The organism is Ruegeria sp. G2, assembly GCF_056533505.1.
Map to the genome: position 1 here is coordinate 1 of NZ_JBQFON010000005.1, position 226423 is coordinate 226423.

The window sequence follows — 226423 nt, forward strand, 5'->3', positions numbered from 1 at the left end:
ACCTCTATGAGGCGCGCCGTGAACTGCGTGACCTGAACGAGAGCTATGATGGCCGCAGCAGCGAAGACATCGCTGATGACATCGCCGCGCTTGATCCTGCAGACCCGAATTACGAAGACGATCTCAGTGCGCTTGAAGTTGAACTGCGCGATGCTGAGGCCTATGAGGAGGCGCGTGACGATCTGCGCGCGGATGTGAGGGACCTGAGAATTGACACCTTGGTCGCAGAGAAAGAGGCCGAACATGCGTTTTTCGAAGCTTCAAAGGGCTCGGTTTTGACTAAGCAGTCGCTCTCCGAGTTCCACTCGAACCTTCAGTTGCCAACGCCAAGCCGGTAGCAATCGTCTACGCAACACCCTCCAATCGGGCCTGTATCTGGAATAGCGACTTGCCTCTACAGGGCGGGCCGCCCATATCTAACACATGCTCCGATTAACACCCATCTTGCTGGCCATCGCCTATGCCGTCGTCATGTATCGGATTTCTGTTTGGCGCACGCATCGCGAGCTTGATGCAAAATCGACTGAGTTGGCTGATCCCGCTCTCAAACGTATGACCGACCGATTGGCAGCAGCTTTGGAAATCGATCGTGTGCCGGTCTACATCTACGAAATCGATCCGGTGAACGGTCTGGCAGCACCTGATGGACGCATTTTCATTACGCGTGGATTCTATCGAAAGTTTCACAATGGCGAAGTTTCGGCAGAAGAAATGGCGAGCGTCATCGCGCACGAACTTGGGCATGTAGCACTGGGACACGCCCGGCGGCGCATGATCGATTTTTCCGGCCAGAATGCGCTGCGGGCGGCGTTGATGATGCTGTTGAACCGCTTTATTCCGTTCATCGGTGCGTGGATCGCGAATATGCTGACACATCTGTTGGCCTCGCGATTGTCGCGTGGCGACGAGTATGAGGCAGATGAGTATGCCGCGGCGCTTTTGACAAAAGCCGGAATTGGGATTGGGCCGCAGAAGTCATTGTTCCACAAGCTTGAAGATCTGACACAACAGCGTGCAGGCGTAGCACCAGCCTGGCTAATGAGCCACCCGAAGACGGATGAGCGGATTGCAGCGTTGGAGGTGTTGGAACAAAAGTGGGGCGTTGGTGGTTAGTTTGGGAGCGAGGGGCCAACCCCGCGCACGCCCCGGAGTATTTTAGGCCAGATGAAGAAGATCCCGCGTTAGTTGGAGAGCGCTTTGCCTAGTCTTGGCAGCCGTGCTTTCTTCATCAGTGCGCGTAATGTCCATTTATCGCCCGATAGGCGGTTGGCGACTGACAGAACGCTGGTAGCGATTTGCGACATGCCTTCTGGATCCGAAAGCCAGAAACCGTGCAGCAAACCATCGGGGTCGCGCCGATCAAGCCCTTCTTCGGCAAGGATGTTTTTTGGGAAGTCCTTGGCGTTGACGGTGACTATGGCATCCGACGAGCTTGTGACTGCTGTTGCCAGAACGTGGATATCTGCCGCATCCGGCAACCACAGACGTTGCTCTGCTCCGGGTGTGGCAGGATGCTCGGCAGCTGGCCAATTTGCCTGAACCAGTGCGATTTCGGCACGCGCCTGTACCTCGCCCTCCGGGCCGAGTTTGCGCGCCGCGCGGGCCCATTCTTCCAAGATGCGCGCGGACCAGACAGGTGTAAAATGGCCAAGCTTGGCGGCGCCCAGCAACATTTCTCGCATCACCGTTGGATAGATAACGCAGGTATCCAGAACCGCTTTCACAGCCGGTAGAACACAGCTTTGAGGTAACCGCTTTCGGCTAGTTGCGGCAGTTGCGGGTGGTCAGGGCCCGCAAATCCGGTATGGATCAGTTGGGCTCGTCTCCCTGCGCGTCCGATCCCGCGCGAAGACGCATCACGGAAGCGTCCCAAATCAGCGGCATGAGAACAGGAGCAGAGGCCAAGGTAACCGCCGGGCTTGACCAGCGGTGCTGCCAGACGTGCGATGCGCTCATACGCGCGCAAGCCTGCGTCCAGCGCCTGTTTCGAGGGGGCAAAGGCTGGAGGGTCGCAGATTACAACGTCGAATTCTGCACCCTCTTCCCCCAGCTTGGCCAGCACATCGAAGGCATCCCCTTGACGGGTCTGAAAACGGTCAGCAAACCCTGATACCTCAGCGCCCTTTGCCGCCAATTCCAGAGCCGCCGCCGATCCATCAACCGACACGGCGTGTGCCGCGCCGCTCGCCAGCATGGCCAAGCCGAACCCACCGACATGACTAAAAACATCCAGTACACGCGCACCGGGGTGAACCAGCTTGGCGGCAAACGCATGATTGGGGCGCTGGTCATAGAACAGGCCGGTTTTCTGCCCGCCGGTCAGGTCGGCCATATAGGATGCACCGTTCATAGGCACCGGCAGGGGTGCCTTGGGCGCAGTGCCGCGAAGGGTCAGGCTGAGATCGTCCAGCCCTTCCAAACCGCGCGTGCGGCCCGAGGCATTTTTCAACACAGTGGACACCCCGGTAACTTTGACCAGCGCATCCGTCAGCGCATCGAGATGCGCCTCGGCCCAGGCAGCGTTGGGCTGAATCACGCAGGCATCTCCGAAGCGGTCGATGATGACACCCGGAAACCCATCTGCCTCGGCATGGATCAGACGGTAGTATGGGGCATCAAACAAGTTTTCGCGCATCTCAAGCGCATGGCGAAGTCGCGTTTCGAACCAATCCGCGTTCAGCTGTGTCCCGATATCGCGATCCAGCACCCGGCACATGATCTTCGAGGCCGGGTTTACTGCGACCAGAGCGATGGGTACGCGTTTATCATCTTCGAGCACAGCCAATGCTCCGGCTTCGATTTTTCTAGTCCGGCGGTCGGTCACGATGTCATTGGCATAGACCCATGGAAACCCATGGCGAAGGCCACGCGCGTTGGCCTTGGGTTTCAAACGGATACGGGGGCGTTCGGATAAGTTTGTCATGGCGCCCTCATAGTCGCGAATACGCAGGGGCAAAAGCCCTGTTAGCGGTTGCGATTGCGCCAGCCGCCACGCCGCTTGGGCGCTTGGGCAGCTTGCAGCCCTTCGGCCAGTACCTGCGTCATAGGGTGGTCTTCTGCCTGAGCCGAGTAAATCGAATGCAGAGAGCTCACTGCCTGTTGCTGATCGCGGTCTACAGGCAGGCTCAGCGCCCAGTCCAGAAAGATGCTGCGGCATTCAGGCAAGGTGATGCCTTCAATCCGATAAGCTTCGCGGATCAGACCTTTATGGTCGTTCGGATCATCATTGCGTGCCATCTTCAATCTCCCCAACCACGCCGCTGATCAACTGGGCGGCCCTACTGTAACTGTCCTTCAAGGCAGATTGCAGCTGCTCGACCTGATCGAACCCGGTGGCCCGGCACAGGAAGGCTGTGCCTCCCTCGCCAATCTTATCGGCCTCAATCACTTTCCCCGACAGCAGCCGCGCTGCGCATTGCACCGACCAGCATAAGTCGTAACAGTCCCTGAGGGTTTGTGCCTGCGCGACATCCAGCAACGCGGCTGCGACCGCGCCGTCAAGACCCGAAGCTACGTCGCGCTGAGAAAGCCCCGCCATCAAAGCTCCGGTTTCAGCCAACAGTTCAATATCCATCATGCGGCCCGGTCCGTTCTTGGCGTCCCAAACTCCGGCGGGTGCTTTGGCGGCAGCAAGCCGGGCGCGCATTTCGGCAACCTCTTTCAGAACCATGTCCCTATCGCGTGGTTGCGACAGGAATTCAGCGCGAAAGGTCTCGATATCCTCCGCCAGCTCAGCATCGCCCGCAACAACATGGGCTCGGGTCAGCGCCAGGTGTTCCCACACCCAGGCTTCATTCTGCTGGTAGTTGGTGAAGCTGCCCCAACTGGTGGCTACTGGCCCCTGATTGCCCGAAGGTCGAAGGCGCATGTCGACCTCATAAAGACGCCCCTGCGACATCGGCGCGCTGAGCGCTGTTATCAGGGCTTGGGTAAACCGAGCGTAATATGTCCGCGTGGCCAGCGGGCGGGGGCCATCAGACATGTCCTGATCCTGTGGGTCGTAGATGACAATCATGTCCAGATCGGATTGCGAGTTGATGCGCCCTGCCCCAAGCGATCCCATGCCCAGAACCGCGGCGCCACGCCCCGGCGCAGGGCCGTGTTTCTTGGCAAACTGCTCGACAACGCAAGGCAGCACCGCCGCGATGACGGCCTGCGCAAGTTCAGCATATTGCCGCCCGGCCTGCGCCCCGTTGATCAATCCGCGCAGATGATGCACGCCGATGCGAAAGTGCCATTCCTTGCACCAACGACGCGCAAAATCCAGCTGCGTTTCATAGTCGTCTTCTTCTGTCAGGGCCTGTGTAAGCTCGACCCGCAACGTAGTCAGCCCTGGCCAATCGCTGAAGAAACTTCCGCCTATCACCGCGTCAAAAACAGAGGCATTGCGCGAAAGATGGGTGGCAAGAGCGTGAGATGTACCGACGATATCGACCAGCAGATCGATCAGTTGCGGATTCGCCTCAAACAGTGAAAACAGCTGTACCCCAGCTGGCAGTCCAGACAGAAACCCGTCCAACGCAAGCAACGCTTCTTCGGGTTTCGCGGTCTTTGCCAGTCGCGATAGAAGCTCGGGCCTTAGCCGCTCGAATATCCGAGCCCCCCGCTGAGACCGAAGCGCCGGATAGGTGGGCCAGCGGGCCAGAACACCCTTGTCGAATTCGACCTCTTGTAACGGCGCAGGCTGCGCGCCCGGTCCGGGGGCAAAGAACCCTTCAGTCAATTCGTGCACTTCGGTCAGGCGGCGGGTCAGCTCGGCGGTCAGTTCGTCACTACTGATGCCCATCAGGCAGGCAACCCGTTCGATCCCATCGACTGAATTCGGAACCTTGTGGGTTTGCGAATCATGTACCATCTGGATTCGATGCTCGACCTCGCGATGGGCGCGGTAATGATCCGTCAGTTTTTCGGTGACATCCTCGGGCACCCATCCCTTCGTGGCCAGCGCTGCCAAACCAGGCACGGTTCCCCGGACCCGCAGGTCAGGATCGCGGCCTCCTGCGATCAGTTGGCGGGTCTGAGTAAAGAACTCAATCTCGCGTATACCGCCCTGCCCCAGCTTCATATCATGACCTGGAATCGAGAGGCTGCCACCAGTCCCCTTATTCTCGCGGATGCGCAGACGCATGTCATGAGCGTCTTGAATCGCGGCAAAATCCAAGTGCCGGCGCCAGACGAACGGACGCAACGCATCCAAAAATCTCTGCCCCGCCGCGATATCCCCGGCACAAGGTCGCGCCTTGATATAGGCCGCTCGCTCCCACGTGCGTCCAAGGCTTTCGTAGTACCGCTCAGCCGCTTCCATCGCCAGACACACTGGCGTGACTGCCGGATCAGGGCGCAGGCGCAGATCAGTGCGGAATACATAACCATCCGCCGTTTTGTCGCTGAGCGTCGCACAAAAGTTACGCGTGGCGCGCACCATTCCCTGCCGGGCATCGTAGAAATCATCAGGGTCGAAACGTGTTTCATCGAACATCACGATCAGGTCGATATCCGAGCTATAGTTCAGCTCGTGCGCACCCATCTTGCCCATCGCCAGAATGACCATACCGGCAGCGGTTTCGACATCGTCTTCAGTCATGCCCGGCAGCTTTCCACGCCGGATCAGTGCGGCAATCTCGGCCTTCGCTGCTACATCGGCGGCCAGCGCTCCGAAATCGGTCAGTGCAGCAGTCACCTTTTCCAACGGCCACGCACCCGCCAGATCTGCGATGGCCGTCAACAAAGCCATGCGTCGTTTTGCCTGCCGTAGACCGGGTTTCAATTGATCCAATGGCAGCTTCCGAGCCGCCTCCATCACATCCGCCAATGCCTGGTCTGGTTGCTGCAGCGCTTGCGGCAGCCAATCCCGTTCTTGGTCGATCAATCCCTTAAGATAAGGGCTGGAGCCAGCAGTTCCTGCGATCAGCTCACCCTGTTCGGCCGTCAGATCGGGCAGTGCAGCACGTGTTTCCTGCCCTAGTTCGGCATGAAATGCACGCGGTAGACGGTTTATGGCGAGAGCGTCACTCATGCTTTATCCAAAGGGGTGTCCTGGCTGAAGCTGTTGACCCAAACGTCATGCCGCCGCTCCCACAGTGACGAGATCAGCATCGCTTCCCACTCTTCTCTGTCTGGTCGCCGATAATCAGCGCGGTACGAGAACAAAACTATGTCCGCCGACAAAACACGCAGTCTGGTGTCGCTGAGTTCATACTGTGCCATCGTCGGCGCATCCGCGAACTGGCCCACGTGATCATCTCGATTTGCAAACCCGGATGGGTAAACGCCCAGGAAATCTGAGCTCAGCAAGGCACGGTCCGCCTCGGCGTTCCCTTCAACAAGTGCAGTCCACACTTGTTTTTCCAACGATAGAATCTGATCAAGTGATGGGGCGGGTTTATTTTCAATATCTTGCATGAGCTGAAATTGCGCCCGATCCGCGACCGCGTCAACCAATCAGGAGCGGTGATCCATAAAATGTAAATCTTTTTCACATACACCCCTTGCATTGCCGATCGGCCCCTCCCATCTAGGAAATGTGAAAAGTATTTACATCCTAACTGGAGAGAGCAAAATGAGCGCATTGTCCGACCACGCCGTTCCCCAAAACCCGGGGTGGCTGCACCGAAGCGAAGCCTGGCTTGACAGCAAAGGCAAAGGCGCCTGGATCGCCGCAATGGTCCTTGGCTTTATCTTCTTCTGGCCCATCGGCCTTGCCTTCCTTGCCTATATGATCTGGAGCAAACGCATGTTCAGCAAATCCTGCAGCCGCCGTTCTTCCTGGAACAGCCACATGAGCGCCATGAAACCTTCGGGCAACAGCGCATTTGACGCGTATAAGGCTGACACGCTGGCGCGGCTCGAACGTGAACAGAAGGACTTTGAGGCCTTCCTGCACCGCCTGCGCGAAGCCAAGGATAAGGCCGAATTCGACGAGTTCATGGACGAACGCGCCCGCGACAATCGCGACGACGCAGACGATGAAAATAAACCCGTCTGATCTGAACTTGCCCTGTCCCGCCTGTCGGGACAGGGTGTTTCTGACAAACTTCCGGACCGTACTCTATGACTCACCTGCCTGATCCCGACAGCCAACCCGAATTTTATCAATCCGTGGCGACCAAACGCTTCTTTGCCTGGCTGTTCGACATCGCCTTCATCTCACTGCTGTGTACAGTTGCAATTCTGCTGACCTTTGGCATGGGTTTTTTCATCCTGACCCTGATCTATGCCGTGGTTAGCTTCGTCTACCGCGTGGTCACTATCGCGAATGGCTCGGCCACGTTGGGTATGCGTTTCATGGGGATCGAATTGCGCGATGCGTTTGGTGCTCGGATGGATACAGGCAAAGCCATCGCACACACGGCAGGCTATTTCGTTAGCATAGCGTTTCCGGTACTGCAGATCATCTCGGTTATCATGATGATGACCAGCGCCCGGTGTCAGGGCCTTACCGATGCCTTCCTTGGCACCGTGATGATCAATCAACGCGCCTGACTAAACACCTGAGTGAAACACTTGGCGGCACCAAAAACCGTTGTTATCATCGGTCCCGAGGAAATGCGGGACCTTCATGCGACACACGCTGCCAATCGCGCCACAATTCTATGTGACGGCACCCCAACCCTGCCCTTATCTTGAGGGTAGAATGGAGCGCAAACTGTTCACCGCCCTTCAGGGAGAAGGCGCGGACCAGCTGAATAATTGCTTGTCGCAACAAGGATTTCGCCGTTCGCAGAATGTGCTTTATCGTCCGTCCTGCACCGATTGCGCCGCCTGCCTGTCAGCGCGCATCGATGTTTCAAGCTTTCGCCCCAGCAAAAGCCAGAAACGGACCTATCGGCGCAATTCCTACCTGAATCGGCGTGCCACATCGCCGTGGGCCACTGATGAGCAATTCGACCTGTTCCGGCGCTATCTCGATGCTCGCCATGCTGATGGCGGTATGGCCGATATGGATGTGTTTGAATTTGCCGCGATGATCGAGGAAACCCCGATCCGCAGCCGCGTAGTGGAATATGCCGATCCCGATACAGACGAATTGATCGCAGTCAGCCTGACCGATGTGCTGGATGACGGGTTGAGCATGGTCTACTCGTTCTACGATCCACAGTTTCAGCAACACTCGCTGGGTACGTATATGATCCTCGACCATATTGAGATCGCGCGCGAGGCCGGATTGCCTTACATCTATCTGGGATATTGGGTCCCCGGCAGTCCGAAGATGGACTATAAAGCCAAATTTTCGGGGCTTCAGGCCTATATTCGAGGCGAATGGAAGCAGATTGAAGACCCGGAACAATACGCCCAGACAGCGCACCACCCTCTGTCATCGGCCCCCATTGCCGAGCAGGTGGCCAATATCCAACTGCCTGACAGACATCCGACGAAAGGCTAACCTGCAATGAGGCAGAGCCTTCACGCGGTCACTCTTGTAGTGCCGGATTACGATGATGCGATTGCGTTCTACACCAATGTGCTGAGCTTCTCGCTGCTCCAGGATATTGATCTGGGTGGTGGCAAACGCTGGGTGCGCGTCGCGCCTCCGGGATCATCTGGGGGTACGCTTTTGCTTGCCAAAGCTGCAAATGGCGTTCAGCGCTCGTGCATCGGGAACCAGACAGGGGGCCGTGTCGGCTTCTTCCTTGAAACAGATGATTTCAATCGGGACTACGAAAACATGCGCGTCAACGGCGTTCATTTTGAAGAACCGCCTCGCTACGAACCCTACGGTACCGTAGCGGTCTGGCGTGACCCCTTCGGCAATCGCTGGGACCTGATCCAGTTCACCTGATCCCCTTCACAGTTGCATAAAGCAAAGGGGGCATCGAAGCCCCCTTTCCCTTGGACATAAATCGCCTCAATCAGCTTGGTATCAGATCGGGCACAATGGTGACGATCGAGGGGAAGAACCACAAGATCGCGATACCCACCACCTGAATGATCACAAACGGTATGATGCCACGATAGATGTGGCCGGTTGTGACCTCTTTGGGCGCAACCCCGCGTAGATAGAACAGCGCAAATCCGAACGGTGGCGTCAGGAACGAGGTCTGCAGATTCACCGCCACCATGATCGTCACCCATTTCGGGTCGAACGACCCGCCGTAGATCACCGGCCCAACGATCGGGATCACGATGTAGATGATCTCGAGGAAATCCAGCACAAAGCCCAGGAAGAACAACACAAGCATCACGATCAGGAAGACCGTGAATTCGTTGTCGAAGCTCTTGAGGAACTGCTGGATATAATGCTCCCCTCCGAACGAGATCACCACTAGGTTCAGCAGTTGCGATCCGATCAGGATGGTAAAGACCATCGAGGTCACCTTGGCCGTCTCGCGCACTACAGGTGTCAGAACCCCGCTCGAGAACAGCACCCAACATGCGAACAACAGCCCGAACAGCGCGTAAAGATAAGCGGAATAGGCAATGATGAAGGCAATCCAGCTTTCGACCGTGACACCGCCCTGATTGATACGCAGATCAAAGTTCACGCCCATCAGCAGCGCAATGATCACTGCAAAGGTCGACCATATGATCACCTTGCCCGATCTACCCTGATCCTGCAGCTTGCGATAGGCCGCCAACATTATAGCCCCACCCGCCCCCAGTGCCGCTGCGGGCGTGGGGTTGGTAACACCACCAAGGATCGATCCCAGCACCGCGATGATCAGGACCAGCGGCGGGAACACCACCCTGATCAGATCATTAGTGGCGCATCGTGCGGCCGCCTCTTTGCAGCCGTACATGGCAAACGCGAAGGGTATCGCCAGCAACAGGAACGTCGCCCCGGACGACGTTGTCGGTGCAATCAGCAGCACATCGACCAGCAGCATCAGCAACAAGCCGATAGCCCCGACGATCAGAGGTTGCGGCGACCGCGATGGAGCAATCCCGCGTCCCAGTACCAACGTGAGCCCCAGCAGAACCACAATAACGGCGACACCGTTTCCTATCGGTGCAGCGGCAGCGATCTTGGCCTCTTGTGCAGCCGCAAGTTCCTCTTCGCTCAGACGTTGGGATTCGGCTGCACCTCCTGCCTCATCGATCGCTTCCTGCTCGGCCACCGCCTGATCCCAGGCGGATTGACCATGCAGTTCGATCATCGAAGCCTGACACTCTTCCGAGACGTTTGTGCGCAGTGATGCGCCCTGCCCGATATCCGAGAATGCCGAGACTGAGACATTCTGGCTTCCGATCACGCCCGCACTGCCCAGCAATACAGCGCCAACGATCAGAGCAACCGGAGCACCCAGCAGCCAAGTCAGACCTTCCGAGCGCGTGATGGTTTCACCCGAACCGCCCGACAGCTCAACCGCAGGGGCCTTTTCCGGGTTCAACAGTGCATAACCAAAGGCATAGAGCGCATATAGCAGCGCCAGCATGATCCCCGGCAGCAGCGCCGCCTGGAACAAGGTGCCCACCGAAACAACCGCGGGTTCACCCAGATAGGTCAGCGCGTCGGTACACCCGGCCTCAACCGCGCGCGTTTCCTGCGCGGTCGAATAGAGGTCACCAGCCAGCGTTCCAAGAAGAACGATCACGATGGACGGTGGAATGATCTGCCCCAACGTACCCGAGGCCGCGATCACACCCGTCGCCAGTTCCGGCGAATAGTTGTTCCGCAGCATGGTGGGCAGAGCCAACAAGCCCATGGTGACCACAGTCGCGCCCACGATACCGGTCGAAGCCGCAAGGAATGCACCCACGACCACAATCGAGACCGCAAGGCCACCGGGCAAGGGTCCGAAGACGCGCGCCATCGTGGTCAGCAGGTCATTCGCGATCTTCGACCGCTCCAGCGTGATTCCCATCAGAACAAACATCAGCACTGCCAGCAGGGTTTCAATCGATTGCCCGGCCAGAACACGCTCGTTCATACGGTTCACGATGAAAGAGACGTTCCGGTCCAGCGCGGTTTCCCAGCCTTGTACAAAGACCGGCTCGGCGATCCTTGGCAAATCCGGGTATCGGAACACGGATATCACATCAGGTTTGACGCCCGAATTCACCACGTCGCGATAGGCTTGCGAACCGGTGTCGATCGCTTGGTGGATCAACAGCCCTGCGCTGTCCAATGCGGCGATGATCCCGAAGGAAATCACCCCGGCCCCGCCGATGGCAAAGGCCACCGGGAAACCCGAAAGGATGCCCCCGAAGAGGCAGAAGAATACGATAATGAGGCCTATCTCGACGCCATCAAGTCCGAATAGCATTGTCTGGTTCTCCGTCCCTAATGCGCGCCTTCGTAGGCTTCTTCACCCTCGCCAAGGCTGTCCTTGTCGAGGTATTTTCCTTCACTTTCCGGCCCTTCCACGTATTCCAGATACGAGCGATACAGGAACGCAATCGCGTGCAGGAACACCATGGCGGCAAAGGCCACCAGCAGGATTTTGAACAGGAAGTAGGCGTTAAACCCGTTCGGGCTGAACCCGATGGTTTCCACATTCCAGCGCAGCGCGCGGGACTTGGCCAGCAGCCGGTCCAGCGTATCACTGGCCGAGGGTTTCGGCACGATCAGGTGCCGCCACATGAAGTACCAGCCATACATCCATGTAAGCACGGCCATGGGCATCATGAACAAGACCGCTCCGCACATATCAACGACGCGTTTAGCCTTGTGGCTGATGCCCGCATAGATCAGGTCAACGCGGACGTGACCACCTTGCACGAACGTATAAGTGCAGCAGAGGCAGACAACCATCGCGTTATAAAGTTTAAGTTCTTCGGCGAACCAACTGATATCCATCTGAAAAGGGATACCCAAACCAAAGGACATATCTGGCCGCGTGAACACCCGCTGCATGAATACGATCACGATCTGCTGGATCACCATCAGCAGTCCCGCCCAGGCAAAGAAACGGCCCGTGGTGTTGGCAAAACCCTCGAGCCCGCGCACCATCCCCCACATAAAGTTCCGGTAGTAGAGCCCTATGGCCGTCAGCACCAGAAACAGCGCGAAGATCACGAAGAAGAACTCGACAGACCCGCCGTAATAGACAAAGCGCATGATCGCTTCTTTGTCCGACCAGTTCAGCCAGAGCTGCGGATGCGTGATGGCGAATCCGAAATTATAGAAGGCTTCGGCAATGTTCTGAATGAACCATATCAGTCCATTCCACAGGGCGCCGAAGAACGAGATACCGTTTTCGTCCTGCATGTTGTCCCCAGGTCGTATCGGTTGCACGTTTGATTATTGCGGCGTGTCCGAACCGCTTATGTGCAACGGGAAAGGCTCCCCCGCCTTTACGGGGGAACCGATTGCATTGAGCGGTTTACTTAGCCGCGAACGCGGTCGCGTTGTGCGGTGTAAACACCCGACGATAGGTTGTTCCATGCCGAGGACTCAGCCATCGACGCCATGGCGCTGTCGTGGATGCGCTTGAACAGCTCGTCACCCATGTTCTCGTCCAGAACTTCCTGGCTGGCTGCACCAAATGCGTCCCAAACACTGTCAGGGAATTCCATGACCTTGACGCCACCGGCTTGCAGGCGCGCCAGCGCGGCACCGTTGTTGGCCAGGAATTGTGCCAGGTTCCACTGGTGGCATTCGGCTGCTGCGATCTCGATGATCTTCTGCTGCGCGGCGGACAGGCTGTCATAAACCTCGCGGTTAGTGGCCAACGACAGACCCGCACCCGGCTCATGGAAGCCCGCAGTGTAGTAGGTCTTGGTGATTTCCTGGAAGCCCGCTTTTTCGTCAGCCCAGGGGCCGATCCACTCGGTTCCGTCAATCGCACCGGACGACAGCGCCTGATACACCTCTGAGCCTGGAATGTTTTGAACGGATGCGCCTAGTTTACCCAGTGCCTTACCACCCAGACCCGGCATACGGAACTTCAAGCCGTTAAAGTCTTCGGGGCTGTTGATCTCTTTCGAGTACCAGCCACCCGCCTGCGCGCCAGTATTACCGGCCAAGAAGGATTTCAGGCCGAAGATTTCGCCTAGCTCATCATGCAGCTCCATGCCGCCGGCATGGTAGTACCAGTTCACCAGTTCCTGCGCGGTCATGCCGAACGGAACAGCGGTGAAGAAGGCATAGCCCGGGTGCTGACCCACAAAGTAGTAGTCTGCCGCGTGGTACATATCAGCCTGACCGGACGATACCGCGTCAAATACTTCGAAAGCACCAACCAGTTCACCGGCTGCTTTGATTTCAACGTTCAGGTCGCCATCCGACATGGTGGTGATGCTGTCGGCGCAGCGCTGTGCGCTGTCAAACACACCCGCAAGGCCACGGCCCCACGAGGTTACCATGGTCAGCGTGCGCTTGCCCTGCGCATAGGCGGGCGCTGCCAGCGTGGTGGCTGCAGCGGCCGAGCCGCCCAGTGCTGATGTTTTTAGAAACTTACGACGATCCATATGAGTGATCCTCCCCTTCATATTCATTCCCCGGGTGATGCCGGGTCGATCGTTTCCAGTGCGCGTTAGCCTAGTTCCGCACACATGAATGTGAATACCTACTACTACGTAGCCAGTCAGATTTTTTTGGATTTGAGGGCGCAATTCGGGCTGATTTCGCGTGCCCAGCGCTAAATCGCGTTGCCTGAGGTCACTGATCAACCAATCTTTTTGCAATTTCGCTGCGGCTTGCGTATCGATTCGATCATGAGAGGTTTCCGGAATCTCATCTCGCTGACCTACGCGCAGAAATTGTCGCTGGTCGCTGCCATCCCATTGATCGCGGCGGTGGCTGCGATCGCCTTGGTGGTCGCATATGAATCCCGCGCAACCGCTGAAAGTGAGATCCAAGCGCTTGAACGCCGCCTGATCGAAGCCAAAAAGGACGAACTGCGCAACTACGTCACACAAGCGCGCAACGGGTTTGCCTATATCTACGGCCGCGCCTCGCCCGATGACGAGGTGGCAAAGAACCTGGTCACGCAAATTCTGTCGGCGATGATCTACGGCAAAGACGGGTTCTTCTTCGTCTACGATTATGACGGCAACAATCTGGTCAGCCCGCGCCAGACCGAGTTTATCAACCGCAACTGGGTTGGCCTAACGGATAGTGATGGCACGCCCATTGTGGATGAGTTCATAAGCCTCGCCCGCCAAGGCGCAGGATGGCACAGCTTTATGTGGCAAAAACCTTCAACCGGGGAAGAGGCGCAGATGATCGCCTATGTGGTTGGCTTGCAGGATTGGCGCTGGGTTGTAGGCACCGGCGTTTTCATCGACGATATCGTCGCCACCGTGGCCAACGCCCGCGCCGAGGTCGAGGCGCGCGTGCAGCGCACATTCCTTTATATCGGAGGTATCGTTCTTGCAGCCGTACTGATCGTCTTTGCATCCGGAATGTTGCTGAATTTTCGCGAACGCAGGCTGGCTGACGCCAAACTCAAAGAACTGACCCAGCGCGTGCTTGATACCCAAGAGGAAGAGCGCGGGCGCGTTGCCCGTGAATTGCACGATGGCATCAGCCAAATACTGGTCGGCGTCCGTTATGCGCTGGACAATGCCCGTCGACGGTTGGGCCGCGGAGACGACGCAGCCGCGCAAGCTCCGCTGCAAACAGGTATCGATAATCTGGCCACCGCCATCACCGAGGTCCGCCGTATTAGCCGCGATCTGCGCCCCGGCGTTCTGGACGATCTGGGTCTTGGGCCTGCCCTAAAAGCGCTAACAGACGACTTCAGCGAACGCACCGGGATCGAGACCGAGTTTTCGACAGTCGTGTTCCGTAACCGGCTGGATCAGGACAGCAAGATCGCCCTTTATAGGATTGCACAGGAAGCCCTGACCAATATCGAGCGCCACTCAGGCGCGACCCGTGTTACCATAGATCTGCGGGGTCATAAGAAAGGCGCCACGATGCGGATCACCGACAATGGCCGCGGATTGCGTAGCGAACCCGGTCAAGTCAGCGCCGGGATCGGATTGCGCAACATGCAAGAGCGGATTGAGCAGCTTGACGGCAGCCTGCGTATCCTCTCCTCTCGCGGCGGACAAAGCGGCACTGTGATTGAAGTCAGCCTGCCACTCAGCCATATGCTGCCACCGCAGGAAGATCCAACGCCAAAACGAAAGGCCGGTCTCTGATGTCCGACACGACCACCCGTGTACTTATTGTCGACGATCATCCCATGGTCGCCGAAGGCATTCAGTCACTACTGGAAAGCTTTGATGAAATAGACGTGGTTGGCACGCTCTCAAACGGGCAAGAGGCGGTTGATCAGGCGACCCAGCTCGAACCAGACGTGATCCTGATGGATCTCAACATGCCCGGTCTCAGCGGGCTCAACGCCACTGAGATTATCTTGGAACGCCTGCCTGAAACCCGCATTCTGATCCTATCAATGCACGACAGTCCCGAATATATCTCGACGGCGCTCAGTCACGGAGCCAAGGGCTACATCCTCAAGGACGTTCCGACCGAAGAAATCAAGCAAGCTATCGACGCGGTGATGCGTGGCGAGCGCTATCTCTGCACCGGCGCCAGAGGTTCTTTGGAACCGAAAGAAGGTGACACGCGTGAAGCGCTAACCGGGCGCGAACAGACCATCTTGCTGGAACTCGCGCAGGGCAAATCCAACAAAGAAGTCGCACAGTCTCTGGATATTTCTGTCCGCACGGTCGAAACCCACCGTAAGAATATCAAACGTAAACTGGGGATCTCTTCGACTGCCGGTTTGACCCGCTATGCGCTGGAACACGGCGTTCTGCAGGGCACCAGCCCCGGGCTCTGACCACAGCGCGATACGCGCTGCCCGGCCCAACCGGAAAAGGCGCGCCGAATGGCGCGTTGATTACGGGCGGGAGCCATGCCCAGTTACCTGGGGCGAATGTCCTGACCAAAGAAGATCAGCGTTCCATCTTCGTCGATCACATGAAATTCGCGCTGCTGATAGCGCTGATCGAAAGGCGGGCGCACGCGGCCTTCTGGCAAATCGGCCAACTGCCCTTTCATCTCTTCATAAAGCTCATCAATTCCGTCGACATCAATATAGAAGGATTGGTTATCACCCAATGGTTTACCATCCGATCGCGGCGGGCATTCCAATAAACGAATGGCAACTTGATCCAACCTTAGAAACGCATAGTTCTCCTGCCTGAAATTGCAGGTAAATCCCAGCTTCTTGCAATAAAACTCAATCTGCGTGTCCAAAGACGAACAAAGAACAAATGGTGTGAGTTGCAGTATTTGCGACATTAATGGTTTCTCCGCAGATAATATGGTGGCCAGTCTAGCCTCTCGCTTAACTCAATCCAGCAATTCGTCATCCCGAAGCCCGGCACGCGCGTAATGTTGGGGCAAAACCCGACCATAAAGTTGCCGTGTACGCTCAACCCCGCCGCACATCCCTTCGGTTTCTACAAATGAAAAAATTCCGACATAGCGTTTGCGGTCGCCCTCGACCGGAGCAACCCGGTGCAAGGCATAACGCCCTTTGAAAATCTGCAGGTCTCCTGGTTGCAGTTCCAGTTGGTGCACACCCCTCCTGCTGCCATCCAAAATCGCAGCGACGCCATTAAAATTTTCGTCCTCACTGGTCCGCAGGTTGGGTGCATATTCGAACGCACCGCCTGCTTCACCATTCTGAATTGCCAGCGTCACAGTGTAATTATTGGTGTCGAAATGCCACGGAAAGCCGCCTCCCTTCTCGACCACATTGATGATCACGTCCGCCAACGGATCGTCATATCTAAAGAACCGATCCTCTGGCTCGTTCAGCGCCTCGCGGATGAAGGGCATGAAACCTTCATACTCATAAATACGTCGCAAAGGGCTTGAGGCTGCAAAGTTATCCGCTGGCACAAAGGCATTGGACCGGTCGAAAAACCGTCGGATCGGATGCCCGATACCAAAGCTCGGGTCGTCCTGAGTGAAATAGGCATTCGTGCGATTGAATGACCGATGCGCCTTGGGAGCGACCTCGTCGGCCTCGGCAATCAGTTTTTCCAATCCCTCTTCATGCACAAAGGACGGCAGGACTGCACATCCATCAACATCCAGATCCCGACGCAGGTCCGCAATCAACTGCCTATATCCATAGGAGTCAGGCCGATCGATCGGATATCGCCCTAAATCTACAAGATCGTGCAACATGTCTGACCTCCCGATGTAGTGCTGTTTTCATCAGCCTGCCTCAGCATCGGGGGTTGCTCTGGTCTGTTTCAGACATGGACCTGACGCAATCAGACCAGCCTCACGCAACGTCATGCGCTCAAAATTTCACCCAAATTTCACGGATGTTTCTCGATCTGCGTCATTTTGCGCAATAAAGTAACAAAAAATATAAACACTGACTTACAATATTTTTGTATTTGCCTGTTGACGCCCCTTCCCCTCAAACATAATGTCCCTGCACGCAAAGAAGGAGCCTCTGGCGATGAAAGCGCTAGTCGTAATCGTAGGAAACAAGCGCATGGGCCGGTAACGGTAAACCATAATCGAACCCATGCGCCTCCGAAAATCTCGGGGGCTTTTTTTTGGCAACACGCAAGACACATGTCGCGAACGGAGCAAAGCAGATGACACGTGAGATGACCGGCGCAAAGATGGTAGTTCAGGCCCTCAAGGATCAGGGCGTGGACACAGTTTTCGGATACCCCGGTGGCGCCGTCCTACCGATCTATGATGAGATTTTTCTGCAAAACGACATTCGCCACATTCTGGTACGGCATGAGCAGGGTGCGGTACATGCCGCTGAAGGCTATGCCCGCTCAACCGGCAAGCCGGGCGTTGCCTTGGTCACATCCGGTCCCGGTGCGACAAATGCGGTGACCGGCCTGACCGATGCGTTGCTGGATTCGATTCCGATCGTTGTTCTGACCGGTCAGGTTCCGACCTTCATGATTGGCTCTGATGCCTTTCAGGAAGCGGACACCGTAGGCATCACCCGCCCCTGCACCAAGCACAACTGGCTGGTGAAGGATACGGACTCGCTGGCGGCAACAATGCATGAAGCCTTCCACGTGGCAACCGCGGGTCGTCCCGGCCCGGTGCTGGTCGACATTCCGAAGGACGTTCAGTTTGCCTCGGGTGAATACAAGACGCCAAAACCGTCAACCTCCCACTATCAGCCAGTATTGAAGGGCGATCTGGAAGAAATCACCGAACTGGTCGCGGCAATCGAGACCGCGAAGAAACCGGTCTTCTATACTGGCGGCGGAGTCATCAATTCGGGCCCTGCAGCCAGCCAGCTGTTGCGCGAGCTTGTGGACGCAACCGGCTTCCCGATCACTTCGACCCTGATGGGGCTTGGGGCTTATCCGGCCTCGGGTGAAAACTGGATCGGTATGCTGGGGATGCATGGGCTCTACGAGGCCAACATGGCGATGCATGATTGCGATCTGATGATCAATATCGGCGCGCGCTTTGACGACCGTATCACCGGCCGTATCGATGCGTTCTCGCCGAACTCGATCAAGGCCCATGTGGATATCGACCCATCCTCAATCAACAAGGTGATCCGGGTGGACATCCCAATCGTTGGCGATGTTGCCCATGTGCTTGAGGATATTCTGAAAGTCTGGAAGGCACGCGGTCGCAAAACAGATGCTGCCAATATCAAACAGTGGCAGGACCAGATCAACGAGTGGCGCAAAGTTAACTGCCTTGCCTTCACCAACAGCGAGAAAACCATCAAGCCGCAATACGCGCTGCAACGGCTTGAAGAGCTGACAAAGAACCACGATCGATACGTCACGACTGAGGTTGGACAACACCAGATGTGGGCGGCTCAGTATCTCGGCTTTGAAGATCCAAACCGCTGGATGACATCGGGTGGTTTGGGCACAATGGGCTATGGTTTCCCCGCCTCGATCGGTGTGCAGATGGCGCATCCCGATGCGCTGGTTATCAACGTGGCAGGTGAAGCGTCGTGGTTGATGAACATGCAGGAAATGGGCACCGCAGCACAGTACCGCTTGCCGGTGAAGCAGTTTATCCTGAACAATGAACGCCTTGGCATGGTGCGCCAGTGGCAAGAGCTGCTGCATGGCGAACGCTATTCGCACAGCTGGTCCGAAGCACTGCCTGATTTCGTCAAACTCGCCGAGGCCTTTGGTGCCAAGGGTATCCTGTGTTCCGACCCAGCAGATCTGGACGACGCGATCATGGAGATGATCAACTATGACGGCCCTGTGGTCTTTGACTGCGTGGTCGAAAAGCACGAAAACTGCTTCCCGATGATTCCATCAGGCAAAGCCCATAACGAAATGCTGCTGGGCGAGGCCGAAACGCAGGGCGTAATCGATAGCAAAGGCTCGGTACTGGTTTAACAAATTCGACGAATTTTGTCGGGCGCTTCGGTGCCCGGCCATCGAAAGATGATGAAAGGGACGTAAATGTCTGCCCTACAAATCAAAAAAGGCGCAACTCGCCATTCTGCTTACAACCTACGCCCAACTTTCTCGGACGTTCAGGAACAGCATACAATTGCTGTTCTGGTTGAAAACGAACCGGGCGTTCTGGCGCGGGTGATCGGACTGTTCTCGGGCCGCGGCTATAACATCGAAAGCCTCACGGTCGCCGAGGTGGATCATACAGGCCACCTGAGCCGGATCACGATTGTCACCACCGGCACCCCGCAGGTCATCGAACAGATAAAGGCGCAGCTCGGGCGCATTGTCTCGGTTCGCGATGTCCATGATCTGACCGTGGAAGGCGCCTCGGTCGAGCGCGAACTGGCGATCATCAAGGTTGTCGGCGAAGGAGACAAACGGGTCGAGGCGTTGCGTCTGGCCGATATTTTCCGCGCCAATGTGGTCGATAGCACGCTGAATTCATTCATTTTTGAAATCACCGGCGCGCCAGACAAGATCGATGCGTTTGCTGACCTGATGCGCCCTCTAGGGCTAATCGAAATCGCCCGGACCGGTGTTGCTGCCCTGCTGCGTGGTGACTGACATTTTGGCGCCATCCTCGGCTGTGCTTGCCCAGCCGAGGACCCGGCAGCGCAATAAGTTTAAACAATAATCCGAAATTAGCCCGCATTCCGCGCAATTCACGAACAATAACATGTAAAAGATCATGCAAAAAAGCTGAATCGCTATTGATTTTGCATGACGTCACGTTAGCCTGATCTGCGTAGCGGGGCCTCATCCGGCGCCCCCCCTTATGTCATTTTTACGATTTCTGACTGACGTGCAGCCACTGTGTTGACGCCTTCTCGTTGTTTCGAATCTCAAGCAGAACCGTGGAATTGACGTGACTGACAGCAATCGCAGCCCTGCTAAATTACGTAGAATGTTTGGCGCGAACCTTCGGCAGCTTGCACAAAGATACCCATCGGTATCTGAGCTATGCCGCCAGCTGGGAATCAATCGAACGCAGTTCAACCGATATCTGGCCGGTGAGAGCTTTCCGCGCCCGGATATCTTGGACAGGATTTGTCGGTTTTTCGATGTCGATGCGCGTATCCTTCTAAAACCATTGGATGAAATCGAGCCCCACGCCCCGCATCCGGCGGTAAATGTCATCGATCGCTACCTCTCGGCTAACGTCGATACGACGATTGCGACCGGTTTTTACCAAGCCATTGAGCGTGACCAGACAGCCGCGAGCCAGCCCCATCACCGGCTGTACCATGTGCGTCAGATCTTCAATTGCACCCTGCTACGTGGTTATGACCCCTGTTCCTCAGTATCCGAGAGACCCGCCACGCGTGAGGTTCGGGGTATCGTGTCTTATGCAGATGGAAAGATTTGCGCGTTGATTTCACGAAAGGGCGCACAAGATCGTCGAATGATGGTTCTGACTGAAACAAGCGAGGAGAACGGCACCCGATTGTTGGGCTATGTCTATCGGCTGGCAGAAGGATCCGAGCTAGGCCAGAGTACCCAACGGGTTGAGCTACGGCACTTGGGACATGACCTGTCTGCTGCGTTGAAATTGGCGCGCAAAGCAAAGCGCTCAGCACACCCGAGCAGGGGCGCTTCGACCTGAGGTTGTGCGTTCAGGCACTCTCAGGTTCAGCAGTTTCTGATGATCCACCATCCGAGATCAAACGATAGAGATGCCAGCTTGCGTGTCCAAGCAACGGCAGAACCAGAAACAGGCCCAAGAACCAGGGCACCATCGCGAGAAATGTGACAATCGCGATGAATCCACCCCACCCCAGCATCACTTTCATGTTCGTTTTGACGTAACCAAAGCTTGAGATCATCGCTGTCACGAAATCTAACTCGCGATCCAGCAACATTGGTATCGATAGTACCGTGATCATGTACAAAATGATCGCAAACACGGCACCTACCAATGTGCCCAAGGCTAACATCCCCAAACCATTGGGGGTCAGAAAGACTTCAAACGAAGTCGAGATGTTGGTCATCGTCGACAGCCCCATGAACAGGGCAAAGATCATGTGACCCAGAAAGAACCAGAACAGGAAAATCACCACTATGATCGCGCAAATCGACGGCAGTTGCCTGCGGCTTTGCTGAACGACGACGCCGAATATCGCAGCAGGGTTCAACGGTTCGCCCTGCTCCAATCGGTGCGACACCTCGTACAGACCTACGGCGGCGAACGGCCCGATCAAAGGAAATCCGATTGCGGCCAGAACCAGCCAGAATGATGTACCGGTCTTTAGTGTAACCCAGGCCATGAGCCACCCGGCCAAGACGTAAAAACCAGCAAAAAGAAGACCGTATAGCGGCGCGCTGCGAAAATCTTGCAAGGCGCGACGCAGCGCTTGTTTCAGCATCGCAGTATCGACCGGTTTCAACGTCGGCACACCAAAGGGTTTATTCATTCCTGTTTGCTCCTCCCAGGCGCTTCTTTCTACATGGCGGGGCGTTTCTGTGGCCAGTGCGTTTCTGCGTGATAAGCGGCGCCCAACGACAAGATTTTCGCATCCGATCCGCGCGGGCCAAATAGTTGCAGCCCCATCGGCAACCCATTGGCCCCAAACCCGGCTGGAGCTCCCAAACAGGGTAGACCCAGCAGGCTGACTGGCGTCACAACTTGCATCCAGCGATGGTAGGTATCCATCCCCTGCCCTTCGATTTTGGTTGGGTATGGTGTTTCGATCTCGAATGGCCAGACCTGCGCAGCTGGCAATACCAGAGCGTCACAATCAGCAAATATCTCTGCCGCGCGTCTGTGCCAGTCTGATCGAATAACACTGGCGCGGTGCACATCCATTGCGCTGAAAGACAGCCCACGCTCCAACTCCCATTGCGCTGTATCTTTGAGTACGGCTTTATCCCGAGCCAGAGGCTCAAGCCCAGTTGCCACGCTCCACGAGCGCAAAGTGATCCAGCTGTCCCAGATCAGGTCCGCATCAAAGGGTGGTTCAAGCGTCTCAACCCGCGCGCCGTTTCCTTCGAAAACCCGCAACGCATCTCTGCAAAGCTCAAGTATGCCTGGCTCATATGGAAACGCCCCGCCCCAGTCAGCCAGCCAGCCGATACGCATTCCATTCAGATCGGCGGTCTGAACGGGGGACACCGCCACGACCTCGGTGCTCAGGGGCATTCTTGGGTCTGGACCAGACATCACGTCGAGCAAAAGCCCGATATCTTCGGGGCTGCGCGCCATCGGTCCCAATGTTGAAAGCTGGTGCAGATAGCTGTCGCCAGCTGGTTCGGAAGGAACCCGCCCCCAAGTAGGCCTGAAACCATAGACGTTGTTCCATGCCGCAGGGTTGCGCAAGCTGCCCATCATGTCGGACCCGTCGGCCAGCGACAGCATGCCCGTCGCCAACGCCACAGCCGCGCCACCCGACGAGCCGCCACAAGATTTTGCCGTATCGTACGGGTTGCGGGTTGCGCCATAGACTGGGTTGAACGTGTGCGAGCCAAGTCCGAATTCCGGCGTATTGGTCTTACCGATCAGGATCGCTCCGGCTGCGCGAAACCGGGCGGCCAACAGATCGTCAGTTTGTGGGACATGATCCTTGAACAATGGCGAACCCTGGGTCGAGGCGATCCCCGCCACATGCACCAGGTCTTTCACCGCGATCGGTAGCCCGTGCAGCGACCCACGCGTGAGGGCCGCATCCGCCGCCCGCGCCTCTTCCATCAAAGCGCCTTCCTCTCGGAGCGCGACAATCGCGTTCAACGGGCCATTCACCTCAGCGATCCGGTCCAGTGTCGCGCGCATCAACTCAACTGCTGAAAGCTGACGGTTGGACAAGCTATCGAGAATGTCCTTTGCAGAGGCTCTGTTCAGATCCATGTGGGTTGGCCCTTTGCCTGTTCCCGATCAGCCTAACGACGTGGTCGGACCATTTAAAGCCACTGTTTAGATGTATCTTTTTTGGATGTGAGCAAAGGTTATGCTCACTTGATCCTGACGTCGATCCGGACATTGCTATCGCGGCCAAGCATGTTCCTCAGGCCAAAGATGATCATGACTAGGCTGATTATCAGCCACAGCCCACCCCACATCATTGTCGTTCCACCGAACTCGTCGGCCAGCATGTACGCGTCTGAACGCAAGCCCGAGCGCCGGAGGGTGTCATCGAAGATATCAAAGGGCACGTAGATCATGCTGGTCAATCCAATGACTCGCAAAATCAGATCGCACAGACTACGGCTCAAGTACCAGGCGATCGCCACCATCACCACGCCGCTGCCCGCACAGAAGGCCATGGCAAACGGATCGCGGATATAGAGCAGAGTGACCACCAGCATGACGCCACCAAAGAGACCAAGCGCCATCCGATCGGCATTCGTGCGTAAGGCGATCATCAGCAGCCCCATCCCAAGCATCAATGAGCCCAGATACCCGGCTGAAAGGCTGATAAACCGGTTGCCGCCTCGGCCGACCACCAGACCACCCTGTTGCGGTGAGACCGAGAAGCTTTCGACCGATCCTCCGGTCAGAACGATAGCAAGGGCGTGCGAAAGCTCATGCAGAAAAACAACCAGGATTTTCAATGGAAGCACTAGCATCGTGTTCCAGAACACAAACACCAATGCAACAATGATGATCAATTGCCAGTGGCCTTTGATCAGGTTTGCAGCAGAGGTCAGGTGCTTTCGCAACTAGCCTTCGCCTTGCGCCTCGGACCGGCTTTTGCCCGAGACATTCAGCGCCAGCGTCGCTGCCATAAACTCATCAAGATCGCCGTCCAGTACGCCCTTGGTATCCGAGGTTTCATGGTTGGTTCGCAGATCTTTAACCATCTGATAGGGCTGCAGCACGTAGGACCGGATTTGGTTGCCCCAACCCGCATCGCCCTTGGCCTCATGCGCTGCGTTAATGTCAGCATTCCGGCGATCCAGCTCTTGCTGATACAGCCGCGATTTCAGTGCCTTCATGGCGATATCGCGGTTCTGATGCTGCGATTTCTCGGAACTCGTCACGACAATCCCAGTCGGGATGTGCGTGATACGAACCGCCGAGTCTGTGGTGTTTACGTGCTGACCACCCGCGCCCGAGGACCGGTATGTATCGATGCGGATGTCCGAAGGATTGACCTCGATCTCGATATTGTCGTCCACCACCGGATAAACCCAGACCGAACTGAACGAGGTATGACGCTTTGCCGCTGAGTCGAAAGGCGAAATGCGCACCAGCCGGTGCACACCGCTTTCCGATTTCAACCAACCATAGGCGTTGTGGCCGGTGATCTTGTAAGCGGCAGATTTGATGCCCGCCTCTTCCCCCGCCGTCTCGGATTGTAGCTCGACCGTATAACCCTTTTTCTCGGCCCAACGCACGTACATCCGCGCCAGCATCGAAGCCCAGTCACAGCTTTCCGTACCTCCAGCGCCGGAGTTGATCTCAAGAAACGTATCATTACCGTCGGCTTCACCATCCAGCAACGCCTCAAGCTCTTTCTTGGCGGCTTTGGTCTGCAGGCTTTTGATGGCGTTCTCAGCGTCGGTGACAACCTCTTCGTCCTCTTCCATCTCGCCCAATTCGATCAGTTCGATATTATCGCTGAGATCGGTTTTGATGGATTCGTAGGTCTCGATTGCGTCGACCAGCATCTGCCGTTCACGCATCAGTTTTTGCGCGTTCTCAGGATTGTCCCACAGGTTTGGATCTTCAACACGCGCGTTAAATTCCTCTAGCCTGTGCGGAGCGGTTTCATAGTCCATGCGCTGCGCCAGCAGCTCCAGCGACTTTTCGATTTCCGCCACGATATTCTGGGTTTCGGCGCGCATGGTCAGGTCCCAACTTGCTCAATCAGGGTTGCGTGATAGCAAGAGGTGCAGGTCACCACAAGATGACTAAGCGGTGAAACTTGGGCGGTCAGTAAAGCCCGCCGCCCTGCAGATCACCTTGGCTGGCATTCGGGCCAACCGTGATCGTATCACCCGTCGAGGTGGTTACCTGACGGCCCGAGCTGGCCTCTTCAAACAACGGCAGGTCCGAGCCCATCGCGAAGCCTCCATCATAGATGCGGTCGATGAAGCCGTCGACGCCATCACGGAAATACTCGGCCACCACGTATTCTCCGCTGGCATCTTCAGGTAGGCGCGCGCCGCTGAACCGGTCGATCTTGATGAAGTGGCCGCCCGGAGGCACTTCGAAGGGGCCACCGCCGTATTTCTCGACTGCCTTTTCCATAAAGCTTTGGAATACAGGGCCACACAGGGTGCCGCCATAGGCCCCCCGGCCCATCGGGCGCGGGCGGTCATAACCGATGTAGCAACCAGCCACGATGTTTGAAGTGAAGCCGATAAACCACGCATCCTTGGATTCGTTCGTTGTGCCGGTCTTGCCCGCCGTGGGCACGGGCAAGTTCACGACACGCGACGCGGTGCCGCGATCCACCACGCCTTTCATCATTGAAGTCAGCTGATAGGCGGTGATGGCATCCATGACCTGACTGCGATCGGTAAGGATCGTGGGCGATTCATCGGGCTCAAGCCAGCTGGAGTTACAGTCCACACACTGGCGATCATCATGGCGATAGATGGTCTTGCCGAACCGGTCCTGAATACGGTCAACCAGAGTCGGCTCAACCCGCTCGCCGCCATTGGCGAACATCGCATAGGCAGCAACCATTTTATATAGCGTGGTTTCCTCGGACCCCAGCGAGTTCGCAAGGAATGCGCCCATACGGTCATAAACGCCGAACCGTTCGGCATACCCCGCAACAACGGGCATGGTGACCTCTTGCGCCAAGCGGATGGTCATCAAGTTCCGCGACATCTCGATCCCGGTGCGCAACGGCGTCGGACCATAGAACTTGTTGGTCGAGTTCTTGGGACGCCAAAGGCCCTGCGGTGTATTCACCTCGATCGGCGCATCCACAACGATTGTGGCTGGGCTATATCCGCTGTCTAGCGCCGCTGCATAAACGAATGGCTTGAAGCTGGACCCAGGCTGCCGCTGCGCTTGCGTGGCGCGGTTGAACACCGTGTCCTGATAGGAAAACCCCCCCTGCATCGCGAGAACACGGCCCGAGTTCACATCCATCGCGACAAAGCCGCCTTGTACTTCGGGCACCTGACGGGCGGACCATTGGCCCTCTTCCCCTGCCATAACTAGTATGACATCGCCGCGTTTGAAATTGTCTTGGAAATTGCCCTGCATCCACTTGATGTCTTCGCGGGGGACGGTGCCATCTGCTGGGCCATCTTCGATCCCGACGGTCAGGGATTGGTCGGCCACGTTCAGAACGACGGCCGGATACCATTGCGTCGGCAGCACCACGTCGCGGGGGATTTCCATGATCGCCAGCGCCTCGCGCCACTGAGCTTCATCTGCCAGCTTCTCTTCCGGAATCACCTCACCCGTACCACGCCATTTCCCGCGCGAAAGGTCGTATTTCTGCAGCGCCGTGCGCAGGGCTTTCGCCGCTTCGACCTGCATTTCTTCATCAACTGACGCCCGGACGGTAAAACCGCCGGTAAAGAACTCTCCCTCGCCGAAATCTTCGCTCAGCTGGCGGCGGATCTCGTCGGTGAAATAATCACGGGGCGGCAGCGCGGTGCGGAAGCTTTCGAAATCGCCGTTCTGGACCGAGCGCAGAGGCATCTCGACTTCGGTTTCATAGGTCGCCTGATCGATGTAGCCATTCTGCTGCATTTCGCGCAGCACATAGTTGCGGCGGTTGAGCAGACGTTCTTTCTGACGGACCGGATGATAGTCGGAAGGTGCTTTCGGCATGGCGGCCAGCATTGCGGCCTCGTGTGGTGCCAGCTCTTGCAGGGTCTTGTTGAAATAGGTCTGCGCGGCGGCTGTCACGCCATAGGAGTTCTGGCCCAAAAAGATCTCGTTCATATAGAGTTCGAGGATCTGTTCTTTGTCGAGCGTATCCTCAAGCCGGGTGGCGAGGATGATTTCCTTGATCTTGCGCTCGGCCCGGCGGTCGCCGGACAGCAGGAAGTTCTTCATCACCTGCTGTGTAATCGTTGATGCACCACGTACGGTTTCGCCCTTGGTGCGCACGGCCTCGACCCCAGCAGCAATGATACCGCGCGGGTCATAGCCCTGATGGGTATAGAAATTCTTGTCTTCCGCCGAGATAAACGCCTGTTTCACCAGATCGGGGATTTCCTCGGACGGCGTGAACAGACGGCGTTCCTGCGCGAATTCGTCGATCAGCTGTCCTTCGCCCGAGTAAATCCGGCTGATGGTCGGCGGCTTGTATTGCGCCAGTGATTCATGACTGGGCAGGTCGCGCCCATACATCCAGAACACCGCGCCAACGACCAGCGCGGCCATAAAAATACCCAAGGTCACGAGGCTGAAAATTGCCCCGAAAAACGAAAGAATGAACCGGATCACGTTACTGCCTTTTACTCGCGGTGACGCCTATATAGTGCCGCCCCCCCGCAGGGTCAAAACACGAAAGGCTACAATGGCCGTTTTGCGCCGCTACGTTATTGACCAATCAGCGATCGTTTCACCAAATCGTCCTGACGCCAGTTCTCAAGCCCCTGCACTAGCCCGCGCGCCATCGAGGCCCGCCAGTCCGGATCAGAGATGTTCTTGAAATCACGCGGGCTGGACAAGAACCCCAACTCGACCAACACAGATGGGATGTCTGCGGCCTTCAATACCGAGAATGACGCAGAACGCAGGGGTCTGCGATTCATCGGCCCACCCTGCTGTGCCATACCATCGACCAACGAGCGGGCCAGCGCTTTGCTGCGCGGTTTGGTCTCTTGCCGGGCCAAATCCAGCAGCACATCAGCGACCTGATCGTCCGCTCCGCTCAGATCGATACCCGCAATCAGATCGCCTCGGTCGTGACGTTCAGCCAGCTTCTGGCTGGCAACATCCGAGGCCTCTTCTGACAGTGTGTAGACGACAGCCCCATGCGCCAACCCTTCGGAAAGCGAATCCGCATGCAGCGAGATGAACACGTCCGCCCCGGCCCTGTGCGCCAAAGCAATGCGCCGCTCTAGCGAGACAAACTGATCGTCGACGCGTGTCATCACCACTTCGTATCCGCCTGTACGCAGCAGCGCCTCGCGCAGTTCGCGTGCGAAGGTCAGCATCAGCGTTTTCTCATTGGTATCAGCGACTTCGGCACCCGGATCGATGCCCCCATGGCCGGGGTCCAACATGACAAGCAACACATGTTGATCAACGCGCCCGGGCATCGCCGGTGTCACCGCGGGTTCCGGAAGGTCCCACCCTGGCTGGCGCGGAGCACCCGCGCTGGCCGCGAAACTGTCAAAGTCAGTCCCTTTCAGATGCAACGACAAATGTGCAGCACCCGTCGCTTGATCAATCCGCAGATCGGCGGTTTCTACAGCCAAAGGAGCACCAAGCTCCAGCACTAGGCGCGACCAGCCGGGCACATAGGCTCCGTACTGAACACCACTGATACGGTCAGTTTGAAGGAAGGTCCCGCGGTCCAAACCAGACCAATCGACCTCCTGGAAATCCAGCACCATCCGGTAGGGATCACGCAATGTGAACACGCGGTATGGCACACCCTGGCTGAGGCCAAGGTCCAGCCGCACCCCGGTATTGCCCTCATCGACGATGCGGCTCTGCTCCGGAAGGGCGCGTGCAAGTGCGCTGAAGTCCTGCGCGATAGCAGCACCAGTCAGCGCCCAGATCAGGGCGAGTGCGAAGAAGATCCTGCTCATGGTCTCAAGTTTTCCCGAGATCGTTTGAGGCAGAGCCTATAGCAATCCCCTGCCTTTGTGAACGCTTTAGGCCGTTTGCGGGATCGCGCCTCGCTCGGCCATAAAACGCTGCAGCCGATCCAGCCCATCCTGAATGTCTTCGTTCGACCGCGCATAAGAAAAACGCAACGTCGTGTGCCCGCGCACCGGATCGAAATCCAGCCCCGGTGTCACGGCAACCCCGGCCTTGTCCAGAATCTCGGCCGCAAAGGTACGGCTATCCTGCGTCAAATCCGAGACATCTGCGTAGACATAAAACGCCCCATCCGGCGGTGCGATATTGGCAAACCCGGCCTTGGGCAACCCATCCAGCATCAACAGACGATTACGGCGGTAAACATCCAGATTGGCCTGCAGCTCATCTTCGCAATCCATCGCAGCCAATGCCGCCACCTGGCTCGCATGGGGAGCACAAATGAACATGTTCTGCGCAATTCGCTCGACCACGCGCACCTGATCTTCGGGCACAACCATCCAGCCAACACGCCAGCCGGTCATCGAGAAATACTTGGAGAACGAGTTGATCACATAGCACTCATCCGTCAGCTCCAACGCAGTGACGGCTTTGGCTTCGTATTCCAGCCCGTGATAAATCTCATCACTGATGAATGAAGCCCCCTGCCCGTGCGCCGCTTCGATCAGTGCCTGCATCGCGGCATGGTCCAACATCGTTCCTGTGGGGTTCGCAGGTGAAGCAACCATCAATCCCTGCAGATCGAGCCCCGCGAAATCAGCGGGCACTGGTTGCAGCCGGTTTTCAGGCGCAGTCGGCAGATCAACCGGAACCAACCCCAGCGCCTTGAGGATTTGCCGATAAGACGGATACCCCGGTGCCCCTATCCCTACCCGATCACCGCTGTCGAAAAGCGCCGTGAAGGTCAGCAGGAACCCACCGGACGACCCCGGTGTGATCACCACCCGTTCGGGGTTAAGATCAACATTATACCACTCGCCATACAACCGCGCGATCCGCTGCCTGAGCGCGGGCAAACCCAAAGCCACCGTATACCCCAGCGGCCCCTGTTCCATGGCCCTCGCCAGCGCTCCGGTCGCCCCTTTAGGTGCCCCGGTTCCCGGTTGACCGACCTCCATATGAATGACATGCCGCCCGGCCTCTTCTGCCTTGCGTGCGGCCTCCATCACATCCATCACGATGAAGGGATCGACCCCGGAACGGGTTGAGTTTCTCATGGCCATCTCCCATGTTGCAGCCATGGCTTTTGAACGCTTATCCCGGCTGGCGTCAATCCCGGCTGTGTTGCTGATCGCAGTGACGTGGTTGGTCAGTGTCGTTCAGACCAACGCGCAAAGCCTGATCCGCGATCCCGATATAGAACACGGCCTACGAGAACTGGCCTTTCCGATCTTGCGCGCGGCTGGCCTTAACACCAACCGGGTTAGGGTGTTGGTGGTAAATGACAGCGTATTCAATGCTTTTGTTATAGACTACAACACCATCTACCTGAATTACGGTCTGATCCTGACCGTCGAAACCCCCGAGATGTTGCAGGCGGTGATCGCGCATGAGGCCGCCCATATCGCCAACGGTCACCTTGCACGCCGTTCGGAAAACCTGCGGGCGGCACAGCGCAACGCGCAGCTAGGCACGCTGCTGGCGCTCGCGGCCGCAGCAGCGGGCGGCGGAGAGGCTGCGGCAGGCATTGCTGTGGGCACTCAGGCTTCGGCATTACGCAGTTTCTTGGGGCATACACGCGCCGAAGAGGCCTCGGCCGATCGCAGTGCTGCCAGCTATCTGCGTTGGGCTGGGATCTCACCACGCGGGATGGTTGATTTGCACCGCAAGTTTGCAGGGCAGGAACTACTGAGCGAAATCAGGCAGGACCCGTATATGCGCTCGCACCCAACCAGCCGAGAGCGCCTTCGCGCGGCTGAGACGTTTCTGGATCAATATGGTGAAAAAGCTAAAAAGAACCCAAACGCAGATTACTGGTTTGCCCGCGTAAAAGGAAAACTGTCAGCCTTCTTGCGATCCCCGACCTGGACTCTACGCCGTGCAGCCGAGGAAACCGACCGCGACATCCGTCTGATGCGTGAAGCATCGGCCTACCACCAGAACCGAGACCTGTCCCGCGCCCGCGCCGCGATTGACGGAGCGTTGGCAATCCGCCCCGATGATCCGTTTTTCTATGAACTGAAAGGCCAGATTCTGCTGGAGAACAGACGCCTGAGCGAGGCTGTTGCAGCCTATGGTGCCGCAGTCGATATGGCACCGAACAATTCTCTGATTCTGGCGGGATTCGGGCGCGCTCTGCTGGCGGATGGCCAAACCAAGAAAGCCCTGCTAGTTCTTGAAAAAGCAAGGGCAAGAGATTACCGAAACGCCCGATTGATGCGTGATCTTGGCTTAGCCTATTCGCAGGTGGGCAACAATGGAATGGCGTCTGCTGTGACCGCAGAGCGGTATGCGCTGCAGGGTCGTCTTGCTGATGCTGGCATCCATGCTAAACGCGCGGTCGCGCAACTCCCCGAAGGCTCTCCGGGTTGGCAAAGGGCGCAGGATGTGCTGATTGCCTCGGAGCGCCTGCAAAAGAACAAAAGAAGGAAACGGAAATGATCCTGAGACATGCTGCACCGGCCTTATTGGGTCTTTCCCTGATCACCAGCCCCGCGCAGGCGCTCGACCTGAACGCCATGAGCGACGCAGAGAGAGCCGAGTTTGGCGCGCAGGTGCGCGAATATCTGCTGGCAAATCCGGAAGTGATCATCGAGGCGATCAACATCCTTGAAGAGCGCAACGCCGCAGCCGAGGCGAATGCCGACAAAGAACTCGTCGCTGCCAATGCGGAGGACCTGTTCAACGATGGGTATAGCTGGGTGGGCGGCAACCCAGACGGCGACATAACTCTGGTCGAGTTCATGGACTATCGCTGCGGCTATTGCCGGCGCGCCATGCCCGAAGTGGCGACCCTGCTGGCCCAGGACGGCAATATCCGTCTGGTTATTAAGGAATTGCCAATTTTGGGCGATGCCTCGGTCGTGTCATCCCGCTTTGCCATCGCGACCAAACAGGTGGCGGGAGATGAAGCATACAAACAGGTTCATGATGCCCTGCTGGCCTTTAGCGGTGAGCCGTCCGAAGTCACACTGCGCCGCATCTCTGACGGGCTGGGACTGGACAGCGACGCGATCATCGCGGCGATGGACAGTGAAGAAGTCACCGAGGAGATCGCCAAAACCCGCGCGCTGGCACAAAGACTACGAATCTCTGGAACGCCTTCATTTGTTCTGGGCACTGAAATGCTGCGCGGTTACCTACCCGCAGATCAGATGCTGCAGATTGCGAACGGAGTTCGTGCAGAACAAGGTTAAGAGCAGAGGTTGGAATGATCGCCCGACGTTCACTTTACAGATGGGTTCAACTCACCTTTGGCCCGAAAGCCATCTTCATTGGATATTGAGCCTTTTGTGAGACTTCTCTTCAAACCTATCAATTGAATTGAAGCGATTGACTGGGCTTTCCTGAGCATGCATTGGACCACCTTGGAACTAGGGAACCGGCAAAATTTTGCCGGGACCTTTTTGGGCTCTTTTCACAAGCTGCATGATCGCCTTAAAACTCTGTAACCACTCAAACCGGCATCAAAGATTCTTGCAAATCAGCAACCGCAAAACAAATACGATCTGGACGCGTCTGCCCGGCACCGCCCGCGCTGTAATTGCGATGGGCATTATTGGTTTTGTCTCGGCCTGCACTCAGAACCCAAACGACGGCGACCTTGACCCGGAGCGTCAGGCAGCGGCCCTGCAAGAGGTATCAAGAAAGCATGCCCGGGGACAACGCGTGTGGTGTGTGCCGTACGCGCGGGACCTCAGCGGCATCCAGATTCGCGGTAATGCCAAAGACTGGTGGGGCAAAGCTGGCAAAATCTTTGACCGAGGCAATGAGCCAGAGGTTGGTGCCGTGATGTCATTTCGTGCAACCCGTGGAATGCCTCTCGGTCATGTGGCTGTCGTTTCCGATATCCTCACTGATCGGGAAGTCATCATTAATCATGCCAACTGGCACCGCAACAAAGTGTCGTTGAAAATGGGCGTCAAGGACGTATCCAAAAACAATGACTGGACCTTGGTACGCGTCGAAACTCATCCTGGTCGGTATGGCAGTTCATACCCCGTAAACGGGTTCATATATCCCAAAATTGGCGAGTAGCCCCGCTTCCCACCTTGTCCATGACAATTTGGCAGATCAATACGCACTTCCCAACAGAATGGCGTTTCGATATGCGTTCAACCAAAGCGCGATTTACTCAACTGGTTTTGCTCAATCCTATTTTCATGAAAAAAGGCGTTCTTCTTTATTATATCACAGCCGCTTGGGCGCTGTTGACGGTTGCAGTTGGTCTACACCTTCTGTTCTCCAGCATGGAGCCTACAGCCGATGTCGCATCCAGGTATCAGCCCAGACTGCATAGGGTGTCGATCGATGACTGGGAGAGTGGCACAGTCAAACGCTTTGATATTGAAGGAAAACCTGTCTTAGTTTGGCGCCGTAGCCCGTCAGAAATAGCAGCTGCGATGGCACAAGCCGACGCTTCCATCCCACAGGAGGATTGGGCCGAGGTGCTGAACGACGGATCGCTCGCCGCCGCGTTGGGCCCCGAGGAATTTGCCCGTGTGGAGTGGTTCATCGTCAGCCCCATAAGCCCCGCGCGTTATGGATGTATCGTTCAGGCACCGGCTGGAGACTATAACGGATTCTTTGATCCGTGTCGTGGAGTGCATTTTGATATGTGGGGTCGCCCACAAAAAGGCCCGAGCAATGAGCGTCTGCTTGCGCAACCAGCATACTTAACCGAAGATCGGCGGGCCCTGGTTATTGATGCCTCTCAATTTCCGTTACCAAAGTAAGCGTCCTGACACGCCCTACTCCGCCGCCTCGGCTGCCGCATCCAGTTCCGCCGCCTTCTTCTCGACCTCTTCCACAATGTGATCGATCATCTGGTCGTTCGACATCTTGTGGCTGGCTTTCCCCGCCAGATAGACCATGCCCGATCCTGCCCCGCCGCCGGTGAAACCAACATCGGTCATCAGCGCCTCACCCGGGCCGTTCACAACGCAACCGATGATCGACAGACTCATCGGAGTTTTGATGTGTTCCAGCCGGTGCTCCAGCGCCTCAACGGTTTTGATAACGTCAAACCCCTGCCGCGCGCACGAGGGGCACGAGATGATGTTCACACCGCGATGACGCAGGCCCAGAGATTTCAGGATCTCAAAGCCCACCTTCACCTCTTCCACCGGATCAGCGGACAGGCTGACCCGGATCGTGTCGCCAATGCCCATCCACAGCAGATTGCCCAGACCAATGGCGGATTTGATGGTGCCGCTGACCAGCCCTCCGGCCTCGGTGATGCCCAAATGGATGGGCGCGTCCGTGGCCTCGGCAATGCCCTGATAGGCCGCGGCTGACAGGAACACATCGCTGGCCTTCACGCTGATCTTGAAGTTATGAAAATCGTTATCCTCAAGAATGCGGATATGTTCCAGGCCGCTTTCAACCATCGCCTCAGGGCATGGTTCGGCATATTTCTCAAGCAGGTGTTTTTCCAGACTGCCGGCATTCACCCCGATCCGGATCGAGCAATTGTGGTCGCGCGCGGCCTTGATTACCTCTTTCACACGCTTTTCATCCCCGATGTTGCCGGGGTTGATCCGCAAACAAGCGGCACCCGCCTCGGCGGCTTCGATACCACGTTTGTAGTGAAAGTGAATGTCAGCCACGATTGGAACTGGGCTTTCGCGCACGATTTCTTTTAGCGCTTTGGCCGAGGCCTCGTCCGGGACCGACACCCGAACAATATCCGCGCCAGCCTCTGCTGCCGCCTGAACCTGCGCGACTGTTGCTGCCACATCTGTCGTCAGCGTGTTGGTCATGGTTTGCACAGCAATCGGCGCATCTCCACCAACTGGCACATTGCCCACCATGATCTGGCGAGATTTGCGGCGATAGATGTCGCGCCAGGGACGTACGTGATTAAGGGACATGAGGGAGGGTCCAGATCAGCCTGAGTTGACCCTTAGATAGTTCGCCAACCCAAGGGGAGCAATGGCTAGATCACTCAGCAGGCGCTTCTGCTGGCTTAGTCTGCAATTCCGCCACCAGTTGCTTGAGCGCGCTGTTCTGTTCGGCCTCAAGATCTGCAACTGCGAATTTTTCGGAAACTGCATCTTTCGAGAGCACAACGCCCTTGGTCACCGTGCCGGGTGCGCCAACCGGACCAAAATGTTCACCATTCATCGAGAAATATACGGATCCTGATGCGCCAGCTCGCAATAGCGGAGCCTCTTCGGTCAGGGGCACTTCGAACGTGCTGCCTTGTTCGACGGTACCCAGTGTACCTTCGAAAATGACACTGCCATCAGCGGCCGTTACGCGCATCCACGATGGGTTAACGGCTACGATCTTCAGCGTCGTATCCAGTTGCTCAACCACCTGCGGTAACGCCGGACGCTCGACCGTATGAACTTCAGTCACCTGAATCTGCGGTGGCTCAGGAGCGCGGAAAGTGCCGACTGTACGCGGATCAAGCGTTGAAATCGGGGCATCGCGGGCAACCAGCACCGGTACATCCAGCGCTTGCGGGCGATACAAACGATCCAGCGCTTCTGTGCTTGGTGCATCGACGCTGGCCAATTCGGCCTCCTCGTCCGCCCGCACCTGCGCAGCGTCCAGCGGATCAAGATCAGTCAGTACAACCGGCGCTTGCTCGACCGGGCTGACCTGTACCTGCTGAATTCGGTTCAGAACCGACCAGCCGCCATAGCCAATTCCGCCAATTACGGCCAACAGCACAAGTGTCGAGCCGATGGCCCGCGGTTCGATCTGGCTGACCACGGATTCGCGACCGGGAATATAGGGCGTGTTCGGCGAGACGAAGGGATCACGCCCCATCGACCCGCGAGCGGGCAAACCACCTTGGGCTTTCTTGACCACCGATGCCTCGGCCGACATGCCGTGTGCAACTTCGAATCCGCTCTCCTGACAGAAGCTTGCGAAAGTCTCATCGGGGTTCATCCCCAGATAGCGGGCATAGGAACGCACATACCCAGCGATGAAGCCAGGTGTGTCAAAAGCATCAGGATCAGCATTTTCGATGGCGGCTATGTAGTTGGCTTTGATCCGCAGTTCGCGCTGCACATCCAAAAGAGATTTGCCCATCGTCGCGCGTTCGCCGCGCATAACATCGCCGAGTCGTACCTCATAGTCGTCAAAGCCCTTTGGCCTGACGTCCATGTCTTCTTCGGAATCGCGCTGTGATCTGCGCCCAATCATTCCTGCTGCCCCATCTTTGCCTGTCGCGTGTTGCACGCTAGCGGCGAATCGCCCCTACAACGATTCGTCTAATTCTTTTGTTAGCGTAAGCGTAACACGCAGCAAACTCGTTGCACACTTTAGTGTGACATTACCCGGCAAGTTCGGCGCGATTTAGCGCACAATGTGACCAAAGTTCGTCCATCGCCTGCACCAGACGGTTCATTTCGTCAGGCCCATGCACCGGAGAGGGAGTAAAGCGCAGGCGTTCGGTGCCGCGCGGGACGGTCGGGAAATTGATTGGCTGAACGTAGATTCCATAGTCATCCAGCAATCGGTCGCTGAGGATCTTCGTATGCACGGGATTACCGACGATCACCGGCACGATATGACTGCCATGATCTATCAGCGGCAAGCCCAGCCCTTTGAGCCGCAGCTTAAGAATGCTGGCCTGGGTTTGGTGCTGCTCACGCAATTCCGGTGCGCGCTTGAGATAGGCAACTGAAGCCGCCGCCCCGGCAGCGACCGCAGGTGGCAGGGACGTGGTAAAAATAAAACCGGGCGCGTAAGAGCGGATGGCATCACACATCTTCTCGCTTGCGGCAATGTAGCCCCCCATAACGCCATAGGCCTTGGCCAGCGTTCCATTGATGATGTCGATGCGATGAGCAAGGCGATCCCGCTCAGTCACGCCACCACCACGGGCGCCGTACATACCGACTGCGTGAACTTCATCGATATAGGTCAAAGCTCCGAATTCATCAGCCAGATCACAAATCTGTTCAATCGGACCAAAATCACCATCCATCGAGTAGACTGATTCAAAGGCGATCAGCTTGGGGGCTGCCGGGTCATCGGCCTCGAGCAATTCGCGCAGATGTGCGACATCATTGTGACGGAATATACGCTTGGCCCCACCATTACGGCGCACGCCTTCGATCATCGAGGCGTGGTTCAGCTCGTCTGAATAGATGATCAGGCCAGGAAATAGCTTGGGCAACGTGCTCAGGGTCGCATCATTTGCAATGTAAGCGCTGGTGAACAATAGCGCGGCTTCCTTGCCATGCAGATCGGCCAACTCAGCTTCGAGACGTTTATGATAGACAGTCGTCCCCGATATATTGCGTGTTCCGCCTGAACCCGCACCGGTCGCATCTACCGCCTCATGCATCGCGTCCAGCACCACGGGGTTTTGCCCCATGCCCAGATAATCGTTGCCGCACCACACGGTGATGTTCTGCTGTGATCCGTCCGGGCAAGTCCGCACGGCGTGCGGGAATTGACCCTTACGGCGTTCGATATCAATAAAGGTCCGATAACGTCCTTCGTCATGCAGCCTGGCAATCGCAGTATCGAGCTGAGCAGTATAGTCCAACGGACCCTCCTTGGATGCCCGGGTTTATCATAACCCCGGGCGATATTTTTTGCCACATCACAGACGGGCCGAATATATGGCTTCGCGTTCCCCTGTCCGACCTGCCTACAGCCGAACCGTTGAACCCAACTTTGATTTGCATCAAATACCTACTAAGCGGCTATCCGACAAGTAAAGTTACGGCAACCAGACGCGAGGAAACGACGCAGGCAGATTCACCGATTCTTAAGGCAAAACGGGCTGGACGGCCCCGTTTGCGCTGCTAGGCTCTGCGCCAAATCCAGACCTTTCAGGAGAGACCCATGTCGCTTGACGCTGTACTGAGCCGGATCGATACCGATCTGACAACCTCTATCGATCGCCTGATGGAGTTCCTGCGAATCCCCTCTATTTCCACTGATCCAGCGTTCAAGGAGAACGTCGACAAAGCCGCAGACTGGTTGGTCGATGATTTGAAAAGCATCGGCATCAACGCTGAAAAGCGAGAAACCCCGGGCCATCCTATGGTTGTTGGTCATGTCGGCGAAGGCAACGAAGGCCCTCATGTTCTGTTCTATGGCCATTATGACGTACAACCGGTTGACCCGCTTGAACTGTGGAACCGCGAACCCTTCGATCCTGCATTGGAAGACACCGCACATGGTCAAGTGATCCGCGGTCGTGGGTCTTCCGATGACAAGGGTCAGTTGATGACCTTTGTAGAAGCTTGCCGCGCCTGGAAAGCGGTTCACGGCTCCCTGCCCTGCCGCATCACGTTTTTCTTTGAGGGCGAGGAAGAATCCGGATCGCCATCTCTGGTTCCGTTTCTCGAAGCAAATAAAGCCGAGCTTCAGGCTGATCTGGCGCTGGTCTGTGACACCTCGATGGTCTCGCGAGGTGTCCCGTCAATCGCGTCGCAACTGCGCGGCATGCTCAAGGATGAATTCACCATCATCGGCCCCCGCATCGACCTGCATTCAGGCCATTATGGCGGACCCGGCCTAAACCCGCTGCGAGAGCTATCGCGCATCGTTGCCTCATTCTACGACGAAGACACCGGTCGCGTGGCGGTCGACGGCTTCTACGAAGGCGTGCACGAAGTCCCAGCCGAGCAACTGCGCCAATGGCAGAATTGTGGTTTCGACGAAGCGGAATACCTGAACTCTGTTGGCTACTCCGAACCACACGGCGAAAAGGGGTATTCGACGCTCGAACAACAATGGGCGCGGCCGACGCTGGAAGTGAACGGCTTGTGGGGAGGCTACAACGGCGCTGGCTCCAAAACCGTGATCCCGTCCGAGGCGCATTGCAAGATTACCTGCCGTCTGGTTGGCGATATGGATCCGGATGCGTTGCGCAATCGAATCCGCAAACATGTCGAAGATCGCTTGTCATCGGATGCCAAAGTAGTATGGGATAACGACCTTGAGGGCTCGCCCGCCTCGGTCATGAACCTCAATCGCCCCGAATTCGAAGCCGCGCGCGGCGCGCTTTCGGATGAATGGGACCGCGAGGCCGTCTTCACTGGCATGGGCGGCTCGATCCCTGTCGTTGGTTATTTCAATTCGGTGTTGGGCTTGGATTCCATGCTGGTCGGCTATGCTAATGACGACGACGCCATTCACTCACCGAATGAAAAATACGACGTCAAGAGTTTCCACAAGGGCATCCGCTCGTGGGCGCGCATTCTGGACGCTTTGACCAGGAAATAAGCATGGTGTTTTGCGAGGCTCTGCCTCGTACTCTGGGATATTTCCAGCCAGATGAAGTGCGGATACCCTGCTTCATCTGGCGATAAATATCCCGGGAGAGTCGCGGCGTACCGCGACGGGGGCAGAGCCCCCTTCCTTACATGTGGATCACGCGCCCATAGGCATCTAGCACGCTTTCATGCATCATTTCTGACAGCGTCGGGTGCGGGAAGACAGTGTTCATCAGATCTTCCTCGGTGGTCTCCAACTGGCGGCCCACCACATAGCCCTGGATCAGCTCGGTCACTTCAGCACCAATCATGTGCGCGCCCAGCAATTCACCGGTTTTGGCATCAAACACGGTTTTGATCAGCCCTTCAGGCTCACCCAGTGCGATGGCTTTGCCGTTGCCAATGAACGGGAACCGGCCGACCTTGATGTCATACCCCAACTCTTTGGCCTTGGCTTCGCTGTATCCGACCGAGGCGACTTGAGGCTGACAATAGGTACAGCCAGCGATGCTTTCGGGTTTGACCGGATGTGCGTGCTTACCAGCAATAAGCTCAGCGACCATAACGCCTTCGTGGCTCGCCTTGTGCGCAAGCCACGGCGCGCCAGCGATATCGCCAATAGCATAAAGTCCTTCAACCCCGGTACGGCAGAATTCATCCGTCACAACATGGGTGCGATCAATCTTTACGCCCAGAGCCTCAAGCCCGAGGTTCTCAACATTGCCGACAATACCAACCGCCGAAATCACGGTGTCAAAGTCGTGCTTCTCGACCTTACCTTTCACCTCGATATGCGCGGTGACTTTACCCTTGGCGCGGTCCAGTTGTTTGACCATCGCTTTTTCCATGATGGTCATGCCTTGCTTGGTGAAGGCCTTTTTGGCAAACGCGCTGATCTCAGCATCTTCGACCGGCAGAACGCGATCCATGACTTCGACAACAGTCGTGTCTGCTCCCAGCGTGTTATAGAAACTGGCGAATTCGATTCCGATCGCGCCCGAACCGATAACGAGCAATTTCTTGGGCATTCGCGGCGGCTGCAGCGCGTGTTTGTAGGTCCAGACCAGATCGCCATCAGCCTCGAGCCCCGGCAGTTCACGCGCACGGGCGCCGGTGGCCAAAACGATGTTCTTCGCTGTCAGCTCTTCGGTGCCTTTGTCAGTTTTCACGCTGACCTTGCCTTTGGCCGGAATGGTCGCCTCTCCCATGACAACGGCGACTTTGTTCTTTTTCAGCAGGTGACCGATGCCGCCGGAAAGCTGAGCCGCGACCCCGCGCGAGCGTTTGACCACGGCGTCCAGATCGTAACCGACCTTGTCAGCTTTCAGGCCAAAATCCTTGGCACGCTCCATCAGATGGAACACTTCCGATGACCGCAACAGCGCCTTTGTTGGGATACAACCCCAGTTCAGGCAGATGCCGCCCAAATGCTCGCGTTCAACGACAGCGGTCTTAAGGCCCAATTGTGCCGCGCGAATAGCGGCCACATAGCCACCGGGGCCAGCCCCGATTACGATCAGATCATAGGATTGTGCAGCCATGTTTCCCTCTCGGCACAGATCGGTTCAAAAACTAGTTTACCGTTAAACTATTTTTTCCAACGCATCAACATAACTTCCCGCGACATATGTGACGCAGGGTAATTTCGCCATTATCAAGCTGAATTCAGCCTATACCCGTGCCGCCGCAAAGGCTAGAACGGAGACTTCGGAACCATTTGTTTTTGATATCCACCATATTTCGAAAGGCGAAACATGGCCAAAATCCTCAAGGACTTATTACTGGCATTTTTGAATGCGACATTGATATTGCTGGCCTTATGCCTCTTCCTAGGGTGGAAACTTTTACAATCCGCAGACCAAATTCGGACCGGATTTGCTGAGAACTTGCAAGCAGTGGCGCCATTACGCGAACAGGCGCAAGGCATTCGAGTAGAGCTGACAGAGCTGCGCAGCGATTTTGCCTCATTTGGCCAGAGAGCACAGCTTGATGAAACCATGCGCCAACAGCTGAGCGCCGCCCTGCAACGCTTGAACAGTTTGGAGGGGAAACTTGAAAATACGCAATCTCGCTTGGCGAACCTTGTCGAACGTCCGGAAGACCTGATCAACTATGCGATCACGACTTCTGCAGACAACATCACCAACCGGATATTGATCATCAAGGGTTGCGAGCCCGCGACCTAGGTCGCGGCCTGCAATTCACGCACTGTTGATCCGTAGCCACCATTGCTCACATATGCGGCTTCGTGATCAGTAGTTGCCCTTTCCAGTGCATCGTTGCGATATGGGAAACGGCCGAATTTTCGGATCACCTCGCGATGCGCGCGCGCATGCAACAGATTGCTGTCACCACTTTCGGGCATCCGCTCAAGCATCATGCGTACACAACGCTCCTGATCGCACAAATTTTCCGAGTGCATCATTGGCAGATAGAAGAACTGCCGCGCGGGTTCATCGATCTTTAGATCCCAGCCCTTGTCGACCGCGCATTTTGCTGCCGCCAGTGCCGCCCTATCGGATGCAAAGGCCTGCTTGCTGCCCCGGAACATATTGCGAGGCAACTGATCCAAAAGGATAATGTAAGCCAGCGCCCCGCTGGGATAGGTCAGCCAGAGCGAAAACTTGCCTTCACACGCGGCTTTCCAGGTTGAAAGAAATTTGTCTCGGATCCGCGCATCCAGCGCTTCATCCTGTAGGTACCACCCCTCGGGGCCGACCTCATCTAACCAAAAACTCAATACTTCTTCAGGACCTGCCATTGCCCTAGACTCCGTAATTGTCCTCCCCAGGACGTAACGTCATTAAAATCACTTTTACAGATTTGTGACAGTAACATATTGCAACACTAAAGTCACAATTCCGGCGCACGGGCGGGTTCTTGTGCATCTTGCTCATCTTGCGCTGCTTCAATAGCAACCTCTTGGGCGACTTCCAACGCAACAGGTGACGAAGTTGGATAGATCGGAGCAATCGCGCCCGTCTCATCCACCGGTGTGTAGACTCGCTGGGTCATCCGATAGGCGGCGTAGGCGGCCATGGCAAACATCAGCGTAGCAATAAACAGAAAGAAACCCTTTGGCCCGACAACGCCAGTGCCCATCAGCCAGCCGGTAATAATCGGCCCGGCGATTGCTCCGAGGCCATTGATGAATACCAGCCCGCCCGAGGCCGCCGACATATCATCATACTCCAGATAATCGTTGGTATAAGCTATCAGCAGGGAATAGAGCGGGCTTGTCATGCCGCCAATAAAGAAGGCCGCAACAAGAAGCATCGTGAATGTTACACCCAGCACCATGCCAATAACAGCACCGACCCCACCTACTGCCGAGACCAATATGATCAATACGCGACGATCCATCCGGTCGGACATCCAGCCCAGTGGAAACTGAAGCAATACCGCTCCAATATAGAACACCGCCACGAAGATCGAAATTTCAACCAGACTCAGACCTACTTGCGCACCATAAACGGCGCTCATCCCGAATTGAGCCGAGAATATCCCGCCCAACAAGAACATGCCAACGCAGCCCAGCGGTGATGTTTCCATCAACTGGCGCAGGGTCATCGGCTTGGTGGTGTCAAACGCAGGCGTAGGAGAGATCGACAACAAAATGGGTGCAAACGAGATCGAAACCAGAATCGATGCGATGACAAAAGTTTCATACCCGGCGGGGTCACCAACCAGCAGCAGGGCCTGAGCGCTGACCACACCCGCCATCTGCACGATCATATAAAGCGAAAGGGCCTGTCCTCGGTTCTCGTTGTTTGCGGCGTTGTTCAGCCAGCTCTCAGCGGTCACATACACACCCGAGAAACAGAATCCGATCACGACCCGGCCCAGCGACCAGGCAATGGGATCGGCAAGCATCGGGTACATGATCATGACGGCCGAAATAAACGAAGCCAGTGCTGCGAATACGCGCACATGACCGACGCGACGGATCATTTCGGGCGCCAAACGCGAACCGCCGAGAAATCCAACAAAATAGGCGGACATTACAAATGACATTTCGAGGGTCGAAAACCCCTCAATCTCGCCACGCACGCCCAGCAGAGTGCCCTGCAGGCCGTTGCCGACCATCAGCAATCCCATACCCAGAAGAAGCGCCCAAGCGCTGGAAAGAACCTGAAGCATTCTGCCAACCCAAATTGCTGATTTGTTTTGTTCGCTTTGCGATCAAATACTATCCGCGTCGCGCCTGTCTACGACATTGTTGCGGCGCGGATGAAACAGATGCGACTAGGGGATCAAAAGAGATGCGTCGCCGTAGGAGAAAAAGCGATATTCATCCGCGATGGCGTGATCATAAATTGTCTTGACCCGATCCTGTCCCATCAACGCGGAAACCAGCATTAACAGTGTGGATTTTGGCAGATGAAAGTTAGTCATCAGCGCATCAGTGACTTGAAACTGAAATCCGGGGTAAATGAATATGTCGGTCTCACCTTCCCACGGTTCGATCTGCCCTGAACGTGCAGCACTTTCGATCAGACGTAAGGCCGTCGTTCCCACAGGAATGACCCGCCCACCCGCTGCTTTGGTCGCGGCGATATCGGCTGCGGCCTGCGCGCTGACACGGCCCCATTCAGCATGCATTTTGTGGGTCGCCACGTCCTCGACCTTAACTGGCAGAAAGGTGCCTGCGCCCACATGCAAAGTGACATGGGTAAACTCGACACCACGTGCTGACAGCGCTTGAAGCAACGCATCGTCGAAATGCAGCGACGCTGTCGGGGCTGCAACAGCACCAGAGTTACGCGCCCATACAGTTTGATAATCGGTCTTATCCTGTTCGTCCGCAGCACGTTTCGCCGCAATATAAGGCGGCAATGGCATCGCGCCAGCCTGCTCCAAGGCTTGGTCGAAATCCTCTCCGGTCAGGTTGAAACGCAGAAAGGCCTGGCCATCGGCAACCCGATCCAGGGTCGCACTTAGGTCATCTGAAAACACGATTTCTTCGCCGGGTTTGATCTTCTTTAACGGTTTGATCAGTGCAGCCCAGCAGCCGTCGGATTGCGGGTCCAGCAGCGTCGCTTCGATCGCTGCGGACACAGGCCCCTGTGCGCTGCTGCGATGGCGGCGGCCATTCAGGCGTGCCGGGATGACGCGTGTGTCGTTCAAGACCAGCCGGTCCCCAGGGAGCAATATGTCCGGCAAATCGTGGACACGCTGATCTCGAATGGTATCCCGCTGCGCAAGTAGCAGGCGTGCCGATGAGCGCGGGCTGGCAGGCCGCGTCGCAATCAGGTGTTCGGGCAGATGGAAATCAAAATCGCTGAGTTTCATGGCCGCGCCATACATCGGCCCAACAGATTCGGCCACCGCTCAGATCAGCGGTCCTCGCCGCGTGATTGCACAGCCGGATGGGGTTGGTCCGATCGGTCAGGCGTTGCATTTGGGCCATCCGAGACAGTCGGCGCGGGCTCGCGCAACAAGTTTCGCAGGAACAACGGGGCCAGCCCGGACAGCGGATTGACAGAAACCTTTGGATCGCTCAGTGGGCCGGTCAGGGTATAGTTGAAGGCGAAAATTCCCTCGCCCTTCTTCGACAGAACACTGCCAATCGCATTAACCAGATAAATTGGCGAGATCGCGCCGCGCAGGTTCAGCATTTGAGTCACCGTATCAATGGTGCCCTCGAATGACAGTCCCATAGATGGCCCTACGGCGCTGCCACTTAAAACCTTCACTTCGGTCGGGGTGATGCGCATTTTGCTATCGATGGCTGCAAAGAATATGCCCTGTCCCGCCATCTCGTCCAACAGCCCCACCAGACTGATCGCGTTCAACAAGGCCGCCATCGCCGGAGCGTCGGTGATCCGTGTATTCTTGATTTTCAGGTCAACGTCGTAGTTTCCGGGCTCGGCAATCGGGTCGAGTTGCAATTGCATGGACCCGCCACGCGCCTGCGTCAGAACACCAGCCGAACGCAGAACCGCACCCGCATCTTCGGAAGTCAGCCCAACCGCCGTTCGATTATCGCGCGGCGTCACCTGGCCTTTGATCCGCGCGCCACCGTTGACCTGAGCTGCGAATCCACCCGTCAACCCGCCTGTGGTTTGAAACGAGCCGGTTAACCCGGTCAATGCCACCGTTTCGGTTACCTGTAATCGATCCAAGGTGACGTCGAGCTTCGGCCCAGGTCCAGCTGCGCCTCCTCCGCTGCTACCCCCTTCACCCAAAGTCGATTTACCCAAATTAAGCACGCCGCCCAACACGCGGATGTCCGGTAACGCCGTCCCTCGCCCGATCAGTTCCGCAGGAACAGCCAGCCAATTGCCCAATTCAAATGAGCTGAAGCGCACGCGGTCAAACCCACCATCTCTAAAAGAGATCGTGGCTGATGTTCGCAGCCCCGCTGCCTCGATACGCAGCTCATCGACGTTGAGTTGCGCGCCTAGCGTTGCTTCGGCTGCTAAGGTGCCGCTGCTGTTTGCCCCTTTCCTCCACCCCAACTCAGGGATGGCCAGAGCCACCCCCACCAGGTCTGAGTTTGCGTTCAGAAGTGGCGGTTCACCTGCGCCGATACCCAGTGAAAAGTCAGCCAACCCCTGTCCGGTTAGCATCCCTTTGGGTAAACCGGCATTTATCTGTTCCATCAGGCGTGGAGAGACCTCAATTTGCCCTTTCAGCTCACTACGTTGCGCGGTGTCGCCGCCGATGGGCTGTCGCCAGGTGGCCTGAACTGGTACGACGCCAAACAGGCCCTCGCCCGAAATGGCGACCTGCGTTTGATCCCCTGTCAGATCGAGCTGGTCGGCACTGACTTCAAACCCCGGCACCAGCCTATCACTGTCCAGATCGACCAGTTCCCCCAGAAAATGGAATCGTGTGTCTTCAAGCTTCAAGCCCTTGATCATGGGCAACGACAACGTACCTGAAAGACTGACCTGACCTTCTGCCAGCTCAATGGGAAGATTGGCCTTGGTCAATAATTGCAGCGGTGGCCGATCCAACAAAGACAGGGCAGCCGTCACACTACCCTTGGCCTGCACGCGGGCGATCCCGGGCGTGGATTTCTTGATACGGGTGTCTGGAATGATAAACGAGGTGCCCGAAGCATCAACCGCCCCGCCCTCGTCCGCGATTACGATCCCCTTCTGCGCCGAGACCGTAAACCGTCCGTTCAGCAGGCTGGCCTGCCCTTGTGCATCCTGAATGGGCGGAAGCGTCTTGGCGAACCGGACCTTGGTATCTTCGAACTCAAAATCGGCATAGATGTCGGGTTTTTCTCCGGGCCGCAGACGCAGAGCGAAATCCAGATCCGACATTTCGCCCTGATACAAGTTTTCAGTGACCCAGAGACGTGGTTTCGGCGCAAGACGTTCTGGCCAGTATTTCAACAATTGATCAGAACTCATCTGGTCGATCTGTGCGTCAATCTCGGCAACCCAACCTTCGGACAGACCGGCCAATGACCCGCTCAGGCGCGCGCGATGTTCACCATCTTCAATTGACATCTGGCCCAACCGCAGCCGGAACGGGGCCAGTTTCATCTGAAAGTCCACATCGGCCTGCGAAAGGTTCAGCGGTTCAGGGAACAGATCCACGGGATTAATCTCGATCCCGCTCAGGCGAAACTGACCTGACATGCTCTCCAGACCGCCAGCTTCTACGCCCTTAAGAAATGTTATCCCATCTGCCTGCACCGTACCCCAGGCGGAATTGATCGACACCTCGTTGAAGTCCAGCGCCTGCAGCTTTGGATCGTATGTAAAATAGGTCCTCGCCGATTCAAACTTGATCGGCGTTGTTTCTGGTGTCGGCTGCACCGCACCCGTACCGAGGTTCAGTGTGGCAAAGACCGGGCCCAGCGCGCCGTCGGGGTCTACGCTACCACGCAAAGCACCAGAGATGGGCGTGCGCAACACCTGCATCCATGCAAGAGCTGGGCTATGTCCGCCAATATCTTCCGAAGGCAGATCGGTGATCGAAATGCCAAACTGTGCGGCAGGGCTGCCAAGCGAACTGGTATAATTGGCTTCAATCGTGCTCACGTAGTCCCGCCCGGCAAGTACCGAAAAGCTGGTGGCCAGTCGAACCTCGCGCGCGCTGCGGGTCGCCTGAATGCGCCCACCATCCAGCACCCAGGACCGGCCCAGCCGCAGATCCTGATAGTCCAGCGTAATTGCATCCAGTTCAACTGAAGTCAGGGCTGACAAGACTGTCGCCTGGAACACCTCATCCGAAGCCTCGATCAGCTGCGCCAGATTCGGAGCTTGCCCGACCGGCGCACTGCCCGCACCCACCGTCAGAGAAAGGGCTCCGTCCACACCCCTTGTCAAAGCGATCTGCGCGCCTTGCAGGATGATCCGCTTGGGCTGCACATGACCGCGCAGCAGCGGGCGCATAGAAAGACTGGCCCGCAGGTCGGACACTTCGGCGATCTGACGACCGTCCGCGTCACTGATGCGGACATCGGTTAAACGCAATCGAGGACGCCAGCCTTCATGAATAATAAAGCTGACATCGCCGAACCGCACTTTGACGCCGCCCAGAGCCTGATCTAACCGAGTTTCAACCCGATCACGTAGCCAATCCGGCGCGTGCATGCGCTGCCCCACCACCATGAAGCCTGTGACTAGTGCCAGAAGAACAAGAATGAAGACACCGCGCAGTGTCCACAAGCCAGCAGTCCGTCGACGCGACCTACGTCGGGGCTTTTTAACCGAACCGGCGTCATCCTGCTGTTCTTGCTGGACCAATTTACGTCCCACGCCTTTCAACCTGCCGTCCGTGCACTATGATAAGCGCCAGCCTTTAGTTTCCCAGCCGGAGTTTGAATATGCCCGAAGTCTCAGACATCGCACCCGACTTTACTCTGCCCCGCGACGGCGGCGGCGAGGTGTCCCTGTCGGAACAACGTGGCCGTGCCGTCGTTCTGTTTTTCTATCCCCGTGATGATACGCCGGGCTGTACTAAGGAATCCATCGGATTCTCGGAACAGCTTGATGCGTTTCGTGACGCAGGCGCTCACGTCTTCGGCATCTCGCGCGATACCATCGCCAAACACGACAAGTTCGTTGCCAAACACGGGCTGACCACACCGCTGCTGTCCGATGAGGGTCAGACCGTATGCGAAGATTATGGCGTCTGGGTCGAAAAGAACATGTATGGGCGGAAATCGATGGGCATTGAACGTTCAACCTTTCTAATCGATGCCGAGGGCAAAATAGCCCGTATCTGGCGCAAGGTGAAAGTGCCGGGCCATGTGGACGAGGTGCTTGAGGCTGCGCGCGCACTCTGACTCTCTCGACCCGCGCGGGCATCAAGGGTATGACCCGCGCGGACTGCAGCGTTAGGGGGCAAGCGTGTCAAAAACACTGACCGAAATGGCGACTGAGGTTTTGACCACATCGGTCGGACGCGAGAAAACCGCCCTGTCCAAACAATACGCCGCTGCCTGGTTTGCATCCCGGCAGTGCGACGCGCCCAAGATCGAAGTGGGCACCGCCGAGCCACCGATTTACCCTGCGCGGCCTGAAAAGCCCGAACTGTTGTCTCCTCGGGATGTGCCCCGCCGCAGGCCCGGGTCCGAGGCGGGCCGTATCGCGCTGTTACACGCCGTCGCGCATATAGAGTTGAACGCCGTGGACCTGCATTGGGACATCATTGCCCGATTTGGCCATGTGCCGATGCCCATCGGCTTCTATGACGATTGGGTGAAATGTGCCGAAGAAGAATCGCGCCATTTCGAGATGGTCTGCGACTGCCTCGAACAGATGGGCAGCCATTATGGTGCTCTGCCCGCCCATGCGGGAATGTGGCGCGCCGCCGAGGACACCGCCGAGGACCTGATGGGTCGTCTTGCTGTCGTACCGATGGTACTTGAGGCACGTGGGTTGGACGTGACCCCCGGAATGATAGACATCTTCCGCAAGGCCAAGGCTGATGACGCCGTTGCCGCGCTTGAGGTGATCTATGCCGAAGAGGTCGGCCATGTTGCCTATGGCTCGAAATGGTTTCACTTTCTGTGCGGGCGCGAGAATGCGGATCCCAAGGATGTGTTTCACGCCCTTGTGCGCCGCTATTTCCACGGAGCGCTGAAACCACCCTTCAACGAAGAGAAGCGCGCCGAGGCCGGGCTGCCCCCTGATTTCTATTGGCCCCTGACCGAAGACCTGCCACCACCCGGAGTTGTATCAGACTGACAGCAAACGCCTGCTATCGGCAAATTCCCGCCGATCACGTGCGGTAAAACTCCGTTCATTGCGTACGATTGGTTAACAAACTTGCCCGAATGCCCCGACCCCTTTATGCAATCGCGTCAAGGAGCGGCTACTCACTCACGACCGGCTCCGAGATATGGGGACAATTGAGGTAGGACGCGTGCGGACACGTCTGGCAATTAAACTACACTCACTGCTTGAGCGGCACTTTCCAGAGCGCCGGGTTTTTCTGAAATCTGACAATGATACACGGTTTATCCGGCTAAGTTCGGAGACCCAGATCGCCGCGGTCGCCGGTGTATCGGTGATGGTCGCATGGACGGCCATCGCAACGTCGATCCTGCTGATGGACAGCATCGGATCGGGCAATTTCAGAGAACAGGCAAAACGCGATCAAGCCACCTATCAGGAGCGGCTGAACATCCTGTCTGCGGAACGCGACGCGCGCGCGGCCGAAGCCTTGGCCGCCCATGACAGGTTCAATGCAGCGCTGGAACAGATTTCGGTCATGCAATCCGAATTGCTGGAATCCGAGAACCGCCGCCGCGAGCTGGAAACGGGTATCGAAGTCATCCAGACCACCTTGCGCGCGACCATGAAACAGCGCGAAGACGCACGGACCGAGCTGGTGGAACTGCAAAACAGCACAGATGGCGACGCAGCTTACATGATGGCATCTGCCAACCCGGCACAGATGGAATTCATGACCTACGCTCTGGCCCGGACCGCAGCACAACGTGATCAGATCGCCGCGGATGCCCAAGGCGCGCTGGACGAACGCGACGAGCTTGAGCTGGAAATTCGTCTGATGCAGGAACGCAGCGATGAGATTTTCCGCCAGTTGGAAGAGGCCATGGTGATCTCGGTCGAGCCACTCGACAAAATGTTCCGCAACGCGGGCATGCCCACAGATCGTATCCTCGACGAGGTTCGTCGCGGATATAGCGGTATGGGCGGTCCGCTGACCCCTTTATCCCTTAGTACGCGCGGTGAGGAACTGACCCCCGACCAGATCCGCGCAAATATCCTGCTGGAACAGATGGACCAGCTGAACCTCTATCGCATCGCTGCCGAAAAGGCCCCCTTCGCCAGCCCGGTGCGTGCAGCGGTTCGTTTCACCAGCGGCTACGGTACGCGGCGCGATCCCAAGACCGGCGGTCGCCGCATGCATAATGGCGCTGATTTTGCCGGCCCCTCGGGCACCGATATCTTCGCGACCGCCGATGGTGTTGTCACTCATGCAGGCTGGCAATCGGGTTTCGGACGGCTGGTTAAGATCAAGCACGCCTTTGGGATTGAGACACTTTACGCTCATAACACCAAGGTACGCGTAAAGGTTGGCCAAAGGGTCTCGCGCGGGGATCATATTGCTGATATGGGTAGCACCGGACGGTCGACCGGCACACACTTGCACTACGAGGTCCGTGTGAACGGAAAACCTGTTAACCCAATGACTTACATCAAGGCTGCGAGAAATGTTTTCTAAGAGCAAAATCAACGAACCCGGATCGAAAGAGACTGAGGCAGCAAAACCAGCCGCACCGGCTACTCCGGCGGCTCCTGCACCGGCTGAAACCAAGGCGAGCACCCCGCCCAAGCCAAAGCCGCCCGCATCGGTCCTGTCCTCGGATCTTCACATCACCGGAAACCTGAAAACCTCGGGCGATATCCAGGTTGAAGGCACCGTAGAAGGTGACATCCGCGCCCATCTGCTGACCATCGGCGAAACCGCCACCATCAAGGGTGAAGTTACTGCCGATGACGTCGTCGTCAACGGCCGCATCGTGGGCCGCGTACGTGGCCTGAAGGTCCGCCTGACCTCGACCGCACGAGTCGAAGGCGACATCATCCACAAGACCATCGCGATCGAAAGCGGCGCCCATTTTGAGGGTTCCGTACAGCGTCAGGACGACCCGCTGAACCCCGGTCGCGGCGGCAAATCGGGTGCCAACCCTGCGGCAGAAGTCAAACAATAACGACAGGTCATTCTGTCCTGCTGAAACGCCGCGATCCTGATCGCGGCGTTTTTTTGTTTCTCGGTTACAGAATAAGTCCTACACCGGTTGGGAAAATTGCACTCAACGGCCTGGAGGCTCAATGGAACTGGCAGATATTGTTGACCTCACCACATACCCGATCGAGGATGCGGAATTTTGCGCGAAACTCAGACAGGGCTATCAACACGACGGTGTGCTGGAGATGCCGGGTTTTGTCAAAGAGGGCGCGATATCCTCGATTCGGGCCGAAGGTCTAGCCAAGCGGGAAAAGGTTTATGCGAAGACCGAAAAACATACGGTCTATCTCAACCCGATGGACCCTGCCTACAATCCTGATCACCCGCGCAACAGGCTGGTTACATCCTCAAAAGGCTGCCTGACAGATGATCAAATTGCCGAATCCTCTGCCCTGCGGGCGCTATACGATTCCGATGTATTCCGCACCTTTCTGTGCGACGTGCTGGAAGAAAACGCGCTGTATGAATATGCCGACCCGTTGTCGTCCATTAACCTGCATTTTGCCGAGCAAGGCCAAGAGTTGGGTTGGCACTTCGACAACTCTTCATTCGCGATCACTTTGATGGTGCAACCTCCGGAACAGGGCGGGTCATTTGAGTACGTTCGTGATGTGCGTGATGCAGATGCCGGTGAGATGAGCTTTGACGCGGTTGGTGACATCCTTGATGGCCGTACCCCAGTTAATCGGCTTGACGCCAGCGCTGGAACACTGGTGTTCTTCCGCGGCCGGAATTCGATCCACCGGGTTGCACCAAACGAGGGTGAACAGACCCGTATTCTTGCCGTGCTTGCCTACAACACTGAACCCGGCATCTCATTATCGGAAAGCGCGCGCCAGACGTTCTACGGACGCACTGGATAGTTTCCACACGCTGTGAAAGAGCCTAAGAAATTCCCCGTAGACGTCAGTTTCACAAAACGCACTTTATGAATTATACTGAAAGCCATTGTTTTCTGGAGGACTTTTCATGTCATCGAAACTTATGGCTGAATTCTTTGGCACTTTTTGGCTAGTACTTGGTGGCTGCGGTAGCGCGGTTCTGGCTGCGGGTGTCGCCGATGTGGGTATCGGCTGGCTGGGCGTTTCCTTTGCCTTTGGCCTCACAGTGCTGACCATGGCGTACGCGGTCGGTCATATCTCGGGCGGGCATTTCAACCCGGCAGTCAGCCTTGGCCTAATGATAGGCGGGCGGTTCGACGCCAAAGATCTGATCCCTTATTGGATCGCTCAGGTCATCGGAGCCATCGCGGCAGCAGCCGTGCTCTATTTAATCCTCAGCGGAGCGCCGGGTTTTGAAGGTGTGGGAGGGTTTGCCTCGAACGGGTATGGCGAGGCCTCACCCGAAGGGTATTCGATGATGTCCGCGTTGGTAATCGAAATCGTCATGACGGCCTTCTTCATCGTGATCATTTTGGGGGCAACGTCCAGCGGTGCTCCGGCAGGATTCGCGCCGATCGCCATCGGGTTGGGGCTGACGCTGATCCATCTGATTTCGATTCCAGTGACGAATACGTCAGTGAACCCTGCGCGCTCGACTGGTGTCGCACTGTTTGCCGATGGTCCGGCACTAGCTCAGCTGTGGCTGTTCTGGGTGGCACCTTTGATCGGCGGCGCGATTGGCGCGCTGATCTGGCGGGCGATGTCGGCCGACGATTGACCCAGCTGCATCTAGGACCCCCGGCCAGCAAAAGCGCGCCGGGGGTTTTCTTTTATTCGGTCACAGTGACCTTTTTCATCGCATCGGGCTGACCGATAACAGCACCGTTCGGACCATCGCCGCGCTTGATCGCATCAACCACGTCCATCCCGTCGGTGACCTGACCCACAACGGTGTATTGGCCATTCAGGAACGGACCGGGCTCAAACATGATGAAGAACTGCGAGTTTGCGCTGTTGGGGTCCTGTGCCCGTGCCATGCCGACAACGCCCCGGTCAAAATTGTAGTCCGAGAACTCAGCAGGCAGGTCTGGGCGATCTGACCCACCTGTTCCGGCGCGACGCATGTCCGCGCCAACGCGGCCATGTTGCACATCACCGGTCTGAGCCATGAAACCATCAATCACGCGGTGAAACACAACGCCATCATACTGACCGCCAGCGGCCAGAGCGGTAATCTGCTCGACATGCTTGGGCGCAAGGTCTTCGAAGAGGTCGACTGTAACGGTGCCATTCGCCCCCTCGCCTTCGATTTCGATCTCAAGGCCTGTCGCCAGCGCAGGGCTGGCCAACACGACGAATGCAGCAGCCAGCTTATGCATCGGTGGCCACCTTCACGCTGATCATCCGGTCAGGGCTCGCAGGCGGCTCGCCACGAACGATGGCATCCACATGCTCCATTCCTTCGATGACACGGCCATAAACGGTGTACTGACCGTTCAGGAAATGGTTGTCCTTGAAGTTGATGAAGAATTGCGAGTTGGCCGAATCCGGGTTGGCCGAGCGTGCCGCGCCCAAAGTGCCGCGATCATGGGGCAGCTTCGAGAACTCGGCAGGTACGTTCGGCAGCGACGATCCGCCAGTGCCTGCCATGCGAATGTTGAAACCGTCTTCCATGTCGCCATGCTGTACGTCACCGGTTTGCGCCATGAACCCGTCGATCACACGGTGGAAGGCAACGTTGTCATATTCGCCACCACGCGCCAGCTCTTTCATGCGGGCCGAGTGCTGAGGGGCCACATCAGGCAGCAATTCAATGACGACATTGCCATCTTTCAGCTCAATGATGATCGTGTTTTCGGGGTCTTTGATCTCGGCCATCTGGCCCTCCTGTCTTTGAAACTTGCGCAAATACCTATGACGCAGACGCGCGAATGCCAAGTGACGCATTGACCTGAAGGCAAAATGCAGGAAAAGAACCGCCTGAAACTGGATGTAATGGGCAAGGATAGACGCGATGGGCTGGAAAACTCTGGACGATATGGAACTGAACGGCAAACGGGTTCTGGTACGTGTGGATATCAACGTGCCCGTCGCGAATGGTGTGGTCACGGATGACACCCGCATTCAGCGCATCATGCCAACCGTGCGCGATATTCTCGCCGCAAACGGCAAGCCGATCCTTCTGGCCCATTTCGGTCGCCCGAAAGGCGAACGCGTCGCCGAGATGTCTCTCAGGCAATTGGTCCCGGCGCTCGAGACCGCCTTTGGCACACCGGTTCGGTTCGCCGATGATTGCGTCGGTGCTGAGGCCGAAGCTGCCGCAGCATCGCTGGGCGCAGGCGAAGTACTGCTGTTGGAAAACACCCGCTTTCATACCGAAGAAACCAAGAACAGCGTCCCGCTTGCCCAAGGCATGGCAAAACTGGGCGATGTCTATTGCAACGACGCCTTCTCGGCCGCCCACCGCGCGCACAGCTCAACCGAAGCGCTTGCCCGCCTGCTACCCGCCTGCGCCGGTCGTCTGATGCAACAGGAACTCAGCGCGCTTGAGGCAGCGTTGGGTGCACCCAATCGCCCCGTCACTGCCGTTGTCGGTGGCGCGAAAGTGTCGACCAAACTTGACCTGTTGGGCAACCTGATCGAGAAGGTCGATTACCTCGTAATCGGCGGAGGTATGGCCAATACGTTCCTGGTGGCCAAAGGGATCGACGTCGGAAAATCTCTGGCCGAACACGCCATGACCGACACCGCTGCCGAAATCCTGAACAAAGCCGAATCTACAGGCTGCACGATTATCCTACCGCGCGACATCGTCGTGGCCGAGGCATTCGAGGCAAACGCACCGCATCAGGTTCTGCCCGCAGATCAATGCCCTGCCGACGCCATGATACTGGACGCTGGCCCCGAAAGCGTCGCTGCAGTGTCTGAGGTGCTGGAGAATAGCCAGACTCTGATCTGGAACGGCCCGCTAGGCGCGTTCGAGCTGACCCCGTTCGACGCCGCCACCAATGCCGCCGCGCTGAAGGCTGCCGAACTGACCCGCGATGGCAAGCTGACTTCAGTCGCTGGTGGAGGCGATACGGTGGCCGCGCTGAACGCATCGGGTGCAGCGGCAGATTTTTCCTATATCTCCACCGCAGGTGGTGCGTTCCTGGAATGGATGGAAGGTAAGGCCCTGCCAGGCGTCGCTGCTTTGGTTCGGTAAGTAGCCGATCCTCAGACTGACCTTTTTGCTCACAGGGGATTCACAAGCCGAATCACCTGTGACATAGTGAAGGCAGATGCCCGCTAAGGGCACGTTTTGAGGCAGTTCGTTCTACGGTGGTTTATAAGGTGACCCGTTCCTATCGACCCGGTCTTGGGGCATTCGCATTCTACTCGGTCGCCTTTATGTTAGGCGTCTATTTCACCTTTGCCGCCGTGCAGGGGGATTATGGCTTGTTCCGACGTGTGGAAATTGCAGCAGAACGTGACGCGCTGTCCCGCGACCTTACCCAGCTTCAGGATGAGATCGCGCGAATGGAAAATATGACCCGTCGCCTGTCTGATACCTATCTGGACCTCGACCTGCTGGATCAGCAAGCACGATCTATCCTCGGCATGATCCGCGCCGATGAAATCGTCATTCGCTGATCACGCCCAGGCACAGGGTTTTTCACAGAAAAATCTCTCACCCTAATTCATCTTCTAAGATTTTCTGCCACCGAAACGAAGGCACCCTGCCCCCGCGTCACATTTGTACTCGCCAGAACGCGCGAAATGCTTTATGAGATAGTTTAACGCTAAACTATCTGTCCGAGAGGGGGAGATCGCCACGATGGCTGCGCGAAAAACCACAAAGAAACCAAATGTTTCTGCGGAAGAACTTAAAACCTACTACCGCGAGATGCTTCTGATCCGCCGATTCGAAGAGAAGGCAGGTCAACTCTATGGCATGGGTCTGATCGGTGGGTTTTGCCACCTTTATATCGGGCAGGAAGCCGTCGTTGTGGGCCTCGAGGCTGCCGCCAAAGAAGGCGACAAGCGGATTACCTCCTACCGCGATCACGGACATATGTTGGCATGTGGCATGGACCCGGGTGGCGTGATGGCCGAACTGACTGGTCGCGAAGGTGGCCTTTCAAAAGGTAAAGGTGGCTCGATGCACATGTTCTCGAAAGAGAAACACTTCTATGGCGGCCACGGTATCGTCGGCGCTCAGGTGCCATTGGGCGCAGGTCTGGCCTTCGCCGACAAGTACAAGGAAAACGGTGGCGTAACCTTTACCTATTTCGGTGATGGCGCGGCCAACCAGGGCCAGGTTTATGAGACATTCAACATGGCAGCGATCTGGGATCTGCCGGTTGTCTTCGTGATCGAAAACAACCAATACGCCATGGGCACGTCGCAGACGCGTTCGACCTCAACCAAAGACATCTACCATCGGGGCGAGGCGTTCGGCATCCCCGGCGAGATCGTCAATGGCATGGACGTTCTGGCGGTCAAAGCTGCCGGTGAGAAGGCCGTCGCCCACTGCCGCGCCGGCAAGGGTCCCTACATCCTTGAGGTCAAAACCTACCGCTATCGCGGCCATTCGATGTCGGACCCAGCCAAATACCGCACGCGCGAAGAGGTTCAGAAGGTCCGTGAACAAAGCGACCCGATCGAACATGTGCGTGAGCTGCTGCTGACCGGCAAACATGCGACCGAGGATGACCTGAAAGCGATCGACAAAGAGATCAAAGAGGTCGTCAACCAGGCCGCAGAATTCTCGAAAGAAAGCCCCGAGCCTTCGCTGGATGAGCTCTGGACCGACATCTACGCCTGAGAGGACGATTAAGACATGGCAACCGAAATTCTCATGCCCGCCCTTTCGCCCACGATGGAAGAGGGCACACTGGCCAAATGGTTGGTTAAGGAAGGCGACACCGTATCTTCCGGCGACATCATGGCCGAGATCGAAACTGACAAGGCGACGATGGAGTTTGAGGCCGTCGATGAAGGCATCGTCGGCAAGATCCTGATCGCGGAAGGTACCGAAGGCGTCAAAGTGAACACCCCTATCGCCGTGCTTGTGGAAGAAGGCGAAGACGCCTCAGCCCTGCCCGCGGCTGCACCCGCAGCCGCAGCGGCGACCGAGGCCGCCCCAGCGGCGGTTGAGGCCCCCGCTCCTGCCACTGCGCCTGCTGCGCCGGTGGTCGACTTGTCGCCCGACTGGCCCGCAGATGCAGAGATGAAGTCCGAAACCGTCCGCGAAGCACTCCGCGATGCGATGGCCGAAGAAATGCGCGGTGATGAAGACGTCTATCTGATGGGCGAAGAAGTCGCCGAGTATCAGGGCGCCTATAAAATCTCGCAAGGATTGCTGGATGAATTCGGTGCCAAACGCGTGATCGATACGCCTATTACCGAACACGGCTTTGCAGGCATCGCGGTTGGGTCGGCCTTTGGCGGATTGAAACCAATTGTAGAGTTCATGACTTTCAACTTTGCCATGCAGGCGATTGACCAGATCATCAACTCTGCCGCCAAGACGCTTTATATGTCTGGCGGTCAGATGGGTTGTCCCATCGTGTTCCGTGGCCCCAACGGTGCCGCCGCCCGCGTGGCTGCTCAGCACAGCCAGGACTACGCCGCGTGGTACATGCAGGTGCCCGGCCTCAAGGTAGTGATGCCCTATTCCGCAGCCGACGCCAAAGGCCTGCTGAAATCGGCCATCCGTGATCCGAACCCGGTTGTGTTCCTTGAAAACGAAATCCTCTACGGCCGCTCCTTCGACGTGCCGCAAGTGGATGACCTTACCATCCCGCTGGGTAAAGCGCGAATCTGGCGCGAAGGCTCGGACGTGACCATCGTCAGCTTTGGCATCGGAATGCAATACGCGCTGGAGGCCGCCGACAAGCTGGCCGAGGACGGCATCAGCGCCGAGGTGATCGACCTGCGCACCATCCGCCCGATGGACACCGGCGCGATCATCAACTCGGTGATGAAAACCAACCGTCTTGTGACCGTCGAAGAAGGTTGGCCGCAAGGTTCCGTCGGTAGCTACATCAGCTCGGTCGTGATGCAGCAAGCGTTCGATTACCTCGACGCACCGGTCATCACCCTCACCGGTAAAGATGTTCCGATGCCATATGCCGCGAACCTCGAAAAGCTGGCGCTGATCACCACTGATGAGGTGATCGCGGCGGTGAAACAGGTGACCTACCGGTAATGGAGATCAGGGGCCGCGATCCAGCAACCGAATGCTACCGTGTCGAGATCGATCTCGATGACCGGACCGTGCGGGCGCTTGTGCCCGAACGGCTTGCGGCGGATATGCGGTTGATCGGCGCGCGCCCCTCGCACCAGACCGCCTATGTCTGGATGGCGGAGAACAAAGATAGAATCGAGGCTGCGATTGCGACGCTCGCACGCGGCACCGGGCGCCCCAAAGCGCCCTTTGACCAAATTACTCTGATTGAGGAGCGCTGAGATGCCCACCGAAATCCTGATGCCTGCCCTGTCCCCGACGATGGAGGAAGGCACACTTGCAAAATGGCTTGTGAAAGAAGGCGACACCGTCTCCTCCGGTGACCTGCTGGCCGAGATCGAAACCGACAAGGCCACGATGGAATTCGAGGCCGTCGACGAAGGCACCATCGGCAAGATCCTGATCGACGAGGGCACCGAAGGCGTGAAGGTGAACACCGCCATCGCGGTTTTGCTGGAGGATGGCGAAAGCGCCGATGACATTGGCGCAACACCTGCTGCCGCCCCGGCGGCTGCACCCGCAGCCGCAGCCGCAGCGGGCAACGAGGCTGCCGCGCCAGCGGCATCCGAGGCGCCCGCCCCTGCCCCGGCAGCGCCGGCCAAAGCGGATGGCGGTCGTATCTTCGCCTCCCCCCTTGCTCGTCGGATTGCCGCACAGAAAGGCTTGGATCTGGCTCAAATCTCAGGTTCTGGCCCGCATGGTCGTATCGTCAAAGCCGATGTGGAAAGCGCCACAGCCGCACCTGCAGCGGCACCAACGCCTGCTGCTGCGGCCGCCCCAGCCGCCGCTGCGCCTGCAGGCCCATCGGCAGATGCTGTGGCCAAGATGTATGAAGGACGCGAGTACGAAGAGATCAAACTCGACGGTATGCGCAAGACCATCGCCGCGCGTCTGTCTGAGGCGAAGCAGACCATCCCGCATTTCTACCTGCGCCGCGACATCAAGCTGGATGCGCTGCTCAAGTTCCGCAGCCAGTTGAACAAACAGCTTGAAGGTCGGGGCGTGAAGCTCAGCGTCAACGACTTCATCATCAAGGCCGTCGCCAACGCGCTGCAACAGGTTCCCGAATGCAATGCCGTCTGGGCAGGTGACCGGGTTCTGCAACTGAAACCCTCGGACGTGGCCGTTGCGGTTGCGATCGATGGCGGCTTGTTCACCCCGGTCCTGCAAGACGCCGACACCAAGTCGCTGTCAGCGTTGTCGACCGAGATGAAGGATCTTGCAGGCCGCGCCCGCGAACGCAAGCTGGCACCGCATGAATATCAAGGCGGCACCTTCGCGGTCTCGAATCTTGGCATGTTCGGCATCGACAATTTCGACGCCATCGTGAACCCGCCGCATGCCGGTATTCTCGCAGTGGGCACCGGCCTCAAGAAACCTATCGTGGGCGACGACGGAGAACTGACAGTCGCAACCGTCATGTCAGTCACCATGTCGGTCGATCACCGGGTCATCGATGGCGCGCTTGGCGCTCAGCTGCTGCAAGCCATCGTCGACAATCTGGAAAACCCGATGGTCATGTTGGCCTAAGCCAACCGGAATACGCACAAAAAAGGCCGCCTCGAACCCCGAGGCGGCCTTTTTCGTCTATTCATTCAGATTTACTGGTCTTTCCCCAGCATATGATCCATCGAGATCGACGGCTGATCGCACCCGGCCTCGCCCACGATCTTAGCGGGAATGCCTGCAACCGTCGTGCACGGTGGAACCTCCTGCAGCACCACAGAACCCGCAGCGATACGGCTGCAATGGCCGACCTCGATATTGCCCAGAACCTTGGCACCAGCTCCGATCAGAACTCCATCACCAATTGTGGGATGGCGCTGTTCCTCTTCCTTGCCGGTCCCGCCCAGCGTCACCGAATGCAACATCGAGACATTGTCACCCACAACGGCAGTCTCACCGATCACGATGGAATGCGCATGGTCAATCATGATGCCCTTACCAATCCGCGCGGCGGGATGGATATCGATCCCGAAAATCTCGGATGAGCGCATCTGGAAGAAATAGGCCAGATCATGCCGTCCCTTCTTCCAAAGCCAATGGGCCACACGGTAGGCCTGCATCGCCTGATAGCCCTTGAAATACAGAATTGGCTGCAGCAGGCGGTGGCAGGCCGGATCGCGCTCATAGACTGCCATCAGATCGGCCCGCGCGGCTTCGAGCAGTGCCTTGTCGTCGGTATAGGCCTCGTCCACGATCTCGCGCAGGACCATCATCGACATCTCGTTCGAGCACAGCTTGGCCGAGATCCGATAGGAAAGCGCCCGTTCCAGGCTGCGGTGATGCAGTATACAGGCATGCACCAACCCGCCCATCAGCGGCTCTTTTTCAACCGCCGCGTGGGCTTCAGAGGTTATGCGGTCCCAAACGGGATCCACTGGCGTCACTTGGCTGCGCGTTTCGAACATGGCTTTTCATCCTTTGCTGCGCTTAGAATAGCCATCTAGTGGCAAAAACGCCAAACGCAAACCCTTGATGCACAGTGCAACAAAAAATGAACTCAGCTGAACTGGAGCAATTCCGGCAACTCATCCACCAGCGCCTTAGCGATCTGGCCACGCAATCCGCGGCCGGCCAAGAAGCTCAATCGATTGTGGAACTGGATCAACAGGCAGTTGGTCGACTTAGCCGAATGGATGCCCTTCAAAATCAGGCGATGGCGAAAGCCCAACAGGTTCGGCGGAACACCGAAGTTCATCGTCTTCAGGCTGCGCTTGTCCGGATGGAAGAGGACGAGTTTGGCTATTGCGAAGATTGCGGCGAGGAAATTGCCCACGGTCGGCTAAAATTGGACCTTGCCGCATCCAAATGTGTCAGCTGCGCGACTGCTTAATCTGAAACCGGATCAGTTTTAGCAGAACCATCTCGAAACACTGGCAATATTGCAGATCATCGAAACTTGGTTCATCTGCCAGCGGTCGACTGCGTGCAGCCGCCATTAGTGAGCCATTTCCGTAAACCGGATGCAGCCGACCCGTTCTGGCGACGTGCTGATCTGCCAGTTCGGCCGCAGAGATCAAAAGGGTGCTCAACTGATCACGGTCGGCTAGCGGCGCAGCCAGCAAAGCCCGCGCCGCTGCGCTGATATCTCCGTGCAGGACCGGTCTCACAGTGCCTTAGCCTACCGAAAGATGTGCAAACGCACCGGGCCCATAAGTGGCTGAGACTTGCGCGATCGCGATGTCGTAAGCTCCGCTCAGCCCATCGTCGAACTTCATCGCGGCGGAATACTGCCAGACCGGAGCACTAGTAACCGTCTCGCGCAGCAAAGCGCCTTCGGCGAACACGCGAACTAGATATACCTCACTTTCTTCGCCCAAGGGCACTTCGAGCCCGCTCCAGTCATCGCCATCGATCCGTGTCCGGCGCACCCAAGAGATGTCGTCGCCCGAGCCCGTCACAGAGACTCGCAAATGCACCGGCGAATAAGGCCTCAGCCCATTGCCGTCGAACGCTTCGACCAGATGCTCATAGGCCGGGTCCTCATAGCCGCGCGTTGCCGGGCCGATGCGGTAATGCTTGGCCACGCGCCGTTCGGTGCGCAGCAATCCGGTCTGATAAACACGTTCATCCAGCAGCGCAAAGGTTGACCCTTCTGGCCAGATATCGGGCATCAAGGCATCCGTACCCAACTGTCCGCGCAGGCGGCCTGACAGGTTATACACGCCGGTCTCCTGCAGGTTGGCTTCGGAAAACTGGAACACTTCCCAATTGCCGGGCGTTCCGTCCCCGATGGCGGCCAGATTAGCACCACTCAACAACGCTGAGCGTCGACGAGACTCCAGCACGCCATCGATGAGATTGACCCGCAGCGCAGCCCCTTCATCCCAGAGCCCGGCCCCAGCGCGCCGCAGCGGTGTCTCGGTGAACCCAATCACCGCCTGCCCTGCGATCACCTGATGCAGCGTATAGTCCTCATCCTGTGGGGCTGAATAGACGGCCACGCTGCCGGGCCACGGCTCGGCCGAGATTGCAAGATAAGGCGCATGGGGCGCTTCGGATCCGGTGATCAGCGGCAGGTCCATGAACACCGGTAAGACGGGCACCGGCGCGATGAACGGTTTGGCCGCAGCTACATCGTCCAGCACGTCGGACGGCGTATAGACGCCGGGTTCAATCCGTACTGCATCGGCCAATTGCATCTCGGCCTGTTCCAGCCGGTCAATCCGATATAGCGTTCCGTCCCCAGCATCCGGCAATCGCACCACATCGCCAGCCCCGACATGCAGCAACGAGGGCGGCAGAGCAAAGCGCGCCGTCTCGCGCGAGATGCGGGATTCGCTCAGCCAGCGTTCGACCGTCTGACGCCCCTCAGCGCGGGTCATCGACAGAGGCATTTCGTTGACGGCGACCGAATGGGTTCTGTCATCGGGCAAGACGGCCTCTTCCGCGACGACATCATGGTTGGCATCCGATTGGACGAACCGTAAACGGACACGCCCTGTCATCTCAGCCTCTGCCTCGCGGCGATGTTCCACCGGTCCATCGATATCCGAGCTGATCGCGATTTGCTCGGGATCCAGATCTACAGCCTGACGCCCATCCCGCGTTCTGAACTTCAGCACCCCGTCTCGCTCGATCGCGTCGAACCCATAGCGCAGCATCAGCGGTTGCAAAGCCTGCCGGGCGTTCATCACCTCTTCGACCACATAGCCGCGCACCACGCCATACAGCTCTGAGACATCGATGGCTGTCACCCCCGCCTTGTGACAGATTTCTGTCACGACCGAGGCCAATGTCCGAGACCCGGACCGCCCGTTCAGCCAATGCCCGCGCGCGTAATTGTCTCCGTCAGACCACTGCGACCTCAGGTTTGGAAAGGTTGGGAAGGGTCGTGCATCCCAGGCCCAGACAAAGGCGTTCGACATGTCCACCATCGGGCCATCATAGATGTCCGATACCGGGTTAATCTCAGGATCGCTCCAATAGCCCAGAACGGTCCGGAGGTACTGGATCATGATAAATTCGTCTCGCAACCCATTGGAATAATTCGGTAAATCAGATTCCGACGATTTGGGGTCCAGAAACTTGTTCGGCTGGTTCGTGCCTTTGTCGATCGCCGCGCATCCCAGTTCTGTAAACCAGATCGGCTTGGACCCCGGCACCCAATCCGTAGAGGTTTCCTGCCGGTTGCCACCGATCCGCTCGTGATGTCGGTTCGCCCACCAGTTGCGCACATCCTTGTAGCGCCAAACCCATGGCTCGCCATGGGCGTCATCGGTGATCGGGCTTCGGATCTGCGCTTCGGCCTCTTCGGGCGAAGCGTAATACCAATCATACCCCTCACCGCCTTCGATATTGCCACGCAGATAGTCGAGGTCATAGATCGACCCGTTCGACGCCTTAGCGTCCAAATGCGAGGCGCCATCACGCCAGTCGGACAGCGGCATATAATTGTCGATGCCGACAAAATCGATGTTCTCATCGGCCCAAAGCGGATCAAGATGGAAATACCGGTCTCCGCTGCCGTCCTGCGGCTGATATCCGAAATACTCGGTCCAGTCTGCAGCATAGCCAATCTTGGTATCCGGCCCCAAGATCGCTCGAACTTCCGCCGCCAGAGACCGCAGTTCCGCAACCGCGGTAAAGCCCGACGCACCGCGGATTTGTGTCAGCCCGCGCATTTCGGACCCAATGCAGAAGGACTCCACACCGCCCGCGGCCTTGCACAGAGCTGCATAGTGCAGAATGAACCGCCGTAACCCCCATTCACTTGGGCCGCGATAGGTCACTTTGCTGCCGCTGGTCGAGAAATGTGACGCTCGTGCCGTACCAAAGAACGCCGCCACTTGGGCATCCGCATCGGCGGTTTGATCCGGTGAGCCCGGCCGCCCCGGAGCCACATCCAACGTGATCCGCCCCCGCCAAGGCAAATGCGGCTGATCAAAATCATCAGACCACGGATCAGGCAGGCCGTTGCCCTCTAATTGCTCCATCAGAATGAACGGATAGAACATGACCCGTTTGCCCGAATTCTTCAGGTGCCGGATCGCCTGCACCACCGCCGCATCAGCCGGGGTGCCGCCATAAACCGGACGCCCATCCTGCCATTTCACCTGCCCTGCCGCCGCACGGGACAGATCCGAAACACTCCAGGGCATGTTTGCGCCCTCGATATTTTTGCGTTCTACCTTGGGTCGAATCTGACATTCACCGCAGCGCAAATCATCGCCGAACCACGACACGATCAACGAGGCCGCCTCGCAACCCGGCAATTCCTGGCCCAGCGCCCGCGTCGATGTCACAAGATCGGTTTTGCCCGATGGCGAGTTGACATTCGCCGCCCAACTGCGGCCCCGGCCCTTGGTGTAATTGACTTGAGATGAAGCCAGCGCGTACTCGCCTGTTCCCGGCATCAGCGCCACGCCTTTGATGATCCGAGACAGCGCGTCTGCGGCATCCGGCATCTCGTCTTGTTCTTGCCGTACCACCTCAAATGAGAATTGCGGTACACGGTTGCCAAAAGGGCCCAGCGCTAGATCTTCGATCACCACATAAGCCGTACCGCGATAGGCAGGCACCGTGCCTGCGCCTTCAACCGCCTCAATCAGTGGATCGGGCAATTGATCGTGATCCCCACAATAAATCCGCATATTCAGCGTTTGGCGCTCGACCTCTTCACCATCGGCCCAGACGCGTGTGATATCCGCGACCTGGCCCGCGCCCACGGCAATCGCCAGAGATACCGAATAGCTGTAGCTATGGGTGGTGGTTGTCGTCGTCACCTCAACGGGCTTGGGCTTCCCTTTGCCCCCGCCACCACCGCCCGAGGTTTGTGTCGAGGTCGATGTAGAGCGGGTTTCCAGAAAATCCGATGCCCAGATGACCTGTCCGCCGATACGCATCCGGCCATAGACTGTCGCGACGGTCGCACCCTCGCCGGTCTCAGTCAGACGGAAGCGATCCAGACGTCCGGTTTCAACGACCTCACTGCCGCCCCCCATGACGGATTGACTGGCCATCAGCCGGTTGTCAATCACCCGCCCCAGTGTCGCCCCAACAGCACGACCAATTACTGCCGTTGACAGACCTGCGACAGAGCCGCCGATCGAGCCGCCAATTGCCGCCCCAGCGGCAGACAGAAGAATTGTAGCCATCAGAGGTCCTCCAGCGGGAATTCGAAACAGGCGACGACGCGGCGACGCCACGGTTCGCTCAGTGTGTTTTCAACAACACCGTGCCCGGTATAGGCGTGGATGAATCGCATCGGATCAGGCGCGCTGACAATGCCCAGATGCTTGGCCACCGCCGAATCCCGCATCCGAAACAGCAAAACATCCCCCGTGGTTATATCCTCGGGCGATTTCTCGATGAGATGGCGGCGGGCCGCAGCCCACATGCGTTCCTCGCCCTGCGGCTCAGACCAATCCATGCTATAGACCGGCACCGCCACGGGCTCATGCCCCATCACAGCGCGCCAAACGCCCCGTAGCAGGCCCAGGCAATCCGCCCCGGCCCCACGGACAGACGCTTGATGCACGTAGGGCGTACCCAGCCACGCCCGCGCTTCTTCAACGATTTCTTGCTTAATCCGCATCACCGCCGACTCCCCCCTTTGTGTTGACTGCTGCGCTTGGGCACGGCCATGACCCAGTCCTCGTGCGGCAGGTCGGGGAAGCCCTGAAAATTCAGCATGTTGTTGAACTTTAACCGGCAAGTGGTCATGCGTTTGTCACACCCGGCGGTCAGTTGGACCCTGTCGCCCACCGCCAGCCCACCGCCAATCGACGACCACAGCGTAACATCGCGCCCATCTCGCGCCGGTTCATCCAGCTTGATCGAGGCCCACAGGCCCTGAGCAGCCCCGTCCAGCACATCCAGCCTGCCGCGCTCGAACCACCCGGCGTCAGAACTCTCCGCACCCCGCAACCGCAAAGCCGCGCCGTCCAACGCGACAATTTCAGCCTCGGCTCGATAGCCGGGTGTCTCCAGGGCAAAGCGGCACGCCTTGTCCCCCAGCACAGCCGTGCAGGGCTTCTGATAGATCCGCCCCAATGACCGGTTCAGCAGATCCGTCAACCCGCGCAGTTCCGCATGAAACGCCCCACCCGCGCGCCGCAATTCGCCAATTGAGCCGCGAAACTGCAGCATCCTCTGCTCTGGATCGACCCAGTTGACCAGCCAAGCCCGTACCTCGGCCCCGTCAAAACGCCCTGCCTCGATATCCTCTTCCCGGACCGAGGCATCAGATAGCGCGCCCATCGCCTCGGTGTTGTCGATCGACAGGCCGGTTGCCTGTTCGATCGCCGCAGCCGTCAAACCAGTGCTCGCCTTTAAGACCAGCCCGTCAAAGCGCAGCTCCATGTCATGATCGGTGAAACCAAAGGTCTGTCCGTCGCTGCGCGTGATGGCCCAACAGCGACAAGTGGTGGTCAGACCGCTTTGCAGATGCGTCTGTAGCGCCTGTTTATCGCCGCTCATCAGACCCGCACCTCGACCACGGGCACATTCGGCACGTCGCCTGCCTGAAAGCTGGCGACGCTGGTCTGAATCTTGTCCGTGTCAAACCGCACAGGCACGTCGAACTCGAACCCTGCCGTAATCTCGACCTGTTCGGGCGGCGGTGCTGCAAAGGTCACACGTCCGACCGCCAGATCCACCTCAAAATCCACGCCTTCGCGCTGCGCGTCCTGATCCAGCCCAAGCTTCACGGTCCCCAGCACCGGCTTCAGGATTGGCCGAACATAGTTGAACCCGCCCGAGCTGTAGGTCTTGACCAGCTGGAACTCGGTCGTCTCGCCATCGCCCTGTGCAATCACCTGATCACCTTTGTCGACCTCGGCCGTCGCCGCGCCCGACTTGAAATCCGACCAGTCCTTCCAGCGGAACCCAAACATCTGCCCCTGCCGCGCCTCGAAAAACGAGATCAGAGTCTCGATATCATCCAGCGACCGCATCCCCAGCCCGGCATCATAGCGCCTGCGCGAATGCGCCCAGGGGGTGTTGCGTTCCTCAAACCCGTTGGTCAGCGTCACAATATCTGTGCGCCGTTCCGGTCCCCCGACCGAGCCAAAGCTCAGGCTGGCGGGAAATCTCACCTCGTGGAAATTCATCACCTGCTCCCCTTATCTGTTGCGATTGCCGCGACCCAAGGCCCGGCTCATCTGCGCCGCGATCTGACCCTGAGAGCGGCGGAATCCCTGCACATCGGGCGTTGAGATATTCATCACCACATTCACCGCCCGGCCCCCGCCCTGTGTCCGCACGCCCAGCTTGCCATCCGCTCCGCGCGCCAGTGGCATGATCGCCTCGGGGCCCGCCTCGCCCATCAACCCGGTGCCGCCGCGCATCGGAAACATCGCCGGGCTGCTGACCACACCACCATTGGCAAAAGGCATCACCCGGCCTTGGGAAAAACTGCCGCCATCGGCAAACGGAAGAATCCCCTGAACCTGACCGCCAACCCCATTGGCCAGCATGCCGCCGAAGTGGTCCGTCACCGGCTTGATTGCCGCCGAATACGCCGTGCGGATCATCGAGTTCTTCAGCACATCCAGCGCGCCCGACAGGTTCATCCCATCCAGCACCACGCCATCAAAGGCCTTTCGCAAACCGCCGGACATGCCACGCTCAAGCGTGGCGATATCCTTGCCGGTCTCTTCAAACGCAGCCCTGATCCGCCGCATCTGACCATCAAACGCTGATGCCATTGTCGCAGCGTCGCCCAACGCATCGCCCAGCGCCTCTCCCCGCTCCTGCAGGTCGTCAAAACCATCACGATCCGTCATCATGCTCTCCTTGTGTCTTGTCCGGATAGGCCGTCAGCAAGGCATCCAGGCCCGCCCGGTTCATCGAAGGCATCCCCGCGCCTTGCCCCAGCATCAGCCGCAGCTCGACCGGGGTCAGACGCCAGAACTGTTCCGGCGTCAGACGCAGGCCGAGAAACCCGGCCCGCATCAGCACGGGCCAGTCGAACCCGCTCACTCGGGCACCATGAAGGCCCGCGCCAGCAACTCAGCCGCCGCCTTGGCCCCCGCCATCGGCCCGCCCTCAATCTCGGCATGCAGCAGATCATCGCGTGTGACCTGCGCTCCGCCGCCCCGCAACCCTGCGACAAGCAGCGCCAGCACATCACCGCTGGAATAAGCCCCGCCTTCAAACCGCTGCACCAGCTCGACCAGAGACCCGGCCTGCAGTTCCTGTTCCAATTCCGCCAAGGCACCCAATGTCAGCTTGAGCACCCGCTGCTTCCCATCGATGGTCAACGCCACCTCGCCCGTCCACGGATTGGCCATCAGAGCGCCGTAAAGCTCAGCGCACCGGCGCTTGCCATGCTCATCTCATAGGTCGCCTCACCGTTATGCGAGCCCGCATATTCGATGCTGCTGACCTGAAACGGGCCTTCGACAATGCCGAAATCGGGGATGATCACCTGAAAACCGGGTGTCTCACCGTCAAAAAACAGCTGTCGCGCCCTTTCATCCGTGCCCGCGTCCTTGAACACGCCCGAGCCCGAGATCGAGGCCGATTTGACCCCAGCCCCTGACAGCAGCTCGCGCCACCCGCCCTGACTTTCCAGGCTGGTCACATCCACACTTTCCGCATTGAAACTGATCCGCGTGGCGCGCAGGCCCGCGATGGTTTCGAACAGACCGGTGCCGTTCATATCCACTTTGACCAACAGGTCTTTTCCGTTCTGGGCAACCATATGCTCTCTCCGTTGATTGCTTAGTCGTCTTCCACGCGAGCGCGAAATCTCAGATCGATCTGGCGGATCGCGCCGCCGGTTCCTGTGCGCCGGGCACTGGCGCGCTCGAACCACAGCCCCACCAGATGGCCTCGGTCCAATGTCAACGCCGCCCCTTCCAGCGCATCGCAGACCGCACCAGCCAGTGTCTTGGCCGCGCCAAAGCCCGCCGCTTCGGACACCACCGAGACCGTGAACCGGTGCACCGCACCCGAACCGGATCGGTCCGACGCCTCGCGCACCTCCTCCGGCCCCAAGGTCACGTAGGTCTGTGGCAACACCCCTGAGGGTACCGCGTCATAGATTGCCCCGCCCGACAGGGAGCTGACCTGCGCATCGCCTACCAATTGCTGAAACACCGCCGCCTGCAAAGCGGCTGCAACGCCATAACTCATGCCGCCACCTCTTCATCTGCGAAACAGGTCAGGAATTGGCCGCGCCCATCACGCTCGGCCACCGCGCGGATGACAAAGCGGCGCGTTCCTTCGACAAAGCGCTGATCAGGCGTGGGCCGCATTGATGATCCCTTGGGTGCACCCCGCACCACGATGCGATAGCCAACCCGCGACACCGAGGCACCGCCAACAGCCCGTTCCGAGCCGCTGCGCGCCGTCACCTCGGCCCAAAGCGCGCCCAAAGCGGCCCATGTCTCGGTATAGCCCCCCGCGCCGTCCGCGCTGCGTACCGGAGCCTCCAGCACCAGCTTGCGGTTCAGTCGCGGCGCACTCATTGCGTCACCCCTGCGCCGAAGCGCACTGTGCGATAGCGCTGGATCAGGCTGGTGACGCCAAAGGGCATGCACCCCGCGCCCAGCGCCGTCTCATCGCGATATTCGTAATAGTGCGCAGCCAATAACAGCACCGCCTGACCCAGATCAGCGGGCAATCCGCCCCAATCCGCAGCCATTCCAGCCGTGAAGGCGATCTTGACCGAACCGCCGGTTTGCACCTTTGGCAAGCAGGATCCAACCGGACGCAGCCGAGGGCGCTGCGTGTCGCGCTCTAACCGGTAAGCCGCCGAGTCCGCAACCGTCTCGGTCCCTGCTGCATCTGTCAACGTGACCGCAGCAACCGAGACCACCGGGGCCACCGGCAGCACTTCACCTGCAGTGTCACGCCAGCCGTTCAGGCTCCATGAAAATTCCCTTTGGATCAGCACCTTACCAGTGCGCGCCTCTATCGCCGCAATGGCTGCGCGCAGAAAACCCCGCAGCACTTCGTCCTGCACATTGCCCTCGGCAAACCCCGTACCCAGCCGCAGATGCGCCTTGAACTGATCCACCGGCAGCGCCGCATCCGCGATGGCGGTTTCTTCGATCAACATCATCCATTCACTCCGCAATCTCGGACCCCTCCGGGGCCACTTCAGGAAAATGACGGGCACGCGCCGCCCCACGTTGCTCGGACGGAGGGGAGCAGCTAGACAACGCGGGCGATCTCACCCCGGCCCGCGCCCGCCGCCCGAGGGGCCATAAAGCCCCCCGGATTCAGCCCGCATTAGGCGGTGCCGAATTTCACCAGCTTGATCGCAGCAAAATCGCTTACGTCGCCGCCAACACGCTTGGTCGCGTAGAACAGGACATGCGGCTTGGCGCTGAACGGATCGCGCAGCACGCGCAGATCAGGACGCTCGGCAATGGTATAGCCCGACAGGAAGTCACCAAAAGCAATCGAGTAGCTGTCGGTCGCCGCATCCGGCATATCCTCGGCAATCAGCACAGGATAGCCCATCAGACGCGCAGGCTCACCCGCCGCCAGACCATCCGACCACAGGAAGCGGCCATCGCTGTCCTTCAGCTTGCGGATCAGACCCGCGGTTTTCGAGTTCATCACGAATGTGCCGTTCACCCGGTACTGCGCGCCCAGCGCGTAGACCACGTCCACAATGGCATCCGCATCAACGCCGCCATCAATGCCCGACGCGACATAACCCAAGCTGTCCCAGCCCCAGCTGCCGTTCTCCATCGTGCGGTGGGTCAGGATACCCTTGGGCTTGTCCACACCATCGCCATTGATGAACGCAGCCGCCTCGGCGCGTGCAAACTTGTCGGCTATACGACCGGCCAACCAGCCTTCGACATCGAACGCACTGTCATCCAACAGGCGCTGCGACGCCTTGGGCAGCGCGCTCAGTTCGTGCAGCGGGATCGAAATCCGATCAATCGATGGGGTCGAGGTCTCAGCCGTGGCCGAGTTCTCATCAGCCCAACCCGCGCCCACATCGGTGTGGTCGATCAGCACGTCGAAAGAGTTCGCCTCGACATTCACCACCGACGCTATCGAGCGGATCGAAGCCGTCGAATTCAGCACCGATTTGATCATCTCAGCCGTCTGCGGATCGACCAGATAGCCACCATCGCTGTTGACCGCCGTCGAAAGCGACTTGGCCTCAATCTCCAGCCCGCGCAGCCCGTCATCCTCGCCCGAACGCACATAGGCGTCGAATGCCTTTTGATGCGGGGCACCGTCCTCGATCGAGGCCGCAAGATGCGGACGCGCCGCGATGGTTGATTTACGATCCAGCATAGTCAGTCGCTCTTCTGTCTGTTGCAGTTTGGTTTTAACTTCAACCTTCAGGCCCTTGAATTCATTCACGAAGCCAGCCATCGCCTGCTTCACCTCCTGAACCAGGGGCGCACCCTCTCCGGTCAAGGCCGGGGTCTCGGTCTTGCTCATCAGCATGTCCTGTTTTTGGGTGGGTTTGAGGCGCGTTAGGTCCGCGCCAGCTCCTGCCGGGCATCATCGAACACCTCGGCAATACTGCGCCAGGTGCTTTCAACGTCAGGCTCAAAACCCTTCGCCGCCACCCGCGCACTGGGCAGCATCGGGAATGTCACCAAGGACACCTCCCACAGCTCCAGTTCGGTCAGGACCCGCTGGCCCTTGTCATTTTTCACGGCCCGCTTGGTGCGATAGCCAATCGACAGGCCGTCCATCGCACCCGCCCGGATCAATTCGGCCGCCTCTCGGCCCTTTTGCGTGCTCTCCAGCAGACGTCCCTTGACCCAAAGGCCCCGGTCGTCCTCGCGCACCTCGTCCCAGACACCGATGGGCTGCGCCGGTTCGTGTTGCCACAGCATCTTGACCCGCTGACCTGCCTTCGCCAGCCCCTCCAGCGAGCCCCTATACGCCCCGCGCTGCACCACATCGCTGCCCTGATCGACCTGCCCAAACAGGCTGGCATACCCTTCGATCACCGCATCGTCGGTCACTGACAAGCTGTCTCCGAACTGTGCGAATTTATGCTCCAAATCCATGAACTTCTCCATGTAACCCACTGACATTATGGCGTTACCACAAGGAATGACTGAAACGCCTGCGCCAAAATCACCGCCGCTACGCCATAGACTGTCAGCCACAACCGCTTCTCCAGCCGCTCCATCATTTCCTCGATCTGATCCAGCCGCCGACAGAGGTGCGCATGCTGGATCTCCGCCACCCGCTCATGCGCGGCCAAGCGCAGGCCCGGCGCGCAATCGAACGGTGGATACCCGTCACCCATCGCCACGCTCCGGCAGCCCCAGCAACGCGCGTTTTTCCGCATCCGTCAGAAAATCGGCCCCGTTGACCCGCGCCCATTGCGCATCCCGTTCCGCCGACAGCGCAGGCACCTGATCCATGTCGGGCTTCAGCACCAAATCCTCACCCGAGAACCCCGCCAGCCACTCCGATACCGCCGCCGCCACCCGCGTCACCAGAGGCAGCACGGTCAGGCGATAGAACGCCCGGTTAGCCTCCTGATAGTTCGAATATGTCGCGTCGCCCTGGATCCCCAGCAGCATCGGCGGGACCCCAAAGGCCAGCGCGATCTCGCGGGCGGCGGCTTCCTTGGTCTTTTGAAACTCCATATCGGACGGAGAGAATCCCATCGGCTTCCAATCCAGCCCCCCTTCCAGAACCATCGGCCGACCCGCATTGCGCGCCCCGCGATAGTTCTGCTCGATCTCATCGGACAGGCGCCGGAACTGATCCTCGGCCATCACCCCATGGCCATCGCCCTTCCACACCAGCGCCCCCGAGGGCCGCGCCGCATTGTCCAACAGCGATTTCGACCAGCGAGACGCGCTGTTATGCACATCAATCGCCATCGCCGCCGCCTGCATCGGCGAGAATCCATAGTGATCATCCTGAGGGTGGTACGATTTGATATGACAGATGTTTTCCGCCCTAAACCGGTGCTTCTTGCCGCCCACGGCGTAGTCATACGCCTTGGGCCACCCATCTGCCCCCGGCACCACGCTCATCCGGTCCGAACGCAACACATGCAGCTCAACCGGCAGCCCCTCATCGGCCTGAACCGCCTCGACATAAGCATTGCCCGACAGCAGCAACTGCCCGAACAGGGCTTCCATCAACTCCGCCCGCCCCTGCGCCGCATTCGGACGACGCATCAGCGACAGGATCGGATGAACATCAAACCGCTGCGCCTGATCCTGTAACACCAGCGGCAGAGCCGCCGCCGCCTCGGCAATCAACTTGACGGATCGAAACCCCACCGGGTTCCCCGAAAACCCCGTCCGCGTCAGCGACACCGCGTCCCGAGGGCTCCACGCCACGCGCCCGCCCGTCTGCCACGCCACCACAGGCCCCGCCGCGCTCGCCTTCGCCTCCGGCGCTGCCTCAGCCGATCCACGACGCAAGAAATCGAATACCATCTGTGCTCCTTTCTGCCGCCGCTCTGCCCGGCTTGTTGAAAGGAGTTATGACGGAAAGAAGTTTAGGGCTTGGGAATGGAGCGTGCGGGGATTGGGCAACAACGGTGTCGCCCCCTTGTGCAGTTAGTTTTGCCTACGAGATCAGAAACTTCTTTGCGAACAATGCATGTATTTGCTGCAACTTCGTTAAAGGTAGCTGTTGTTAAATTTCCGCGGGCTGTTTAGAGCTTTTGAATACACCTTCAGATTGATCTGCATGACAAATCATTAGGACGACAAATTGAGGCGCAAAACTATGAAAAAAGTGCTTTGATACGACTATTATTACTAGCCTGCTGCGCTATCGTCGCTATTGCAGCTTTTTTCTTAGATTTGAGATCATCCTCGGCAGACCACCTCAACAGCGAACTGACGAAAGTTGTAGGCAAAGAAGGTTCGGTTTCCCTCGAAAGTTGTAGCCTATCTATCACTTTCGAGACACGAGGTTTGCCGGGCGCACCAGTGGCTCTGACCCGCGTTGTACTGCGAGCTGACCTAGAGAATTACAATCTGAATACTGTACGCATTCTTCCCTTTCCTGACAGATTTGACCTCCGCATCAACCGAGGACCTGTTGACGATCGCATGCTGGCTCAGGTCGACAGTATTGTGGATGCCGGAGATGAGATCTCAGAGCAGTTCGGCTCCGACGCCGAAGCCACAAAGAAATTGTTGAAAGCCGAAGGGAGTTCATTGTTCTTTCGGGTCATGGCGGAAGTTGTAGTTTCTGAGGAAGGGAGCCGAAAGCTCGTTCCTCACGACGATGCGCCAGAATTCTTTCGGTTTACAGAAGCCGTGGAGTCAATACCGATACCCACAAGTTATCGCACAACAACTACATTCGCCTCTGGCGAAGCTTCCGCCGAAACTCTATTGACTGGGGAAGTCGTTGCAATACCGTTCCTGCAATTTTCAGCGGGTTCCGAATACCAAGCCAAAACACTCGCACGCGCTTTCCATGAATACGCAAAGGCGTACAATTGCAACTAGTACCTATGACATTAATCAAGCGCCACATTTGAAACTCTTTATAAATCAGCAATATACATCGTGAACATCCGGCAATTTTTTAGTGTCCAAGATGCAATTTTGCTTCACAAACTCCGCACCCGAGGCCGCCGATACGCCCCCGCAGGCCCCACAATCAACTCATGCAACGCCCAGACCAGCGCGTCGACCTGGTCGGGCGAGCCCTGCCCCTGACTCCAGCTTGGCCGATTGCAAGATTCAGAAGCTTGTTGAACCAACAACCTAAATCCTTTGCAATCGCCGCCAAGTTCTTGTGATTTCGTGCCACGGCTGTTGCCTACGTTTCACATGCCCCCACGTGTGCTTCAAATTGAAGAGGCCACCCGATGAATGAAAACGAACCTGTGCTGTCCGGACACTCCGATACGAACTATAGTTGGACCAAGGAACCTACTGCCGCTGACAAGCACGTCTATGAGGTGTTTGCCTCCAACGTAGTCGTACTTGTGCAGCTGCTTGATGACTACAAAACAATGATGTCGCCGGATGTCCACGCAAGGCTGTTTTCTTCGCTGCTGACGCTGTCCCGGCTGCTCGGCGAATACGAGGATAATTGGAGTCAAAAGTACCCAATGTCGAGAACCTGATTGCGCCAGTAATCTATCAACCCTCAAAGCGCTCACAAACTCCGCACCCTCGGCCGCCGATACGCCCCTGCAGACCACACCACCGGCTCACGCAGCGCCCAGATCAGCTCGCCGAGGCAGTAGGGTGAGTCCTGCCACTTAAACCCGCGCGCGCTAATCTAACATATCTTAGCTTCTAGCGCGTCCAGCCAGATCATGGGTCAACTGATCACCTCTCTACCCGATTTTTTGAAAGGATTTATCGCGGAAAGCGTTAAAGCCTTGGGAGAGGGGGCTAGAGAGCACCAAAAATGCCCAAAGTTGATCTCTACTGGGCGCTTCGCGAGCAAATCGCAATCGATCGAGAAGAAACCAAACACATTGCGCAAGTTTATCAACACAAAGATTCAAGAACTTTTGCTGATGAGACACTCTGGCCTTACCAAACTAGAACCTTTGCTTCGTTGTTGGATAACATCGGCTTCGCCGCTTTAACCTTCTTGAGATCCGCGATCAGTTCCGGAAAAAGAGCCTTAATTTCCGCTAAGTCCTTGTGACCAAGCTGATCGCCAATAAATAAGCTCTCTGCGACAATCCCATTTGCAAGAACCATTTGATGTTCTTGCAGCAAAATGTGGTGGTAAGTGACTTCGTTGTCGGAACAATCCACAGTGATTCCGGGCAATCCGATCAACGCCTTGGCCGGAACCAAGACTTCTTGTTCACCAAAAAACAGTTCTGCCTGATGACCTTTTAACAACAACCGATGTTGCTGAGATACCTGCAAAGCCCTCTCGTTTTCCAAAGCACCATTCTCTATGATTACTGGCCTAAGCGATGGATTTCGATGGAACATATATCGCGTGACTACTCGACTTCCTTTCCAAAGAATTGGCATTTTGTTGCCGGAAGCGGTTACAACACTGTTCCCCGGTACCAAAGACTCAACCGGCACTTCGCCCTTAGGTGTTTGGATTAGGGTGCCACTTACGAAACAAGGCGGATTACTGGGATCAAGGTCGTTTTCCGTTATTTTCCAGTTACCTGTTCGCATCGGGCCTGTCGGGTTTGCCGTATCGTAAGCATACACCTGCCCCCCAACCTGAATAAACTCGCCAGATTCACCTGTGCCACGATAGTTCCCCTGGCCAAGATAGGTGTATGGTTGGAATGTTTGACCACCGTCGAAAGAAATGGTCGACCCATCAATAATGGCAGGTACCGTGGTGTCCTGTACGATCAGGTCTCCCTGACCGGTTTCATTCACAGTGTGCGCCGATATATCGAACGGCACCAAATTCTCCTTTCGACGTCGATCGCAGAACGGGCGGCGCCATTATATTCAATAATCTGTATTTCTAAAGATGTAACTCCTGATTCACTTTCAACTTTAAGTCATTGGGCGCGGATCGCCGGAAGCAAGAATACTGATGCGATTACAATGCCCTCACCCTAGGCCGTCGATACACCCCCGCGGGCCCCACAACCAGCTCGTGCAACGCCCAGACCAGCGCGTCGACCCGGTCAGGCGAGCCCTGCCCCTCGAACCCCCGCGCGGTCATCTGGCACATCTGCTCCTCCAGCGCGTCCAGCCCGGCCACATGGCGCACCCGCCCCTGCTCGTACAACGCCGCCACAGGTTCGGCCCGCGCGACCTTGCCGCGCGACGCCCGCACCGCGCGATAAGGCACCAGAGGGTCGACCTGCCGCACCACCTCTTCCACCAGCTGCCCGCCCTGATTGACCTCGGCCACCAGCCGCTCGGCCCCGAACTCATCCATCGCGTCAATCGCTGCCTGCGCCCAGCCCGCCGGGCCGACGCCCTGCACCGTCCGGTCGGCCAGCACATAGGCACGCCACTCCTCGGGCGGCCCCTGTAGCTGAGCGCCCACGACCACGATCCCGCAAGCATCCGCATCCGCCCCCGCCGTCACCGCCGGGTCCAGCGCCACCACGATGCGATCCAACGCGGGCACCCGCGCACAGCGCGCCGCCTCCAGTATCGAACACGTCCACAACGCCCCCTCGGCATCCGACAGCAGCACCCCGTCCAACTCCTGCCGCCCCAGCCGCGTTCCCGCATAGCGCGCGCGCACCTCGGCCAGAAACGAGCCCGCCAGATTGGCCCGGTTCGCCTCGGTCGGCGCATGGGTCTGCACGGTGGACGGCGATTCTAGCAAAGCCTTTAAAACCTTCACATTGCGTGGCGTCGTCGTCACACAGACCCGCGGCCGCTCGCCTAACCGGAGTGCAAATTGCAACATGTCCCAAGTCTCGCCTGCCTTCTTCCACTTGGCCAGCTCATCCACCCAGGCCGCATCGAATTGTGGGCCACGCAGCCCCTCGGGGTCATGCGCCGAAAATGCCTGCGCCTCGGCCCCGTTGGGCCAGATCAGCTTGCGTTCGGACGCCTTCCACTGAGGTCGCCGATCTGGCGGAGAGCATTGCAATATCCCGCTATCGCCAAAGATCATCACATCGCGCACCTGATCGAATGTCTCACCGACCAAAGCCACCCGACACGCCTCGCCCTTATCCAACGGCAAAGACCCCTCGACCACCGACCGCACCCATTCGGCCCCGGCCCGTGTCTTACCGGCCCCACGGCCGCCCATGATCACCCATGACCGCCAGTCGCCCTCGGGTGGCAATTGATGCGACATTGCCCAGAACTCGAACAGGAAAGGGAGGGCACACAGCCCCCCCTCCCCGATCTCACTCAGAAATCTGTCCTGCACCGCAGCAGGCGCGGAGGCGAGCCAGCCTGCACCCGATCTCAGATCGTGCCCGATCAAGGTCGAGCGCATAGCCCCCTTGGGCAATTCCGGCTTCTCTGTGATGTTGTTCGACAAAGCTTGTCTCCACTTTCTGGCAACTTCGGATCAGCCCCTCTAGCTGACCCAGTTGCTTGCCTGTTCCGGCAAGGTCTGCATCCTCCCCGGCACCGATCTGTTTTCGCAGTTCTTCCGCTGCCTGGCGCAGATCGCGAATGGACCTCTCAAGCGACACCAACAAGTCAGCCGTCTGAGAAATCCGCTTCTCCGGGGTAATCAAAGTCATGTTTGCGTCTTGACCTCATGCGTAAGTTTTTCCGCACGAGAGAAACGAAAAACGGCCACCGGGTCACCCCGGGGCCGTTGCCCACTTCTTCTAGCATGACACAACCTATACGAGAAACCGCACGCAAAGTCAAGGCTTCATGCAACAGCCGCAACACCCAACGTACTATAAATATTACTTTTTCTTAAACTCTAGCCAAGAACTGGTCCGCCATTCCAGCGTCATCTCAGGCCGATCACTCTATGACACTTGGTAATAACGGCATCAATTCGTAACCTATATGCATCGCGTATCATCTATGGGGCATCGAAACGATGACAGTCGCATTAGATCAAAAGCGTTTCGCTGCCATTTTGGTCATGGATGTCGTTGGGTATTCGCAACTAATTGAGGCGGATGAACTGGGAACCGTGCGGGCAGTGCGGAGTCTACGAAATCGGATCATCCTCCCTGCATTAGAGGCATCGGGGGGGAGATTGGTCAAAACAATGGGCGACGGGTTCCTAGCTGAATTTGGTACAGCAGATGCAGCAATGACTTCGGCGCTCAAGATTCAAAATGCCTGCGTTGAACAAGCACGCGCGGCGCCAGTAGATCGGCGACTATTCCTGCGCATAGGCGCCCATATCGGCAACGTCATTATCGAAGGTGAGGACATCCTCGGCGATGGTGTCAATATCGCTGCCCGCCTCGAAGGGCTAGCACACCCAAGTGGCATCGCGGCTTCTACCGAATTTGCGCATGCCCTACAGAAAGGTCTTGTTGCTCATCTGGATCAGGATGGGCAACACACCGTTAAGAATATCTCGCGCTCACTGACGGTATGGCGTTGGGCAGCGGATCGTGAATTGCAGCATACCGAGCCCAATCAGTCTTTTTCCCCGCCAACGGTTGCTGTCCTTGCGTTTCTGGATCACGCTCCTGATCCCGACCAGTCATTCTTTGCCGAAGGTCTCGCCGAAGACATCATCTCTGCTCTGCAACATATGGGCCGCCTCCCTGTTATCGCCAGCGCGTCGAGCCTTATTATCGATCCCGCTCTTTCGCCGCAGGATGCGGCGCGCGTTCTAGGCGCCCGATATTTGGTCAAAGGAACGGTTCGGCGCGCTGGCAAGCGCATTCGGGTTACAGTTGAGCTGATCGAGGGTGACACTGGACATTCACTTTGGTCCGAAAAGTATGACCGTGATTTCAAGGATCTTTTCGGAATCCAAGACGATATCACTTTGCGCGTTGTCACCGCGCTCGATGTGGAACTGGTCGAGGGTGAGATTGACCGCCTGCGCCAGCAGAGACCACGCCACTTGGGCGCTTGGGAACTCTATCTGCGTGGCATGGCAAATCTGCGCAACGCGGCGCTGCAGGACCTCAAAGAAGCGCAAAAGGACTTTTGTGCCGCCATCGATATTGAGCCGGACTATGGCGAGGCCTGGGCGGCTCTAGGTTGGGCCTACCTAAAAGAGTATGGCTTTGGCTTGTCAAAGAACCGTGACACCGCACTCGAAAATGGGTTCGATGCTGCGCGAAAGGCTCTGTCTCTTTCTAAAAAATCACCATTTGCCCATTACGTTATGTCCACAGCCTATGTCTGGCGCGGAGAAAAAGAACTCAGCCTTAATGAGCTTGAGCATGCAATTCGGCTGAATCCCTATTTCACCCGCGCAAGAGTCGCATATCACAACCGAAAGGAATTGGCCGATCCTTCACAGGGATTGGAAGCCGCCGAAGAGATTCGAAAGGCGCTAGCTCTTTCACCGCGTGAACCTGACCGCGCATTTTATTTCTGGTCCATCGCACGCATCAACCTAGTGGCAGGTGAAGCGTTTGATGCACTTGACTGGGCCGATCGCGCTGTCAGCACACGCCCGACCGACGCCAATATGGTGTTTCGTCGTGCGATCTGCCTTGCAGCGCTTGACCGGGTGGACGACGCATCAAAAGCTTTGGTCACGTGCGAGCAGCTTTCACCTGGAAGTGTCGCGCGCCTTAGTAAATGGTGTCCGTATGAGGACGAACGGGACGACATCCTTTTTTCTGGCCTGGTGCGCCACGGGTTAATCGATCGCAGTTAAACCAGTGTTTTACTGTCTCATCTCCGTAATGTTTGCTTGACAATCGTTCTTCCAACCCGCATGTGCCCCTCAAACAGCGCTACCGCGTGAGCATGTGGGCGACACCGCCCCCCAACAGCGCCCGATTCACCCATAGTTCCCCATCACGCAGGGTTCTTGACGCGACAACCAGATGCTGCAGGAAACGCCTGCGCGTCCTGAGGTTTCGCACAACCCCTGCCGGTCGCGGATGCGGCCCATCACGACTTGCCCGATGGCCATTGCCTCGGGCTGTAAAGGATAGTTATTTGTTTGACTTCGACATGCTGGGCCTCGCGCCCGCTCTGAATGATGCGCTCAAACGCGCCAACTTCACTCAACCTACCCCAATCCAGAACCAGGCGATCCCGCTGGCGCTGAACGGTCACGATATCCTCGGCCTTGCCCAGACCGGTACAGGTAAAACACTGGCCTTCGGTCTGCCGCTGATTGACCACCTGCTGGCTCAGCCCGGTAAACCTGCGCCAAAAACCGCCAAGGCGTTGATCCTTGCGCCCACACGCGAGCTGGTTAATCAGATCGCCGACAGCCTGCGCAACCTGACCAAAAAGACCAAATTGCGCGTTGCCACCGTGGTCGGAGGCCAATCGATCAACAAGCAAATCATGTTCCTGTCTCGCGGCACCGATATTCTTGTCGCCACTCCCGGTCGCCTGATTGACCTGATGGATCGCGGCGCGGTCGATCTGGGTTCGGTCCGTCATCTGGTGCTGGACGAGGCGGATCAGATGCTCGACATGGGCTTCATTCACGCTCTGCGCCGCATCGCGCCGGAACTGGGCACGCCGCGCCAGACCATGTTGTTCTCGGCAACGATGCCGAAGCAGATGGAGGAGCTCAGCCAGGCCTATCTGACAAACCCGCAACGGGTGCAGGTTTCGCCTCCCGGCAAAGCGGCAGACAAGATCACGCAGTCGATCCACTTTGTTGAAAAGCCTGCAAAACCCGCCAAACTTCGCGAGATCCTGTCGGCAGATATGGACGCCCTAACGTTGGTCTTCTCTCGCACCAAGCACGGGGCCGAGAAACTGATGAAAGGCCTCGTTGCCGATGGTTTTAACGCAGCCTCAATCCACGGCAACAAAAGTCAGGGCCAGCGTGATCGCGCGATCAAGGCCTTCCGCGCGGGCGAGATTAACGTTCTCGTCGCGACAGACGTCGCTGCGCGCGGCATCGACATTCCGGGCGTGGCTTACGTGATCAACTACGACCTGCCCGAAGTGCCCGACAACTATGTCCACCGCATCGGTCGTACCGCCCGTGCAGGACGCGAGGGCGAGGCCATTGCCTTCTGCTCGGCGGAAGAGGTCGACCTGCTGCGTCAGATTCAGAAGCTGATGAAGATCGAAATCCCGGTCGCCAGCGGTGAGATGCCCGAAGCAATCGCACCCAAGAAATCCCCACGCCGTCCGAACAATCGTCGTCGTGGCCCGAAACCTCAGCACTCCGGCGCACCGAAGCCGGGCGGTCAGAAACGCCGCCGTCCACGTCGCGCCAAGGCGGCCTAAACAAGAAACGGCCCGGTCGAATGACCGGGCCGTTTCTTTATTGCGGCTATGAATTCAAGCTGTACAAGTCGGACAACATGCCGTTTCAAACCTGTACAAGTCGGACGATCAGATCAGTTCCCTGAATTTCGCTCTGCCTCGATCTCGCGCCACTTTGCGACGTTGCGATTGTGCTCTTGCAGGGTCTCTGCAAAGGCATGACCACCGGTCCCGTCTGCAACGAAGAAGATGAAATCCGTGTTGTCAGGTGCCACCGCAGCCTCAAGGCTCGCAAGACCCGGATTGGCGATCGGGGTGGGCGGTAACCCCTCGATGACATAGGTGTTCCAAGGCGTCGCGCGGCGCAGTTCGCTTTGCCGCAATCCGCGACCCAAGGTGCCCTGCCCCTTGGTCACGCCATAGATCACGGTCGGGTCAGTCTGCAGCCTCATACCTTGGTTCAGACGATTAACGAAAACGCTGGCCACTTGGCCGCGCTCTTCCGGTTGACCCGTTTCTTTTTCGATGATCGAAGCCAGAACCAGCATCTCTTCAGGGCTGTTCAAAGGCAAACCGTCCTGACGCCCCTCCCACGCCGCATTAATTCTAAGCTGCTGTTTTTCCTGCATTTCAGCAAGAATTGCATTCCGATCTTCACCGGGTCTGACCTCGTAGCTATCAGGGGCCAACATCCCTTCGGCAGGCAATTCGGCCACTTCACCGGTCAGCAAATCCATCGCTTTCAGCGACTCGACAATCTGCCAACTGGTGACGCCTTCGGCCAGAGAAATGCGATAGCGCGTATCCGCTTCGCTGCGTTTTTCTGCATAGGCTTCAGGCGCTTCCTCTTCACCGACTACGAAGGATGCGACTTCGTCGAAATCCAGCGTCGCCGGGTTCAGTTCGCGCACGCGGGTCTGCATACGGGTCACACCGATGCGGTATTCGATTTCGGTCCCGCAGGTGCTGGCGCCGCTATGGGTTATGTCGTCGACGATTTGTTCCATCGACGCGCCTTCGCGAACCAGAAAACTACCCGCTTTCAGCTGCTGAGATTTGTCTGCGTAATCAGCAGCTAAGCGGAAAATCAATCCGCTGCTGATCGCACCCTGATCCTCCAGATCACGGCTGACTCTTGTCATGTTAGAGCCCGGCTTTACCTGCAGGCAGATCGCAGTTTCTAGGGGACCTTCGGACTTGTACTGCGACTGCCCCCACAGGATGACGCCACCCATCAGGAACAGGCCAACGATCAGAATAGTCAACGCGTTCGAAGCGAGCGCTCGCCACATTTAGCTGACCTTTCCGAAGATCACACTTGCGTTGGTGCCGCCAAATCCGAACGAGTTTGACAAGGCCACATTGATCTCACGCTCGCGCTTGGCATCCGGGGCCAGATCGATCGGAGTTTCAACTGCCGGGTTGTCCAGATTAATGGTCGGCGGAGCGACCTGATCGCGGATCGCAAGGATCGAGAAGATCGCTTCAATCGCACCAGCAGCACCCAGCAGGTGACCGGTGGCTGATTTGGTCGAGGTCATGGTCGCGTTGCTGGCGTGATCCCCCAGCAGACGCTCGACCGCGCCCAATTCAATCGTATCCGCCATGGTCGAGGTGCCATGCGCGTTGATGTAGTCTAGGTCCTTTGGCTCAAGCCCCGCGCTGCGCAGCGCTGCTTTCATCGAGCGTTCGGCCCCGTCGCCATCCTCAGACGGAGCAGTGATGTGATAGGCGTCGCCGGACATACCGTAACCCAGCACCTCCGCGTAAATTTTCGCACCACGAGCTTTAGCGTGTTCGTAATCCTCAAGAACCACGATACCCGCGCCCTCACCCATGACGAAACCGTCGCGGTCAATATCATAGGGGCGGCTCGCCTTCTTCGGGTCATCGGCATATTTGGTCGACAAGGCTTTGCAGGCGTTGAAGCCTGCGATACCGATTTCGCAGATGCAGCCCTCGCCGCCGCCCGCGATCATCACATCTGCATCTCCGGCGCGGATGATGCGGCTAGCGTCGCCGATCGCATGAGCACCGGTCGAGCACGCGGTCACGACCGAGTGGTTCGGCCCTTTGAAACCATGCCGGATCGATACCTGACCCGAGGCCAGATTGATCAGCGCGCCCGGAATAAAGAACGGTGACACTCGACGCGGACCCTTGTCACGGATCAGATTTGCTGTGTTGGCAATCGACCCAAGCCCGCCAATACCCGAACCGATCAGAACGCCCGTGCGCAGGCGGTCTTCTTCGTCCTCGGGCAGCCAATTGGCATCATTGCAGGCCATCTCGGCAGCCGCGATCGAATAGAGGATGAAATCCTCAATCTTGCGCTGCTCTTTCGGTGGCATCCAATCATCGGGATTGAACGTCCCGTCGGTGCCATCTCCGCGCGGCACTTCGCAGGCATAGGTCGTGGTGACCCCGCTTGCCTCAGCGTCGAAATGTGTGATCGGGCCTGCACCGGACTCGCCGTCCAGCAGCCGCGACCATGTTTCCTCAACCCCACTGGCCAAAGGAGTGACCAATCCAAGACCGGTTACGACGACTCTGCGCATGAAGTGCCTCTTGCCTGCTTCCTGTTATGAGAACCGCTCATACCCCGGCCCGGGGTGCGGGGGCAAGAGCAACGGCAGAATCTGGCTCGGTATCCCCAAACCGGAAATCGTTCAAAACTCTGCCATGTAATCTAAAATGCGTGAAAAAGTGAAAACCCGACCGACATCAAGCATATAACGGCCGGGTTTTCTGTTGCGCTATGTTTACTGGAATTCAGCGACCGGCTCATGCGCCGATTTTGCAACTTCCAAAGCTTCGGACAAATCAACTGTTTTGCGGAACAGTGCGCGACCAACGATTGCACCTGAAATATTCGATATATAGGCAAGGCGCGAAATATCATCTGCAGTACGGACGACGCCGCTTGCAATGATCGGTGTGCGTGATTTCTCGGCGAGACCCGAGATCAGCCCCAGCTGCGCCTCGACATCTTCCATGTCGCTATCGATGTCAGTGACCAAAATGGCCGCAAATGGTGTATCTGCAAATGCTTCAATGAACGCTTCCGGTGTAAAGGCGCTCTGGCTTCGCCAACCTTCGGTCATCACCTGGCCTTGCCAGACATCAACTGCCAATACGATCTGATCAGGATACAGCTTAGCCAGTTCTTTAACCAATTGAGGGTCCCAGGCCGCCAACGTCCCGATTACGATTCGTCCAGCGCCTTTGTTGATCCAATATTCAACCTGCTCGCGCGTCCGCATGCCACCGGCCAACTGCACGGACATTTCGGACGAACGAATGATCTCTTCAACCAGCTCTGCATTGGTGTCACGTCCTTCGATGGCATCGAAGTCCGTCAGTTGCATCCATGCTGCGCCTGCAGCCGACCAGCTTCGCGCGGTCTCTACCGGATTCACATGCCAGATCATCGCGTCATCCAGACGCCCCTTGTCCAGCGTCACACAGCGACCGTTCTGTAGTTCCATCGTGGGATAAATTCTCATGAGCCTTTTCCTCCGCTCACTCAAATGGCAATACCACGATACCATATCTCCGCCGCCCCTCCCATCTTTTCCCGGGATCGGCAAAGTAAATGCCGTTTGCGGCATTGCTCAAGTATAAGCGTTTCAGACCCGCGCCGGGGGTCCATCACGACGAAACAAATGAACCGCCGTGTCGAGGTACTCTGCCTCACGCAGCAACTTGTAGCCCAACTTCTCAGCCAGTCGCTGAGACGCTGCGTGGTCGGCATCAATCAGCGCGACAAGCGGGCCAGGTATGACGCGGTCGAACCAGTCATGCGCGGCTTGGGCGGCTTCGTGCCCGTACCCCTGCCCTTGCAACTCTGGGTCCAGAACCCATCCTGCTTCGGGGAAGCCATCAAAATCTTCTCCGAGCTCGCGGTTGCCGAAAAAGAACCCGGCCTGCCCAATCAGAGTGCGATTCGATTGCAGCAACACACCCCATTGACCGAAACCAGTCATCTGCCAGTGGCCAGCGTTGCGCAGGAAGGAATCCCAGGCCTCGCCACGCGTCTTCGGGGTGCCACCGATATGTCGCACAACTTTCGGATCACGCCAGATCTCGGCGAAACGGTTGAAATCCTCCGGGCGCATCGCACACAAGGTCAGACGCGCAGTATTGATCATCGGGATGGATCTTATCATGCCCTTACCCGCTCATTTTTTGCCTCAAGCGCCAGATTGCGAATTCTCAACAGATCAAGGCAAGCGCGAATTACGTCAGGCACAAAAAAACGGCGCTTCCGTTGCCCGGAAGCGCCGCTTTTGTCTTAGAACGATAAGCTTAGGAAGCTTCGCTGATGAATTTGACCGCGTCGCCAAATGTCTGGATGGTCTCGGCAGCGTCGTCCGGAATCTCGATGCCGAACTCTTCTTCGAATGCCATTACCAGCTCAACGGTGTCCAGGCTGTCTGCGCCCAGATCGTCGATGAACGAGGCATTTTCAGCAACCTTGTCCTCTTCAACACCCAGGTGCTCAACAACGATCTTCTTTACGCGATCTGCGACGTCGCTCATGTCTATTCCTCATTTCATTTCAGGGCTGTCCGCCCGGTTCTGCCCTTGCCCGTTCGGGATGGACTTGTTTTGCCCTTTCCGGGCGGTTTGGGTCCCGGGTCCCCGGGAAATCAGAGAACCGGCCCTTGGACCGGTTCCTGCGCATATGCGCCGCCTATAGCACAGACAACGCACAAGGCAAACGCTTTCGCATCCGCCCCGAATTGCGACTACAACATGGCCATACCGCCATTCACATGCAAGGTGCTTCCGGTAACATAACCTGCTTCGGGGCTTGCAAGATACAGCACAGCGGCTGCGATCTCCTGTGGATCACCCATACGACCTGCCGGAACCTTGAGCAGCAGACCCTTCTTTTGCTCATCGGTCAGCTTCTCGGTCATTGCGGTGGTGATGAAGCCCGGCGCAACCGCGTTCACAGTGATGCCGCGGGTTGCCACCTCATGCGCCAGCGCCTTGGAAAAGCCGATCATACCGGCCTTGGAGGCGGCATAGTTCGCCTGACCCGGGTTCCCGATCGCAGCCACTACCGACGAAACGTTCACGATCCGGCCCCAGCGCGCCTTCATCATGCCCCGGATCACGCCTTTGCACAGCTTCATAGTGGCGGTCATGTTCACGTCGATCACGCTCTGCCACTCTTCATCTGACATGCGCATGAACAAGTTGTCGCGCGTGATGCCCGCGTTGTTGACCAGAATATCGACCGAGCCCATCGCCTCGACTGCCTGTTTCGGCAGTGCTTCGACGGCCTCGGGATCGCTCAGGTTGCAAGGCAGGACATGCGCACGGTCGCCCAGACTGTCAGCCAAGGCTTGCAGAGGCTCTACTCGCGTTCCGGAAAGGCCAACAGTGGCACCAGCGTCGTACAGAGCGCGAGCGATATCGCCTCCAATTCCACCCGAAGCACCAGTGACTAGCGCATTCTTACCTGTCAAATCAAACATCTATGTTCCCTCTCTGGCCGCCGAAACCGGCGACTGTCTTTTGTTTATGCGCCGGGGTTAACGGCTTTTTGTACGTCTTCAGGCGATCCAACCGCCGTGCAGGACAGCGCACGATCAATCTTGCGGATCATGCCAGACAAAGCTTTACCCGCGCCGATCTCCCACACCTCGGTCACACCTTGTGCGACCATGTACTGCACGCTCTCTCGCCACCGAACCGAACCTGTGACCTGTTCCACCAGCAGCTGTCGGATCACATCCGGATCGGTCACAGCATCGGCCCGAACATTCGCGACCAACGGCACGGCAGGTGCCTTGATTTCCACGGCAGCCAGAGCGTCTGCCATTACATCTGCAGCAGGTTGCATCAGCGCACAGTGAAATGGAGCACTTACAGGCAACATAATCGCGCGTTTGGCACCTTTTTCCTTGGCAATCTCGGCAGCGCGTTCAACAGCGGCCTTTGCACCCGAGACGACGACCTGAGTCGGATCGTTGTCATTGGCAGCCTGACAAACTTCTCCCTGCGCGGCCTCTTCGGCCACCAGACGCACTGCTTCTAGGTCCAGACCCAGGACTGCGGCCATTGCGCCTTCACCTACTGGTACAGCGCTTTGCATCGCCTGTCCGCGCGTCCGCAACAGCCGTGCGGTATCAGCAACCGACAAAGCACCGGCAGCGGCCAAAGCCGAGTATTCACCCAGCGAGTGTCCCGCCACATAGGACGCCATCGAGATTGACGCCCCTTCAGCCTCCAGTGCACGCATCGCTGCCATCGATGTCGCCATCAACGCAGGCTGGGCATTTTGCGTCAGCGTCAATTCAGCAATATCGCCTTCCCAGATCAGATCGCTCAGCTTTTCGCCCAAGGCCTCATCGACCTCATCGAAAATGGCGCGCGCGGCGGGATAGGCGTCGGCCAGTGCTTTGCCCATTCCGATGGTCTGGGCGCCCTGCCCCGGGAAAACGAATGCGCGTGTCATTGCAACCTCATGGATGACGTTAGATTGCGGCGGGGTGTAAACTGACTGACGACGCTGCACAAGCGTTGCATGCGTTCTGCATCAGGACACCTTGTCTGTGCATTTCTCCGCCTTGTGTCCGCACAGCATCCCTTTAACTTACCCGCAACCCAGAAATGCGGAGAGCTAAACAATGCCCCTGACAAATACCCAGTCCAGCTATGGTGGTGTAACCAAAGCATTTCATTGGTTGACTGCACTGCTGATCCTGACGGCTCTGCCACTGGGTTGGTTCGCGAATGAACTGGCCCACGCGATATATGATCCAAACATCCAAACGACCGAGGATGATATCGCCCGCGCGGCCCGGCTATTTTCGTTGCATAAGACCGTCGGGGTCACCGTGTTCTTCGTGGCTCTGGCACGAATCCTCTGGGCTCTAAACCAAACAAAACCCGGTCTGCTCAACGCCGATAACAAGCCCGAGGCCTTTGCCGCTGAAACCGTGCACTGGTTACTTTACGGTTCGCTGATATTGGTTCCACTCAGTGGCTGGATCCACCACGCCGCCGCCGAAGGCTTTGCCCCAATTCTCTGGCCGTTCGGTCAGAACCTGCCGTTTGTTCCAAAATCGGCATTTCTCGCCGAGCTAACCGCCGCCTTTCATTGGTTATTCATCTTGGTACTGGCCGGATCGCTCTTGCTACATATCGCGGGTGCGTTGAAACACCATGTCGTGGACAGAGACAGCACTCTGCGCCGCATGCTGCCGGGTCGATCCGAGGCGCCACAGCCACCAGCACAGCACCATTCGACCGTACCCGCGTTTGCCGCTTTGGCAATATGGGCTGCGGTGCTCGTCGTCGGCTGGGCCACTGGCGAGTTTGACGACCACGGCAAAGCCTCGGTGGACACTGCAGAGCTTGAAGATGTCCAATCAGAGTGGGAAGTTGAGGAAGGCACCCTGTCGATCACGATTTCCCAGTTGGGGAGCCCGGTGACCGGTGAATTCGCCGACTGGACTGCGGCGATTGCGTTCGAGGACCCCACCGAACCGGGACTGGCGGGATCGGTCGATGTGACCATTGCGATCGGATCACTCAGCCTTGGTACGGTCACCGATCAGGCGATGGGTGCGGATTTCTTCGACAGCAAGACATTTCCCACGGCTCAATTCAAAGCTGATCTTCTCAAAACAGAAACAGGCTACGAAGCACGTGGGCCTCTGACGATCCGGGATAAATCGGTTGATGTTGTTCTGCCGTTCACGCTGGAGATTGCGGACGACGAAGCGACCATGTCCGGCAGTCTGGAGCTCAACCGCATGGATTTCAACGTCGGCACATCGCAACCCACTGAAGATTCGTTAGGCTTCACTGTCGCTGTCACAGTTGAATTGACGGCAGAGCGCGACCAGGAATGAAAAAACCGCCGGAGGGTTGCCTCCGGCGGTAACAGAGTTCGTCAACGTCGGATTAGTCGGCCTTCTGGGCCTCTACCGAAATGCGAACCTCGACTTCGTCGCCGACGAAGGGTGCAAACTGGCCAAGATCGAACTCGCTGCGCACCAGTGTTGTGGTGGCGTCAAAACCGGCCCAGGGTTTGCCCGCCATTGGGTGTTCGCCCACTTGGTTTAACTTGGCGTCCAGTACGACCGATTTGGTAACACCGTTCATGGTCAGATCGCCCGTGATGTTGGCAGTGTTTTCGCCGGTAACTTCAATACCGGTAGAGGTAAACGTGATCAGGTCGCCCTCGGTCACGCCAAAGAAATCTTCGGTCATGAAGTGATCTTCGCGAGGTTTCCAGCCGGTGATCATCTCGACGACCGGCATCGATACGGTCACGCTGGAAGCGGCGGGATCTTCCTGATCGAACATGATCTCGCCCTCAAAGCCCGAGAACATGCCGTAAGTGGTAGAAAAGCCAAGGTGATTATAGCTGAAAAGAACCTGGCTGTGGCTGGAGTCCAGCGTGTATTTTTCTGCGCTGGCAAAAGCAGTCGTGGCCGAAACGGCCAGAGCAGCGGCAAGAAGGGTGGATTTCATAACAATCTCCGCAATGGTGTTGTCGCAAACCGGGTGGGTTGCTCACCAACAAAAATGTGCTGCCCAAGGGCAGCACACAAGTTTTTTTGATTCACAGAATCTGTTCCTTTTTGAACAGAATAAAATTCAGGCGAAAATTGTTACGTTTTGGCTGAGTTGACCTTTCAGCGCTGAGCTGACATCCGCCGATTGTAGCGGCAGCTTCATCAGCAGGCTGCCATCCACATCAAACAATTCAACCTGATCATCCGCAAATCTCGCACCGCCCAGCGAGTCGTAGCTGCGGCGCAGAACCGTTTGCGGCCGACCGTTTTCATTTTTCTGCAAAATGCGAACTTCGCGGCGGATCGGATCAAAATAAGCATCTGGGCGTGAATCCATGACCTCGATGGTCAGCAGACTGACGCCAACAATCAGGAACATCATCGATGCGGCCAGTTTGATCGGCCAAACCTCGGCCCCCATGACAGAGCCAGGCATAAGCCACATTGAAAATGCCGAGAGGATCAGAAAAGCACCTACGACACGCATAAGAACCATCCGTGCACGCCAGTTCGGCGCGAAGGTAATCAGAACGGGAACTGATTTCTCAAATGCTGCGCGAGACGCAGATTGTTCAAAAGTGTTTGTGTTCATGACGGCCATTGTCTTGCCCTGTCTAATTTTTCCAAACTGCCGGGTACTCCGGTCTTCATGAACAACCTCGGGGCGAAAAGCGTCAGGAATTGGGCACACCAAAGGAAATTGGGCGACTTCACCAAGGCATCCATGGCAGGGCTTGCCCCGACCGCGCAAACGTGTATACGGGGCCATCCTTCGCAAAGGTTATGAATCGCGCAGCCTCTCGTGGCAGGGTCGCGAAGGACCAATGACCCCGCCTTTGAAATGCGCCTTGATATAAACAGGAGTGCACATGCCACTGTATGAGCATGTAATGATCGCGCGTCAGGATCTGTCCAACGCGCAGGCAGAAAGCCTTGTCGAACATTTCGGCACCGTTCTGGCTGACAACGGCGGCAACGTCGTAGACAGCGAGTACTGGGGCGTCAAGACGATGGCTTATAAGATCAACAAGAACCGCAAAGGCCACTATGCCTTTCTGAAAACCGATGCCCCTTCGGGCGCGGTTCAGGAAATGGAACGCCTGATGCGCTTGCATGACGACGTTATGCGCGTTCTGACCATCAAGGTCGACGAGCACAACGAGGGCCCCTCGGTCCAGATGCAAAAGCGCGATGAGCGCGAAGGCCGCCGCGAGCGCCGCTGATCAACGCCTGAGGAAAGGACATAACCCATGGCCGCAAAACCATTTTTCCGCCGCCGCAAGGTCTGCCCGTTCTCGGGTGAGAACGCGCCGAAAATCGACTACAAAGACACCCGTCTGCTGCAGCGCTACATCTCTGAGCGCGGCAAGATCGTACCTTCGCGCATCACCGCCGTTTCGGCGAAAAAGCAGCGTGAACTGGCCCGTGCTATCAAGCGCGCCCGCTTCCTCGCCCTGCTGCCCTACGCCGTGAAGTAAGGAGAGACTGACATGCAAGTTATCCTTCTGGAACGCGTTGCGAAACTGGGTCAGATGGGCGACGTCGTTGACGTCAAGCCCGGCTACGCCCGCAATTTCCTGCTGCCTCAGGGCAAAGCACTGAGCGCATCCGAATCGAACATCGCATCGTTCGAAGCCCAGAAAGCGCAGCTTGAAGCACGCAACCTGGAAACCAAGAAAGAAGCCGAAGCGCTGGCTGAAAAGCTGGACGGTCAGCAGTTCATCGTGATTCGCTCGGCGTCAGATGCCGGCGCTCTGTACGGTTCGGTCACCCCGCGTGACGCCGCAGACGCTGCGACCGACGCAGGCTTCACCGTCGACAAGAAACAGATTGTTCTGATCGCCCCGATCAAGGAACTGGGTCTTCACTCGCTGGCAGTCAAACTGCACCCCGAGGTTGAAGTCGAGATCAAGATGAACGTCGCGCGTTCGGAAGAAGAAGCCGAACTGCAGGCATCAGGTAAATCGATTCAGGAACTGGCTGCTGAAGAAGAAGCCGCCGCTGAATTCGAAATCGCTGAACTCTTTGACGACATCGGCTCGGCCGCGTCGGATGACGATGAGTTGGTTGCCGAAGAAGCTCCGGCTGAAGAAGACGAAGCCAAAGCCTGATCCAGTTGCTTTTACGAATCCAAAGGGCCGCACTTATGTGCGGCCTTTTTTGTTTTCTTATCGCCACCAGCAAGATTTAGCCCGATTGATCGCCGAGACTTGCGGACTGGCGAAGGTTTCATATCATCGCCCTTCGATATCAGGAGCATATATATGACCCCTCTCCTTCGCCGCAGCGTTTTGACCTTGTTGCTCTTTGCGCCACTTGCCGCCTGTGGTGGCCCCAACGCTTCAGGTGGCACCGATACCTTCGACCCGCCCCTCTATCCCAATGAGACGCCGGAACTGCGTGCCTCGATCAACAAATGGGCCGATCACTACGAGGTTCCACGAGAGTTGGTGCACAAACTTGCCATCCGCGAAAGCACACATCGTCCCTGGGCGGTAAACCGCCCCTATTATGGGCTGTTGCAAATCCTGCCTGCGACCGCGCGATCTATGGGCTATGCTGGTAATGCCCAGGGATTGCTGGACGCAGACACAAACTTGGAATTTGCAGGTAAATACCTACGCGGCGCGTGGCTATTGTCGGACGGCGATCAACAGCGCGCTATTTTTCTCTATGCGAAAGGGTACTACCCCGAAGCTAAGAAGAGGGGTATGCTAGTTGAAACCGGTCTAGTTTCCGCCACAAAATAGACGTTATTAATGCGCATTCACCTCGTAAAGTATGCGCATAACCACTCAAACACCCGATAAACTTCGGAATGGGCACCACAAATCTGACATTGACCTAAGCAAAGGACGCCATAAAGATGTGCACCAATGGCACATTTCCCTTTAAAAGGCAGACATTTCCCCTAGCTTCTTGTCATGATGTGGGAAATGTGGTGTCCTTGTTGACGTCAGGGAAGACAGTATCTTTTTTCCTGGAAAAAGGGATCCGCCCGCTCACTCGGGTCTAGCTGGTCGTTGCCGTATGGATATTGTTGATCTCAGCACCCTTCCAGAACAGGATACTCGGTATGACGAGTTCCTGCGCCAAGTCTGTGACAAATACGAAATGGACCATGCCGCTTATGCTGGCATGAACCCTGCCGCAGGAACCATCCACGGCCATGTGACCTATAGCGATGACTGGAAAGCTCATTATCAAGAACAAGGTCTGCATCTGATCGATCCGACGTTGCACATGAGTCAACGTAGCATCGCGCCCGTAGATTGGAGTCGTCTTGAACGGGGCAAAGATTTCCAGCGCGTTTTTCGTGATGCACATGATTTTGGCATTCCAGATCAGGGCATTACGATTCCTGTGCGCGGGCCGTACGGAGATATCGGCCTGCTCAGCGCCGTGCGTGAATGCAGCCGGGAAGAGTGGAAGAAACTGGTGCCCAACGTGATAAGTGACCTGCAATCTTTGGCCGTACACATTCATGACAACGTCATGACGTCGGATACAATCAGCCGAATGCTATACCACCCGACCCTCTCCAGCCGCGAGTTGGAGATTTTGCAATGGGCGGCAGCAGGCAAATCACAGCAGGATATCGGCGATATTCTGTCGATTTCGCACCGTACGGTTGAGGTGCACTTGCGCTCTTCTCGCGAAAAGCTTAATGCACTGACGACTCCGCAGGCCGTCGGTCGCGCCATCGGAATCGGCTTAATCTACCCAGGATAAAGCCAAATCTTGCCAAAATTGGGCTAAAAAAAGCCGATATTACGGGAAACCCCCAATAGATTCGCTGTGGAAACCGAGTAACGTCTTATCCACAGACAGATCACTCGAAGGGGGTTAACATGATTTTGGTAGTTGATGGGCTGAACAGACATCTGTTCACCGAAGTTCTCGACGATATGTTCGAATTGCGCGCTCGGGTTTTTGGCGGGCGACTTGGTTGGGACGTTAACATCGAAGATGGGAAAGAAATCGATCAATTCGATCATCTGGATCCTGCATATGTAATCGGTCTCGACGATGAGGGGAACGTCGTGGCCGCAGTACGTGCACTCCAAACCACCGGCCCGCACATGCTTTCAGATGTGTTCTCGGATATCTTATGCGGCGAAGCACCAATGCGCAGCGCGACCATGTGGGAATCGACCCGCTTCTGTGTCGATACGCAGCGACTGACCCGAGGGAAAGAGAAAAACTCGGTCTCATATGCGACCTGCGAGTTGATGATCGGATCACTGGAATATTGCCGCAGCGCGGGTATTCAAGACATCATCACCGTCATCGACCCGGTCATGAACCGCGTTCTCAAACGCTCGAACTGTGCGCCCTACGATTATGTTGGCGAAACAGTACCGATGGGCAAAGTGCCGGCGATGGCAGCCTTGTTGGATTGCTCCGAAGAAAGGATTTCGGGCCTTCGAGAATTTGCTGAAATCCACCACGATGTCTTTATCGAAGAAGAAAAGGCATTGGAGTTCTTTGAGGCAAAAAAGGCAGCGGCTGCCAACCCGGCAAACCGCGACCACAAGCCGCTCACCGATCTTGAGAAGTACTTTGTCGAACAGATGAGTGCGGCCAAGACCGAAGTGGAAAGACAGGCAGTGCTGAAACTGATCGAAGCGCTGACCGATACATTCACCCCAGAGCAAAAGACCGCTCTGTTACAGACCCCCCGTGCTTTTGCTCATGAGGCCTGACCCCCTCACCTCATAGTACAAAGCCACCCATGCGGAGCCGTCTAATTTCCAGACGGCTCCGCTTTTTTTGTGGCCCCTGGCTGGGGGGAGGAAGAGGATTATTCCTCTTCCAGTGCCTCAACGGCTTTTTGCAGGTCGTCTTTGCCGACTTCTTTGTCTGCGACCTGAGCCAGCTCGACGATGTAGTCGACAACCTTGTCTTCAAAGATCGGCGCGCGCAATTGCTGCTGCATCTGAGCGTTCTGCTGCACGAACTCAAAGAACTGACGTTCCTGACCTGGGTACTGACGTGCCTGGTTCATGATCGCCTGAGTCATCTCGGCATCGGTGACTTCAACCTCGGCTTTCTGGCCCAGTTCAGCCAGCAACAGGCCCAGACGCACGCGGCGCTCGGCCAGCTTGTTGTGCTCCTCAGTCGGCTCGATCGGATCATGATCGTGGCCTTCAACTTCAGGGTTCTCTTCGTGCCATAACTGATGTGCGATCTGTTTGGCTTCGGCTTCCACCAATGAGGGCGGCAGGTCGAACGAAACTTTCTCATCCAGCACGTCCAATAGCGCGCGCTTCATAACCGCACGCGATGCGCCTGCGTATTCGGCTTCCAGGCGTTCACCAATCTGTTCTTTCAGTGCAGCCAGATCGTCGGCGCCGAATTTCTTGGCCAGTTCGTCGTCAACCTCGGCAGCAACCGGTTCCTTCACCTCTTTGATGGTGCAGGTGAATACGGCGTCTTTACCGGCCAGATGCTCGGCACCGTATTCTTCAGGGAAGGTAACATTCACGTCTTTCTCTTCCTCGGCTTTTACGCCAACCAGCTGCTCTTCAAAGCCAGGGATGAAGCTGTTCGAACCCAGAACCAGCGGGTAATCTTCAGCCGAACCACCTTCGAACTCTTCGCCGTCAACCTTGCCAACAAAGTCGAAAACGATCTGGTCGCCATCCTTGGCTTTGGAACCCTTGCGGCGCGCTTTAAAGTTCTGGGCGGTCTCGGCCAGATTGTTCAGCGCTTCTTCAACGGCTGCGTCATCAGCTTTGACAACCAGCTTCTCCAGCTCGACCGATTTCAGGTCAACCTCTGGAATTTCGGGCAGTGCTTCGTAGGACATAGCAACTTCTACGTCATCGCCTTCTTTCCAGTCCTCGTTGGTCATCTTGACCTCGGGCTGCAGTGCAGGACGCTCGCCGCTGTCCTCAAAGTGCTTATTCATCGCACCGTCGATGGTTTCCTGCATCGCTTCGCCAAGCAGGCGCTGGCCAAACTGCTTCTTCAGCAGTGCCATCGGCACCTTACCTTTACGGAAACCCTTCATTTCGACTTCGGGCTGCGCTTCGGTCAGCTTTTCGTTGACCTTGTTGTCCAGCTCGGCAGCGGTCACAACGATGTTGTACCCGCGTTTCAGACCTTCATTCAGCGTCTCGGTAACCTGCATTATGGTAGTCCCCATAGGATTCGGGGCGCGCAAAACGGGCGCGCCGGGCAAATTTGACGCCTTCTATTTGCCCAGCCGCCCGCGTGCAAGAGGCAAAGGCCTTTTCAGCCCCGTTTTGCCCATATCACAGACGAAAAAACGCCCCGGCGCGGGCCGGAGCGTTTGATCATTACTGAGTTGAGAGCTCAGAACTTCCAGCGGGCGCCCAACACCCAGGCTTCGTTGTTGTCGAACGAAGCGCCATCTTCGAAGTCGTGATTGCGGTATTTCAGGTAGGCATCTGTATTGATGCTGTCGATACGCTGAACGACAGCGATGCCCCAAGCGTCTGTGCTGGACCCGTCATTCACGAAGTCCGAACCCGAATAGTAGTCGATCCCGATACCGGTTTTGCCCCAGGAGACCCACTGATCTTCATACGCGATCTTTCCATAGAAGTAGTTCGGATCAGACGCACCGTCCGCATCATTGTCGCGCGTGCCCGCAGCGACGGTGAAGCTCAACCCACTCTGCAGCAGAACGGACGCGGAACCGATGGTATCCTTGCGATCCCCTGATCCATCGTCAGCCGAACGAACCGAGTAAGCAATGGCTGCAGCAAACTCGACCCCGCCACCGAAGGTGTTGTTGTATCTGAGGCCAACATCATAATAGTCATCGTCATCGCTGCTGGACAGGATGTTCTGACCATATGCCAGCCCAGCGGTGAATCCACTGAACTCGGGTGTATCATAACGAACACGGCCACGACGCGCGCCGTCAAAGTTGCTGCTGGAATCGCCTACGGTGATATCGCTTAGGAAACCGTCAGTGCCGCGATAGAAAAAACCGCCGTTCTCGTCATTAGTGAAAGAATACAGCGCGGTCCCGACATAGGACAGGTCCACTTCGGCGGCACCGTCCGCCACCATGCTGCCCTGACCAGCAGAGAATTTACCCCAGTCACCCGCCAGAGCGAAATCTACATGCCGGATGTCTTCGCGAGTCCAACCGCTGAAATCAGTGCCCAACTGGTTCCACTCGCTTGAATTCGGAAGTCCCAATCCGGTTTCCAGCCGGAATGTGAAATCGTTGTTCCCAAAAGGCTGTAACAGCTCAAGTCCGACCCGGCTATTCGAAAGGTCGTTGTCCAGCACGCGGGTCTCGGTGTCTTCGCCATCATCGACCGAGATCAACGCAGGGTGCAGCTGCCCGTATAGCAACACATAACCACCTGTGTTGTTTTCATATTTAAGTTCGGCGGCGGCAGGTATCGCGGTTGTCGCAGCAAGCACTGCTGCTAAGGAAGTCAGTTTATTATTCACTGTCATGTCATTCACCGTAGATGGTTCTCTAAGTTTGATACTGCTCAAATGCTCACCAGTTCCTGCGGTTCCAATGATATCGGAAACAAGTCCCGCATTCATTGCTTTATCGCCACAGGTATCCGCGTAGAAGGCAAGATTCTGCATTAATTTCAATTCATTGATCGAGTCCCAGAAGCGACTCTAATAACCATGCAAGAAAATTGTGACGCTGATCGTTGCATACTGCAAACAGCCGCTATGCGACTGGCGGGACGCAGCGGCATAAATTCGCCGCTTTGGGCTGTGATCGGCCATTAACCGCCGATCCATTTATACTTCAATCTGTTGCAATACGGCGGGCAACTGCTCGGCTAAATCTTCGGCGATCAAGCCTGGCCCAAATATCCGAGCGCATTCAACATGCAGCCAGGCCGCCGTTTCTGCCGCTTGCATTGGCTCGAACCCACGGGCAAGCAATCCGGTGATGAAGCCGGCCAACGTATCGCCCGATCCGGCCGTTGCAAGCCAAGGGGCCGCCCGGTTGTAATGTGCAGAATTGACCGAGCACCGCCCGTCCAGCGTGGCAATGACCGTGTCAGGCCCTTTCACCAATACACAACATCCAGCTCGCGCCGCAGCCTCACGAGCCGCATCAACCTTAGAGAATGCCGGGCCCTTGGCGGGCACTTCATTCAGCTTTTCTGCGATATCCGGGAACAAACGCGCGAACTCTCCTGTATGCGGCGTCAGCACGCATCTTTCATGCAGCAGTTCTAATAGCGCCACCGGTTCTTCGGCAAACGCTGACAAGGCATCCGCATCCAACACAGTCGGCCGCGCTGCGCTTAGTGCAACCGGCACCAATTCCCGAGATCGCGTTTCCCCCAGGCCCGGTCCAAGGCACAATGCGTTAAACCGCTCATCCTGCAGAGTTTCAAGTAAGTCCCCCGCCCCATCAACCCGCTTCAGCATCAGAGCGGTGATCTGGCTCGCGATCTCCATTTGCGCGGCAGGTGGCGCACCCAGTGTCACCAACCCCGCCCCTATCCGCAGCGCCGCTCGAGCTGCCAAACGTGCGGCCCCGGTTTTGCCGATGCCGCCCGACAGGACAAGCGCATGACCGTGTGAGTATTTATGGCTGTGCTCACTTTTATAGAGATGAGAGCCAGATGGCGCTTCGACAGAAGTTGCTGCCTCAATCCCTCCCTCATCCCGATTCAATCCGATATCTTTCACGACCAGCCGACCGCAATAAGATGGACCCTCGCTCAGAACATGCCCAAGCTTTCGCGCGTGGAATGAAACGGTCAGGGCGGACCGTGCGCAACGGCGACCATGCGGTGCAAAGGCGCCCCCAATAACTTTGCCTGAATCCGAGCAGAGACCTGAAGGCAGATCAATTGCGACTGTTCGTGGTGGTACGATATCGGTTCCACGACCTTGCCTGCGCATTTCCCAAGCGTCTTCCGCATCATCATGCGCCCATAGGTATTCCCACAAAACCGGATCTTCGATTGGTCGCGTCAATCCGGTGCCAAACAATGCATCAATGGAAAGGTCAGGATGCTGAATTTCAGCCTTACCAAAATCAGCCACGCCAAGCGTCCTTCCTTCCCACCGCTCATAGTTCACGCGCGCATCCGGTGGCAATTTGGCAGGGTCACCATAGAGCAACACTTCGACTTGCCACCCCTGCCCTTGCAGCAACCGCGCGACCACAAAGCCGTCTCCGCCATTGTTGCCCGGGCCACTTAATATCAGCGCGCGACCTCTGGATATCGCTAAGTCTGACCATTCCTCAAAAATCGCGGCCACAACGCCTTGTCCTGCGCGCTCCATCAACTCAAGACCCGTCGCCTGCCCAAGACCAATCGCGGTGGTCTCGATGAGGCGTATTTGCTCAGCGGTCAGCAGTTTCGTCATCTCTGGCCCCTCAGGCGATTCAAATTCGATTACTTTTTGTGCACAGCGATCAAAATTTGATCCAATGATCGCTTTCACTGTTTCTGGCAGCCTGCAACACAGCAATCAGATTGCCGCCCAATCTTAGACGTGATCAGTGCCTTCAAGACAACCATGCAAGGTGAGCCGGAATGAAAAAGATCGAAGCGATCATCAAGCCGTTCAAGCTGGACGAAGTGAAAGAAGCGCTGCAGGACGTGGGCGTACAAGGCCTGAGCGTGATCGAGGTCAAGGGCTTTGGACGCCAGAAGGGCCATACTGAACTTTATCGCGGCGCGGAATATGTCGTCGACTTTCTACCCAAAGTAAAAGTCGATGTTGTGCTCGAAGATGATCAGGTTGACGCTGCCATCGAAGCAATCATATCCGCTGCCAAAACAGACAAAATCGGCGATGGCAAAATCTTTGTCTCACCGGTTGAACAAGCTGTTCGCATCCGCACCGGCGAAACCGGTCCAGACGCACTCTAAATTCATCCGAATACAAACATATCTATCAGAAGGACCAAGGGAATGAGCGTAGACGCAGTGCTCAAGACACTCCGCGAAGAAGACGTCGCTTACGTCGATATTCGTTTCACCGACGTGCGCGGCAAGCTGCAGCACGTAACCGTGGACGTTGATCTGGTTGACGAAGACTTCCTGGAGGAAGGTTTCATGTTCGACGGCTCGTCCATTGCGGGCTGGAAGTCGATCGAGAACTCGGACATGAAATTGATTGCCGATACAACCTCAGCTTACATCGATCCGTTCTATGCCGAAAAGACGCTGTGTCTGCACTGCTCGATCGTTGAACCGGACACCGGCGAAGCTTATGGTCGCGATCCGCGTGGCACCGCGCAGAAGGCTGAAGCTTACCTGAAATCCAGCGGAATCGGTGATGCTGCCTATATGGGCCCCGAAGCTGAGTTCTTCTTGTTCGACGACGTTCGTTTTTCGAACAGCATCAATAAGGTATCGTTCGAAGTCGATGCGACCGACGCATCCTGGAACACCGACACTGAATACGAGATGGGCAACATGGGCCATCGTCCTGGCATCAAGGGCGGCTACTTCCCCGTGAACCCGATTGACGAAGCACAGGATCTGCGCTCGGAAATGCTGTCAACCATGAAGCGCCTCGGCATGAAGGTCGACAAACACCACCATGAGGTCGCGTCGTGCCAGCACGAGCTGGGCCTGGTCTTTGACAGCCTGACCAAGCAGGCCGACGAGCTGCAAAAGTACAAATACGTCATCCACAACGTGGCGCACGCCTATGGCAAGTCGGCCACCTTCATGCCCAAGCCGATCTATGGTGATAATGGCACCGGCATGCATGTGAACATGTCGATCTGGAAAGACGGCAAGCCGCTGTTTGCGGGCGACAAATACGCCGACCTGTCGGACGAAGCGCTGTACTTCATCGGTGGTATCCTGAAGCACGCCAAAACCCTGAACGCCTTCACCAACCCGTCGACCAACAGCTACAAGCGTCTGATCCCGGGCTTTGAGGCCCCTGTTCTGCGCGCCTACTCGGCCCGCAACCGCTCGGGCTGTGTGCGTATTCCGTGGACCGAAAGCCCGAAAGCCAAACGGGTTGAGGCTCGCTTCCCCGATCCCGCCGCAAACCCCTACCTGGCGTTTGCTGCGCTGCTGATGGCCGGTCTTGACGGCATCAAGAACAAGATCGATCCGGGCGAAGCCATGGACAAGAACCTGTACGATCTGCCCGCCGAAGAACTGGCCGACATCCCGACCGTTTGCGGATCGCTGCGTGAGGCTCTGGAAGCTCTGGCATCCGATCACGACTTCCTGCTGCAGGGCGACGTGTTCACAAAAGACCAAATCGACGGCTACATCGAATTGAAGATGGAAGAGGTCGAAACATACGAGCACACGCCGCACCCGGTTGAGTACGGCATGTACTACAGCTGTTGATCCAATAGCATATCGGACTGTCATAAGGGCGCCCTTCGGGGCGCCCTTGTTTCGTTTGACGCGATCTTCCAAACTCGCTGAACCAGCACCAAAGGAGGAACGCGCATGCCCGTCGATGCTTCACCTTTTTCAGAGTTCGCAAATCTCGTGACCTCAGAAGCCGAACTCGAACAGATTTGCGGGCACCCCCTGCCTCAGATCATCGACAAAGAACTTCCGGCGCTGGATCAGATGTGCCGTGACTTTATCGCAACCTCACCTTTCTGCCTCATCGCGTCGGCGAACCCGTCCGGCTATCTAGATATTTCTCCACGCGGGGACCCGGCAGGGTTTACATTCATCATTTCTGACACGCTGATCGCCCTGCCCGACCGCCCCGGAAACAAGCGCGTAGATACCTTTCACAACGTTCTGAAGGACCCGCGCGTTAGTTTGATCTTCTTCGTCCCCGGAAAAATGGAAACGCTGCGACTTCGCGGCACCGCAAGGATTTGTGCGGATTCTGAACTGCTTTCTACCATGGATGTTGGAGGTCATGCCCCCAAACTGGCCTTGTTGATCCATGTCGAAACCATCTTTGCGCACTGCCCCAAATGCATCATCCGTTCAAACCTGTGGCAGCCAGAGGAATGGCCGGATTCTTCGCATCTGCCCAATATGAACGCGATGATGGTCAAGCATGCCAAGATCGATAAAACTCCGGACGAGTGGTTCGAAACCCTGAAAACCACAGGTGAACTTGATCTGTATTAAACCGCTTTGCCAGACAGCGATCAAAGCTTAGGCTGAAGTAGTTATTGTGCAATCGGATTTCCTTCATGCTTAGAATTTGCACCAGCGTTGCTATCGCTATTCTCATGCCCTCGATGGCGTTCACGGCCCCATGCGGCAATACCGGTAGCGGATTTGAGGCTTGGAAAGCCGACTTCGCCAAAACAGCCAAGCGTGCTGGGGTGAAAAAGAAAGGTCTGCAGGCATTGGCGCAGACCCAATACGCGACCCGCACCATTGCAGCTGATCGCAATCAAAAAAGCTTCAAATACTCGCTGGACAAGTTCATGAAAATTCGCGGAGCGGATACCATCGTCGCGCAGGGACGTAAGCGTAAGGCGCGCAACCCGCAATTCTATGCTGCTCTGGAGCGCCAATACGGGGTGCCCGCGGGTGTTCTGATTGCCATCCACGGCATGGAAACCGGCTTTGGTAACTTCATGGGCGACAGCCAGGTTGTTTCCGCAATCACAACATTGGCCTATGATTGTCGCCGATCCGAGTTCTTTATCCCGCATGCCATTGGTGCGCTAAAATTGGTCGATCAAGGAAGCGTCACGATGGCGACAAAAGGGGCAAAACATGGCGAGCTGGGTCATACGCAATTTTTGCCTGGCAATGCTTTGACCTATGGCGTGGACGCAACGGGTGATGGTCGGGTCGATTTCTACAACATGACCGACGCCCTTGCCTCAACTGCAAATTTCTTACGTAAGAAAGGGTGGAAGCCAGGACGTGGCTACCAATCCGGCGAGCCGAATTTTGCGGTTATCCAACAGTGGAATGCCGCCACTGTTTATCAGCAATCCATCGCTATTATGGCCGCTCGAATCGACGGTTGAGTCGACCAACTTATCTGGCTCGGCAAATCCGATTTCAGCCACATTCTCGCCACATATATAAAAGAAAACCGCGTTTTTCTTGGTTTCCAAAGTGTAATCAATGATGGAAATCTCTGACTTTTTTGCATTTTCGTCAAAATTTGCACCATTTCGGTTGCTACATTGTTGTGAAGATTATTACGGCAAAGGAACATGCTGTGACTTCGAAGCATATGTACCACGGCGGTCTCCAGTTCGACGGCTCTGCGGATGGCGCACTTGAACGCCTTTGCGATGTCGTATCCACCACACTTGCGGATTATGGCCATCTGGTTGAGCGCAAGACGCTTCTCAGCGCGTCCGAGGCCAGCATCGTCTGCAGCCAGTATCTTGTGCGGCTGACCCTTGATTCAGAATCCAAGGCAGTTGAACACAGCCACCATGAACGGATGGACAAAACTGCGGGTCTCAGAACCAAGGCGCGTCGTGCCGTAGCCCCCCCAGACAACCGGTTGACGATTACAATTTGCCCGGTTTCAAAGCTGCTTGATGATAGCGAAATTTCAGAGTTGATGCTGGTTGTGATGCTTTACCGCATGGTCGATATCTGTACGACCCGGCGGGTTGAATGGTTATCACCCAAAACAGTGCTGACGATTGAACAATTCATGAGCGCGTTCGACTCGATCAGCCCCCGCAATTCCCGAAATCGCAAACAGATTTTCGAAGCGATCAGCGGTCCATTTGCCGGGCTCGACTTGCCCGATCCCAATCCAGTGCAATTGGAAACCAAAACCCAGAGCAAGCCGCGACCAATAAAGCTGAGCGATGACCAACTCCTCAGTATCGCGTTTCGCACTGAAACCGATCCGTCGCCGTCGGCAAACCTTTCTCAGGACAGCGCTGAGGAAACCGATCGCCCAAGCGATATCCTTAGGCTGACTAGTTGGGGCATGACAGGCGCGATTGCCAGCATATCTGCCCCGGTTGCCGTTTCCTTGGCGGCTGTCAATCTGATCCGCGGTGAAGACTTTCGCCTCAACACTCAGGTGTTGGCATTTACAACCGCGATTTTCGGCCTGAACCTTACAAATGCTTTTGGCGAGGTCGCAAACGCCCTAGGCATGTAACCAAACGACCCAAGACCCTCCTTGGAAACCCCGCCATCAGGCGGGGTTTTCCAATTCTAAGACCTGCTCCGCCGCCATCACGTATGTGTGGATGGCAAATACCACCGCGCCTGTTTGTGGTAAACGCAAGAGAGTTTGTCGTTCGCTGCGCAGATACCGGGCGGTGTTTTCGTTCTGTGGCGCACGTCTTTGCGCAATACTGCGTGGCTGGAACAGTTCAGCGTCATGATACCAAAGCGCATTAAACCGCCACAGCGGGCGGTTCGGTTGAATCCCATCAAATAAACGCTGAACCCTACGTGCTATGTTTGCGTCGTAGACATCCACGGGTTCATGAATTCCAGTCAGTGGGCGCATGAATTTTTCGGACAACATCCAGCTTGCAGGAAAGCACAGGATCGCGCCTGTCAGTACATGCTCATCTCCGTGCTTCTGCAATATGCAGAAATCTTCCTGTACCAATTGGCAAAGCGTTTCCAACGGGTGGTCCCGATCAATTTCGACCTTGATCCCGTCTGGCCTAACAACTTGATCGGAAGCATCCGGGTAGGCTTGCCTGAGAACCAATTCAAGCAACTCCTGCGCGGGCTTCGATGCTTCGGGGCTCTGGGCCAGAACATCTAACGTCCGCTCTTCCAACAAATCTGTCCGCCGTTGCATCTGAGCCGCAAAGGCATCGTCCTGGTGCAACCAGTTGTTAGGATCAGCCGGCTTGATCCCAGGTAGCGGGTTTGGGGCAAGCGGATTGTGGGGGATGGAATGCTGCAATATCTCCGTCATAACTGAGGCATAGCATCCCAAACTGGCTTTGCCGGTCAAAAAGCGACTTCTAGACAGTCGCAAACTTTCGAGACGTATCGTCTTTGGCTTTGCAGGCTGGGTTGGCAAGCAGAAAGGCCCGCCCGTGAACACACCCTATCGCGACACCCGTAAGATTGATCCCACCAGGGGCACCACTCTCGGCGATGGAACCCCAAATGACAATGATCGGATCGAAATCGGACCGACACAGCTGGCCTTTGATGAATGGACGGCCGCAGGGCTGAGCCTGCCCAATCTCGAACGGATGCGGGAATACCGCTGGTCGCGATTGACCCAAGCCATTGTGAAACGTGGCTGGGGTGGTGTCTTGTTGTTTGACCCCCTCAACATTCGCTACGCGACCGACAGCACCAATATGCAGCTTTGGAACACTCACAATCCGTTCCGGGCGGTGTTGGTTTGCGCAGATGGCTATATGGTCATCTGGGACTACAAAAACTCTCCTTTCCTGTCGAAATTTAACCCGCTGGTGCGCGAACAACGCTCGGGTGCGGATCTGTTCTATTTCGACCGGGGCGACAAAATCGATATCGCGGCGGATGTGTTCTCGAACGAAGTGCGCGTGTTGATCGAGGAACATGGCGGCGGAAATAAGAGACTTGGTGTAGACAAGATCATGTTGCACGGCCTGCGCGCGCTCGAGGCGCAAGGGTTTCAAATTATGGAGGGGGAAGAGCTCACGGAGAAAACCCGCGCTGTTAAAGGCCCCGACGAAATCGTCGCCATGCGCTGTGCCAGCCACGCCTGTGAAACCGCGGTGGCCGAAATGGAGCGCTTCGCACGTGCCAATGTCGGGGATGGTAAGACCTCTGAGGATGACATCTGGGCTGTTTTACATGCTGAAAATATTCGACGCGGAGGCGAGTGGATCGAAACCCGGCTTCTGGCCTCGGGCCAGCGTACCAATCCATGGTTTCAGGAATGTGGCCCACGTATCACGAGACAGAACGAGATCATCGCATTCGATACCGACCTGATCGGATCATACGGCATTTGCATCGACATTTCGCGCACTTGGTGGATCGGCGATCAAAAGCCACGGCCTGACATGATTTATGCAATGCAGCACGCGCACGAGCATATCATGACCAATATGGAAATGCTGAAACCGGGCGTCATGATCCCGGAACTGACCGCCAATGCCCACCGGCTGGACGACAAGTTCCAGGTACAAAAGTATGGTTGCCTGATGCATGGCGTGGGATTGTGCGATGAATGGCCTTTGGTGGCATATCCAGACAAAGCGGTAGAAGGGGCCTATGACTACCCGCTCGAACCGGGAATGGTGCTGTGCGTCGAAGCGGCAGTCGGTGAGGTAGGTGGCGACTTCTCAATCAAGCTGGAAGATCAGGTGCTGATTACAGAAGACGGCTACGAAAACCTGACCAAGTATCCGTTCGACGCACAGTTGATGGGCGCAAACTAAGCGCTATTTCGACCAGTGAGATCGCCTGACGTTACCGTGCCAATCCTCGGGCGCGGTGATGATCTGTGTTTCCTGGGGCAAGGTGCTCAGTGGCCAGTTTTGCCCAAGCGCGAAACCGATTGCGCCCGTCAGCAGGATCGCAATCAGTACTCCGGGACGAATTGCCGGACTCAGAGGTACAGGTGTCGAATGTGCCATTTTGGTCTCCACAGTGAGTCATTGGAATGACTATTAGTTGGGAGGCGACAGCAAATAAGTAAAATGAATATTTTTACGGCAACACATCACCATTTTTGATTTATTGGGCTCTTTGACGAAAATTGTAAAAGAACTTGGTGCCCAGATAAGATCACTTCCCGATCTCTCACCTTCCCGTGACGCGCCTGACACAAGGGTTGAGCCGCCCGCCCCCAGCGCACAGTATTGTCGAAACCTGACAACCTAGGAATAATCATGCCCACCGAACGCATTACCTTTGCCGGTCACGACGGCAGCCAACTGGCCGCGCGCCTGGATTTGCCAGACGGGCCGGTTCTGGCGACGGCGTTATTTGCACACTGTTTTACCTGCTCGAAAGACATTCCGGCAGCACGGCGAATTTCGGCGCGCTTGGCGGCGATGGGCATCGCGGTCCTGCGGTTCGACTTTACCGGCCTTGGTCACTCGGACGGCGAATTCGCCAATACGACATTCACCTCGAATGTCGAGGACCTGATCAAAGCCGCAGAATATCTTGCGGGCCGTAATATGGTACCGTCGCTTCTGATCGGCCATTCGCTTGGTGGCGCTGCCGTATTGCGAGCACGCGCAGGAATTCCGTCAATCAAAGCCGTGGTAACGCTCGGCGCGCCCGCCGACCCCGGCCATGTGTCCCACCATTTCGAGGCCGCCTTGCCCGAAATCGAATCTCAAGGCAGCGCCGAAGTGTCGTTGGGAGGGCGTCCGTTCCGCATTGGCAAGGCGTTTGTTGAAGATATTTCAGAAACCGCGCTCACTCCGGCCATTGCTGATCTGAAAGCTGCCTTGCTGATCCTGCACGCACCACGCGACAGTACGGTCAGTATTGACAATGCCAGCACCATCTTCATGGCGGCAAAACATCCCAAAAGCTTTGTTACACTCGATAATGCCGACCACCTGATCACGCGTGCGCAAGATGCGGATTATGCGGCTGATGTCATCACCGCCTGGGTTTCCCGCTATGTCAAGCTGTGCCCTCCGGCCCCGCCACCTGGGGCACCGGAAGGTGTCGTCCGCGTGACCGAGGCAGACCCGTCGGGTTTTCTGCAGGACATTCAGTCGGGCCCGCGTCATCACGCGGTCGCGGACGAGCCCGCATCTTATGGTGGTTCGGATCGGGGCATGTCACCTTACGGGTTCGTGTCGTCCGGGTTGGGGGCATGTACCTCGATGACCATTCGCATGTATGCCCGCCGCAAGCGATGGCCGCTGACAGGTATCACGGTCGATGTCTGTCATGATAAAGTTCACGCGCAGGATGCCGGGCTTGCTAGCGAAGGCAAGGTCGATCAGTTTCGCCGTAAAATTCGGCTGGAGGGCCCGCTGGACGCGGATCAGAAGGCCAAGCTGCTGGAGATTGCCGACAAATGTCCTGTTCACAGAACTCTTGAAGGCTCGGCCCATATCACGACTGAACTTCTGCAGTAAATTGCGGTTGGATCAGGGCGCTTTCCAATCTGTCGAGTGCGTCTCTCGGCGTCTGGTAGCGCCAAGACCGCGCTTGACCCCACCGACAACAGAGATCGAATAGACGCATCCCCTCTGATCGAACGAAATCTCCATAAGGGCGTCGCGGATATCCTTTCCAAACGGTCCGCGTGGATGAGCGGCAAATCCAAAGTCGCCCATATCATCTTCGATCTCGTCCATAATATCTTCGGGTATGGCCCTGGCATTCAGGTTTATGCGAAACGGGTTCGGCAGACCGATATTGGGCACAATCAGGATACCGCAGAACGCGGCTGCAAAGGCTCTTAGCTGTTCTTAAGTCAGCATCGTCGACTCCTTTTGGCAAAGGTCGAGCGGGCTGTGACATTCGATGCGGTTGTTATTACGGAACTTCTAAATCAAGCCCGCCCAATTTGCACTCTATCACGGATTTGCAATTCGCATAATCTGTGGGGCCTAACGTACCAATCCCCGATCGGGTCGGGGCTGACCAATCTGCCCCGAGTTCTTCAGCGACGTCTTGGAGACGGCCGATGGATCGGCGGCCGCGCCGCCGGGGGGCGCGCCACTGGGGGATGCGGGCGCGAAGGTGGTTTGGCGACTGGAGGTTTGGGCCGCTGCGGCGGGTTCGGGCGCACCGGGCGGTCAGGCCTGTCGGGTCTGTCGGGCCGATCAATATCCACGTCCACGTCTACATCGTGATCGTGGTAATAGTCATTCCACAGCATCGAATCGTAAAATGGGTCATAGCCGACGCCATACCCTACCCCGACCGTTACGCCATCGCAGGCTGACAATGTGAAGGTTGCAGCCCCCAGTCCCAGCGCCAAAACTGAGCGTTTTATCACTTTGCGTGTCATCCAGGCCTCCTTACTGCAAAGACCGGAACGACGCGAAAACGGCGTTCAAGGCATCAACATAAGACGGGTCGGCCCCGTCCCGCAGGATCGCAACCCCAATGGCCACACGGTCGCGCGGCAGGTCGATCACGGTGGCGGTAAAGTTCACTCCGCGCCCATCTCGATTGCCGGTGCCTCGAATAACCTGGGCAGGCCGCCCACCAATCCTTGTATCGCTCGTACTGGTCACGGTCGGGTCTTTGACGAGGAATTTGTCGATATCCTCAAGATAGCGCAGCCCGCCCTGAATGCTTGAAACCCGCGATGGTGAGACGAACCCCATCCAGACATTATCGTCAGTCACCGGTCTGATCCCCATGACGCGCGAAACCGCACGGGCATCGCCCAGATTGGTATCCTCGATCTCACGCGGGCCACCGGTGCGCAATGTCCAGAAGTCGGGAACCTCAAAGCGGAACAGGGCGCGCCCTTCATCGGTGTAGGTCACCGGTGTGTCGGCTTGCACAGGCGTTACAGCCAACCAAGTCACGGCACTTGCAGCAAGCGCCAAGCTTAACAAAATACGCATATCTCAATAACCTGATCAGTTTTCTGGTCTCAGGTTGCCCACGCAGATTGACTTTGTCCAGTATCCTATTCTGCAGACAATAAAAAACCCGCGCCCGGAAAGCTCCGAACGCGGGTGTGTCTTGCGCAAGAGCGCGCTATCAGGTGCGTGCGTCGCCCAGCAGTTTCCACAGACCGGGGATCAGCAGAGCGGCCAGCGCCAGCTTGATCGCATCACCCAGAAGGAACGGTGTCAGGCCCCATTCCAGGATCGGCTTGTCCCAGCCATACAGTTGACCCAGCCACAACAGGCCCGGCACGTAGATCAGCACATTGGCCAGTACCAACGCCAGCGCCAGCTTGCCAACCGAGCGATCCCAGCCGCGCGCGGCCAGTGCACCCAGCAGAATGGTCGCCATCAGGTAACCGACCAGATAGCCGCCGGTGCCACCCATCATGTAGGTCAGGCCATATTTTTCGGCCGAGGAACCTGCAAACACGTCAAAGCCAAGTGCACCGATCAGCAGGTAACCCAGCATCGTGATCAGGCCAAGGCGCGCGCCGTAGGCGGTGCCGATGGTCAGAACAGCGAATGTGCCCATGGTGATTGGAACCGGCCACATTGGCACTTTGATTTTGGCAGCAACAGCCAGAGCAACGATACCCAGGGCAACCAAAGCCACCTGCTTGACGCGCAGCGCCGTCCCCTCACGCGGGCCAAAAGCATTGGCCAGTACGTTTGCGTTCATCTCATTTCTCCACATTCGGACTTATTTGCACCTGCAGCAATGCCCGTTCCGGGCCGTTGCTGCAAGATGATTACGCTATCGCAGAGCGTATTTGGTCTCCATTTCATAGGATTTTCGCGGTCCGGACACTTTCCAACGGACAGTCCAGCGCGGCCATCCCGAGAAATCATATAATGCATCATAGCTGTCTGGCGGGCAATCGTGGTGGTCCTCGGCGCGTGTCTGGCCCAGCTTGAGCGCGTGAAAAAACCGGTCGTCGTCGAAGTGAATGGCGATCTGATCCCCAGCATCACGCCAAAGGTATCGACGCGTTCCCGTCATTGCAGGCTGCCCCGGGATGCGAAGCGTGACCGTCTCGTCATACACCAACCCCAGCGCATCTTGCTGCAACTCTGCCTGACCATCCGCCTGAATGATATGGCCCGCGCGCTCATCCCGGATGAGGCGTGTCAGGCTCCAAACCCCGTGGAAATCCGCAATATTCCTGGGTAGGTTCACTTTACAAAGGTTCCGTCAGTCGTATTGCCTGCATCATCTACAAATCGGATCGTATCTCCGCTTTGCTCGACATCGTAGCAAGCCCAGATATCAGATGGCGGCCAGACCGAACAATATCGATCCTCACGCACAGCCCAGCGCCCCGCGCTTGGGCGACCTGAAAAGTACTGCGTGTGCATGCTGTCATCGAAGGTCTGGCTGATACCCTCACCGTAGTCGAGTTTCTTGCCCATGAGCGCCATCAGTATTTCATCCGCTGTCAGCCGCCGAAACTCCTCGGCGGATAAAATTCCCGGCCAAAGCAATAAAATCAGGGCAAACCGTCTCATCCCAGCACTCGCGCCTTGTTCCTTGGTCAATGCGCGGCTAAACCCCGCGCCAACGCCTCATCCCAATCACAAAAAGGTGCTGCCGCCAATGATTCCCCGCTATTCCCGCCCCGAGATGGTCGCCATCTGGTCGCCCGAGAGCAAGTTCCGCATCTGGTACGAGATCGAGGCCCATGCCTGCGACGCCATGGCCGATCTGGGCGTGATCCCGCGTGAAAACGCCGAGGCGGTGTGGAAAGCCAAGGACGTGGAATTCGACGTTGCCCGCATCGACGAGATTGAGGCCGTCACCAAACATGACGTCATCGCCTTCCTGACCCACCTGGCCGAACATGTAGGCAGCGAAGAGGCCCGTTTCGTGCATCAGGGCATGACTTCCTCCGACGTGTTGGACACCTGCCTTAACGTGCAGCTCACCCGTGCCGCTGACATCTTGATCGCTGACCTCGAAGGTCTGCTGGCCGCCCTCAAGCGCCGCGCTATCGAGCACAAGAACACCATCCGCATCGGTCGCAGCCACGGCATCCATGCCGAACCCACCACCATGGGCCTGACCTTCGCGCGTTTCTATGCCGAGATGGACCGCAACCTGTCCCGCATGCGCGACGCCCGCGCAGAAATCGCCACCGGCGCGATCAGCGGCGCAGTCGGCACCTTCGCCAACATCGACCCGCAGGTCGAAGAGCATGTCTGCGACAAACTGGGTCTGGTGCCCGAGCCGATCAGCACGCAGGTCATCCCGCGCGACCGTCACGCGGCCTTCTTTGCAACGCTGGGCGTGATCGCCAGCAGCATCGAAAACATCGCTATCGAAATCCGCCACATGCAGCGGACCGAAGTGCTGGAGGGGGCCGAGTTTTTCTCGATGGGCCAAAAGGGCTCGTCGGCCATGCCGCACAAGAAGAACCCTGTGCTGACCGAGAACCTGACCGGTCTGGCCCGTATGGTGCGTGCTGCCGTGGTCCCGGCGATGGAGAACGTGGCGCTGTGGCATGAGCGCGATATTTCGCACTCCTCGGTCGAACGCATGATCGGGCCGGACGCCACCATCACTCTGGATTTTGCCCTTGCCCGCCTGACAGGGGTGATCGACAAGATGCTGATCTTCCCCGAGAACATGCTTGAAAACATGAACAAGTTCCCCGGCCTTGTGATGAGCCAGCGAGTGCTGCTGGCGCTGACACAAGCAGGTGTGAGCCGCGAGGATGCTTATGCGATGGTTCAGCGCAATGCCCTCAAGGTTTGGGAACATCGCACCGACTTCAAAGAGGAACTTCTGGCCGACGCCGATGTCACCGCCGCGCTGAGCCCGGAAGAGATCGAAGAGAAATTCGATCTCGGCTATCACACCAAACACGTAGATACGATTTTCGCGCGCGTGTTCGGCGAATAAGCCCGAACCGGATTTAGGCAAGGCCCGGCCTGATTGTTCAGGACGGGCCTTGTTTCTTTGCCAGATTGGCAAAACTCGGTTAATCTGCTGGCATCTTTTCCGCGAAAGGAAAACACGATGCTAAGAACTGCTCTATGTGCAATTGCTTTGATTTGCGCAGGCACCGCCGGGCTTGCTTGCAGCGGTCATGCAAAGCAAACCCAGTCCTGTGCGGAAGGCACGACATGGGATAGCGAAAGCCAAAGCTGCATGAAAATCGTCAACAGCTGACATTTTTATTTCCTGCTTGTGAATAAAAGCGATCGGTCAATCGTTAGCTTTTTTGTAGATCACGCTATGATTGTAACAAGTCACTTTGACAACGGAGTAGGAACATGCGTCTCGTACTAGCCTCGGCCATCGCTCTTCAGGCCTTTACCTTCGCACCCATGGCAATTGCTGCGGGTGGTGGTGATAGCAGCCCACCCAAGCCGACAAATACCACCAAGAAGTGCCTGTTTGGTCGGGTTTACGACGAGTCTGCAGGGCGCTGTGTTAAACCAGACAAATCCAAGTTCTCCGACGATCAGTTGTATGACGCCGTACGTGAGTTGGCCTATGACGGGCAATATGAGAACGCGCAGGGCATTCTGCGTATCATGAACCAAGGTGACGATCGGGTGCAGACCTATTGGGGCTTCACCTATCGCAAAATGGGTGAGTTGGAACTGGCCAACACCTTCTATCAGAAAGCCATCGAAACCAACCCTGATAACATCCTCGCCCGTAGCTATATGGGTCAGGGCTTTGTCGCCGAAGGAAAGACCGAACTGGCCATAGCGCAATGGCGCGAGATCAAGGCGCGCGGCGGTGAAGGTACTTGGGCCGAAGCATCGCTGCGCGAGGCTATTAGCACCGGGCTGACCTATAGCTACTGAGTTTCAGGGTTTCTTTACCTGAGTCCACCTAATCTACCTGTAACGCAATATTGGCAATGCAGGCAGATGCAGGATACGAACCTAATGGTACAGATGTCGCCGGGTGCTCAGGCCTCGGCGACCGACCAAGAGAACGACGCCCCACGCGTCGTGCCTCGCAATCTCAGCAATCGGGAAAAGGCTGCAGTTGTTGTACGGCTTCTTCTAAACGAAGGCGCGGATATCCCGCTTGAGGAACTGCCTGACCTGCTGCAGGAGCAGTTGACCCATCAACTGGGTCAAATGGGACTGGTTGACCGAGTGACGCTCGCCGCTGTCGCACAGGAATTTGCCGATGCGCTTGATGGTGTCGGTCTCTCATTTCCACATGGGTTGGCGGGCGCTCTGGATGCCGTGAATGGCAAAATTGCACCGGCCACTGCTGCCCGGTTGCGCAAGGTGGCGGGGGTACGCCAGATCGGTGACCCATGGCAACGCTTGCGCGAGGTATCCGCAGAAGATCTGGCCGAGATGGCCAGAGCGGAAAGCACAGAGGTGGCAGCTGTTATGCTGTCAAAACTCGAAACCGCCAAGGCCGCCCAGTTGCTGGGCCACCTGCCCGGCCCCACGGCGCGGCGGATAACCTATGCGGTATCGAAAACGGCCAACGTGACGCCTGAGGCGGTTGAGCGGATTGGTTGGTCCTTGGCTGCTCAATTGGATCAACGACCCGAGCCCGCCTTTCGGGATGGACCGGGTGAGCGTGTGGGCGCGATCCTCAACCAGTCCGCTGCGGCGACGCGTGATGGTTTGCTGACCGCGCTGGATGAAGAAGACGCCGATTTTGCCAATACCGTCCGGCAATCGATCTTCATCTTTTCGCACGTGCCCTCCCGTATCCAATCCCGTGATATTCCTGCGATTCTGCGCGGCGTGGACCAACCTGTTCTTTTCACCGCACTTGCCGGGGCCAGCACCGACGAAGACCTTGCAACGGTCGAGTTCTTTTTGGCAAACATGTCCTCTCGCATGGCAGACAATCTGCGTGAAGAAATGGCCGAACGTGGCAAGGTCAAACAATCCGATACCGAGGATGCGATGTCTCAGGTCGTCGCCGCCATTCGCGCCCTTCTGGACGAAGGCGCGATTACACTTGTCGAAACGGAAGAGGCTGAAGAATAATCTGGCCCGGCGCGGCTACTTGTGATCGCACGATGAGGACTGTATGTCTGAGCGCGCAGTTCACAACACTCAGGTGTCCTTCCCCATGCCCGTCGAAAAGTCGGAACTGAGCCGCTTTGAGCTTGGAAAATACTACATCGCCAACTTGTTTCTGACCGGTGTGATCGGCTGTATGCGCCTGCTGCCATACGAGCGCCGTATCGGCGCAATGGGAGCAATTGTTCGCTGGCTTGCGCCTTTGGTTGGTTTCCGGACCCGTGTGCGCCGCAACCTGAAACTCACCTGCCCCGACTTAACCGAGGCCGAGGTCAAGCGAATCTGCCGCGCCGTGCCTGACAATGCTGGACGCGCGATCATGGAGCACTTTTCGGCCGATGGTTTCATTGATCGGCAAAGCAAGGCCAAAGTTTCTGGATCGGGTGTCCAGGCGTTTGATACCGCCGTCGCCGAGGGACGTCCGGTGATGATGATCACTGCGCATTTTGGTCATTATCTGGCAGCGCGCGTCGCTTTGCAGGCCCGCAGCGGTCGACCCATCGGCTGCCTTTATCGCCGCATGGCTAACCCGTACTTCAACGACATGTATGTCGAAGCATTCCATCAGACTGGTTCCCCCATGTTCGAACAGGGGCGCCGGGGCATGGTTGAGATGGTCAGGTCGCTCAAAAGCGGAGGTATTATCGCCATCGTATCCGATCTGCATGCGCATGGCGGCGAAGAGTTGACCTTTTTCGGCAAACCCGCCGTGACTTCGGTGCTGAACGCGGAACTTGCGATCAAGTACAAGGCTGTACTGATCCCCTGCTATGCGGTGCGCCAACCCAATGGGATCGATTTTGAGATCGTTCTGCATGATCCGGTCCTCCATACCGATCCCAAGACCATGACCCAGTTCACGAATGACGATCTGGAAGCGATGGTGCGTCAACATATGGGGCAATGGTTCTGGATTCACCGCCGCTGGAAGGCCTGGCGTGGACTAGGCGTTCAACCCAAAGATATGCCTTGATTACTCGACTCTTGCCGCAGCGACGATCGCACCATGCTCTGTACGTTGGATCAGAACTACCGCCGGTAAATCCGATGACAGCGACGCAGTGAAGCTCTTCGGTGTTTGGCCATCCCAGTGACCGGCCACCTGCCAGTTCTCAACCACATTCGCATAATCCAGTTCGTGCCCAGCCAGTTCTCCGCGCCGGATTGAGGCGTGACGCATCGGCGAATACTGCACGACCCGCACATCATAGGTTTCACCTTCCGCCAACTCGACCGGGACAACGTCCACAGTCACGTCGTTAGCCGTACGCGTGGCGCTAACCTCGGCTTGGGGCGCTGCGGTCAGGTGCGCGTCGATCAATCGGTTCAGTTCAAATGACTTGGCCCCAACCACGTCCTGCTGACCGTTCACAACCATCTGAGGTGTATAAATCATCGTCCGCCCACCTTCGCGCGCATAGGCTCTCTGACGCTCCGTATGGTCGGGATCGGCATATTCGTCTTTCCACCCGATGTAGTCCCAATAGTCGACATGCAGCGCGAGTCCGATCACATCATCTCGCTTGGCCAGTTCATGCATGATCCGGTCTGCAGGCGGGCAGGATGAGCAACCTTGTGACGTGAACAATTCGACCACCACCGGATCGTCTTGCGCCTCAGCCGAGACAGCAAGAAAGAGCGAAACAAACGCGGATGCGGTGGCCGATCTGAGCATGGGTTCTCTCGATTTTTTGTGAGCACCAACAAGCATTAGATCGAAACTGAAAAAACTGCCAATCAAGGTTTCTTGAGACCGAAACCTTCAATCTTCGGCAAAATGTGTGCAATGGTATACAATTTTATATGTATGTGAGCCGTTGCACCTTGAAACAACGCGTGCCGTGATGCAGATAAGCCATAGCGAACTCTAGTATCCAAATCATTCGAGAGGGAGGCCAAAGATGCCCATCAAGGTCGGACAGGACACAGCCCAAACACGCCGCAGTCTGAACGTGAATGGTAAATCCATTTCCTATTACTCGATTCCAGCTGCTCAAGAAGCAGGCCTGGGTGATTTCTCGAACCTGCCTGCCGCGCTGAAAGTGGTGTTGGAAAATATGCTGCGGTTCGAGGATGACGGGTTCTCGGTATCCGTAGAAGACATCAAGGCCTTCGCCGAATGGGGCGCAAATGGCGGCAAGAACCCGCGCGAGATTGCTTATCGCCCTGCCCGCGTGCTGATGCAGGACTTTACTGGCGTCCCGGCTGTGGTTGATCTGGCAGCGATGCGCGACGGCATCAAGGCACTGGGTGGTGACGCCCAGAAAATTAACCCACTCAACCCGGTTGATCTGGTCATCGACCACTCGGTCATGATCGACGAGTTCGGGAACCCGCGCGCGTTTCAGATGAACGTGGATCGCGAGTATGAGCGCAATATGGAGCGTTACCAGTTCCTCAAATGGGGTCAGGGTGCGTTCAATAACTTCCGCGTTGTGCCCCCCGGCACCGGCATTTGCCATCAGGTGAACCTTGAATATCTGGCCCAGACCGTCTGGACCGATACGGACCAGAGCGGCGAAGAAGTCGCCTATCCCGACACGCTTGTCGGTACCGACAGCCATACCACCATGGTCAACGGTATGGCGGTTCTTGGTTGGGGCGTCGGCGGGATCGAGGCCGAGGCCGCGATGCTAGGTCAGCCGATCTCGATGCTGATCCCCGAGGTTGTGGGCTTTGAACTGACGGGCTCGATGGTCGAAGGCACGACCGGCACAGACCTTGTTCTGAAGGTCGTTGAGATGCTGCGCGAGAAAGGTGTGGTTGGCAAATTCGTCGAGTTCTATGGTGAAGGACTGGACCGGCTGCCACTGGCCGACCGCGCCACCATCGCCAATATGGCCCCCGAATACGGCGCGACCTGTGGGTTCTTCCCCATCGACGGCGAAACCCTGCGCTACATGCGCAATACCGGGCGCGATGAGGATCGATTGGCATTGGTCGAAGCCTATGCCAAGGAAAACGGGTTCTGGCGGGATGAGAACTATTCGCCGATCTACACCGACACCCTGTCGCTGGATATGGGCACGATCGTTCCCGCGATCTCGGGCCCGAAACGTCCGCAGGATTATGTCGCGCTGACCGACGCCAAAGCCGCTTTCACCAAGGAAATGGCAGAAACCTTCAAGCGCCCAATGGGCAAACAGGTCGAAGTCAAAAGTGAAGAATATGGAATGGAGTCCGGCAAGGTCGTGATCGCCTCGATCACCTCCTGCACCAACACGTCGAACCCCTATGTCATGATTGGCGCAGGTCTGGTGGCGAAGAAAGCGCATGAGCTGGGCCTGAACCGGCAGCCTTGGGTCAAAACCTCGCTGGCCCCCGGTTCGCAAGTGGTGTCCGAGTATCTTGAAGCCGCTGGTCTACAGGAACATCTGGACGCGATCGGCTTTAACCTTGTGGGCTATGGCTGCACCACCTGTATCGGTAACTCTGGCCCGATCCAGAGAGAAATCAGCGAAGCGATTGCCGAGGGCGATCTGGTCGCAACCTCAGTCCTGTCGGGGAACCGGAACTTTGAAGGTCGCATTTCGCCTGATGTCCGCGCCAACTATCTGGCCTCACCGCCGCTGGTTGTCGTTTATGCATTGGCGGGCACCATGGATATCGACCTGACATCCGAGCCAATCGGCAAGGACAAGGATGGCAACGATGTCTTCATGAAAGATCTCTGGCCGAGCCAGAAGGAAATCGCCGATCTCGTGCAGGAAACCGTGACGCGCGAGGCGTTCCAGTCCAAATATGCCGACGTTTTCAAAGGCGACGAGAAATGGCAGTCGGTTGAAACCACCGATGCCGAAACCTACGACTGGCCACCTGCTTCGACCTACATCCAGAACCCGCCCTATTTCCAGGGCATGGGACATGAACCCGGTACGATTTCGAATATCGACGGCGCGAAGGTGCTGGCCGTTCTGGGCGACATGGTGACCACCGACCACATCTCACCCGCTGGGTCCTTTGCCACGACAACTCCGGCTGGTAAGTATCTGATTGAGCGGCAGGTTCAGCCGCGTGAATTCAATTCCTATGGCTCGCGCCGTGGCAACCACGAGGTCATGATGCGCGGCACCTTCGCCAATATCCGCATCAAGAACGAGATGCTGGACGGTGTTGAAGGCGGCTATACAAAAGGCCCCGATGGCGAGCAGACATCGATCTACGACGCCTCGATGGCCTATCAAGCCGATGGTACGCCGCTGGTTGTCTTTGGCGGCGAGCAATACGGCGCGGGGTCTTCGCGCGACTGGGCGGCCAAAGGGACCGCTTTGTTGGGTGTCAAAGCCGTGATCGCAGAGAGCTTTGAGCGTATCCACCGCTCAAACCTCGTCGGAATGGGTGTGATCCCGTTCGAATTCACAGGCGACGACAACCGCAAGTCGCTGGGTCTGAAAGGGGATGAAACCGTCTCGATCGACGGGTTGGATACCATTGAACCGCTGCAAGAAGTTCCCTGCACCATCGTCTACGGCGATAGCACAGAGAAGACCATCAACCTGAAGTGCCGCATCGATACCGCACCCGAAATCGAGTACATCGAAAACGGCGGCGTGCTGCAATATGTATTGCGCAACCTCGCAAAATCTTCGTAACGCAATAGCTTACAACCTAATCTTAACCCCCGGCCCAGCGCCGGGGGTTTTGTTTTCTGGCCATTCATTCAAAAATCTGAAACTGTTGGGCGAAAGCACATCTGGAACCCAATCACTATGAAAAAACCTAACGCCTTGCTGGTTTGCTCGCTCAGCGTCATCTCGGTGATCGGGATATGGGGCGTGATCGATATCCAAAGCCTGGTGACTTGGGCCAACGGCATCGTGCAGCAAACCTTCCACAGCCGTGGCTGGTTCGTGATGCTTGCGGCCTCGGGCATGTTGATCGGTTGTTTGGTTCTGGCATTTTCGCCCTATGGCAACATTCGTTTGGGCCGGGATGATGAAGAGCCCGAGTTCTCGACCGCCACTTGGATCTCAATGCTGTTCTCGGCCGGAATGGGTGTCGGATTGCTGTTCTGGGCCGTCGCCGAACCTCTGACCCATTTCAACTTCATCTCAGGCATGGCCCCTGACTATGTCGCCGCGCAGCAGGCGATGCTGGCGACGAACTTCCACTGGGGGCTGCACGCCTGGGCGATTTACGGCTCAACCGCGCTGACCATCGCTTATTTCAGCTTTCGGCGCGGGACAGGCATGATGGTCAGCGCCCCGATCAAAAGCCTGTTCCCCGGAGAACGCTGGGCCGAGCGTGTCGGTTGGCTGTCTGACTTCATGGCCATCGTCGCAATCGCCATCGGAGTCGGCGGCTCCATGGCCATGGGCGTGTTTCAGGTTGCGGACGGGATCGCGGTTCTAGGTGGTCGGGAAACGGTTGGTGCCCTTCTGATCGGCGTTGTTTTCCTGACGATGGTCGCAGCCTATATCCCTGCTCTGTTGATTGACCTTGGCCAAGGCATGGCGCGTTTGTCGAATGCAGCAATGCTGATCGCGATCTGCCTTGTGGCCTATACGGTGGTCCTCGGCCCCACAGAGTATCTGTTGAACACTGTGGTTCAGGGGTTCGGCGATTACGTCACCAATGTCATCCCTCGGGGCTTTCAGACCTTCACGTTCTTTGGCGATGACGTCACCAAATGGTTCAGCGACTGGACCCTGACCTACATGGTCTGGTGGATCGCCTGGGGGCCATTTGTCGGCGTGTTCGTCGCGCGCATCTCTCGCGGTCGCACGATCCGAGAATTCGTGACCGGAGTGCTCTTCGCACCCACACTGTTCTCGATCCTCTGGTTCGGCGCCTTTGGCGGCATCGGTCTGTTTGAGGCGCTCAACGGTGCCGGAGAATTGCTGGCCTATACGCAAACAAACATCGAGCGTGTGACGTTCGCCCTGCTCGACCGTTTACCCTTGTCGCTGATCACAACACTCGCAACTGTAGCAGCGGCGTTTCTGTTCATCGTAACCAGCGTTGTCAGCGCGGCTTTTGTGCTGGGTACATTCTCGACCGAGGGGGACGAGAACCCGCCCCCGCGCGTGCGCCTGATCTGGGGTGCATTGCTGGGCCTGTTGAGCGTCGCGATGATCCTGTCCGGCTCGGTGGACTCGGTCAAAGTCCTGATCTCACTCGGGGCGTTGCCCTTTGTGTTTATCTCGGTTCTGCTGATGGTCTGCCTGTTCCGTGGGCTGCGAGAAGAGGGGCTAAGCCATGCTGATCGGTGATCTGACAGATACCCTTATGAATCTGACCACCTTTGCATTCATCGGCGCGATGATCTGGATTTTGGTCCGCAAGTAACCGCTTGAAACTCGGCCCTTTTACCGATTTTCTGCGACTATGGAAAAAGTCGCATTGATAACCGGCGGCGCGCGCGGCATTGGGCGCGCGATCGTCGAAGACCTGGGCCGTGATCACCGCGTCGCGTTTACGTGGCTGTCGAGCGAACCGATGCCAGATCTTTTGGGCGGGGATAAACTGGCCATACGTTCCGACCTGTCCGCGCCAGATCAGCCTGCCAACGTGATCGAACAGGTAGTGCAGCACTTTGGGCGGCTTGATGTGATCGTCAATAACGCCGGTCTGGTGAAATCTACGCCGAAAGAAGAATTTCAGGCCGAGAACCATCGCGCCATTCTGGACCTTAACCTACTGGCTCCAGCCGCGTTGTTAACCGCCGCGCTTCCACATCTAAAACGCGATGCCTCAATCGTCAGCATCTCATCAATGAACGCGGTCCTGCCCCCCCGAGACGCAGTGACCTATGGCGCAAGTAAAGCGGCCTTGAACCTGTGGACCCGCGCCATGGCCAAAGAGCTTGGGCCCGAGGGGATACGTGTCAACGCAGTGGCGCCAGGCGCGATTAACATTCCCGAAGCACCTCGGTCAGAGGAACTGACTGCTCTGTTTGTCAACGACACCGCCTTAGGACGCGCGGGAAAGCCCGATGATATCGCCAAGGCTGTTAGATTCTTGGCCTCAGATGCCGCGTCGTTTATCACCGGCGAGGTGTTAACCGTTACGGGTGGCTATCGCTTATGAGCCGCCCGCAGCTTTCTCAAGCGCCGGGCGGATTGTGCTTTCGATCACCCGCTGCGTAATCGGCCCGGCCCAGCGCAGAATAATCGTGCCCTCACCATCGACCACATAAGTCTCGGGCACGCCGTAGACGCCCCAATCCAGCCCCATACGGCCCTGTTCATCCCGTCCGATCCCGGCGTATGGATCACCCAGCTCGGTCAGAAAAGCCTCGGCATTGTCCAGTTGGTCTTTGTAGTTGATGCCGTAAACTGGAATACCCTCGTCGGACAAAGCCTGCAGGTTGGGGTGTTCGACGCGGCACGGGGCGCACCAACTGGCCCAGTAGTTGACCAGCTTGACCTCACCATCACGCAGGGTGGCATCGTCGAAACCGGGTTTACCCGCGAATTCTGTCAGAACGACGGGCGGAGCAGGCTGCCCTTCGCGCGCCGAAGGCAAGGCGTTGGGATCGTCGCGGAACATGCCAATGCCAGCAAGCACAGCGAAGGCTCCGAAAATCAGAGGAGGCGCGATCATCAGGGGCGAAAACTTAGCCATTGCGCGACATCCTCTGTTCGACTTTCTCCATCTCAGCCCGCACCTTGCGGCCTCGGATCACACTGAATCCCACCAGCGCAATCAGAAGCCCGATTGACACAACATAGGACCACAAAACAGTATCGGCATATTTTCCAAGATCAGGGATCATCCGTTCACCCTTTCCCGCGCCATCAGCGCCTTGGTTCGACGGGCTCGGATTTCGGTGCCCGTGCGATAGAAGACCAGCGCGATAAACAGAAGCACAAAGCCGATGATACACAGGAGCAGCGGATAGAAGTAGATGTTGCTAACCTTCTCCTCGGTGTCCGTACCTGTGATTGCCCCTGCACGCATCACGGAAGCCCCCTGATGCAGCCCCTGATTCCAGAAATTCACCGCATACCGGCTGAGGAATGCAAAGACCGAGCCCACCAGGCAAAGGACCGAGGTCAGATCAGCCGCGGTGTCCGGATCTTCGATCGCCTCCCATAGCGCGACATAACCTAAATAAAACAGGAACAGAATCAGGAACGAGGTCAGGCGCGGATCCCAGGCCCACCATGTGCCCCACATGGGCTGACCCCAGATCGCTCCGGTGGCCAATGCGATCAGCGTCATCACGATGCCGATGGGCGCAGCGGCACGGGCGGCCAGCGCACTGACATGGTGGCGACGCACCAGCCAGACGAGCGAGGTTGCCAGCATCATGATCCAGCAATTGATCGCCATCAGCGCGGCAGGCACGTGCAGGTAGATGATCTTTACGGTCGAGCCTTGTTTGTAGTCATCAGGGGTAAAGAAGAAACCCCAGATCAATCCTACGACCAGACACAGACCTGCACCGATCCAGAAGAACGGAAGAACCAGCTCGCTGATGGCGAGGAACTTGCGCGGGTTGGCGTATTCCCAAAGGGCGTTGGCTTTGGCTGCGATTGTCATGGGCCCTATCTAGTCCGAGTCGGCGTGGTTCTCAATTGACCTCAGTCAAGCTTTGTTGCCATCACCTAAGATTGATGCGCAAAACCGCTGCGCTGGCAAAGGGTAAAAGTGCGACCGTAGCGGCGGTAATCCCTGCCAGCATAAGCAGGGGCGTTTGCGTCTCCATACCTGTCGCACCGCGTCGGGCAACCTCGGCCCCGAAGATCAATGTCGGCACGTAAAGCGGTAAAACCAGAAGCGAAAGGAGCAGACCGCCCCGTTTCAGGCCCACTGTGAGGGCTGCGCCGAAAGTGCCGATAACGCTCATCGCCGGGGTGCCAAGCAGCAGTGAGATCACCAGCCACGAAAACCCAGGTACAGGCAGGTTTAGTAAAACGCCCAGAAACGGCGCAGCCAACACCAGCGGCAATCCTGTGGTCAACCAATGGGCTAGCGCTTTGATGGTGACGACCGACTCCAGTGGCAGCGGCGCGGTGGCAAGCAGATCAAGCGAGCCGTCTTCCCAATCCAGCGCCAGCAGACGGTCCAGCGAAAGCAGGCACGCCAAAAGCGCGCCCAGCCAAAGAACGCCCGGCGCGATGGTCGAAAGCAATGAGGATTGCGGGCCTACCGAAAATGGCACCAGAACGGTGACGATCAGGAAGAAAGCAAGACCGAGGCCAAAGCCACCCCCTGCGCGGAAGGCCAGTTTCAGATCACGCAGCAATAAAGCGATCACAGGAAGCCTCCATCGAAATCGTCGAAGGGTTTGGGTTTGGCCTTATTGGGACCGACGTCTAGTACCTCTCCATCCAGACCAAGGTCGATATGGGTGGCGATCAAAGCAGAGCCGCCCTGCCCCAGATGCGCGCGCACCGCATCCGCGAACATCTGCACGGCGTGACGATCCAGCGAGACTGTCGGCTCATCCAGCATCCAGATCGGGCGACCGGTAACCAGCATTCGCGCCAATCCCAGACGCCGTTTCTGCCCCGCCGATAGGTTGCCGGCGTGGCGGTCGGCCAGTTCGTTCAGGGCGAATGCATCCAAAGCGTGTTGGATATCACGGGTGCCAAAGACCGACGCCCAGAAGTTGAGATTTTCGACCACGGTGAGGGTCGGCTTTAACCCGTCAGAATGGGACGCATAAGCGATCTGGTCTTCTGCCCCTTCGATCTGTCCCACCAGCGGCGGCTGCAAGCCCGCAAGCGTACGCAGTAATGTTGTCTTTCCGATCCCGTTCGGCCCCCGCAGGATCAGCGCATTTCCGGCCTCAAGCGAGAAGCTCAGCCCTTCGAGCACGGGGACACCGCCGCGTGCGATGGCCAGGTCGGTTACTTTCAAAGTCATGAAGCCCGCTTAGCGGATTGTGCGTGTAGGCAAAAGGTCGGAATTGCCGCAGAGCGGCTGGTTGGATCGCAGTGAGGGGCCAGCCCCTCACACTCCCCGGGTTATTTTAAGCCAGATGAAGAACAGAACCTCAGACCGGAATTAGCGCAAGCGCAACGCGGCGGCCTTCGGAAAGCAGCACGTTGTAGGTGCGGCAGGCAGCCGGAGAGTTCATGATTTCGACACCCAGCCCCGCCTCTTCCAATGTGGTACGCAGGTCGGCGGGGATGTGGGTCAGGTCTTTGCCCGTACCGATGAACAGAACGTCGACATGTTCGGACAAGGCCAGCAACGCCTGGGCGTCGGAGTAACCCGTCCAGGCCGATGTGCCAGTGGGGCCCGTCAAGACTGCCCCGTCATAAACCTGCCCCCCGATCCGAAAGAAGCCAGGTCCATAGCCATCGACGGGTTGGGCGTTTGTATATGTGATCTCGTTCAAACGCATGTGCGGGGTTCTAGCCCCAAAGCAGCAGGCCGGACAAGGCCGCTGTTGCGATCACCAGATAGGCTGCGGCGCGGTACGGCCTTTCATGTTCGGGTCGGAACATCCAGCCCCCCAGCCAGTTACCGGCGATGTTGGGGATCGCCAGCGCGAGGCCCAATCCGATGCTCGCCATCGAAAGACGCCCCATCCCGCCGAGGTATCCAAGGATCAGCAAATCGAAAACAAACAGGAACAGCAGGATCGTCGCGCGGATTATCTCAACCGGCAATGGACGCGACATGTAGAACAGGATTACAGCTGGTCCGGGAATCCCGGCCACTCCACCGAGTAGCCCCGCTGCCCCGCCAATTGCCACAACCATGCGGCGCCGCACCGTCCCGCGATAGCGCAGACCAAAAACTAGAACGGCCAGCATCGACAAAGAAATCAGGCTGACGAGATAGCGAAATACTTCGGGATCGGTCCGGGTCAGCAGCCATAAGCCAACCGGTAGAAATAGCGCACACCCGACCAAAAGGCGCATCAGATCTGCCTTGTCGACAACCGTCCATGCGCGGCGCAGGTTCGGGATCGGGCCAAATATGTCCATGACTGTCAGCGCGATGATGGCACCGAAGGGGCCAAGATAGGGGCTGGCGATGGGTAGGAATATCAGGGCCGTGCCAAAGCCGGAGAAACCGCGCACGATGCCCCCAACAAAGGCAGCGAAAATGATAACGGCCAGACCGGTTGGGGTCTGGCCGAAATACTCAGGCATCGATGTTGGCAAACTGGTTGCCCGCCGTATTCGAGGGCTTCGACCAGTCGCGTTTGACCCCCAGCCACAGCAGGATGGTCGAGGCCACGAAGACCGACGAATAGGTCCCGACAATCACGCCCCAAATCATCGCGAAGACGAAGCCGCGGATCACGTCACCGCCCAGCACGTAAAGCGAGATCAGCGCCAGCAGCGTGGTCACCGAGGTCATCACCGTCCGGCTGAGCGTTTCATTGATCGAGATATTCAAAACCTCTTTGAGGTCTTTCTTCTTGTATTTGCGAAGGTTTTCGCGAACGCGGTCAAAGACAACCACGGTGTCATTCAGCGAATAGCCGACAATGGTCAGGAGCGCCGCGATGATGGCCAGGTCAAAGCGAATTTGCAGTTCCGAGAAGATACCAATTGTCAGGATCACGTCATGCACCAGCGCGGCGACCGCACCCAGAGCAAACTGCCATTCGAACCGGAGCCAGATATAGACAAGCACCGCACCGATGGCCAAGGCGACAGCAATCACTGCGGTCTGGATCAACTCACCCGAGACCTTGGGGCCCACAGATTCGACCGAAACGAACTGAATGTCCGGCGCGGCAACAGTCAATGCTTCTTCAACGGCGGTCACGATTGCTGCAGACACAGCTTCGGCTCCATCCTGTGCCTGAATACGGATCATCGCGACGTTTTCATCCTCGCCAAATGTCGGATCGAAAATCTCCGTGATGGTCACGTCGCCAAGTTCCAGCGGCGCGATGGCGTCGCGATAGGCGCCCACGTCGATCTCTTGCGCGGATTGCGTGCGGATCGTGGTGCCCCCGCGGAAGTCGATGCCGAAGTTCAGCCCCTGCAGAAGGAACGAGGTAAACGCAATTACCATCATCAGGCCCGAAATACCCAGCCAGATCTTCCAGCGGCTGAAGAAATCGAACGAGGTGTTTTGCGGTACGAGTTTCAGTCTCATGTCAAACCTCGATCGTTTTCGGACGGCGGCGTTCGAACCAGATTACGATCATCAGGCGCGTTACAAAGATCGCGGTGAAGACCGAGGTCAGAATACCCAGACCAAGTGTAATGGAGAACCCGCGTACCGGCCCGCTACCCATGGCAAACAGAATGGTTGCGGTGATGAATGTGGTTACGTTCGCGTCCAGAATGGCCGAAAGCGCCTTTTCATAGCCCAGCTCGATTGCGCGCGCAGGGCCTTTGGCAGATTTCAGTTCTTCGCGAATGCGTTCAAAGATCAGCACATTGGCGTCCACAGCCATACCGACCGTCAGTACGATCCCAGCGATCCCTGGAAGGGTCAGCGTCGCACCGATCAAAGAGAGCAGTCCGAAGAGCAAGCCCACATTCAGGATCAGCGCAATATTGGCGAAGATGCCAAACAGGCCATAGCTGAGCGCCATGAACACCAATACTGCGACAAACGCCACAATGGTAGCGACTTTACCCGCATCGATGCTGTCTTGCCCCAGCTCCGGGCCGATGGTGCGCTCTTCAAGAAATTCCAGGCCCGCAGGCAAGGCCCCCGCACGCAGCAGGACCGCCAGATTGGTGCTTTCCTCAACCGTGAAGTTACCGGTGATGATGCCGGAACCGCCAGGAATATGGCTTTGGATTACAGGGGCCGAGATCACCTCATCATCCAAAACAATGGCGAACGGCGCGCCGATATTTTCTAGCGTGTAGTCACCAAACTTGCGGGCACCAGAAGTATTGAAACGGAAGCTGACCGCAGGGCGTCCGTTCTGATCGAATGACGGTTGTGCGTCGACCAGCTCTTCCCCGGTTACCACCGGCGCTGATTCCAAGGTGTAATAAACCCCGTCCTCATCGATCGAAGGAACAACTTCTTCACCCACACCCGCGATGGCGTCAGGATCAGTACCGCGCCCCACCACGGGGTTGAACGTCAGCTGAGCCGTGGTGCCGATAATGTCTTTCAACTCACCTGCGCTACCGATGCCCGGCACCTGTATCAGTATCCGGTCAGCACCTTGGCGTTGGATTGTCGGTTCTCGCGTGCCGACTTCGTCGATGCGGCGACGAATAATCTCAAGCGCCTGACGCACCGTACGGTCATCCGAGGCAAGCTTTTCAGCCTCGGACAATTGTACGACAATGGTATCTCCTTCAGCGCGGGCTTCGATGTCAGTGGCCCCAACCCCGGTCAGTGTTTGCACCTGACGCGCCAGACCGCGCACGACTTCCAGCGCACGCGACATACCTTCGGGCTGACTAATGCCCACGCGAATCTCATCAGGGGCCGAGTCTTGTCGGCGAATGGTGCCAACAGTGGCGCGCTCATCGCGCAACGCATCGCGGATTTCGGGCCACATCGCCTCCATCCGAGATTCGTAGACGTCATCAACCTTAACTTCAGCCAGCAGATGCGCGCCGCCGCGCAAATCGAGACCCAGATTGACAAGTGATGAAGGCAGCCAGTTCGGCCATTGCGCCGCCTCCGCCTGCATCTCAGGTGTATCGATGCCAAGCTCAATTGCGGCTTTGGCATCATTCGATTGCTCAACGCGTGTATAGAACGCATTCGGCAGGGCCAACAGTAGGCCGATCACGCAGACCGACCATATCAGGACCCGTTTCCAGGAATCAATTTGCAGCATTACCCTGCCTTTTCAAGGATTTGACGCGCGAAGTTACTTCGCCGGTTCGGTCTTGTTCAGAACCTGAGCGATGGTCGATTTGACCACGCGAACCTTCACGCCTTCTGCAATCTCGACCTCAATCTCGTTATCGCCTTCCTTGACCTTGGACACCTTGCCGATCAGCCCACCTTGCGTGACAACCTGATCACCCCTGCGCACGGCTTCGACCATGGCCTGATGTTCCTTCATCTTCTTCTGCTGCGGGCGGATCAGCAGAAAATACATGATCCCGAAAATCAGGATCAACGGGAGAAACTGGGCGATTGCGCCACCTTCCATGACATATTCCTTTGTTCTGGTAATGCAGAGGGCTCTCTGCAAAGTTGGCGCGAACCTATGCTTTGGTTCAGACGTTTGCAAGCAAACGCATCTGCAATTCACCTATCAAGTGCACAGGATTGATGCGGGACGTTGCAGATATGTTCTAGGCAGCCCCGGCAAGTCGGATATAGTTGTGGCCAGGGGGGCCCAATGATTCAATTAATCCAGACCTTTGGCAAGTTTATTCGCCTAATCCTTTTGACGGTTTCTCTTTGTCTCTTGGCACCACCACTTTGGTCACAGAACGTAATCGGAGAAGAACAAAACACAGAGGATTCTGAAACACAGACCTTTCAGGCTCCAGTTATCGTTGATGGCGATACCCTGTTTCATGTGCGCGGCTCCAGCGCTTTGCCCGCAAACGAGCGGGCGGAGGGTGTTCAGAACAAGATCATAGAAGTAGCCGAATCCTCGGATGCAAAGAAAGTTTCGATAACCTTCGAGGACTCTGAATTCGGGATCCGGATATTTGCCGATGGCATCCAGGTTTCGATCGTGACCGATGCGGATTCCGAACTTGAACAAATGGATCTGAATGTTCTCGGGTTATTGCACGGCCAAGCTATTGAACAGGCGATCGAAAACTACCGCGCCAATCGCACGGAACAAGCACGCGTTTCGGGTGCTATCGAGGCCCTGGCCTGGACGCTCGGCTTCGCGTTATTCGTTGTCATCATTCTCTGGTTACACCGACGCATCAGGCGGCGGACGCTTAAACTGGTTAAACGCTATCTCAAAAACGTCGAAACCGCGACCGCCAAGAGCGTCCAGGCCGAGGCCATAGCGGCATTGATCCGGTATGCCCTGAATTTCGTATTGCTGGTGATCTTTTTCCTTGGCTTCTATTACTATCTCTCCTTCGTTCTGCTGGCCTTTGCCGAAACGCGATACTTTGCGCAATTGCTGCTGACCTACCTGACCGAGCCGGTCCTGCTGATCTTCAAGGGTATCCTCAGCTATTTCCCGAACCTGATCATGCTGGTGCTTATCACCTGGATAACGATGTATATCATCCGGGGAATGCGCGTGTTCTTTGACGCAGTCGAAGCGGGATCGTTCGATCTTGGCGATTTCGAGAAACACTGGATTGGCCCCACGTTTAACATTGCCCGGGTTGTTGTGATACTGATCGCACTGGTCTTTGCTGTCCCTTACATTCCCGGATCAGACTCTGCGGCCTTTCAGGGACTGACTATCCTTGTCGGCGCGATGCTTTCGCTGGGCGCGAACTCGGTGGTCTCGAATATGCTGGCGGGGCTTTTCGTGATTTATCGCCGCTCGACTTCGCTCGGGGACCGTATCCAGATCGGAGACCACATCGGAGATGTAGTGCAGATCAAGCTGATGGAGACACATCTGAAGTCGATCAAGAATGAGCTGATCTCGATCCCGAACGCGCAATTGATGAATTCGGACGTGGTGAACTTCTCGAAAAAAACCGATGGCAATGGGTTGCTGCTACATACAACGGTTGGGATCGGATATGAAGAACCGCCCGAGAAGGTCGAAGCGATGCTGATCGAGGCCGCACATCGTACCAAGAGCATCAAAGCCAAACCCGAACCCTTTGTTTTGTGGACTGCTTTGGCGGATTACGCGATCAATTATCAGATCAACGGATATAGCACACGGGGCAGTATCATCCCGAAGATCCGCTCGGATTTGCATCGCAACATCGTTGCCGTGTTCAACGAAAACAAGGTGCAAATCATGACACCTTCGTACATGGCTGATCCGCCCGAGCCGAAGATCCCAGCGGAAGAGTGGGATGGCCATCTGGCACATGAAACGCACGACGAAGCGGATAAGTCGTAACCGGCGCTACACCCTTCCTTTCAGATGGTGCATAAGCGGTTTCAGTGATTCACGCATTTAAGGATCTGAACCATGCACGACATCCGCGCCATTCGCGAAAACCCAGCCGCCTTCGACGCCGCCCTTGCGCGCCGTGGGGACGCGCCGGTGTCGTCAGACCTGCTGAGGCTAGACGAAAGCCGCCGCGCGAAAATCCTCGCGGCCGAGACGGCGCAGGCGGAGCAAAACAAGGCCTCCAAAGAGGTTGGTGCCGCCAAAGGGCGCGGCGATGAGGCCGAATTCGAACGTCTGCGCGCGCTGGTGGCCGAGAAAAAGGCCGAAGTGGCCCGGATGCAGACCGAAGCCAAGGACCTGGACGCTCTGCTGACCGACCAGTTGATCCGTATCGCCAACCTGCCGGCAGAGGATGTGCCCGAGGGCGCGGATGAGAATGACAATGTCGAGATCAGCCGCTGGGGCACGCCGCGTGAACTGGATTTTGCCCCGAAAGAGCATTTTGAAATCGAAGCCGTTCAGAACGGTATGGATTTTGAGACGGCTGCCAAACTCTCTGGTTCGCGCTTTGTGCTGCTCTCGGGCGGCGTCGCGCGCATCCATCGCGCTCTGGCGCAATTCATGCTGGACACGCATATCAATGAGAACGAGCTGACCGAGGTTAACGGCCCGGTTCTGGTTCTCTCGGAAATGATGCAAGGCACTGGCCAGCTACCGAAATTCGGCGAGGACAGCTATCAGACCCGCGAGGGCTGGTGGTTGATCCCAACCTCCGAAGTGTCGCTAACTAACATCGTCAACGACACGATGATCGAGGAAAGCTATCTGCCCCGCCGTTATACCGCGCATTCCCTGTGCTTCCGGTCCGAAGCGGGCTCGGCAGGCAGGGACACGCGCGGGATGCTGCGTCAGCACCAGTTCGAAAAGGTTGAGATGGTCTCGGTCACGCATCCGGACAAATCGGACGACGAGCAAAAACGCATGCTGCGCTGCGCCGAAGGCATTCTGGAAAAACTGGGCATCCCCTATCGCACCGTCATTCTGTGCACAGGCGATATGGGCTTTGGCGCACGTCGCACCTATGACATCGAGGCTTGGCTACCCGGTCAGGACACCTATCGCGAGATCAGTTCGGTTTCGACCTGCGGTGATTTCCAGGCCCGTCGCATGAACGCACGCTTCCGGCCAGAAGCTGGCGGTAAGCCGGAATATGTTCACACCTTGAACGGGTCTGGTCTGGCTGTCGGGCGCTGCCTGATCGCCGTGCTTGAGAATGGCCAAAACGCAGATGGCACGGTGACCCTGCCTGAAGCCTTGGGCTCCTATCTGGGCGGCAAGCTTACGCTACAGATCGACGGTAAACTGGTATAACAAAACCGGCATCGATGATGCCGGTTCCCGATTGACAAGGCGAAGAAGAGTTACTTCTTCGCCTTTTTCTTATTGCTCTTCTTACCAGATTTTTTTTCAGACGTTTTGCCGGACTTTTTGTCAGACTTCTTCTTAGCGTCCTTCTTCTTGTTGTCCTTTTTGGGCTTTTTGTCTTTCTTGCCCTTCTTGGACTTTTCCTTGACCTTTTCCTTGGCTTTGGAAAATGCTGCTTCCATTTCGGATTTCTTCTTCGCAGCCTTCTCAGCCTTGGCTTTGGCCTTTGCCTTTTTCTTCGCCTTGGCCTCGGCAGCGACTCTCTCCGCCGCAAGGCGTTCTTCTGTGGCTTTTCGCTCGGCCTCGGCCTTGTTCGCGGCGGCATTGCTTTTTGCAGTTGCCCGACGTACCGCAGATTGCTTTGCTGCTGGCTTTTGCGTGGTTGAGCCGCGTGCTGGTGCACGATCCGCGGCCTTAGGCTTGGCACCTGCAACAGCCTTCGCCGCTGCGATCAACTTGGTTGCGCGGGCAATACCGACGCGCGGAATACCAAGCATGTCTTCAGGTTTGGCCTTTGCTAAGGCTTCTGCTGTTTTGAAGCCCTTTGAATTCAGCGTCCGCTCCAGCGTTGGCCCTACCCCACTCACGTCGGTAACTGCGGTCATGTCGGTTCCTTTCGTTGTCTCCCCTTGGCAACGTAAATGTTTTGGCATTGACGAAAAAGTAGAGAGAGTGACAGCATTTGTAACGTTAACCGCTTTCGGCCAGCCGGTGCTGTTCGGTTCTGTTAGGGAATGGGACAAGGCGTTTGGCTTCCTCATCCCAAAGCTTCAGGTTCAGTGCCGCCACTGCTTCGGGAAATTTGATCCGACGCGGCGTGTATTCCGGGGGTAAGTTATAGTGGCACGCGCGCAGACGATAGGACGGAATGCGCGCATTGAAGTGGTGAATGTCGTGCAAGGTGATGCAAGCTACGGCATTGTCAAACCACCAACCGAAATCCAATGCCGATGATCCTTCCAGCGCTGCTAGCTTGGGGTCCAACTCAGGACGTCGGTCCCAATAGGTGTCTTCGAAATTATGCTGCAGATACACTAGAAACACACCAAGCATGCCCCCGAGCAGAGAAAAGACCAACCAGACTAAAATACCGGTGGCGCCTGCAATCAGGTAAAGCAGTCCCAGAAACACGATAATTGAGAGGTTATGCAGCAGTACACCCATCACCCCAAACCGAACAGTATTCTTGGGCCAGCGATAGCGAATGAAGTAGGTGAACAAAGCACCAATCGGCACAAGAATGAACGGGTTCCGGTAAAGCCTATAAAACAGACGCGTTTTCCAATCGGCTTCGTTCCATTCGCGCAGCGTCATTGTGTGAATTTCACCTGTCTCGCGATGTTCGAGGTTTCCGATCCCAGCATGGTGCAGATTATGGTTCTGCTTCATCACTTCGAACGGGGCGAAGGTAAATGGCGACAATCCGTGGCCAGCCCATTCGTTTTGCAGACGGGTTTCAAACAGCGAATGGTGACCGCAATCATGCTGCAGCACGTATAGACGGACTGCAGAAAAGGCAAAAACGATCCCTGCCGGAATCATGACATACCACTGGTCCACATACGTGATCGCCAAAGCCAGCGATGCGAAATACACCGCAAATGTTCCGAAATAGCTAAGGGCGGCAAGCGTATTGTCCTGTACCGCGTATTGTCTTGTATATTCTCTCAGATCCATCACGCCCGCTCCCCAGGGTGGTCCGACCAATCTCAAACTCAAATTACGTGCGGCAAACCCGCAATCAAGCAGCACGTGCAAATACAAATGCACGCACTTGAATGCTAGCGCGCGGAAACGGGGCTGTCACGCCCCCTCACTGAAAATGCTGAAAATTAGCGCGGTTACGCGCGTCCCTTGAGATGCTTGGCCAAGGCGCCTGCGTTCTTCTTGCGACGGCCCTTGTAGGGGTTCTTGTCGCCCTGCCCACGCAAAGTCAGGCGTATCGGGGTGCCCGGCATGTCAAAATCCTCGCGCAACCCATTGACCAGATAGCGGTTGTAGCTTGCGGGCATCTTGTCGGGATGCGAGCACATCACGACGAACCCCGGTGGGCGCGTCTTGGCCTGAGTCATATAACGCAGCTTAATCCGACGACCCTGCGGCGCTGGAGGCGGGTGCTGTTCCAGCATGGCGGTCAGCCAACGGTTCAGCGCTGCGGTCGGCACGCGGCGGTTCCAAACGTCATGAGCACGCAGGATCGCGGCGCGTAAACGCTCCAGCCCCCTACCTGTTTTGGCCGATACCGTGATCAGAGGCGCACCACGCAGTTGTGGCAACAAACGGTCAAACGACTCTTTCAGGTCACGAAGTTTTTCTTGCTTGTTGTCCTCGATGTCCCACTTGTTCACGGCGACGACCACGGCGCGGCCTTCGCGTTCAGCCAGATCGGCGATCCGCAGATCCTGCTGTTCGAACGGGATGGCCGCGTCCAACAGAACCACGACGACTTCGGCAAACTTGACCGCCCTCAGACCATCCGAGACCGAGAGCTTCTCCAACTTCTCCTGCACCTTGGCCTTCTTGCGCATCCCTGCTGTGTCGAAGATCCGCATCGGTGTGCTGTCGCCATCAGGGTCAGCCCAATCGATCCGCAAGCTGATAGCGTCACGGGTAATCCCGGCCTCGGGGCCGGTCAGCAGACGATCTTCCCCGATGATCTTGTTGATCAAAGTGGATTTACCGGCATTTGGCCGCCCAACCACAGCCACCTGCAGAGGTTTATCAGCCGTGATCAAAGGGGCTTCACCCTCGCCATCCTCGTCCAGTTCGATATCAATTTCGGGGCTGTCGTCCTGTGCCGTTTCCGCCGCCGCATCCGCCAGTGGCATAAGTTGGGCATAGAGATCGGTCATCCCCTCGCCATGCTCGCCAGACAGGCGCACCGGTTCGCCAAGACCAAGGTTGTATGCCTCAAGCACACCCGCATCGGCCGCGTTGCCTTCGGCCTTATTGGCGGCAAGGATCACATGCTTGGATTTTTTGCGCAGGATATCAGCAAACATTTCATCGGTCGGCGTAAGCCCTACCCGCGCGTCGATCATGAACAAGCAAACATCAGCCATGTCCACAGCACGCTCGGTCAGTCGCCGCATCCGGCCCTGCAGGCTGTCATCGGTCGCGTCCTCAAGACCCGCCGTATCGATCACAGTAAAGCGCAGATCTCCCAAACGGCCCTCGCCTTCGCGCAAATCACGTGTCACGCCAGGCTGGTCGTCGACCAAAGCCAGACGTTTGCCCACGAGGCGATTGAATAGGGTGGATTTGCCCACATTCGGGCGCCCCACAATGGCGAGGGTCAGCGACATGTTCTCATCTTTCAAGACTCAAGAAGCGCCCTTTAGCGCATCTTGTCGTCAACGGAAAGCGTGCAATTCGCCCTTGGTCGAAACGACATAGAGCGTCTGACCCGCCACAACCGGCGCAGTGGTCGCGCCGCCCGGCACTTCGATCTGATGGACCAACGCGCCGTCAGCTGGATTGAAGAAGCGTAGATACCCATCGTTCGAAGCTACAACCAGCCGCCCTCCGGCCATGATCGGGCCGTAATGAGCAAAGATCGGACCCCGACGGCCCGGCTTGTTCTTGACGAATCCGGGCAGATCGATTGCCCAGACAATCGAGCCATCCGCTGCGTCCAGACGCACCAGTTGGCTGCGATCGCTGATCAGGAATACACTGTTTCCTGCTGGCCAGACCGTATCAACCGCACCTTCCAGAGCGGTCCAGTTCCGCTCACCTGAACCAGTATCAAAGGAAACCGTACGACCCGAGTGGTTGCCGATCAGGATCGAATTGCCAGACACCATAGGCCCGGCTGTCACGTCTACGATCTGAGCCGCCGCGCGACCCCGGCGGCCACCCGCTACAGATGCGTTCCAACGCAAGATGCCTCCCCGGCGAAAAGTCGCGGCAATGTCACCCGACCCAAATGCAAAAACCGACAGGTCCGAAGCGATGACCGGCGCTGGTGCACCCAAAACGTTCCCGACGCTCGGAGTGCCGTCAATCTGCCAAATGATCCGGCCGTCCTTTGTGTTCACCGCCCAGCCGGTCTCGTCCCCGGCCACCAGATAGAGAATCCCGCCACTGACCAAAGGCGCGCCACTGCCGGTTGCATTCAAACGCTTTTGCCACTTTTGAGCGCCTGTTTTAGCATCTAACGCGGTCAAACGACCAAAACCCGATGAGACGTACAGCACACCATCGGCGTAAGCGAGCCCGCCCCCCGTGGCATCGACGTCTTTTTCATTCGGTGGAATCAGATTGGTGCTCCAGGCAACTTGCCCCTGTGGCGTCACCGCCGAAACAGTCGCACCGGAATCGAGCGTATAAATCAAACCACCAGCAACAACCGGGTCTGCAGTAATCCGCTGTTTCCGGCTGTCGCCGGAACCAATGTTGGCTGACCAGATACGCTGTGGCGTGGGGTTCAATGCGGCATTTGTAGTGCGAAATTCAGGGGTGCCTGGGCTTTGCGACCAGTTCGCGTTCCGGCTTTGGGCCGGAATGCTAATTGGCTTGGCGCCACGTGTTTCAACGGTTTCGTTGTCAACGGCGGCGCGAATATCCTCACGCTCACCGGGCAAAATAACCTCTGGTTCCTGACACGCGCTCAGCGCAGTCAAGGAAACTGCCGCGGCGACCAATCCAAAGCGTGAGAAATAACGTGTTACCATATTCGACAAACTCGCCTGTGATGTTCCGTTTCGCTGCCGGGTCAACCCTGCTGGGTTGCGACAGGCTCGGGCACACCCCCAAGCGCAATGATCAGTTGGGCTGCGCGTTGCTGTAGATCGGCGCTGGCTTCGGCGTCCTGGCGCAAAGCCTGCAAGCGATCCAACGCAGCCTGTGTACTTCCCTCGGTCACATCAATCAGGGCCAGTTGCTCCTCGGCAAGCAAGCGCAAAGGCGCACCGGGTATCGCAAGCGCCTCGAATTGTTGACGGCGATCTGCGACGGGCATCGTGTCGGCTTGCAGCAGCAACGCCTTGAAGCTTGCAATCGCCCGGTAGATTTCTGGCAAATCCCCCTGTGTAGCGATCGCGTTCAGGCTGTTCACAGCATCCTGTTGCGACCCTGCATCGGCCTGCGATGCAGCCAATAACATATTCAGAACCGCGTCACCTCCCGCAGATGAGGCATCGACCGCTCGCAGGCTGGCTGCGCGTTCATCGGATGCGTTCTGAGACAAAGCAGACAGAATCGCATCACCCAGAGCTTCGGCCTGGTTTGTATCGCGCGCCTTGCGGTATTCGTTGAATGCCGCGCCACCTACAATAGCAACGACAGCGACAACACCCACCCAACCCCATCGGCGCAATAGCAGGTACATGCGATCGCGGCGCACCTCTTCGGTGACCTCATCAATAAAACTGTCGACGTCGCTCATCCCTGCCCCCAGGCTTAAGTGTCCGGTTTTCTAGCGCCATGTCATACCGCGCCGTTCAGGCCAAGCCAAGTGCTCGAATCCACACATTTGCCCGCATCCGCATGGCCCTTGCGAAAAAAACTAAACCGAACTATTCAGTTCAGTATGGAAAAGCCGTGTCTATTACCCCATTTCAAGTGATAGAGGCGAAAGCCAGCCGCGCGAACAGATCTGGAGATTGTACCGCATGCGATTGATTTCATTCGTTAACGCTGTTTTGGTTATTATTGCGTTGTATTTTCTTGTATTCGAACGCGACACGCTTTTTGCGTTCGCTGGTCGCGGGGATGAGCCTGCTGAAGCCGCAACTGAGGTTTCGGAATCAGTGCCTGCTCCGGATGCGATAGGTGTTGTCGTGGTGCGTTCGACTGCGCGCGAAATCGGCAGTGCGGTCCAGTTGCGCGGTCAAACCAAGGCAAATCGCCAGGTCGAGGTACTGGCTGAGACGATCTCGACCGTCGTGTCCGAACCTAAACGCAAAGGCGCATTTGTCGAAGCGGGTGATCTACTGTGTGAGCTGGATCCCGGCACCCGCCCCGCAAGTCTGGCCGAAGCGATGGCTGCAAAACTTGAGGCCGAAAGCCGTGTCCCCGAAGCCGAAGCACGTATCGAAGAGGCTCATGCTCGTCTGGCCGAGGCTGAAATCAATCTGAAAGCAGCGCGCAAGCTGTCTGAAACCGGGTTCGGTTCGGAAACGCGCCGCATCTCGAGCGAGGCCGAAATGAGCACCGCCGAGGCTGGCATCAAATCCGCTGAGGCTGGTCTGGAATCAACGCAAGCGGGCATTGAAGCCGCCACTGCAGCGGTTGCGGCCGCCCAACGCGAGATGGATCGCCTCACTATCGAGGCACCGTTTAAGGGGCTGCTGGAAAGCGATACCGCGGAATTGGGCAGCCTGATGCAGCCCGGTTCGCTGTGTGCGACCATTATCCAGCTCGACCCAATCAAGTTGGTGGCTTTTGTGCCTGAAACCGAAGTGAACCGGATTATCGTCGGTTCGATGGCGTCTGCACAACTGGTCACAGGCTTGCAGGTCGAAGGGCGCGTCACCTTCCTGAGCCGCTCGGCCGATGAAACCACCCGCACGTTCGAGGTGGAAATCACCGTTCCCAACCCGGAACTTCTGATCCGTGATGGCCAGACCGCCAATATCCAAATCGCTGCCGAGGGCGTCAAAGCACATCTGCTGCCGCAATCCGCGTTGACCCTGAACAATGAGGGCGAACTTGGTGTACGCACCGTTGTCGCTGACAACGTTGTCGATTTCGTCCCGATCCGCCTGCTGCGCGACACTGCCGAGGGTGTTTGGGTTGGCGGCCTGCCAGAATCCGCCGATATTATCGTGATCGGTCAGGAATTCGTGACACGCGGCGTAACCGTTGCGCCGACCTACAGGGAAGCATCGCAATGACGGGTATCGTCAGTTGGGCCGCAAGCCGAGCCAGAATGGTTCTGGCTTTCATCGCGATCTCGCTGGTTATCGGCGGATATGCTTATGTAGGGCTGCCGAAAGAGGGTGAGCCGGATATCGATATCCCGATGCTATTTGTATCGGTCCAGTTTCCGGGCATCTCGGCGGAGGATAGCGAGAGCCTACTGATCAAGCCGATGGAAACCGAGATGGCCGATCTCGACGGGCTAGATTCGATGACCGCCACTGCTGCTGAAAGCTACGCGGGCGTTCTGCTGGAATTCGAGTTCGGTTGGGACAAATCCGCCACCATCGCCGATGTGCGCGACGCCATGAACAGCGCACAAGCTGATTTCCCTGATGGGGCCGAGCAGTATACGATTACCGAGGTCAACTTCTCAGAGTTCCCCATCGTAATTGTTAACCTGACCGGACCGGTCCCCGAGCGCACTATGGCGCGCGTTGCCAAAGACCTGCAGGACGAGCTTGAGGCGTTGGATGCGGTGCTTGAGGCGGGCATTGCCGGAAACCGCGATGAAATGCTTGAGGTCGTGATCGACCCGCTCCGGCTTGAGGCGTACAACGTCACGGCCGCTGAACTGATCAACGTTGTGCAGAACAACAACCAACTGATCGCGGCGGGTGAGGTTGAAACCGAGCAGGGCACGTTCTCGGTCAAGATCCCTTCGTCATTCAAGACTGCACAAGACGTCTATGGCCTGCCCGTCAAGGTCAATGGCGACCGCGTGGTCACCTTGGGTGAACTGGCCGAGATTAACTATACTTTTGAGGACCGCGCAGGCACGGCCCGGTTCAACGGAGAATCCACAGTCGCGCTGCAGGTCGTCAAGCGCAAGGGCTTCAATCTGATCGACACCGTCGCGCTGATCAAATCCACCGTCGCAGAGGCTCAGACCAATTGGCCAGCCGAGTTGCAGGCCGCAGTTGATGTAGGCACCTCGAACGACCAAAGCCGCATCGTCGATTCGATGGTGCGTCAGCTTGAGGGGTCGGTTCTGACCGCCGTCGCGCTTGTGATGATCGTGGTTCTGGCATCTCTTGGAACGCGCGCCGCGTTGCTGGTGGGCTTTGCGATCCCGACATCGTTCCTGTTGTGCTTCGCCTTTCTGGCGATGATCGGGGTCACAATCTCGAATATGGTGATGTTCGGCCTGATCCTTGCAGTGGGTATGCTTGTTGATGGTGCCATCGTTGTGGTGGAATATGCCGACAAGCGCATCAAAGAAGGCGTCGGCCCGATGCACGCCTATGTCGAGGCGGCGCAGCGGATGTTCTGGCCGATTGTCTCATCAACCGCCACAACTTTGTGCGCCTTCCTGCCGATGCTGTTCTGGCCCGGTATTCCCGGCGAGTTCATGAAGATGCTGCCGATCACGCTGATCTTCGTTCTGTCGGCTTCGCTGATCGTAGCACTGATCTACCTGCCGGTCGTGGGCGGTGTGTCGGGCCGTATGAGCCGCAGCTTCGAGCGCAGTTCGAACTGGCTGCGGGCACGCGCGCCGTGGTGGCTGCGGGCGCTACTGGTGCCGCCTTCTCTGTACATGATCTTCCTCGGCGCGATGCAGGTATTGAACCCCAACTACCTGCTGCCCGGTGGTTCATTCGCGGGTGTGCTGTTGTTCCTGTTCGGCGCCTTCGCCGGGTCGGTCACGCTGAGCGCTGCCAAGATCGAACGGACCCCGGATGAACATGTGCATACCACAAAAGAGCACACGCCCTTTGGTTACGTGATCAAGTTCCTGGTCGGCAATCCGGTCATGCCGGTGGTATCAATCGCAGTAGTCTTTGCGGCGGTATTCTGGATCGCGTTCATCCTGTTCCCGCAGAACTCGCGCGGTGTAGAATTCTTCGTCGAGAGCGAACCGGAACAGGCTACAGCCTATGTTCGGGCGCGCGGCAACCTGTCTCTGGCTGAAAAAGACGAGATGGTTCTTCAGGCCGAACGCGTCATCAGTGAACATCCGGCAGTGATCAACGTATTTGCCTTTGCGGGCGAAGGCGGCCTGAATCAGAACAATGGCGGAGCAGAAGCCCCAGCCGACACCATTGGCCGTGTGCAGTTCGAGCTCATTCCTTGGGAAGATCGCCCAATCAGCTCTGAGCAGATTACCGGTTGGTTCTGGGGACCGATTGCTGGTCTGCTCGGCTTTGCAAAGGAGGAAGTTGCAGCCGAATATGACGGCAATTTTGTTCTGGAAGAACTCACCGCAGAGTTAGCAACTCTTCCCGGCTTCATCGTTGATATTCAGGCACTGGAACAAGGTCCCGCCTCGGCGAAGCCCGTTCATCTGCGGATCAAGGGCGATAGCTGGGAGGAATTGACCGCGGCCACGCTCACAGCGCGCGAGGCGTTTGACACCACCCCCGGCCTGATCAAGATCGAGGACACCCTGCCCCTGCCCGGTATCGATTGGCAGATCGACGTGGACGTGGCGAAAGCCGGCCGGTTCGGCGCTGACGTCGCAACCGTAGGAGCGATGGTACAGCTTGTGACGCGCGGCATCCTGCTGGGTGAAATGCGTCCGGATTCCACAGACGAAGAGGTCGAAATCCGCGTCCGCCTGCCCGATCAGGATCGCGTCTTGTCGACGCTGGATACGCTGAAAGTTCGTACACCGGACGGGTTGGTCCCCCTGTCGAACTTTGTCACCCGCAAACCGGTGGCTAAGCTTGCCGAGATCAATCGCGTGGATCAACAGCGTTACTATGACGTGAAAGCGGATGTCGAACCGGGGCTGAGCAAGATCGTGACCACTGGCCCGGACGGCACAGAACTGCGTCTGGCCACCGTGCGCGCGATTGGCGAAGGTTCCACGCCAACTGGCACCACGATCACCAATATGGACGGAGCCGAGTTCGAACTCGTGAAGCTGACGGGCGCCGAGAATGTGGGCGAGGTGCGGGCCGCCATCGAAAGCGGTGACGCTCGGTTTGCCCTGATCAATCCGAACGAACGGATTGCTGTACTGACCGAATGGCTGCAGACCGACCCGTTCGGCCGCACCATCGCGTGGGAGTGGACGGGTGATCAGGAAGATCAGGCCGAAAGCCAGGCTTTCCTCTCCAGCGCGTTTCTGGCTGCTTTGGGTCTGATGTTCGTGATCCTGCTGGCGCAGTTCAACTCATTCTACAACTCGGTGCTGGTGCTGCTGGCCGTGGTTCTGTCTACCACCGGCGTGTTGCTGGGCATGATGGTCATGCAACAACCGTTCTCGATCATCATGACCGGGACCGGGATCGTCGCCTTGGCTGGTATCGTTGTGAACAACAACATCGTTCTGATTGACACCTATCAGGAATACAGCGGTTACATGTCGCGTATCGATGCCATCGTCCGCACCGCCGAGGCGCGTATCCGTCCGGTTCTGTTGACCACGTTGACGACCATGGCGGGTCTGACGCCAATGATGTTCGGCCTATCGCTGGATTTCATCGGTGGCGGATATTCGATCGATAGCCCTACGGCTCTGTGGTGGAAACAGCTGGCGACGGCGGTGGTCTTTGGCCTCGGCACGGCCACGGTGCTGACGCTGATCGTCACGCCTTCATTCCTGGCGCTACGGGTGTGGGTCACAACCTACGCGGTATGGCTGGGTAGGGCGCTGGCGCGCGCCACGGCGGGACGGTCCAGCCAGATCGCGCAGGACATGGCAATCGGCCAAAGCGCGCGAGATGTGCAAGCAGCCGAGATGATCTGGACCGATGAACCGGACAGAGTTGCCCCTGATCAGAGCGCTCTGGACGACCGGCCAGATCATCCGCCAACAACCCCGCTGAAGGCGGCGGAATAAAAAAAGGCGAGCCCTCGGGCTCGCCTTACCGTTTCTGGCAGAAGTGTTATTCGACGAACGCGTATTCGCCCAGATCGCACAGGTTCAGACCATAGTCTTCAATCGATTCTCCGTCGCTGAAAACACCGCGGATGTCATAGACACAGGTGGTTAGCCCGTCCGCGATGAGGACGCCCACTTCGTAATCCGCACCCAGATAGCCACCCTCAAGCAGATTGCCTTCCCAGCTGCCGGACGAGGCCGGAGACACGTTGAACTCAACCAGATCATAGCTGGTTGAGTTGATGATCAAGAATTCCAGATCCTCAGCTGCTGCCGAAGTCGCCATCATTAGTGTTGCAGCCAACACCGCCGCCGCTCGCATTTTCATAAGGTTATCCCTTGTCTTTGTTTCGGCCCGCACAGTGTCGCGGCGGCGGGCCCGCGTCAAACGGAAAACCGTATCGCAGCGACCGATTTTCTTATAAACTGATCCGCACAATCATCAGTTGTAAGGGCCGTTGGGCTCAGGCCGCTTGGCTGTCGGATTGCTGACGGCTCCACAGCTGGGCATATCGTCCCTCATGCCCCAGCAACTCATCATGCGTGCCCTGCTCGATGATCTCACCTCGCTCAAGCACAACAATCCGGTCTGCTTCGGCAATTGTGCTAAGACGATGAGCGATAGTGATCACCGTCCGGCCCTCCCCTGCACGTGCCAGAGCGTCTTTGATGTCTTGCTCGGTTTCCGTATCCAAGGCCGAGGTCGCCTCGTCCAGCAACAAGATCGGCGGGTTTTTCAGAAGCGTTCTGGCGATACCAACGCGTTGTTTTTCACCACCTGATAATTTCAAGCCACGTTCACCGACCTTGGTGTCATACCCTTCGGGCAGACTGACGATGAAATCGTGAATCTGCGCGGCTTTGGCAGCCGCCTCAACATCCGCCTGGGTGGCCCCTTCGCGCCCATAGGCGATGTTGTAGCGGATCGTATCATTGAACAGAACCGTATCCTGCGGAACCACCCCGATCGAGGCATGCAGGCTCGATTGGCTGACATCGCGCACGTCCTGTCCGTCGATCTTCAATGCGCCGCCTGTGACGTCATAGAACCGGAACAGCAGCCGCCCAATGGTGGATTTACCTGAACCTGTCGCCCCGACAATCGCCACGGTCTGCCCGGCAGGCACCGTCAGCGATACACCCTTCAGGATTTCGCGATCCGCTTCATATCCGAAATGCACGTTTTCAAGCGTGACCTCTCCACCATCTACCTTGAGGTTTGGCGCACAAGGTTTGTCTGTCACTTCTGCCGGTTGTTCGAGCAGATCGAACATCTGCCCCATATCCACCAGTGACTGCCGGATCTCGCGGTAAACCGTGCCCAGAAAGTTCAGCGGAACCGTAATCTGGATCATGTATGCGTTGACCATCACGAAGTCGCCCACAGTCAATGATCCTTTCTGCACGCCTATGGCGGCCAGAACCATCACCCCGATCAGACCACAAGTGATCAGGAACGATTGGCCGAAATTCAGGAATGCCAGCGAATAAGCCGTCTTCAGCGCAGCCTGGGCATAGCCTTTCATCGAGACATCATAGCGTTCTGCTTCGCGCATCTCGGCATTGAAATATTTAACCGTTTCAAAGTTTAGAAGGCTGTCGATGGCGCGCTGATTGGCTTCGGTATCCTGATCATTCATCTCGCGCCGCAACTTCACGCGCCATTCAGTCACCGCAAATGTGAACCAAATATAGAGCGCGATCGTCACCGCGACTACGACCAGATACCAGACATCAAACAGCCACAGCAGTATGACCGACACCAGAAGCAGTTCCAGGATCAGTGGCCCAATCGAGAAGAGCAGAAAACGCAAAAGGAATTCAACGCCCTTCACCCCGCGCTCGATAATTCGGCTCAGACCACCCGTACGCCGCGTCACGTGATAACGCATCGAAAGCTGGTGAATATGCTGAAACGTCTCAAGCGCCAACGCCCGCAACGCGCGTTGACCAACTGGTGCAAATAACGCATCCCGCAATTGCTGGAACCCGACGGTCATCATGCGGGCAACCCCATAGGCAACCGTCAAACCAATCGCACCCAGCGCAATCGGTGGCACGCCCTCACCCGCCAGTCCATCCACTGCGCCCTTATACAGGATCGGTGTATAAACAGCGATCAGCTTGGCCAGCACCAGCATCGCCATCGCCCAAACCACACGGCGTTTGACCCATGGCTCATCTTCAGGCCAAAGATAGGGTGCTACCTTGCGGATCGTGCGCCAGCCTGAACGTTGTTCGTCCGGCTCGGATTGAATCGCGGATGGTTGCCTCATCACGTACCTTAACTGCGGTCAGAGATAGCCCTGGCCCGGTGTTGGGCCAGTGGTCTTTTTTACTCAGGAATAGTGAAAATCTGCCCTGGATAGATCAAGTCAGGATCACGGATCGAGTCCTTGTTGGCCTCAAACAGCTTAACGTACAACACACCATCTCCGAACCTGTCCCGAGAAATCGCCCAAAGTGTATCGCCCTTTTGAACCGTGACGGAGCGGATCGCAGGAGTTCCCGCCGCGGTTTCACCCGCTTCGGTTGTTTCGGCTGCACGCAGAGCCTCGACGGGCTCGCGTTTGAACGGAGTCTCTAGCCGACTGACAACTGTCCCATCCGGAGCAACCTCATCCACGCGTAGGGTGTAAACGCCGGGATCTATACCCTCGACCTCACCACGCCACTGTCCATCCGTTGCAGGCTCGAGGTCAGCAACAAGTTTGTTGTCCAGATACAGGCGCACTGCAGATCCGTCCTGAGCGCGCCCTGTCAACTCCACATCGCCAACGTCTGAATACCCGATCGTGTCCAATGCGATCTGTTCCGGCGGTGTGTCCAGCACGGTGGGCGGTTGCAGTAGTTCAACCCCTTCTTCGCCCGAGCGCAGGATCGCGACTTGTTGATCAGGCACGTCAACTGTTTCGGACTGTGTTTCAGTCGCGGGCGCAGCCTGGTCTGCGGGCGGCGAAACGGTGCCAGCAACCTCGGGTTCATTTTCTTCGGTCTCGGCTTCGTCGGTTGCTTGCTGATCGTTTGTTTCGGTGATCACCGTCTGCGCCTCAGCAACTTCTTTGACCGGCTCATCGGCAGAAGGCTCTGAATCGACCGGCGAGACCGGCTCTGGCAGCGCTGCGATCAGATAGTCATCTGACCGGCTGCTACTTTCTCCACTCCGGGTTTCAAGAACCAGCCCGCGAGCGTCATCTGCAAATGGGATCGATACGAATTCAGCGAACTGACCGCTTGCATCGACAGTAAAGCGATGAATAGTCTCACCGTCGAGCAGAACTTTGACCTCGGCCCCTGGTTCGGCGCTACCGGACAGCAATCCGTTTCCATCGGGTTCGACAAATATCTGATCCAGCACCGGCGCCGCCAGAACCGGGGTTTCCGGCTCTTCTCTCTCTTGCACCTGCTCTTCTTCGATTACAGCGGCTTGCTCGGTGCTCTCGACGGGCGTAGCAGGCGCAGGTTCGCTGGCTTCTGTCGTCTGTTCTTCCGGCTGGATATCTGCAGGTTCCTCGGCTTCCTGCTTGGCTGTTACATTAGGTTCGGATGTTTCAAAGGATTCTGGCTCGACCAGTTCCTGAGGTCGGTCAAACAGACCTGACAGATATAATCCGCCCGCAACGAGCACCACAACGAGCCCGGCGACCAGACCCCATATGAAGGTACCAGAACCTCCGCTTCCCGATTTGGCGTTCATTCTTATCCTTTCACTCCGCCCGGTACTTGGCCAATTTGGCACACATTCCCAGGAGCGGTTGAGCCAACCTATCAATCCCGCTATCACGGGTCAAAACCCCGAACACAAGAGCAGAGAGTCCAACCCATGTCCCAGAAATCGGTCTGTGTGTATTGCGGGTCACGCAATGGAGTGAATCCCGCCTACTCCGCCGCCGCCCAAAGCTTTGGGACTTTACTGGCCAAAGAAGGTTGGCGGCTAGTCTATGGGGCCGGAGATGTGGGTCTGATGGGCGAAGTAGCCCGTGCAGCACAAGCATCTGATGGTGATACTTTTGGAGTGATCCCTGTCCACTTGTTGCAACGCGAAGTTGGTAAAACTGACCTAACCCGCTTTGTCGTGACCGAAACGATGCACGAACGTAAGAAGGTCATGATCATGAATGCCGATGCCGTTGTCGTCTTGCCTGGCGGACCTGGTTCATTGGATGAGTTGTTCGAAGCCCTCACATGGCGGCAGTTGGGTCTGCATGACAAACCCATTCTGGTGATGAATGTAGATGGCTACTGGGACGCGCTGCATACATTGCTGGAGCAACTTATTGGTCAAGGCTTTGCCGACGCTTCACTGGCAGAGTTTATTACCTGGGTCACCACGCCTGAGGCAGCGATGTCCGAACTTCGTCGATTGCTGAATTAAAAAGACGGTAATCGGGCGGTGTGAACCGCCCGCAGATCACCTCTCTTCAGGCAGGTTTGGCCAATCGAGTCCTGAGTATCTGTTCAACCTTGTGCATCGGATGGTTGGTCAGCGTCTTATCAACTTCTGCTACCACCTTAGCGAGCACTTTGCTGTGCAATCTGCGACGCAACAGGCCCAAAACATGCGGACTGGCTACTAACACCAGGCGTTTGTATGCACCCTTAAGGCCCTTACGATTCAGTAGATTTGCCACATCCTGCACGAACAAAGACTTGGCGTAAGCCTTCCATGTGTCCTCTTCCACGGCGGATTTCTGGTTGGGGCCGATATCAGACCTGCGCCCAGCCCGATCCGTCGGCTTTGCTGTCACAATGTCTTGTTCCTCAACTGAAACGACAACAAGATTGGGGTCTTGCGCGTCGGTGATATTTTCCATCACCAGAGCCTTCTCCCCGTCTGCGATGATGACCCAGGTTCCCTGCTCAAGTGCTGCCATAATGGTCTCCTTCAAAGGTTAAGGTGCCGATCCCTCGCCCAGCGGCCATGATTTCAGCTTCGCGCGAATGAAGACACCCACGCGCAACAGCCTTGTTTTTCAATTACTTGGCGGTTCTCTCCCTCCGCCTGTATTAGCTAGGCATTGGGAGGTGTAGTACAATACGTGTTCAGATTAATTCGAATTCATGAGCGAGAGTTTACCGGTGAACTAGCTCGCGGCGAGAGGGTTATGAAATTAGCGGAGACAGCCGATCAGCACGTTAGGAGCCATATTTGCGAAAATTCAACGTCTGCATTGCAGACAAAGCAGACATCACGCGAAATCGCGTTTTGACCCGCTACTCGGACAGATTTCTGACTTGGGCGTGTTCAAATTTTCTCAAGATCGCCCAATACCCAGCCGCTCTCAATCCAGCCTTCAGCAGGTCCGTACAGTCGAAACAGTAAGAAGTACGGTTCCGTCGTCGGTATCCAATTTCCCTCCTTTCCTTCGGGTGCTTCGGGAGCAAAGTAGATGTCATACGACCCATCTTCGTTGACCTGCATTGTTTCTACATCCCGCGACGACAGGCCGACTGGGTTCACATTGCGGATGAAGCTCTTAGTCTCCATCGAGTAGACAATCACGGACCAGAAATCCTCGGCGGGCGTATCTGCAGGGATGTTCAGTTTGTATGTCTGAGTATGGTCGTACATGTCTCCCGCGCTGTCGCGCAGACCAGTGAGATAGAAGGTGCCTCCTCCTAGATTCTTGGGCAGATAGGTAATCCAGAAGTAACTTCCACCAGCCCGATCATCGACCAGCACTTCGGTATCGGTCTCGTATGGGAAGCCAAGCTCGGCTTGCCCCTCGGCAAAGTCCCAGATCAGCCATTGCGACTTCAAGTCACCGCTTTCGTCGACCCAAAGCGGAACGGTCGCTAAACCGGGCTCAACGAAGTATCGCTGCATGGCGGCATAGGCCAATAGAAGCCCCTCGTTCATAGCTTTGATTTGGCGTTCCGTCGGTTCGAAGGGTTTGCCTTTTTCGATCCCAAGATCCTTCAGGAAATTGACCATGATCTTGTCTTGCGGACGGATCGGGTTGTTTTGAATGTAGTCGTTCAGGTCCTGAAAGTAGGTATGATTGTAGTAGGGTAGCGAGTCATACGGAACCTCGGAGGCTTCGTGGTAGGTGTTCGGCGGCGGGTTATCCGCTTCCGATAAGTAATAGACCTTGATCGTCTGCGCATAGTCCGCTGCGTCGGCATCCGTCGCTCCGTTGTACAGCCTCGGGCGGAAAGAGAAGCCGTACTCGTAGGTATCAGTTTCAAAGGGCATATAGCCCGCATCCGTCAGTTCCTGGACCGACATCTCTCCTTCGTAGCCGGGCGGGAGCATCAGGTACTTGCCCCCTTCTCCCCTGTCATGGCCGTCCGGCCCAACATCGACAATTGGCACGTCCCAGGCGTTCACAATCGTTCCGAAGTAGCTGACGTTGCCTGTTGCCGCCGGCACCTCGATCACAAGTGGACCGGGTTCAGATGTCATCGACGACCATGCATAGGCGGTCACGTCGTTCGCTGTCAAAAAGCCATGCTTAGAGTCGAAGGGCTTGTTCAGGTAAACGACATCGTTGTAGTCGCCACCGAGGTCACGCCGAATGCCTTTCAGGAAGTCCACCATACCAGCCGCAGGCATTCCCCAGATTGCGGCCTGCGTCGCGCGTTGAACCATGATCGTGTATTCAATGTCCTCGATCTCGGCGGATCTCGCCAGAATATCGCCTGTGTCGTTGAAAGACTGCGAAACGGCTTGTTGGCCAGACAGTAGGATTGCGGAAGCTACCGTCAAACAGGGCAGTACAGTTTTCATATTGATACCTCGGCGTTTAATTGAAACCCCTGTAGTCTATGTGCGAATTACTCGGAAGTGCAGTGGCAAACGTCGCCCAAAAAACGTAAAGATTTCTTGCGTCGGCTTCGGGCTCTAACCGTTCATTGAAACTAAATAGAATTGCTGACTTCTTGCCAGTCCTGGATAAATAAACAAAAAGGCCTACTCACTTTCGCAAGCAGGCCTCTAAGAATGTCACTCTCCGATCAACCGATCACATCCGCGAGGCGACGTTTTCCCAGTTCACCAGGTTGTCGAGGAAGTTCGACAGATACGCCGGACGCTTGTTGCGGAAGTCGATGTAATAGGAATGTTCCCATACGTCACAACCCAGCAGTGCTGTCTGACCAAAGCACAGGGGGTTCACGCCGTTCTCGGTCTTTGTGACAGCCAGCGAGCCGTCTGCGTTTTTGACCAGCCATGCCCAGCCCGAACCGAACTGACCAGCACCGGCAGCGCTGAATTGCGACTTGAATTCGTCAACCGAACCGAAGCTTTCAGTCAGAGCCTTCTCCAGCTCGCCGGGCATGGCGTTGCCGCCTGGGCCCATCATCTCCCAGAACTGGTTGTGATTCCACAGCTGGCTGATGTTGTTGAAAATACCGTTTTGCGCCACTGCGTTTGCGTCGTAGGTGCCGACGATGATCTCTTCCAGCGACTTGCCGTCCCACTCGGTGCCGGCGATCAGCTTGTTGCCGTTGTCGACATAGGCCTTGTGGTGCAGGTCGTGGTGATATTCCAGCGTTTCCGCGGACATACCCTTGGCTGCCAGCGCGTCATGTGCATAAGGAAGATCAGGAAGTTCAAAAGCCATGTCGGCCCCCTGTTGAAAATGAATGTTGCGGTTCCAAAGGTTAAATGCTTTGACAGCCGCCGCAGGTCAAGGCCCGCGACACAAAAACCCGGAGGTCCGCGATGCTGACACAGGCGCGCAAAATGTTCTATCGCGCCCGCGGATACTATGCGGGCAACCTGAACGGTGAGCGCTTTCGTCTGGACCCCTACCACTCGAAATTCTGGCGCAAGGCATCAGCCGGGGAGTGGGAACCTGAGACATTTTCAGTGCTGGACCAATATTTGTCGCCCGCGCAGGACTATCTTGATATCGGTGCATGGATCGGCCCCACGGTCCTCTATGCCGCGCGCCGCGCTCGCCATGTGTGGTGTTTTGAGCCTGACCCAGTAGCTTACCGCCATTTGGTCTGGAACCTAGAGCTGAACGACATCCGAAACGTATCAGCCTTCAGCATCGCCTTGTCAGATGGGTTTGGAGTGACACGAATGGCTTCAGCGCACGGAGAGGCAGGCGATTCAACGTCATCATTGCTCCACGAAGGAAGCCATGGCACTGACGCACTTACCATCGGTTGGGACCAATTTTCTGAATCCGTCGACCTGACTGATGTCTCTTTGGTCAAAATGGATATCGAAGGCGCTGAATTTTCGGTCCTGCCTTCTATGCTGCCTTGGTTAGAAAAAGATAACCCTGCGCTGTTTCTCTCAACGCACGCACCTTATCTGAGCGCAGACAACCGCAGCGCGGCCATGAAAAAACTATCGGAAGACCTGGCTTTCTATCGCCAATGCCACGACCCACACACAGGCGAAACCGGCGAGTCTGCCCTCACGGGCCAGCGTGCACTCACTCAGTTCCCGACATTCCTGTTCAGCACTACCCCCTGAGACCCGAACCAGAGATCCGGCCTTCATCTAAACAGAAATACCCTGGGAGTGAGGCCGCAGGCCGAGGGGGCAATGCCCCCTCACCCGCATATCATCAGGCGATCAGGGCTTAATAAACCCCGACCTCACTGCCGGGCTGCGCCGCAACCTTCAGCAATTTGAACGCATAATCCGCCGCAGAGCGGAAGCAGACGATGCGGAAAGTCTCAGCGTCGTCCATCCAGAAGGCACCTGCCACCTGCGCCAAACGCGAACGGCGGATCTGGCCGGGTTGGAATGCCTCGGCCGACAGCTCAACCGGAGCCAGCTTGCCCAATACCTCGCGCGCGTTCGCGCCCGAAACGCAGAATACGGCCCGCGCGTCGGAGACGTTGACCGCCAGCGCGTGCGTACCGCTTAGCGCGTTGGTCATCGCGGCCAGTTTGGCCTCGACCTCGGCATAAGGCACAAGCACCAGCAATTCGTCGGTGGACATCCAGCAAACACCGGTGTCGCCATTCACAAACGCTTCACGCTGACCGGGCACTTTCTGCCCGGTGGCGCCTTTGACAGACTTAGCCAGTACCTTATCCGACAGATCACCGCGCAATGTGATCATGCCCTGCAGGCCACATTCCTCGATCTTGGCGATGCCATCATATGAGGCGTGGTTCAGTGCGCTGATGGGTTCAGACATTCTGCTTCTCCCCGTCCTTGTCATAGAAGATCGGGTCCACGATCTTGGCCTTGTAGGTTTTGCCGTCAGTGCCCGGGAACTCGACGACTTCGCCCATCCGGTCGGGGCCGTGTTTGATCAGGCCCATGGCGATGCCTTTGCCCAGATTGGCCGAGTAGTAGGTCGAGGTTACGCGCCCGATCATGTTGCGCTGACCGTTCGCATTCACGCCCTCGCCCACCGCATAGGCACCGTCCGGCAGAACCGATCCATCCACAGTCTCAAGACCGACTAATTTCCAGCGTTCTGGATCGGCCATATGGCTGCGCGAATGGGCACGTTTTCCGAGATAGTCCTCTTTCTTCTTCGACAGAGCCCAGTGCAGCCCCAGATCCTGCGGGATCACGGTGCCGTCGGTCTCATCGCCGATCATGATAAAGCCCTTCTCGGCCCGCAGGATGTGCAGACATTCGGTGCCGTAAGGCATCACGCCGAATTCCTTGCCTGCGTCCATCAGAGCATCCCAGAACGCCTGCCCCTGAGAGGCGGGAACCGCGATCTCATAGGACAGCTCGCCAGAGAACGAGATGCGGTAGGCCCGCGCGTCGAACGCGCCGATCTTGCCATCGCGCCATTCCATGAACGGCAGCGCCTCTTTCGATAGATCCATGCCACCCAGCTTTTCCAGCACCTTGCGAGCGTTCGGACCTACCACGGCGACCTGCGCATATTGCTCGGTGACGTTCGCGACGTAGACCTTCCAGTCCCACCACTCGGTCTGAAGCCACTCTTCCATGTGACCATGGATACGCTCCGCACCACCTGTGGTGGTGTGGCACAGCCATGTATCTTCGTCGATCCGTGCAACAACGCCATCGTCGATCAGGAAACCATTTTCCGAACACATCAGGCCGTAGCGGCATTTGCCAACCTTCAGTGTAGACATCATGTTGGTGTACATCATGTCCAGGAACTTACCTGCGTCGGGGCCTTTGACGATCAGCTTGCCCAGCGTTGAGGCATCCAGCAGACCGAGATTTTCGCGGGTGTTCTTCACCTCGCGATTCACCGCGTCATGCACGGACTCACCGGGACGCACATAAGCATACGTCCGACGCCAATGACCGACCGGTTCCCAATCGGCACCGTTCTTGTCGTGCCAATTGTGCATCGGCGTCTGCCGGATCGGCTGGAACACGTCACCGCGCGCTTCGCCACCAATCGCACCCATCGAAATGGGCGTGTATGGCGGGCGGAAAGTAGTGGTTCCCACTTTCGGAATCTCGGACTCAAGCGCATCAGCCAAAATTGCTAAGCCATTGATATTACTAAGCTTACCCTGATCCGTCGCCATACCCAGAGTGGTATATCGCTTGGTGTGTTCAACACTCTCGTAGCCTTCGCGTGCTGCTAGCTGCACATCAGAGACTTTGACGTCATTCTGAAAGTCCAGCCATGACTTCATGCGCAGCTGAATCTCTGCGTTGGCAGGCATGAGCCAGACGGCTTCCATCGCAGCTTCTTCGGTGGTTTCACCGACAGGAGTCTTGGTGTTCTTGGGTTTGAAGCCCGCTGCTTTGGCGGCTGCTTTACCTGCCGCATGTGCATCAGTCAGAACCTCGGCCAATGCCAGCGGTCCGTTCGACGCCCCAGCTGCAACGACGAACCCTTCACCATTGGCACCCAGAGGCGGACGCGCCGGGTCGGGGCGGAAATGGACCTGGGCCTCATCCCAGATCAGCTTGCCACCACAGTGCGACCACATGTGAACAACTGGAGACCAGCCGCCCGACATCGCAACCGCATCACACTCAACCTCTTCGCGCGCGCCGCCGATGCCGTTCTGGTTGCAAAGCTCGACCTTTTTCACGCGCTTGCCGCCTTTGACCTTTGCAATCGCCTTGCCCGGATCAACACGGATGCCCAGCTGTCGCGCCTCTTCTGCCAACGGACCTGCGGTATCGCGCGCATCGACCACACGCAGAACATCTACACCTGCCTGCTTTAGAATGATCGCCGTGCGATAAGCATCGTCATTGTTCGTCGCAACGATGACCCGCTCACCCGGAGTCACACCCCAGTTGACCACATAGTCGCGCATAGCTGCGGCCAGCATCACACCTGGTACGTCATTCCCAGCGAAGGAAAGCGGTCGTTCGATTGCCCCTGTCGCCGTAACCACCTGATTGGCGCGGATCCGCCACAAACGGTGACGCGGACCTTGGGTGCCGGGTTTATGGTCGGTCAGACGTTCGTATCCCAACACATAGCCGTGATCATAGACCCCTGCCCCCATGCAACGGTTGCGCATGGTGACGTTGTCCATTGTTTCGAGTTCGGAAACTAATTGTTCCACGAACTTATCCACAGGCTCACCGCCGACAGTTCCGCCATCAACCGGGGCGCGACCACCCCAATGGGCGGTTTGCTCGATCAGCAACACCTTGGCACCCGACTGCGCAACCGTTTTGGCGGCTTGAAGACCTGCGATACCACCACCAATCACCAGAACATCGGTGAAAGCATAGAAGTGTTCGTAGGTGTCCGCGTCCTTGGTTTCCTTATCCGGCGCTTTGCCCAGGCCCGCCGACTGACGGATGAAAGGTTCATACACATGTTTCCAAAATGGCTTCGGGTGGATGAACATCTTATAGTAGAAACCGGCAGGCAAGAACCGTGACAGATGCGTGTTGATTGCACCAATGTCGAACTCAAGGTTCGGCCAGTGGTTCTGCGACACCGAGGTCAGACCATTGAACAGTTCGGTCGTGGTCGCGCGCTGGTTCGGTTCGAAGCGGCTGCCCTGCCCCAACCCGACCAGAGCGTTAGGCTCTTCCGCGCCGCTGGCAACGACGCCGCGCGGACGGTGATACTTGAAAGACCGGCCCATCATCATCTGGTCATTGGCCAGCAGAGCCGAGGCAAGCGTGTCACCTTCGTAACCCTGCATCGAGGTGCCATTGAAGGAAAAGTTGACCGGTTTCGACCGGTCGATTAGCCGGCCTTGTTTTGCGAGACGGGTGCTCATAGTGCGGACCTTTCGCGGGTGGAGGCGTCAGAGCCTCCGGCGGGAGTATTTTTGAAAAGATGAAGCATCAGGAGAACTCTCTCCACGTCCATCCAGGGCGTTTTGCGGTGATGGCGTCTTTGATTTCTTTTGGCGGCTCGGAGGTCTGGGCGGAATAGGTCCCGAACACCTCGAGTGATTGGGTGCAACGGGCGGCGTGAAACCACTTGCCGCAACCGTTGGCGTGGCGCCAGCGTTCGAAATGAACACCCTTGGGGTTTTCACGCATGAACAGGTAGTCATGGAATTCGTCATCAGACGAACCAGGGCCAAAGCGCTTCAGATGCGCCTCGCCACCAGCAGCCAATTCAGTTTCTTCGGCGTCGACGCCGCAATAGGGGCAATTTAGGATCAGCATATGTTCATCCTTTTGGCGGTTGGTCGACAACTTGGCCGACCAGAATTCTATTCAGTGGCGCGTTTGGGGTGTACCCCTAGTGCGCCACCCCGGCGGCGACGCTTTCGTCGATGAAGCGGCCCTCCTTGAAGCGGTCGAGCGAGAAGGCTTCAGTCAGCGATGAGTGGCCGGTCGCCATCAGCTGTGCCATGCCCCAGCCGGATCCCGGAATCGCCTTGAAGCCTCCGGTGCCCCAGCCACCGTTGATAAAGCAGCCCTGCAACGGCGTCTTCGACAGGATTGGAGACCGATCGCCAGTCATGTCCACGATACCACCCCACTGGCGCAGCATCTTGAGGCGCGAGATCATCGGGAAGGTCTCGACCAGCGCGCGGACGGTTTCCTCAATGTGGTGGAACGAACCGCGTTGGGTGAAGTTGTTATAGGCATCTGTACCGCCACCGATCACCATCTCGCCCTTGTCGGACTGAGACATATAACCATGCACCGTGTTGGCCATGACGACCACATCCATGCAGGGTTTGATTGGCTCGGACACCAGCGCTTGCAGGGCTACGGCCTCGAGCGGCAGACGAAATCCCGCCATCTCGGCCAGCTGACCGGAATGGCCCGCAACTACGATTCCCAGCTTGTCACAATCGATGGCACCCTTGGTGGTGTCGACACCGACAACGCGGCCATTTTCCTGACGCACGCCGGTAACTTCGCACTGCTGGATGATGTCCATACCCATTGCGGAACATGCACGTGCATAGCCCCACGCCACGGCATCATGGCGCGCGGTGCCGCCACGCTCCTGCCAGAGCCCGCCCAGAACCGGATAGCGCGGGCCTTCCAGATTGATGATCGGCACCAGCTCTTTCACGCGCTCGGGTCCAATCCACTCGGTCTGAACACCCTGCAGCGCATTCGCATGCGCGGTGCGCTGATAGCCGCGAATCTCGTGCTGAGTCTGCGCCAGCATGATCACGCCGCGCGGGCTGAACATGATGTTGTAGTTCAACTCCTGGCTAAGATCCTCGTACAAGCCGCGCGCCTTTTCATAGATCGCCGCCGAAGGATCCTGCAGATAGTTCGAACGGATAATGGTCGTGTTCCGGCCCGTGTTGCCACCGCCCAGCCAGCCCTTCTCGATCACCGCAACATTCTGAATGCCGTAGTTCTTCCCGAGATAGTAAGCAGTTGCCAGACCATGCCCACCTGCACCGACGATGATAGCGTCATAGCGCTTTTTCGGTTCAGGAGAACGCCAGGCGCGTTCCCACCCGGTATGGTAGCGCAGCGCTTCGCGCGCCACAGCAAAGGCTGAGTAGTGTTTCATGAGCGAATCCGTTCGGTCTTCGATGATTGGCGCAGATATGCCGTGCATTGACATATTAGCCCTGCCGCACAACGTCGCAATAATGCACTATTGCGACATGACCGCCCCTAGCGGCCATTTGTCCCTTTTTTCCATGCGCAGACAGGTCTAAGTCAGGGCAACCATTTTGGAGGGACCATGTCGTTTTGGGTTCTCATCTTCCTGATTGCACTGCTCATCGCCGTTTTTTTGGGTTACACCATGCTGCGCGGTCGTCGCGACTCGGGCCCTACCGCCGCCTATGACCTGCGCGTCTATCGCGAGCAGCTGACAAGCGTTGATCGAGACTTGGCGCGCGGGGTTATCGCAAAAGCCGATGCCGAACGCGTGCGCACGGAAATCGCTCGCCGAATCTTGGCGACTGATGCGCAGATGCGCGGCGAGGCTGAAAGTACAGGACCATCACCAACAGTCACTGTCGTGGCCTTCGTCGTCATGGCGGCCATACTGATTGGTGGAGCGCTGGCAATGTATCGCCAACTGGGTGCGGCCGGATTTCCAGATATGCCACTTTCGGCGCGGTTGGAAATGGCAGAAGAACTGCGCGAGAACCGGCCTGGCCAGGCAGAAGCCGAGGAATTGGCAACGCCGGTGCAAGCACCGCCACTGGACGAAAGTTACGAAAACCTTCTGAATCGATTGCGCGAAACAGTGGCCGTACGACCGGATGATCTGCAAGGGCAAACTCTGTTAGCGCAGCATGAGACTAATGCCGGAAACTTTAAAGCAGGTTATGAGGCGCAGACGCGAGTAATCGAGCTGTCGGGTGAAAGCGCACCGGCACAAGCTTATTCCGATCAGGCCGAGATGATGATTCTGGCCGCTGGTGGTTATGTCTCTCCCGAAGCGGAGGAGGCATTGCGATACGCGCTCGAGCGAAATCCAAGATTGGGTCCTGCGCGATATTATTGGGGACAAATGCTGGCGCAGACCGGACGACCAGATATGGCCTATCGGGTTTGGGTGGATACATTGCGCGACGCACCTGCAGGTGCGCCTTGGGCAGACGCCATTCGTGCCCAGATCGACGATTTGGCGTTTCGCGCAGGGGTATTCAACGCGCCGGATCTGTCTGCAACGCCAGCGGCACCAGGTCCCAGCCAGGAAGATATGGACGCTGCCGCCGAGCTATCGCCCGAAGAACGTCAGGACATGATACGAGGAATGGTGGATCGGCTTTCTGAACGGCTGGCCAGCGAAGGTGGATCGCCCGAGGAATGGGCGCGACTGATCGCAGCCTTAGGCGTATTGGGCGAAGCGGCGCAGGCGATAAAAATTCGTGACGAGGCTGTTGCAGTTTTCGCGGGTAACGATCAGGCGTTGCAAATGATCGACGCTGCATCAGTTCAGGCTGGTATCGCACAATGATCCACGATGCCTTCGAGGAATTCGCCGCCGCCCTTTCACCGATGTCGGCCCTCATGGGTCTGGATCTGGGCGAGAAAACCATTGGAGTTGCGGTGTCCGACCGAATGCGTGGCGTTGCGACTCCGCTTGAAACCGTTCGTCGTAAGAAATTCACGCTGGATTCCGCGCGTTTGATCGAGATCGTGACCGACCGTGAGATTGGCGGTATTGTCTTAGGGCTGCCTCGCAACATGGACGGCAGCGAGGGACCAAGATGTCAGTCCACGCGTGCATTTGCCCGTAATCTGGCACGTTTAACCGATCTGCCCATCGGGTTCTGGGACGAACGGCTTAGCACGGTTGCGGCAGAAAAAGCACTGTTGGAGGCGGATACGACACGAAAACGTCGCGGACAGGTTATCGATCACGTCGCCGCCGGCTATATCCTGCAAGGGGCGCTGGACAGACTGCGCTTTCTTTGACGGATCGGATATCGCCAATGACGAATATGGTTTGGAAACGGGACGAGGTCGAAAGCCCTTGCATCCAGATCTGCGTCGTTCACCCGACCGAGCGTATCTGCACTGGTTGCTATCGTACAATTGACGAGATCTCGCGCTGGTCCAAAATGAATAGCAGCGAACGGGCCGAGATTATGCAAGACCTTCCCGAACGCAAACCGCGTCTGGCCAGGCGTCGTGGCGGGCGTGCCGCACGTTTGGGCAATTCATAAAGCTATATGTCAGAATTTAGCTTTATGAGTTGGTGGTAATTCTTGGAGCGCATTTCGGTCTCGTAATTCTGCGCCGAACAATTCGACCAATTCAGCCCGATTTGCCGCTTGTTTCAAGTTTTTGCGCGCTTCATCTGGGACGCTGCTGACTCGAGGTCGATCCGACCTTTCCCAAATCAAAATTCGGTTCAAAACTGAGCGGAGTTTCATCTTAGGGCCAGATCAACAAAAATAGCCGCGCCGCTGTGGTTCAGACCCGAACTCTGAGGGGGTAGAAGAGCCCGGAGACCGAAGGTCGAGTGAGTGGCAACCCACAGCGGCGCGAAACAGTTTTCACCCTTCCCTCGCAACGTGGGAAAGATAAAACGCACACTTTAATTTTTTGACCAGCCAGTCAATAAAAACGTACTCGATAGCCTACATTCCGTAACGTCACCTTGGAAAAGATCAATTTGGCGCCGGTCAAGGCATTGTTTCCAATAGCTATTACTTGAGCAAGCTTACCCTGCCGCAAGCCAGGTTTTCGCATTTTCGAACTCTTCTGCAGGAAAATACTGTGTCCGGGTCCCCAATACGTGACTGGCCATGCGTTGCGCCATCTTTTGCCAGCTCTTATCGCCAACAATCGCTGCACGGTCCAACATACCGATATGACCAGCGGCCAACCGAAAATGCGCCGCCATCGCAGTAAGTCCTTGCCAGCCATCAAATTCGCGCAGATCAATCAGGAGACGAAATCCGTCGCGTTCACGCAACATTGCATCCAGGTCGGATTGCGCCTGACCGTATTCTTCAGAATCAAGCTTGCCCATCAGACTAATCTGAACACACGGCCCACCTAGATCGGTCACATGGATCGCCCCGAGAGACTCACGCATCCAGCGGCGCGCCTCTTCCACTTCATCCATCCCAAAAACCTGCACAGGGCACGGAAGTATGGGGGCGGCCAATCGGATACTTGTCTGAACCCAGCCTTGATCGGCGACAACCCCGATCCGATCAAAACCACGCCAATGACTGAGCCCCAGCTTGGTATCAGACCATGCCGCGCCGAGGTCGTATCCTTTGAACTCAGGCGTTGCGATCGCCAGAAGGCGAACCGAATCGTGATCCTCAAGCGCCGCCTCGATTGCGGGCACCAATGTGGCGGCGTAATCCGCGCTTGTCACCTCGCCTGAAAGCTCCACTTCGATCAGCGCACCATCAGAGTTTGTATGGACTGTAATCATCTAAATCATCCTCCAAAGCCAAATAATGGCAGGAGGTTACGGAGTTTCCAGCCATTGTGCCACACCGCCCGGCAACTCGGGACGGAAATAGGCGATCATCCGTCCATCTGGCCCGGCATTCGCATTAGCGCCCCATGGGGCAACACCATGTAGACAGTGACGATGCAACAGATAGGCCTCACCCGGCCGTGCAGGCAGTTCAATCCGCCGACAGTTTTGAAACACCTCCAGTCGGGCAGCCTGATAGGTATCCGTGATATCAGTGTTGGCCAATTCGCCCGAAGAGACATCTTTCAGCGCGTTGCGGAACGCTGCACCAAGTATTTTATGGCTACCATCCCAAACCACCATGGGTGAGGCATCACAAGACGCTTCTGTCAGCGGAATGCCCAATATCCAGGCATGCGGTTCATCCACGTGCCGTCGCCGGTCTGGTCCCGATGGCTTCAATCCATCCACATGCGCAGCATCGCGATTGGCACGATATCGTGCGGCGGCTTCACCTTCACCCCGGCGAGGCTGAGGATACCCAGGATAAATGACCGATACCTGCGCCTTATGCAGGTCGATCGCCCCGAATTGTTGCTGCGCGAACTCAATTGCCGCGCCGGACAATGCTGGCGACCCTTCCACCCTGCCCTGCGCGTCGTTTTCCAGCGCGTCCACACCGATGAACCAAGTCCCCTCGCAATCATGCCAGATAGAATGTAGCGGATCGTCGATCGCGTTGCGGGCCGCAGGCAGAACCTGCGCCACCCACTGGGCGAGTGCTGCATCATGAGAAAACCTGACCCAACCGCGGTTGCAAAAGGCGTCTACCATCCCAGTGCCTTGCGCAGCATATTCAACGCCACGAGCGTAAGGAACACCGCAAATACGCGTCTAAGCGGTTTCGGGTCCATCGCATGAGCAAGCTTTACGCCCCATGGCGCAGTGATCATGGTCATGGCCACAACGATACTGAAAGCCACAAGATTGACCGCTCCAATGGTCAGAGGCGGGCGATGCTCAGGCGCGATGTTAAGAAACAGAAAGCCCAGCACCGATGGCACAGCGATGATCACGCCAAATCCAGCGGCGGTCGCAACTGCGCGATGGATCGGAGTGTTGTATAGGCTCATGAGTGGGACACCAAAGCTGCCCCCGCCGATCCCCATTAAAACCGATAGAAATCCGACCGAGGGGGACAAGGCGGCACGGCGCAAACCTTTGGGCATCGCGTCCCCCAGCCTCCATTCGGATTTACCCAATCCCAGATAGGCTCCGATGACCATGCCAAGAATACCGAATAGCGCCTGCAACAACTCTGTTCTCAGCGCCGAAGCCACCAGAACGCCGATAACCGCACCAGCCGCAATGCCCGGCCCCCAACTGCGCAAAATATCCCAATCAACCGCACCTTTTTTGTTGTGGCTCAGCACCGAACGGACGGAGGTCACTATTATAGTCGCCAGCGAAGTTGCCAGACACAATTGCATCAACTGTGGGCCGCCATATCCAAGTGTTTGAAACGCATAGAAGAAAGCAGGCACAAGCACGATACCGCCCCCAACGCCCAACAACCCGGCCAAAACCCCTGCGAAAGCGCCAATTACAAGCAATAGCCCCAGCATCTGGGCCAGCAACATCGTATCCGGCATCATCCCTCCAAATCAGCCAAGGGCCGTGTCAAACCGCCTGCTCTACCGATGCATTCGACACAATCGAATCCAGAGCCCGCAGGATCACCTCAGGCCCTGCATTTTCGCGCACTGCGCCCTCAGATAGCATCCGTCGCCACCCCCGCGCACCTGGACGTCCTGCGAACAGACCCAGCATATGACGTGTGATCTGGTGCAATCGCCCACCACCGGCAAGATGGGCTTCGACATAGGGCAACATTTTTTGAACCACGTCCATTGGATCTGCAATCTGGCCGATTCTAAAAATCAGCGGATCTGCTCCGGCCAGAATATCCGTTGGCTGATGATAGGCCGCGCGCCCGATCATGACGCCATCAAGCCCTGCGTCCAGTTGCTCCTGCGCCTGTGCCAGCGATGTAATTCCGCCGTTGATCGAAATGTGAAGGTCGGGAAAATCTGCCTTCATCTGATGAACCAGTTCGTAGTCAAGCGGAGGGATATCCCTATTTTCCTTAGGGCTTAGCCCTTGCAGCCATGCCTTTCGAGCGTGAATTGTGACACGTTCACATCCCGCCGCTTTGATTTGCTCAAGGAAAACGGGCAGCACCTCTTGAGGGTCTTGCTCATCAACGCCGATCCGGCACTTTACAGTGACTTCAGCCTCCACGACCTCTCGCATTGCCGCAACACATTCCGCAACACGCTCAGGTTCGCGCATCAATACGGCGCCAAACGTGCCCGATTGCACACGGTCGGACGGGCAGCCACAATTCAAATTGATCTCATCATACCCAGCCTCGGCCCCCAACTTAGCAGCCAGTGCCAACTCGCTTGGATCGGACCCACCCAACTGAAGCGCGATTGGATGTTCCTGGGGGCTGTATTCAAGCAAATGCAACGCCCCGCCCCGAACCAAAGCGGGTGCCGTCACCATTTCAGTGTACAACAGCGTTCGCGAACTCAGCAGACGATGCAGATACCGACAGTGACGATCCGTCCAGTCCATCATCGGTGCACAACTTAAAGTTGCATTTTTCCATAATTTTTTTCTTTTATTTTCCACGACTTAACACCTTGGAAACCGCTTCCGCTTCAGACTTGTCGGGTTAGTGCAAAATTGGACCGACAGCAATAGACAAGAACAAAACGCAATGGACACAAGATTTCTTCTACTCGCACGCTACAATGGTCTGCCAATAATACCATTGGAGCAGGTTAGAGATGACTTCTTTCAGCATTTGTCACTTCCCAAGCTCATAAGGAAAATAAACGACTTTCAGGTTGCTCTGCCCTTGGTACGTACTGATTTGAGCCAAAAAAGCCACAAGGGTGTCCACATCGAGGATCTAGCAATCTTCCTTGATGAAAGGCGCAAGAAGGCGCTGCGAGAGTTTAATCAGTTTCATAGCTAAAAGGTAACGCGTATTTGACTAGGCGTGGAAAAAATGAAGCACGCCTACAAAAAACCTTGGCCACTAAACAGCCATTCGCTGCGGGTGCAGCACTAATCGTCGTTGACGGCCGCTATGCGGACAAACCGGTCGTTCGCGGATTAACACCCGAAGCAAAAAGATAAACGCTGTCGCTCTTTCTGCTTGGATTAAGGCGTTCTCTACAGGACAAAGCGGAGGTGAATTGCACTTTGCGTAAAACCGGCATCCAGATAAGAAGGTATTAGTTCTTGAGTTCGACCTTTGCCTGGACTTTCAGGCCTGGGATCAGAAGTGTCTGCGGATTATTGAACCTTGCCCAGACGCGCAGATTGCCTTGCTCATCCAACTCATTGTCGGTTGAGATTATTTCTCCGGACTCCTCGAATACTGTGCCATTGGGCAGGATCACGTAAACATCCAGCTTCTTAAGTAGCTTAGGTATAGGCACTGGTGAGACGTTCTGAAGTGCAATGAGTGTGTCATAAGGCTGAAGATACGAAACCAGAACCGTGTTCAGGTCCAAAATCTCTGCAAGTGGACGGCGTGTCTGCGTTTTCAAATAAGCTCCGAGATCATGCTTTGGGGCGACAATCCAGCCGGAAGCCTGCGCTTCGATTTTGGTTGCGGACAGAACAACCTGCGCCTTCTTTAACTTTGCCTGCGCTTCCCTTAACGCTACTTCAGCAAGAGCAAGCGCCTGTTTGGTTTCCAGCTTCCTCAACGCTGTGGCAGCACCTGTGCCCGCTAGGGAGGACGCACGCTCTGCCGCTTCGCGTGCGATTTCCAGTTCCACTTCTCGTCGCCGCACCTCATTCTCAGCCAGTTCGACGTCCAGTTCAAAGGTCTGCTTTGCAAGTTCAAAAAGCACCTCGCCTTTCTCGACGCGTTGCCCGTTGATGAAGTTCACACTAACCAGCGTTCCGTTAATGCTGTTCGAGACCTGTGTGCGTTCCCCAGCTTCAACGACACCTTCGAAGACCTGTCGTTCCAACAATTCGACAACCTCATCTAGTTCGCTCGCCGTCACCTGAGAAAAGCTAAGCAATGCCATGGAGATGGCTACGAAGAATGTGCCGAAGAATTCACAGCGATTTATGGAGCATTTGCTGCGAAAGAATTCCATTTTCTTTTTGATCCTAATTACAAAAGCGTATCACACACAAAGATCGTGACATTCGAAGCGGAACATGTCGAAACGTTCAACGAGCACGCCCAACACTCTTCTGGCTCGCTAGTTTGGAACGACGCAACTGAAACTCTCTGGTTTACTCGGATCGCCACTCCCATCGTAAGTTACAATGGCCGGATGCGCGCAGATAATCCGTCCGCCTTGTCCGGTGGGCTCGCGGGTCAGCGGATGGACATAAGGCGCGTCGAGTTGGTCAGGTGCCACCCCTGTGTCCAACCATTCTTCCAGCGCCTCGATATAGTTTGTGCCGTCCGGTCCAGGCCCAAACCGGCAGTGGGTGATGCCGGGGCGAATAAACAAGCGTACATCGTCGCGAGCAGAAGGGTCGTGTTCAAGCACCCGTTCGTAATAGGCAATAGTTCCGTGTGCAGACAGCGACCCATCCATCCAGCCGTTGTCAATTATAAGCTTGCCGCCATTGGCCCGGAATTCCGATAGGTCAGGATTTTCCGCATCAAGCGTCGGGCTCAAGCGCGCAGCGTGATGGGCGAAGTCAGAGAAGTCATAATCTTCATAAGTCCAGTCAGGATCGCCGTAGAAGAAGTTCTTCATCAATTGTGTAGAGAAACCCCAGGTTGCATTGGGAATCGGAGGCGCTTCATACACCACCGCATCCTCATCGCCGTCACCGGGGTGGAAGTCGATTTCGGCGCCCTAGACATAGCCTCCAGTATTCCACATCGACCAACCCAGCGGATTGTCCGGCAACTCCACGCCCATCGGCATGCCGGGCCACGACATGCCCCCGAATTCCACCTCGCGATAGAGATCTTCTGCGACCCGGACCTGTTCTGCGCTCAGGCACTGATTGGTTTCACCTTCTCCACACAGCAGGCTCGACACCACAAAGTCGCACTGGCGCGGATCATTCAGAATGCCGTCCTCAAGCCCGTCAATCGCGTCGCATTGTGCCATGATGGCATTCCCGAGAAGGGCTTGCGCCTCGGTATCGATGACTGGTGTCGAAATCTGGTTTGGATCAGGGAACATGTTCATGGCGTCGTAAGTCCACCGGCCAGCCATCTCCTTTGTCCAGGAGTAGGCTGGTGCCCCGGCATAGATGCCATCGAAAACGCCCGGTGATCTCTGCGCGACCATCAAAGCCTGACCACCGCCACGGGAGCATCCATAGAAAAGGTTGCGCTGTATTTCCGACCCATAATACTCAGCTATGATCGCTTGGGACGACACAGCCGTTCTGTGCACGGCCTGGAACCCAAAACTGACCTGGCGTTCAAGATTGTTTAGGGCCCAGCTTGCGACGATAGCGTTGCCCTTGTGTCCTGTGTCCGTCGTGACGGTCGCCCATCCGTCGGCAAGCACATTACCCAAAGCCATAGCGGCATTGTTGAAATCGCCCGAGAACCCTCCGCCGCCGCCCATGACGAACTTACCGTTCCAGTCGTCCGGAAGCAGCAGTTCAAATCCGGTCTCGGTCCCAATTTCACCGATAACACGACAATGCGGTGCAGGTTCAGGCAGCGCTTCTACAGTTAAGACAGTCATATCGGGGAGGCTGGGAACTCCGCTTAAACTGCATTCACCGGCGGCTACGGTAGTCGCTCCCGTTGCGAGTGCAGCTATCGTAAAGCCTATCAGCTTGGCAGGTCTTTGAAGGCCTTCCAAAGTCGTTGAACAAAAGCACATTCGGGTCCCCCCTCCATGTATTCATTTTTTTGAGTATGTTCGAACGTACTGTCCAGAAAACCATGCTGTCCAGAGAATCTTGTCGCCGAAGCGAGGTCCCTGCATTTGAACAAATGATTGCAAACAATCATATCAGCACCGTTTTCCAGAGAACAAACACGATTTAGAAAGACTGATTCTTATGGTCAGCTCTGAACTTGGTCGGTCTCAAGCTTCTTACGTTTGTGGAAATGCGAATACACAGAGCGTTCTCTTAGTCGACAATAACTGTGACAAAAGCGCGGATTAACTTGTCGTCGGTTACGTCCGCTTTGGGCTCAGAGCTACCGAATTCACTCGCAGCTACCAGATCACTCGGCAAAGTCGGCAATGGGCTCATTGCGACGCCACCAGTCGTTTAGAGCGAGATTCAATGACCAAAGCCATTGGTAGGACAACTAGGAACACTTTTTAGGACAACATTTACTGCAGAGAAGGATTAAATATCTGATTTAAATAAACTTTTAGAAAAATCCGTCCTGTCCATCATGGGGGCGACAGAAAGGCGGGCGGCAGTGCGGGTTTCTGAAAACTTAGCGTCCGGCATGTCTCAACTACACCTCTAGAATGCGGTTTATGGCAAGCGCCGGATCACCCCCGAGACCTTATTCGGCAATCGATGCAAGTCCGGGGAAATGGTACCGCCTCCCTGGCTTGAACAGGGGACCTCTGGATCCACAATCCAGCGCTCTAACCAACTGAGCTAAGGCGGCACTCGTGAGGGGCGATTTAGCGAAGGCGTGCGAGGATTGCAAGGGTATTAAAGCCGAATTCGCCAGCTTTGTTCCACCAGATCGACACCAAAGGAATGTACCGGCTTGCTGTCCGTAAGCTGCCATCCAAACGAGCGGTAAAGCCCGCAGGCTGCAGCATGGCTTTCATGAGTCCAAAGCACCATTTCACGATATCCCGCGCTGCGCGCAAAGCCCATGCAGGTATCCAAAAGACGCTTGCCAAGCCCCAGCCCGCGAGCTTCGGGCACCAGCAAAAACAAGCGCAGCTTGGCAGTGTGATCGTCCTGCGTGACACAGAATATACTTCCAAATCGCTCACCTGCGCGCTCAGCAATCCAACCGCATTCGCGTTCCGAGTTACTATTGGCAATAAAATCCTCAAGAATTCGCGCCACCAGAGGGGCGAAAGTCTCGTCGAACCCCTCATCGCGGGCATACAGCGTACCATGACGTTCCACCAGCCACGCGGTGTCATCTGGACGAAAGGGTCTAAGGTTGATGTCATCCATTCCCTATCTGACCCTATAGCCCGCTTGATTCTCAACCCGTTGCACGCTAGCACCAAGGCTGAATTCCCGGAGGCACAAATGGGCATCAACACCGAACGCGAAATCGAAGCGAACCTGCAGATCGGCCCCACCGATCAGGGTATGGTGCGTCTGTTTATTGAAGGTTCCGGTATTGAGATTCCGATGGATTTTGACCCGGAAGAGGCCGAAGAAATCGCCGAGGAAATCCGCGCCGCTGCTCAGGCAGCGCGGGCAGTCAGCAGTTAAAGTCGCGGATCACGCAGCGTATGCAGCCTGCGGGCTGCGTCTAAAGCAAATTTCTGGATCATCTTCTTTCTTCGCGCCGGAGCCAGTTTGCTTTCCGGGCTCATTCGAATGATCTCGGCATCATATGCGTCTGCAATAATCAACCCTGTGTCTTCAGGCAGCAAATCGGTCGGAAAGTCAGTATCTACCGCCCAAAAGAATCGATCACACCATTCCAGATAGCCCTGCCACTTAGAGTCTGACTGATAGTCAGCACGACTGGATTTGCACTCGATCACCCACAGCTCGCCCTTTGGGCCCAAGCCCATTACATCGACGCGCAGACCCCGTGCCGGTACAAATTCCTCAATTGAAACATAGCCATGGGTTAACAAATGTCGCGAAACACCGCGTGCCAGTTTTTGTCCAGGTTGTAGATCGAGTGTCATACCTAAAATGTGAACAATTAGTGAACAAAAATCAAGCTCTTGACATGATACCATTTGGTATCTCATCAATACAGTACCTAATGGTATCATATGGAGTGTGCCATGGACCCAAAGATTCAAAATGCGTTCCGAGCGCTTGCTGACCCAACCCGTCGGGACATTGTGCAGATGTTGGCGGCCAAGGACATGACGATCGCACAACTCACCGAACGCTTCGACATGACAAGGGCGGCGGTCAAAAAACACCTGACTGTTCTGTCAGATGGCGGTCTGATTACGGTCGAAGCAAAGGGCCGTGAACGCATTAATCGGCTTGAACCCAAGGGGATGGCCCCTGTTCTGGACTGGCTCAGCTATTTTGATCGGTTCTGGGACGACCGCCTTTCGAACTTACAAGAAGCGATAGAGAGGAATAAAAAGTGACCAATGCCGTATTGCAAAAGACCATATTCTTGCGGGCCGAGCCCGAAACTGTTTGGGCTTACCTAACCGAACCTGACCGTCTGGCAGAATGGTTTCACAAACCCGAACGACCTTTGGCAGCGGGTAAAAAGCTTGAGATGTTCGGGACGACCAGCGGTGATCTTCTGATCTGGGGTGAAGTGCGTGAGGCGCGCCGCCCGGAATATCTGGAATACACATTCACCGTCAAACCAATGGGTAAAGCCGTGAGCGTGGTCAAATGGACCTTGGAACCGGTCCCGGGCGGTACACGCCTTGGCTTGTTGCACGAAGGGCTACCACAAGGGGTCGACGCCTTTGGCCTGATCCTTGCACTGGACAATGGCTGGGACGAACATTTCGGTAAGATGCGCACAGCACTGCACGAAACTGTTGATGCATAACCCCTTGTGCGAACCCGCTTCACGCCCTACTTAAGCGCTTGGCGGGTTCTGCCCTTCTCGTGCACGGCAGCATTCCGGTGGCCTTAAGCAATTCCGAGGGAGCTGGCTCTGTTCAGGTCCTGGCCTGATTACCTGGCGCCCACCTGTATACACAGGTCCTCGGGAATCAAAGCCCCACGGTTGACTGGTGGTCCCGCCACATTTTCCCTTTTCAGATCAATGTTCTGTCCGCACTTCCTGCTTCACGACTGCAGGTCGGAAATTGTGGGCAACAGCTGATCCACCGCGCGGCCCCTGGGGTTTTTCTGCCATGCTCATGATCTTGTAGGCGAACTGAACTCCTGCAAATACGATCCCGTTCATAAACCAGATCATCACCAATGCGATCAGACCGATCTCTGATCCTGTAATCAGGTGGCGCAGGTTGGCAACGTTCATCGCCAGAAGCACCCCGACAAAAACAGCCGAGATGACAAAGCCCCATGCAACTTGAGTGACATACAGTCGGACCAGTTTGGGCATGGTGAACCTCCTTGCGCTCTGGCTTTCAGGCTAGTGCATATCTGGTCCGGGTAAAGGTGTCAGAACGCCTCGGGCTGAGCCTCGCGCGCCATTTGATCCAGCACAGCGTTGACGAATTTGGGTTCTTTCCCTTCGGGGAAGAATGCACGGGCCACGTCGACAAACTCAGTGATGACGACTTTGGGCGGTGTGTTACTTTGGGTCAGTTCCGCTCCGGCGGCTCGAAACAGGGCGCGCAGGGTCGGATCGATGCGGGCTATGGGCCATTTCGCCACCAGCGCGCGGTCGGTCATCTGGTCGATGGGGGCCTGATAGTTCACGGCGTCATCCACCAGTTTGCGGAAGACGCTGATATCGCCATCCAGCATTTCTTCGCCTTCATAGACGGCGCCAAAACGGTGATCCAGAAACTCGGTTACGACTGCTTCAGTCGTCTGATCCGATTGCTCCATCTGGAATAGCGCCTGCACGGCATAGAGGCGCGCGGCGGATTTCATCAGGCGTTTCTGGTTGGCCGGTTTCGGCGCGTCTGTCTTGGTCATGCGATTGTGGATCCGTTGCTGTCGCCCGCCACAAGGATGGACTCGGACGGCGGCTTAAAGCCCACGCCCTTTTTGGAAGAGCCCCACTTACGGCTGAGCGCGATCAGATGCAAGGCCGCAGCGGCGGCTCCGCCGCCTTTATTCATCTTTTCAGGATTTGCGCGAACTTCGGCCTGATCGTCATTCTCGACCGTCAGAATACCATTGCCGATGCACAGGCCCTGCAGGCCCATCAGTTGGATGGCACGACTCGAGTCGTTGCAGACTGTTTCATAATGCGTGGTCTCGCCGCGAATGACGCAGCCCAGCGCGACATAGCCGTCAAAATTGCACTGACGGTCGGCCATGGCGATAGCGGTCGGAATTTCCAACGCACCGGGAACTTCGACAACCTCGCAGGTACCGCCAGCCGCCTCGATCTCGGCTTTGGCACCCGCAATCAGGTTGTCGGCAATCGCGCGGTAGAACGGAGCCGCCACAATTAGCAACTTCACCGGTTTATCGAATGTCGGTGTCGGCAGGATACCATGTTTGTCTTGTTCAGCCATTTTCAGTCTTCCTTGAGGATCGAGCGGGTTCCGACAATGGACAGCCCAAAGGCGTCGAGCCCCAGATATACAGTTTCGGGTGAATCAGTCAGCAACACCAGTTCCTGAACACCCATCTTGGATAGAATCTGCGCACCCAGGCCGGTTTGCTTGATAGTCCGCGGACCTTCATCTTCGGCAGCATAGAGAGAATTGCGGGGCTGGCGGAACAGGCAAACCACCCCCCTCCCCTCTGCGGCTATCTTCTCCATCGCGCGAGGCAGCTCTCGCGAGGATTTCGGGCCGAGCCCCAGAATATCGGGTGCTTCATGCAAAGCATGGGTCCGAGTCAGGACCGGCTCGGGCGTTGTGATGTCGCCCTTGATCATCACAACATGTTCGATGCCATGGGTTTGATCGGTAAAAATCCGCATCTCCCAGTCGCCACCGTATTCCGAGGTCACCGTCTCACGCGAGGTTTCGACGACCAAATTATCATTACGCGAGCGATAGCTGATCAGGTCGCTGATTGTCCCGATCTTCAAGTCATGCTCTTTGGCGAACTCAACCAGATCGGGCAGACGCGCCATGGTGCCGTCGGGGTTCATGATCTCACAGATCACTCCCGCTGGCTTCAACCCAGCCAGACGCGAGATATCCACTGCCGCCTCGGTATGACCCGCGCGCACAAGCACCCCACCGCGCTTGGCACGCAACGGGAACACATGGCCCGGCGTCGCAATATGCGCCATCGTGTTTTGCTCGTTGATCGCGGTTGCGACGGTCAACGCGCGGTCAGCGGCTGAGATTCCAGTGGAAACCCCCTCGCGCGCCTCAATTGAAACGGTGAACGCCGTCTCGTGACGTGATGAGTTGTTAACGGCCATCATCGGCAGCCCCAGATGATCAATCCGTTCGGCTGTCATGGGCAGACAAATCAGCCCGCGCCCATGGGTGGCCATGAAGTTGATGGCATTCGCATCGGCAAATTCTGCAGCAATTACGAGGTCGCCCTCATTCTCGCGATCTTCGTGATCGACAAGAATGTACATCCGGCCTTTGCGGGCCTCTTCGATGATGTCCTCGATCGGGCTAATCGCCTCGCGCAACTGGGCCTCAACCGGTCCGGGGGTTTCAAAGCTCATGGGGTAAGCCTTTCGCATGGCAGGTTTGCTGGCGAAATAGACCACGTGCGCGTCAATGACCAGCCCGTATGCGCTCCGGTTTGTGCGATCCGCCCCTGGCATCGGAATGTGCAACAAGTAGTTCAATCTGAGACGGGCGTAAAAAACTGGCCACGGCGGGTGTAAATACCCCTGTTTCGATACGCCGATATTGTTGCCATTTTCTGAACCTTTGAGGTGCAAATGTGGGCTTTGTCCACAAATTGCCGCAATCAAGCCCTCGGAATGCCCGATATCAAAGGCACCTAAAACTCAACAATTCCCTAGTGTGTCGAGATATCGAGCCCAGTGTCCAAGACCGCCTATCTCCCTGCTTCTAATGCAGTTCTGATAAATTCCCTTTGGCGTAACAGGCTGTTATTGTCACTGGTTGCGCTGCAAATCGCATGCGCCATCGCCGTCAGCCTATATGTGGGCCGGTCATTTTGGGATTCCTCGACCCCCATCCTTTTAGGAATATCGCTCCGTCTGCTTTGCTTTATGTTCGCAAATTTCATCGTCTGGAGGCTTGGTGTTGCGATTTTTGTGGTCAAACCGAAAAAGCCAATTCATTGGATGTTGCAAGACCTGCGGACCAAACTGACAGACGTCGAAAAAGCACCCGACGTTTTGATCTGCTTCGTCAGCATCGTTGCTCTGATCGTAACCTACACATTTTTGAAGAACGAGATTCACTCGTTGAATCCCTCTCTTTGGGACACACAGTTTGCGCAATGGGACAGGTTCCTACACGGCGGCGTCGATCCCTGGACTTTGCTAAGGCCCGTCCTTGGGTCGCCAGTGATTACAACAGCTTTGAATGCGGCCTATCATATCTGGTTTCCGATGCTTTATATCGCCGTCTGTGTGGCCTGCCTAGATCGCCGTGATCCAATTCGTAGCACGGTATTCCTGGTCGCCTTTGTGCTGTGCTGGTTTGTCGGGGGTAACGTGATCGCGACGGTCTTTGCATCTGTCGGTCCTGTTTATTATGAACCCTTCAATCTGGGCACGGATTTCGTTCCGCAGATGGAATTGCTGCGTCAATCACATGAAATCAGCCCGGTTTGGGCGCTGAAAGTGCAAAGCACGTTGCTGGATGGCTTTCAAAATTCGGGGCTCGCACGAGGTATCTCTGCTATGCCTAGTATGCATGTCGCTTCAAGCGCGCTCCTGGCGCTGTATGGGTTCACTTATTCGCGGTGGCTGGGCTGGGGGCTGACGGTGTTTACCTTTGTCATCCTGTTGGGATCGGTACATCTTGCGTGGCATTACGCCATTGATGGATATGCCTCGATCCTGTTGGTCCTTTTCTTCTGGTGGCTGGCCAAAAGGCTCACGGCACGGTTCGGGCCGGGAACCTGAGGTTCAGGACATCTCGGCCAGACGGGCCACGTATCTGGCCAGAGTATCGATCTCAAGATTCACCTTGTCACCAACCGCAACATCACCCCATGTCGTGACCTCTTTGGTATGCGGGATGAAGTTGATACCGAAGTCACATCCCTCAACATCGTTGACCGTCAAAGACGTGCCGTTCAGCGCTACCGATCCTTTTGGCGCGATAAACCGAGCCAGGTCAACGGGTGCGCGCAAAGTCACACGCGTGCTATCGCCCTCGTCAAGCACAGCAATCACTTCGGCTACGCCATCAACATGGCCCGAGACGATATGCCCCCCCAGTTCATCCCCGACTTTCAAGGCGCGCTCCAGATTTACCCGCGTGCCGACCTGCCAGTGATCCAGATTGGTCTTCGAAACCGTTTCGGCGCTGATCTGAACATCGTACCAGTCGTCCCCCAGCGCGATAACGGTCAGACACACACCATCGCTTGCGATCGAAGCACCCATATCGATCCCTGCTGTGTCATAGCTGGTCCTGATCCTTGCCCGTAGGTCACCCTGCTGGTCAAGTTCGGCAACGGTGCCAATATCGGTGACGATCCCTGTAAACATTTCATCAACCCCAAGAGCCTAAATTCAATAATCGAGGTAAAGGCACCCAGCCCGACGAACAAGCCCTGCCTTGCCCAGAAACCAACAAAGAGGCATAATTTCATCCAAACGTTCCACGAATATTCCTTGCGAGCAGACTATATGGCACCTTCAACCACCTGCCCTGACCGGCGTGTGTTCCTGTTCCTGCAAGGTCCCCATGGTCCATTCTTCAATGCACTAGGTGGTATGCTGCGCGCAGCCGGAGCCAAAGTCATCCGTGTTGGATTCAACGCGGGCGATCAGGCGTTTTGGAGCGACACGACCAGCTTTATTCCCTATCTGGGGAATCCCGACGATTGGCCAGCTACATTCACCCACATAGTTACACTCAATGGTGTCACTGATATCGTACTCTATGGTGATACCCGGCCTATCCATGCAAATGCGGTTCGAATTGCGAAATCACGCGGCATTACTATCCATGTTTTCGAAGAGGGATATCTGCGCCCCTGGTGGGTGACGTATGAGCGCAATGGCTCGAACGGAAACTCGCGTTTGATGGAACTCGATGTGGAACAGATGCAAACGGCATTGGCGCAGTCTGAGGGTCAAACCCCTCCGCCGCCCTCGCATTGGGGGGATATGCGCCAGCACATTTTCTACGGCGCGCTTTACCATTGGTTCGTGATGTTCATGAACCGGCGCTATCGAAATTTCCAGCCTCACCGCGAGCTACCGGTCGCCAAAGAGTTTCAGTTGTATTTCAAGCGCCTGGCTCTGATGCCAATCCACAGATTACAGCGAAAATGGGCGACAACTCGGGTCAGGCGGGGGGGCTTCCCCTATCACCTTGTCCTATTGCAACTGGGTCATGACAGCTCGGTGCAATCCCATTCGGATTATTCCTGCATGAGCGAGTTTCTTAGCCAGGTGATTGACGGTTTTGCCAAGGGCGCCCCTGCGCACCACCACCTCGTCATCAAAGAGCATCCGCTGGAAAACCATCGTGAACCACTTCGGCAAATGGCCCAGCTCATGGCCGAAAAACTCGATATCACTGATCGAATTCACTATGTCCCAGGTGGTAAGTTGGCAAAACTTCTCGATGAAGCAAGATCAGCGGTAACTGTGAATTCAACTGCAGGCCAACAAGCCCTGTGGCGCGGCATTCCCTTGCGCAGTTTCGGACGGTCGGTATATGATAAGCCACAGTTTGTTTCCCGGCAGCCAATCGAGGTTTTTTTTGCTGACCCCAATGCTCCGGACAGCAAAGCCTACCGGGACTATCGACAATTTCTTCTCAATACCAGTCAGATTCCGGGTGGCTTCTATTCCCGAAAAGGACGTCGACAATTATTGCGCCGTGCCGCAGATATGATGCTTATGAAACAGGGTCCATATCAGTCGGCACTGGAAGACAACGAGGCCGCAACGCCACAGTTGCATCTTGTTAAGTAACTTGAATCAACCCGTTGCTGGATGTTTGGCATTGAAACGGGTAACCTGCCCAAAACAAAGACGACTGAGGTAAATCGGCAGTGCAGCGTTTTCCTATCCGATGGATACGGGGGGCTTCCTTTGTGGTGGTCCTTGGTTTGCTGGCAGCGTGTCAGCTTCCGAAATCCGGACCTAACAAAACAGAAATCCTTGCCGGTTCTGTCGAAAATGGCGGCAACGCATTTGTTGTCGAAGTCGACGACCGCGTGGCACGTGCCGCCTCTGCGGTTCCGCACTACGGGTTCTCACAATCTTTTCGCAGCGCCCAAAGCATTGCGTCTGATACTGTGCGTCCCGGCGATGTTCTAAATCTTAGCATCTGGGAGAATGTCGACGACGGGTTGCTGACTTCAGAAGCTGGTGGTGCGACAAATCTGGATCAGGTTCAGGTCGACAATGACGGATATATTTTTGTTCCCTACGCTGGTCGGCTGCGTGCGGCGGGCAATACTCCCGAGCAATTGCGCACCCTGATTTCCAGCAAACTGGAAGAGCAAACGCCGGACCCACAGGTTCAGGTTACGCGCACGCCGGGCAATGGGTCGACTGTTTCCTTGACCGGGACCATCGGTGCACCGGGTATTTACCCGATCGAGCGCCCGACGGGAACCTTGTCGACCATGCTCGCGCAAGCGGGAGGCGTCGCAGTTGCGTCGGATATAGCTTTGGTTACCGTGATCCGCGGAAATCAAAAGGGAACGATCTGGTACAACGATCTTTTCCGAAATCCGGAAACCGACATCGCCCTGCGCGGCGGTGATCGCATTCTGGTTGAACAGGATAGCCGCTCGTATATTGCACTGGGTTCGACTGGGCAGTCCCGCGTGGCGTTCGAAAGTCAGGATTTATCGGCTCTCGAAGCTCTGGCACAAGTCGGGGGCCTTCAGTCGCTGTCGTCAGATCCGACCGGGATATTCATTCTGCGCGACGAACGGCAGGACATTGCACGTAGCGTTATGGGGCGCCCTGAGCTGACGGGTGATCAACGCATGATCTACCTGTTGAACCTGACCGCACCCAACGGCTTGTTTGTTGCACGTGATTTTGTCATCCGCGACGATGACACGATCTATGTCACTGAAGCCCCATATGCACAGTGGAGCAAATCAATCTCGTTGATCGCCGGAGGTCTGACACCATTTGCGAATGTAGCGACACTTACGGGAAACTAGTGGATGTTTCCTGAACCGGAGAGCATGGCCGGGGGCGAACGCTCCCGGCTATTTGTTTACAACGGTGGTTTCCTGACACAACGGCGTGTGCGCCGGATCCTGTCTTTGTCCGGGTATGACATTCGGCTTGGTCTGCCCCAACACGAAGATCTTGTTGGGGTCTGGGGCAACAGCCCAACTGCTCATCGCGGCTTGACCATAGCGCGGAAACGCGATGTGCCCATCTTACGGATCGAAGATGCGTTCCTGAGATCTCTGCAACCCGGACGCAGCGGCGAGGCCCCGCTGGGATTGCTGCTTGACCGTGCAGGTCTACATTTTGATCCTACTACGCCATCCGATTTGGAAACCCTGCTTACGACACATCCGCTGGATGAGACTGCCCTGCTGGATCGCGCGCGGGGCGCGATTGCGCGGCTACGCGAATTGCACCTCAGCAAATACTCAGCCTACGATCTTGATCAACCACCCCCTGAACCCGGCTACGTTCTGGTAATTGATCAAATCCAGGGAGATGCAGCAGTTACTGCGAGCCACGGCGACTATGCGCGGTTCCGCGAGATGCTGGTCATCGCACAAGAGGAAAACCCAGGCGCGCGCGTCATTATCAAAAGCCATCCCGAAACGACCGCAGGTCATCGAAAAGGATATTTTTCTGATCAAGATCTGAATGACCGCGTGTCCATTCTGGACCACCCCATAAGCCCTTGGTCACTGTTGGAAGGCGCTATCGGTGTTTATACACTGTCGTCACATATGGGATTTGAAGCCATTCTGGCGGGACATAAACCCCGAGTGTTCGGGCAACCGTTTTACTCAGGGTGGGGGCTGACACAGGACGACGTCCCCCTCCCCCGTCGACAACGCAACCTCACGCGGGCGCAGCTTTTTGCAGCAACAATGATCCTGTATCCGCGCTGGTACGACCCCTATCAAGACTGCTTGTGCGAATTGGAAACCGTGATCGATACACTCGAGGCGCAGACCCGCGCTTGGAGACAGGATCACAAAGGTTGGACCGCATCGGGTATGCGGGTGTGGAAGCGGCGGCGCCTGCAGCGCATTTTCGGTCAACACGGTAAGCTGCGTTTTACATCCGAGCAGCCAAAAGATACCGAACATCCCCATATGGCCTGGGCGAGCCAAGCGCGTGATACTTTGAGCGCAACACGCGTCGAGGATGGCTTTCTACGCTCGCGTGGATTGGGTGCGGAATTGGTGCCACCGCTTTCGCTTGTGACCGATGATATCGGTATTTACTACGACCCGACCCACCCCAGCCGGCTAGAGGAATGGATCACCGCGCGAGAGACGCTGCGACCGGACCAGAGGCTTCGATCAGAACGGCTGATAGCCCGGTTGCTCTCTGACGGCCTGAGCAAGTACAACATCGGTAGCCCTGCCCCGGACCTGCCGAAAGGCCATCGCATTCTGGTGCCGGGGCAGGTAGAAGATGACGCCTCGATCAGACTGGGTACAAGCAATATTCGCAACAACCTCGATCTGCTGCGTGTAACGCGCGAGGCCAATCCTGATGCTGTTCTAATTTACAAACCTCACCCGGATGTCGAAGCCGGATTACGAGAAGGCAAAATCGAATCAGATTTGGCTGACATTGTGGTCAAGCGCACCGACCCCGCCACCCTGATGACTCAGATAGACGAGGTTTGGACTATGACCTCTCTGCTGGGGTTCGAAGCTTTGCTGCGCGGCGTCAAGGTCACGACGCTAGGCGCGCCATTCTATGCTGGGTGGGGGTTGACGACAGATTTGGGGGCGGTGCCTGCTCGTCGCGGCGCGCAGCCTTCATTGATGGGCTTGGTACACGCCACCCTGATCGACTACCCGCGATACTTTGATCCCGTGACTGGACAGGCTTGCCCAGTCGAGATCGCGGTTGAGCGGCTTGCGCACGGCGCACCAACGGCGACAGGACCTATGAACCGCCTTCTGTCCAAACTACAAGGAATGATGGCAACGCATGCGCGTTGGTGGCGCTAAGGCCTAATGCGTGACGCGCGCCCAACGGTGCAGGATATCACCGCCAACAACCTGCGTTTCGATCAGATCGAACCGGGGTGCGGTTTCCAAAGTATCCAACCCTAAGGCTCCGATCGCCGAAAGACCTTCGGCTCCGATCGTAAGCCCGGCGGTGAAGCCAACCAGCTCATCGACCAGATCACTTTCTAGCAAGGACGCAGCCAAAGCTGATCCGCCTTCACAAAAGACGCGCGTCAGCCCCGCTTGCCCGAGCTGGTGCAGCAGATCAGCGGCTTCAACGTGATGATCGTCCAATGCGCATGGGATCAGTCGCGCACCAAGCCCCTCCCAGGCGCGGGCGCGATCAGGATCCGGATGAGGACCATGGCAGAGCCAGACCGGAATTTTGGACGCGGTCCGCGCGAGATGCCCCATCAAAGGCAAGTCCAGATGCCGAGACACCACCACGCGGACCGGCTGGCGTTCTACGCCTAAATCGCGAACCGTCAGCGACGGATCATCAGCCCGCGCCGTTCCCGCGCCGACCATGACCGCATCATGGCGGGCCCGCATGGCGTGCACTGCACGGCGTGCATTGGGGCCGGTGATCCACTGGCTGTGCCCGGTTTCAGTGGCAATCCGACCATCAAAGCTGCCGGCCAGTTTCAGTGTTACAAACGGTCGACCTTGCTCGGTTTTCAGAAAGAACCCCGCGTGATCCCGTGCCGCCTGTTCGGCCAGAACCCCGGTAACGACATCAATCCCAGCTTCACGAAGCAAGGTGAACCCTTGTCCAGCCACACGCGGGTCACTGTCTTCGATTGCCGAGACAACACGTGCAATTCCAGCCTCGATCAATGCTTCGGCACAGGGTGGCGTTTTTCCGTGATGCGAGCAGGGTTCAAGAGAGACATACGCTGTCGCCCCTTGTGCCGCCTTGCCTGCTTGGGCAAGTGCGATGGGTTCGGCATGCGGGCGGCCTCCGGGCTGCGTCCAGCCGCGTCCGACAATACGCCCATCGCGCACGATCACGCACCCGACGGACGGGTTCGGCCAACACGTGCCCTGGCCGCGCCGCCCCAAAGACAAGGCAAGCGCCATAAATCGCTTATCTGCTTCGTTCACTCGTCCGTCGAAGGTTGCGGCGGGCGCAACTCGTGGACAAACTCCTCGAAATCGTCGGCCGCCTGGAAATTCTTGTACACACTCGCAAAACGAACATATGCGACCGTATCAATCCGGGCCAGCGCTTCCATGACAATCTCACCGATTTTGTTCGATGGGATATCGGTTTCACCCATGCTTTCCAATCGGCGAACGATACCCGAAATCATCTGGTCGATCCGCTCCGGATCAATCGGCCGCTTCTGCATCGATATGCGGATTGAACGCTCAAGTTTGTCGCGGTCGAAATCTTCTCGTTTTCCATTGGTCTTGATCACAACCAGATCGCGCAACTGCACACGTTCATAAGTCGTAAACCGTCCCCCGCAGGCCGGACAAAACCGGCGTCGGCGGATCGCGACGTGATCCTCTGCCGGGCGTGAATCTTTGACCTGAGTATCGATATTTCCGCAAAACGGGCAGCGCATCCGCCGTCTCCTCGTCCCTAGTTCGGCCTCTTTTGTAAGCGCTGCGGCTTACTTATCCACAACTATAGGGCAGCCGCTAGGGTTTGGGTAGTCGGAATTTTCCACCCCAATATAAAGCGTCACGCAAAGTGTGCAGCGACCTTTCTCATATGCGGTGCATTGCGATGCTCAAATAAATAAATTCCCTGCCATGAGCCCAGCACAGGCGTCCCAACCCTCACCGGGATCGACAACGAAACCGGCATCATCGCAGCCTTGATATGAGCCGGCATGTCATCCGGCCCCTCATATGTATGGCGCAGATAGGCCATCGAAGGATGGTCGGAAGGCGGTACAAGTCGGTCATAAAAGGCATGCAAATCGGTCTGCACTTCGGGATCAGCGTTTTCCTGAATCAGCAAAGAACAAGAGGTGTGCCGCACGAAGAGGGTCAGCAGGCCATCTGATACCGGCCTCAGCCAATCGCGCACAGGGGCGGTGAACTCATAGAGCCCCGCACCCTGCGTCGAGATCGAAAATTCGGTCTGCACCGCAGATCACCTAAAGTTAATGCGACGACTGCACCGGCCATTTGCACCTTGCACAGACATACTGTCGCCGGCTTTGAATCCAACCGATATACTGCCTTGCTGGTCTACATTTGCAGGTGGCTTGAGCGAAAACTGCACCGCCGTCTTTCGGCCGGTCGTCACGCTTGGCCCGTAGCCGCGCAGGACATAAATACGCTGTTGCCACCCCGCACCCAAAGACCGTCGTGCGAAATCCGCCGCAGCACACCAATATCCATCGACATCTCTGCGCGCCCTTGGGATGACTTCGAATTCCGTATTGCTGATTGCTTCGGTTTGATATCCGTTTGGTGCCGCGCTGGTCATTGCCGGAGAACCGAGCAACATAAGTGCGCCCAACGTAACTGATAATATCTGTTTCATCCTCGTCATCTTCCTGTTTCCACCTGAAATATACCTAGTGCGCCTCACCACTCCAAACAGTAGAGATCACAATCAATTCAAACTGACCTCAATTCGCTCCGATCCGGCTCAAGCCACCCGTTATATCGGATCAGCAAACCCAGGCCGGGCACATGGGCAGAAATGTCAAAACAAAAGCGGTCCATTGAATCTTGGGTTTCTGTCGAGGCTGACTGCGGCAGCAGAAACTTGGGACAAGGTATTCCAAACAGGGCGAGCCGATGGATTTGAATCGACAGCCCTGCCTCGGTTCGTACAGGCTGTAACCAAATTGCGAGCCCCCCGATCCTTTCGTGGACGCAATTGTATCTCTGGTCGAAACTAATGCGTGAACATGTCTCATGCCCGGAAAAGTCCCGCTTCCAAATCCAATGCCCTTTTGTTCGATGTATAGTGAGAGTGACCTGATGGTCGTCCCCTTCTGGTGGGAATCCTCCGATGCGCAAAGCCAGGGCGACCAATGGCCCCCGACCTCGGATTATGCTGCATTTTCCCGAATATTGCCCCTCAGCCGAGTGCAGTTTTTGAATTGCTTCCGGCAGCTTTTCATCCACACCCAGAACTTGCAGGAACGGGTCGTGCTCAGAAGCCATCTGAAGCGAACCGGGACCGAAGGCTAGCATCGGGAACCAAACAACAGTTGTAACGACCAAACAACGCATATCGATTACGGGCAATCGAGTGATACAGCCAATCCTTAACAAACACTGGCAGATATCGGCACAAGGACAGCAAGAACCAAGCTCCCGGTAGCGCGCGCATCGCGGCGGCAAAAGCATCAAGCTTCTGGTGAACTTCACCATCGACGATGACCAGATTGGTCTCAAAATCCTTGGTCGGGAGATTCAGCCGTGAATAGAGTCTCCTCCCCAACTCCGACTGGGCGGTCGCAAATCTGAACTTTTGGTCCCGATCATGGCGCAACATGAACTGAAAAAACTGCGAACACAAAACGCATTCACCGTCAAAGACAATCAAATCAGTTTCAATGTCTGGCAAGTCAGGCACTGTAAATCCAAATACCACCATCAATTCAAGAAGATACTGGCACGGCATAAATCTCGCAGCAATGCGACATGACCGACCACTAAGGTGAGCCGTGCCGGGGAACCCATTGAAACGGCTTGGTGGACCGTCGGCTTGGGCTCGACCTTATCCCCAAAAGGTGCTGACCCGGCAACGATGGATATTTAGGTGTCACTTCTGCGGTAGTCTTGGCAATTTCGGCCAAACCCTTTCGAATATCCGACACGTCACAAGTGTCGGTAACAGAGGCTGGCAAAATACAGCGCCTTTCCGCTATCGTGATCAGATTATCAGGATGAGTTTCGGACAAGGTTATGGACGTTGATATTTCACGCATTCAATTGCTGATGCGCGCCCTCGAACAACGCGCGAGTTTATCGGTTGTCGATCAGGTTCTTAAAAACAGCGCATTGACCCGGATCGATGTTGAAGCACCTGCCACACAATTTAGCGCCCGCAAAGAGGCCATGTTTGTTCGCCATGCCTGTGATGCGCTCGGCGACATCACATTCGGTGCAGGCGCGGGGTTAGAGTTCAATTCTTCCTCCAGTGTGACGGCATATATCAGTAAATACTCGCGGGATCTGAAACAGGTGTTGGAAAACACAACGCGGTTTCATGGTATCATCGACCCCGCACTGGCGTTCAGTCTGCGTGTTTCCGGCAACTCCGCCTCATTGGAGGCTGAATGGAAAGACCCAAGTTTTTCGCGATATCATCGTCGAACCGAGTTTTTGTTGTTCGCAAGCATTGCTCGGATGCGGGCTTTGACGCAGGTGAAACTGTATCCTATCGAAATACGATTTCAGCACAGTGTGGGGCGACATGCGGACACATTTCAAAAGATCGGAGGCTTTCCAGTAAAGTTTGAGGCTGAACGGTTGGAGGTTATTTTATCACTACCCTCACTCGAAACACCGATCCCTACTTATGATCCCAGTCTGCGGGCGCATCTGCTGGAATATGGCGAGCGGCTGCTGGCGGAAGGAGGTAAGCCAAAACAAAAAAACCGTGCACAGATCGAAGGGTTAATCACCAGGTCAATGCCCGGAGGGATAGTTCAGGCGGATGAAGCCGCCTCTCAACTTGGCCTCAGTCCGCGCACACTTGCCCGTCGTTTGGCGGATGAAGGCACTTCCTACCGCGAGATTGTCGAAGATCTGCGCTGTGATCTTGCGCAAACCTTTATCAAGAACGGCATGAATCTAGCTGAAATCTCGTATTCTTTGGGCTATTCGGATCAGGCTGCGTTCTCGACGGCTTTCAAACGTTGGACCGGTCAGGCCCCGACGGCGTTCCGTAAAAGGGTTTCACATCCGCTTACACATAAAGGAAAGTAGCCGGGGGTCATCAGCGCTGCCGCCTCGCCCCGGCCTGTCCATGAGTGGACATTGAGCACGTATGCACAGCGGCGCAACGCAACATGCGATATTTCGCCAATTTGATTTGTTGTTCAGACAATGTGAGGCGCGGCATGAAAAAGGCGCCTCGTGGGCGCCTTTGACCTATTGATCCAGGAAGGACCGAAGCTTCCGCGATCGGCTGGGATGCTTTAGCTTTCGCAGCGCTTTCGCCTCGATCTGGCGAATACGTTCGCGGGTAACACTGAACTGCTGACCCACCTCTTCCAGTGTGTGGTCAGTGTTCATGCCGATACCAAACCGCATCCGCAGTACCCGTTCCTCGCGCGGCGTGAGTGAGGCCAGAACCCGGGTCGTGGTTTCCTTGAGGTTCTCCTGAATCGCGCTGTCGAGCGGCAGCACGGCATTCTTGTCCTCAATGAAATCGCCAAGCTGGCTGTCTTCTTCGTCGCCGATGGGCGTTTCGAGGCTGATCGGCTCCTTGGCGATTTTCATCACCTTTCGAACTTTCTCGAGCGGCATTTGCAGCTTTTCTGCCAGTTCTTCCGGAGTCGGCTCGCGACCGATCTCGTGCAGCATCTGGCGACCGGTCCGAACCAGTTTGTTGATCGTCTCGATCATATGTACCGGAATACGGATGGTGCGCGCCTGATCCGCGATGGACCGCGTGATCGCCTGACGGATCCACCAGGTCGCATAGGTCGAGAACTTATAACCACGGCGGTATTCGAACTTATCCACCGCTTTCATAAGGCCGATGTTGCCTTCCTGAATAAGATCAAGGAATTGCAGGCCGCGGTTCGTGTACTTTTTGGCAATCGAGATTACCAGACGCAAGTTGGCTTCAACCATTTCTTTCTTGGCCTGCCGCGCCTCTTTCTCGCCTTTCTGAACCTGCTGCACGATGCGGCGGAATTCAGGGATATCTAGACCGACATACTGACCGACCTGAGCCATGTCGTTGCGCAGTTCCTCGACCTTAGCGGTCGAGCGTTCAATGAACATCTGCCAACCCCGGCCAGGCTTTTCGGCCATCTCGGCCAGCCAGTTCGGATCCAGTTCACGCCCGCGATAGGCGTCGATGAATTCACGACGGTTGATACGGGCCTGGTCGGCCAGTTTCACCATCGAGCTGTCCAGCGACATGACCCGGCGGTTGATGCCATAAAGCTGGTCGATCAGCGCTTCGATACGGTTGTTGTGCAGGTGTAGACCATTCACCAGCTCAACAATTTCCGCGCGTAGCTTCTGATAGGTCTCTTCGTCTTTTTCGCTGAACGATCCGTCTTCATTCAGAGTGGCCGAAATTCGGCTATCCTGCATTTCGGAGAGCATCGCAAAGTCGCTGGAAATCCGCTCTAGCGTAGTCAGAACCTGATCCTTAAGCGCTGCTTCCATCGCAGCAAGCGACATATTGGCCTGATCGTCTTCGTCATCGTCGTCGTCGTTGGCAATCGGGTTGCCATCGGCATCCAGCTCTGGGCCTTCATCCTTGGCGGGTTTGGCTGCCTGAACCGACGATGTGTCAACGACCGGCTCCTGTACGTCGCCATCTTCATCCAACTGGTTGCCGAACGTTGTTTCAAGATCAATAACGTCACGCAACAGAATGTCTTCGCTCAATAATTCGTCGTGCCAGATCGTGATCGCCTGAAAGGTCAGCGGGCTTTCGCACAGGCCGGCGATCATAGTATTCCGACCAGCCTCGATCCGTTTGGCAATGGCAATCTCGCCCTCGCGGCTAAGCAGTTCGACCGATCCCATCTCGCGCAGATACATGCGTACGGGGTCATCAGTACGATCCAGCTTTTCGGTAGCGGCACCAGCCAGCGCAACTTCGCGTGGGCCTTCGGTCGTGACCAGTTCGGTCGAACCTTTGTTCTCCTCTTCCTCGGCCTCTTCATCTTCGATGATGTTGATGCCCATCTCGGACAGCATCGACATAACGTCTTCGATCTGTTCCGAGCTGACCTGATCAGGCGGCAATACCTGATTAAGCTGGTCGTAGGTGATGTAACCTTTCTCACGGGCTTCGGCGATCATTTTCTTGACCGCTGCCTGGCTCATATCAAGCGAGATCTCCTGTTCCTGCTCGTCGGATTTGCGGTCTTCGTTCGTATCCTTGGCGGCCATTCAATGCTCCTGCAGGGATGGGTGATTCGTTTTGACCGAATCATTAGCGCGTAGAAGTGATTCGGCCACCCGTTTACCTGTTTTTCTTTTCCAGTGCCTTACGAAAACACCACTTTACCGGCGTTTCCGCTCAAATTTGATACCCGACATGATCGCTTCAAACGCGTCTTTCTCGTCACGGTTGATTCGCGCACCATTATCGGCGATGTCGAAAACGGCCCTGTCTTCGTTCTGGCTGCGGCTAGTTCGGTTGCGCTCTTCGGCGGCTTGCGCCAGCCGATATGTCAGCGCCTCATCGGCCAGATCAGACAATTCCTCCGCCGCTTCGGCAATCTCAGCATCCAACCCCCGGAGCGCTTTGATCTTTGCGAGTTCCTCGGCCAGCGTCATCTGGGCCTTTTCAACGTCGCCTGGTTTGTACACACAGGGGATCACTGCGACATGGCGAAGGGCCAGAAGGTTTTCAAGGGGTTCCGGCCCCAAAGTTTGTACGATGTGTTCTTGCAGATTGTCCGGATCGTCAATCGCATGGCGCAAGATCGCCCCGCGCAAAGCTGCGTGATCGGGATCGTAACAATCCATTTCTTCCAACTGGTGTTCGAATTGAATTACAACTTGCGGATTTAGAATAGAAATTGCGAGAATGGCCGCTTCGCGCAATTGGATGTCTGCGTTCTCGGACGACGCCAGAAACGATGCGCGCGCACCGGGCGTGGCAGGCTGGGGTTGCGCCTGCCATTTTCCGCGCGGCTGCCACGTTCGATTTTGCGATTGTCTCTGAGGACGAAATAATTGCCAGCGCAGATCCTTAATTTCCTGCCCGTAATGCGATCGGATCGAGGGGTCGCGGATCAGCTTGATCTTCTCACGCAGAGATTTATCCAACGCCGCCTTCCGTTCAGGGCTGTCGAACACCTTGCCTTCCGTCTCACGTTGCCACAGCAGCTTGACCATCGGAATGGCCCCTTCCAGGACGGCTTGCACCGCCCTCGGCCCTTCGGCACGCAGAAGATCGTCTGGGTCCTTGCCTTCGGGCATGAGTGCAAATCGCAAGGATTTGCCTGCCTCCAGCAACGGCAGGGCCAGGTCAATCGCCCGCATCGCGGCGCGCAGGCCCGCTGTGTCACCATCCAAGGCAATGATCGGTTCATCTGAAACACGCCAGAGCAACTGTAGTTGATGTTCGGTGATCGCTGTTCCTAATGGCGCCACCGACGCGCCAAAGCCCGCTTCGGCCAGCGCGATTACGTCCATGTAACCCTCGGCAACGATCAGGGGCTGCCCCTTCCCAGCCGCCTGTCTCGCAGGACCGTGGTTATATAGGCTGCGGCCTTTATCGAACAAATCGGTCTCGGGCGAATTTAGGTATTTCGCATTGTCATTCAGGTCCATCGCCCGACCGCCGAAGGCAATGCATCGCCCGCGTGCGTCGCGGATTGGATACATGATGCGGTTTCGAAACGTGTCATAAGGTTTTTTGCCCTTGTTGGACGGTTTGGCCAGACCTGCAGCAAGGATCAATTCATCGGCTACATTCTTGCCGGTTAGATGATCCCACAGCGCCTGCCAGCCGTCGGGGGCAAACCCGATCTCCCATCGATCCAACGCCTGCGCATCCAGCCCTCGGCGGGTCAGGTAATCGCGCGCCTCGGCCCCTGCCCCGGTCTTGAGTTGCAAGCGAAAGAACTGAACCGCTTGCTCCATGACATCGGTGAGTTGCGAGCGTCTGTCCTGTTTCTCCTGCGCTTTCGGATCGCGCGCAGGCATCGGCATCCCCGCTTCACGCGCCAGAATCTCGACCGCTTCGATGAACGAGACATTCTCGGTCTCTTTCACAAAGCTGATAGCATCGCCTTTGGCATGGCACCCAAAGCAGTAATAGAATCCCTTCTGATCATCGACGTGGAATGAGGCGGTCTTTTCGTGATGAAACGGGCAAGGTGCCCACATATCACCCTTGCCCTGATTGGATTTGCGCTGGTCCCACATGACCTTACGCCCAACAACCTGAGACAGGCTGAGGCGCGTGCGCAATTCATCCAGAAATCCGGGGGGCAAAGACATGGGTCAAACCTGCCAGAAATGAAAACGCGCGCCAAGGGGATGGCGCGCGGTTGTCCACAGAGAAATGATCTGTCTGTGGATTATTGCTGTAAACACAACTCCAGCCAAGCGGCACCGAGATCTTTTTTGCGCACGTCGCGCATTTTTTGTTCGTACACCCAAGGCGTGATCAACGGAATCGCCGCATTGTAGTTCTCGGGCCATGTCGGACCGCTGTCTGCTACTGCCTGCGCCACGTCGCGTTCCTTGACCCGGTCCAGACGTGCCTTCTGCACCGCAGCCACGACATCTGCCTGATACTTGCAACTTTGCTCTTTAGTCTCCTGAGCAGCCAAGGGTGAGGCCAGCAAGACCGCGACAATGGTAATACGCAACATGGGGTTCTCCCGGATTCGTTTCCTTTGGCGCAGCTTAACCGTGCATAGCAACACCTTCCATCGCCGATTTCAATTTGTACCTCAGTCGAAGCGTCAGGCGGCTAGCAACAGCTTCATACCCTGCCAGCGCAGCATTAGGCACAGACTTTTCGCAGATGTTTCAACACTCGCGTGCGGTCATATGGCGGCGTATCAGAGTTTCTTCTGCAGAAGCGTAGTACCCGAGGTAAATTGAACATCGACATAAACGCTGTCCCGGTCCAAATCCACAACGACTGACGGTATATCGATCGATCCTTCTGCGAAACCGAATTAGGTCAAATCGTAAAAAGCGGCCACCCATGGGGCGGCCGCTATCAGAAATTCGATTGCCTGAGTGCTCAGAGTCCTTTTGCCCGATAGCTTTTTGAGACCCGATCAATCGCCACAATATAAGCTGCGGTGCGCAGGTCATCGACATCAGCGCGGTCATGCCAAACCTCGCTCATAGCCTGATAGGCGATGCGCATTGTGTCATCGAGGCCTGAGCGCACCAGCTCCAACTCGTCAGCACCCTTGAGGTATTTGGCCTTGAAGTTCGGCGACATTGACCAGGCATCCCCCAGGTATCGATCCAGCCGTTCAAGCTCGCTGACGATCAGTTCATGGCGCGCTTCTTCCTGGCGGCGCTGCATGCGGCCAAAGCGGATATGGCTGAGGTTCTTGACCCACTCAAAATAGGATACTGTAACACCGCCCGCATTTGCATACATATCGGGGATAATGACTGTTCCTTTATTGCGCAGGATTTCATCCGCGCCCGCCGTGACCGGACCGTTTGCAGCCTCGATAATCAGCGGCGCTTTGATCCGTTCTGCATTGGACAGGTTAATCACGCCTTCCAGTGCGGCCGGGATCAAGATATCGCACTCGGATTCAAGCACTGCACCGCCCTCGGCTGAATGCGTCGCATCCGGATAGTCTTTCACGCCGCCATGTTTAACGATCCACTGACGCACCGCTTCAACATCAATGCCATCGGGATTGTATAATGCGCCATCCCATTCGATGATGCCAATCACGCGCGATCCGTCTTCTTCACTGAGGAATTTTGCCGCGTGGTAGCCCACATTGCCCAAGCCCTGCACAACAACGCGCTTGCCGTCCAATTTGCCTGTCATACCAGCCTTTTTGACATCTTCCGGATTCCGGAAGAATTCGCGCAACGCATATTGAATGCCGCGGCCGGTCGCTTCGACCCTACCTGCGATACCCCCAGCGTTCAGCGGTTTACCCGTCACACAGGCGCGCGCGTTGATATCTGTCGTGTTCATTCGGGCATACTGGTCGGCCATCCACGCCATTTCGCGTTCGCCTGTTCCCATGTCGGGCGCGGGGACGTTCTGAGACGGGTTGATCAGATCGCGTTTAGCCAATTCATAGGCGAAACGGCGGGTGATCTGCTCTAGCTCGTGTTCTTCATATTGGCGCGGATCGATACACAACCCGCCTTTCGACCCCCCAAATGGCGCCTCTACCAGAGCGCATTTGTAGGTCATCAGAGCCGCGAGCGCTTCGACCTCGTCTTGGTTCACCGCGAGGGCATAGCGAATACCACCTTTGACCGGCTCCATATGTTCTGAATGAACCGAGCGGTATCCGGTGAATGTGTGAATCTGCCCTCTCAGCCGAACTCCGAACCTTACTGTGTAGGTGGCGTTACATACCCTGATCTTTTCTTCCAGTCCGGGCGGCAGGTCCATCAGAGACGCAGCTCTGTTGAACATCAGATCAACACTCTCACGAAAGCTGGGTTCTATAATGCCGGTCATACAATCCTCCGTACTGGCAAATGACAAACGTCATGACGTTTTGTCGCACTGCTTGTAATTTACCGCAATCAGTAACTGCACTTATTTTAAGCAATTTGCGAAAGGCCAATCGGCGTGTTCGAAGTGAGTCGACCATCGATCACCTGCGCGCGATTGTCCCGAGGCGGGAAACAAAGACGGCAAAAACGCCACGAATAAAGCTGAAAACCGTTAAAAACGAGCAGCATAGTGACGATCACGCCTAATTCTCGCCACGATCCCTGTATAATTAATTAGCGCTGCAAACCGCTGGCATTGGTGCGCCCTGTCGACAGAGGAATTCACTATGCGCAATTATGATTTAAAAGAATTGTTTAACTTTTTGTGCCGAGAAAACAGGTGCGTCCGACGTTTGCGGCAATTTGCATCTGAAACAGAAGGCACGATGACGATCCTTGCGCTCTTCTTGGTAATGATTGTCTTCACCGTTGCCGGATTTGCCGTCGATATCATGCGTTACGATCGGGAAAGGGTGCGACTGCAATATGCCCTTGACCGCGCCGTTTTGGCAGCAGCGGACCTGGATCAGGAGCTTTGCCCCCGTGTTGTCGTCAACGATTACATTACCAAGGAAGGCTTCAACCCTGATATTATCAGTAATATCGAAGTCGAACCCGAGACATGTAAGACAAATGCGGATGGCTCTGTTGAACAGATCGCCGAGCTTGAAGGCAAGCGCAAGGTTGTAGCCAGTGCTGACATGAGCGTTGAGACCCACTTTATGAAGTGGAGTGGTGTCGATCATATCGATTCAACCGCGACCAGCGTTGCCGAAGAATCGATTGGTAACGTTGAAATCTCGTTGGTTTTGGATGTGTCAGGCTCAATGCGCGGAACAAAGCTGACCAACCTTCAGAAGGCCGCAAACGACTTTATTGATGAAATGGTTCTGAAGTCAGAAGAAGGTAGATTGTCAATTTCGATCGTACCTTATTCCGAGCAGGTCTCGGTGCCTGACTATCTTATGGATGCATTGAATACGATCGGAGCCAACGAAGTTGCAAATTGCATCGACTTCCAGGCCTCGGACTTCACGACAACCAATTTCAACTATTACGATATCGTCGATGATGGCGGGAATATCATTAGGAAAGGGGATTACATTCCTCAGACTTTACACTTCAAGGACAGCGGCACAAACGACAGAAGATTCAGTGATACTTTGGTATCCAGCAACATCTGCCGGCTTGAATCCGCGACCGACCAGCGGGAAATGACCGTTATCCAGAATGACCCGGATATTTTGAAGGACCAGATTGATAATCTGGTCGCAAGTGGCTGGACTTCGATCGATCTTGGATTGAAGTGGGGCTTGACCTTGCTTGATGACAGTATTCAGCCATTGATTGCCCAGATTGCAGACAGCTCTGAAATCCCAGACTCGTTCGCCATTCGGCCCGCACCGAACACCACGACAGACACCCTTAAGGTTCTCGTGCTGATGACGGATGGGGAAAACACCTATCAGCACAAAGTAAACTCACCCTATAACGAGGGTGGCTCCAATATTTATTGGAACGAAAGTGCACAGACTTATTCCATCTATGATGATCAAAATGGGCGTTGGGCTTGGCCAAATGTAAATACCACCATATGGGATAATAGTACCGGCGGATACTGGACACGTGACAAGTTCCAGGATCATGCGCACGGAAATGGTACCTACAAACGATATCGTTGCCGGGATTACTACAATGGCACCTGTTACGATATCGACAGATCGAATGATCGCGATTTCAACGAAAGCGGTTCGTCGCCAGCAGAACTAGAATGGCCTGATGTCTGGGCACATACGGAGAAAAACGCGATCCGGAATATGTTCCGCCATGCCTACGGTTGGACCCGTGGCAATGAATTCGCGGCTGCGTCGACCACCGAAATCGGCCCTTCAACCAAAAATCCACGGGTTGTCGATCTTTGCGTAGAAGCTGAGAAAGAAAAGGTCATAATTTTCTCGATCGCTTTCGAAGCCCCCTACGGCGTCAAGCAGATGCTGAAAGACTGTGCGATCAAACCTGCCCGCTACTACGAAGCAACTGGCACACAGATTGAACGTGTCTTCGATTCAATCAGCACTTCGATTCAAAACCTGAGGCTGACCCAATGATCATGTCGTTGCGAATACGGGCGCAAAGGTTCTGGCGTAAAGAGGATGGCGCATCCTCGAGCATTGAGTTTATGTTCTGGTTCCCTCTCTTCTTATATGTCGCATATTCTGGCATGGACCTGGGATTGATCTCATTTCGCCACGCCGACCTTGAGCGGTCGTTGGACATGACGATCAGGGAGGTTCGACTGAATCGCCTGCCGCCTGGCGAAGACACGTGGGATCATGCCCTTCTGAAGAAGATGGTGTGTGAGAACACAATCATTTCCGACTGTTCTGAAAATCTCGCGCTCGAGATGAAATCCATTGACCCCCGCGTCGGCAACCAGCTGGATCCTACGCCTTATTGCGTTGATACACCGGCGACGATCAGAAAACCCGAAGATGTTGCCTTTGAATTGGGAACCTCGAACGAAATGATGATTATTCGAGCCTGCCTCGAAGTCTCGCCTGTATTCGGCCTCTCCATGATGAACGATCTGGTAAGGCAAGATAATGACGGGCAGTGGGAAATACACGCCTCTTCTGTGTTTGTTCATGAACCATTTGGAGGCTCATCAAGTACTCCCGCTGGAGGTGGCACTTCTGAACCGGAGGACGTAGCAGATGCCGGCGGCTGATTTCTCATTCAGAGGCGTATTTGCAAGAACTGTCCGTCGCTTCCGGCGTCGGGAAGACGGCATCATTTCTGTTGAAGCCATGCTGATATTGCCGTTGCTATACTGGTCTATGCTTGCTTCATACACCTACTATGACGCCTATCGGCAAAGTGCGCGTAATATCAAGGGTGCCTACGCGGTTGCCGATGTGGTTTCGCGTGAAGATGGCAATGTGACCGAAGCCTACGTAAACACGATGTATGATCTTTTGGAGACCATGGTCGAAACGCGCGCGCCGGTAACATTACGGATGACCTATCTTACATTTGATGCCGAGAACGACATCCATAATGTACTGTGGTCCTGCGTTCGTGGCACAGGCCTGCCGAAATGGTCAAACGCAGACATTGACGACATTAAACCTCGGCTACCCGCGATGCCTGACAATGGATCGATGATCGTGGTCGAAACCCGGAACACATATCGGCCGCCATTCTATATCGCATTCGAATTCGCCGAATTTGACATGAACAACCTTGTGTTCACTCATCCGCGCGTATTCGACAATATCGTCAATACTGATCCATCCTGCGTCGTCTAGCTACGACCTTTCGGCAAGCAGTCCGGTCAGTATCTCGGACATGAACTTGGTTTCGGCGGCGGCCGTCATTCCGCCGATACCAATGCGGCGCCCGACACGCCACCAAAGGCCTGGAAACCAGTCAAACGATCCTGCCGTGCGGGTTTTGATAATAAATCCATTCGATGGTTTGAACGCAAATACACCTCGGTCGACGGTTTCGACTTCTTCCACTTTGCAAATCACCTGCCCCGAGCTGGTGCGTAAATCGGTAGAGGTCAATTCGATCCTATCCTGAGTCGAATGCCACATGTGATGCGACAGCCAGAAAGCCCCAATTCCCACAACAAACAGGAATATCTGCCAACCAAGATCCGGAGGCGATGCTATCGCGACATAAATCACCAGCGCTCCGACAGTGGCCAACATCCCTACTCCGGTCCATCGGCGCGCGGATGAGGCCTGAATAGAGGCCAGAACTTCGTCTTGCATGTCACTCTCCCCGTTACTCGTCTGCTCTAGCTGGTTTGATATGCAAAGAACAACACCCATGTCGCTGGTCTGAGCGTGATCGCACAGACCGCGTGTTCCTGCGCAAATTGATTACGCCGGGACTGGCCATAAATTGCGGCTAAGCAATCAGGAGGCTAAAATGTCCCTCAGACCGATCCTTGAGACGCGCACTTCGGTTCCAACAATGGAAGGCGCGGGTGTCAAACTTCATCGCGCATTCGGGTTTCAAGACCCGTCGGAACTGGACCCTTATCTATTGTTTGATGACTTTCGGAACGACAACCCGCAAGATTTTGTGGCCGGTTTTCCATGGCATCCACATCGCGGCATCGAAACGATCACCTATGTCCTGTCCGGTTCAGTAGAACACAGTGACTCGCTGGGTAACAGCGGCACTTTGGGTGCAGGAGACGTTCAATGGATGACGGCCGGGTCTGGTATTCTGCATCAGGAAATGCCCAAAGGCTCGGGCAGCGGCCAGATGCACGGTTTTCAACTATGGGGCAATCTTCCATCGGATCAAAAGATGACTGCCCCGCGCTATCAGGACGTCCAAAGTACCGATATTCCCGAGATTATCGAAGACGATGGTACGGCGGTCCGGGTAATAGTCGGCACATTCTGGGGCCGTACGGGTCCTGTCGACGGGATCGCTGCAGATCCGCAATATCTGGATATCAGTATACCGGCGGGTGTGAAAAAGACCTTTCCAATAGATACCTATCGTCGTGCGTTCGCCTATATCTTTGAAGGGAGCGCTGCCTTCGCGGATGCCTCCCGACCTTCCGGAGTGCTATTGGAAAAGGAAATCGCAGGGCATGAGGTCAATATCCGCGACATGTCTGGCGACCGGACATTGGTTCGGTTTGGAACAGGGGATGAAATCACTGTTCAGGCCGGGCCCGATGGTGTGCGATTTCTTTTGATCTCTGGGGCTCCGATTAATGAACCTGTTGCATGGCACGGACCGATCGTCATGAACACGCAGACCGAATTGCAGCAGGCCTTTCGTGAATTGCGCAACGGCACATTCATCCGCCCGGCCCATTGAGGGCCGGTCAGGCGGTGACGGCCTTGCGCACCATATCCCAATAAACCTGTTCAACCTCATCCAACGACAATCGCCCGCCGCTGCGGTACCAGGTGATCACGCCGTTGAGCATGGCGATCACCGCCAAAGTGGCGATTTTGGTATCGGTAACCGAGAATTGGTCCGATTGCTGCCCTATGCGCAAGATACTCTCCAGCGAGTCTTCGTAGCGGCGGCGCAGCGCTTCAATTTCGGCGAAATTTTCGGGCGTCAGATTGCGCAGTTCCATATAGGCGATAAATACTTCATCCGGGCGCTGAAGGTGAAAACGGATGTGGAACCCGACAAACTGGCACAGCGCATCTTGTGGATCGTCAAACTGCTCAAGCTCTTCATATGCAGCCAACAAATCCTGCATGTGATCGCGCATAAGACGGAACAACAGGCTTTGTTTATCAGGGGTATAATTATACAGGGCTCCGGCCTGCACCCCCACCTCTCCCGCGATCTGTCGCATCGATACAGCGGCATAGCCGTGACGGGCAAACAACCCCAACGCTGCCTCGCGAATGCGAGGGCCGGTGATGTCTGAATGAGAGCCTTGTGTACGTGCCATGACCTTATCCTATATGAACGGTTGTTCAGATAGAACCCCGCTTGAACCAGCGCGGTAAAAGGTGCATCACATGAAAAACTCTGCAACCCAAAGGTCTGCGATGAAGCTTTTGCCGTCGATATTTCTTGTGCTCGCCACTGCGAGTTGCGCGAATATCCCCGAGTTGGAAGGCAGCGAAACCGCCGCATTGCGCAAGGCCCCCTATCCCAAACTCATTGCATTGGATCCGGCCCTCGGTGCCCCCACCGATCCCGTCAGCGAAGCGGAAGAGGTTGAAGAGGATCTGTCGACGCGCGGCGAAGCCTTGGCGAAAAAAGCCGAGGCGTTGCAAAATGCCGAGATTAACTAGGATTTTGGCTGCGCCTAAGCCTCCGAAAGATTAGACGGATTGCACCCTTGCCCTGAACCCGCTAAGGCAGCCCGCAAAGGACACTTCGCCATCGCGGGCGGCATTGCGAGCAGAAAGGACCCGAGGGAATGACACAGGCGCTGAGGCTTGGAATTGCCGGTCTGGGAACTGTCGGAGTGGGAGTGGTCAAAATCGTACGCCGGCATGCCGATCTTTTGCAGGCGCGCACCGGGCGCCCCGTTCAGATCACCGCTGTTTCGGCTCGCGATGCCAATAAGGATCGTGGCGTAAACCTATCCGACTACGCGTGGGAGACTGATCCGGTTTCCTTGGCAAAACGTGACGACGTCGATGTTTTTGTTGAACTGATGGGCGGTGAGAACGGTCCCGCAAAGGCCTCTGTCGAGGCGGCATTGGCCAGTGGAAAAGATGTCGTCACTGCCAACAAGGCGCTGCTGGCCATCCATGGACAGGACTTGGCGGAAAAGGCCGAAGCTGCAGGCCGCGTCATTCGGTTCGAGGCAGCGGTCGCGGGTGGAATCCCGGTGATCAAGTCTCTGACCGAGGGGCTGGCTGGCAATGAGATCACACGCGTCATGGGCGTGATGAACGGCACCTGCAACTACATCTTGACCCGGATGCAATCGCAGGAGTTGGGCTACAACGCTCTTTTCGAGGAATGCGCGCAGCTTGGGTATCTTGAAGCTGATCCCAATCTGGACGTTGGTGGCATCGATGCGGCGCATAAATTGGCGCTGCTGTCATCGATTGCCTTCGGCACCAAGCCGAATTTCAACGGGATCGAGATTGAAGGCATTCAACAGATCAGCCTGGATGACATCCATCAGGCTCACGACATGGGATACCGGATCAAGCTGTTGGGCGTGGCTCAGCGCACTGCCCGGGGACTAGAGCAGCGTATGCAACCCTGTCTGGTGCCGAGTGACTCTCCGTTGGGTCAGCTGGAAGGTGGAACCAACATGGTCGTGCTGGATGGCGATGCAGTTGAGCAAATTGTTCTGCGTGGCCCGGGTGCGGGCGAAGGGCCCACCGCAAGCGCTGTAATGGGCGATGTCTGCGATCTGGCACGCGGATTGCACATCCCGACATTTGGCCGCCCTGCCGCATCGCTGCAAGAGGCAAAGCCTGCCGTTACTGGCCTGCCTGCGCCCTACTATCTGCGGCTGGGCCTGCAGGATAAACCAGGCGCGCTGGCCAAGGTTGCCTCTATTCTGGGCGATGCTGGCGTCTCGATTGACCGGATGCGCCAGTATGGGCATGCCGAAAGCACCGCGCCCGTGTTGATTGTCACCCATAAGACGACACGCGCAACCCTTGACGTCGCGCTTGAAGGCTTGCGCGACACGGATGTTATCGCGGGTGAGCCCGTCGCCTTGCGCATTGAAGAGATTTGAGCTTGCGACCTGCATGAAACGCAAGCTATGCCGGTTATTACGGCTTTATTGACCTGAGGATACGAACATATGAGTGCTGCCAAGATCGATTTTAACGACCGCCTTCTGTCTCTGGGCCTTGCGCGGGTGGCGGAACAGGCCGCGCTGGCGTCCGCCTCATTGGTTGGCCGGGGTGATGAGAAAGCCGCTGATCAGGCTGCTGTAAACGCGATGCGGGAACAGCTGAACCTTCTGGACATCGAGGGTGTTGTGGTCATTGGTGAGGGGGAGCGCGATGAAGCGCCGATGCTGTATATCGGCGAAGAGGTTGGTACTGGCAATGGGCCGGGCGTGGACATTGCGCTGGACCCGCTGGAAGGCACCACGCTGACAGCCAAGGATATGCCAAACGCCTTGACGGTGATCGCCATGGGACCGCGCGGCTCAATGCTGCACGCGCCTGATGTGTATATGGACAAACTGGCCGTTGGTCCCGGCTATCCTGAAGGCGTTGTCAATCTGGACATGAGCCCGCGCGAACGTGTCGAAGCGTTGGCCAATGCCAAGGGGTGTGGGCCTGAGGACATTACGGTCTGCATTCTGGAGCGTCCGCGTCACGAGGCAATGATCGCGGAAGTGCGCGCCACCGGTGCCTCTATCCGCCTGATCACCGATGGTGACGTCGCTGGCGTCATGCACTGCGCCGAAAGCGAAGTGACCGGGATCGACATGTATATGGGCCAAGGCGGCGCACCCGAAGGTGTTCTGGCTGCTGCTGCGCTGAAATGCATGGGTGGTCAGATCTTTGGCCGCCTGCTGTTCCGCAACGATGACGAACGCGGCCGCGCCGCCAAGGCAGGCATCACCGATCTGGACCGCGTTTATGCGCGCGACGAGATGGTGACCGCAGATGTCATCTTCGCTGCCACTGGCGTGACCGGAGGCTCTCTGCTGCCGCGTATCAAGCGGGAACCGGGCTGGGTCGAGACAACCACGTTGCTGATGCGGTCCAAGACCGGCTCGGTCCGGCGCATGTCCTATCGCACTCCGATGTGGTCGCATACCTAAAGATGTCGGCTTGCGCCGCTGCCTTCGGCGAGAGTATTTGTAAAAACATGAAAAGGCCGGGTCCGAAGGGGCCCGGCCTTGGCGCATGAGGTGAGATGTGGCGTTTCTGGGCGTAGAGCAATCGTTGACCGGTCGGCGTTGGGTTGGACCGGGGATAGAGGTCGAGCGTTCGGCTGAAATGATGGCGCAGCAGACCGATTTGCCGCGCGCCGTTTGTCAGGTGCTGGCGCGACGCGGTCTTCCGGTGATGGAGGCCTCGGGTTTTCTGGAGCCAAAGCTGAAAGAACTGCTGCCTGATCCGCGTTCGATGAAGGACATGGAGCTTGCCGCTTCGCGGTTTCTTGAAGCGGTGCGCAATCGTCAAAAAATCGCAGTGTTTGCCGATTATGATGTGGATGGGGGCAGTTCGGCTGCGCTACTGCTGGTGTGGCTGCGCCAGATGGGAATAGCCGCAACGCTCTATGTGCCCGACCGGATTGATGAGGGCTATGGACCAAATGTACCGGCGATGCAGGAATTGGCAGTTAGCCATGATCTGATCATTTGCGTGGATTGCGGAACACTTAGCCATGAACCTATCGCGGCGGCGAAGGGTGCAGATGTAATCGTTTTGGATCATCATTTGGGGGGAGAAACCCTGCCGGATTGCGTCGCAGTGGTGAACCCGAACCGGCAGGATGAAAGCGGTGATCTGGGCTATTTCTGCGCGGCTGCGGTGGTGTTTCTGATGCTGGTCGAGGCGGGCCGCCAACTCCGCGAGGCTGGCGTCAAAGGGCCGGATCTGATGGCCATGCTGGATCTTGTGGCGCTGGCTACGGTGGCCGATGTCGCGCCGCTGATTGAGGCCAACCGGGCCTTGGTGCGGCAAGGGCTGAAGGTAATGGCCCAGCGGCAACGGCCAGGGCTGGTGGCGTTGTCAGACGTGGCCCGCATGGATACTGCGCCCAACAGCTATCACCTAGGGTTTTTGCTAGGGCCGCGTGTGAATGCAGGTGGGCGCATCGGTCAGGCCGATTTGGGCGCGCGATTGCTGAGCACCGACTCGGTGACCGAGGCCAAAGCCCTATCCGAGCGACTGGATGCCCTGAACTCGGAGCGGCGTGAGATCGAGAACGCAGTGCGCGCTGCAGCACTGGCACAGGCGGAAGAACGCGGACTTGATGCGCCGTTGGTGTGGGCTGCTGGTGAGGGATGGCATCCCGGTGTCGTAGGCATCGTTGCATCGCGGCTGAAAGAGGCCGCAAACCGGCCCGCGATCGTGATCGGGTTTGATGGAGATGAGGGCAAAGGGTCGGGCCGTTCCGTCTCGGGCGTTGACCTGGGCGCGTCGATCCAGCGTCTGGCAGCCGAAGGGTTGCTGGTCAAAGGTGGTGGACACAAGATGGCGGCAGGTCTGACGGTGATGCGGGATCAGTTAGAGCCCGCCATGGCGCGCCTGTCGGAACTGCTGGCCAAGCAGGGTGCGGGGCAATCAGGCCCTGCCGATCTGAAACTGGACGGGGCACTGATGCCTGGCGCCGCAACAGTCGACCTGATCGAGCAGATCGAAAAGGCAGGCCCTTTCGGAGCCGGTGCCCCTGCCCCACGCTATGCTTTGCCCGATCTGCAGGTGCGATTTGCCAAGCGCGTGGGCGAAACACATCTGAAACTGTCACTATCGGATGGCATGTCCGGCGGACTGGATGCCATCGCCTTTGGTGCGTTCGATGGTCCGCTGGGGGATCGCCTGTCAAATCATGGCGGTGCCCGCTTCCATTTCGCAGGTCGGCTTGAGGTCAATTCCTGGGGCGGTCGGCAGAGCGTGCAACTGCGACTGGAGGATGCGGCAGAAGCCGTCTGACACCTTTTTCAACACGCCCTGCAACCAGTCAAAAAAGTTTCGTAGCCTTGCGTTTTTCGTCTTGCGGGGGGGGAAGGTAAACCGTAAAAGGCCCTCCACAAGCCAACGTGGCCCGTTCGTCTATCGGTTAGGACGCCAGGTTTTCAACCTGGAAAGAGGGGTTCGATTCCCCTACGGGCTACCATTTCGTTTGTTTGGTCTAAATGGCCCGTTCGTCTATCGGTTAGGACGCCAGGTTTTCAACCTGGAAAGAGGGGTTCGATTCCCCTACGGGCTACCATTTCCACACACTTTCAATGCTTTAGGAAGCCGGATCCGGACAACCCGCGCGCACTATCGCTATTCGCGCAGACCGACATCGTCCAATGTCGTCAGCCCAGTCTGCGCCATAGCAATGCTCAATTCGTCGCTGAGAACATCCCAAAGCTGTTCCAGACCCGGCTCTCCGGCAGCGGCGATGGCATATTGCAGTATTCGTCCCACAAAGACAAAATCCGCTCCGACTGTCAGAGCCTTGAGGATATCTTCGCCGGATCTGATGCCGCTATCATAAAAAATCGGGAAGTCCGGCCCAAGCGCATCACGGATTTCTGGCAGCTTTTCGATGGGTGCAGGTGCAGAGTCCAGCTGCCTTGCGCCATGGCTGGAGACCTGAATTGCATCCACCCCTGCCGACACAAGTGTTCGGGCATCCTCGACATCCAATACGCCTTTTATCACCAGTTTTCCCGGCCAGGCATCGCGTAACCGGCTCAGCGTATCCCAATCGGCACGCGCGCGGCTTTCAGTTCGGTCAAAATCGTAACCTTCCGCATCGAAATTCGCCATCACAGGGCGGCCCTTGAACAAGGTGGTCAACGACCACCGAGGGTGCAGAGCAAAGTCGAGGAACTGGCGCGGTCCGATACGAAACGGCATCTTGAACCCATGGCGCAATTCGCGTGGACGCCGACCTACCTCGGGCACATCTACGGTCAGAACCAGAACGTCATAACCTGCGAATTTCGCCCGCTCGACCAGTTTGAACGTGCCTGAGCCATCTCCACTGAAATAAAGCTGAAACCAGGCATTGCCTTCGGCTTCGGCAATGATCTCTTCCATTGAGGTAGACGCAACTGTGGATACGACATGAGGCACACGGTTGTGTGCTGCCAAACGCGCCAGCATCAGATCAGCGCCAGGAGCTGAAAGGTTGCACATCCCCATCGGGGCAATCCCAAAAGGCCGGCCTGATTGTTGGTCTAAAATCTGCGCCGACAGCGATCGCTGACTCACATCCTTCAAGATACGCGGACGCAGAGTAATGGCATCCAAGGCAGCACGGTTTCGTACCGCCCCGGATTCCTGCCCGGCAGCGCCATCAATATAGTCAAACACCATCCAGGGCAGCCTGCGACGCGCCAGGCGTCGCGCGTCCTCGGCCGAATGAATGGTGCTGGCGGCCATCAGGCCTGAACGGCCTTCATGAAGCGGTCACGAATGACCACCGGGTCCATTGTAATCGGTGGCATCTTGGCATTGCCGCTTTCGCACTTGCTGACAATGATGGTCATCTGCTTCGCATCCAGGGCCTCTTGCAGGACACGACCTGTCTCTTCGGCCGCGCACTCAATCACACGTTCACATCCCGCGGCTTCGGCCATCTTCGTAAGCGAGGTTTTTTGACCTGCATAAGTCGGCTGGTCCCCCGTCGACCCGTAGGAACCGTTGTCCACAATCAACAGGATGTAGTTGTCCGCCACATTATTCGCGATGGTTGGCAAAGTACCCAGATTGGTCAGGATCGAGCCATCACCATCAATCACGATCACCGGTTTGGGCTGCGACAACGCTAATCCCAACCCAATTGAAGAGGCCAACCCCATTGTCCCCAGCATATAAAAGTTGGACGGTTGGTCGTCGATGGCGTGCAGTTCCTGACTGGGAATGCCGATGTTACAGACAACCAGTTGATCACGCAGGATCGGAGCGATTTCCTTGAGAATTTCAGAACGGATCATTGGTCGCCATAGCCTCCCCAGAAATTGGCATCGGTCAGGATCGCGACCGGCTTATTGCACATGAACGTATATTTCAGGATCGCGTCCAGTTCTTCGACATCGGACTGATGGTGGAAATGATAGGTAGGTATGTTGAGCTGAGCCAAAAGGGCTTTGGTATGAACGGCCATTTCGACTTGACAGGCAATCGGTTCACGCAGCTCTCCGCGATATGAAATCAGCATAGGCAGTGGCATCCGATAATACTGAATCAAAGTCGCCAGCGTGTTGATGGTAACACCAATGGCCGTATTCTGCATGATGATAGCTGGGCGTTTTCCACCCATCCATGCGCCGGCACACAGGCCCATGCCCTCGTCTTCTTTGTTCGACGGGATATGAAAAATCCCATCTCGCGCATCGATATGTTCGATTACGCCTGCAAGTTGCTTGCATGGAACGGTGGTCACAAACGAGATATCGTTCGCAACCAGGTCGTCTGTTATCTTTTTGTCTATGTCCATATCCGGAGTATCTGTCCTGTTTGGGGCGCATTGCGCGATTTGGCGTGTCAGTTTTGAGAGCTAGGATGTGCGACAGACATGAACCGCACAAGGTGCGTGTCGGATCACACGCGCAGCGGTGCTGCCAAGGAAAAAGTCGCTGAGGCCCGGTTTGTGCGAGCCAACAACGATACAATCCACATCATGTTTTTCAGCAAATTCAAGAATGGCGCGATAGGAACGTCCCTTGACCATTTCGGTTGTCACATCACCATGGCCGGCCGTTTTCTCTGCCAACCTCTGCTGGGCTTTATCCCACGCGCTGCGCACGGCCTCTTCATCGAGATACGCGCTGACAGAACTGTGCGGCGCCTCATAGACATGCAGCGCTGTGATCTGTCCGCCCGGATTGCATAAGGTTTTGGCGGCGGTGAGGGTTGTGCCGGAAACGCCGTGATCCAGCGCCATGGGGACTAGAACTCTGTCGTACATGTGTGCTCTCCTTATTCTTGGGCAGGTGTCTTATGCCCAGGGATCGAGGATTATCTTGGGCGCAGCCACCAAACCAGAACGCAGGTCCTGAAAGGCGGTAGCACCGTCAGATAAAGGGCGCAACTCGGGCCAATCCAGCGGGCCGAGGCAACCATCGAAGATCGCGCGTGCAGTATCTCGGAAATCCTGTGCAGTGTAGGTATAGGTGCCGATGAACGTGATTTCCTGCAGCGTCATGCGGCGGATATCCAGACCTCCGGCATCCTCGCCCAGCCCAACATGTGCAATCACCCCCCCAGGCAATGCAACTGCAGAGGCCGTTGCGCGTGTTGCTGCAATTCCGACCGCATCTACAACCAGTGGCACAGTGCCTTGAAACACATCGACGGTCTGCTGGCCGCAACGCTCGGACAGATAAGCCCGACGCTCGGGGTTGGGTTCCTGAACGATCACGTCAGTCAAACCCATTGCGCGCAAGGCAAGAGCCGCCGCAAGTCCGATGGCCCCTCCACCAATGACCAGGGCGCGACGGTCCATTCCCGGGCTCAACGTTTGCAGCGCAAGACGCACAGCATGCCAACTGACCGCCAAAGGTTCCGTCAACGCAGCCTTTTCCAAGGGCACGTCATCCGGCACCGGAACCAAATTGCGATCCGGGATGGCCACAAATTGAGCAAACGCGCCTTCGCGCGGGGGCATCGAGATGATCTGGCGGTTGGGACAGAGGTTTTCCCGACCTGACGCGCAAGCAGAGCAAGAACCACAGTTGACCAGAGGATTTATGGTCACACGCTGGCCATCGCGGGGCCCACCGGTAACAACACCGGCCGCTTCATGTCCCAGGATAAGGGGCGCAGGGCGGCGTGCGTCATGCCCCAGATAGGCATGCATGTCGGATCCACAGATACCAGAGGCTTGGATGCGGATCAGATGCTCTCCTGCCTGAGCGACCGGCATGGGCACATCGTGGAAACCGAGCGTTTCATTACCTTCGTAAACCAGGGCTTTCATTTCGCCGTAAACCCCCCGTCAACCATCAGGATTTGACCCGTGACATAGGCAGATGCCTCAGAACACAGAAACAGCAGCGGCCCGTCGATGTCTTCAAGCCGACCATTGCGGCCAATGCAGGTTTGCGCCGCATTGCCCGCTGCACGATGCTCGTCGCTGAACACAGCTTGTGTGAGCTCGGTTGGAAAGAACCCCGGCCCAATCGCGTTTGCGGTGATCCCGAAGCCAGACCATGCCTCTGCCATCGCGCGGGTCAGCTGACCGACCCCACCCTTGCTTGCCCCATAGGCGATGCCACCGGGGAAAGCGCGGAAGGATTGCAGCGAGGCGAAGTTAACAATTCGTCCCCAACCTCGCCGCCTCATTGCCGGCACCATTGCCTGACTCAGAAAAAACGGCGCAGTTAGGTTCAGCGCCAGAGTTCTATCCCATTCGGCAACCGTGACCTCATCTGCTGGCTGCCGGGTGTTTATCCCGGCGGCGTGTACCAGAATATCCGGGGCGCCGAAGGGTCGCGAAATCTCTGCGACCAATGCCTCTGTCTGACTTTGGTTTGCCACATCCGACTGCACATAGGCAGCGTCCGCACCAATTTCCGCACAGAGGCTCTGCAAAGCTTCTGCCCTGCGTGCCACGGCCACAACCCGCGCCCCCGCCGCCGCAAGCGTAGTGGCCGCCTGTCTTCCCAGCCCTGAACTGGCACCGGTGACGCAAACGGTTCGTCCGGTTAGGTCAAACAATGCGCGTGGGTCAGCCATTCGCGGTCAGGTCAAAGGTTTCATCCGGGAAATACTTCGCCAATCTAACGTCAGCAGCGCGCGCATGGCCCTCCATGCCCTCAAGTCGCGCAATTCGGGCAGTGGCTTCAGCGACCGGCTTTGAGCCGTCCCGTGTGGATCGCTGCCATGTCACGATCTTCATGTATTTATGAACCGACAAGCCGCCGGTGTAGCTTGCCGCTCGTGAAGTCGGCAGCACGTGGTTGGTGCCCGCTGCTTTGTCACCGTAGGAAACCGTAGTTTCCTCGCCCAGAAACAGCGAACCGTAGCAAGTCAGCCGATCCAGCCACCAGTCCAGATCATCAGCCTGAACCGTCAAATGCTCGGGCGCATATTCGTCGGAACAGGCTGCCATTTCCTCGCGATCCGCACACAGAATGACCTCGGCATAATCGCGCCAGGCGGCGGCGGCATTCTCACGATTCACCTCTGGCAAGTCGTTGATATAGGCTGGCACCAATCGCATGACCTCTTCCGCCAATGAACGGTTGTCAGTCACCAGCCAGACCGGAGAGTTGTAACCGTGTTCGGCCTGACTCACCAAGTCGGTGGCCACAATATGTGCGTCCGCCGTGGAATCGGCGAGGATCAGGCTGTCGGTCGGTCCGGCGATCATATCAATACCGACGCGACCAAACAGTATCCGTTTGGCTTCGGCAACAAACTGGTTGCCAGGGCCAACAAGAATATTTGCCTTTGGCAGCCCGAATAGGCCAAAGGTCATTGCCGCAACCCCCTGAACGCCCCCCATCGCCATGATTTTATCTGCACCGCAAATGTGCGCCGCATAGATGATAGCAGGCGCAACCCCTACCCCAGGGTGCGGTGGTGAGCAGGCCGTAATGTGCTTGCAACCCGCCACCTTGGCCGTTGTCACGGTCATGATGGCGCTGGCGATATGACTATAACGGCCGCCCGGCACATAGCAGCCGGCAGCATCCACCGGGATCGCCTTTTGACCCGTAGTAAAACCGGGTGATATTTCGATTTGCACATCATGCACCGTGCTTTTCTGCAGCTCGGCAAACCGGCGCACATTGTTGTGCGAAAAGCGGATATCAGCCTTGAGCTTTTCCGGCACAAGCGCGCAAGCCGCCTCGATCTCTTCCGGGGTCAAAAGTACATTGCCCTCGTAATTGTCGAACTTTGCGGCATATTCCAGTGCTTTGGCGTCACCCCCACTCTCGATATCGTTCAGGATGTCCTGCACGATTTTGTGGGTCTCAGTCGCGTCTGATTTTGGGGTCAGATCGGCCTTTTTCAGATATTCGCGAGTCATTACCGGGTAGTCCTATTTATAGATATCGGGAAGCAGCGTGGTCGAGATCGGTGGGAAATATGCAATCAACAGCACCACAATCAACATTGTCAGCACAAACGGCACAGCGCGCGCAGCAATCTTGAGTATGGACTCGCCCGTGATGCCCGAGACAACAAAGAGGTTCAATCCCAACGGAGGTGTGATGAATCCCACACCCAGCGCGGTGATCATCATGATGCAGAACTGAATCTCATTCATTCCGATATTGTCGGCCAGTGGCTTCAGGATTGGTGCCAGGATCACAATATTGGGCGTTGTTTCCATGACGCAGCCTGCGGCGATCAGAATACAGATCATCAGCAGGATCAACAGCATCGGATCATCAGTCAAACCAGTCACCGCCGTCACGAACCCCTGAGGGACTCCCATGATTGCCAGCGCTTCGGCCAGCGGGGCCGAGAACGCGATGATTGGCAGGATTACCCCGTTCACTTTGGCAGAACTGACCAGCATCGCAGGAAAGTCGGATAGCTTCAGAGTTCCCAAAATGAAGCCCATCACGATGGTGACGACAACCGCGGTCGCACCGGCCTCTGTCGGGGTCAGGCGGCCAGAGAAAATTCCGTAGAAGATAATCCCGGGCACGATGAAGGCGTACCAACCGGATTTTAGCGAATGACCAAGGTTACCGAGCCATTCGCTCAGTCCCATATTGCCCCCGGTTTCATAGGTATAGATCCGGTTCATGATAATATTGGTAATCAGGATCGAAACCAAAATCGCTAGGCCGGGGATTAACGCCGCAAGAAATAGGGTCGAGGCTGAAATGCCCAACACGAGGCCGATGATGATGTAGGCGATCGAAGGTGGAATCAGGATGCCGGTACAGGCGCCCGCAGCGACCAGCGCACAGGCATAAGGTCGCGGGTAACCGCTTTCGACGAGGCGTGCGATGGTCATCCGCCCCACCGCAGCAGCGCCCGCCGCATCAGAGCCCGAAATCGCGGCAAACATCCCGCAAACCAGCACCGTGGCTGACCCGAAACCTCCGCGCGTCCAACAGGTCAGCGCTTCGGCGACATCAAGGAATTTCTTACTAAGCCCAGTCCTTACAAGAACATCCCCGGTCAGGATGAAAAGGGGGACAGCTGTTAAGGCAAAGGCGTCTATTCCGGTGAACAGGCTTTCACCAACCGCGCTCAGCGGCAGATCCCCTGACATGACCAACATGACAATCGCGGCGGTGCCTATCGCCGCCCATACCGGTACGGCCAATGCGATCAGGCCAACGAACAGAATGACGGGCAGATAAAAATCCCAGCCGAGCTCGACCGTTTGATTGAGGGAATTCCAAAGCATTCGAGTTCTCCTCAGTCAAACAGTTTGTCGCCTTCGAAGACGGGTGTGCCGTCTCGAAGAGATTTGAAGTCGCGCATCAAGGATTGAATGAGGCGCCAAATCATCAGCGCAAACCCGGTGGGGACTGCCATCAGAAACCAAACCTTGGACACCCGCAGCCCATCCGTGACCGAACCAAATTTGGCAGAGACATGGACGGCTTCATAGGACCAGTAGAGTGCGATGACTGCCACACCCAGCATCACAAGATCGCCGAATATATACAGAACCGCCTTTGGACGCCTCCCCATGTAGTGCATGAGCACGTCGATACGGATATGAGCACGTTCCTTGACCGCTGCCGCCGCGCCGATCCAGGCGAGATAGATGAAAGAGTAGCGAACGATTTCCTCGCCCCAGATCGAGGAAAAGGCAAATACCTCGCGCCGCAGCACCTCAATCGCCATGGTAACGACAAGCATCACGTAGAACACCAGTAGCAACCAGCGTTCGGCGTCGCGGTTGATCTTTTGCAATAAGGTCATTTCCAGCCCCGATCCCTGGCAGCGCTCAATTTTGCCGGTCCAAAGGGACCGCTACCATCTGGTTGAATGGGAAAAAGCGGGCGAAGGGCGTTTGCCCCTCGCCCTACTAAATTACGCGTCGTGGACGTAGTATTTGCCCTGCGTACCAGCCGCTTCGACCAGTTTCTCGAAATTATCCATCGAGCCTGCCAGTTCCGTCTTGAACGGATCCCATTCCGAACGCTGATAACCGCCGGCATCCTGCCACTCGGCCAATTGGTCATCGGACAGTGAATGGAATTGCACTCCTGCCTTGTTCAATTCCGCCATTGCAAAGGCTCTGGCCGAAGGAACCTTGGACAGATTCTGATGGCTGGTCATCTCAGATCCCCACATGATGCCTTCCTGCACATCGGCTGGCATTGAATTGAACCACTCAAGATTACAGGAATAGACCTGACTGTCAGGCACCGCCTGCGTGAAGGTGACATTGCTGAGGATATCTTTGAAACCAAAGACATACAGCGCACCAACCGATGGGTCGAGCGCATCCGCCACACCCTGCTTGATCGCCGACGGTGTCTCACCCCAGGCTACGGGTGTCGGGTTTGCACCAACCATCCGATAGTATTGCTGCAGCATTTTTGATCCTGGCACGCGGAATTTGACACCGCTCATATCAGACGGTGTCATGATCGCATTCCCGCCCTGCCGCACAGCGACAACACGCGGATCGATGACAACGTAGAACAGGGCCTTGAACCCAGCAGCTTCGACCTTGGGGTGAACTTCTTTGGTCCATGTGTCCGAATGTACCAGGTTTGTGAACCGCTGGTTCGAGCCGCAGAGATACGGCATGTTGATCAGGTCAACGGTTGATGCAAAGGGTGCAAAGTTTGACAGCGAATGCTGGGCCGCCTGAATTGTTCCACCCTGAACCTTCTGGACCAGTGCGCCACCTGCACCCAACTGGCCACCTGGGGCAAGCTTGACATATACCTTGCCGTTGGTGGCGTTCTGGATGTTCTCTTTCAGATCCAATTGCATAATCGGATAGCTGCGCGAAGCGCCCAAAACATAAGCTGTGGCGACAGTCATTACGTGATCGGCCGCTTTTTCGCGTTCTTTTTCTTCTTTGGCGGTCTGCGCCGCCGCCTCTGATGACCACAATACGCCACCCGCACCAGCCACAAGCGCCGCTGTGAACGAGCCGGTTGAGGCCAGTTTCAGAAAATTCCGGCGCTCAGCAGATTTGAGGCCATCCTTGCCATTCGTCATTGTCTTCCTCCCATGAAATCCGTCAGCTGCCGTTTTTGTTTTTATGGTCAGCCTCCTGCTTGAGAATGGCCACCACGAACAAAATCGAGGCGGCAAACAAAACCAGCATTTCCCCGACATCCCCCAGAAACGCACCACCGCCAAAGGCGCCCAAGGCCACATTGGCAAAGAACACGATAAACACAGCGGCAGCAGCCCAGAGGAACATCACGGAATCCCAGTTCGTTATCTCAAATACATTTGTAAGCGCTTACATTGATAATGCAAGCGCTTACATGAGTAGATGGCAAATGGGCTTTTTTGTGATAAGACGGGCGTCAGATCAGATGCAGGCACAGTATGGGAAAAACCCGTTCAGCTCCGACACTTAACGACGTCGCAAAGGCGGCGGGCGTATCGACCGCCACAGTCTCGCGATGCCTGAACTCACCGGAAAGAGTAGTCGAATCCACGCGCAAGCGTGTGATGCAAGCAGTCGAATCGCTGGGCTATACGCCGAATTTTGCGGCCCGCGTGATGGCAGCGAATCGCAGCTTTACGATCGGTGCGATAATCCCGACAATGGACAACGCGATCTTCGCCCGCGGGCTGCAGGAATTTCAGGACCAGCTTCGCGAAAGCGGATATACGCTTTTGGTCTCCAGCTCTGCCTATGATCCCGAAGTCGAGCGAGAACAAATTCGCACTCTTGTCGCGCGCGGTGCAGACGGGTTGCTGCTGATTGGATATGCACGAGATGCAGAGATCTACAGTTATCTCGAACAGCACCAGATTCCGTCATTGGTTGCCTGGTCTTACGATCCAAGGGTGCAACGCCCTTCGGTCGGTTTCAGCAACACCGCAGCAATGGGAGAACTGGCCCGGAAGGTGATTTTGACCGGTCACCGACAGATCGCAATGATTTCGGGGAAAACGAAAGGCAATGACCGGGCTCAAAGTCGGGTTGAGGGTGTCAGACTTGCCATGACGGAAAACAGCCTCGACCCTGACACCTTAACGCTGATCGAAACCACATACGAAATTGAAAAGGGTGCCGAGGCCCTTCGTAAACTCATGAACCTGAGCCCAAGGCCGACGGTGGTGATTTGCGGCAACGACGTCCTTGCCGCCGGGGCCCTGCGCGAAGCACGTAACCTTGGCATTCAGGTTCCGGAGCAGCTTTCGATAACTGGATTTGATGACATTGAGTTGGCCGAAATTGTAAGCCCGTCCCTGACGACAGTTCACGTCCCTCATCGCGAAATGGGGCGCAAGGCTGCACAGGAACTTGTAGAAATGGTTGAAGGTAGGTCAGAAGGCCGATCAGTCTGCATAGATACTAGGATGGTCGTTCGTCACTCGTTGGCTGGGCCACCTGATTTGCCCTAGAGATCGTGCCAAAGCGCGTCCGGTATATTCAAGACCATGGGATGACCGTTGAGCGCCCTGATCTGCGATTGAGCTGCAGCCCAACGCTACCGAGTCACAGGTGCGAAAGACAGCGACATCAATTCGCCAGAATCAAATCGATAAGGGGCTTCCAATGTGACAACATCTGCCGGATTGATGTCTTTCGGTGCTTTTCGACCTGCAGCCCAAACACGGAGCGCCGGAGCAGATACGCTCACGCGGCGTTCGCCGTGAATTGATCGATCCGGGGCCAGATAGGCCATGTTGCCAGCCAGCCAGTTATGGGCAACGATCACGATCTCAGGCGGGGTCTGGTCCAGTATCTGAGGGGTAAGCGCAGCAAACGGAGCCGCACGCTTTGCGTTTCCGGCAAGATTATGATGCAGCATGGCCACGACGATCAGCACAACTAGCCCGGCCGAGATCTGGCAGAAGCTCCGGGTTCCAGCTCGACCAATCTTGGGTAGAAGCCACAGCATAATGGCTGGACCTGCAAATATCAGGATGGGTTGCAGCCAGCGATCCTTAACATTGGTACTGCCACTGATGATCACGATCAACGCCATCAGGACCAATGCCCAAAACACCGTCCGCAGCATAAAACGCAATAGGTCATCTGCGACACCAGGCGCCCCTTGCCGCCGGTAGATCAACCAGAGAACGCTCATAATCAGGGATAGCAGCGCCACAAAACCCAGTGCCGCCATCGACAACTCGGCTGCGCCGCGCAAGACCGCCGAATAGGTGGGTCCATCGCTAGACATGTCGAGTTTGCGCGCGCTGTCAAAGGCAAGGGCCGAATGGTTCAGAATCCACACCATCGGAGCAGCAATCAGAGCCGCAGCGATACCGGCCGACAACAACAATCTCACCGATAAGAAGGGTTTACGCGTCTCTCGCGCACTGAGCGCCGCCAGAAGCATAGCCAGGAGCGCAATAGCGTAATTGTACTTGGATAGCCCACCCGCCGCCATCACCACGCCTAGCAGGACATAGCCTTTGGTCGTGGGATTGCGGATCAAGCCCCAGATCACCGCGAAACTCAGCGCAGAACAGAGATTGGCGAGAACCGTGTGCGTCAGCGCGCGCTGCGCTTCCCAACTGAATTGATAAAGCATCAACAAAGACAGCACCGACACCCCCGCGACTACGGGATTTTGCCGGGTCCGAATAGTCATATAAAGAGTGACGACGGTCGCCAACAGCAACCCGTTCTTCAGCAGCGACAGCCCGAGTATGCTTGGGCCGGTGATCTGAAAAACGGCCCATTGCAACCACGCATACAGCGGTAGTTGGGGGCCGTAACCCCATTGAAGTTCGCGGGCATCCAGCAATATCTCGGCCTCGTCCAGACCAAGCGCACCACCCGTTGCAAGCCGGACGACAACGTGCAGCAAGAAGTAACCGCAAAATAACCAAAGCCAAAATCTGTCAGTTCCAGCCAACTGCTGAATCCGCCCAGGACTGGTGGATAGCTGGTAAGGATCTGTCTGGGATTGGCTCATGATACACCCCGATTCCACCGGTGCGTCCCTATCCTGTCGGACTACCGGATTGCTTCCTCGCCGAAGCTAGACCCGATGCAGTCAGACATGTCCAGTTTTTTCACATTCTCGTGTCGAATGCGGCTTGACGACCGCCCATGATGGGCAGTCAGGCTGTGCGCTGCGTTTCAGGCTGGTTCAGACCGTCAAGCCAATCAGTCAGGCAACCGAGGTCCGGTTCGAGCGCTTCGGCCATCCCGCCCGCGAACTCCTGAAACCGTTCTATATTCAGTTTGTTGAGCCCTACCAGGACCGGTATCCCACGTCCCAACGCGTCCGCTATGAGAGGGCGAAAGCCGCGCCCGTCGGCCTCATGCTTGCCGAACTTGTTGATAATCAGCAACTGAGGAGCGTTATCCAGAGATTGCGTCACCAATCCAACAGCGCGTTCCAACTCGGCCGGGTCCAGACGACACCCACGCGCATTTTTACCCAGCGATTGCGAGATGCGAATGGTTTCTCCGGTCGGCAATACCTTAAGGTCCATATCGCATTTGTAACCTTCGGCGCATTCGGTGTTGGTTTGCACCACACCCGACAACGCGGTGCCCGTATCTGTCAGCGCCTCGGCAAAGGCACTGAGCAGGCGATCGGTGGCACCGCGATCGGTGGTTGCGACATAGGCGAGATGCATTTGGAGACCTCAAGACTTCGAATGGTGATAGTTCAGATAGCACGGGCCGGACAGTTCGACCACTCCCGCGTGTCAGGGCATCGGTGAGAGCCCGATCACAGCTTCGTGTAGATGGAAGATAACTGCGTACGCAGCGAAAGCGGCAAGCCAGACCCAAAAGCGTGGCCATGGACGAGGCACGCGCAAGGAGATACGCGCGGTATTTCGAGACAGGCGATGCCAATCCGACCCCATGTAACGGGCTGTGCGGCGGTCGATCAGAACCATTCCCATCGCAGCGAAGCCCGCGAACAATCCGAACAGGATGACATGTGACAGACTGCCATTTGCCAGTAGGTGGGCAACGGCCCAAAGCATCAGCGCCACTAAGATCGGATGGCGCGTAGTGCGCAAGATGCCGGGGGATTCTGGATCAAAGGAACGATGCCCTAATCCTCCAAAAGAAAATGGGTTCTGGATCGAGAGGCCCGCAATGGCCAGCCAACAGACTATCGGCATAACGAGCATTGGCGCCCAGCGGAAGATGGTGAGCGGCGGAATGACTTCAACATAAGGTGCATTGGCAGCGGCTACGATCAGCCAGCCTAATACCACGAGCGAGATCAGTGAGTAGGCAGCGAAGTACCCCGTGCGCCCGAGTGTGCCAATCAGCCAGCCGCGCACGGCTGGTCGCGCTGGAATCATGTGGCTGAGCAGAAAGGTGGCAAGTGCTGCGAGGAAATAGCCCCAACCGGTCATTTTTATCTCCGAACATGTTGCACCCGGATTACGTCGTGATCACGTGTGGGTCTTTGTCCGAAATCAAGTGCGGCAAGGGGCGGTTGCCCGCCCCTGCCCTGTCTTAAAGGCCTAGTGCCTTGCGTCGCTCCTCGGCAAAGCCCTGCACCATGCGATCGGCGATCAGGGCCAGAATGGCCATCGCCGCCCCAGCCGAGATGCCAAGCCCCACATCAGCCTGCCCCAGTGCCAGATAGATCGACTGACCCAGACCGGTCGTGCCGATCAATGCGGCGATCACCAGCATGGCAAAGGCATAAAGGATTGTCTGGTTCAAACCCAGCAGGATGGTCGGTGCAGCATAAGGCGCACGTACGTCGCGCATGATCTGCCACTCGGTCGCGCCGCTGGAGATCGCGGCCTCCATCATCTCTTCTGGCGTGTTGACCAAACCGTGCCGCGTGTAGCGGATCATCGGGACAATCGCGTAGGTACAGATCGCAAGGAAAGCCGAGAACTCTCCTATCTGGAACACCATCAGGACCGGGATCAGGAACACGAAAAGCGGGATCGTCTGCAGCATATCGCAGATCGGGCGCACAACGGTCCAGACCGGAGACCAGACCGCACTGGCCAGCCCGATCAGACCGCCAAGCACGGCGCAGAAGAACACTGCAGCGCCGCTGAGATAGAGCGACAACAGTGCGCGTTCCCACAGGCCTGAGACAAGGATGGTGCAGAGCAGACCCACCGACAACGCCGCCAGACGCCAGCCCCCTGCGACCCAGCCCAGTGCGGCAGCCCCGGTCAGTACAAAGGGCCATGGCAGGTTGGCGATGCCGGTTTCCAGCATGCCGATCAGGATCAAAACTACCAGCCCTCCGGTCAGGTGACCGCGCCAAGCCATCAGTAGCGCGATTGCGGCCCCAACGGCGAAGAGACCCCAGCTCATGCTCGGGGTCCACTGGAATCCCCATGTGAAAGGCAGCACCGCCTGATCCAGCCCGATCCGCAGCGGCAGCAGCACATAGAACAATGAGTTGTTCTTGAGCGCATCCAGCCACGGCCCGTTGGCCTGCGTGAACGCGGTCAGGCCACTGTCAATGGCCCCGGCCATCGGGTCCAGCACGGTCAGCTCGGACGGATAGGGAAGCCACGCCCAGAAGGCGGCTGTGAACAGAACGGCAAAGCCCAGCATCGCCCAGACAACACGACTGTCATAGCGTTTGCGTTCGGTCGCCAACGTGCCGCTCATCCGGTCGATGACGACTGCAAAAACGACGATGACCAGACCGGCCATCAAGGATTCGCCGAACTGTGCTTTGCGCATGGTCAGCAGAACCTCCCAACCGATGTCGTTGAAGCCTCCGATGACGGCGGCGATGATCACCATCGACAGGGCCGCCATCAGGCACTGGTTAACACCTACCATGATCTGCGTGGTGGCCGCCGGAATCTCGACCTGAAATAGTTGCTGCAGACGGGTGCCGCCGGACATGATGGCGGCCTCTTTGATCTCGGACTCTACCCGTTCCAGACCCAGCATCACGTTGCGCGCCATGGGTGGGGCTGCGTAGATTGCCGATGCAATCAGACCGACCACCGGGCCAAAGCCAAAGAGCAGCAAAAGCGGCGTCAGATAAGCAAAAGTCGGTACCGTTTGCATTATGTCGAGCACCGCCTGCACGAATGACTTCACCCGCGGCACCTCATTGGCGAGGATGCCGATCGCGCCGCCCATGATCAGCGCCACGGGCACCGACACGGCGACGAGGGCGAGCGTGTTCATGCTCTCGGCCCAATAGCCCGAGGCCAGAACGAAGCTGAGGCCGATAAAGCCCAGCGCCGCCATGGGCAAACCACCCAGATACCAGCCCAGAGCGGTGACGATACCGATGAGGATCGGCCACGGGGTGTTCCCCAGCACATAGTTGGCAGCATTCATCGGATAGGTCATCAGGTCCGAAAACAGCCGCATGGCCGGTTTGATGCCGTTCAGAAACCAATCCAGAAATGCCCCAACCCATTGAGTTGCGGGCAATTCCCACGCGGCAGGCCATTTGACCAGCCACGGGGCGACGCCTTCCAGCGCAAGGCAGACCGCGCCGACGATCACTGTAATCAACGCAGCTTGCGCCCCGGCTGTCAGGCGAACCTGTTGCGCGGGAGTGTCCGTCACCGCGGTCATGTCTCATCCACCTGCAAGGCTGCAGCCAAATCAGACGGGTGCACGGTGCCGACAATATTGCCGTCTGCATCGCGCACGGGCACGGGTTCATAAAGCTCCATGCAATGCGCAAGTGCTGCATCCAATGTCATTGATGTGGTCAGGCCCGGATCATCTGGCCCACGTTCCCCATCATCGCGCATGACCGAGGCGACCTTGGCGTGTTGGCCTTTGGCAACATCCTTTGAGAACTCGCGCACATAGTCGTCCACCGGGCGCAGCACGATATCCGTAGGTGTGCCGATCTGCACGATCTTGCCATCGCGCATGATGGCGATGCGGTCGGCCAGTTTCAGAGCCTCTTGGATATCATGAGTGATAAAGACGATCGACTTTTTCAACGTCGCCTGAATACGCAGGAACTCATCCTGCAGCTGGCGGCGGATCAATGGGTCGAGGGCCGAGAACGGCTCGTCCAGAAACCAGATGTCCGGATTTACGGCAAGACTGCGCGCGATCCCCACACGCTGGCGTTGGCCGCCTGAAAGCTGCCGGGGGAAACTGTCTTCGCGCCCCTCCAGACCGACCAGAGAGATCACTTCCTGCGCGCGGGCCAAACGTTCTTTTTTGCTCACGCCCTGAACACGCAGCGGGTATGCTACGTTTTCAGCCACAGTCATATGTGGAAACAGGCCGAAATGCTGGAACACCATGCCTAGCTTTTTGCGCCGAAGATCGGTCAGCACCTTTTTGGATGCACCGATAACGTTCTCGCCATCCACGCGGATTTCCCCGCCCGTACCAGGCAACAGTTGCGATATACAGCGGATCAGCGTCGATTTGCCCGAACCCGAAAGCCCCATGATGACGAATAGCTCACCTTCGCGAACTTCGAAATTGGCGTCTTGAACAGCGGGAATAAACCCGTGTTCCCTAAGATCAGTTGCGGCTTTGTCGGCGTCATTCCCTGACCGAGACAGCGCGTCGGTCAGAGCTTTCTCAGCGCCGGGGCCAAACACCTGCCAGAGATTCTGGCAGGCGATGGCTGGCGTATTGGCGTCAGTCACTAAAGCGGGCTCACTTGGTTGCCGCGTCAACCACAGGACGCCACTTGCCTTCGTTCTCGGCCATCCATGCAGCGACCACCTCTTCGACTGCACCGCCATCTACGTCGATCGCACCCATCATTGGCTGCTGGTCTTCGACCGCCAGTTGATAGTTAGTCAGGATTTCATAGGCTGCAGGCCACTTCTCTTCCATGCCGCTCCAACTGGCCTTGAAGATACGGGACGGTGAGAAGTCGCAATCGTTCACCGCATTTGGGTTCGGGCCCCAGGACGGATCGTTAAAGCACGCCTCTTCGCCCGCAGGCAGTTCAACAAACTGCACATCATAGGCCGACATCGCCCAGTGCGGCTGCCAGAAGGTGATCAGCAGCGGCGACTTGCGCTCGGTCGAGGCGCGCAATTCCGCGATCAGAGCACCTTCGGAACCAGCAGGAACCGCTTTGAACGGCAGTTCAAGACCGGTCATGCGGTCCGCGCCAGGTGTGCCCCAATCCGCAGGATAGTCGACAAGGCGACCACCAGGCAGTGTTTCGGCAGTGGCGAAGACCTGCGCGCAGTCCTTCAACGCCTCCCACGCAGGCAGCCCCGGGCACAGCTCGGCGACGTGCGCGGGATAGGCAATACCTTCTTTCGCATCGAGGCCCAGATCTCCGATTTCGACCACCGTGCCTTCATCGATCTTCTTGGCATACTCGTCTGACACGTTAGAGGACCAGATTTCCAGCGTTGCATCGATGTCGCCATCGGCCAGTGCCTGGAACTGGTTCATCATGCCGGCGGTCACATATTCCACGTTATAACCTGCGGCCTTCAGCATCTCGCCAGCAACATGCGTGGTAACGTGCTGACCAGTCCATTCATTGATTGCCAGCTTGATCGGTTCATCCACAGCGCCCATGTCTGCCGCATGGGCTGAACTGGCGACCAAGATAGCTAACACGCTTACGCTAAGCTTTTTCATTGTTTTGACTCCCTGTCTTTTTCATTTGCCTTTTTTTGAGCTTTTAACAGCCCATCCAGTATTTCCTCGTTCACGGTGCGATCGAAACATGCACAATTCTGGTCGAAATTGAACAGGCAGTTGTCGTTTTTAACCAGATCATCCGCCCCCGCCAATTCTAACTATCGCTCCGGCCCCCTTCCGACCGGTGTTTCCCATACGCAGCACCCTTCATACCACAAAGTGAAAGAACTTGATTGACTAGTCAATAAAAACATCCCGGTTTTTCGGATTGCGCACTGGTTTTTACTTGCCAAACGAACAGGATGTATCAGCATTTGCGCAACGGAGGGCCTAAGATGCGTCACTTTGATGAAATCTATGAGCTGGCAGCAGACAGCCATAGTGGACCCGAAGCGCTGGAAAACAAGCTAACCAAACCAACCCCCCTAAATGAACTGGCGGAGATGGCTGATGACCGTTGGTTATCGATAATCACGAAAACGATTTTTCAGGCCGGGTTTAACTGGAAAGTGATCGAGGCAAAGTGGGACGGGTTTGAAACAGCCTTTGACGGCTTCGACCTCGGTCGTTGTGCATTCATGGATGATGAAAAGTTCGACGCCCTGCTCCAAGATACTCGCATCGTACGAAACGGCGCTAAAATCGCTGCAGTTCGGGACAATGCGGTCTTTCTTCTGGAACTCCGCTCCGAGGGTGGCGTTGGTCAAACTTTGGGCGGTTGGCCATCACAGGACTACGTCGGATTGCTGCAGATGCTGGCCAATCGCGGATCGCGACTCGGCGGTGCATCAGCCCAATACGCCATGCGATTTGCTGGCCGGGATAGTTTTATTCTGTCACGCGACGTGACGGCTCGTTTGGTTGCCGAGGGCATCATCGACAAACCCGCGACTTCCAAAAAAGCCATGGCTGCGGTGCAAACCGCTTTCAACACTTGGATGGAACAATCCGGGCGTTCGCTTACAGAAATAAGCCGGGTTTTGGCGATGAGCCTTTGAAAACGGCTTGCAGAGCCAAGCTTCCACATTAGGCTTGTTGATATGCTCCGCACCCTGATGATTTCTGCTCTGTTTCTGTTTGCTTCCTGTGGCCGCCCCCTTACCGATCAGGAACGCACCTTCGCTGGCAAAATTCATGGCGAAACGCTGAACCTTGACCGCGTGCGCTTGGTCGAGGGCGCACCGGTTGCCGCAGTAACTTTTACCCGGAAAGCCCGCCCTCGGGTCGCTTGTCGAGAGCGTATATTACCACCCATCAAAGAGGAAACCGTGACGGGTAAACCGGCGGGTGTCGCCCTGTTTAATCACGTGTACTTTACGAAAGACTGGTATCTGGACGACTACATGAGCCAATATCCTGAACAGATGAACCTGATCGCGGCTATGCTGCTGGCGCATGAACTGACCCATGTCTGGCAATGGCAGAATCGCAAGACGACTGGCTATCACCCGCTGCGCGCAGCGGCTGAGCACGGGCGCCAGAATGATCCGTATCTGTTCGATCTGGATACCTCGCCTGATTTTCTTGCCTATGGGTTTGAACAACAAGGCGCGATTGTCGAAGAATATGTCTGCTGCCGCGCACTCGACCCCGAGGCACCGCGAACCAAACGCCTGCACGATATGTTAAGCGTACATTTCGATGTCTCAAAACTCCCCGGAAACAAGCGCGAAAGCGATGTGTTGCTGCCATGGCCGGGCGTGAAAGTGCAAGGTATCTGCCGTTGAGCCTTCTAGCCCTCCTGTAGAGTTTTCAGGAACGCCACCAGATCCACAATCGGCTTGCTGGTCAGAATCGGCTGCCCTTCGGGCGTCTTGATTGCGGTGTCATTTCCTTCGAAATAAGGCCCATATACCGGCATCGGGCTTCCATGGCTGACCAACGGATCGCGCCCATCAATCCGGGCGACCACGCGCGCGGTCGGAAAATCTCCATCAGCATCCAGAAGCGTTTTCAGGTTTGTTGGCTGGATCACCAGCACCCCAGCCATCGGGCCATGCCCGGTTGCGTCCAACCCATGACAGGTCGCGCAGTGATGCTGATACAGCTCGGCCCCAGCCTCGGCATCCTGTGCGAAAACGGGCGACGAAATCGCAGTGAGTACCGACAGCGAGACTAAGCCAAGTATTGATCGGACCATCGCTTTTCTCCTTTCTGCCTGACAATTCCAGACTTGCCCGACGGCCACACTGGCGCAATGATCCAGATCAACGAAACGAGCGCAGGGACACAGGATCATGACACAATACGCAGCAATAATGCTGGCCGCCGGGATCGGCGTTCCCATCCTTGCCGCCCTAAATGCAGCCTTGGGCCGACTGATCGGATCGCCGACCGCTGCGGCCGTGATTCTGTTCGCGATTGCCTTTGTGTCCTCAGCTCTGGCGCTTTTGATCGTCGGAGGAAGTGAGGCTTTTGCCAAAATTGCACAAGCCCCGCGTCACTTACTGTTGGGCGGCGTGCTGATCGCGTTTTACGTGCTATCAATTACCCACGTGGCCCCACATTTCGGAGTGGGGAATGCCGTGTTTTTCGTACTGCTGGGCCAGTTGATCAGCACAGCTGCGATCGACCATTTTGGCCTGTTCGGTGCTCAGGTCACACCGCTGACATTGATGCGGGCGGGAGGCATTGCGGTAATGGCGATCGGTGTCGCAATCACTCAGCTGACCTGAGCACACCGCCTTCCAGCCGCAACATCCGGTCCATCCGCGCCGCCAGATCGAGGTTGTGCGTGGCGATCAGCGCCGATAGCCCTTCGTCCCGCACCAGCGCCATGAGGGCTGCAAAGACCTGATCCGAGGTTTCGGGGTCCAGATTGCCGGTCGGCTCATCCGCTAGCAGAACACGGGGCTTGTTGGCCAATGCCCTGCAAAAAGCCACGCGCTGTTGTTCTCCGCCCGACAATGCGGCTGGCCGGTGTTCCGCGCGGGCCGAAACGCCAACACGATCGAGCAACTGCATCGCTCGTACCTGCGCCGCTTTTTCGGATGTGCCATTCGCAAGTTGCGGCAGAATGATATTTTCCAGTGCCGTGAATTCGGGAAGCAGGTGGTGAAACTGATAGACGAATCCCACATCACGCCGCCGGATCGCTGTGCGTGTGCGATCCCCCTTGCCCGTTGCTCCCTGACCAGCGATTTCAACCTCGCCGGTATCGGGCGTATCCAGAAGACCTGCGATGTGCAGCAAGGTCGACTTTCCTGCGCCTGATGGCGCCACCAGCGCGACCGCCTCCCCGGCGCGCAGCTCCAGATCGGCACCTCGCAACACCTGAATCTCACCTGGCGTGCCTGGAAGGTATGTCTTGCTCAGACCGCTGAGCCTTAACGTCACATCATTCATAGCGCAGCGCCTCAACCGGGTTCAGCCGCGCCGCGCGGCGGGCCGGGAAATAGGTAACAAGGAAGGACAGGCCCAACGAAAGACCGATGGCTTTCAAGACATCCGATAAGTGCAACTCGGCAGGCAAGGCATAGATACCTCGAATGGAAGGATCCCAGACGCCGCCCCCCATGACGTAGTTCACGAACGAGAATATCGGGTCGATATAGATGGCAAAGAGGCAGCCCAGAATGACGCCCATTGCGGTCCCGATGATGCCCGTGAACGCTCCGCAGATGAAGAACACCCTAAGTATTGACCCTTCGCTAAGGCCAATGGTGCGCAAGATACCGATGTCGCGACCCTTGTTCTTCACCAGCATGATCAAACCCGAAACGATATTCATTGCAGCGATCAACACGAGGATCGAAAGGATGATGAACATAACGTTGTCTTCGACTTCCAATGCCCGCAAAAAACCGCCTGAAGCATCCTGCCAAGTCCATATCTGACTACGCTCTCCAGCTGCCTCGATAATCGGGATCAAGATCGGGGTCAGCTCTTCGGGGCGATCGACCATCACCTCGATCTCATCCGCCACTCCTTCACGGTTGAAGAAGCTCTGCGCCTCGGTGAAAGGCATGTAGACGCGGGTACGATCGATGTCAAAACGCCCGGCCGAAAAGACATAGACCACTTCATAAGCATTCACGCGCGGCGACGTACCAAAGGCGGTTTTCACACCATTGGGCGAGGTCAGCTTCACTCGATCTCCAACAGTCGCCCCGATCGCACGCGCCACGCCCGAGCCGATGGCAATGCCCTCCGGGAATCTGGACAGATCGCCATAGGCTTCTTCGCTTTCAGCAATACCCGACAGATCAGCCAGATCGTCAGAACGCATGCCAAAGACCTGCACACCAGAGCTGCGGTCAGCATTTGTGATCAACACCTGCCCTTTGACCAGCGGGGCGGCGCGCTCAACCCCGGGCACCTGCGCGATCCGCTCGGCCATACCATCGAAATCGGTGATGGTGCGATCCAGCCGCCCCTGTGCATCAACCTCTCCGGCGGAATAAACGGTGACATGGGCGTTGGCCCCCAGAATGGTGCCCACGAATTCGGAGCGAAAACCAGACCTAACCGCCAAGGTGGCGATCAACGCGAACACGGCTAGCGTGATCCCGATCAGCGAGATCCAAGTCATCACACTGACGCCGCCATCCGCACGGCGGGCACGCAGATAACGCCAGGCAATCTTCCATTCAAAAAGAGCGAAGGGCGGTGGTGTTTTGGCCATTCCTGCCTCGGGTTCAGATTTTTCGCGACCCTCTCGACATTTGGTCAGATGGTCAAGCCGGTTATCGCGCGGATGTCCGATTGGCGCTTCTGCAGCCGACGCGGGCATGAAAAGAACAGTCTGAAACGAATCATTCGCACTCAGGTCAGCGCTTCACCGTCAAAGCGAGAATCACCTCCACTTCGATACACCAAAGGTTGTGAACCTCTTCACAGACAAAGGCTTATTGTTTCAGGTATGAAGTCAATGTGAGATATCCGTACCTGACTGAGTCACAATCGCAACATTTGGGCGCGAAATATTGTTTCACAAATTGATAAGTGTAGGAAATTTTGTCACCCTTTTTGTGTGGGGGACACATTTTAAGAGTTTAAGGGCGGAGGTACGCTCATGGGTATTCAAGAACATATGAAAGGCACGGGCCCAATATTAGCCCGTTCGGCAGCAACAGAACTGGATTGTGAAAGCGCAGCTTTGTTGCGCGCGGCAATCAGGCCAATTTTCTTAAGTGCCGCTAGCTGGGCCGGTTTGACTGACATTCTACGAGATAAAGGCTATCGCCTTGCTTTCCGGCAGGGACGGCTGTGCATTTCAGATCGCGCCACAGACGAACGAATCTGTGGATTGCGGTTTCTTGGCTTTGAGCTCGCCGAGCTCGTGCGCCGCTTTGGTCGCCCAATCGTGGTTGCTCGGGGCAGTGAAGCGGACGGCGATATCCTGACCGACCGCCCGACATCAGCAAACTGAGCTAAGTCTCAGAAAGTACATCGCCTTGTTCAGGCGATACCCTCGTAGATTTCTGCGATCTTGGTGACAGCTGCCTCGGGGCTCAACTCTTCACTCTCACCAGTTCGGCGACAAGTCAGTTCGACAACACCATTCTTCAGACCGCGCGGCCCGACAGTGATACGCCAAGGCAGACCAATCAGGTCCATAGTGGCAAACTTGCCCCCTGCCCGTTCTTTCCGATCATCATAAAGCGGCTCAAGCCCCAAAGCTGTCAGCGCGGCATAGAGCTTGTCGCAGGCCGCATCAGCCTCTTCATCACCTTGCTTCAAGTTCACGATTCCGCAATGGAACGGTGTGACGCCTTCGGGCCAGATAATGCCCTTGTCGTCATGGCTGGCCTCGATGATCGCACCGATCAGGCGACTGACACCGATGCCGTGACTGCCCATATGCACCGGAACCGGCTTGCCATCCGGCCCTTGAACGGTCGCGCCTAATGGTTCGGAATACTTGGTCCCGAAATAGAAGATTTGGCCAACTTCGATCCCGCGCGCTACCCGACGACGTTCTTCAGGTATCTGATTAAACAGAGCCTCATCATGGGTTTCGTCTGTACGAGCGTATTTCGATGTGAATTCTTCGAGGATCGCCTGACATTGGTCACGGCTATCATAGTCGATCTCGCGGTCACCAAAGGTCAGGTCAGTGACGGCGCTGTCATAGAAGACCTCGGATTCACCGGTATCAGCTAGCACGAGGAATTCGTGCGTGTCATCGCCCCCAATGGGGCCAGAATCAGCGCGCATCGGTATGGCTTGCAGGCCCATGCGTTCATAGGTGCGCAGATAGCTGACCAGATGGCGGTTGTAGGCGTGCAACGCGTCTTCTTTGGTCAGATCGAAGTTATAGCCGTCCTTCATGTAGAACTCACGCCCCCGCATCACGCCAAATCGCGGGCGGATTTCGTCGCGGAATTTCCACTGAATCTGATAGAGCGTCAGCGGAAGATCCTTGTAGCTGCTGACGTGGCCGCGGAAGATATCAGTTACCAATTCCTCGGCGGTCGGCGTGTACAGCATATCGCGACCGTGGCGGTCCTGCATCCGCAGCATCTCTTGACCGTAGTCATCATAACGTCCGGATTCGCGCCACAGGTCCGCCGATTGCAGGATCGGCATCTGGATCGCAATATGCCCTGCCCGCGCCTGCTCTTCGTGGACGATGTTTTCCAGCTTGCGCAGAACTTTAAAGCCCAACGGCAACCAGGAATAAATCCCGGCAGCAGCCTGTTTGATCATCCCGGCCCTTAACATCAGCCGGTGGCTGACGATCTGAGCCTCCGAAGGGTTTTCCTTGAGAACGGGCAGAAAGTAACGGCTGAGGCGCATAACGTAACCTTACGGGTGAGAATTTCGCTGCAAGGTGATTATGCCAAAGCCCCGCCGGGGGCAATCACGCAATGGCGTTTTTACGACCCCGCCGCTGTCGGTTTTTCGATTGACCGCAACGCCGTGTTTTTCAATGTTGGCGCAAACGTTCAATCGCGAGGCAACAATGCGAACAATCACCGAACCCGCCCGCCAGATCCCTGTTGTTCACCAGACAGATGTTTTGGTTGTGGGCTCTGGCCCAGCAGGATTGTCCGCTGCGCTTGCCGCCGCACGCGCAGGGGCCGAAGTTTCCTTGATGGACAGGTTCGGTTGCATGGGTGGCAACATTACGGCCGTTGGCGTCGAAGGCTTTGCCTGGTATCGCCACGAACAAACCGTCGAGGCCGGGGGCATCGGCCTGGAATTCGAGACCCGCGCAAAGGAAATGGGCGCAGCCGTGCCTGAAAGCCAATCGCTCAGCTATGAACTGGACAGCGAGGGCTTCAAGCTGGTGGCCGACAAGCTGGTCGAAGAGGCGGGCGTTCATCCGATGCTGCATCGACAATTCGTCGCCCCGATCATGGACGGGGATCGCATCACCGGCGTGATCACCGAATCCAAAGCGGGGCGTGAGGCGATCTTGGCCAAGGTTGTCATCGACGCAACGGGGGATGCAGACGTCGCACATCGTGCAGGTGCCCCGACCCACAAGACACCGCGTGAGGACATGATGGCAGCCTCGGTCATGTTTCATCTGGCCGGCGTTGACAAACGGGCCTTTATGGAAGGTATCAAAGCCGACCCGCAGACTTACAAGGACTGGGGCGGTGGCGGCGAATGGAATATCGAAACCTCGGGCAAAGAGGATGACATGTTCTCACCCTTCGTCAAGAAACCCTTCCAACAGGCCATTGATGAGGGCCTAATACCAGCGCATCTGAACACGATCGCGGGCACCTGGGGTGCCATGCACGATACCGGCGAGCTGACTTATATGAACCTGATTCATATGGACCAGATCGACGGGACCGACCCCGACAGCCTGACATTTGGTGAGATCGAAGGCCGCCGGCAGGCGATGCTCGCCATTGATGCTCTCCGCCGATTCATGCCGGGCTGCGAAAACGCACGTTTGCGCAATTTCGGCATGACCATCGGTATTCGGGACACGCGCAAGATCGATGCAGTCTACAACATGACCGAAACCGATGCCCGCCATCAGGGCCGGTTCGAGGATTCCATCGGTATTTACCCTGAATTCATTGATGGTTACGGCATACTGATCTTGCCGACCACCGGACGGTATATGCACATCCCGTATCGCTCGATGCTGCCCAAAGGGATCAAGGGCTTGTTGGTTGCGGGTCGGTCTCATGGTGCGGATCGGGTCGCGCACGCCGCGACGCGCAACATGTCCTGCTGCGCGGTGATGGGTCAAGGCGCAGGGATCGCGGCGGCCTTATCGCTGAAAAGCAATCAGGAACTCGACAGCATGAACCTTGCGCCTGTGCATCAGGAATTGGAACGGCAAGGCGTGAGAATTACCTAATGGAGCATATTCCAACTATTGATATCAGCCCGCTGACCAATCCCGCCGGACCACAGTGTCAGTCAACGGTCGAGCAGATCATGGATGCCTGCACCAGTATCGGGTTTCTGTCGATCACCGGGACAGGCATTTCGTCTGAGCACATTGATCAGGTGCGCGGCTGTGTCAGAGCGATCTTTGATATCGACGAGGCCCGAAAATGGGATCAGACCATCACCCGCGAGAACTATCGCGGGTACATTCCGATGGGGTTCTTCACGCCCAATGATGGCTCGGGCACGGCAGATAAGTACGAAGGGTACAAGCTGCATTTCGAAGCAGCCGAAGATGCCCCGATCCGGGCTGAATGCGCACTTTACGGCCCGAATATCTGGCCCCGAGAAGTGCCGCAGGCGCGTACGGTCATACTGGATTATTGGCAACAGCTTGATGGCGTAACCGAACTTCTGCTGGGCGCCCTAGAGGTTGGCTTAGAGATCCCACCCAACACTCTGCGCGACGCCTTCCGCGACCCGATGACCAACATGACCCTGCTGCACTACCCGCCTCAGGCCCCGGAAGAGCGTGGCTATGGAATTC

229 protein-coding genes and 3 tRNA genes (1 of these 232 cut by a window edge) are annotated in these 226423 nt (G+C 56.6%); 90 read left to right on the plus strand and 142 right to left on the minus strand.

Translation table 11 applies throughout. From position 1 onward, the window contains the following. On the plus strand, positions 1-338 hold a 338-nt coding region (locus ACR0DU_RS10500; RefSeq protein ID WP_480874353.1), incomplete at its 5' end, for a hypothetical protein. Between the two features lie 85 nt (positions 339-423). After that, complete coding sequence (locus ACR0DU_RS10505) at positions 424-1113, plus strand: M48 family metallopeptidase (protein ID WP_170540452.1); 690 nt, start codon at positions 424-426, stop codon at positions 1111-1113. Between the two features lie 68 nt (positions 1114-1181). Here the strand turns inward: ACR0DU_RS10505 and ACR0DU_RS10510 are convergent, their stop codons facing one another. From ACR0DU_RS10510 to ACR0DU_RS10530, 5 genes are read right to left on the minus strand one after another with little or no spacing between them, the layout of a single operon-like run. Then, positions 1182-1724 carry an RSP_2648 family PIN domain-containing protein gene (locus ACR0DU_RS10510; protein WP_480874356.1) on the minus strand — a complete coding sequence of 181 codons (543 nt, stop codon included), beginning with the start codon at positions 1722-1724 and terminating at the stop codon, positions 1182-1184. Continuing rightward, a complete protein-coding gene (locus ACR0DU_RS10515; protein ID WP_319544772.1) occupies positions 1721-2923 on the minus strand; it encodes an RSP_2647 family RNA methyltransferase in 1203 nt (400 codons plus the stop codon). The genes ACR0DU_RS10510 and ACR0DU_RS10515 overlap by 4 nt, the downstream gene beginning before the upstream one ends. Positions 2924-2964: 41 nt before the next feature. After that, complete coding sequence (locus ACR0DU_RS10520; RefSeq protein ID WP_170779967.1) at positions 2965-3237, minus strand: hypothetical protein; 273 nt, start codon at positions 3235-3237, stop codon at positions 2965-2967. Next, the gene (locus ACR0DU_RS10525; RefSeq protein ID WP_480874360.1) at positions 3224-6016 is read right to left on the minus strand and encodes a [protein-PII] uridylyltransferase family protein; all 2793 of its coding nucleotides are present in this window, start codon (positions 6014-6016) and stop codon (positions 3224-3226) included. The genes ACR0DU_RS10520 and ACR0DU_RS10525 overlap by 14 nt, the downstream gene beginning before the upstream one ends. Next, complete coding sequence (locus ACR0DU_RS10530) at positions 6013-6402, minus strand: DUF4440 domain-containing protein (protein WP_480874363.1); 390 nt, start codon at positions 6400-6402, stop codon at positions 6013-6015. The genes ACR0DU_RS10525 and ACR0DU_RS10530 overlap by 4 nt, the downstream gene beginning before the upstream one ends. A 157-nt stretch (positions 6403-6559) precedes the next feature. Between ACR0DU_RS10530 and ACR0DU_RS10535 the strand changes: the two genes are divergently transcribed. From ACR0DU_RS10535 to ACR0DU_RS10550, 4 genes are all read left to right on the plus strand, one after another. Then, on the plus strand, positions 6560-6985 hold the full coding sequence (locus tag ACR0DU_RS10535) for a DUF2852 domain-containing protein (protein WP_170779964.1): 426 nt from the start codon (positions 6560-6562) through the stop codon (positions 6983-6985). Between the two features lie 65 nt (positions 6986-7050). Further along, positions 7051-7482: an RDD family protein gene (locus ACR0DU_RS10540; protein ID WP_480874366.1), complete on the plus strand. Its 432-nt coding sequence runs from the start codon at positions 7051-7053 to the stop codon at positions 7480-7482. A gap of 76 nt (positions 7483-7558) precedes the next feature. Continuing rightward, complete coding sequence (locus ACR0DU_RS10545) at positions 7559-8383, plus strand: arginyltransferase (protein WP_170779962.1); 825 nt, start codon at positions 7559-7561, stop codon at positions 8381-8383. 6 nt (positions 8384-8389) lie between these two features. Then, positions 8390-8779, plus strand: coding sequence for a VOC family protein (locus ACR0DU_RS10550; protein WP_170540473.1), 390 nt, complete (start codon positions 8390-8392; stop codon positions 8777-8779). Between the two features lie 70 nt (positions 8780-8849). On the opposite strand, the gene ACR0DU_RS10555 is transcribed toward ACR0DU_RS10550, so the two are convergent. The 3 genes from ACR0DU_RS10555 to ACR0DU_RS10565 all read right to left on the minus strand — a co-directional run bounded on the left by ACR0DU_RS10555 (position 8850) and on the right by ACR0DU_RS10565 (position 13350). Beyond that, the gene (locus ACR0DU_RS10555; protein WP_170773268.1) at positions 8850-11204 is read right to left on the minus strand and encodes a TRAP transporter large permease subunit; all 2355 of its coding nucleotides are present in this window, start codon (positions 11202-11204) and stop codon (positions 8850-8852) included. A 17-nt stretch (positions 11205-11221) separates the two neighbouring features. Continuing rightward, positions 11222-12148 (minus strand): TRAP transporter small permease subunit, encoded by a 927-nt coding sequence (locus tag ACR0DU_RS10560; protein ID WP_480874369.1) that lies wholly within the window; start codon positions 12146-12148, stop codon positions 11222-11224. Positions 12149-12267: 119 nt separating this feature from the next. Then, complete coding sequence (locus ACR0DU_RS10565) at positions 12268-13350, minus strand: TRAP transporter substrate-binding protein (protein ID WP_170473331.1); 1083 nt, start codon at positions 13348-13350, stop codon at positions 12268-12270. 246 nt (positions 13351-13596) lie between these two features. On the opposite strand from ACR0DU_RS10565, the gene ACR0DU_RS10570 reads away from it, so the two are divergent. Together ACR0DU_RS10570 and ACR0DU_RS10575 are read left to right on the plus strand one after the other, a co-directional pair. Further along, a complete protein-coding gene (locus ACR0DU_RS10570; protein WP_029622026.1) occupies positions 13597-15030 on the plus strand; it encodes a cache domain-containing protein in 1434 nt (477 codons plus the stop codon). Next, a complete protein-coding gene (locus tag ACR0DU_RS10575; protein ID WP_010442161.1) occupies positions 15030-15677 on the plus strand; it encodes a response regulator transcription factor in 648 nt (215 codons plus the stop codon). The genes ACR0DU_RS10570 and ACR0DU_RS10575 overlap by 1 nt, the downstream gene beginning before the upstream one ends. An 83-nt stretch (positions 15678-15760) precedes the next feature. On the opposite strand, the gene ACR0DU_RS10580 is transcribed toward ACR0DU_RS10575, so the two are convergent. Beyond that, a complete protein-coding gene (locus ACR0DU_RS10580) occupies positions 15761-16141 on the minus strand; it encodes a bleomycin resistance protein (RefSeq protein ID WP_480455108.1) in 381 nt (126 codons plus the stop codon). A gap of 51 nt (positions 16142-16192) precedes the next feature. Next, the gene (locus ACR0DU_RS10585; protein WP_480455109.1) at positions 16193-17038 is read right to left on the minus strand and encodes a HalD/BesD family halogenase; all 846 of its coding nucleotides are present in this window, start codon (positions 17036-17038) and stop codon (positions 16193-16195) included. Positions 17039-17463: 425 nt separating this feature from the next. On the opposite strand from ACR0DU_RS10585, the gene ACR0DU_RS10590 reads away from it, so the two are divergent. From ACR0DU_RS10590 to ACR0DU_RS10600, 3 genes are all read left to right on the plus strand, one after another. Next, positions 17464-19215, plus strand: coding sequence for an acetolactate synthase 3 large subunit (locus ACR0DU_RS10590; RefSeq protein WP_480874374.1), 1752 nt, complete (start codon positions 17464-17466; stop codon positions 19213-19215). Between the two features lie 66 nt (positions 19216-19281). Beyond that, entirely contained in the window at positions 19282-19842 is a 561-nt protein-coding gene (ilvN, locus tag ACR0DU_RS10595; RefSeq protein WP_010442156.1) for an acetolactate synthase small subunit, read from the plus strand. 340 nt (positions 19843-20182) lie between these two features. After that, a complete protein-coding gene (locus ACR0DU_RS10600; RefSeq protein ID WP_480874377.1) occupies positions 20183-20881 on the plus strand; it encodes a helix-turn-helix domain-containing protein in 699 nt (232 codons plus the stop codon). A gap of 10 nt (positions 20882-20891) precedes the next feature. Here ACR0DU_RS10600 and ACR0DU_RS10605 read toward each other — a convergent pair whose 3' ends face one another. The 7 genes from ACR0DU_RS10605 to ACR0DU_RS10635 all read right to left on the minus strand — a co-directional run bounded on the left by ACR0DU_RS10605 (position 20892) and on the right by ACR0DU_RS10635 (position 30177). After that, positions 20892-21689, minus strand: a complete 798-nt coding sequence (locus ACR0DU_RS10605; protein WP_480455112.1) for a DUF2189 domain-containing protein — start codon at positions 21687-21689, stop codon at positions 20892-20894. Between the two features lie 29 nt (positions 21690-21718). Beyond that, positions 21719-23116, minus strand: coding sequence for an amidase (locus ACR0DU_RS10610; protein WP_480874380.1), 1398 nt, complete (start codon positions 23114-23116; stop codon positions 21719-21721). 104 nt (positions 23117-23220) lie between these two features. Continuing rightward, positions 23221-23928: a M50 family metallopeptidase gene (locus ACR0DU_RS10615; RefSeq protein WP_480874382.1), complete on the minus strand. Its 708-nt coding sequence runs from the start codon at positions 23926-23928 to the stop codon at positions 23221-23223. Further along, positions 23929-25056, minus strand: a complete 1128-nt coding sequence (prfB, locus tag ACR0DU_RS10620; RefSeq protein ID WP_010442151.1) for a peptide chain release factor 2 — start codon at positions 25054-25056, stop codon at positions 23929-23931. Between the two features lie 88 nt (positions 25057-25144). Then, a complete protein-coding gene (locus tag ACR0DU_RS10625; RefSeq protein ID WP_319544790.1) occupies positions 25145-27631 on the minus strand; it encodes a penicillin-binding protein 1A in 2487 nt (828 codons plus the stop codon). A 95-nt stretch (positions 27632-27726) separates the two neighbouring features. Beyond that, positions 27727-28947 carry an N-acetylmuramoyl-L-alanine amidase gene (locus ACR0DU_RS10630; RefSeq protein WP_170540503.1) on the minus strand — a complete coding sequence of 407 codons (1221 nt, stop codon included), beginning with the start codon at positions 28945-28947 and terminating at the stop codon, positions 27727-27729. Between the two features lie 66 nt (positions 28948-29013). Continuing rightward, on the minus strand, positions 29014-30177 hold the full coding sequence (locus ACR0DU_RS10635; protein WP_480874386.1) for a pyridoxal phosphate-dependent aminotransferase: 1164 nt from the start codon (positions 30175-30177) through the stop codon (positions 29014-29016). On the opposite strand from ACR0DU_RS10635, the gene ACR0DU_RS10640 reads away from it, so the two are divergent. The 4 genes from ACR0DU_RS10640 to ACR0DU_RS10655 all read left to right on the plus strand — a co-directional run bounded on the left by ACR0DU_RS10640 (position 30176) and on the right by ACR0DU_RS10655 (position 33855). Beyond that, a complete protein-coding gene (locus ACR0DU_RS10640; protein ID WP_480874389.1) occupies positions 30176-31561 on the plus strand; it encodes a M48 family metalloprotease in 1386 nt (461 codons plus the stop codon). The two genes, ACR0DU_RS10635 and ACR0DU_RS10640, sit on opposite strands and share 2 nt — an antisense overlap. Continuing rightward, positions 31558-32316: a DsbA family protein gene (locus ACR0DU_RS10645; protein WP_480874391.1), complete on the plus strand. Its 759-nt coding sequence runs from the start codon at positions 31558-31560 to the stop codon at positions 32314-32316. The genes ACR0DU_RS10640 and ACR0DU_RS10645 overlap by 4 nt, the downstream gene beginning before the upstream one ends. A gap of 280 nt (positions 32317-32596) precedes the next feature. After that, on the plus strand, positions 32597-33157 hold the full coding sequence (locus ACR0DU_RS10650; RefSeq protein WP_480874394.1) for a CHAP domain-containing protein: 561 nt from the start codon (positions 32597-32599) through the stop codon (positions 33155-33157). Positions 33158-33177: 20 nt separating this feature from the next. Then, positions 33178-33855 carry a Rieske (2Fe-2S) protein gene (locus tag ACR0DU_RS10655; protein WP_480874397.1) on the plus strand — a complete coding sequence of 226 codons (678 nt, stop codon included), beginning with the start codon at positions 33178-33180 and terminating at the stop codon, positions 33853-33855. 15 nt (positions 33856-33870) lie between these two features. Here ACR0DU_RS10655 and ispG read toward each other — a convergent pair whose 3' ends face one another. From ispG to hemA, 3 genes are all read right to left on the minus strand, one after another. After that, positions 33871-34992: a flavodoxin-dependent (E)-4-hydroxy-3-methylbut-2-enyl-diphosphate synthase gene (ispG, locus tag ACR0DU_RS10660; RefSeq protein WP_480874399.1), complete on the minus strand. Its 1122-nt coding sequence runs from the start codon at positions 34990-34992 to the stop codon at positions 33871-33873. A gap of 70 nt (positions 34993-35062) precedes the next feature. Then, complete coding sequence (locus tag ACR0DU_RS10665; protein WP_170779948.1) at positions 35063-36280, minus strand: helix-turn-helix domain-containing protein; 1218 nt, start codon at positions 36278-36280, stop codon at positions 35063-35065. Positions 36281-36410: 130 nt separating this feature from the next. After that, the gene (gene hemA, locus ACR0DU_RS10670) at positions 36411-37634 is read right to left on the minus strand and encodes a 5-aminolevulinate synthase (protein ID WP_170472185.1); all 1224 of its coding nucleotides are present in this window, start codon (positions 37632-37634) and stop codon (positions 36411-36413) included. Between the two features lie 302 nt (positions 37635-37936). Between hemA and ACR0DU_RS10675 the strand changes: the two genes are divergently transcribed. Continuing rightward, complete coding sequence (locus ACR0DU_RS10675; RefSeq protein WP_480455129.1) at positions 37937-39325, plus strand: dipeptidase; 1389 nt, start codon at positions 37937-37939, stop codon at positions 39323-39325. Between the two features lie 136 nt (positions 39326-39461). On the opposite strand, the gene lpdA is transcribed toward ACR0DU_RS10675, so the two are convergent. Next, on the minus strand, positions 39462-40856 hold the full coding sequence (lpdA, locus tag ACR0DU_RS10680) for a dihydrolipoyl dehydrogenase (RefSeq protein ID WP_170540526.1): 1395 nt from the start codon (positions 40854-40856) through the stop codon (positions 39462-39464). A gap of 213 nt (positions 40857-41069) precedes the next feature. Here lpdA and ACR0DU_RS10685 point away from each other — a divergent pair, with 213 nt between their 5' ends. Continuing rightward, positions 41070-41501: a hypothetical protein gene (locus ACR0DU_RS10685; RefSeq protein ID WP_480874402.1), complete on the plus strand. Its 432-nt coding sequence runs from the start codon at positions 41070-41072 to the stop codon at positions 41499-41501. Here ACR0DU_RS10685 and ACR0DU_RS10690 read toward each other — a convergent pair. The 4 genes from ACR0DU_RS10690 to ACR0DU_RS10705 all read right to left on the minus strand — a co-directional run bounded on the left by ACR0DU_RS10690 (position 41498) and on the right by ACR0DU_RS10705 (position 48038). Further along, positions 41498-42076, minus strand: coding sequence for a DUF924 family protein (locus tag ACR0DU_RS10690; protein ID WP_010442137.1), 579 nt, complete (start codon positions 42074-42076; stop codon positions 41498-41500). The two genes, ACR0DU_RS10685 and ACR0DU_RS10690, sit on opposite strands and share 4 nt — an antisense overlap. A gap of 92 nt (positions 42077-42168) precedes the next feature. Further along, on the minus strand, positions 42169-43455 hold the full coding sequence (locus ACR0DU_RS10695) for an MFS transporter (RefSeq protein WP_170472195.1): 1287 nt from the start codon (positions 43453-43455) through the stop codon (positions 42169-42171). 105 nt (positions 43456-43560) lie between these two features. After that, positions 43561-44607 carry a tRNA preQ1(34) S-adenosylmethionine ribosyltransferase-isomerase QueA gene (queA, locus tag ACR0DU_RS10700; protein WP_480874407.1) on the minus strand — a complete coding sequence of 349 codons (1047 nt, stop codon included), beginning with the start codon at positions 44605-44607 and terminating at the stop codon, positions 43561-43563. A 44-nt stretch (positions 44608-44651) separates the two neighbouring features. After that, complete coding sequence (locus tag ACR0DU_RS10705; protein ID WP_480874409.1) at positions 44652-48038, minus strand: YhdP family protein; 3387 nt, start codon at positions 48036-48038, stop codon at positions 44652-44654. Between the two features lie 68 nt (positions 48039-48106). Here ACR0DU_RS10705 and ACR0DU_RS10710 point away from each other — a divergent pair, with 68 nt between their 5' ends. The 6 genes from ACR0DU_RS10710 to aqpZ all read left to right on the plus strand — a co-directional run bounded on the left by ACR0DU_RS10710 (position 48107) and on the right by aqpZ (position 53163). Then, the gene (locus ACR0DU_RS10710; protein ID WP_480455137.1) at positions 48107-48568 is read left to right on the plus strand and encodes a peroxiredoxin; all 462 of its coding nucleotides are present in this window, start codon (positions 48107-48109) and stop codon (positions 48566-48568) included. Positions 48569-48653: 85 nt separating this feature from the next. After that, the gene (locus ACR0DU_RS10715) at positions 48654-49472 is read left to right on the plus strand and encodes a ferritin-like domain-containing protein (RefSeq protein WP_480874832.1); all 819 of its coding nucleotides are present in this window, start codon (positions 48654-48656) and stop codon (positions 49470-49472) included. 178 nt (positions 49473-49650) lie between these two features. Beyond that, entirely contained in the window at positions 49651-50976 is a 1326-nt protein-coding gene (locus tag ACR0DU_RS10720; protein WP_480874834.1) for a DUF5930 domain-containing protein, read from the plus strand. Further along, positions 50966-51466, plus strand: a complete 501-nt coding sequence (locus ACR0DU_RS10725) for a bactofilin family protein (protein ID WP_010442130.1) — start codon at positions 50966-50968, stop codon at positions 51464-51466. Before ACR0DU_RS10720 ends, ACR0DU_RS10725 begins: the two co-directional genes overlap by 11 nt. Positions 51467-51587: 121 nt before the next feature. Further along, positions 51588-52367: a HalD/BesD family halogenase gene (locus tag ACR0DU_RS10730; protein WP_480874411.1), complete on the plus strand. Its 780-nt coding sequence runs from the start codon at positions 51588-51590 to the stop codon at positions 52365-52367. A gap of 106 nt (positions 52368-52473) precedes the next feature. Continuing rightward, a complete protein-coding gene (aqpZ, locus tag ACR0DU_RS10735; RefSeq protein WP_480874413.1) occupies positions 52474-53163 on the plus strand; it encodes an aquaporin Z in 690 nt (229 codons plus the stop codon). 52 nt (positions 53164-53215) lie between these two features. On the opposite strand, the gene ACR0DU_RS10740 is transcribed toward aqpZ, so the two are convergent. Together ACR0DU_RS10740 and ACR0DU_RS10745 are read right to left on the minus strand one after the other, a co-directional pair. After that, entirely contained in the window at positions 53216-53764 is a 549-nt protein-coding gene (locus ACR0DU_RS10740; RefSeq protein WP_170779935.1) for a peptidylprolyl isomerase, read from the minus strand. Then, positions 53757-54263: a peptidylprolyl isomerase gene (locus ACR0DU_RS10745; RefSeq protein WP_480874416.1), complete on the minus strand. Its 507-nt coding sequence runs from the start codon at positions 54261-54263 to the stop codon at positions 53757-53759. The genes ACR0DU_RS10740 and ACR0DU_RS10745 overlap by 8 nt, the downstream gene beginning before the upstream one ends. 136 nt (positions 54264-54399) lie before the next feature. Here ACR0DU_RS10745 and ACR0DU_RS10750 point away from each other — a divergent pair, with 136 nt between their 5' ends. From ACR0DU_RS10750 to ACR0DU_RS10775, 6 genes are all read left to right on the plus strand, one after another. After that, complete coding sequence (locus ACR0DU_RS10750; protein ID WP_480874419.1) at positions 54400-55590, plus strand: phosphoglycerate kinase; 1191 nt, start codon at positions 54400-54402, stop codon at positions 55588-55590. Between the two features lie 128 nt (positions 55591-55718). Next, positions 55719-56018 (plus strand): FtsB family cell division protein, encoded by a 300-nt coding sequence (locus ACR0DU_RS10755; RefSeq protein WP_029622020.1) that lies wholly within the window; start codon positions 55719-55721, stop codon positions 56016-56018. Between the two features lie 184 nt (positions 56019-56202). Next, the gene (pdhA, locus tag ACR0DU_RS10760) at positions 56203-57192 is read left to right on the plus strand and encodes a pyruvate dehydrogenase (acetyl-transferring) E1 component subunit alpha (RefSeq protein ID WP_010442123.1); all 990 of its coding nucleotides are present in this window, start codon (positions 56203-56205) and stop codon (positions 57190-57192) included. 15 nt (positions 57193-57207) lie between these two features. Continuing rightward, positions 57208-58578 carry a pyruvate dehydrogenase complex E1 component subunit beta gene (locus ACR0DU_RS10765; protein ID WP_480874422.1) on the plus strand — a complete coding sequence of 457 codons (1371 nt, stop codon included), beginning with the start codon at positions 57208-57210 and terminating at the stop codon, positions 58576-58578. Further along, positions 58578-58838, plus strand: coding sequence for a hypothetical protein (locus tag ACR0DU_RS10770; protein WP_480874425.1), 261 nt, complete (start codon positions 58578-58580; stop codon positions 58836-58838). The genes ACR0DU_RS10765 and ACR0DU_RS10770 overlap by 1 nt, the downstream gene beginning before the upstream one ends. A 1-nt stretch (position 58839) precedes the next feature. Next, the gene (locus ACR0DU_RS10775; protein ID WP_480874427.1) at positions 58840-60147 is read left to right on the plus strand and encodes a pyruvate dehydrogenase complex dihydrolipoamide acetyltransferase; all 1308 of its coding nucleotides are present in this window, start codon (positions 58840-58842) and stop codon (positions 60145-60147) included. A gap of 71 nt (positions 60148-60218) precedes the next feature. On the opposite strand, the gene cysE is transcribed toward ACR0DU_RS10775, so the two are convergent. Together cysE and ACR0DU_RS10785 are read right to left on the minus strand one after the other, a co-directional pair. Next, complete coding sequence (gene cysE, locus ACR0DU_RS10780; protein WP_170773206.1) at positions 60219-61028, minus strand: serine O-acetyltransferase; 810 nt, start codon at positions 61026-61028, stop codon at positions 60219-60221. Positions 61029-61120: 92 nt separating this feature from the next. Continuing rightward, positions 61121-61396 carry a hypothetical protein gene (locus ACR0DU_RS10785; RefSeq protein ID WP_480874849.1) on the minus strand — a complete coding sequence of 92 codons (276 nt, stop codon included), beginning with the start codon at positions 61394-61396 and terminating at the stop codon, positions 61121-61123. On the opposite strand from ACR0DU_RS10785, the gene ACR0DU_RS10790 reads away from it, so the two are divergent. After that, complete coding sequence (locus ACR0DU_RS10790; RefSeq protein ID WP_310793658.1) at positions 61388-61453, plus strand: hypothetical protein; 66 nt, start codon at positions 61388-61390, stop codon at positions 61451-61453. The genes ACR0DU_RS10785 and ACR0DU_RS10790 overlap by 9 nt on opposite strands. On the opposite strand, the gene ACR0DU_RS10795 is transcribed toward ACR0DU_RS10790, so the two are convergent. From ACR0DU_RS10795 to ACR0DU_RS10870, 16 genes are all read right to left on the minus strand, one after another. Continuing rightward, the gene (locus ACR0DU_RS10795; RefSeq protein WP_480874430.1) at positions 61434-61730 is read right to left on the minus strand and encodes a DUF7742 family protein; all 297 of its coding nucleotides are present in this window, start codon (positions 61728-61730) and stop codon (positions 61434-61436) included. The two genes, ACR0DU_RS10790 and ACR0DU_RS10795, sit on opposite strands and share 20 nt — an antisense overlap. A gap of 6 nt (positions 61731-61736) precedes the next feature. Then, a complete protein-coding gene (locus ACR0DU_RS10800; RefSeq protein ID WP_480874432.1) occupies positions 61737-65717 on the minus strand; it encodes a baseplate multidomain protein megatron in 3981 nt (1326 codons plus the stop codon). Further along, a complete protein-coding gene (locus tag ACR0DU_RS10805) occupies positions 65717-66157 on the minus strand; it encodes an NlpC/P60 family protein (RefSeq protein ID WP_480874433.1) in 441 nt (146 codons plus the stop codon). Before ACR0DU_RS10805 ends, ACR0DU_RS10800 begins: the two co-directional genes overlap by 1 nt. Next, entirely contained in the window at positions 66157-67041 is an 885-nt protein-coding gene (locus ACR0DU_RS10810; protein WP_480874436.1) for a DUF2163 domain-containing protein, read from the minus strand. Before ACR0DU_RS10810 ends, ACR0DU_RS10805 begins: the two co-directional genes overlap by 1 nt. Continuing rightward, a complete protein-coding gene (locus tag ACR0DU_RS10815; RefSeq protein ID WP_480874439.1) occupies positions 67041-67673 on the minus strand; it encodes a phage distal tail protein, Rcc01695 family in 633 nt (210 codons plus the stop codon). Before ACR0DU_RS10815 ends, ACR0DU_RS10810 begins: the two co-directional genes overlap by 1 nt. A 12-nt stretch (positions 67674-67685) precedes the next feature. Next, positions 67686-68348: a phage tail tape measure protein gene (locus tag ACR0DU_RS10820; RefSeq protein ID WP_480874441.1), complete on the minus strand. Its 663-nt coding sequence runs from the start codon at positions 68346-68348 to the stop codon at positions 67686-67688. Then, a complete protein-coding gene (locus ACR0DU_RS10825; protein WP_480874444.1) occupies positions 68335-68544 on the minus strand; it encodes a rcc01693 family protein in 210 nt (69 codons plus the stop codon). The genes ACR0DU_RS10820 and ACR0DU_RS10825 overlap by 14 nt, the downstream gene beginning before the upstream one ends. Next, positions 68541-68855 (minus strand): gene transfer agent family protein, encoded by a 315-nt coding sequence (locus tag ACR0DU_RS10830; RefSeq protein ID WP_480874446.1) that lies wholly within the window; start codon positions 68853-68855, stop codon positions 68541-68543. The genes ACR0DU_RS10825 and ACR0DU_RS10830 overlap by 4 nt, the downstream gene beginning before the upstream one ends. Continuing rightward, the gene (locus ACR0DU_RS10835; RefSeq protein WP_480874447.1) at positions 68855-69268 is read right to left on the minus strand and encodes a phage major tail protein, TP901-1 family; all 414 of its coding nucleotides are present in this window, start codon (positions 69266-69268) and stop codon (positions 68855-68857) included. The genes ACR0DU_RS10830 and ACR0DU_RS10835 overlap by 1 nt, the downstream gene beginning before the upstream one ends. A 20-nt stretch (positions 69269-69288) precedes the next feature. After that, positions 69289-69702: a DUF3168 domain-containing protein gene (locus tag ACR0DU_RS10840; RefSeq protein WP_480874449.1), complete on the minus strand. Its 414-nt coding sequence runs from the start codon at positions 69700-69702 to the stop codon at positions 69289-69291. Continuing rightward, entirely contained in the window at positions 69699-70037 is a 339-nt protein-coding gene (locus tag ACR0DU_RS10845) for a phage head closure protein (RefSeq protein ID WP_480874451.1), read from the minus strand. The genes ACR0DU_RS10840 and ACR0DU_RS10845 overlap by 4 nt, the downstream gene beginning before the upstream one ends. Then, a complete protein-coding gene (locus ACR0DU_RS10850) occupies positions 70034-70633 on the minus strand; it encodes a head-tail connector protein (RefSeq protein ID WP_480874454.1) in 600 nt (199 codons plus the stop codon). Before ACR0DU_RS10850 ends, ACR0DU_RS10845 begins: the two co-directional genes overlap by 4 nt. A 170-nt stretch (positions 70634-70803) precedes the next feature. Next, the gene (locus ACR0DU_RS10855) at positions 70804-71982 is read right to left on the minus strand and encodes a phage major capsid protein (RefSeq protein WP_480874457.1); all 1179 of its coding nucleotides are present in this window, start codon (positions 71980-71982) and stop codon (positions 70804-70806) included. A 35-nt stretch (positions 71983-72017) separates the two neighbouring features. Further along, complete coding sequence (locus tag ACR0DU_RS10860) at positions 72018-72563, minus strand: HK97 family phage prohead protease (RefSeq protein ID WP_480874460.1); 546 nt, start codon at positions 72561-72563, stop codon at positions 72018-72020. A gap of 26 nt (positions 72564-72589) precedes the next feature. Next, entirely contained in the window at positions 72590-72808 is a 219-nt protein-coding gene (locus tag ACR0DU_RS10865; RefSeq protein WP_010442100.1) for a GTA head formation protein, RCAP_rcc01685 family, read from the minus strand. Continuing rightward, positions 72801-73961 (minus strand): phage portal protein, encoded by a 1161-nt coding sequence (locus tag ACR0DU_RS10870; RefSeq protein WP_480874462.1) that lies wholly within the window; start codon positions 73959-73961, stop codon positions 72801-72803. Before ACR0DU_RS10870 ends, ACR0DU_RS10865 begins: the two co-directional genes overlap by 8 nt. A 309-nt stretch (positions 73962-74270) precedes the next feature. On the opposite strand from ACR0DU_RS10870, the gene ACR0DU_RS10875 reads away from it, so the two are divergent. Continuing rightward, positions 74271-74990, plus strand: coding sequence for a hypothetical protein (locus ACR0DU_RS10875; protein ID WP_480874464.1), 720 nt, complete (start codon positions 74271-74273; stop codon positions 74988-74990). Positions 74991-75355: 365 nt separating this feature from the next. Then, on the plus strand, positions 75356-75616 hold the full coding sequence (locus ACR0DU_RS10880; protein ID WP_480874467.1) for a hypothetical protein: 261 nt from the start codon (positions 75356-75358) through the stop codon (positions 75614-75616). 418 nt (positions 75617-76034) lie between these two features. Here the strand turns inward: ACR0DU_RS10880 and ACR0DU_RS10885 are convergent, their stop codons facing one another. The 3 genes from ACR0DU_RS10885 to ACR0DU_RS10895 all read right to left on the minus strand — a co-directional run bounded on the left by ACR0DU_RS10885 (position 76035) and on the right by ACR0DU_RS10895 (position 78655). Next, positions 76035-76889, minus strand: a complete 855-nt coding sequence (locus tag ACR0DU_RS10885; protein WP_480874469.1) for a Hint domain-containing protein — start codon at positions 76887-76889, stop codon at positions 76035-76037. Between the two features lie 142 nt (positions 76890-77031). Continuing rightward, entirely contained in the window at positions 77032-78402 is a 1371-nt protein-coding gene (locus ACR0DU_RS10890; RefSeq protein ID WP_480874471.1) for a DNA-packaging protein, read from the minus strand. Then, positions 78311-78655: a hypothetical protein gene (locus ACR0DU_RS10895; RefSeq protein WP_480874474.1), complete on the minus strand. Its 345-nt coding sequence runs from the start codon at positions 78653-78655 to the stop codon at positions 78311-78313. The genes ACR0DU_RS10890 and ACR0DU_RS10895 overlap by 92 nt, the downstream gene beginning before the upstream one ends. 314 nt (positions 78656-78969) lie before the next feature. Here ACR0DU_RS10895 and ACR0DU_RS10900 point away from each other — a divergent pair, with 314 nt between their 5' ends. Both ACR0DU_RS10900 and ACR0DU_RS10905 read left to right on the plus strand, forming a co-directional pair. Continuing rightward, positions 78970-80727, plus strand: a complete 1758-nt coding sequence (locus ACR0DU_RS10900; protein ID WP_480874475.1) for an adenylate/guanylate cyclase domain-containing protein — start codon at positions 78970-78972, stop codon at positions 80725-80727. A 287-nt stretch (positions 80728-81014) separates the two neighbouring features. Continuing rightward, positions 81015-82274 (plus strand): DEAD/DEAH box helicase, encoded by a 1260-nt coding sequence (locus ACR0DU_RS10905; RefSeq protein WP_170540578.1) that lies wholly within the window; start codon positions 81015-81017, stop codon positions 82272-82274. A 113-nt stretch (positions 82275-82387) separates the two neighbouring features. On the opposite strand, the gene mltG is transcribed toward ACR0DU_RS10905, so the two are convergent. From mltG to fabD, 7 genes are all read right to left on the minus strand, one after another. Then, the gene (gene mltG / locus ACR0DU_RS10910) at positions 82388-83545 is read right to left on the minus strand and encodes an endolytic transglycosylase MltG (RefSeq protein WP_170773193.1); all 1158 of its coding nucleotides are present in this window, start codon (positions 83543-83545) and stop codon (positions 82388-82390) included. After that, on the minus strand, positions 83546-84811 hold the full coding sequence (fabF, locus tag ACR0DU_RS10915) for a beta-ketoacyl-ACP synthase II (protein WP_480874478.1): 1266 nt from the start codon (positions 84809-84811) through the stop codon (positions 83546-83548). A 204-nt stretch (positions 84812-85015) separates the two neighbouring features. Then, positions 85016-85759 carry a 1-(5-phosphoribosyl)-5-[(5-phosphoribosylamino)methylideneamino]imidazole-4-carboxamide isomerase gene (locus ACR0DU_RS10920; RefSeq protein WP_010442089.1) on the minus strand — a complete coding sequence of 248 codons (744 nt, stop codon included), beginning with the start codon at positions 85757-85759 and terminating at the stop codon, positions 85016-85018. 123 nt (positions 85760-85882) lie between these two features. Beyond that, the gene (locus ACR0DU_RS10925; protein ID WP_170779888.1) at positions 85883-86422 is read right to left on the minus strand and encodes a GNAT family N-acetyltransferase; all 540 of its coding nucleotides are present in this window, start codon (positions 86420-86422) and stop codon (positions 85883-85885) included. A gap of 139 nt (positions 86423-86561) precedes the next feature. After that, the gene (locus ACR0DU_RS10930) at positions 86562-86795 is read right to left on the minus strand and encodes an acyl carrier protein (protein ID WP_008756330.1); all 234 of its coding nucleotides are present in this window, start codon (positions 86793-86795) and stop codon (positions 86562-86564) included. A 209-nt stretch (positions 86796-87004) separates the two neighbouring features. After that, positions 87005-87742, minus strand: a complete 738-nt coding sequence (fabG, locus tag ACR0DU_RS10935; protein ID WP_010442087.1) for a 3-oxoacyl-[acyl-carrier-protein] reductase — start codon at positions 87740-87742, stop codon at positions 87005-87007. Positions 87743-87786: 44 nt separating this feature from the next. Continuing rightward, positions 87787-88725 (minus strand): ACP S-malonyltransferase, encoded by a 939-nt coding sequence (gene fabD / locus ACR0DU_RS10940; protein WP_170472247.1) that lies wholly within the window; start codon positions 88723-88725, stop codon positions 87787-87789. A gap of 172 nt (positions 88726-88897) precedes the next feature. Here fabD and ACR0DU_RS10945 point away from each other — a divergent pair, with 172 nt between their 5' ends. Continuing rightward, positions 88898-90127, plus strand: a complete 1230-nt coding sequence (locus ACR0DU_RS10945) for a cytochrome b/b6 domain-containing protein (RefSeq protein WP_480874483.1) — start codon at positions 88898-88900, stop codon at positions 90125-90127. Positions 90128-90179: 52 nt separating this feature from the next. Here ACR0DU_RS10945 and ACR0DU_RS10950 read toward each other — a convergent pair whose 3' ends face one another. Further along, complete coding sequence (locus tag ACR0DU_RS10950; protein ID WP_319544825.1) at positions 90180-90752, minus strand: YceI family protein; 573 nt, start codon at positions 90750-90752, stop codon at positions 90180-90182. Between the two features lie 126 nt (positions 90753-90878). Continuing rightward, entirely contained in the window at positions 90879-91388 is a 510-nt protein-coding gene (locus ACR0DU_RS10955) for a hypothetical protein (RefSeq protein ID WP_480874487.1), read from the minus strand. A gap of 277 nt (positions 91389-91665) precedes the next feature. On the opposite strand from ACR0DU_RS10955, the gene rpsF reads away from it, so the two are divergent. The 6 genes from rpsF to ACR0DU_RS10985 all read left to right on the plus strand — a co-directional run bounded on the left by rpsF (position 91666) and on the right by ACR0DU_RS10985 (position 95502). Further along, positions 91666-92019 (plus strand): 30S ribosomal protein S6, encoded by a 354-nt coding sequence (gene rpsF, locus ACR0DU_RS10960; protein ID WP_029622013.1) that lies wholly within the window; start codon positions 91666-91668, stop codon positions 92017-92019. A 27-nt stretch (positions 92020-92046) separates the two neighbouring features. Continuing rightward, a complete protein-coding gene (gene rpsR, locus ACR0DU_RS10965) occupies positions 92047-92274 on the plus strand; it encodes a 30S ribosomal protein S18 (protein ID WP_005608650.1) in 228 nt (75 codons plus the stop codon). Between the two features lie 12 nt (positions 92275-92286). After that, positions 92287-92907 carry a 50S ribosomal protein L9 gene (gene rplI, locus ACR0DU_RS10970; protein WP_010442081.1) on the plus strand — a complete coding sequence of 207 codons (621 nt, stop codon included), beginning with the start codon at positions 92287-92289 and terminating at the stop codon, positions 92905-92907. Between the two features lie 153 nt (positions 92908-93060). Then, positions 93061-93546: a transglycosylase SLT domain-containing protein gene (locus ACR0DU_RS10975; protein ID WP_480874490.1), complete on the plus strand. Its 486-nt coding sequence runs from the start codon at positions 93061-93063 to the stop codon at positions 93544-93546. A 280-nt stretch (positions 93547-93826) separates the two neighbouring features. Next, on the plus strand, positions 93827-94528 hold the full coding sequence (locus ACR0DU_RS10980) for an autoinducer binding domain-containing protein (protein WP_010442079.1): 702 nt from the start codon (positions 93827-93829) through the stop codon (positions 94526-94528). A gap of 119 nt (positions 94529-94647) precedes the next feature. After that, positions 94648-95502, plus strand: a complete 855-nt coding sequence (locus tag ACR0DU_RS10985) for an acyl-homoserine-lactone synthase (protein ID WP_480715454.1) — start codon at positions 94648-94650, stop codon at positions 95500-95502. A gap of 98 nt (positions 95503-95600) precedes the next feature. On the opposite strand, the gene tig is transcribed toward ACR0DU_RS10985, so the two are convergent. The 3 genes from tig to ACR0DU_RS11000 form a co-directional block, all read right to left on the minus strand. Next, on the minus strand, positions 95601-96932 hold the full coding sequence (gene tig / locus ACR0DU_RS10990) for a trigger factor (protein ID WP_480874837.1): 1332 nt from the start codon (positions 96930-96932) through the stop codon (positions 95601-95603). A gap of 185 nt (positions 96933-97117) precedes the next feature. Next, positions 97118-98242, minus strand: a complete 1125-nt coding sequence (locus ACR0DU_RS10995; RefSeq protein ID WP_480874495.1) for a porin — start codon at positions 98240-98242, stop codon at positions 97118-97120. 306 nt (positions 98243-98548) lie between these two features. Next, positions 98549-100141 (minus strand): NAD(P)H-hydrate dehydratase, encoded by a 1593-nt coding sequence (locus tag ACR0DU_RS11000; protein WP_480874497.1) that lies wholly within the window; start codon positions 100139-100141, stop codon positions 98549-98551. A 170-nt stretch (positions 100142-100311) separates the two neighbouring features. On the opposite strand from ACR0DU_RS11000, the gene ACR0DU_RS11005 reads away from it, so the two are divergent. From ACR0DU_RS11005 to ACR0DU_RS11025, 5 genes are all read left to right on the plus strand, one after another. Continuing rightward, positions 100312-100650, plus strand: coding sequence for a P-II family nitrogen regulator (locus tag ACR0DU_RS11005; protein WP_010442074.1), 339 nt, complete (start codon positions 100312-100314; stop codon positions 100648-100650). Between the two features lie 42 nt (positions 100651-100692). Next, positions 100693-102099 carry a type I glutamate--ammonia ligase gene (gene glnA / locus ACR0DU_RS11010; protein ID WP_480874502.1) on the plus strand — a complete coding sequence of 469 codons (1407 nt, stop codon included), beginning with the start codon at positions 100693-100695 and terminating at the stop codon, positions 102097-102099. A gap of 105 nt (positions 102100-102204) precedes the next feature. Next, complete coding sequence (locus ACR0DU_RS11015) at positions 102205-102852, plus strand: MSMEG_1061 family FMN-dependent PPOX-type flavoprotein (protein ID WP_170472264.1); 648 nt, start codon at positions 102205-102207, stop codon at positions 102850-102852. 65 nt (positions 102853-102917) lie between these two features. Continuing rightward, entirely contained in the window at positions 102918-103712 is a 795-nt protein-coding gene (locus ACR0DU_RS11020; protein WP_170540619.1) for a lytic murein transglycosylase, read from the plus strand. Positions 103713-103909: 197 nt separating this feature from the next. Continuing rightward, positions 103910-104821, plus strand: coding sequence for a hypothetical protein (locus ACR0DU_RS11025; protein WP_480874505.1), 912 nt, complete (start codon positions 103910-103912; stop codon positions 104819-104821). Positions 104822-104857: 36 nt separating this feature from the next. On the opposite strand, the gene ACR0DU_RS11030 is transcribed toward ACR0DU_RS11025, so the two are convergent. Further along, positions 104858-105601, minus strand: a complete 744-nt coding sequence (locus ACR0DU_RS11030) for a heme-dependent oxidative N-demethylase family protein (protein ID WP_480874508.1) — start codon at positions 105599-105601, stop codon at positions 104858-104860. 124 nt (positions 105602-105725) lie between these two features. Here ACR0DU_RS11030 and dddP point away from each other — a divergent pair, with 124 nt between their 5' ends. Continuing rightward, complete coding sequence (gene dddP / locus ACR0DU_RS11035) at positions 105726-107069, plus strand: dimethylsulfonioproprionate lyase DddP (protein ID WP_480874510.1); 1344 nt, start codon at positions 105726-105728, stop codon at positions 107067-107069. 3 nt (positions 107070-107072) lie between these two features. Here the strand turns inward: dddP and ACR0DU_RS11040 are convergent, their stop codons facing one another. Continuing rightward, positions 107073-107267, minus strand: coding sequence for a hypothetical protein (locus ACR0DU_RS11040; protein WP_170540628.1), 195 nt, complete (start codon positions 107265-107267; stop codon positions 107073-107075). Between the two features lie 255 nt (positions 107268-107522). Between ACR0DU_RS11040 and ACR0DU_RS11045 the strand changes: the two genes are divergently transcribed. Then, positions 107523-108737 (plus strand): bifunctional alpha/beta hydrolase/OsmC family protein, encoded by a 1215-nt coding sequence (locus ACR0DU_RS11045; protein WP_480874513.1) that lies wholly within the window; start codon positions 107523-107525, stop codon positions 108735-108737. Between the two features lie 12 nt (positions 108738-108749). Here ACR0DU_RS11045 and ACR0DU_RS11050 read toward each other — a convergent pair whose 3' ends face one another. The 6 genes from ACR0DU_RS11050 to ACR0DU_RS11075 form a co-directional block, all read right to left on the minus strand. Further along, the gene (locus tag ACR0DU_RS11050) at positions 108750-109028 is read right to left on the minus strand and encodes a hypothetical protein (RefSeq protein WP_120981142.1); all 279 of its coding nucleotides are present in this window, start codon (positions 109026-109028) and stop codon (positions 108750-108752) included. A gap of 239 nt (positions 109029-109267) precedes the next feature. Next, complete coding sequence (locus tag ACR0DU_RS11055) at positions 109268-109618, minus strand: hypothetical protein (protein WP_010442064.1); 351 nt, start codon at positions 109616-109618, stop codon at positions 109268-109270. A gap of 10 nt (positions 109619-109628) precedes the next feature. Beyond that, positions 109629-110186: a hypothetical protein gene (locus ACR0DU_RS11060; protein WP_480874516.1), complete on the minus strand. Its 558-nt coding sequence runs from the start codon at positions 110184-110186 to the stop codon at positions 109629-109631. Between the two features lie 139 nt (positions 110187-110325). Continuing rightward, a complete protein-coding gene (locus tag ACR0DU_RS11065) occupies positions 110326-110913 on the minus strand; it encodes a biotin transporter BioY (protein WP_480874519.1) in 588 nt (195 codons plus the stop codon). A 75-nt stretch (positions 110914-110988) separates the two neighbouring features. After that, entirely contained in the window at positions 110989-111411 is a 423-nt protein-coding gene (locus tag ACR0DU_RS11070) for a DUF6314 family protein (RefSeq protein WP_480874521.1), read from the minus strand. Further along, a complete protein-coding gene (locus ACR0DU_RS11075; RefSeq protein ID WP_010442060.1) occupies positions 111408-111740 on the minus strand; it encodes a hypothetical protein in 333 nt (110 codons plus the stop codon). The genes ACR0DU_RS11070 and ACR0DU_RS11075 overlap by 4 nt, the downstream gene beginning before the upstream one ends. Positions 111741-111828: 88 nt before the next feature. Between ACR0DU_RS11075 and purB the strand changes: the two genes are divergently transcribed. The 4 genes from purB (at position 111829) to ACR0DU_RS11095 (ending at position 116220) form a co-directional block, all read left to right on the plus strand. Then, the gene (gene purB / locus ACR0DU_RS11080) at positions 111829-113133 is read left to right on the plus strand and encodes an adenylosuccinate lyase (RefSeq protein ID WP_170693661.1); all 1305 of its coding nucleotides are present in this window, start codon (positions 111829-111831) and stop codon (positions 113131-113133) included. A 374-nt stretch (positions 113134-113507) separates the two neighbouring features. After that, positions 113508-114050, plus strand: a complete 543-nt coding sequence (locus ACR0DU_RS11085; RefSeq protein ID WP_480874525.1) for a tetratricopeptide repeat protein — start codon at positions 113508-113510, stop codon at positions 114048-114050. A 93-nt stretch (positions 114051-114143) separates the two neighbouring features. After that, on the plus strand, positions 114144-115211 hold the full coding sequence (locus tag ACR0DU_RS11090) for a flagellar motor switch protein FliG (RefSeq protein ID WP_480874839.1): 1068 nt from the start codon (positions 114144-114146) through the stop codon (positions 115209-115211). An 85-nt stretch (positions 115212-115296) separates the two neighbouring features. Continuing rightward, on the plus strand, positions 115297-116220 hold the full coding sequence (locus tag ACR0DU_RS11095) for a lysophospholipid acyltransferase family protein (protein WP_480874842.1): 924 nt from the start codon (positions 115297-115299) through the stop codon (positions 116218-116220). On the opposite strand, the gene ACR0DU_RS11100 is transcribed toward ACR0DU_RS11095, so the two are convergent. Then, positions 116221-116922: a DUF1223 domain-containing protein gene (locus ACR0DU_RS11100; protein ID WP_480874527.1), complete on the minus strand. Its 702-nt coding sequence runs from the start codon at positions 116920-116922 to the stop codon at positions 116221-116223. A 226-nt stretch (positions 116923-117148) separates the two neighbouring features. Between ACR0DU_RS11100 and acnA the strand changes: the two genes are divergently transcribed. From acnA to ACR0DU_RS11115, 3 genes are all read left to right on the plus strand, one after another. Continuing rightward, positions 117149-119839 (plus strand): aconitate hydratase AcnA, encoded by a 2691-nt coding sequence (gene acnA / locus ACR0DU_RS11105; protein ID WP_480874530.1) that lies wholly within the window; start codon positions 117149-117151, stop codon positions 119837-119839. A 117-nt stretch (positions 119840-119956) separates the two neighbouring features. Beyond that, a complete protein-coding gene (locus tag ACR0DU_RS11110; protein WP_480874532.1) occupies positions 119957-121459 on the plus strand; it encodes a BCCT family transporter in 1503 nt (500 codons plus the stop codon). 115 nt (positions 121460-121574) lie between these two features. Beyond that, a complete protein-coding gene (locus tag ACR0DU_RS11115) occupies positions 121575-122276 on the plus strand; it encodes an SDR family NAD(P)-dependent oxidoreductase (protein WP_480874535.1) in 702 nt (233 codons plus the stop codon). On the opposite strand, the gene ACR0DU_RS11120 is transcribed toward ACR0DU_RS11115, so the two are convergent. The 10 genes from ACR0DU_RS11120 to yajC form a co-directional block, all read right to left on the minus strand. Further along, positions 122271-122813: a DsbE family thiol:disulfide interchange protein gene (locus ACR0DU_RS11120; RefSeq protein WP_480874538.1), complete on the minus strand. Its 543-nt coding sequence runs from the start codon at positions 122811-122813 to the stop codon at positions 122271-122273. The two genes, ACR0DU_RS11115 and ACR0DU_RS11120, sit on opposite strands and share 6 nt — an antisense overlap. Continuing rightward, on the minus strand, positions 122806-122964 hold the full coding sequence (ccmD, locus tag ACR0DU_RS11125) for a heme exporter protein CcmD (RefSeq protein ID WP_010442050.1): 159 nt from the start codon (positions 122962-122964) through the stop codon (positions 122806-122808). Before ccmD ends, ACR0DU_RS11120 begins: the two co-directional genes overlap by 8 nt. Beyond that, the gene (locus ACR0DU_RS11130) at positions 122961-123734 is read right to left on the minus strand and encodes a heme ABC transporter permease (RefSeq protein ID WP_480874541.1); all 774 of its coding nucleotides are present in this window, start codon (positions 123732-123734) and stop codon (positions 122961-122963) included. The genes ccmD and ACR0DU_RS11130 overlap by 4 nt, the downstream gene beginning before the upstream one ends. Positions 123735-123795: 61 nt before the next feature. Further along, positions 123796-124452, minus strand: a complete 657-nt coding sequence (gene ccmB / locus ACR0DU_RS11135; RefSeq protein ID WP_074733966.1) for a heme exporter protein CcmB — start codon at positions 124450-124452, stop codon at positions 123796-123798. Beyond that, positions 124449-125063 carry a heme ABC exporter ATP-binding protein CcmA gene (gene ccmA / locus ACR0DU_RS11140; RefSeq protein WP_170779833.1) on the minus strand — a complete coding sequence of 205 codons (615 nt, stop codon included), beginning with the start codon at positions 125061-125063 and terminating at the stop codon, positions 124449-124451. Before ccmA ends, ccmB begins: the two co-directional genes overlap by 4 nt. Positions 125064-125193: 130 nt before the next feature. After that, on the minus strand, positions 125194-125547 hold the full coding sequence (locus ACR0DU_RS11145; protein ID WP_480874545.1) for an Mth938-like domain-containing protein: 354 nt from the start codon (positions 125545-125547) through the stop codon (positions 125194-125196). Between the two features lie 10 nt (positions 125548-125557). Next, the gene (locus tag ACR0DU_RS11150; RefSeq protein WP_480874547.1) at positions 125558-126304 is read right to left on the minus strand and encodes a TSUP family transporter; all 747 of its coding nucleotides are present in this window, start codon (positions 126302-126304) and stop codon (positions 125558-125560) included. Further along, entirely contained in the window at positions 126297-127265 is a 969-nt protein-coding gene (secF, locus tag ACR0DU_RS11155; RefSeq protein WP_010442044.1) for a protein translocase subunit SecF, read from the minus strand. The genes ACR0DU_RS11150 and secF overlap by 8 nt, the downstream gene beginning before the upstream one ends. 1 nt (position 127266) lies before the next feature. Beyond that, positions 127267-128928 (minus strand): protein translocase subunit SecD, encoded by a 1662-nt coding sequence (gene secD, locus ACR0DU_RS11160; RefSeq protein ID WP_480874550.1) that lies wholly within the window; start codon positions 128926-128928, stop codon positions 127267-127269. Between the two features lie 33 nt (positions 128929-128961). Beyond that, on the minus strand, positions 128962-129249 hold the full coding sequence (gene yajC, locus ACR0DU_RS11165; RefSeq protein WP_010442042.1) for a preprotein translocase subunit YajC: 288 nt from the start codon (positions 129247-129249) through the stop codon (positions 128962-128964). Positions 129250-129441: 192 nt separating this feature from the next. Between yajC and ACR0DU_RS11170 the strand changes: the two genes are divergently transcribed. Together ACR0DU_RS11170 and serS are read left to right on the plus strand one after the other, a co-directional pair. Then, positions 129442-131106, plus strand: a complete 1665-nt coding sequence (locus tag ACR0DU_RS11170) for a mechanosensitive ion channel family protein (RefSeq protein WP_480874552.1) — start codon at positions 129442-129444, stop codon at positions 131104-131106. Between the two features lie 72 nt (positions 131107-131178). After that, positions 131179-132471, plus strand: a complete 1293-nt coding sequence (gene serS / locus ACR0DU_RS11175; RefSeq protein ID WP_480874555.1) for a serine--tRNA ligase — start codon at positions 131179-131181, stop codon at positions 132469-132471. Between the two features lie 50 nt (positions 132472-132521). Here the strand turns inward: serS and ACR0DU_RS11180 are convergent, their stop codons facing one another. The 5 genes from ACR0DU_RS11180 to ACR0DU_RS11200 all read right to left on the minus strand — a co-directional run bounded on the left by ACR0DU_RS11180 (position 132522) and on the right by ACR0DU_RS11200 (position 137914). Beyond that, positions 132522-133178 (minus strand): helix-hairpin-helix domain-containing protein, encoded by a 657-nt coding sequence (locus ACR0DU_RS11180; protein ID WP_480874558.1) that lies wholly within the window; start codon positions 133176-133178, stop codon positions 132522-132524. A gap of 37 nt (positions 133179-133215) precedes the next feature. Further along, on the minus strand, positions 133216-134202 hold the full coding sequence (locus tag ACR0DU_RS11185) for a fatty acid desaturase (RefSeq protein WP_480606663.1): 987 nt from the start codon (positions 134200-134202) through the stop codon (positions 133216-133218). A 164-nt stretch (positions 134203-134366) separates the two neighbouring features. Next, a complete protein-coding gene (der, locus tag ACR0DU_RS11190; RefSeq protein ID WP_480874561.1) occupies positions 134367-135830 on the minus strand; it encodes a ribosome biogenesis GTPase Der in 1464 nt (487 codons plus the stop codon). Between the two features lie 48 nt (positions 135831-135878). Then, entirely contained in the window at positions 135879-137201 is a 1323-nt protein-coding gene (locus ACR0DU_RS11195; protein WP_010442036.1) for a PQQ-like beta-propeller repeat protein, read from the minus strand. Between the two features lie 41 nt (positions 137202-137242). After that, a complete protein-coding gene (locus ACR0DU_RS11200) occupies positions 137243-137914 on the minus strand; it encodes a hypothetical protein (RefSeq protein ID WP_170540696.1) in 672 nt (223 codons plus the stop codon). Between the two features lie 226 nt (positions 137915-138140). Here ACR0DU_RS11200 and ACR0DU_RS11205 point away from each other — a divergent pair, with 226 nt between their 5' ends. Next, the gene (locus ACR0DU_RS11205) at positions 138141-139364 is read left to right on the plus strand and encodes an efflux RND transporter periplasmic adaptor subunit (protein WP_010442034.1); all 1224 of its coding nucleotides are present in this window, start codon (positions 138141-138143) and stop codon (positions 139362-139364) included. Next, positions 139361-143176, plus strand: coding sequence for an efflux RND transporter permease subunit (locus ACR0DU_RS11210; RefSeq protein WP_480874566.1), 3816 nt, complete (start codon positions 139361-139363; stop codon positions 143174-143176). Before ACR0DU_RS11205 ends, ACR0DU_RS11210 begins: the two co-directional genes overlap by 4 nt. A gap of 46 nt (positions 143177-143222) precedes the next feature. Here ACR0DU_RS11210 and ACR0DU_RS11215 read toward each other — a convergent pair whose 3' ends face one another. The 3 genes from ACR0DU_RS11215 to ACR0DU_RS11225 all read right to left on the minus strand — a co-directional run bounded on the left by ACR0DU_RS11215 (position 143223) and on the right by ACR0DU_RS11225 (position 146915). Beyond that, a complete protein-coding gene (locus tag ACR0DU_RS11215) occupies positions 143223-143546 on the minus strand; it encodes a hypothetical protein (RefSeq protein ID WP_010442032.1) in 324 nt (107 codons plus the stop codon). A 136-nt stretch (positions 143547-143682) separates the two neighbouring features. Beyond that, the gene (locus tag ACR0DU_RS11220; protein WP_480874567.1) at positions 143683-145494 is read right to left on the minus strand and encodes an ABCB family ABC transporter ATP-binding protein/permease; all 1812 of its coding nucleotides are present in this window, start codon (positions 145492-145494) and stop codon (positions 143683-143685) included. A 59-nt stretch (positions 145495-145553) separates the two neighbouring features. Then, the gene (locus ACR0DU_RS11225; RefSeq protein WP_480874570.1) at positions 145554-146915 is read right to left on the minus strand and encodes a LysM peptidoglycan-binding domain-containing protein; all 1362 of its coding nucleotides are present in this window, start codon (positions 146913-146915) and stop codon (positions 145554-145556) included. Positions 146916-147041: 126 nt separating this feature from the next. On the opposite strand from ACR0DU_RS11225, the gene ACR0DU_RS11230 reads away from it, so the two are divergent. Continuing rightward, positions 147042-147593, plus strand: coding sequence for an LOG family protein (locus ACR0DU_RS11230; protein WP_480874573.1), 552 nt, complete (start codon positions 147042-147044; stop codon positions 147591-147593). A 46-nt stretch (positions 147594-147639) separates the two neighbouring features. On the opposite strand, the gene ACR0DU_RS11235 is transcribed toward ACR0DU_RS11230, so the two are convergent. The 3 genes from ACR0DU_RS11235 to ACR0DU_RS11245 all read right to left on the minus strand — a co-directional run bounded on the left by ACR0DU_RS11235 (position 147640) and on the right by ACR0DU_RS11245 (position 150783). Beyond that, positions 147640-148092, minus strand: a complete 453-nt coding sequence (locus ACR0DU_RS11235; protein ID WP_480874575.1) for a baeRF12 domain-containing protein — start codon at positions 148090-148092, stop codon at positions 147640-147642. 371 nt (positions 148093-148463) lie between these two features. Next, complete coding sequence (locus ACR0DU_RS11240; protein WP_480874577.1) at positions 148464-149948, minus strand: DUF1214 domain-containing protein; 1485 nt, start codon at positions 149946-149948, stop codon at positions 148464-148466. Positions 149949-150183: 235 nt separating this feature from the next. Continuing rightward, entirely contained in the window at positions 150184-150783 is a 600-nt protein-coding gene (locus ACR0DU_RS11245) for a superoxide dismutase (RefSeq protein ID WP_113789565.1), read from the minus strand. Between the two features lie 101 nt (positions 150784-150884). Between ACR0DU_RS11245 and ACR0DU_RS11250 the strand changes: the two genes are divergently transcribed. Then, positions 150885-151652 carry an FkbM family methyltransferase gene (locus ACR0DU_RS11250; RefSeq protein WP_480874579.1) on the plus strand — a complete coding sequence of 256 codons (768 nt, stop codon included), beginning with the start codon at positions 150885-150887 and terminating at the stop codon, positions 151650-151652. 109 nt (positions 151653-151761) lie between these two features. On the opposite strand, the gene ACR0DU_RS11255 is transcribed toward ACR0DU_RS11250, so the two are convergent. From ACR0DU_RS11255 to ACR0DU_RS11270, 4 genes are all read right to left on the minus strand, one after another. Further along, complete coding sequence (locus tag ACR0DU_RS11255) at positions 151762-152328, minus strand: sarcosine oxidase subunit gamma (RefSeq protein ID WP_480874582.1); 567 nt, start codon at positions 152326-152328, stop codon at positions 151762-151764. Next, complete coding sequence (locus ACR0DU_RS11260; RefSeq protein WP_480874585.1) at positions 152321-155335, minus strand: sarcosine oxidase subunit alpha family protein; 3015 nt, start codon at positions 155333-155335, stop codon at positions 152321-152323. Before ACR0DU_RS11260 ends, ACR0DU_RS11255 begins: the two co-directional genes overlap by 8 nt. A 67-nt stretch (positions 155336-155402) precedes the next feature. Beyond that, a complete protein-coding gene (locus tag ACR0DU_RS11265; protein WP_480874588.1) occupies positions 155403-155732 on the minus strand; it encodes a sarcosine oxidase subunit delta in 330 nt (109 codons plus the stop codon). A gap of 76 nt (positions 155733-155808) precedes the next feature. After that, the gene (locus ACR0DU_RS11270) at positions 155809-157053 is read right to left on the minus strand and encodes a sarcosine oxidase subunit beta family protein (protein ID WP_010442020.1); all 1245 of its coding nucleotides are present in this window, start codon (positions 157051-157053) and stop codon (positions 155809-155811) included. A gap of 177 nt (positions 157054-157230) precedes the next feature. On the opposite strand from ACR0DU_RS11270, the gene ccmI reads away from it, so the two are divergent. Genes ccmI through ACR0DU_RS11285 form a run of 3 tightly spaced genes read left to right on the plus strand, consistent with a single transcriptional unit; the run spans position 157231 to position 159172 of the window. After that, positions 157231-158460 carry a c-type cytochrome biogenesis protein CcmI gene (gene ccmI / locus ACR0DU_RS11275; protein ID WP_480874590.1) on the plus strand — a complete coding sequence of 410 codons (1230 nt, stop codon included), beginning with the start codon at positions 157231-157233 and terminating at the stop codon, positions 158458-158460. Then, positions 158457-158921, plus strand: coding sequence for a Holliday junction resolvase RuvX (ruvX, locus tag ACR0DU_RS11280; RefSeq protein ID WP_010442018.1), 465 nt, complete (start codon positions 158457-158459; stop codon positions 158919-158921). Before ccmI ends, ruvX begins: the two co-directional genes overlap by 4 nt. Before the next feature lie 17 nt (positions 158922-158938). Next, a complete protein-coding gene (locus ACR0DU_RS11285; protein ID WP_010442017.1) occupies positions 158939-159172 on the plus strand; it encodes a DUF1289 domain-containing protein in 234 nt (77 codons plus the stop codon). Positions 159173-159672: 500 nt separating this feature from the next. On the opposite strand, the gene ACR0DU_RS11290 is transcribed toward ACR0DU_RS11285, so the two are convergent. Genes ACR0DU_RS11290 through dusA form a run of 4 tightly spaced genes read right to left on the minus strand, consistent with a single transcriptional unit; the run spans position 159673 to position 163086 of the window. Next, positions 159673-160401: a SpoIIAA family protein gene (locus tag ACR0DU_RS11290; RefSeq protein ID WP_010442016.1), complete on the minus strand. Its 729-nt coding sequence runs from the start codon at positions 160399-160401 to the stop codon at positions 159673-159675. Positions 160402-160437: 36 nt separating this feature from the next. Further along, positions 160438-161223, minus strand: a complete 786-nt coding sequence (locus ACR0DU_RS11295) for a hypothetical protein (RefSeq protein WP_480874593.1) — start codon at positions 161221-161223, stop codon at positions 160438-160440. Continuing rightward, positions 161217-162041 carry a sulfite exporter TauE/SafE family protein gene (locus tag ACR0DU_RS11300; RefSeq protein WP_170472371.1) on the minus strand — a complete coding sequence of 275 codons (825 nt, stop codon included), beginning with the start codon at positions 162039-162041 and terminating at the stop codon, positions 161217-161219. Before ACR0DU_RS11300 ends, ACR0DU_RS11295 begins: the two co-directional genes overlap by 7 nt. Positions 162042-162069: 28 nt before the next feature. Continuing rightward, positions 162070-163086, minus strand: a complete 1017-nt coding sequence (gene dusA / locus ACR0DU_RS11305) for a tRNA dihydrouridine(20/20a) synthase DusA (protein ID WP_480874596.1) — start codon at positions 163084-163086, stop codon at positions 162070-162072. Between the two features lie 88 nt (positions 163087-163174). On the opposite strand from dusA, the gene ACR0DU_RS11310 reads away from it, so the two are divergent. Next, on the plus strand, positions 163175-163435 hold the full coding sequence (locus tag ACR0DU_RS11310; RefSeq protein ID WP_480874845.1) for a pyocin activator PrtN family protein: 261 nt from the start codon (positions 163175-163177) through the stop codon (positions 163433-163435). Between the two features lie 262 nt (positions 163436-163697). Here the strand turns inward: ACR0DU_RS11310 and ACR0DU_RS11315 are convergent, their stop codons facing one another. The 5 genes from ACR0DU_RS11315 to ACR0DU_RS11335 form a co-directional block, all read right to left on the minus strand. Then, entirely contained in the window at positions 163698-164507 is an 810-nt protein-coding gene (locus ACR0DU_RS11315) for an efflux RND transporter periplasmic adaptor subunit (RefSeq protein ID WP_480874599.1), read from the minus strand. 180 nt (positions 164508-164687) lie between these two features. Further along, a complete protein-coding gene (locus ACR0DU_RS11320) occupies positions 164688-165197 on the minus strand; it encodes a tannase/feruloyl esterase family alpha/beta hydrolase (protein ID WP_480874600.1) in 510 nt (169 codons plus the stop codon). Positions 165198-165299: 102 nt separating this feature from the next. Further along, positions 165300-166151 carry a DUF6351 family protein gene (locus ACR0DU_RS11325; RefSeq protein WP_480874602.1) on the minus strand — a complete coding sequence of 284 codons (852 nt, stop codon included), beginning with the start codon at positions 166149-166151 and terminating at the stop codon, positions 165300-165302. 816 nt (positions 166152-166967) lie between these two features. Continuing rightward, positions 166968-167044: transfer RNA gene (locus ACR0DU_RS11330), tRNA-His, on the minus strand. A gap of 47 nt (positions 167045-167091) precedes the next feature. After that, on the minus strand, positions 167092-167574 hold the full coding sequence (locus tag ACR0DU_RS11335) for an N-acetyltransferase family protein (RefSeq protein WP_480874605.1): 483 nt from the start codon (positions 167572-167574) through the stop codon (positions 167092-167094). Between the two features lie 78 nt (positions 167575-167652). On the opposite strand from ACR0DU_RS11335, the gene ACR0DU_RS11340 reads away from it, so the two are divergent. Continuing rightward, positions 167653-167841 (plus strand): DUF6324 family protein, encoded by a 189-nt coding sequence (locus ACR0DU_RS11340; protein WP_010442011.1) that lies wholly within the window; start codon positions 167653-167655, stop codon positions 167839-167841. Here ACR0DU_RS11340 and ACR0DU_RS11345 read toward each other — a convergent pair. Then, on the minus strand, positions 167838-168269 hold the full coding sequence (locus tag ACR0DU_RS11345; RefSeq protein ID WP_480874607.1) for an MmcB family DNA repair protein: 432 nt from the start codon (positions 168267-168269) through the stop codon (positions 167838-167840). The genes ACR0DU_RS11340 and ACR0DU_RS11345 overlap by 4 nt on opposite strands. A gap of 102 nt (positions 168270-168371) precedes the next feature. On the opposite strand from ACR0DU_RS11345, the gene ACR0DU_RS11350 reads away from it, so the two are divergent. Both ACR0DU_RS11350 and ACR0DU_RS11355 read left to right on the plus strand, forming a co-directional pair. Beyond that, a complete protein-coding gene (locus ACR0DU_RS11350) occupies positions 168372-168692 on the plus strand; it encodes an ArsR/SmtB family transcription factor (RefSeq protein ID WP_319544876.1) in 321 nt (106 codons plus the stop codon). Continuing rightward, on the plus strand, positions 168689-169114 hold the full coding sequence (locus ACR0DU_RS11355) for an SRPBCC family protein (RefSeq protein ID WP_480874609.1): 426 nt from the start codon (positions 168689-168691) through the stop codon (positions 169112-169114). Before ACR0DU_RS11350 ends, ACR0DU_RS11355 begins: the two co-directional genes overlap by 4 nt. 216 nt (positions 169115-169330) lie before the next feature. On the opposite strand, the gene ACR0DU_RS11360 is transcribed toward ACR0DU_RS11355, so the two are convergent. From ACR0DU_RS11360 to ribB, 4 genes are read right to left on the minus strand one after another with little or no spacing between them, the layout of a single operon-like run. Next, positions 169331-169636 (minus strand): hypothetical protein, encoded by a 306-nt coding sequence (locus tag ACR0DU_RS11360; RefSeq protein WP_480874611.1) that lies wholly within the window; start codon positions 169634-169636, stop codon positions 169331-169333. Positions 169637-169695: 59 nt separating this feature from the next. Beyond that, positions 169696-170178 (minus strand): transcription antitermination factor NusB, encoded by a 483-nt coding sequence (nusB, locus tag ACR0DU_RS11365; RefSeq protein ID WP_480874613.1) that lies wholly within the window; start codon positions 170176-170178, stop codon positions 169696-169698. Then, on the minus strand, positions 170175-170726 hold the full coding sequence (locus tag ACR0DU_RS11370) for a 6,7-dimethyl-8-ribityllumazine synthase (RefSeq protein WP_010442005.1): 552 nt from the start codon (positions 170724-170726) through the stop codon (positions 170175-170177). Before ACR0DU_RS11370 ends, nusB begins: the two co-directional genes overlap by 4 nt. Positions 170727-170728: 2 nt before the next feature. After that, positions 170729-171850 (minus strand): 3,4-dihydroxy-2-butanone-4-phosphate synthase, encoded by a 1122-nt coding sequence (gene ribB / locus ACR0DU_RS11375; protein ID WP_120981160.1) that lies wholly within the window; start codon positions 171848-171850, stop codon positions 170729-170731. A 519-nt stretch (positions 171851-172369) separates the two neighbouring features. On the opposite strand from ribB, the gene ACR0DU_RS11380 reads away from it, so the two are divergent. Further along, a complete protein-coding gene (locus tag ACR0DU_RS11380; protein ID WP_480874618.1) occupies positions 172370-173233 on the plus strand; it encodes a phosphatase PAP2 family protein in 864 nt (287 codons plus the stop codon). Positions 173234-173236: 3 nt separating this feature from the next. Here ACR0DU_RS11380 and ACR0DU_RS11385 read toward each other — a convergent pair whose 3' ends face one another. Then, positions 173237-173824 (minus strand): riboflavin synthase, encoded by a 588-nt coding sequence (locus tag ACR0DU_RS11385; protein WP_480874620.1) that lies wholly within the window; start codon positions 173822-173824, stop codon positions 173237-173239. Between the two features lie 141 nt (positions 173825-173965). Here ACR0DU_RS11385 and ACR0DU_RS11390 point away from each other — a divergent pair, with 141 nt between their 5' ends. The 3 genes from ACR0DU_RS11390 (at position 173966) to ACR0DU_RS11400 (ending at position 178476) form a co-directional block, all read left to right on the plus strand. Beyond that, on the plus strand, positions 173966-175264 hold the full coding sequence (locus tag ACR0DU_RS11390) for a capsule biosynthesis protein (RefSeq protein WP_480874621.1): 1299 nt from the start codon (positions 173966-173968) through the stop codon (positions 175262-175264). Positions 175265-175344: 80 nt separating this feature from the next. Beyond that, positions 175345-176475, plus strand: a complete 1131-nt coding sequence (locus ACR0DU_RS11395) for a polysaccharide biosynthesis/export family protein (RefSeq protein ID WP_480455715.1) — start codon at positions 175345-175347, stop codon at positions 176473-176475. A 3-nt stretch (positions 176476-176478) separates the two neighbouring features. Continuing rightward, entirely contained in the window at positions 176479-178476 is a 1998-nt protein-coding gene (locus ACR0DU_RS11400) for a capsular polysaccharide biosynthesis protein (protein ID WP_480874625.1), read from the plus strand. Between the two features lie 3 nt (positions 178477-178479). Here the strand turns inward: ACR0DU_RS11400 and ribD are convergent, their stop codons facing one another. The 6 genes from ribD to ACR0DU_RS11430 all read right to left on the minus strand — a co-directional run bounded on the left by ribD (position 178480) and on the right by ACR0DU_RS11430 (position 182047). Beyond that, positions 178480-179580, minus strand: a complete 1101-nt coding sequence (gene ribD, locus ACR0DU_RS11405) for a bifunctional diaminohydroxyphosphoribosylaminopyrimidine deaminase/5-amino-6-(5-phosphoribosylamino)uracil reductase RibD (RefSeq protein WP_480874628.1) — start codon at positions 179578-179580, stop codon at positions 178480-178482. After that, on the minus strand, positions 179577-180047 hold the full coding sequence (gene nrdR / locus ACR0DU_RS11410) for a transcriptional regulator NrdR (RefSeq protein WP_008756450.1): 471 nt from the start codon (positions 180045-180047) through the stop codon (positions 179577-179579). The genes ribD and nrdR overlap by 4 nt, the downstream gene beginning before the upstream one ends. 119 nt (positions 180048-180166) lie before the next feature. After that, positions 180167-180577, minus strand: coding sequence for a secondary thiamine-phosphate synthase enzyme YjbQ (locus tag ACR0DU_RS11415; protein ID WP_480874631.1), 411 nt, complete (start codon positions 180575-180577; stop codon positions 180167-180169). Positions 180578-180583: 6 nt separating this feature from the next. Further along, positions 180584-180979 (minus strand): hypothetical protein, encoded by a 396-nt coding sequence (locus ACR0DU_RS11420; protein WP_480874634.1) that lies wholly within the window; start codon positions 180977-180979, stop codon positions 180584-180586. A 77-nt stretch (positions 180980-181056) separates the two neighbouring features. Further along, positions 181057-181680: a DUF4166 domain-containing protein gene (locus ACR0DU_RS11425; RefSeq protein ID WP_480874637.1), complete on the minus strand. Its 624-nt coding sequence runs from the start codon at positions 181678-181680 to the stop codon at positions 181057-181059. Then, positions 181601-182047, minus strand: a complete 447-nt coding sequence (locus ACR0DU_RS11430) for a thiol-disulfide oxidoreductase DCC family protein (protein WP_480874640.1) — start codon at positions 182045-182047, stop codon at positions 181601-181603. Before ACR0DU_RS11430 ends, ACR0DU_RS11425 begins: the two co-directional genes overlap by 80 nt. A gap of 311 nt (positions 182048-182358) precedes the next feature. Here ACR0DU_RS11430 and ACR0DU_RS11435 point away from each other — a divergent pair, with 311 nt between their 5' ends. Beyond that, positions 182359-183384 carry an AraC family transcriptional regulator gene (locus tag ACR0DU_RS11435; RefSeq protein ID WP_480874642.1) on the plus strand — a complete coding sequence of 342 codons (1026 nt, stop codon included), beginning with the start codon at positions 182359-182361 and terminating at the stop codon, positions 183382-183384. A 165-nt stretch (positions 183385-183549) separates the two neighbouring features. Here ACR0DU_RS11435 and rpoD read toward each other — a convergent pair whose 3' ends face one another. From rpoD to ACR0DU_RS11455, 4 genes are all read right to left on the minus strand, one after another. Then, entirely contained in the window at positions 183550-185538 is a 1989-nt protein-coding gene (rpoD, locus tag ACR0DU_RS11440) for an RNA polymerase sigma factor RpoD (RefSeq protein ID WP_010441993.1), read from the minus strand. Between the two features lie 114 nt (positions 185539-185652). Then, on the minus strand, positions 185653-187602 hold the full coding sequence (gene dnaG, locus ACR0DU_RS11445) for a DNA primase (RefSeq protein ID WP_480874644.1): 1950 nt from the start codon (positions 187600-187602) through the stop codon (positions 185653-185655). Positions 187603-187682: 80 nt separating this feature from the next. Continuing rightward, entirely contained in the window at positions 187683-187979 is a 297-nt protein-coding gene (locus ACR0DU_RS11450) for a hypothetical protein (protein ID WP_480874647.1), read from the minus strand. Positions 187980-188359: 380 nt separating this feature from the next. Further along, on the minus strand, positions 188360-189790 hold the full coding sequence (locus ACR0DU_RS11455) for a Glu/Leu/Phe/Val family dehydrogenase (RefSeq protein ID WP_010441990.1): 1431 nt from the start codon (positions 189788-189790) through the stop codon (positions 188360-188362). Between the two features lie 424 nt (positions 189791-190214). Here ACR0DU_RS11455 and ACR0DU_RS11460 point away from each other — a divergent pair, with 424 nt between their 5' ends. From ACR0DU_RS11460 to ACR0DU_RS11470, 3 genes are read left to right on the plus strand one after another with little or no spacing between them, the layout of a single operon-like run. Beyond that, complete coding sequence (locus ACR0DU_RS11460; RefSeq protein WP_480874650.1) at positions 190215-191936, plus strand: Tad domain-containing protein; 1722 nt, start codon at positions 190215-190217, stop codon at positions 191934-191936. Further along, positions 191933-192556, plus strand: coding sequence for a TadE/TadG family type IV pilus assembly protein (locus ACR0DU_RS11465; RefSeq protein WP_480874652.1), 624 nt, complete (start codon positions 191933-191935; stop codon positions 192554-192556). The genes ACR0DU_RS11460 and ACR0DU_RS11465 overlap by 4 nt, the downstream gene beginning before the upstream one ends. After that, positions 192543-193136 carry a hypothetical protein gene (locus tag ACR0DU_RS11470; protein WP_480874654.1) on the plus strand — a complete coding sequence of 198 codons (594 nt, stop codon included), beginning with the start codon at positions 192543-192545 and terminating at the stop codon, positions 193134-193136. The genes ACR0DU_RS11465 and ACR0DU_RS11470 overlap by 14 nt, the downstream gene beginning before the upstream one ends. Here the strand turns inward: ACR0DU_RS11470 and ACR0DU_RS11475 are convergent, their stop codons facing one another. Continuing rightward, positions 193137-193607 carry a hypothetical protein gene (locus ACR0DU_RS11475; RefSeq protein ID WP_260022691.1) on the minus strand — a complete coding sequence of 157 codons (471 nt, stop codon included), beginning with the start codon at positions 193605-193607 and terminating at the stop codon, positions 193137-193139. 160 nt (positions 193608-193767) lie between these two features. Between ACR0DU_RS11475 and ACR0DU_RS11480 the strand changes: the two genes are divergently transcribed. Further along, the gene (locus ACR0DU_RS11480) at positions 193768-194679 is read left to right on the plus strand and encodes a pirin family protein (protein ID WP_480874657.1); all 912 of its coding nucleotides are present in this window, start codon (positions 193768-193770) and stop codon (positions 194677-194679) included. Positions 194680-194686: 7 nt separating this feature from the next. Here ACR0DU_RS11480 and ACR0DU_RS11485 read toward each other — a convergent pair whose 3' ends face one another. Further along, complete coding sequence (locus tag ACR0DU_RS11485) at positions 194687-195274, minus strand: TetR/AcrR family transcriptional regulator (protein ID WP_480874659.1); 588 nt, start codon at positions 195272-195274, stop codon at positions 194687-194689. A 70-nt stretch (positions 195275-195344) separates the two neighbouring features. Here ACR0DU_RS11485 and ACR0DU_RS11490 point away from each other — a divergent pair, with 70 nt between their 5' ends. The 6 genes from ACR0DU_RS11490 to ACR0DU_RS11515 all read left to right on the plus strand — a co-directional run bounded on the left by ACR0DU_RS11490 (position 195345) and on the right by ACR0DU_RS11515 (position 200205). Further along, on the plus strand, positions 195345-195623 hold the full coding sequence (locus tag ACR0DU_RS11490; protein ID WP_010441983.1) for a hypothetical protein: 279 nt from the start codon (positions 195345-195347) through the stop codon (positions 195621-195623). 128 nt (positions 195624-195751) lie between these two features. Further along, the gene (locus tag ACR0DU_RS11495) at positions 195752-197038 is read left to right on the plus strand and encodes a homoserine dehydrogenase (protein ID WP_480874661.1); all 1287 of its coding nucleotides are present in this window, start codon (positions 195752-195754) and stop codon (positions 197036-197038) included. Between the two features lie 69 nt (positions 197039-197107). Then, a complete protein-coding gene (gene glpX, locus ACR0DU_RS11500) occupies positions 197108-198085 on the plus strand; it encodes a class II fructose-bisphosphatase (protein ID WP_480874664.1) in 978 nt (325 codons plus the stop codon). A 97-nt stretch (positions 198086-198182) separates the two neighbouring features. Then, the gene (gene recJ, locus ACR0DU_RS11505; protein ID WP_480874666.1) at positions 198183-199925 is read left to right on the plus strand and encodes a single-stranded-DNA-specific exonuclease RecJ; all 1743 of its coding nucleotides are present in this window, start codon (positions 198183-198185) and stop codon (positions 199923-199925) included. A 109-nt stretch (positions 199926-200034) separates the two neighbouring features. Continuing rightward, positions 200035-200109 (plus strand) — tRNA-Glu (locus tag ACR0DU_RS11510). A 21-nt stretch (positions 200110-200130) separates the two neighbouring features. Continuing rightward, positions 200131-200205: transfer RNA gene (locus ACR0DU_RS11515), tRNA-Glu, on the plus strand. A gap of 59 nt (positions 200206-200264) precedes the next feature. Here the strand turns inward: ACR0DU_RS11515 and ACR0DU_RS11520 are convergent. From ACR0DU_RS11520 to ACR0DU_RS11570, 11 genes are all read right to left on the minus strand, one after another. Beyond that, on the minus strand, positions 200265-201371 hold the full coding sequence (locus ACR0DU_RS11520) for an alpha-hydroxy acid oxidase (protein WP_480874668.1): 1107 nt from the start codon (positions 201369-201371) through the stop codon (positions 200265-200267). Further along, positions 201371-201925, minus strand: a complete 555-nt coding sequence (gene comE / locus ACR0DU_RS11525; protein ID WP_010441978.1) for a sulfopyruvate decarboxylase subunit beta — start codon at positions 201923-201925, stop codon at positions 201371-201373. Before comE ends, ACR0DU_RS11520 begins: the two co-directional genes overlap by 1 nt. Next, positions 201922-202428: a sulfopyruvate decarboxylase subunit alpha gene (comD, locus tag ACR0DU_RS11530; protein WP_170472438.1), complete on the minus strand. Its 507-nt coding sequence runs from the start codon at positions 202426-202428 to the stop codon at positions 201922-201924. The genes comE and comD overlap by 4 nt, the downstream gene beginning before the upstream one ends. A 60-nt stretch (positions 202429-202488) precedes the next feature. After that, positions 202489-202899 carry a universal stress protein gene (locus ACR0DU_RS11535; RefSeq protein WP_010441976.1) on the minus strand — a complete coding sequence of 137 codons (411 nt, stop codon included), beginning with the start codon at positions 202897-202899 and terminating at the stop codon, positions 202489-202491. A 30-nt stretch (positions 202900-202929) separates the two neighbouring features. Next, on the minus strand, positions 202930-203910 hold the full coding sequence (locus ACR0DU_RS11540; RefSeq protein ID WP_480874671.1) for an alcohol dehydrogenase catalytic domain-containing protein: 981 nt from the start codon (positions 203908-203910) through the stop codon (positions 202930-202932). Then, positions 203907-204668 (minus strand): SDR family NAD(P)-dependent oxidoreductase, encoded by a 762-nt coding sequence (locus ACR0DU_RS11545; protein ID WP_480874673.1) that lies wholly within the window; start codon positions 204666-204668, stop codon positions 203907-203909. The genes ACR0DU_RS11540 and ACR0DU_RS11545 overlap by 4 nt, the downstream gene beginning before the upstream one ends. Further along, positions 204661-205968, minus strand: a complete 1308-nt coding sequence (gene hisD, locus ACR0DU_RS11550) for a histidinol dehydrogenase (protein WP_480874675.1) — start codon at positions 205966-205968, stop codon at positions 204661-204663. Before hisD ends, ACR0DU_RS11545 begins: the two co-directional genes overlap by 8 nt. Before the next feature lie 12 nt (positions 205969-205980). Beyond that, positions 205981-207309 (minus strand): TRAP transporter large permease, encoded by a 1329-nt coding sequence (locus ACR0DU_RS11555; RefSeq protein ID WP_170472449.1) that lies wholly within the window; start codon positions 207307-207309, stop codon positions 205981-205983. Positions 207310-207320: 11 nt separating this feature from the next. After that, positions 207321-207833 carry a TRAP transporter small permease gene (locus ACR0DU_RS11560; RefSeq protein ID WP_480874678.1) on the minus strand — a complete coding sequence of 171 codons (513 nt, stop codon included), beginning with the start codon at positions 207831-207833 and terminating at the stop codon, positions 207321-207323. A gap of 111 nt (positions 207834-207944) precedes the next feature. Next, positions 207945-209090, minus strand: a complete 1146-nt coding sequence (locus ACR0DU_RS11565) for a TRAP transporter substrate-binding protein (protein WP_010441970.1) — start codon at positions 209088-209090, stop codon at positions 207945-207947. Between the two features lie 22 nt (positions 209091-209112). Further along, entirely contained in the window at positions 209113-209298 is a 186-nt protein-coding gene (locus ACR0DU_RS11570; protein ID WP_010441969.1) for a hypothetical protein, read from the minus strand. 131 nt (positions 209299-209429) lie between these two features. On the opposite strand from ACR0DU_RS11570, the gene ACR0DU_RS11575 reads away from it, so the two are divergent. Beyond that, positions 209430-210458, plus strand: coding sequence for a LacI family DNA-binding transcriptional regulator (locus ACR0DU_RS11575; protein ID WP_480874681.1), 1029 nt, complete (start codon positions 209430-209432; stop codon positions 210456-210458). Between the two features lie 86 nt (positions 210459-210544). On the opposite strand, the gene ACR0DU_RS11580 is transcribed toward ACR0DU_RS11575, so the two are convergent. The 6 genes from ACR0DU_RS11580 to ACR0DU_RS11605 form a co-directional block, all read right to left on the minus strand. Next, a complete protein-coding gene (locus ACR0DU_RS11580) occupies positions 210545-211876 on the minus strand; it encodes an ArnT family glycosyltransferase (RefSeq protein ID WP_480874683.1) in 1332 nt (443 codons plus the stop codon). Between the two features lie 256 nt (positions 211877-212132). Beyond that, positions 212133-212657 carry a DUF2478 domain-containing protein gene (locus tag ACR0DU_RS11585; protein WP_480874686.1) on the minus strand — a complete coding sequence of 175 codons (525 nt, stop codon included), beginning with the start codon at positions 212655-212657 and terminating at the stop codon, positions 212133-212135. Between the two features lie 72 nt (positions 212658-212729). Beyond that, on the minus strand, positions 212730-213395 hold the full coding sequence (locus ACR0DU_RS11590) for an NnrU family protein (protein ID WP_480874688.1): 666 nt from the start codon (positions 213393-213395) through the stop codon (positions 212730-212732). Between the two features lie 103 nt (positions 213396-213498). Continuing rightward, complete coding sequence (locus tag ACR0DU_RS11595) at positions 213499-215562, minus strand: ABC transporter permease (RefSeq protein WP_480874690.1); 2064 nt, start codon at positions 215560-215562, stop codon at positions 213499-213501. Further along, entirely contained in the window at positions 215559-216608 is a 1050-nt protein-coding gene (locus tag ACR0DU_RS11600; RefSeq protein ID WP_010441963.1) for a quaternary amine ABC transporter ATP-binding protein, read from the minus strand. Before ACR0DU_RS11600 ends, ACR0DU_RS11595 begins: the two co-directional genes overlap by 4 nt. A 10-nt stretch (positions 216609-216618) precedes the next feature. Beyond that, positions 216619-217569 carry an ABC transporter substrate-binding protein gene (locus tag ACR0DU_RS11605; protein ID WP_480874693.1) on the minus strand — a complete coding sequence of 317 codons (951 nt, stop codon included), beginning with the start codon at positions 217567-217569 and terminating at the stop codon, positions 216619-216621. Positions 217570-217907: 338 nt separating this feature from the next. Between ACR0DU_RS11605 and ACR0DU_RS11610 the strand changes: the two genes are divergently transcribed. Beyond that, entirely contained in the window at positions 217908-218570 is a 663-nt protein-coding gene (locus ACR0DU_RS11610) for a DNA-3-methyladenine glycosylase I (RefSeq protein WP_480874695.1), read from the plus strand. Positions 218571-218612: 42 nt separating this feature from the next. Next, entirely contained in the window at positions 218613-219299 is a 687-nt protein-coding gene (locus ACR0DU_RS11615) for a hypothetical protein (RefSeq protein ID WP_480874697.1), read from the plus strand. 5 nt (positions 219300-219304) lie between these two features. Here the strand turns inward: ACR0DU_RS11615 and ACR0DU_RS11620 are convergent, their stop codons facing one another. Beyond that, entirely contained in the window at positions 219305-219712 is a 408-nt protein-coding gene (locus ACR0DU_RS11620) for a c-type cytochrome (protein ID WP_480874700.1), read from the minus strand. Positions 219713-219809: 97 nt separating this feature from the next. Here ACR0DU_RS11620 and ACR0DU_RS11625 point away from each other — a divergent pair, with 97 nt between their 5' ends. Further along, the gene (locus tag ACR0DU_RS11625; protein ID WP_480874703.1) at positions 219810-220247 is read left to right on the plus strand and encodes a DMT family transporter; all 438 of its coding nucleotides are present in this window, start codon (positions 219810-219812) and stop codon (positions 220245-220247) included. Here the strand turns inward: ACR0DU_RS11625 and ACR0DU_RS11630 are convergent. Both ACR0DU_RS11630 and ACR0DU_RS11635 read right to left on the minus strand, forming a co-directional pair. Then, the gene (locus ACR0DU_RS11630) at positions 220231-220917 is read right to left on the minus strand and encodes an ABC transporter ATP-binding protein (RefSeq protein ID WP_480874706.1); all 687 of its coding nucleotides are present in this window, start codon (positions 220915-220917) and stop codon (positions 220231-220233) included. The genes ACR0DU_RS11625 and ACR0DU_RS11630 overlap by 17 nt on opposite strands. After that, a complete protein-coding gene (locus ACR0DU_RS11635) occupies positions 220910-222196 on the minus strand; it encodes a lipoprotein-releasing ABC transporter permease subunit (protein ID WP_480874847.1) in 1287 nt (428 codons plus the stop codon). The genes ACR0DU_RS11630 and ACR0DU_RS11635 overlap by 8 nt, the downstream gene beginning before the upstream one ends. A 390-nt stretch (positions 222197-222586) precedes the next feature. On the opposite strand from ACR0DU_RS11635, the gene ACR0DU_RS11640 reads away from it, so the two are divergent. Then, positions 222587-222943: a hypothetical protein gene (locus ACR0DU_RS11640; RefSeq protein WP_170540871.1), complete on the plus strand. Its 357-nt coding sequence runs from the start codon at positions 222587-222589 to the stop codon at positions 222941-222943. Positions 222944-222972: 29 nt separating this feature from the next. Here ACR0DU_RS11640 and proS read toward each other — a convergent pair whose 3' ends face one another. Beyond that, the gene (gene proS / locus ACR0DU_RS11645) at positions 222973-224313 is read right to left on the minus strand and encodes a proline--tRNA ligase (protein WP_170772994.1); all 1341 of its coding nucleotides are present in this window, start codon (positions 224311-224313) and stop codon (positions 222973-222975) included. A 133-nt stretch (positions 224314-224446) separates the two neighbouring features. On the opposite strand from proS, the gene ACR0DU_RS11650 reads away from it, so the two are divergent. Together ACR0DU_RS11650 and ACR0DU_RS11655 are read left to right on the plus strand one after the other, a co-directional pair. Then, positions 224447-225844, plus strand: a complete 1398-nt coding sequence (locus ACR0DU_RS11650) for an FAD-dependent oxidoreductase (RefSeq protein ID WP_480874708.1) — start codon at positions 224447-224449, stop codon at positions 225842-225844. Next, on the plus strand, positions 225844-226423 hold the 5' portion of the coding sequence (locus ACR0DU_RS11655) for an isopenicillin N synthase family dioxygenase (protein WP_480874710.1). Its footprint extends 395 nt past the window's final position; 580 of the gene's 975 nt are visible here — the first part of the coding sequence; the start codon lies at positions 225844-225846; its stop codon lies beyond the right edge, outside the window. Before ACR0DU_RS11650 ends, ACR0DU_RS11655 begins: the two co-directional genes overlap by 1 nt.

Excerpts from the sequence above, each read along its gene's own strand:
- ACR0DU_RS10505 (WP_170540452.1), top strand. The coding sequence starts at position 424 with ATGCTCCGATTAACACCCATCTTGCTGGCCATCGCCTATGCCGTCGTC.
- ACR0DU_RS10515 (WP_319544772.1), bottom strand. The coding sequence starts at position 2,923 with ATGACAAACTTATCCGAACGCCCCCGTATCCGTTTGAAACCCAAGGCC.
- ACR0DU_RS10520 (WP_170779967.1), bottom strand. The coding sequence starts at position 3,237 with ATGGCACGCAATGATGATCCGAACGACCATAAAGGTCTGATCCGCGAA.
- ACR0DU_RS10525 (WP_480874360.1), bottom strand. The coding sequence starts at position 6,016 with ATGAGTGACGCTCTCGCCATAAACCGTCTACCGCGTGCATTTCATGCC.
- ACR0DU_RS10530 (WP_480874363.1), bottom strand. The coding sequence starts at position 6,402 with ATGCAAGATATTGAAAATAAACCCGCCCCATCACTTGATCAGATTCTA.
- ACR0DU_RS10535 (WP_170779964.1), top strand. The coding sequence starts at position 6,560 with ATGAGCGCATTGTCCGACCACGCCGTTCCCCAAAACCCGGGGTGGCTG.
- ACR0DU_RS10540 (WP_480874366.1), top strand. The coding sequence starts at position 7,051 with ATGACTCACCTGCCTGATCCCGACAGCCAACCCGAATTTTATCAATCC.
- ACR0DU_RS10545 (WP_170779962.1), top strand. The coding sequence starts at position 7,559 with ATGCGACACACGCTGCCAATCGCGCCACAATTCTATGTGACGGCACCC.
- ACR0DU_RS10550 (WP_170540473.1), top strand. The coding sequence starts at position 8,390 with ATGAGGCAGAGCCTTCACGCGGTCACTCTTGTAGTGCCGGATTACGAT.
- ACR0DU_RS10555 (WP_170773268.1), bottom strand. The coding sequence starts at position 11,204 with ATGCTATTCGGACTTGATGGCGTCGAGATAGGCCTCATTATCGTATTC.
- ACR0DU_RS10560 (WP_480874369.1), bottom strand. The coding sequence starts at position 12,148 with ATGCAGGACGAAAACGGTATCTCGTTCTTCGGCGCCCTGTGGAATGGA.
- ACR0DU_RS10565 (WP_170473331.1), bottom strand. The coding sequence starts at position 13,350 with ATGGATCGTCGTAAGTTTCTAAAAACATCAGCACTGGGCGGCTCGGCC.
- ACR0DU_RS10570 (WP_029622026.1), top strand. The coding sequence starts at position 13,597 with ATGAGAGGTTTCCGGAATCTCATCTCGCTGACCTACGCGCAGAAATTG.
- ACR0DU_RS10575 (WP_010442161.1), top strand. The coding sequence starts at position 15,030 with ATGTCCGACACGACCACCCGTGTACTTATTGTCGACGATCATCCCATG.
- ACR0DU_RS10580 (WP_480455108.1), bottom strand. The coding sequence starts at position 16,141 with ATGTCGCAAATACTGCAACTCACACCATTTGTTCTTTGTTCGTCTTTG.
- ACR0DU_RS10585 (WP_480455109.1), bottom strand. The coding sequence starts at position 17,038 with ATGTTGCACGATCTTGTAGATTTAGGGCGATATCCGATCGATCGGCCT.
- ACR0DU_RS10590 (WP_480874374.1), top strand. The coding sequence starts at position 17,464 with ATGACACGTGAGATGACCGGCGCAAAGATGGTAGTTCAGGCCCTCAAG.
- ilvN (WP_010442156.1), top strand. The coding sequence starts at position 19,282 with ATGTCTGCCCTACAAATCAAAAAAGGCGCAACTCGCCATTCTGCTTAC.
- ACR0DU_RS10600 (WP_480874377.1), top strand. The coding sequence starts at position 20,183 with ATGTTTGGCGCGAACCTTCGGCAGCTTGCACAAAGATACCCATCGGTA.
- ACR0DU_RS10605 (WP_480455112.1), bottom strand. The coding sequence starts at position 21,689 with ATGAATAAACCCTTTGGTGTGCCGACGTTGAAACCGGTCGATACTGCG.
- ACR0DU_RS10610 (WP_480874380.1), bottom strand. The coding sequence starts at position 23,116 with ATGGATCTGAACAGAGCCTCTGCAAAGGACATTCTCGATAGCTTGTCC.
- prfB (WP_010442151.1), bottom strand. The coding sequence starts at position 25,056 with ATGCGCGCCGAAACCCAGAATATCGTGGCGGAAATCGAAAAGTCGCTG.
- ACR0DU_RS10630 (WP_170540503.1), bottom strand. The coding sequence starts at position 28,947 with ATGAGCAGGATCTTCTTCGCACTCGCCCTGATCTGGGCGCTGACTGGT.
- ACR0DU_RS10640 (WP_480874389.1), top strand. The coding sequence starts at position 30,176 with ATGGCCATCTCCCATGTTGCAGCCATGGCTTTTGAACGCTTATCCCGG.
- ACR0DU_RS10635 (WP_480874386.1), bottom strand. The coding sequence starts at position 30,177 with ATGAGAAACTCAACCCGTTCCGGGGTCGATCCCTTCATCGTGATGGAT.
- ACR0DU_RS10645 (WP_480874391.1), top strand. The coding sequence starts at position 31,558 with ATGATCCTGAGACATGCTGCACCGGCCTTATTGGGTCTTTCCCTGATC.
- ACR0DU_RS10655 (WP_480874397.1), top strand. The coding sequence starts at position 33,178 with ATGACAATTTGGCAGATCAATACGCACTTCCCAACAGAATGGCGTTTC.
- ispG (WP_480874399.1), bottom strand. The coding sequence starts at position 34,992 with ATGTCCCTTAATCACGTACGTCCCTGGCGCGACATCTATCGCCGCAAA.
- ACR0DU_RS10665 (WP_170779948.1), bottom strand. The coding sequence starts at position 36,280 with ATGATTGGGCGCAGATCACAGCGCGATTCCGAAGAAGACATGGACGTC.
- ACR0DU_RS10675 (WP_480455129.1), top strand. The coding sequence starts at position 37,937 with ATGTCGCTTGACGCTGTACTGAGCCGGATCGATACCGATCTGACAACC.
- lpdA (WP_170540526.1), bottom strand. The coding sequence starts at position 40,856 with ATGGCTGCACAATCCTATGATCTGATCGTAATCGGGGCTGGCCCCGGT.
- ACR0DU_RS10685 (WP_480874402.1), top strand. The coding sequence starts at position 41,070 with ATGGCCAAAATCCTCAAGGACTTATTACTGGCATTTTTGAATGCGACA.
- ACR0DU_RS10690 (WP_010442137.1), bottom strand. The coding sequence starts at position 42,076 with ATGGCAGGTCCTGAAGAAGTATTGAGTTTTTGGTTAGATGAGGTCGGC.
- ACR0DU_RS10695 (WP_170472195.1), bottom strand. The coding sequence starts at position 43,455 with ATGCTTCAGGTTCTTTCCAGCGCTTGGGCGCTTCTTCTGGGTATGGGA.
- queA (WP_480874407.1), bottom strand. The coding sequence starts at position 44,607 with ATGAAACTCAGCGATTTTGATTTCCATCTGCCCGAACACCTGATTGCG.
- ACR0DU_RS10710 (WP_480455137.1), top strand. The coding sequence starts at position 48,107 with ATGCCCGAAGTCTCAGACATCGCACCCGACTTTACTCTGCCCCGCGAC.
- ACR0DU_RS10715 (WP_480874832.1), top strand. The coding sequence starts at position 48,654 with ATGGCGACTGAGGTTTTGACCACATCGGTCGGACGCGAGAAAACCGCC.
- ACR0DU_RS10725 (WP_010442130.1), top strand. The coding sequence starts at position 50,966 with ATGTTTTCTAAGAGCAAAATCAACGAACCCGGATCGAAAGAGACTGAG.
- ACR0DU_RS10730 (WP_480874411.1), top strand. The coding sequence starts at position 51,588 with ATGGAACTGGCAGATATTGTTGACCTCACCACATACCCGATCGAGGAT.
- aqpZ (WP_480874413.1), top strand. The coding sequence starts at position 52,474 with ATGTCATCGAAACTTATGGCTGAATTCTTTGGCACTTTTTGGCTAGTA.
- ACR0DU_RS10740 (WP_170779935.1), bottom strand. The coding sequence starts at position 53,764 with ATGCATAAGCTGGCTGCTGCATTCGTCGTGTTGGCCAGCCCTGCGCTG.
- ACR0DU_RS10745 (WP_480874416.1), bottom strand. The coding sequence starts at position 54,263 with ATGGCCGAGATCAAAGACCCCGAAAACACGATCATCATTGAGCTGAAA.
- ACR0DU_RS10750 (WP_480874419.1), top strand. The coding sequence starts at position 54,400 with ATGGGCTGGAAAACTCTGGACGATATGGAACTGAACGGCAAACGGGTT.
- pdhA (WP_010442123.1), top strand. The coding sequence starts at position 56,203 with ATGGCTGCGCGAAAAACCACAAAGAAACCAAATGTTTCTGCGGAAGAA.
- ACR0DU_RS10765 (WP_480874422.1), top strand. The coding sequence starts at position 57,208 with ATGGCAACCGAAATTCTCATGCCCGCCCTTTCGCCCACGATGGAAGAG.
- ACR0DU_RS10770 (WP_480874425.1), top strand. The coding sequence starts at position 58,578 with ATGGAGATCAGGGGCCGCGATCCAGCAACCGAATGCTACCGTGTCGAG.
- ACR0DU_RS10775 (WP_480874427.1), top strand. The coding sequence starts at position 58,840 with ATGCCCACCGAAATCCTGATGCCTGCCCTGTCCCCGACGATGGAGGAA.
- cysE (WP_170773206.1), bottom strand. The coding sequence starts at position 61,028 with ATGTTCGAAACGCGCAGCCAAGTGACGCCAGTGGATCCCGTTTGGGAC.
- ACR0DU_RS10800 (WP_480874432.1), bottom strand. The coding sequence starts at position 65,717 with ATGGCTACAATTCTTCTGTCTGCCGCTGGGGCGGCAATTGGCGGCTCG.
- ACR0DU_RS10805 (WP_480874433.1), bottom strand. The coding sequence starts at position 66,157 with ATGCGGATTAAGCAAGAAATCGTTGAAGAAGCGCGGGCGTGGCTGGGT.
- ACR0DU_RS10810 (WP_480874436.1), bottom strand. The coding sequence starts at position 67,041 with ATGAGCGGCGATAAACAGGCGCTACAGACGCATCTGCAAAGCGGTCTG.
- ACR0DU_RS10815 (WP_480874439.1), bottom strand. The coding sequence starts at position 67,673 with ATGAATTTCCACGAGGTGAGATTTCCCGCCAGCCTGAGCTTTGGCTCG.
- ACR0DU_RS10820 (WP_480874441.1), bottom strand. The coding sequence starts at position 68,348 with ATGACGGATCGTGATGGTTTTGACGACCTGCAGGAGCGGGGAGAGGCG.
- ACR0DU_RS10830 (WP_480874446.1), bottom strand. The coding sequence starts at position 68,855 with ATGGCCAATCCGTGGACGGGCGAGGTGGCGTTGACCATCGATGGGAAG.
- ACR0DU_RS10835 (WP_480874447.1), bottom strand. The coding sequence starts at position 69,268 with ATGGTTGCCCAGAACGGAAAAGACCTGTTGGTCAAAGTGGATATGAAC.
- ACR0DU_RS10840 (WP_480874449.1), bottom strand. The coding sequence starts at position 69,702 with ATGAGTTATGGCGTTGCAGCCGCTTTGCAGGCGGCGGTGTTTCAGCAA.
- ACR0DU_RS10845 (WP_480874451.1), bottom strand. The coding sequence starts at position 70,037 with ATGAGTGCGCCGCGACTGAACCGCAAGCTGGTGCTGGAGGCTCCGGTA.
- ACR0DU_RS10850 (WP_480874454.1), bottom strand. The coding sequence starts at position 70,633 with ATGATGTTGATCGAAGAAACCGCCATCGCGGATGCGGCGCTGCCGGTG.
- ACR0DU_RS10855 (WP_480874457.1), bottom strand. The coding sequence starts at position 71,982 with ATGAGCAAGACCGAGACCCCGGCCTTGACCGGAGAGGGTGCGCCCCTG.
- ACR0DU_RS10860 (WP_480874460.1), bottom strand. The coding sequence starts at position 72,563 with ATGGATTTGGAGCATAAATTCGCACAGTTCGGAGACAGCTTGTCAGTG.
- ACR0DU_RS10865 (WP_010442100.1), bottom strand. The coding sequence starts at position 72,808 with ATGGGTGACGGGTATCCACCGTTCGATTGCGCGCCGGGCCTGCGCTTG.
- ACR0DU_RS10870 (WP_480874462.1), bottom strand. The coding sequence starts at position 73,961 with ATGGTATTCGATTTCTTGCGTCGTGGATCGGCTGAGGCAGCGCCGGAG.
- ACR0DU_RS10880 (WP_480874467.1), top strand. The coding sequence starts at position 75,356 with ATGAATGAAAACGAACCTGTGCTGTCCGGACACTCCGATACGAACTAT.
- ACR0DU_RS10890 (WP_480874471.1), bottom strand. The coding sequence starts at position 78,402 with ATGCGCTCGACCTTGATCGGGCACGATCTGAGATCGGGTGCAGGCTGG.
- ACR0DU_RS10895 (WP_480874474.1), bottom strand. The coding sequence starts at position 78,655 with ATGACTTTGATTACCCCGGAGAAGCGGATTTCTCAGACGGCTGACTTG.
- ACR0DU_RS10900 (WP_480874475.1), top strand. The coding sequence starts at position 78,970 with ATGACAGTCGCATTAGATCAAAAGCGTTTCGCTGCCATTTTGGTCATG.
- mltG (WP_170773193.1), bottom strand. The coding sequence starts at position 83,545 with ATGTGGCGAGCGCTCGCTTCGAACGCGTTGACTATTCTGATCGTTGGC.
- fabF (WP_480874478.1), bottom strand. The coding sequence starts at position 84,811 with ATGCGCAGAGTCGTCGTAACCGGTCTTGGATTGGTCACTCCTTTGGCC.
- ACR0DU_RS10920 (WP_010442089.1), bottom strand. The coding sequence starts at position 85,759 with ATGAGAATTTATCCCACGATGGAACTACAGAACGGTCGCTGTGTGACG.
- ACR0DU_RS10925 (WP_170779888.1), bottom strand. The coding sequence starts at position 86,422 with ATGATAAGATCCATCCCGATGATCAATACTGCGCGTCTGACCTTGTGT.
- ACR0DU_RS10930 (WP_008756330.1), bottom strand. The coding sequence starts at position 86,795 with ATGAGCGACGTCGCAGATCGCGTAAAGAAGATCGTTGTTGAGCACCTG.
- fabG (WP_010442087.1), bottom strand. The coding sequence starts at position 87,742 with ATGTTTGATTTGACAGGTAAGAATGCGCTAGTCACTGGTGCTTCGGGT.
- fabD (WP_170472247.1), bottom strand. The coding sequence starts at position 88,725 with ATGACACGCGCATTCGTTTTCCCGGGGCAGGGCGCCCAGACCATCGGA.
- ACR0DU_RS10945 (WP_480874483.1), top strand. The coding sequence starts at position 88,898 with ATGCCCCTGACAAATACCCAGTCCAGCTATGGTGGTGTAACCAAAGCA.
- ACR0DU_RS10950 (WP_319544825.1), bottom strand. The coding sequence starts at position 90,752 with ATGAAATCCACCCTTCTTGCCGCTGCTCTGGCCGTTTCGGCCACGACT.
- ACR0DU_RS10955 (WP_480874487.1), bottom strand. The coding sequence starts at position 91,388 with ATGAACACAAACACTTTTGAACAATCTGCGTCTCGCGCAGCATTTGAG.
- rpsF (WP_029622013.1), top strand. The coding sequence starts at position 91,666 with ATGCCACTGTATGAGCATGTAATGATCGCGCGTCAGGATCTGTCCAAC.
- rpsR (WP_005608650.1), top strand. The coding sequence starts at position 92,047 with ATGGCCGCAAAACCATTTTTCCGCCGCCGCAAGGTCTGCCCGTTCTCG.
- rplI (WP_010442081.1), top strand. The coding sequence starts at position 92,287 with ATGCAAGTTATCCTTCTGGAACGCGTTGCGAAACTGGGTCAGATGGGC.
- ACR0DU_RS10975 (WP_480874490.1), top strand. The coding sequence starts at position 93,061 with ATGACCCCTCTCCTTCGCCGCAGCGTTTTGACCTTGTTGCTCTTTGCG.
- ACR0DU_RS10980 (WP_010442079.1), top strand. The coding sequence starts at position 93,827 with ATGGATATTGTTGATCTCAGCACCCTTCCAGAACAGGATACTCGGTAT.
- ACR0DU_RS10985 (WP_480715454.1), top strand. The coding sequence starts at position 94,648 with ATGATTTTGGTAGTTGATGGGCTGAACAGACATCTGTTCACCGAAGTT.
- tig (WP_480874837.1), bottom strand. The coding sequence starts at position 96,932 with ATGCAGGTTACCGAGACGCTGAATGAAGGTCTGAAACGCGGGTACAAC.
- ACR0DU_RS10995 (WP_480874495.1), bottom strand. The coding sequence starts at position 98,242 with ATGACAGTGAATAATAAACTGACTTCCTTAGCAGCAGTGCTTGCTGCG.
- ACR0DU_RS11000 (WP_480874497.1), bottom strand. The coding sequence starts at position 100,141 with ATGACGAAACTGCTGACCGCTGAGCAAATACGCCTCATCGAGACCACC.
- ACR0DU_RS11005 (WP_010442074.1), top strand. The coding sequence starts at position 100,312 with ATGAAAAAGATCGAAGCGATCATCAAGCCGTTCAAGCTGGACGAAGTG.
- glnA (WP_480874502.1), top strand. The coding sequence starts at position 100,693 with ATGAGCGTAGACGCAGTGCTCAAGACACTCCGCGAAGAAGACGTCGCT.
- ACR0DU_RS11015 (WP_170472264.1), top strand. The coding sequence starts at position 102,205 with ATGCCCGTCGATGCTTCACCTTTTTCAGAGTTCGCAAATCTCGTGACC.
- ACR0DU_RS11020 (WP_170540619.1), top strand. The coding sequence starts at position 102,918 with ATGCTTAGAATTTGCACCAGCGTTGCTATCGCTATTCTCATGCCCTCG.
- ACR0DU_RS11030 (WP_480874508.1), bottom strand. The coding sequence starts at position 105,601 with ATGACGGAGATATTGCAGCATTCCATCCCCCACAATCCGCTTGCCCCA.
- ACR0DU_RS11040 (WP_170540628.1), bottom strand. The coding sequence starts at position 107,267 with ATGGCACATTCGACACCTGTACCTCTGAGTCCGGCAATTCGTCCCGGA.
- ACR0DU_RS11045 (WP_480874513.1), top strand. The coding sequence starts at position 107,523 with ATGCCCACCGAACGCATTACCTTTGCCGGTCACGACGGCAGCCAACTG.
- ACR0DU_RS11055 (WP_010442064.1), bottom strand. The coding sequence starts at position 109,618 with ATGACACGCAAAGTGATAAAACGCTCAGTTTTGGCGCTGGGACTGGGG.
- ACR0DU_RS11060 (WP_480874516.1), bottom strand. The coding sequence starts at position 110,186 with ATGCGTATTTTGTTAAGCTTGGCGCTTGCTGCAAGTGCCGTGACTTGG.
- ACR0DU_RS11065 (WP_480874519.1), bottom strand. The coding sequence starts at position 110,913 with ATGAACGCAAACGTACTGGCCAATGCTTTTGGCCCGCGTGAGGGGACG.
- ACR0DU_RS11075 (WP_010442060.1), bottom strand. The coding sequence starts at position 111,740 with ATGAGACGGTTTGCCCTGATTTTATTGCTTTGGCCGGGAATTTTATCC.
- purB (WP_170693661.1), top strand. The coding sequence starts at position 111,829 with ATGATTCCCCGCTATTCCCGCCCCGAGATGGTCGCCATCTGGTCGCCC.
- ACR0DU_RS11085 (WP_480874525.1), top strand. The coding sequence starts at position 113,508 with ATGCGTCTCGTACTAGCCTCGGCCATCGCTCTTCAGGCCTTTACCTTC.
- ACR0DU_RS11090 (WP_480874839.1), top strand. The coding sequence starts at position 114,144 with ATGTCGCCGGGTGCTCAGGCCTCGGCGACCGACCAAGAGAACGACGCC.
- ACR0DU_RS11095 (WP_480874842.1), top strand. The coding sequence starts at position 115,297 with ATGCCCGTCGAAAAGTCGGAACTGAGCCGCTTTGAGCTTGGAAAATAC.
- ACR0DU_RS11100 (WP_480874527.1), bottom strand. The coding sequence starts at position 116,922 with ATGCTCAGATCGGCCACCGCATCCGCGTTTGTTTCGCTCTTTCTTGCT.
- acnA (WP_480874530.1), top strand. The coding sequence starts at position 117,149 with ATGCCCATCAAGGTCGGACAGGACACAGCCCAAACACGCCGCAGTCTG.
- ACR0DU_RS11110 (WP_480874532.1), top strand. The coding sequence starts at position 119,957 with ATGAAAAAACCTAACGCCTTGCTGGTTTGCTCGCTCAGCGTCATCTCG.
- ACR0DU_RS11115 (WP_480874535.1), top strand. The coding sequence starts at position 121,575 with ATGGAAAAAGTCGCATTGATAACCGGCGGCGCGCGCGGCATTGGGCGC.
- ACR0DU_RS11120 (WP_480874538.1), bottom strand. The coding sequence starts at position 122,813 with ATGGCTAAGTTTTCGCCCCTGATGATCGCGCCTCCTCTGATTTTCGGA.
- ccmD (WP_010442050.1), bottom strand. The coding sequence starts at position 122,964 with ATGATCCCTGATCTTGGAAAATATGCCGATACTGTTTTGTGGTCCTAT.
- ACR0DU_RS11130 (WP_480874541.1), bottom strand. The coding sequence starts at position 123,734 with ATGACAATCGCAGCCAAAGCCAACGCCCTTTGGGAATACGCCAACCCG.
- ccmA (WP_170779833.1), bottom strand. The coding sequence starts at position 125,063 with ATGACTTTGAAAGTAACCGACCTGGCCATCGCACGCGGCGGTGTCCCC.
- ACR0DU_RS11145 (WP_480874545.1), bottom strand. The coding sequence starts at position 125,547 with ATGCGTTTGAACGAGATCACATATACAAACGCCCAACCCGTCGATGGC.
- ACR0DU_RS11150 (WP_480874547.1), bottom strand. The coding sequence starts at position 126,304 with ATGCCTGAGTATTTCGGCCAGACCCCAACCGGTCTGGCCGTTATCATT.
- secF (WP_010442044.1), bottom strand. The coding sequence starts at position 127,265 with ATGAGACTGAAACTCGTACCGCAAAACACCTCGTTCGATTTCTTCAGC.
- secD (WP_480874550.1), bottom strand. The coding sequence starts at position 128,928 with ATGCTGCAAATTGATTCCTGGAAACGGGTCCTGATATGGTCGGTCTGC.
- yajC (WP_010442042.1), bottom strand. The coding sequence starts at position 129,249 with ATGGAAGGTGGCGCAATCGCCCAGTTTCTCCCGTTGATCCTGATTTTC.
- ACR0DU_RS11170 (WP_480874552.1), top strand. The coding sequence starts at position 129,442 with ATGATTCAATTAATCCAGACCTTTGGCAAGTTTATTCGCCTAATCCTT.
- serS (WP_480874555.1), top strand. The coding sequence starts at position 131,179 with ATGCACGACATCCGCGCCATTCGCGAAAACCCAGCCGCCTTCGACGCC.
- ACR0DU_RS11180 (WP_480874558.1), bottom strand. The coding sequence starts at position 133,178 with ATGCCAAAACATTTACGTTGCCAAGGGGAGACAACGAAAGGAACCGAC.
- ACR0DU_RS11185 (WP_480606663.1), bottom strand. The coding sequence starts at position 134,202 with ATGGATCTGAGAGAATATACAAGACAATACGCGGTACAGGACAATACG.
- der (WP_480874561.1), bottom strand. The coding sequence starts at position 135,830 with ATGTCGCTGACCCTCGCCATTGTGGGGCGCCCGAATGTGGGCAAATCC.
- ACR0DU_RS11195 (WP_010442036.1), bottom strand. The coding sequence starts at position 137,201 with ATGGTAACACGTTATTTCTCACGCTTTGGATTGGTCGCCGCGGCAGTT.
- ACR0DU_RS11200 (WP_170540696.1), bottom strand. The coding sequence starts at position 137,914 with ATGAGCGACGTCGACAGTTTTATTGATGAGGTCACCGAAGAGGTGCGC.
- ACR0DU_RS11205 (WP_010442034.1), top strand. The coding sequence starts at position 138,141 with ATGCGATTGATTTCATTCGTTAACGCTGTTTTGGTTATTATTGCGTTG.
- ACR0DU_RS11210 (WP_480874566.1), top strand. The coding sequence starts at position 139,361 with ATGACGGGTATCGTCAGTTGGGCCGCAAGCCGAGCCAGAATGGTTCTG.
- ACR0DU_RS11215 (WP_010442032.1), bottom strand. The coding sequence starts at position 143,546 with ATGAAAATGCGAGCGGCGGCGGTGTTGGCTGCAACACTAATGATGGCG.
- ACR0DU_RS11220 (WP_480874567.1), bottom strand. The coding sequence starts at position 145,494 with ATGAGGCAACCATCCGCGATTCAATCCGAGCCGGACGAACAACGTTCA.
- ACR0DU_RS11225 (WP_480874570.1), bottom strand. The coding sequence starts at position 146,915 with ATGAACGCCAAATCGGGAAGCGGAGGTTCTGGTACCTTCATATGGGGT.
- ACR0DU_RS11230 (WP_480874573.1), top strand. The coding sequence starts at position 147,042 with ATGTCCCAGAAATCGGTCTGTGTGTATTGCGGGTCACGCAATGGAGTG.
- ACR0DU_RS11235 (WP_480874575.1), bottom strand. The coding sequence starts at position 148,092 with ATGGCAGCACTTGAGCAGGGAACCTGGGTCATCATCGCAGACGGGGAG.
- ACR0DU_RS11240 (WP_480874577.1), bottom strand. The coding sequence starts at position 149,948 with ATGAAAACTGTACTGCCCTGTTTGACGGTAGCTTCCGCAATCCTACTG.
- ACR0DU_RS11245 (WP_113789565.1), bottom strand. The coding sequence starts at position 150,783 with ATGGCTTTTGAACTTCCTGATCTTCCTTATGCACATGACGCGCTGGCA.
- ACR0DU_RS11250 (WP_480874579.1), top strand. The coding sequence starts at position 150,885 with ATGCTGACACAGGCGCGCAAAATGTTCTATCGCGCCCGCGGATACTAT.
- ACR0DU_RS11255 (WP_480874582.1), bottom strand. The coding sequence starts at position 152,328 with ATGTCTGAACCCATCAGCGCACTGAACCACGCCTCATATGATGGCATC.
- ACR0DU_RS11260 (WP_480874585.1), bottom strand. The coding sequence starts at position 155,335 with ATGAGCACCCGTCTCGCAAAACAAGGCCGGCTAATCGACCGGTCGAAA.
- ACR0DU_RS11265 (WP_480874588.1), bottom strand. The coding sequence starts at position 155,732 with ATGCTGATCCTAAATTGCCCCTATTGCGGCGTCGACGCCGAAGAAACT.
- ACR0DU_RS11270 (WP_010442020.1), bottom strand. The coding sequence starts at position 157,053 with ATGAAACACTACTCAGCCTTTGCTGTGGCGCGCGAAGCGCTGCGCTAC.
- ccmI (WP_480874590.1), top strand. The coding sequence starts at position 157,231 with ATGTCGTTTTGGGTTCTCATCTTCCTGATTGCACTGCTCATCGCCGTT.
- ruvX (WP_010442018.1), top strand. The coding sequence starts at position 158,457 with ATGATCCACGATGCCTTCGAGGAATTCGCCGCCGCCCTTTCACCGATG.
- ACR0DU_RS11285 (WP_010442017.1), top strand. The coding sequence starts at position 158,939 with ATGACGAATATGGTTTGGAAACGGGACGAGGTCGAAAGCCCTTGCATC.
- ACR0DU_RS11290 (WP_010442016.1), bottom strand. The coding sequence starts at position 160,401 with ATGATTACAGTCCATACAAACTCTGATGGTGCGCTGATCGAAGTGGAG.
- ACR0DU_RS11295 (WP_480874593.1), bottom strand. The coding sequence starts at position 161,223 with ATGGTAGACGCCTTTTGCAACCGCGGTTGGGTCAGGTTTTCTCATGAT.
- ACR0DU_RS11300 (WP_170472371.1), bottom strand. The coding sequence starts at position 162,041 with ATGCCGGATACGATGTTGCTGGCCCAGATGCTGGGGCTATTGCTTGTA.
- ACR0DU_RS11310 (WP_480874845.1), top strand. The coding sequence starts at position 163,175 with ATGGACACAAGATTTCTTCTACTCGCACGCTACAATGGTCTGCCAATA.
- ACR0DU_RS11315 (WP_480874599.1), bottom strand. The coding sequence starts at position 164,507 with ATGGCATTGCTTAGCTTTTCTCAGGTGACGGCGAGCGAACTAGATGAG.
- ACR0DU_RS11320 (WP_480874600.1), bottom strand. The coding sequence starts at position 165,197 with ATGAAGAACTTCTTCTACGGCGATCCTGACTGGACTTATGAAGATTAT.
- ACR0DU_RS11325 (WP_480874602.1), bottom strand. The coding sequence starts at position 166,151 with ATGACTGTCTTAACTGTAGAAGCGCTGCCTGAACCTGCACCGCATTGT.
- ACR0DU_RS11335 (WP_480874605.1), bottom strand. The coding sequence starts at position 167,574 with ATGGATGACATCAACCTTAGACCCTTTCGTCCAGATGACACCGCGTGG.
- ACR0DU_RS11340 (WP_010442011.1), top strand. The coding sequence starts at position 167,653 with ATGGGCATCAACACCGAACGCGAAATCGAAGCGAACCTGCAGATCGGC.
- ACR0DU_RS11345 (WP_480874607.1), bottom strand. The coding sequence starts at position 168,269 with ATGACACTCGATCTACAACCTGGACAAAAACTGGCACGCGGTGTTTCG.
- ACR0DU_RS11350 (WP_319544876.1), top strand. The coding sequence starts at position 168,372 with ATGGACCCAAAGATTCAAAATGCGTTCCGAGCGCTTGCTGACCCAACC.
- ACR0DU_RS11360 (WP_480874611.1), bottom strand. The coding sequence starts at position 169,636 with ATGCCCAAACTGGTCCGACTGTATGTCACTCAAGTTGCATGGGGCTTT.
- nusB (WP_480874613.1), bottom strand. The coding sequence starts at position 170,178 with ATGACCAAGACAGACGCGCCGAAACCGGCCAACCAGAAACGCCTGATG.
- ACR0DU_RS11370 (WP_010442005.1), bottom strand. The coding sequence starts at position 170,726 with ATGGCTGAACAAGACAAACATGGTATCCTGCCGACACCGACATTCGAT.
- ribB (WP_120981160.1), bottom strand. The coding sequence starts at position 171,850 with ATGAGCTTTGAAACCCCCGGACCGGTTGAGGCCCAGTTGCGCGAGGCG.
- ACR0DU_RS11380 (WP_480874618.1), top strand. The coding sequence starts at position 172,370 with ATGTTCGCAAATTTCATCGTCTGGAGGCTTGGTGTTGCGATTTTTGTG.
- ACR0DU_RS11385 (WP_480874620.1), bottom strand. The coding sequence starts at position 173,824 with ATGTTTACAGGGATCGTCACCGATATTGGCACCGTTGCCGAACTTGAC.
- ACR0DU_RS11390 (WP_480874621.1), top strand. The coding sequence starts at position 173,966 with ATGGCACCTTCAACCACCTGCCCTGACCGGCGTGTGTTCCTGTTCCTG.
- ACR0DU_RS11400 (WP_480874625.1), top strand. The coding sequence starts at position 176,479 with ATGTTTCCTGAACCGGAGAGCATGGCCGGGGGCGAACGCTCCCGGCTA.
- nrdR (WP_008756450.1), bottom strand. The coding sequence starts at position 180,047 with ATGCGCTGCCCGTTTTGCGGAAATATCGATACTCAGGTCAAAGATTCA.
- ACR0DU_RS11420 (WP_480874634.1), bottom strand. The coding sequence starts at position 180,979 with ATGAAACAGATATTATCAGTTACGTTGGGCGCACTTATGTTGCTCGGT.
- ACR0DU_RS11425 (WP_480874637.1), bottom strand. The coding sequence starts at position 181,680 with ATGCGTTGTTTGGTCGTTACAACTGTTGTTTGGTTCCCGATGCTAGCC.
- ACR0DU_RS11430 (WP_480874640.1), bottom strand. The coding sequence starts at position 182,047 with ATGGTGGTATTTGGATTTACAGTGCCTGACTTGCCAGACATTGAAACT.
- ACR0DU_RS11435 (WP_480874642.1), top strand. The coding sequence starts at position 182,359 with ATGGACGTTGATATTTCACGCATTCAATTGCTGATGCGCGCCCTCGAA.
- rpoD (WP_010441993.1), bottom strand. The coding sequence starts at position 185,538 with ATGGCCGCCAAGGATACGAACGAAGACCGCAAATCCGACGAGCAGGAA.
- dnaG (WP_480874644.1), bottom strand. The coding sequence starts at position 187,602 with ATGTCTTTGCCCCCCGGATTTCTGGATGAATTGCGCACGCGCCTCAGC.
- ACR0DU_RS11450 (WP_480874647.1), bottom strand. The coding sequence starts at position 187,979 with ATGTTGCGTATTACCATTGTCGCGGTCTTGCTGGCCTCACCCTTGGCT.
- ACR0DU_RS11455 (WP_010441990.1), bottom strand. The coding sequence starts at position 189,790 with ATGACCGGCATTATAGAACCCAGCTTTCGTGAGAGTGTTGATCTGATG.
- ACR0DU_RS11460 (WP_480874650.1), top strand. The coding sequence starts at position 190,215 with ATGACGATCCTTGCGCTCTTCTTGGTAATGATTGTCTTCACCGTTGCC.
- ACR0DU_RS11465 (WP_480874652.1), top strand. The coding sequence starts at position 191,933 with ATGATCATGTCGTTGCGAATACGGGCGCAAAGGTTCTGGCGTAAAGAG.
- ACR0DU_RS11470 (WP_480874654.1), top strand. The coding sequence starts at position 192,543 with ATGCCGGCGGCTGATTTCTCATTCAGAGGCGTATTTGCAAGAACTGTC.
- ACR0DU_RS11475 (WP_260022691.1), bottom strand. The coding sequence starts at position 193,607 with ATGCAAGACGAAGTTCTGGCCTCTATTCAGGCCTCATCCGCGCGCCGA.
- ACR0DU_RS11480 (WP_480874657.1), top strand. The coding sequence starts at position 193,768 with ATGTCCCTCAGACCGATCCTTGAGACGCGCACTTCGGTTCCAACAATG.
- ACR0DU_RS11485 (WP_480874659.1), bottom strand. The coding sequence starts at position 195,274 with ATGGCACGTACACAAGGCTCTCATTCAGACATCACCGGCCCTCGCATT.
- ACR0DU_RS11490 (WP_010441983.1), top strand. The coding sequence starts at position 195,345 with ATGAAAAACTCTGCAACCCAAAGGTCTGCGATGAAGCTTTTGCCGTCG.
- ACR0DU_RS11495 (WP_480874661.1), top strand. The coding sequence starts at position 195,752 with ATGACACAGGCGCTGAGGCTTGGAATTGCCGGTCTGGGAACTGTCGGA.
- glpX (WP_480874664.1), top strand. The coding sequence starts at position 197,108 with ATGAGTGCTGCCAAGATCGATTTTAACGACCGCCTTCTGTCTCTGGGC.
- ACR0DU_RS11520 (WP_480874668.1), bottom strand. The coding sequence starts at position 201,371 with ATGGCCGCCAGCACCATTCATTCGGCCGAGGACGCGCGACGCCTGGCG.
- comE (WP_010441978.1), bottom strand. The coding sequence starts at position 201,925 with ATGATCCGTTCTGAAATTCTCAAGGAAATCGCTCCGATCCTGCGTGAT.
- comD (WP_170472438.1), bottom strand. The coding sequence starts at position 202,428 with ATGGACATAGACAAAAAGATAACAGACGACCTGGTTGCGAACGATATC.
- ACR0DU_RS11535 (WP_010441976.1), bottom strand. The coding sequence starts at position 202,899 with ATGTACGACAGAGTTCTAGTCCCCATGGCGCTGGATCACGGCGTTTCC.
- ACR0DU_RS11540 (WP_480874671.1), bottom strand. The coding sequence starts at position 203,910 with ATGAAAGCCCTGGTTTACGAAGGTAATGAAACGCTCGGTTTCCACGAT.
- ACR0DU_RS11545 (WP_480874673.1), bottom strand. The coding sequence starts at position 204,668 with ATGGCTGACCCACGCGCATTGTTTGACCTAACCGGACGAACCGTTTGC.
- hisD (WP_480874675.1), bottom strand. The coding sequence starts at position 205,968 with ATGACTCGCGAATATCTGAAAAAGGCCGATCTGACCCCAAAATCAGAC.
- ACR0DU_RS11555 (WP_170472449.1), bottom strand. The coding sequence starts at position 207,309 with ATGCTTTGGAATTCCCTCAATCAAACGGTCGAGCTCGGCTGGGATTTT.
- ACR0DU_RS11560 (WP_480874678.1), bottom strand. The coding sequence starts at position 207,833 with ATGACCTTATTGCAAAAGATCAACCGCGACGCCGAACGCTGGTTGCTA.
- ACR0DU_RS11565 (WP_010441970.1), bottom strand. The coding sequence starts at position 209,090 with ATGACGAATGGCAAGGATGGCCTCAAATCTGCTGAGCGCCGGAATTTT.
- ACR0DU_RS11570 (WP_010441969.1), bottom strand. The coding sequence starts at position 209,298 with ATGTTCCTCTGGGCTGCTGCCGCTGTGTTTATCGTGTTCTTTGCCAAT.
- ACR0DU_RS11575 (WP_480874681.1), top strand. The coding sequence starts at position 209,430 with ATGGGAAAAACCCGTTCAGCTCCGACACTTAACGACGTCGCAAAGGCG.
- ACR0DU_RS11585 (WP_480874686.1), bottom strand. The coding sequence starts at position 212,657 with ATGCATCTCGCCTATGTCGCAACCACCGATCGCGGTGCCACCGATCGC.
- ACR0DU_RS11590 (WP_480874688.1), bottom strand. The coding sequence starts at position 213,395 with ATGACCGGTTGGGGCTATTTCCTCGCAGCACTTGCCACCTTTCTGCTC.
- ACR0DU_RS11595 (WP_480874690.1), bottom strand. The coding sequence starts at position 215,562 with ATGACCGCGGTGACGGACACTCCCGCGCAACAGGTTCGCCTGACAGCC.
- ACR0DU_RS11605 (WP_480874693.1), bottom strand. The coding sequence starts at position 217,569 with ATGAAAAAGCTTAGCGTAAGCGTGTTAGCTATCTTGGTCGCCAGTTCA.
- ACR0DU_RS11610 (WP_480874695.1), top strand. The coding sequence starts at position 217,908 with ATGCGTCACTTTGATGAAATCTATGAGCTGGCAGCAGACAGCCATAGT.
- ACR0DU_RS11615 (WP_480874697.1), top strand. The coding sequence starts at position 218,613 with ATGCTCCGCACCCTGATGATTTCTGCTCTGTTTCTGTTTGCTTCCTGT.
- ACR0DU_RS11620 (WP_480874700.1), bottom strand. The coding sequence starts at position 219,712 with ATGGTCCGATCAATACTTGGCTTAGTCTCGCTGTCGGTACTCACTGCG.
- ACR0DU_RS11625 (WP_480874703.1), top strand. The coding sequence starts at position 219,810 with ATGACACAATACGCAGCAATAATGCTGGCCGCCGGGATCGGCGTTCCC.
- ACR0DU_RS11630 (WP_480874706.1), bottom strand. The coding sequence starts at position 220,917 with ATGAATGATGTGACGTTAAGGCTCAGCGGTCTGAGCAAGACATACCTT.
- ACR0DU_RS11635 (WP_480874847.1), bottom strand. The coding sequence starts at position 222,196 with ATGGCCAAAACACCACCGCCCTTCGCTCTTTTTGAATGGAAGATTGCC.
- ACR0DU_RS11640 (WP_170540871.1), top strand. The coding sequence starts at position 222,587 with ATGGGTATTCAAGAACATATGAAAGGCACGGGCCCAATATTAGCCCGT.
- proS (WP_170772994.1), bottom strand. The coding sequence starts at position 224,313 with ATGCGCCTCAGCCGTTACTTTCTGCCCGTTCTCAAGGAAAACCCTTCG.
- ACR0DU_RS11650 (WP_480874708.1), top strand. The coding sequence starts at position 224,447 with ATGTTGGCGCAAACGTTCAATCGCGAGGCAACAATGCGAACAATCACC.